This is a genomic window from Mycobacterium riyadhense (assembly GCF_963853645.1).
Lineage (GTDB): Bacteria > Actinomycetota > Actinomycetes > Mycobacteriales > Mycobacteriaceae > Mycobacterium > Mycobacterium riyadhense.
Map to the genome: position 1 here is coordinate 3,500,380 of NZ_OY970456.1, position 230,686 is coordinate 3,731,065.

164 protein-coding genes, 1 tRNA gene and 19 pseudogenes (1 of these 184 cut by a window edge) are annotated in these 230,686 nt (G+C 65.5%); 58 read left to right on the forward strand and 126 right to left on the reverse strand.

What is annotated here, in order from left to right:
- A pseudogene (locus AADZ78_RS29110) lies at nt 1–18,927 on the reverse strand (amino acid adenylation domain-containing protein) (its annotated part extends 5,675 nt beyond the left edge of the window); the annotation flags it as partial.
- A gap of 581 nt (nt 18,928–19,508) precedes the next feature.
- Nucleotides 19,509–20,049, reverse strand: a pseudogene (locus AADZ78_RS29115) (ketoacyl-synthetase C-terminal extension domain-containing protein); the annotation flags it as partial.
- Between AADZ78_RS29115 and AADZ78_RS15620 the strand changes: the two are divergent.
- Nucleotides 19,976–20,279, forward strand: a pseudogene (locus tag AADZ78_RS15620) (IS1380 family transposase); the annotation flags it as partial. The pseudogenes AADZ78_RS29115 and AADZ78_RS15620 sit on opposite strands and share 74 nt — an antisense overlap.
- 373 nt (nt 20,280–20,652) lie before the next feature.
- Here AADZ78_RS15620 and AADZ78_RS15625 read toward each other — a convergent pair.
- Nucleotides 20,653–21,969, reverse strand: a complete 1,317-nt coding sequence (locus AADZ78_RS15625) for a cytochrome P450 (RefSeq protein WP_085251834.1) — start codon at nt 21,967–21,969, stop codon at nt 20,653–20,655.
- A gap of 678 nt (nt 21,970–22,647) precedes the next feature.
- On the opposite strand from AADZ78_RS15625, the gene AADZ78_RS15630 reads away from it, so the two are divergent.
- From AADZ78_RS15630 to AADZ78_RS15655, 6 genes and pseudogenes are all read left to right on the forward strand, one after another.
- On the forward strand, nt 22,648–22,953 hold the full coding sequence (locus AADZ78_RS15630) for a hypothetical protein (protein WP_239656719.1): 306 nt from the start codon (nt 22,648–22,650) through the stop codon (nt 22,951–22,953).
- 8 nt (nt 22,954–22,961) lie between these two features.
- Entirely contained in the window at nt 22,962–23,372 is a 411-nt protein-coding gene (locus tag AADZ78_RS15635) for a type II toxin-antitoxin system PemK/MazF family toxin (RefSeq protein WP_239656718.1), read from the forward strand.
- Between the two features lie 206 nt (nt 23,373–23,578).
- Nucleotides 23,579–23,884 (forward strand): hypothetical protein, encoded by a 306-nt coding sequence (locus AADZ78_RS15640; RefSeq protein ID WP_204079875.1) that lies wholly within the window; start codon nt 23,579–23,581, stop codon nt 23,882–23,884.
- Between the two features lie 36 nt (nt 23,885–23,920).
- The gene (locus AADZ78_RS15645) at nt 23,921–24,073 is read left to right on the forward strand and encodes a hypothetical protein (protein ID WP_169726361.1); all 153 of its coding nucleotides are present in this window, start codon (nt 23,921–23,923) and stop codon (nt 24,071–24,073) included.
- A gap of 581 nt (nt 24,074–24,654) precedes the next feature.
- Nucleotides 24,655–25,221 (forward strand): TetR/AcrR family transcriptional regulator, encoded by a 567-nt coding sequence (locus AADZ78_RS15650; RefSeq protein WP_085251839.1) that lies wholly within the window; start codon nt 24,655–24,657, stop codon nt 25,219–25,221.
- Between the two features lie 536 nt (nt 25,222–25,757).
- Nucleotides 25,758–25,850: pseudogene (locus tag AADZ78_RS15655) on the forward strand (enoyl-CoA hydratase/isomerase family protein); the annotation flags it as partial.
- 5 nt (nt 25,851–25,855) lie between these two features.
- Here AADZ78_RS15655 and AADZ78_RS15660 read toward each other — a convergent pair.
- The 4 genes and pseudogenes from AADZ78_RS15660 to AADZ78_RS15675 form a co-directional block, all read right to left on the reverse strand.
- Nucleotides 25,856–25,966, reverse strand: a pseudogene (locus tag AADZ78_RS15660) (dihydrodipicolinate reductase); the annotation flags it as partial.
- A 78-nt stretch (nt 25,967–26,044) separates the two neighbouring features.
- Nucleotides 26,045–27,175, reverse strand: a complete 1,131-nt coding sequence (pe, locus tag AADZ78_RS15665; protein ID WP_085251840.1) for an acyltransferase PE — start codon at nt 27,173–27,175, stop codon at nt 26,045–26,047.
- A gap of 69 nt (nt 27,176–27,244) precedes the next feature.
- A complete protein-coding gene (locus tag AADZ78_RS15670; RefSeq protein WP_239656826.1) occupies nt 27,245–30,247 on the reverse strand; it encodes an RND family transporter in 3,003 nt (1,000 codons plus the stop codon).
- A 147-nt stretch (nt 30,248–30,394) separates the two neighbouring features.
- Nucleotides 30,395–31,816: a condensation domain-containing protein gene (locus AADZ78_RS15675; protein ID WP_085251842.1), complete on the reverse strand. Its 1,422-nt coding sequence runs from the start codon at nt 31,814–31,816 to the stop codon at nt 30,395–30,397.
- Between the two features lie 333 nt (nt 31,817–32,149).
- Between AADZ78_RS15675 and AADZ78_RS15680 the strand changes: the two genes are divergently transcribed.
- A complete protein-coding gene (locus AADZ78_RS15680) occupies nt 32,150–43,216 on the forward strand; it encodes a type I polyketide synthase (RefSeq protein ID WP_085251844.1) in 11,067 nt (3,688 codons plus the stop codon).
- Between the two features lie 58 nt (nt 43,217–43,274).
- On the opposite strand, the pseudogene AADZ78_RS15685 reads toward AADZ78_RS15680, so the two are convergent.
- The 8 genes and pseudogenes from AADZ78_RS15685 to AADZ78_RS15720 form a co-directional block, all read right to left on the reverse strand.
- A pseudogene (locus AADZ78_RS15685) lies at nt 43,275–43,394 on the reverse strand (acyl-CoA dehydrogenase); the annotation flags it as partial.
- A 230-nt stretch (nt 43,395–43,624) separates the two neighbouring features.
- A complete protein-coding gene (locus AADZ78_RS15690; protein WP_085251843.1) occupies nt 43,625–44,023 on the reverse strand; it encodes a type II toxin-antitoxin system VapC family toxin in 399 nt (132 codons plus the stop codon).
- A 20-nt stretch (nt 44,024–44,043) separates the two neighbouring features.
- A complete protein-coding gene (locus tag AADZ78_RS15695) occupies nt 44,044–44,280 on the reverse strand; it encodes a type II toxin-antitoxin system Phd/YefM family antitoxin (RefSeq protein ID WP_204807139.1) in 237 nt (78 codons plus the stop codon).
- A gap of 49 nt (nt 44,281–44,329) precedes the next feature.
- Nucleotides 44,330–45,229, reverse strand: a pseudogene (locus AADZ78_RS15700) (IS607 family element RNA-guided endonuclease TnpB); the annotation flags it as partial.
- 2 nt (nt 45,230–45,231) lie between these two features.
- Nucleotides 45,232–45,774: a hypothetical protein gene (locus AADZ78_RS15705; RefSeq protein WP_139829111.1), complete on the reverse strand. Its 543-nt coding sequence runs from the start codon at nt 45,772–45,774 to the stop codon at nt 45,232–45,234.
- Entirely contained in the window at nt 45,774–46,355 is a 582-nt protein-coding gene (locus AADZ78_RS15710) for an IS607 family transposase (RefSeq protein WP_085253562.1), read from the reverse strand. The genes AADZ78_RS15705 and AADZ78_RS15710 overlap by 1 nt, the downstream gene beginning before the upstream one ends.
- Before the next feature lie 136 nt (nt 46,356–46,491).
- Nucleotides 46,492–46,926, reverse strand: coding sequence for a type II toxin-antitoxin system VapC family toxin (locus tag AADZ78_RS15715; protein WP_085251267.1), 435 nt, complete (start codon nt 46,924–46,926; stop codon nt 46,492–46,494).
- A complete protein-coding gene (locus tag AADZ78_RS15720) occupies nt 46,926–47,162 on the reverse strand; it encodes a CopG family ribbon-helix-helix protein (protein ID WP_139828793.1) in 237 nt (78 codons plus the stop codon). The genes AADZ78_RS15715 and AADZ78_RS15720 overlap by 1 nt, the downstream gene beginning before the upstream one ends.
- A 121-nt stretch (nt 47,163–47,283) precedes the next feature.
- Between AADZ78_RS15720 and AADZ78_RS15725 the strand changes: the two are divergent.
- Both AADZ78_RS15725 and AADZ78_RS15730 read left to right on the forward strand, forming a co-directional pair.
- Nucleotides 47,284–47,804: pseudogene (locus tag AADZ78_RS15725) on the forward strand (transposase); the annotation flags it as partial.
- Nucleotides 47,805–47,847: 43 nt separating this feature from the next.
- On the forward strand, nt 47,848–48,414 hold the full coding sequence (locus AADZ78_RS15730; RefSeq protein WP_085251269.1) for a dihydrofolate reductase family protein: 567 nt from the start codon (nt 47,848–47,850) through the stop codon (nt 48,412–48,414).
- A gap of 323 nt (nt 48,415–48,737) precedes the next feature.
- On the opposite strand, the gene AADZ78_RS15735 is transcribed toward AADZ78_RS15730, so the two are convergent.
- The 5 genes and pseudogenes from AADZ78_RS15735 to AADZ78_RS15750 form a co-directional block, all read right to left on the reverse strand.
- A complete protein-coding gene (locus AADZ78_RS15735) occupies nt 48,738–49,166 on the reverse strand; it encodes a cellulose-binding domain-containing protein (RefSeq protein ID WP_085251270.1) in 429 nt (142 codons plus the stop codon).
- A 163-nt stretch (nt 49,167–49,329) separates the two neighbouring features.
- Nucleotides 49,330–49,405, reverse strand: a pseudogene (locus AADZ78_RS29120) (hypothetical protein); the annotation flags it as partial.
- Nucleotides 49,406–49,576: 171 nt separating this feature from the next.
- Nucleotides 49,577–50,149, reverse strand: a pseudogene (locus AADZ78_RS29125) (dihydrofolate reductase family protein).
- A gap of 34 nt (nt 50,150–50,183) precedes the next feature.
- On the reverse strand, nt 50,184–51,011 hold the full coding sequence (locus AADZ78_RS15745; RefSeq protein ID WP_139828794.1) for a hypothetical protein: 828 nt from the start codon (nt 51,009–51,011) through the stop codon (nt 50,184–50,186).
- A 116-nt stretch (nt 51,012–51,127) separates the two neighbouring features.
- Nucleotides 51,128–51,988, reverse strand: a complete 861-nt coding sequence (locus AADZ78_RS15750; protein ID WP_139828795.1) for a hypothetical protein — start codon at nt 51,986–51,988, stop codon at nt 51,128–51,130.
- 202 nt (nt 51,989–52,190) lie between these two features.
- Here AADZ78_RS15750 and AADZ78_RS15755 point away from each other — a divergent pair.
- Nucleotides 52,191–52,421 (forward strand): annotated as a pseudogene (locus AADZ78_RS15755) (IS1380 family transposase); the annotation flags it as partial.
- 242 nt (nt 52,422–52,663) lie between these two features.
- Here AADZ78_RS15755 and AADZ78_RS15760 read toward each other — a convergent pair.
- On the reverse strand, nt 52,664–53,086 hold the full coding sequence (locus AADZ78_RS15760) for a PIN domain-containing protein (protein ID WP_085251273.1): 423 nt from the start codon (nt 53,084–53,086) through the stop codon (nt 52,664–52,666).
- On the reverse strand, nt 53,077–53,283 hold the full coding sequence (locus AADZ78_RS15765) for a DUF2191 domain-containing protein (protein WP_085251274.1): 207 nt from the start codon (nt 53,281–53,283) through the stop codon (nt 53,077–53,079). Before AADZ78_RS15765 ends, AADZ78_RS15760 begins: the two co-directional genes overlap by 10 nt.
- A 430-nt stretch (nt 53,284–53,713) precedes the next feature.
- Here AADZ78_RS15765 and AADZ78_RS15770 point away from each other — a divergent pair, with 430 nt between their 5' ends.
- Both AADZ78_RS15770 and AADZ78_RS15775 read left to right on the forward strand, forming a co-directional pair.
- Complete coding sequence (locus AADZ78_RS15770) at nt 53,714–54,322, forward strand: DUF7711 family protein (protein ID WP_085251275.1); 609 nt, start codon at nt 53,714–53,716, stop codon at nt 54,320–54,322.
- Nucleotides 54,323–54,957: 635 nt separating this feature from the next.
- On the forward strand, nt 54,958–55,428 hold the full coding sequence (locus AADZ78_RS15775; RefSeq protein ID WP_239655135.1) for an STAS/SEC14 domain-containing protein: 471 nt from the start codon (nt 54,958–54,960) through the stop codon (nt 55,426–55,428).
- Nucleotides 55,429–55,536: 108 nt separating this feature from the next.
- On the opposite strand, the gene AADZ78_RS15780 is transcribed toward AADZ78_RS15775, so the two are convergent.
- Complete coding sequence (locus tag AADZ78_RS15780) at nt 55,537–56,112, reverse strand: hypothetical protein (protein WP_239656716.1); 576 nt, start codon at nt 56,110–56,112, stop codon at nt 55,537–55,539.
- 147 nt (nt 56,113–56,259) lie between these two features.
- Here AADZ78_RS15780 and AADZ78_RS15785 point away from each other — a divergent pair, with 147 nt between their 5' ends.
- Both AADZ78_RS15785 and AADZ78_RS15790 read left to right on the forward strand, forming a co-directional pair.
- Nucleotides 56,260–56,826: an FKBP-type peptidyl-prolyl cis-trans isomerase gene (locus tag AADZ78_RS15785; protein ID WP_085251277.1), complete on the forward strand. Its 567-nt coding sequence runs from the start codon at nt 56,260–56,262 to the stop codon at nt 56,824–56,826.
- A 323-nt stretch (nt 56,827–57,149) separates the two neighbouring features.
- Nucleotides 57,150–57,350 carry a hypothetical protein gene (locus AADZ78_RS15790; protein ID WP_085251278.1) on the forward strand — a complete coding sequence of 67 codons (201 nt, stop codon included), beginning with the start codon at nt 57,150–57,152 and terminating at the stop codon, nt 57,348–57,350.
- A 4-nt stretch (nt 57,351–57,354) separates the two neighbouring features.
- Here the strand turns inward: AADZ78_RS15790 and AADZ78_RS15795 are convergent, their stop codons facing one another.
- From AADZ78_RS15795 to tnpA, 8 genes and pseudogenes are all read right to left on the reverse strand, one after another.
- Nucleotides 57,355–58,902 carry a molybdopterin-dependent oxidoreductase gene (locus AADZ78_RS15795; RefSeq protein WP_085251279.1) on the reverse strand — a complete coding sequence of 516 codons (1,548 nt, stop codon included), beginning with the start codon at nt 58,900–58,902 and terminating at the stop codon, nt 57,355–57,357.
- A gap of 245 nt (nt 58,903–59,147) precedes the next feature.
- The gene (locus AADZ78_RS15800) at nt 59,148–59,546 is read right to left on the reverse strand and encodes a type II toxin-antitoxin system VapC family toxin (protein ID WP_204903381.1); all 399 of its coding nucleotides are present in this window, start codon (nt 59,544–59,546) and stop codon (nt 59,148–59,150) included.
- A complete protein-coding gene (locus AADZ78_RS15805) occupies nt 59,543–59,800 on the reverse strand; it encodes a type II toxin-antitoxin system Phd/YefM family antitoxin (RefSeq protein ID WP_085251280.1) in 258 nt (85 codons plus the stop codon). The genes AADZ78_RS15800 and AADZ78_RS15805 overlap by 4 nt, the downstream gene beginning before the upstream one ends.
- 143 nt (nt 59,801–59,943) lie before the next feature.
- Entirely contained in the window at nt 59,944–60,336 is a 393-nt protein-coding gene (locus AADZ78_RS15810; protein ID WP_085251281.1) for a hypothetical protein, read from the reverse strand.
- Between the two features lie 195 nt (nt 60,337–60,531).
- Nucleotides 60,532–61,365: pseudogene (locus AADZ78_RS15815) on the reverse strand (DUF4436 domain-containing protein); the annotation flags it as partial.
- A 685-nt stretch (nt 61,366–62,050) separates the two neighbouring features.
- Entirely contained in the window at nt 62,051–62,611 is a 561-nt protein-coding gene (locus tag AADZ78_RS15820; RefSeq protein WP_239656715.1) for an RNA-guided endonuclease InsQ/TnpB family protein, read from the reverse strand.
- Nucleotides 62,612–63,001, reverse strand: coding sequence for a helix-turn-helix domain-containing protein (locus AADZ78_RS15825; RefSeq protein WP_239656714.1), 390 nt, complete (start codon nt 62,999–63,001; stop codon nt 62,612–62,614). It abuts the gene before it with no gap.
- An 11-nt stretch (nt 63,002–63,012) separates the two neighbouring features.
- Nucleotides 63,013–63,381 carry an IS200/IS605 family transposase gene (gene tnpA, locus AADZ78_RS15830; RefSeq protein ID WP_239656587.1) on the reverse strand — a complete coding sequence of 123 codons (369 nt, stop codon included), beginning with the start codon at nt 63,379–63,381 and terminating at the stop codon, nt 63,013–63,015.
- 195 nt (nt 63,382–63,576) lie between these two features.
- Between tnpA and AADZ78_RS15835 the strand changes: the two genes are divergently transcribed.
- Nucleotides 63,577–64,239, forward strand: coding sequence for a cutinase family protein (locus AADZ78_RS15835; protein ID WP_085250576.1), 663 nt, complete (start codon nt 63,577–63,579; stop codon nt 64,237–64,239).
- A gap of 10 nt (nt 64,240–64,249) precedes the next feature.
- On the opposite strand, the gene AADZ78_RS15840 is transcribed toward AADZ78_RS15835, so the two are convergent.
- The 10 genes from AADZ78_RS15840 to AADZ78_RS15880 all read right to left on the reverse strand — a co-directional run bounded on the left by AADZ78_RS15840 (nt 64,250) and on the right by AADZ78_RS15880 (nt 74,177).
- A complete protein-coding gene (locus tag AADZ78_RS15840) occupies nt 64,250–65,869 on the reverse strand; it encodes a PecA family PE domain-processing aspartic protease (protein ID WP_085250575.1) in 1,620 nt (539 codons plus the stop codon).
- A 484-nt stretch (nt 65,870–66,353) separates the two neighbouring features.
- Nucleotides 66,354–66,647 (reverse strand): PPE domain-containing protein, encoded by a 294-nt coding sequence (locus AADZ78_RS15845; protein WP_239656713.1) that lies wholly within the window; start codon nt 66,645–66,647, stop codon nt 66,354–66,356.
- On the reverse strand, nt 66,640–66,705 hold the full coding sequence (locus AADZ78_RS29130) for a hypothetical protein (protein WP_420873352.1): 66 nt from the start codon (nt 66,703–66,705) through the stop codon (nt 66,640–66,642). Before AADZ78_RS29130 ends, AADZ78_RS15845 begins: the two co-directional genes overlap by 8 nt.
- 139 nt (nt 66,706–66,844) lie before the next feature.
- Nucleotides 66,845–68,320: an NADH-quinone oxidoreductase subunit C gene (locus AADZ78_RS15850; protein ID WP_085250574.1), complete on the reverse strand. Its 1,476-nt coding sequence runs from the start codon at nt 68,318–68,320 to the stop codon at nt 66,845–66,847.
- Nucleotides 68,317–69,789 (reverse strand): proton-conducting transporter membrane subunit, encoded by a 1,473-nt coding sequence (locus AADZ78_RS15855; RefSeq protein WP_085250573.1) that lies wholly within the window; start codon nt 69,787–69,789, stop codon nt 68,317–68,319. Before AADZ78_RS15855 ends, AADZ78_RS15850 begins: the two co-directional genes overlap by 4 nt.
- Nucleotides 69,789–70,451: a hypothetical protein gene (locus AADZ78_RS15860; protein WP_085250572.1), complete on the reverse strand. Its 663-nt coding sequence runs from the start codon at nt 70,449–70,451 to the stop codon at nt 69,789–69,791. Before AADZ78_RS15860 ends, AADZ78_RS15855 begins: the two co-directional genes overlap by 1 nt.
- A 10-nt stretch (nt 70,452–70,461) precedes the next feature.
- On the reverse strand, nt 70,462–71,412 hold the full coding sequence (locus AADZ78_RS15865) for a respiratory chain complex I subunit 1 family protein (RefSeq protein WP_085250582.1): 951 nt from the start codon (nt 71,410–71,412) through the stop codon (nt 70,462–70,464).
- 5 nt (nt 71,413–71,417) lie between these two features.
- Nucleotides 71,418–73,352 (reverse strand): proton-conducting transporter membrane subunit, encoded by a 1,935-nt coding sequence (locus AADZ78_RS15870; RefSeq protein ID WP_085250571.1) that lies wholly within the window; start codon nt 73,350–73,352, stop codon nt 71,418–71,420.
- On the reverse strand, nt 73,349–73,828 hold the full coding sequence (locus tag AADZ78_RS15875; protein ID WP_085250570.1) for an NADH-quinone oxidoreductase subunit B family protein: 480 nt from the start codon (nt 73,826–73,828) through the stop codon (nt 73,349–73,351). Before AADZ78_RS15875 ends, AADZ78_RS15870 begins: the two co-directional genes overlap by 4 nt.
- A gap of 4 nt (nt 73,829–73,832) precedes the next feature.
- Nucleotides 73,833–74,177, reverse strand: a complete 345-nt coding sequence (locus AADZ78_RS15880; protein WP_085250569.1) for a lsr2/espR transcriptional regulator — start codon at nt 74,175–74,177, stop codon at nt 73,833–73,835.
- A 136-nt stretch (nt 74,178–74,313) separates the two neighbouring features.
- Here AADZ78_RS15880 and AADZ78_RS15885 point away from each other — a divergent pair, with 136 nt between their 5' ends.
- Entirely contained in the window at nt 74,314–74,757 is a 444-nt protein-coding gene (locus tag AADZ78_RS15885) for a Fur family transcriptional regulator (protein WP_276063455.1), read from the forward strand.
- Between the two features lie 33 nt (nt 74,758–74,790).
- Complete coding sequence (katG, locus tag AADZ78_RS15890; protein ID WP_085250568.1) at nt 74,791–77,031, forward strand: catalase/peroxidase HPI; 2,241 nt, start codon at nt 74,791–74,793, stop codon at nt 77,029–77,031.
- 72 nt (nt 77,032–77,103) lie between these two features.
- Here the strand turns inward: katG and mmaA2 are convergent, their stop codons facing one another.
- The gene (mmaA2, locus tag AADZ78_RS15895; RefSeq protein WP_085250567.1) at nt 77,104–77,964 is read right to left on the reverse strand and encodes a cyclopropane mycolic acid synthase MmaA2; all 861 of its coding nucleotides are present in this window, start codon (nt 77,962–77,964) and stop codon (nt 77,104–77,106) included.
- Between the two features lie 275 nt (nt 77,965–78,239).
- On the opposite strand from mmaA2, the gene AADZ78_RS15900 reads away from it, so the two are divergent.
- Nucleotides 78,240–79,655, forward strand: a complete 1,416-nt coding sequence (locus AADZ78_RS15900; protein WP_264033467.1) for an APC family permease — start codon at nt 78,240–78,242, stop codon at nt 79,653–79,655.
- 220 nt (nt 79,656–79,875) lie between these two features.
- Here AADZ78_RS15900 and AADZ78_RS15905 read toward each other — a convergent pair whose 3' ends face one another.
- The 4 genes from AADZ78_RS15905 to cobN all read right to left on the reverse strand — a co-directional run bounded on the left by AADZ78_RS15905 (nt 79,876) and on the right by cobN (nt 86,092).
- On the reverse strand, nt 79,876–80,769 hold the full coding sequence (locus AADZ78_RS15905) for an alpha/beta fold hydrolase (RefSeq protein ID WP_085250566.1): 894 nt from the start codon (nt 80,767–80,769) through the stop codon (nt 79,876–79,878).
- 8 nt (nt 80,770–80,777) lie between these two features.
- A complete protein-coding gene (locus AADZ78_RS15910; RefSeq protein ID WP_085250565.1) occupies nt 80,778–81,584 on the reverse strand; it encodes a DUF1906 domain-containing protein in 807 nt (268 codons plus the stop codon).
- Between the two features lie 26 nt (nt 81,585–81,610).
- On the reverse strand, nt 81,611–82,378 hold the full coding sequence (locus tag AADZ78_RS15915) for a glycerophosphodiester phosphodiesterase family protein (protein WP_139828715.1): 768 nt from the start codon (nt 82,376–82,378) through the stop codon (nt 81,611–81,613).
- A gap of 138 nt (nt 82,379–82,516) precedes the next feature.
- Entirely contained in the window at nt 82,517–86,092 is a 3,576-nt protein-coding gene (cobN, locus tag AADZ78_RS15920) for a cobaltochelatase subunit CobN (protein ID WP_085250579.1), read from the reverse strand.
- Between the two features lie 147 nt (nt 86,093–86,239).
- Between cobN and AADZ78_RS15925 the strand changes: the two genes are divergently transcribed.
- From AADZ78_RS15925 to AADZ78_RS15940, 4 genes are read left to right on the forward strand one after another with little or no spacing between them, the layout of a single operon-like run.
- A complete protein-coding gene (locus AADZ78_RS15925; RefSeq protein WP_085250563.1) occupies nt 86,240–86,998 on the forward strand; it encodes a class I SAM-dependent methyltransferase in 759 nt (252 codons plus the stop codon).
- Between the two features lie 45 nt (nt 86,999–87,043).
- Nucleotides 87,044–88,135 carry a precorrin-3B synthase gene (gene cobG, locus AADZ78_RS15930; RefSeq protein ID WP_085250562.1) on the forward strand — a complete coding sequence of 364 codons (1,092 nt, stop codon included), beginning with the start codon at nt 87,044–87,046 and terminating at the stop codon, nt 88,133–88,135.
- 9 nt (nt 88,136–88,144) lie between these two features.
- Nucleotides 88,145–88,771, forward strand: coding sequence for a precorrin-8X methylmutase (locus AADZ78_RS15935; protein ID WP_085250561.1), 627 nt, complete (start codon nt 88,145–88,147; stop codon nt 88,769–88,771).
- Nucleotides 88,768–90,240, forward strand: coding sequence for a precorrin-2 C(20)-methyltransferase (locus AADZ78_RS15940; protein ID WP_085250560.1), 1,473 nt, complete (start codon nt 88,768–88,770; stop codon nt 90,238–90,240). The genes AADZ78_RS15935 and AADZ78_RS15940 overlap by 4 nt, the downstream gene beginning before the upstream one ends.
- Here AADZ78_RS15940 and bla read toward each other — a convergent pair.
- The 5 genes from bla to AADZ78_RS15965 form a co-directional block, all read right to left on the reverse strand.
- Complete coding sequence (gene bla / locus AADZ78_RS15945; RefSeq protein WP_085250559.1) at nt 90,237–91,145, reverse strand: class A beta-lactamase; 909 nt, start codon at nt 91,143–91,145, stop codon at nt 90,237–90,239. The two genes, AADZ78_RS15940 and bla, sit on opposite strands and share 4 nt — an antisense overlap.
- Before the next feature lie 72 nt (nt 91,146–91,217).
- Nucleotides 91,218–91,946 (reverse strand): cobalt-precorrin-6A reductase, encoded by a 729-nt coding sequence (locus tag AADZ78_RS15950; protein WP_139828713.1) that lies wholly within the window; start codon nt 91,944–91,946, stop codon nt 91,218–91,220.
- Nucleotides 91,943–92,692, reverse strand: coding sequence for a precorrin-4 C(11)-methyltransferase (cobM, locus tag AADZ78_RS15955; protein WP_085250558.1), 750 nt, complete (start codon nt 92,690–92,692; stop codon nt 91,943–91,945). Before cobM ends, AADZ78_RS15950 begins: the two co-directional genes overlap by 4 nt.
- Nucleotides 92,689–93,861: a precorrin-6y C5,15-methyltransferase (decarboxylating) subunit CbiE gene (gene cbiE / locus AADZ78_RS15960; protein WP_085250557.1), complete on the reverse strand. Its 1,173-nt coding sequence runs from the start codon at nt 93,859–93,861 to the stop codon at nt 92,689–92,691. The genes cobM and cbiE overlap by 4 nt, the downstream gene beginning before the upstream one ends.
- Entirely contained in the window at nt 93,858–94,607 is a 750-nt protein-coding gene (locus tag AADZ78_RS15965; protein ID WP_085250556.1) for an SDR family NAD(P)-dependent oxidoreductase, read from the reverse strand. Before AADZ78_RS15965 ends, cbiE begins: the two co-directional genes overlap by 4 nt.
- Before the next feature lie 35 nt (nt 94,608–94,642).
- Here AADZ78_RS15965 and AADZ78_RS15970 point away from each other — a divergent pair, with 35 nt between their 5' ends.
- A complete protein-coding gene (locus tag AADZ78_RS15970) occupies nt 94,643–95,053 on the forward strand; it encodes a F420-dependent biliverdin reductase (RefSeq protein WP_085250555.1) in 411 nt (136 codons plus the stop codon).
- An 83-nt stretch (nt 95,054–95,136) separates the two neighbouring features.
- Here AADZ78_RS15970 and AADZ78_RS15975 read toward each other — a convergent pair whose 3' ends face one another.
- The gene (locus tag AADZ78_RS15975) at nt 95,137–96,582 is read right to left on the reverse strand and encodes a hypothetical protein (RefSeq protein ID WP_085250554.1); all 1,446 of its coding nucleotides are present in this window, start codon (nt 96,580–96,582) and stop codon (nt 95,137–95,139) included.
- 396 nt (nt 96,583–96,978) lie between these two features.
- Here AADZ78_RS15975 and AADZ78_RS15980 point away from each other — a divergent pair, with 396 nt between their 5' ends.
- The 3 genes from AADZ78_RS15980 to AADZ78_RS15990 are packed head-to-tail and all read left to right on the forward strand — an operon-like array spanning nt 96,979 to nt 99,176.
- Nucleotides 96,979–97,293 carry a DUF2563 family protein gene (locus AADZ78_RS15980; protein ID WP_085250553.1) on the forward strand — a complete coding sequence of 105 codons (315 nt, stop codon included), beginning with the start codon at nt 96,979–96,981 and terminating at the stop codon, nt 97,291–97,293.
- A complete protein-coding gene (locus tag AADZ78_RS15985) occupies nt 97,275–98,849 on the forward strand; it encodes a hypothetical protein (RefSeq protein ID WP_204080038.1) in 1,575 nt (524 codons plus the stop codon). The genes AADZ78_RS15980 and AADZ78_RS15985 overlap by 19 nt, the downstream gene beginning before the upstream one ends.
- Before the next feature lie 24 nt (nt 98,850–98,873).
- A complete protein-coding gene (locus tag AADZ78_RS15990; RefSeq protein ID WP_204903380.1) occupies nt 98,874–99,176 on the forward strand; it encodes a hypothetical protein in 303 nt (100 codons plus the stop codon).
- A gap of 554 nt (nt 99,177–99,730) precedes the next feature.
- Here the strand turns inward: AADZ78_RS15990 and AADZ78_RS15995 are convergent.
- From AADZ78_RS15995 to AADZ78_RS16005, 3 genes are all read right to left on the reverse strand, one after another.
- Nucleotides 99,731–101,170, reverse strand: a complete 1,440-nt coding sequence (locus AADZ78_RS15995; protein WP_085251832.1) for an ISNCY family transposase — start codon at nt 101,168–101,170, stop codon at nt 99,731–99,733.
- 240 nt (nt 101,171–101,410) lie between these two features.
- Nucleotides 101,411–101,935 (reverse strand): TNT antitoxin family protein, encoded by a 525-nt coding sequence (locus AADZ78_RS16000; protein WP_085250897.1) that lies wholly within the window; start codon nt 101,933–101,935, stop codon nt 101,411–101,413.
- Entirely contained in the window at nt 101,932–104,631 is a 2,700-nt protein-coding gene (locus tag AADZ78_RS16005) for a TNT domain-containing protein (RefSeq protein WP_085250896.1), read from the reverse strand. Before AADZ78_RS16005 ends, AADZ78_RS16000 begins: the two co-directional genes overlap by 4 nt.
- A 2,408-nt stretch (nt 104,632–107,039) precedes the next feature.
- Here AADZ78_RS16005 and AADZ78_RS16010 point away from each other — a divergent pair.
- Complete coding sequence (locus AADZ78_RS16010) at nt 107,040–107,738, forward strand: DUF5631 domain-containing protein (RefSeq protein WP_085250895.1); 699 nt, start codon at nt 107,040–107,042, stop codon at nt 107,736–107,738.
- Nucleotides 107,735–108,685, forward strand: a complete 951-nt coding sequence (locus AADZ78_RS16015; RefSeq protein ID WP_085250894.1) for a hypothetical protein — start codon at nt 107,735–107,737, stop codon at nt 108,683–108,685. Before AADZ78_RS16010 ends, AADZ78_RS16015 begins: the two co-directional genes overlap by 4 nt.
- A gap of 220 nt (nt 108,686–108,905) precedes the next feature.
- Here AADZ78_RS16015 and AADZ78_RS16020 read toward each other — a convergent pair whose 3' ends face one another.
- A complete protein-coding gene (locus tag AADZ78_RS16020; RefSeq protein WP_085250893.1) occupies nt 108,906–110,027 on the reverse strand; it encodes a M24 family metallopeptidase in 1,122 nt (373 codons plus the stop codon).
- 104 nt (nt 110,028–110,131) lie between these two features.
- Here AADZ78_RS16020 and AADZ78_RS16025 point away from each other — a divergent pair, with 104 nt between their 5' ends.
- A complete protein-coding gene (locus AADZ78_RS16025) occupies nt 110,132–111,088 on the forward strand; it encodes a 5'-3' exonuclease (RefSeq protein WP_085250892.1) in 957 nt (318 codons plus the stop codon).
- Here AADZ78_RS16025 and AADZ78_RS16030 read toward each other — a convergent pair whose 3' ends face one another.
- The 13 genes and pseudogenes from AADZ78_RS16030 to dop form a co-directional block, all read right to left on the reverse strand.
- Entirely contained in the window at nt 111,089–111,838 is a 750-nt protein-coding gene (locus tag AADZ78_RS16030; RefSeq protein ID WP_085250891.1) for a DUF4333 domain-containing protein, read from the reverse strand.
- Between the two features lie 59 nt (nt 111,839–111,897).
- Complete coding sequence (locus tag AADZ78_RS16035; RefSeq protein ID WP_085250890.1) at nt 111,898–114,603, reverse strand: DEAD/DEAH box helicase; 2,706 nt, start codon at nt 114,601–114,603, stop codon at nt 111,898–111,900.
- A 91-nt stretch (nt 114,604–114,694) separates the two neighbouring features.
- Complete coding sequence (gene tatC, locus AADZ78_RS16040) at nt 114,695–115,552, reverse strand: twin-arginine translocase subunit TatC (protein WP_085250889.1); 858 nt, start codon at nt 115,550–115,552, stop codon at nt 114,695–114,697.
- Nucleotides 115,553–115,669: 117 nt separating this feature from the next.
- Nucleotides 115,670–115,921, reverse strand: coding sequence for a Sec-independent protein translocase subunit TatA (gene tatA / locus AADZ78_RS16045; RefSeq protein ID WP_085250888.1), 252 nt, complete (start codon nt 115,919–115,921; stop codon nt 115,670–115,672).
- 87 nt (nt 115,922–116,008) lie between these two features.
- Entirely contained in the window at nt 116,009–116,980 is a 972-nt protein-coding gene (locus tag AADZ78_RS16050; protein ID WP_085250887.1) for a helix-turn-helix transcriptional regulator, read from the reverse strand.
- On the reverse strand, nt 116,977–117,963 hold the full coding sequence (locus AADZ78_RS16055) for a helix-turn-helix transcriptional regulator (RefSeq protein WP_085250886.1): 987 nt from the start codon (nt 117,961–117,963) through the stop codon (nt 116,977–116,979). The genes AADZ78_RS16050 and AADZ78_RS16055 overlap by 4 nt, the downstream gene beginning before the upstream one ends.
- Before the next feature lie 141 nt (nt 117,964–118,104).
- Nucleotides 118,105–119,463, reverse strand: a complete 1,359-nt coding sequence (gene pafA, locus AADZ78_RS16060; protein ID WP_139828749.1) for a Pup--protein ligase — start codon at nt 119,461–119,463, stop codon at nt 118,105–118,107.
- Nucleotides 119,464–119,512: 49 nt separating this feature from the next.
- Entirely contained in the window at nt 119,513–121,018 is a 1,506-nt protein-coding gene (locus AADZ78_RS16065; RefSeq protein ID WP_085250885.1) for a PE family protein, read from the reverse strand.
- 129 nt (nt 121,019–121,147) lie between these two features.
- Nucleotides 121,148–121,221: pseudogene (locus tag AADZ78_RS16070) on the reverse strand (antitoxin); the annotation flags it as partial.
- Nucleotides 121,222–121,267: 46 nt separating this feature from the next.
- Nucleotides 121,268–122,074, reverse strand: coding sequence for a proteasome subunit alpha (gene prcA, locus AADZ78_RS16075; protein WP_085250884.1), 807 nt, complete (start codon nt 122,072–122,074; stop codon nt 121,268–121,270).
- Nucleotides 122,071–122,955, reverse strand: coding sequence for a proteasome subunit beta (gene prcB / locus AADZ78_RS16080; RefSeq protein WP_085250883.1), 885 nt, complete (start codon nt 122,953–122,955; stop codon nt 122,071–122,073). Before prcB ends, prcA begins: the two co-directional genes overlap by 4 nt.
- Nucleotides 122,952–123,146 (reverse strand): ubiquitin-like protein Pup, encoded by a 195-nt coding sequence (locus AADZ78_RS16085; RefSeq protein WP_085250882.1) that lies wholly within the window; start codon nt 123,144–123,146, stop codon nt 122,952–122,954. Before AADZ78_RS16085 ends, prcB begins: the two co-directional genes overlap by 4 nt.
- A gap of 69 nt (nt 123,147–123,215) precedes the next feature.
- Nucleotides 123,216–124,712 carry a pup deamidase/depupylase gene (dop, locus tag AADZ78_RS16090; protein WP_169726313.1) on the reverse strand — a complete coding sequence of 499 codons (1,497 nt, stop codon included), beginning with the start codon at nt 124,710–124,712 and terminating at the stop codon, nt 123,216–123,218.
- A 385-nt stretch (nt 124,713–125,097) separates the two neighbouring features.
- On the opposite strand from dop, the gene AADZ78_RS16095 reads away from it, so the two are divergent.
- Both AADZ78_RS16095 and AADZ78_RS16100 read left to right on the forward strand, forming a co-directional pair.
- A complete protein-coding gene (locus AADZ78_RS16095; protein ID WP_204079964.1) occupies nt 125,098–126,282 on the forward strand; it encodes a hypothetical protein in 1,185 nt (394 codons plus the stop codon).
- 25 nt (nt 126,283–126,307) lie between these two features.
- A complete protein-coding gene (locus AADZ78_RS16100; protein WP_085250898.1) occupies nt 126,308–126,925 on the forward strand; it encodes a hypothetical protein in 618 nt (205 codons plus the stop codon).
- 20 nt (nt 126,926–126,945) lie between these two features.
- Here AADZ78_RS16100 and arc read toward each other — a convergent pair whose 3' ends face one another.
- Nucleotides 126,946–128,775, reverse strand: a complete 1,830-nt coding sequence (gene arc / locus AADZ78_RS16105) for a proteasome ATPase (protein ID WP_085250881.1) — start codon at nt 128,773–128,775, stop codon at nt 126,946–126,948.
- A 303-nt stretch (nt 128,776–129,078) separates the two neighbouring features.
- Here arc and AADZ78_RS16110 point away from each other — a divergent pair, with 303 nt between their 5' ends.
- From AADZ78_RS16110 to AADZ78_RS29140, 4 genes and pseudogenes are all read left to right on the forward strand, one after another.
- The gene (locus AADZ78_RS16110) at nt 129,079–129,684 is read left to right on the forward strand and encodes a hypothetical protein (protein ID WP_085250880.1); all 606 of its coding nucleotides are present in this window, start codon (nt 129,079–129,081) and stop codon (nt 129,682–129,684) included.
- Between the two features lie 9 nt (nt 129,685–129,693).
- Complete coding sequence (locus AADZ78_RS16115; RefSeq protein WP_085250879.1) at nt 129,694–129,987, forward strand: DUF503 domain-containing protein; 294 nt, start codon at nt 129,694–129,696, stop codon at nt 129,985–129,987.
- Between the two features lie 125 nt (nt 129,988–130,112).
- Nucleotides 130,113–130,595: pseudogene (locus tag AADZ78_RS29135) on the forward strand (PE family protein); the annotation flags it as partial.
- A gap of 477 nt (nt 130,596–131,072) precedes the next feature.
- Nucleotides 131,073–131,264, forward strand: a pseudogene (locus AADZ78_RS29140) (hypothetical protein); the annotation flags it as partial.
- A 666-nt stretch (nt 131,265–131,930) separates the two neighbouring features.
- On the opposite strand, the gene AADZ78_RS16125 reads toward AADZ78_RS29140, so the two are convergent.
- Entirely contained in the window at nt 131,931–133,727 is a 1,797-nt protein-coding gene (locus tag AADZ78_RS16125) for an IS1634 family transposase (protein ID WP_420873311.1), read from the reverse strand.
- A 125-nt stretch (nt 133,728–133,852) separates the two neighbouring features.
- A complete protein-coding gene (gene trmI / locus AADZ78_RS16130) occupies nt 133,853–134,695 on the reverse strand; it encodes a tRNA (adenine(58)-N(1))-methyltransferase TrmI (RefSeq protein WP_085253205.1) in 843 nt (280 codons plus the stop codon).
- 73 nt (nt 134,696–134,768) lie between these two features.
- On the opposite strand from trmI, the gene AADZ78_RS16135 reads away from it, so the two are divergent.
- Entirely contained in the window at nt 134,769–135,641 is an 873-nt protein-coding gene (locus AADZ78_RS16135) for a RecB family exonuclease (RefSeq protein ID WP_085253206.1), read from the forward strand.
- Nucleotides 135,638–136,414, forward strand: coding sequence for a thioesterase family protein (locus AADZ78_RS16140; RefSeq protein WP_085253210.1), 777 nt, complete (start codon nt 135,638–135,640; stop codon nt 136,412–136,414). Before AADZ78_RS16135 ends, AADZ78_RS16140 begins: the two co-directional genes overlap by 4 nt.
- A gap of 40 nt (nt 136,415–136,454) precedes the next feature.
- Here the strand turns inward: AADZ78_RS16140 and AADZ78_RS16145 are convergent, their stop codons facing one another.
- From AADZ78_RS16145 to AADZ78_RS16155, 3 genes are all read right to left on the reverse strand, one after another.
- Nucleotides 136,455–136,952, reverse strand: coding sequence for a glycine zipper 2TM domain-containing protein (locus AADZ78_RS16145; protein ID WP_085253207.1), 498 nt, complete (start codon nt 136,950–136,952; stop codon nt 136,455–136,457).
- An 82-nt stretch (nt 136,953–137,034) separates the two neighbouring features.
- Nucleotides 137,035–137,892: an ATP phosphoribosyltransferase gene (hisG, locus tag AADZ78_RS16150; protein ID WP_085253208.1), complete on the reverse strand. Its 858-nt coding sequence runs from the start codon at nt 137,890–137,892 to the stop codon at nt 137,035–137,037.
- Between the two features lie 2 nt (nt 137,893–137,894).
- On the reverse strand, nt 137,895–138,176 hold the full coding sequence (locus AADZ78_RS16155; protein ID WP_085253209.1) for a phosphoribosyl-ATP diphosphatase: 282 nt from the start codon (nt 138,174–138,176) through the stop codon (nt 137,895–137,897).
- 124 nt (nt 138,177–138,300) lie between these two features.
- Between AADZ78_RS16155 and AADZ78_RS16160 the strand changes: the two genes are divergently transcribed.
- Complete coding sequence (locus tag AADZ78_RS16160) at nt 138,301–139,725, forward strand: PPE family protein (protein ID WP_085253211.1); 1,425 nt, start codon at nt 138,301–138,303, stop codon at nt 139,723–139,725.
- A gap of 21 nt (nt 139,726–139,746) precedes the next feature.
- On the opposite strand, the gene AADZ78_RS16165 is transcribed toward AADZ78_RS16160, so the two are convergent.
- A complete protein-coding gene (locus AADZ78_RS16165) occupies nt 139,747–141,465 on the reverse strand; it encodes a PE family protein (RefSeq protein ID WP_204903377.1) in 1,719 nt (572 codons plus the stop codon).
- Nucleotides 141,466–141,592: 127 nt separating this feature from the next.
- The gene (gene metH, locus AADZ78_RS16170; RefSeq protein WP_139828851.1) at nt 141,593–145,342 is read right to left on the reverse strand and encodes a methionine synthase; all 3,750 of its coding nucleotides are present in this window, start codon (nt 145,340–145,342) and stop codon (nt 141,593–141,595) included.
- Between the two features lie 242 nt (nt 145,343–145,584).
- Here metH and AADZ78_RS16175 point away from each other — a divergent pair, with 242 nt between their 5' ends.
- Both AADZ78_RS16175 and AADZ78_RS16180 read left to right on the forward strand, forming a co-directional pair.
- Nucleotides 145,585–145,734 (forward strand): hypothetical protein, encoded by a 150-nt coding sequence (locus AADZ78_RS16175; protein ID WP_169726356.1) that lies wholly within the window; start codon nt 145,585–145,587, stop codon nt 145,732–145,734.
- A gap of 106 nt (nt 145,735–145,840) precedes the next feature.
- Complete coding sequence (locus AADZ78_RS16180; protein WP_204081661.1) at nt 145,841–146,698, forward strand: PAC2 family protein; 858 nt, start codon at nt 145,841–145,843, stop codon at nt 146,696–146,698.
- Nucleotides 146,699–146,783: 85 nt separating this feature from the next.
- Here the strand turns inward: AADZ78_RS16180 and AADZ78_RS16185 are convergent, their stop codons facing one another.
- The 9 genes from AADZ78_RS16185 to AADZ78_RS16225 form a co-directional block, all read right to left on the reverse strand.
- The gene (locus tag AADZ78_RS16185) at nt 146,784–147,665 is read right to left on the reverse strand and encodes an SDR family oxidoreductase (RefSeq protein WP_204081075.1); all 882 of its coding nucleotides are present in this window, start codon (nt 147,663–147,665) and stop codon (nt 146,784–146,786) included.
- A gap of 23 nt (nt 147,666–147,688) precedes the next feature.
- The gene (gene mshC / locus AADZ78_RS16190) at nt 147,689–148,924 is read right to left on the reverse strand and encodes a cysteine--1-D-myo-inosityl 2-amino-2-deoxy-alpha-D-glucopyranoside ligase (RefSeq protein ID WP_085251670.1); all 1,236 of its coding nucleotides are present in this window, start codon (nt 148,922–148,924) and stop codon (nt 147,689–147,691) included.
- A gap of 66 nt (nt 148,925–148,990) precedes the next feature.
- Nucleotides 148,991–149,434, reverse strand: a complete 444-nt coding sequence (locus AADZ78_RS16195; protein ID WP_085251677.1) for a cupin domain-containing protein — start codon at nt 149,432–149,434, stop codon at nt 148,991–148,993.
- Between the two features lie 184 nt (nt 149,435–149,618).
- Nucleotides 149,619–150,380, reverse strand: coding sequence for a 3'(2'),5'-bisphosphate nucleotidase CysQ (locus tag AADZ78_RS16200; RefSeq protein WP_239655129.1), 762 nt, complete (start codon nt 150,378–150,380; stop codon nt 149,619–149,621).
- 31 nt (nt 150,381–150,411) lie between these two features.
- Nucleotides 150,412–151,227, reverse strand: a complete 816-nt coding sequence (locus tag AADZ78_RS16205; protein WP_085251668.1) for an SCO1664 family protein — start codon at nt 151,225–151,227, stop codon at nt 150,412–150,414.
- On the reverse strand, nt 151,211–151,798 hold the full coding sequence (locus AADZ78_RS16210; RefSeq protein WP_085251676.1) for a DUF3090 domain-containing protein: 588 nt from the start codon (nt 151,796–151,798) through the stop codon (nt 151,211–151,213). The genes AADZ78_RS16205 and AADZ78_RS16210 overlap by 17 nt, the downstream gene beginning before the upstream one ends.
- 70 nt (nt 151,799–151,868) lie before the next feature.
- The gene (locus AADZ78_RS16215) at nt 151,869–152,579 is read right to left on the reverse strand and encodes a histidine phosphatase family protein (RefSeq protein ID WP_085251675.1); all 711 of its coding nucleotides are present in this window, start codon (nt 152,577–152,579) and stop codon (nt 151,869–151,871) included.
- Nucleotides 152,576–153,406, reverse strand: coding sequence for an undecaprenyl-diphosphate phosphatase (locus AADZ78_RS16220; protein ID WP_085251667.1), 831 nt, complete (start codon nt 153,404–153,406; stop codon nt 152,576–152,578). The genes AADZ78_RS16215 and AADZ78_RS16220 overlap by 4 nt, the downstream gene beginning before the upstream one ends.
- 62 nt (nt 153,407–153,468) lie before the next feature.
- Nucleotides 153,469–153,771 carry a hypothetical protein gene (locus AADZ78_RS16225; protein WP_085251666.1) on the reverse strand — a complete coding sequence of 101 codons (303 nt, stop codon included), beginning with the start codon at nt 153,769–153,771 and terminating at the stop codon, nt 153,469–153,471.
- A gap of 109 nt (nt 153,772–153,880) precedes the next feature.
- Between AADZ78_RS16225 and AADZ78_RS16230 the strand changes: the two genes are divergently transcribed.
- The 4 genes from AADZ78_RS16230 (at nt 153,881) to AADZ78_RS16245 (ending at nt 157,934) form a co-directional block, all read left to right on the forward strand.
- Nucleotides 153,881–154,942 carry a YncE family protein gene (locus AADZ78_RS16230; RefSeq protein ID WP_085251665.1) on the forward strand — a complete coding sequence of 354 codons (1,062 nt, stop codon included), beginning with the start codon at nt 153,881–153,883 and terminating at the stop codon, nt 154,940–154,942.
- The gene (locus AADZ78_RS16235) at nt 154,939–155,214 is read left to right on the forward strand and encodes a DUF5703 family protein (RefSeq protein ID WP_085251664.1); all 276 of its coding nucleotides are present in this window, start codon (nt 154,939–154,941) and stop codon (nt 155,212–155,214) included. The genes AADZ78_RS16230 and AADZ78_RS16235 overlap by 4 nt, the downstream gene beginning before the upstream one ends.
- Nucleotides 155,215–155,216: 2 nt before the next feature.
- Nucleotides 155,217–156,302, forward strand: a complete 1,086-nt coding sequence (locus tag AADZ78_RS16240) for a quinone-dependent dihydroorotate dehydrogenase (RefSeq protein WP_139828859.1) — start codon at nt 155,217–155,219, stop codon at nt 156,300–156,302.
- A 90-nt stretch (nt 156,303–156,392) separates the two neighbouring features.
- Entirely contained in the window at nt 156,393–157,934 is a 1,542-nt protein-coding gene (locus AADZ78_RS16245) for a PE family protein (RefSeq protein WP_239656712.1), read from the forward strand.
- A gap of 5 nt (nt 157,935–157,939) precedes the next feature.
- Here the strand turns inward: AADZ78_RS16245 and AADZ78_RS16250 are convergent, their stop codons facing one another.
- Nucleotides 157,940–163,651 carry a PE family protein gene (locus tag AADZ78_RS16250; protein WP_264033232.1) on the reverse strand — a complete coding sequence of 1,904 codons (5,712 nt, stop codon included), beginning with the start codon at nt 163,649–163,651 and terminating at the stop codon, nt 157,940–157,942.
- Between the two features lie 438 nt (nt 163,652–164,089).
- Between AADZ78_RS16250 and AADZ78_RS16255 the strand changes: the two genes are divergently transcribed.
- Entirely contained in the window at nt 164,090–174,082 is a 9,993-nt protein-coding gene (locus AADZ78_RS16255; RefSeq protein ID WP_085251660.1) for a PPE family protein, read from the forward strand.
- Nucleotides 174,083–174,120: 38 nt separating this feature from the next.
- Here AADZ78_RS16255 and AADZ78_RS16260 read toward each other — a convergent pair whose 3' ends face one another.
- Together AADZ78_RS16260 and AADZ78_RS16265 are read right to left on the reverse strand one after the other, a co-directional pair.
- The gene (locus AADZ78_RS16260) at nt 174,121–174,651 is read right to left on the reverse strand and encodes a YbhB/YbcL family Raf kinase inhibitor-like protein (protein ID WP_085251659.1); all 531 of its coding nucleotides are present in this window, start codon (nt 174,649–174,651) and stop codon (nt 174,121–174,123) included.
- A gap of 31 nt (nt 174,652–174,682) precedes the next feature.
- Entirely contained in the window at nt 174,683–176,038 is a 1,356-nt protein-coding gene (locus AADZ78_RS16265; protein ID WP_085251674.1) for a M20/M25/M40 family metallo-hydrolase, read from the reverse strand.
- 128 nt (nt 176,039–176,166) lie between these two features.
- Between AADZ78_RS16265 and AADZ78_RS16270 the strand changes: the two genes are divergently transcribed.
- The 4 genes and pseudogenes from AADZ78_RS16270 to AADZ78_RS16285 form a co-directional block, all read left to right on the forward strand.
- Nucleotides 176,167–176,252, forward strand: a tRNA-Leu gene (locus tag AADZ78_RS16270).
- A gap of 158 nt (nt 176,253–176,410) precedes the next feature.
- Nucleotides 176,411–176,722, forward strand: a pseudogene (locus AADZ78_RS16275) (type II toxin-antitoxin system Phd/YefM family antitoxin); the annotation flags it as partial.
- 3 nt (nt 176,723–176,725) lie between these two features.
- Complete coding sequence (locus AADZ78_RS16280; protein ID WP_085251658.1) at nt 176,726–177,160, forward strand: type II toxin-antitoxin system VapC family toxin; 435 nt, start codon at nt 176,726–176,728, stop codon at nt 177,158–177,160.
- Nucleotides 177,161–177,344: 184 nt separating this feature from the next.
- Nucleotides 177,345–178,061, forward strand: a pseudogene (locus AADZ78_RS16285) (phosphoribosyltransferase); the annotation flags it as partial.
- 24 nt (nt 178,062–178,085) lie between these two features.
- On the opposite strand, the gene AADZ78_RS16290 reads toward AADZ78_RS16285, so the two are convergent.
- The 15 genes from AADZ78_RS16290 to AADZ78_RS16360 all read right to left on the reverse strand — a co-directional run bounded on the left by AADZ78_RS16290 (nt 178,086) and on the right by AADZ78_RS16360 (nt 194,495).
- Nucleotides 178,086–178,430, reverse strand: coding sequence for a hypothetical protein (locus AADZ78_RS16290; protein WP_085251656.1), 345 nt, complete (start codon nt 178,428–178,430; stop codon nt 178,086–178,088).
- Nucleotides 178,431–178,513: 83 nt separating this feature from the next.
- On the reverse strand, nt 178,514–179,290 hold the full coding sequence (locus AADZ78_RS16295; RefSeq protein ID WP_085251655.1) for a DivIVA domain-containing protein: 777 nt from the start codon (nt 179,288–179,290) through the stop codon (nt 178,514–178,516).
- A gap of 255 nt (nt 179,291–179,545) precedes the next feature.
- Nucleotides 179,546–179,845, reverse strand: a complete 300-nt coding sequence (locus AADZ78_RS16300; RefSeq protein WP_085251654.1) for a YggT family protein — start codon at nt 179,843–179,845, stop codon at nt 179,546–179,548.
- Nucleotides 179,846–180,009: 164 nt separating this feature from the next.
- Nucleotides 180,010–180,666 (reverse strand): cell division protein SepF, encoded by a 657-nt coding sequence (locus tag AADZ78_RS16305; RefSeq protein ID WP_085251653.1) that lies wholly within the window; start codon nt 180,664–180,666, stop codon nt 180,010–180,012.
- Nucleotides 180,667–180,731: 65 nt separating this feature from the next.
- Nucleotides 180,732–181,520: a YggS family pyridoxal phosphate-dependent enzyme gene (locus AADZ78_RS16310; protein ID WP_085251652.1), complete on the reverse strand. Its 789-nt coding sequence runs from the start codon at nt 181,518–181,520 to the stop codon at nt 180,732–180,734.
- Nucleotides 181,517–182,233, reverse strand: coding sequence for a peptidoglycan editing factor PgeF (pgeF, locus tag AADZ78_RS16315; RefSeq protein WP_204081069.1), 717 nt, complete (start codon nt 182,231–182,233; stop codon nt 181,517–181,519). The genes AADZ78_RS16310 and pgeF overlap by 4 nt, the downstream gene beginning before the upstream one ends.
- 100 nt (nt 182,234–182,333) lie before the next feature.
- Nucleotides 182,334–183,473, reverse strand: a complete 1,140-nt coding sequence (gene ftsZ, locus AADZ78_RS16320; protein WP_085251672.1) for a cell division protein FtsZ — start codon at nt 183,471–183,473, stop codon at nt 182,334–182,336.
- Between the two features lie 191 nt (nt 183,474–183,664).
- On the reverse strand, nt 183,665–184,594 hold the full coding sequence (locus tag AADZ78_RS16325; protein ID WP_085251651.1) for a cell division protein FtsQ/DivIB: 930 nt from the start codon (nt 184,592–184,594) through the stop codon (nt 183,665–183,667).
- Entirely contained in the window at nt 184,591–186,069 is a 1,479-nt protein-coding gene (gene murC, locus AADZ78_RS16330; RefSeq protein ID WP_085251650.1) for a UDP-N-acetylmuramate--L-alanine ligase, read from the reverse strand. The genes AADZ78_RS16325 and murC overlap by 4 nt, the downstream gene beginning before the upstream one ends.
- A complete protein-coding gene (gene murG, locus AADZ78_RS16335) occupies nt 186,066–187,283 on the reverse strand; it encodes an undecaprenyldiphospho-muramoylpentapeptide beta-N-acetylglucosaminyltransferase (RefSeq protein ID WP_085251649.1) in 1,218 nt (405 codons plus the stop codon). Before murG ends, murC begins: the two co-directional genes overlap by 4 nt.
- Nucleotides 187,280–188,824, reverse strand: coding sequence for a putative lipid II flippase FtsW (gene ftsW, locus AADZ78_RS16340; protein ID WP_139828857.1), 1,545 nt, complete (start codon nt 188,822–188,824; stop codon nt 187,280–187,282). Before ftsW ends, murG begins: the two co-directional genes overlap by 4 nt.
- Nucleotides 188,825–188,841: 17 nt before the next feature.
- The gene (gene murD / locus AADZ78_RS16345) at nt 188,842–190,293 is read right to left on the reverse strand and encodes a UDP-N-acetylmuramoyl-L-alanine--D-glutamate ligase (protein WP_085251647.1); all 1,452 of its coding nucleotides are present in this window, start codon (nt 190,291–190,293) and stop codon (nt 188,842–188,844) included.
- Nucleotide 190,294: 1 nt separating this feature from the next.
- Complete coding sequence (gene mraY, locus AADZ78_RS16350) at nt 190,295–191,374, reverse strand: phospho-N-acetylmuramoyl-pentapeptide-transferase (protein ID WP_085251646.1); 1,080 nt, start codon at nt 191,372–191,374, stop codon at nt 190,295–190,297.
- Nucleotides 191,371–192,906: a UDP-N-acetylmuramoyl-tripeptide--D-alanyl-D-alanine ligase gene (locus AADZ78_RS16355; protein ID WP_204081068.1), complete on the reverse strand. Its 1,536-nt coding sequence runs from the start codon at nt 192,904–192,906 to the stop codon at nt 191,371–191,373. Before AADZ78_RS16355 ends, mraY begins: the two co-directional genes overlap by 4 nt.
- Nucleotides 192,903–194,495: a UDP-N-acetylmuramoyl-L-alanyl-D-glutamate--2,6-diaminopimelate ligase gene (locus AADZ78_RS16360; RefSeq protein WP_085250548.1), complete on the reverse strand. Its 1,593-nt coding sequence runs from the start codon at nt 194,493–194,495 to the stop codon at nt 192,903–192,905. The genes AADZ78_RS16355 and AADZ78_RS16360 overlap by 4 nt, the downstream gene beginning before the upstream one ends.
- Nucleotides 194,496–194,676: 181 nt before the next feature.
- On the opposite strand from AADZ78_RS16360, the gene AADZ78_RS16365 reads away from it, so the two are divergent.
- A complete protein-coding gene (locus tag AADZ78_RS16365) occupies nt 194,677–196,221 on the forward strand; it encodes an HNH endonuclease signature motif containing protein (RefSeq protein ID WP_204081067.1) in 1,545 nt (514 codons plus the stop codon).
- 8 nt (nt 196,222–196,229) lie between these two features.
- Here the strand turns inward: AADZ78_RS16365 and AADZ78_RS16370 are convergent, their stop codons facing one another.
- From AADZ78_RS16370 to AADZ78_RS16425, 12 genes and pseudogenes are all read right to left on the reverse strand, one after another.
- Nucleotides 196,230–199,490, reverse strand: coding sequence for a helix-turn-helix transcriptional regulator (locus AADZ78_RS16370; protein WP_085250552.1), 3,261 nt, complete (start codon nt 199,488–199,490; stop codon nt 196,230–196,232).
- A 131-nt stretch (nt 199,491–199,621) separates the two neighbouring features.
- Complete coding sequence (locus AADZ78_RS16375; protein WP_085250546.1) at nt 199,622–200,656, reverse strand: carboxymuconolactone decarboxylase family protein; 1,035 nt, start codon at nt 200,654–200,656, stop codon at nt 199,622–199,624.
- Nucleotides 200,656–201,273: a TetR/AcrR family transcriptional regulator gene (locus tag AADZ78_RS16380; protein ID WP_085250545.1), complete on the reverse strand. Its 618-nt coding sequence runs from the start codon at nt 201,271–201,273 to the stop codon at nt 200,656–200,658. Before AADZ78_RS16380 ends, AADZ78_RS16375 begins: the two co-directional genes overlap by 1 nt.
- Nucleotides 201,266–202,123, reverse strand: a complete 858-nt coding sequence (locus AADZ78_RS16385) for a TIGR03619 family F420-dependent LLM class oxidoreductase (protein WP_085250544.1) — start codon at nt 202,121–202,123, stop codon at nt 201,266–201,268. Before AADZ78_RS16385 ends, AADZ78_RS16380 begins: the two co-directional genes overlap by 8 nt.
- A gap of 87 nt (nt 202,124–202,210) precedes the next feature.
- Nucleotides 202,211–205,482: pseudogene (locus AADZ78_RS16390) on the reverse strand (LuxR C-terminal-related transcriptional regulator).
- A 302-nt stretch (nt 205,483–205,784) separates the two neighbouring features.
- Nucleotides 205,785–205,914: pseudogene (locus AADZ78_RS29145) on the reverse strand (hypothetical protein); the annotation flags it as partial.
- A 121-nt stretch (nt 205,915–206,035) separates the two neighbouring features.
- Entirely contained in the window at nt 206,036–207,748 is a 1,713-nt protein-coding gene (locus tag AADZ78_RS16400) for a PE family protein (protein WP_085250542.1), read from the reverse strand.
- 198 nt (nt 207,749–207,946) lie between these two features.
- Entirely contained in the window at nt 207,947–209,974 is a 2,028-nt protein-coding gene (locus AADZ78_RS16405; protein ID WP_085250541.1) for a peptidoglycan D,D-transpeptidase FtsI family protein, read from the reverse strand.
- Complete coding sequence (locus AADZ78_RS16410; RefSeq protein ID WP_085250540.1) at nt 209,971–211,113, reverse strand: hypothetical protein; 1,143 nt, start codon at nt 211,111–211,113, stop codon at nt 209,971–209,973. Before AADZ78_RS16410 ends, AADZ78_RS16405 begins: the two co-directional genes overlap by 4 nt.
- On the reverse strand, nt 211,110–212,267 hold the full coding sequence (gene rsmH, locus AADZ78_RS16415; RefSeq protein ID WP_139828711.1) for a 16S rRNA (cytosine(1402)-N(4))-methyltransferase RsmH: 1,158 nt from the start codon (nt 212,265–212,267) through the stop codon (nt 211,110–211,112). The genes AADZ78_RS16410 and rsmH overlap by 4 nt, the downstream gene beginning before the upstream one ends.
- Nucleotides 212,268–212,349: 82 nt before the next feature.
- The gene (gene mraZ, locus AADZ78_RS16420; RefSeq protein ID WP_067416315.1) at nt 212,350–212,781 is read right to left on the reverse strand and encodes a division/cell wall cluster transcriptional repressor MraZ; all 432 of its coding nucleotides are present in this window, start codon (nt 212,779–212,781) and stop codon (nt 212,350–212,352) included.
- 367 nt (nt 212,782–213,148) lie between these two features.
- The gene (locus AADZ78_RS16425; protein WP_085250538.1) at nt 213,149–213,553 is read right to left on the reverse strand and encodes a DUF3040 domain-containing protein; all 405 of its coding nucleotides are present in this window, start codon (nt 213,551–213,553) and stop codon (nt 213,149–213,151) included.
- A gap of 297 nt (nt 213,554–213,850) precedes the next feature.
- Here AADZ78_RS16425 and AADZ78_RS16430 point away from each other — a divergent pair, with 297 nt between their 5' ends.
- Both AADZ78_RS16430 and AADZ78_RS16435 read left to right on the forward strand, forming a co-directional pair.
- Nucleotides 213,851–214,483, forward strand: a complete 633-nt coding sequence (locus tag AADZ78_RS16430; protein WP_085250537.1) for a GNAT family N-acetyltransferase — start codon at nt 213,851–213,853, stop codon at nt 214,481–214,483.
- A gap of 139 nt (nt 214,484–214,622) precedes the next feature.
- Nucleotides 214,623–215,267, forward strand: coding sequence for an LppM family (lipo)protein (locus AADZ78_RS16435; RefSeq protein ID WP_085250536.1), 645 nt, complete (start codon nt 214,623–214,625; stop codon nt 215,265–215,267).
- Between the two features lie 24 nt (nt 215,268–215,291).
- On the opposite strand, the gene AADZ78_RS16440 is transcribed toward AADZ78_RS16435, so the two are convergent.
- Nucleotides 215,292–216,188: a mycobacterial-type methylenetetrahydrofolate reductase gene (locus AADZ78_RS16440; protein ID WP_085250535.1), complete on the reverse strand. Its 897-nt coding sequence runs from the start codon at nt 216,186–216,188 to the stop codon at nt 215,292–215,294.
- A 261-nt stretch (nt 216,189–216,449) separates the two neighbouring features.
- Here AADZ78_RS16440 and idsA2 point away from each other — a divergent pair, with 261 nt between their 5' ends.
- Both idsA2 and AADZ78_RS16450 read left to right on the forward strand, forming a co-directional pair.
- The gene (idsA2, locus tag AADZ78_RS16445; RefSeq protein ID WP_085250534.1) at nt 216,450–217,508 is read left to right on the forward strand and encodes a bifunctional (2E,6E)-farnesyl/geranyl diphosphate synthase; all 1,059 of its coding nucleotides are present in this window, start codon (nt 216,450–216,452) and stop codon (nt 217,506–217,508) included.
- A gap of 3 nt (nt 217,509–217,511) precedes the next feature.
- Nucleotides 217,512–219,044 (forward strand): alpha-(1->6)-mannopyranosyltransferase A, encoded by a 1,533-nt coding sequence (locus AADZ78_RS16450; RefSeq protein ID WP_085250533.1) that lies wholly within the window; start codon nt 217,512–217,514, stop codon nt 219,042–219,044.
- On the opposite strand, the gene AADZ78_RS16455 is transcribed toward AADZ78_RS16450, so the two are convergent.
- Nucleotides 219,031–219,435 carry an Rv2175c family DNA-binding protein gene (locus tag AADZ78_RS16455; RefSeq protein WP_085250532.1) on the reverse strand — a complete coding sequence of 135 codons (405 nt, stop codon included), beginning with the start codon at nt 219,433–219,435 and terminating at the stop codon, nt 219,031–219,033. The genes AADZ78_RS16450 and AADZ78_RS16455 overlap by 14 nt on opposite strands.
- A gap of 89 nt (nt 219,436–219,524) precedes the next feature.
- On the opposite strand from AADZ78_RS16455, the gene AADZ78_RS16460 reads away from it, so the two are divergent.
- Nucleotides 219,525–220,709 (forward strand): protein kinase domain-containing protein, encoded by a 1,185-nt coding sequence (locus tag AADZ78_RS16460; RefSeq protein ID WP_139828710.1) that lies wholly within the window; start codon nt 219,525–219,527, stop codon nt 220,707–220,709.
- Between the two features lie 68 nt (nt 220,710–220,777).
- On the opposite strand, the gene AADZ78_RS16465 is transcribed toward AADZ78_RS16460, so the two are convergent.
- The 3 genes from AADZ78_RS16465 to AADZ78_RS16475 all read right to left on the reverse strand — a co-directional run bounded on the left by AADZ78_RS16465 (nt 220,778) and on the right by AADZ78_RS16475 (nt 223,758).
- The gene (locus AADZ78_RS16465; protein ID WP_204800690.1) at nt 220,778–222,163 is read right to left on the reverse strand and encodes a class II 3-deoxy-7-phosphoheptulonate synthase; all 1,386 of its coding nucleotides are present in this window, start codon (nt 222,161–222,163) and stop codon (nt 220,778–220,780) included.
- A gap of 107 nt (nt 222,164–222,270) precedes the next feature.
- Nucleotides 222,271–222,768, reverse strand: coding sequence for a polyadenylate-specific 3'-exoribonuclease AS (locus AADZ78_RS16470; protein ID WP_085250530.1), 498 nt, complete (start codon nt 222,766–222,768; stop codon nt 222,271–222,273).
- Nucleotides 222,769–222,891: 123 nt separating this feature from the next.
- Nucleotides 222,892–223,758 carry a hypothetical protein gene (locus AADZ78_RS16475; RefSeq protein ID WP_085250529.1) on the reverse strand — a complete coding sequence of 289 codons (867 nt, stop codon included), beginning with the start codon at nt 223,756–223,758 and terminating at the stop codon, nt 222,892–222,894.
- Between the two features lie 91 nt (nt 223,759–223,849).
- Between AADZ78_RS16475 and AADZ78_RS16480 the strand changes: the two genes are divergently transcribed.
- The gene (locus tag AADZ78_RS16480) at nt 223,850–225,130 is read left to right on the forward strand and encodes a glycosyltransferase 87 family protein (RefSeq protein WP_085250528.1); all 1,281 of its coding nucleotides are present in this window, start codon (nt 223,850–223,852) and stop codon (nt 225,128–225,130) included.
- 40 nt (nt 225,131–225,170) lie between these two features.
- Here the strand turns inward: AADZ78_RS16480 and AADZ78_RS16485 are convergent, their stop codons facing one another.
- The 5 genes from AADZ78_RS16485 to AADZ78_RS16505 form a co-directional block, all read right to left on the reverse strand.
- Nucleotides 225,171–225,896, reverse strand: coding sequence for a lysophospholipid acyltransferase family protein (locus AADZ78_RS16485; protein WP_085250527.1), 726 nt, complete (start codon nt 225,894–225,896; stop codon nt 225,171–225,173).
- 98 nt (nt 225,897–225,994) lie between these two features.
- Nucleotides 225,995–226,393 (reverse strand): hypothetical protein, encoded by a 399-nt coding sequence (locus AADZ78_RS16490; RefSeq protein WP_085250550.1) that lies wholly within the window; start codon nt 226,391–226,393, stop codon nt 225,995–225,997.
- Nucleotides 226,390–227,652 (reverse strand): ArsA family ATPase, encoded by a 1,263-nt coding sequence (locus AADZ78_RS16495; protein WP_085250526.1) that lies wholly within the window; start codon nt 227,650–227,652, stop codon nt 226,390–226,392. The genes AADZ78_RS16490 and AADZ78_RS16495 overlap by 4 nt, the downstream gene beginning before the upstream one ends.
- Before the next feature lie 17 nt (nt 227,653–227,669).
- A complete protein-coding gene (locus AADZ78_RS16500) occupies nt 227,670–228,104 on the reverse strand; it encodes an SRPBCC family protein (RefSeq protein ID WP_085250525.1) in 435 nt (144 codons plus the stop codon).
- A 53-nt stretch (nt 228,105–228,157) separates the two neighbouring features.
- Nucleotides 228,158–228,547, reverse strand: coding sequence for a polyketide cyclase / dehydrase and lipid transport (locus AADZ78_RS16505; protein ID WP_085250524.1), 390 nt, complete (start codon nt 228,545–228,547; stop codon nt 228,158–228,160).
- Nucleotides 228,548–228,678: 131 nt separating this feature from the next.
- On the opposite strand from AADZ78_RS16505, the gene AADZ78_RS16510 reads away from it, so the two are divergent.
- Nucleotides 228,679–230,481, forward strand: coding sequence for an AMP-dependent synthetase/ligase (locus AADZ78_RS16510; RefSeq protein ID WP_204903372.1), 1,803 nt, complete (start codon nt 228,679–228,681; stop codon nt 230,479–230,481).
- Nucleotides 230,482–230,686 lie beyond the last annotated feature (205 nt).

The window sequence follows — 230,686 nt, forward strand, 5'->3', positions numbered from 1 at the left end:
AGTAATCGAAACTGTAGGAATGACACTGCGACCACACCTGTCCCGGCCCCAACCCCAGACCCACCTTGAGCGAATCGAACAACCGGGTCACGTTGTGGTGGGTGATCGCCACGCCCTTGGGCACCCCGGTGGTCCCCGAGGTGTAGATCAGATACGCCAGATCATCAGCGGCCGGGTCTGGCAATGCCGTGCTGGGTTGGGCATCGATGGCGGGATCATCGATATCGATGACCGCCATATCACGGCCCCCCAGCCGCCCGGTCAACTCGGTGGTGGTCAGCGCCACGGTCGGGGTGGTGTCTTCAAGGAGGAACTCGATGCGCGCCGCGGGCAACGCGGGATCGATAGGTAGGTAAGCCGCCCCGGCCTTCAACACCCCCAGAATCGCCACAACGGCCTGCGCACACCGCGGAAATAACAACCCCACACACTCACCCCGGCCAACACCACGACTGGCGAGCAAATGCGCGAGCCGATTCGCCGCTTGATCAAGCTCGCGATAGGTCATCGACACACCCTGAAAGCTCACCGCCACCGCCTGCGGCGTGCGAGCGGCCTGGGCGGCAAACAACCCCGGAATCGACACCGCCGGCAGAGCCGGCCGGGTCAACACCGCCGTGTGAGCCCACTGATCCAACCGGGCATGCTCGGCGGTAGTCAGCACATCCAACGACGACACCAACTGGGTGGGGTCGGTGGTCAAGGTGGTGAGCGTTTGTTGCAGTCGTGTCAGGAGTGTGTCGATGCTGGCCGCGTCAAACACGTCGGTGCGAAACTCCACCCATCCGCTGATCCCGGCGGGCGCACCAGCATCGTTCCAGCGTTCGGTAAGGAAAAAGGTTAGGTCCATCCGGGCGGTGTGGGTGTCGATCGGCAACGCATCGACCTGCAGATCTTCCAGGGTCAGCCCCCCAGTGGGGTCAGTGCTGGATCCGGGCAGATTTTGCCAGGCCAACACCACCTGCACCAGCGGGTGATGGGTACGAGACCGGGTCGAGTTAACCCGCTCCACCAGTAATTCAAAAGGCACGTCCTGGTGCTGGTAGGCGGCCAGGCTACGCGCACGCACCTGAGCCAGCAGGTCACTGAAACGGGCATCACCAGCCACCTCGACACGCAGCACCAGCGTGTTGACGAACATGCCCACCAACTCATCGAGCGCGGGATCACTTCGCCCGGCGATCGGGAACCCGATCGCCACATCAGGGCTTGCGCTGAGTTTGGACAGCAGCACGGCCAGGGCAGCCTGGACCACCATGAAATTGGTCGCGTTGTGTGCGCGGGCCACCTCAATGATCTGCTGCTGCAATTGTGCTGGCCAGTCGACCGCCACGCTGGCACCGCGGTAATCAGCAACCGGCGGGTAGGGCCGATCGGTGGGCAACACTATCCGCTCGGGCAGTCCGGCTAGGGCCTGTTCCCAGTAGGCCAGCTGCGCGGCGATGCGGCTGCCCTGATCGGTCAGCTCTCCGAACTGCTCACGCTGCCACAGCGTGTAATCGATATATTGCGCCGCCAACGGCGTCCAGCCGGGGGCTTTCCCGCCACGCCGGCTGGCATAAGCCATTCCCAAATCACGCACCAACGGGCGAATCGACCAGCCATCGGCAGCGATATGGTGCACCACGATCACCAACACGTGCTCGGCCTGGCCGACCCGGAAAACCTGCGCCCGCAACGGGATCTGGGTAGCCAGGTCAAAACGGTGGCCACCCACGACGCCGAAAGCCTCGGCTAGCCGGCTTTCCGGCCAGCCGCTGGCATCAACGACACCCCAACCAAAGTCGGCGCCCTCGACATCAACCACCAGCTGCCGCGGTATCCCCTCGACCGCGGGGAACACCGTACGCAGGCTCTCATGACGGCCCACCACATCGGCCAACGCCGCACCCAACGCGGCGACATCAAGCCCACCACTTATCCGCAGCGCCACCGCCATGTTGAAAACCGGTGAGGACTGCTGCAACTGGTCAATAAACCACAACCGAGACTGGGCAAACGACAACGGCACCACCGCCGGACGCGGGCCCGCTACCAACCGCGCCACCCCCCCGCCGCTACCGGCACCGATGCGGGCCGCCAGTTGGGTCACGGTGGCCGCCTGGAAAACCGTCTCCACTTTCAGGTCAGCATCAAGGCTGGTGTTGATGGCGGCGATGACTCGCATTGCGGATAGGGAGTCTCCGCCGAGGTCGAAGAAGGAGTCGTCGACACCGACGCGCTCGAGCCCAAGGACCTGGGCATAGATGCCGGCCAGGATTTCCTCGGTGGCGGTGGCTGGAGCGCGGTAGCGGTCGGTGTCGGTGTAGTCGGGGGCCGGTAGGGCGCGGGTGTCGAGTTTGCCGTTGAGCGTCAACGGCAAAGCCTCCAGCGCCACTACCGCCGCGGGCACCATGTAGGCCGGCAACCGCTGCGCCAGTCCAGCACGCACGGTGGCCGGGTCCGCGGTCCCGGTCACATATCCGACGAGGCGTTTAGCACCCGCGGGGTCCTCGCGGGCGATCACCACCGCTTGCTCGACTCCGTCGAGTTCGGTGAGCGCTGCCTGGATTTCGCCCAGCTCGATGCGATAGCCACGGATTTTGACCTGCTCATCAGCGCGTCCGAGATACCGCAACTGCCCATCGGCATCCCAACACACCAAATCCCCGCTGCGATACATCCGCGTTCCAGGCTCGCCGAACGGGCACGCCACAAACCGCGACCCGGTCAACCCGGGACGGCGCCAATACCCACAGCCCACCCCGGCACCGGCCACATACAACTCACCGACCACCCCGGACGGGACCGGGCGCAACCACCCATCCAGCACAAACAACCCTGCCCCGGCCACCGGCGACCCGATGGGGACCCCTCTCGAAGACCCCGCGTGTAGTGGTGCGCTGATCGCCACCCACATCGTGGTCTCGGTGGGGCCGTACTCGTTGAGCATCACCCGCCCCGGCGCCCACCGATCCACCAGCTCGGGCGGGCAGATCTCCCCGCCAACCAGCAACGCTACCGGCCCCAATTCCTGCGGTGAGAGCATCGCCGCCGCCGTGGGCGTTAGACATAACACGCTGACATGTTCAGCGATCAACAGGCTATGGAAGTCTTGCGGGGAATTCGCGACCTCTTCGGGGATCACCACCAGCCGCCCGCCGTGCAGCAGCGCACCCCAAATCTCCCACCCCGAAATGTCGAAACTGTAGGAATGCCACTGGCTCCACACCCCCCCGCCCGGCACACCCACCTCGGGCAATGCGGCCATCAGCTGGGTCACGTTGTGGTGGGTGATCGCCACGCCCTTGGGCACCCCGGTGGTCCCCGAGGTGTAGATCAGATACGCCAGATCATCAGCGGCCGGGTCTGGCAATGCCGTGCTGGGTTGGGCATCGATGGCGGGATCATCGATATCGATGACCGCCATATCACGGCCCCCCAGCCGCCCGGTCAACTCGGTGGTGGTCAGCGCCACGGTCGGGGTGGTGTCTTCAAGGAGGAACTCGATGCGCGCCGCGGGCAACGCGGGATCGATAGGTAGGTAAGCCGCCCCGGCCTTCAACACCCCCAGAATCGCCACAACGGCCTGCGCACACCGCGGAAATAACAACCCCACACACTCACCCCGGCCAACACCACGACTGGCGAGCAAATGCGCGAGCCGATTCGCCGCTTGATCAAGCTCGCGATAGGTCATCGACACACCCTGAAAGCTCACCGCCACCGCCTGCGGCGTGCGAGCGGCCTGGGCGGCAAACAACCCCGGAATCGACACCGCCGGCAGAGCCGGCCGGGTCAACACCGCCGTGTGAGCCCACTGATCCAACCGGGCATGCTCGGCGGTAGTCAGCACATCCAACGACGACACCAACTGGGTGGGGTCGGTGGTCAACGCGGTAAGCATCCGCGTTAACCGCTGCATGAGATCGGCGGTGTTCACCTTGGTGTACGCGGCGTTCGTGCCAGATGCGTCGGGTGCGGCGGCGATAGTTAGCGTCATCTGTTCGCCAATAATGTCGACCGTGATGGTCGTTGTGAAATGCGTCGGGCTATGCGCGCTGGCGGGGCGAAATGTCACCCCGCCAGCGCTGAATTCTGTGTCGACTGCCAGGCCGCCGGAGGGGAAATTCTGGAACACGAGCAGCGTGTCGAACATCTCTGGCGTACTGGTCAGCTTGCGTAGCTGCGCATGGCTAAAGTAGGCGTACTCATGCAGCAGTGCGGTGTCGCGCTGCAGAGTCAAGCAGTGTTCGGCCGCGGCTGTGGTGGGGTCAAGCCGAACTCGTAGTGGCACCGAGTTGACGAACAGGCCCACCATGGAATCGACACCGTCGAGTTCGGCGGGCCGGCCCGAGACCACAATCCCAAACACAACGTCGTGGCGGCCAGTCAGCCGCGATAGCACCAGCGCCCAGGCCAGCTGCAGCAGCGTGTTGGTGGTGACACCGCAGCCGCGGGCGGTGTCCAGGACGGCAGCTGTGGCAGCCTTGTCCAACACCAGCCGCGTGTGGGTGGGGCCAGCGCCCGCTGGCTCGCCCGCGCCGATGGCCAGCGCGGCGGCCAATAAGGTCGGCTCGGACAAACCGGCCAGATAGTGTCGCCAGAAATGTTCATCCGGGCGCGTGTCGCGGTGCACCAGCCAGCCCAGGTAATCACGAAACGGTCGCGGCGGCGCTGGGAGTGCTTCGATAGCCCCACCAGCCCGGTACAAGGTCATCAACTCACCGCAAAACACTGTCAGCGACCAGCCGTCGAGCACGATGTGATGGGCGGTGACCAGTAACCTCCAGCAGGCGTGAGGCAACTCGATGAGGACAAACCGAATCGGCGGACCGTTGTGCAGGTCGAATCCGCGACGCCGCTCATCGGCCTCGAGTGCGGCCGCCTCGTCGGGTGTGGCAATGATCTGCCGCCATGCCAGATCGACGTCGGTGGGCACGACCTGGACCGGATGGGTCAGACCACGGCTGACGAAGCGGGCCCGCAGGTTCGGGTGGCGTGACAGCATCGCCCCCGCGCAGGTGCGTAGCAGTTCTGTGTCCAGCGGCCCGGACACGTCGGCAGCCATGGCGATGGTGTATGGGTCATCGCTGGGCGCCTGGCTGCGCATGGCCAGGGCGACCAGTCCCTGCTGAAGCGGGCTCAGGGGTAATACGTCGTCGATGCCGTCAAGACCGGTGGTTGTCTGAGTCATCACATCGACCCGCTTTGTTGGCTGCCGGCCAATATGGCGGGCAAAGCCGCTAGCTCCGAGTGCGACAATCCCGACAAGCTCATCGGCTGATATCGGCCGCAGTCGTCTCCGTCGTCAGGTTCGGGCTTTAGCCGTTCATCCCCGGGTTCCTGGATAGCGCTGTGTTCGTCTCCGCCTTGATTGGCTAGAGCAAGCAGGGCATCCAGCAGGCCGGCATCGCGAAGACGCTCGAGCGAGATGCTGCGCAGAAGGTTCCGCAGTTGTTCGTCTTCGGCGTCAGCATTGGGTGTCCCGTAATCCGATTCGCGATCGTAGCTGTCGCTTAGTTGCTGACTTAGCTGTCCTGCCAGGGCGGCGGGGGTGGGGTAGTCGAAGATTAGGGTTGGTGAAAGGGTTAGTCCGGTAATTGTTTTGAGTCGGTTGCGGAGTTCGATTGCGCTGAGGGAGTCGAATCCTAGGTCGTGGAATGGGGCTTGTGGGTTGATGTCGTCGTGATCGGCGTGGCCTAGTACGATCGCTACTTGATTACATATCAATTCCGTCAATGTGTCCCGTTGTTGATCGGCTGTCATTCCCGATAAGCGTTGGGCTAGTGCTGATTTCGCTGCGGCGTTGTCGATGTCTTCGACCAGCCGCCGGTGCGGGTGGCCGGCCATAGAGGTGAATAGCGGCGGCCACATACCGGCCAGGGCGGGGTTGTTCAGCGCGCCACGATCTAGTTGGGCGGCCACCACTATGGGGTGATCCAATGCCAGGGCGGTATCGAAGAATTCCAGGGCTTGTTCTGCGGTCATCGCCCTCATTCCGACTCGGTTGAGTCGGGTTATCCCGGATTCGTCTAGGTGTGCGGTCATCGCGCTGGATTGTTCCCATAGTCCCCATTGCAGCGAGATGCCGGGCAGTCCCAGCGTGCGCCGATACTCGGCTAATCCGTCGAGGAATGCGTTGGCGGCCGCGTAGTTCCCCTGTCCGGCGGCGCCGACGGTGGCGGCCATCGATGAACACAACACAAACATCGACAACTCTAAATCCTGGGTTGCTTCATGCAGGTTCCACGCCGCGTCCGCCTTGGCGGCCAGTACCGCGTCGAGACGTTGTGGTGTCAGCGAGGTGATGGCCCCGTCATCGAGGACTCCTGCGGCGTGGATCACTCCGCGTAATGAGCGGCCTTGCGCGGCCAGTTGTGTCAGCAACTGGTCCAACGCATTTCGGTCGGCCACATCACATGCTGTCACCTCTACGAGCGCTCCGGCCTGTTCTAGTTCGCTGACTAATTCCGCGGCCCCGGCGGCGGTGTGTCCGCTGCGGCTGGCCAGGACCACATCGACTACCCCGTGGTCGACTACTAGGTGGCGGGCCAACACCGAACCCACCATTCCGGTGCCGCCGGTGATCAGCACGGTGCCTGAAGCCAACGTTGTTGTCAGGGTGTCGGGCATGGTTAAGACGATCTTGCCGATATGGCGGGCTTGGCTCATCCATCGGTAGGCTGCTGGTGCGCACCGCACATCAAAAGTTGTGACGGGCAACCGATTCAGTTGTTCAGTGGTGAACAATGCTGATAGCTCGGCCAGCATCGCCGCGATCCGATCCAGACCCGCTTCCATCAGATCGAACGCCCGGTAGAGCACTCCGGGGTGTTGCTCGGCGATCCGTTGCGGGTCGCGGATATCGGTCTTGCCCATTTCGATAAAGCGCCCACCATCTTTCAGCGTGCGCAATGAGGCATCTACGAACTCTCCGGCCAGGGAGTTGAGCACCACATCCACACCACGCCCGCCGGTGGCCGCTAGAAACTTCTCGGCGAACTCCAGCGTGCGGGAATCGGCGATATGGTCTTCGTCGAAACCCATGGCCTGCAGCGTGTCCCATTTACCGCGGCTGGCGGTGACAAACACTTGCGCTCCCCATAGCCGTGCTAGTTGCACCGCGGCCATCCCCACTCCGCCCGTGCCGGCGTGGATCAACACCGACTGCCCGGCACCTAACCCCGCTAGATCGGCGAGTCCGTACCAGGCCGTCAAAAACGCCACCGGTACCCCCGCCGCCTCGTTCAACGACCACCCGGTCGGCACCGACACCACCGACCGGGCATCGACCACTGCCACCGGCCCTGCCAGGGGCATTAACCCCATTACCGCGTCCCCGACGGCCACTTCCTGCACCCCGGGACCGACCTCGGTCACCACTCCGGCGCCCTCACCGCCCAACACCGCAGCCTGATTGGGTACCATCCCCAATCCCACCAACACGTCCCGAAAATTCACTCCCGCTGCAGCTACCGCTACCCGTACCTGCCCGGCCTCTAAACGCCTACCGGCGGCAAGGTCGGGCTGGGCCACCACATCTTCTAACGTGCCTCCCTCGCCTGCGGCCAACCGCCACCCAGGCTCGGCCGGTAACGTCAGCAACCGCGGGGCCGGCACCAGCCGCGCGGCATATACCGCGCCGTCACGCACTATCAGCTGTGGTTCTGCTAAGCCGGCTATCATGCCCGTGTCCAGGCTATTATCGGTGTCACACAAGATGATTCGCCCGGGATGTTCTGATTGCGCGGAACGCACCAGTCCCCATACCGCCGCCCCGGCCAGATCGGTCACTTCTTCCTCGGCGAGCCCGACGGCCCCGCGGGTGACCACCACCAACACCGCTCCGCGGTGTGCAGCAAGCCAGGACTGCAGTACCTGTAAAGCGGCATGGGTGGCTTGATGTGTCGCGCTGATGACCCCCGCGCCGCCCGGCACGCATTCCCACACCACCACCACATCGGTGTCGGTGTTGGTGGTGTTGGTGTTGGTCGCGTCCGCGAAATCGTTCCAGGACACCACCACACGAGGCCCCGCAGCGTGATCGGCCGCAGCTACCGGGGTCCACGTCACTTCCAGCAATTCCCGCTCATCGCCCACGCTGGACCCGCTCATCAGCGCCTGTAGTTGCTGCGCACTGATCGCGCGTGTCGCCAGTGAGCCCACCGTCAATACCGGTAACCCCGCATCATCGGCTACCTCGACCGACATCAGCCCATCAGCGTCCACGCTCAGACGAGCCCGGAGCCGGCTCGCGCCCCGGGCATGCAACGACACTGTCCGCCAACAAAACGGTAACCAGATCTGGGTGGTGTCCTCATCGGTCGCGCCTGCTGCGGCCGCGACATGCGCTACCGCGTGTAACACCGCATCCAACAATGCGGGATGGATCCCAAAACCATTGATCTGTAACCCCTCTGGTGCGGCGACCTCGGCGAACACCTCATCCCCACGCCGCCACACGGCCCGTAACCCCTGAAACGCTGGACCGTATTCATAACCACGCGCGCCCAGGCGCGCATAGCCATCGGCGATATCAACGGCCACCGCCCCCACCGGCGGCCACACCCCCAAATCCGTACTAGCGCGCACCGGCTGCACACCCACCAAACCTTCAGCGTGGCGCACCCACTGCGCACCCGGTTGTTCAGCACGTGAATACACCGACACCGCACGACTATCCGACTCCCCCGCGGCGCTGATGACCACCTGCAACTGGGTCGCCACAGCCTCGCTCAACACCAACGGCGCCAACAGCGTCAACTCCTGCACCATCGAGCAGCCCACCTCATCGGCCGCCCGAATCACCAACTCCACCAACCCCGCCCCGGCCAACACCACCACCCCACCCACCGCATGATCAGCCAACCACGGCTGCAACGCCAAAGACAGCCGCCCAGTCAACACCACCGCACCGGTCTCGGGCTGTTCCACCACCGCCCCCAACAACGCATGCCCAGCACCGGCCAACCCCAACCCGGCAGCATCGGCCGAACCACCAGACGTCAGCCAAAACCGTTTACGGTCAAAGGCATACGACGGCAACTCCACCCGCCGTACCCCGCAACCAGCGAACACCGAAGCCCAATTCACCCCCACCCCCGCCACAAACGCCTGCCCCACCGATAACCACCACCGATCCAAGCCGCCCGCACCACGACCCAACGAGGGCACCGCCACCACACCCGGCAGCGTCTGCTCAATGCCGGCCAGCATCACCGGATGCGCGCTGGCCTCGATGAACACCGAATGACCCTGGGCAGCCAACTGCTGGATCGCGGACTCAAACTGCACCGTCTGACGCACATTCTGATACCAATACCGCCCATCCAACTCCGCGGTATCCATCAACCCACCGCTGACCGTGGAATAAAACGCCACCTCACCCGAACACGGTGTGATCCCCGCCAACTCGCCGATCAACACCTGCTCAACCCGTTCCACCTGCGCAGAATGCGACGCATAATCCACCTCGATCCGCCGGGCCCGGATACCCTGCGCCTCAGCACGACCCATCACCTGCGCCACAGCATCTGACTCACCAGAGACCACCACCGCGTGGCGCCCGTTCACCGCGCCAACACCCACCCGGCCCCCCAAACCACTCAACAACTGCTCGACACGCTCCACCCCACACGCCAACGACACCATCGCCCCGGCACCGGTCAACGACGCCAACAACCGGCTACGCACCGCCACCACCTGAGCCGCCTGCTCTACCGACAACGCCCCCGCTACACACGCCGCGGCGATCTCACCCTGCGAATGCCCCACCACCGCATCCGGTATCACCCCCACCGAACGCCACAACGCGGCCAGTGACACCATCACCGCCCACAACACCGGCTGCACCACATCCACCCGATCCAGCCCCGGCGCCCCCACACCCCCGCGGATCACCTCAACCAAAGACCAATCCACCCACCGTCTCAACGCCTGTTCACAGCGCGCCATCTCCTGGGCGAAAACAGGTGAAGCATCCAATAATTCGACACCCATCCCCACCCACTGCGATCCCTGCCCAGGAAACACCAACACCGTCTTACCCACCCCAGCGGCCTGGCCGACCACCACACCCGCGGCTAACTCACCAACGGCTAACCCCGCCAACCCCGCTACCAACTCGCCACGATCACCACCCACGATCACCGCACGATGAGCAAACACCGACCGATGCGCCAACGTCCACCCCACATCAGCGGCATCAACATCGGCACCCCCACCCACATACCCCAACAACCGATCAGCCTGCGCGGCCAACCCCGCCGACGACTTCGCCGAGACCACCCACGGCACCACCGGCAACGACCCCGCAACCGCTGAGCCGTTGTGCCCCGAGTCCACCGCCGGCGCCTGCTCAAGGATCACATGAGCATTCGTGCCGCTAATCCCAAACGACGACACCCCCGCCCGCCGTGGACGGCCCGGCTCATCGGGCCACGGCTGCGCCGACGTCACCACCGCAACCCCCCCACCCGACCAATCCACATGCCCAGACGGCGCATCCACATGCAACGACGCCGGGACCAACCCATAACGCATCGCAGCCACCATCTTGATCACCCCGGCCACCCCCGCCGCGGCCTGGGTATGCCCCATATTCGACTTGATCGACCCCACCCACAACGGCTCACCACCATTGCGGTCTTGCCCATAGGTGGCCAACAATGCTTGAGCCTCAATCGGATCGCCCAACACCGTGCCCGTCCCATGAGCCTCCACCACATCCACATCCGCCGCCCTCAACCCCGCATTAGCCAACGCCGCCCGAATCACCCGCTGCTGGGAAGGCCCATTGGGCGCGGTCAACCCGTTAGTGGCCCCGTCCTGATTCACCGCACTGCCAGCCACCACCGCCAACACCTCATGGCCCAGCCGCCGCGCATCCGAGAGCCGCTCGACCACCAACACCCCCACACCCTCACCCCACCCCGTCCCATCAGCACCAGCAGCAAACGACTTACACCGCCCATCGGCGGCCAACCCCCGCTGCCGAGAAAACTCCACAAACGCCGCCGGAGTAGCCATCACCGCCACCCCACCAGCCAACGCCAAATCACACTCCCCCGACCGCAACGACTGACACGCCAAATGCAACGCCACCAACGACGACGAACACGCCGTATCCACCGACACCGCCGGCCCCTCCAACCCCAACACATACGCCACCCGCCCCGAGGCCACACTGGTCGTCGTGCCCGTCAACCCATAACCACCCACCTGCTCACCAGCCCCCACCCCATACCCCTGCGCGATAATCCCGGTAAACACCCCCACACTGGCCCCCCGCAACGACACCGGATCAATCCCGGCATGCTCCAACGCCTCCCACGAACACTCCAACAACAACCGCTGCTGAGGATCCATCGCCAACGCCTCACCCGGCGAAATCCCAAAAAACCCAGCATCAAACTCACCCACACCCTCAACAAACCCACCCTGGCGGCAATAGGTCTTACCCACCGCATCCGGATCAGCATCAAACAACCCCGCCACATCCCAACCCCGATCAACCGGAAACGACGAAACCACATCAACACCACCCGCCACCATCTCCCACAAACCCCCCACCGACTCCACCCCACCCGGAAACCGACACCCCATCCCCACCACCACCACCACCGGCTCATCAACGCCCACCCGTACCGGCACCAGCGCACGCCCCGGCTCTACCACCCCGATCACCTGCTCACACAGATACCCCGCCACGGCGGCGGGGGTGGGGTAGTCGAAGATCAGGGTCGGTGAAAGAGTCAGCCCGCTAACCGCTTTGAACCGGTTACGCAGCTCGATAGCAGTCAGGGAGTCAAATCCCAAATCCTGGAATGTGGCCTGCGAGTCGATGTCGTCGCGATCAGCGCGGCCCAATACCACCGCCACTTGACTACACACCAACTCCACCAACGTATCCCGCTGCTGATCGGCCGACATCCCCGACAAACGCTGAGCCAACACCGATTTCGCCGCAGCATTATCGACATCATCGACCAACCGCCGCTGCGGGCGGCCCACCAAAGAGCTAAACAACGGCGGCCACACACCAACCAGAGCGGGATCATTCAGCGCGCCACGATCCAACCGGGCGGCCACCACCATCGGATGATCCAAAACCAGGGCAGCATCAAAGAACTCCAGCGCCTGCCCCGCGCTCATCGCCCCCACCCCGACCCGGTTGAGCCGAGCCATCCCGGAATCACCCAGATGCGCGGTCATCGCGCTGGATTGTTCCCATAACCCCCACTGCAACGAGATACCGGCCAATCCCAACGCGCGCCGATACCCGGCCAACCCGTCCAAAAACGCGTTCGCCGCCGCATAATTACCCTGCCCCGCAGCACCGACAGTGGCAGCCATCGACGAACACAACACAAACACCGACAACCCCAAATCCCGGGTCGCCTCATGCAGATTCCACGCCGCGTCCACCTTGGCCGCCAACACCGCATCCAGTCGCTGCGGTGTCAACGACGTGATCGCCCCATCATCGAGGACCCCCGCGGCATGAATCACCCCACGCAACGAGCGCCCCTGCTCGGCCAATTGCGCCAACAACCGATCCAACCCATCCCGGTCAGCCACATCACAGGCCGCCACCTGCACAACCGCTCCGGCCCGCTCTAGCTCGCTCACCAACTCCGTGACCCCGGCAGCGGCCGGCCCGCTGCGGCTGACCAACACCACATCCACCACCCCATAGGCAACCACCAGATGGCGGGCCAACACCGAACCCACCATCCCGCTACCCCCGGTGATCAACACGGTGCCCGAACCCTCATCGCCTGCGGCCAACCGCCATGCAGGCTCGGCCGGTAGCGTCAGTAGCTGCGGGGCCGGTACCAGTCGTGCGGCATACACCGCGCCGTCACGTACCACCAGCTGCGGCTCCGCCAAGCCGGCTACCGCACCCGCGTCCAGGCTATTATCGGTGTCACACAAGATGATTCGCCCGGGATGCTCTGATTGTGCGGAACGCACCAGTCCCCATACCGCCGCCCCGGCCAGATCGGTTACTTCTTCATCGGCCAGCCCGACCGCCCCGCGGGTGACCACCACCAACAACCCATCGCGTTGTGCAGCAAGCCAGGACTGCAGTACCTGTAAAGCGGCGTGCGTGGCTTGATGTGTCGCGCTGATGACCCCCGCGCCGCCCGGCACGCATTCCCACACCACCACCACGTCGGTGTCGGTGTTGGTGGTGTTGGTGTTGGTCGCGTCCGCGAAATCGTTCCAGGACACCACCACACGAGGCCCCGCAGCGTGATCGGTCACAGCTACCGGGGTCCACGTCACTTCCAGCAATTCCCGCTCATCGCCCACGCTGGACCCGCTCATCAGCGCCTGTAGTTGCTGCGCACTGATCGCGCGTGTCGCCAGCGAGCCCACCGTTAACACCGGTAACCCCGCATCATCGGCGACCTCGACCGACATCAGCCCATCAGCGTCCACGCTCAGACGAGCCCGTAGCCGGCTCGCGCCCCGGGCATGCAGCGACACTGTCCGCCAACAAAACGGTAACCAGATCTGGGTGGTGTCCTCATCAATCGTTCCTGCGGCCGCGACATGCGCTACCGCGTGTAACACCGCATCCAACAATGCGGGATGGATCCCAAAACCATTGATCTGTAACCCTTCCGGTGCGGCGACCTCGGCGAACACCTCATCGCCACGCCGCCACACCGCCCGTAACCCCTGAAACGCTGGACCGTATTCATAGCCACGCGCGCCCAGGCGCGCATAGCCATCGGCGATATCAACGGCCACCGCCCCCACCGGCGGCCACACCCCCAAATCCGTGCCAGCCGACACCGGCTGCACACCCACCAAACCCTCGCCGTGGCGCACCCACTGCGCACCCGGTTGTTCAGCACGTGAATACACCGACACCGCACGACTATCCGACTCCCCCGCGGCGCTGATGACCACCTGCAACTGGGTCGCCACAGCCTCGCTCAACACCAACGGCGCCAACAGCGTCAACTCCTGCACCATCGAGCAGCCCACCTCATCGGCCGCCCGAATCACCAACTCCACCAACCCCGCCCCGGCCAACACCACCACCCCACCCACCGCATGATCAGCCAACCACGGCTGCAACGCCAAAGACAGCCGCCCAGTCAACACCACCGCACCGGTCTCGGGCTGTTCCACCACCGCCCCCAACAACGCATGCCCAGCACCGGCCAACCCCAACCCGGCAGCATCGGCCGAACCACCAGACGTCAGCCAAAACCGTTTACGGTCAAAGGCATACGACGGCAACTCCACCCGCCGTACCCCGCAACCAGCGAACACCGAAGCCCAATTCACCCCCACCCCCGCCACAAACGCCTGCCCCACCGATAACCACCACCGATCCAAGCCGCCCGCACCACGACCCAACGAGGGCACCGCCACCACACCCGGCAGCGTCTGCTCAATGCCGGCCAGCATCACCGGATGCGCGCTGGCCTCGATGAACACCGAATGACCCTGGGCAGCCAACTGCTGGATCGCGGACTCAAACTGCACCGTCTGACGCACATTCTGATACCAATACCGCCCATCCAACTCCGCGGTATCCATCAACCCACCGCTGACCGTGGAATAAAACGCCACCTCACCCGAACACGGTGTGATCCCCGCCAACTCGCCGATCAACACCTGCTCAACCCGTTCCACCTGCGCAGAATGCGACGCATAATCCACCTCGATCCGCCGGGCCCGGATACCCTGCGCCTCAGCACGACCCATCACCTGCGCCACAGCATCTGACTCACCAGAGACCACCACCGCGTGGCGCCCGTTCACCGCGCCAACACCCACCCGGCCCCCCAAACCACTCAACAACTGCTCGACACGCTCCACCCCACACGCCAACGACACCATCGCCCCGGCACCGGTCAACGACGCCAACAACCGGCTACGCACCGCCACCACCTGAGCCCCCTGCTCTACCGACAACGCCCCCGCCACACACGCCGCGGCGATCTCACCCTGCGAATGCCCCACCACCGCATCCGGTATCACCCCCACCGAACGCCACAACGCCGCCAGCGACACCATCACCGCCCACAACACCGGCTGCACCACATCCACCCGATCCAGCCCCGGCGCCCCCACACCCCCGCGGATCACCTCAACCAAAGACCAATCCACCCACCGCTCCAACGCCTGCTCACAGCGCGCCATCTCCTGGGCGAAAACAGGTGAAGCATCCAACAATTCAACCCCCATCCCCACCCACTGCGACCCCTGCCCAGGAAACACCAACACCGTCTTACCCACCCCATCCGCCTGGCCGACCACCACACCCGCACCTAACTCACCAACGGCTAACCCCGCCAACCCCGCCACCAACTCGCCACGATCACCACCCACGATCACCGCACGATGAGCAAACACCGACCGATGCGCCAACGTCCACCCCACATCAGCGGCATCCACATCGGCACCCCCACCCACATACCCCAACAACCGATCAGCCTGCGCGGCCAACCCCGCCGACGACTTCGCCGAGACCACCCACGGCACCACCGGCAACGACCCCACAACCGCTGAGCCGTCGTGCACCGAGTCCACCACCGGCGCCTGCTCAAGAATCACATGAGCATTCGTGCCGCTAATCCCAAACGACGACACCCCCGCCCGCCGCGGACGACCCGCCACATCCGGCCACGGCCGCGCCGACGTCACCACCGCAACCCCCCCACCCGACCAATCCACATGCCCAGACGGCGCATCCACATGCAACGACGCCGGAACCAACCCATAACGCATCGCAGCCACCATCTTGATCACCCCGGCCACCCCCGCCGCAGCCTGGGTATGCCCCATATTCGACTTGATCGACCCCACCCACAACGGCTCACCACCATTGCGGTCTTGCCCATAGGTGGCCAACAACGCCTGAGCCTCAATCGGATCGCCCAACACCGTGCCCGTCCCATGAGCCTCCACCACATCCACATCCGCGGGCCCCAACCCCGCATTAGCCAACGCCGCCCGAATCACCCGCTGCTGGGAAGGCCCATTGGGCGCGGTCAACCCATGAGTGGCCCCGTCCTGATTCACCGCACTGCCAGCCACCACCGCCAACACCTCATGACCCAGCCGCCGCGCATCCGAGAGCCGCTCCACCACCAACACCCCCACACCCTCACCCCACCCCGTCCCATCAGCACCAGCAGCAAACGACTTACACCGCCCATCAACAGCCAACCCCCGCTGCCGAGAAAACTCCACAAACGCCGCCGGAGTAGCCATCACCGCCACCCCACCCGCCAACGCCAAATCACACTCCCCCGACCGCAACGACTGACACGCCAAATGCAACGCCACCAACGACGACGAACACGCCGTATCCACCGACACCGCCGGACCCTCCAACCCCAACACATACGCCACCCGCCCCGACGCCACATTGGTCGTCGTGCCCGTCAACCCATAACCACCCACCTGCTCACCAGCCCCCACCCCATACCCCTGCGCGATAATCCCGGTAAACACCCCCACACTGGCGCCCCGCAACAACACCGGATCAATCCCGGCATGCTCCAACGCCTCCCACGAACACTCCAACAACAACCGCTGCTGAGGATCCATCGCCAACGCCTCACCCGGCGAAATCCCAAAAAACCCAGCATCAAACTCACCAACACCCTCAACAAACCCACCCCAACGCGTATACGACTTACCCACCGCATCCGGATCAGCATCAAACAACCCCGCCACATCCCAACCCCGATCAACCGGAAACGACGAAACCACATCAACACCACCCGCCACCATCTCCCACAAACCCCCCACCGACTCCACCCCACCCGGAAACCGACACCCCATCCCCACCACCGCAATCCGGTCATCAACAACCCCTGCCGGCTCATCCACCGCTCCCGCTGCGGTCGCAGAAACCACGGGCGGGTGGCCAGTGCGGCTCAATAACATGTCCGTGAGGTCACCAACCGTGCAGTGGTTGTACACCTCCACCGGCTGCACCGGAGAGCCAGCTAGCAGGCTGAGTCGCTCAGCCAACTCCACCACCCCCAGGGATCGAAGACCCTGCGCGCCCAGTGGCTGATTGACATCGACAGCGTCAACACCGATCCCCAAAACCGCAGCGGTCTGTTGGCGCACCGCCGCTAACAATTGGTCGGCTGACCCTCGATCGCTGCCCTGCATCGAAGCGACGGGCGCGCCGCATCCGTCGTCGTGCATCGCCACTAGCAGCGCCTGGGCTTGCAGGCTGCCGTCGCGGAAGCGATCGCGGCATCGCGAGCGCTGCACTTTGCCGCTGGTCGTCTTACTCACGATGCCGGGCGGCCCTAACAACACCACCGAGCAGCGCAGCTGATGCTGCTTGACCACGACGGCTCGTACCGCCTCGGTCACCTCGCTCAGCGCCTCTCTTGACGCCGACGGGGACACTTCGGCGAGGACCGCAAGCTCGTCGCCCTGGGCGCCATCAACACCAAAAGCCGCGATCCCCCCCGCCCTGATCGCTGGATGACACCCACGCACGCTGTCCTCAATGTCGTGGGGATAGATGTTGCGGCCCGCGACGATCAACAGATCTTTGATGCGGCCACACACGAATAGCTCACCATCACGCAAGAAGCCGAGATCTCCGGTGCGCAGATAGCTGCGGCCGCTATCCTCCCCGGCCAGGCGGCCCTCGAACACGGCGCGGGTCTTATCCGGCGCCCGCCAGTAGCCTGCGACTTTGCTGGGCGAGTCCACCCAAATCTCGCCGACCTGCCCGTCGGGCAGCGGCGCACATCGCTCGGGATCAACGATGCGTACCTTGACGTCGGCGGTGGGCTTGCCGCTGCCTAGCAAGACCTGTCCATCAGGACCGCTGCTGGCAACCACTAGCCGCTCTAGGTGCAGTTGGTCGCGATCCACCCGCACCCGGGAACGCCCGAACACCGTCACCGCCACCGTGTGTTCGGCAAGGCCATAACATGGGCAGAATGCCTCTGGGCGCAGCCCGGTCACGGCAAACGCCTGCAAAAAGCGGTCAGTGGTGTCGGCGCGCACCGGTTCAGCCGCGCTCATCACCACCTCCAACGAGCCGAGATCCCACTGGGCACGCTGCTCGCGGGTGGTTTTCCGCACGGCAAGCTCATAGCCAAAATTCGGGGCGCCGGTGATCGTGGCGCGCACCCGGTGCATAACCTCAAACCACAAGGCGGGCCGCTGGATAAAGCTCAACGGCGAAATCATGGTGAGCTCACCATTGCCCGCCAACGCGCCCAAAATTACAGCGACCAAACCGAAGTCGTGGTATGGCGGCAGCCAAAAGACGCCACGACTGTTCAAGTCAAGTCCCAGGGCTTGGCGGTGCATATCGAGTTGATGCGCCAAATTACCGTGGGTGACAACCACGCCTTTGGGATCAGAGGTCGACCCCGAGGTGTATTGGAGGAAAGCCGGCGTCTCCGAGCCTGGCGCCCAATCCGATCCGGTCTTTTGCGCCGCGCGCCATCCACGCATACGTCGAGCACTCCGCGAGGTCACCCGCCACGGAATATCCTGAGGCCAGTCCGCTGGACCCGACGTGGTCACGAACGACTTCGCCGTGGCCAACCGCCGCGCCGCGGCATACCGTCGATTGGTCAGGATCGCTGTGGCGCCTGAGTCGGCCACAACCCGAGCCAACCCCTCGATAGCAGTGTGCGGGTTGAGTGGGTCCGGCGGATAAACGGGGACCGGCACCACCCCAGCAGCCATGCATCCCAGCAGGCTTTGTACCAAGTCCAGACCGGGTGGGTACACCAGCAGCGCACGTTCCCCGGGCGCCAAACCGTACCGCTGCCGTAACAAATAGGCCACTTCGGTCATGCTGGTCACCACATCGGCGCGGCTCATCGACTCAACGACTCGGCCCCGATCATCGACGAAAGCTAGAGCACGGGCACCAGGAACCCGGGCGCCGATCTCCCGCACTCGATCCACCAGAGGAATCACAAATACACCCCTACATTGGTAGGACTTTTACAGGATTCACACGACGAGGAATCCACGTCAGCGACTACACCTTCAAAATCTGCAAGCACCTCACATCCGGCCGATATTGCCTGCCACGAGCGGACCGTCGGAGTGAACCGCACTTAAACCGAGTTCCAAAGGCCAATCATGAAAGCGCGCCGAGTCCGCCGGGCGTCCGCGTGATGTCCTACGCGAATCATCCCACCTGCCAACATGATTCACTGGCAAACACCGCCGATCCCCATCGACTACAATTACCGTAACGACCTAATGGCGCGGGACATTAGCGGGACATTAGTTAGCCACCAGCTAGGGACCGCCTGTCGAACTCAGCGCACGATACCATACGTATTGGTATGTTATCGGGGCCTCGGCGTGCCTCACACAATTGGTGCGCGTGGCCGGCCGTGGTGCCTCACGTCGTTTAAGCGCGTGGCCCGGAAGGTTTGCCCGACGTGGAGGACAAGATCGATATGGCCGCCGACGGCAGGTGTGTGGTTCCCCCGAAATCGTGGAGGGTTTCCTATGCTGCTGCCGGCCTGGTCTTGGATTTGTTTTGCGCCTGACTTCGCGATCGCCGATTTTGCGGTGACCACCCAGGAAACGACTGGGACAACACCTTCGTTTGGCACCTCAGTCGTATCCTGCTGGGCCGCAGGAACATCCGGGCTTCTTCGACAATCAAATGTGCATTCGTGCCGCTGATACCGAATGCTGACACTCCAGCCCGGCGGGTGCCGTCCTTGTGAGGCCACTGCTGCGCCGTGGTGGCTAACAAAAGCTTTCCGGCGCCCAATCCACATACGGGACGGGTTCGTTCACATGCAACGTCGGCGGGATGACCCCATTACGCACCGCCTGCACCATCTTGATCACCCCGGCCACTCCGGCGGCGGCTTGGGTGTGGCCGATGTTGGATTTGACTGACCCAAGCCACAACGGCACGCCGTCTGGCCGGCGCCGACCGTAGGTTGCCATCAGGGCTGCTGCTTCTATCAGATCGCCCAGCATCGTGCCGGTACCATGGGCTTCCACCACGTCCACGTCGGCGGGCTCCACGCCAGCGTTAGCCAGTGCTCCGTTGGTTATCGACCACTCCGATAACAAGGAGAAGGCGGCACCGACCTGGAAGAATTCCTACGGTCACCACCCCGCTGCTGGCCTTTTTGGACCGCCCCGAGATCGCCGGGGGTGAAGCGCTGGCGGGGCTGCTGCGCACCGGTCGCGTCGGCTCCGACATCGCCGCCGACCACGTCAAGGTCCTTAAGCAGGCGCTGGCTTCGCTGCCCGTGGCGTGGCGGCCCGACGCGAATCATCGCGACGACTGCGACAAGTCATGCAGCAATCACGTCGGCCAAATAGCTCGATCGATCAATCCTGTGGGCCGCCGCGGCGGCGTCCACGGCTTCACGCACTGCCACAGGGATACGCATAGTGATGACATGACGGGCCGAGCTGAACTCTGCCGGTTGTACTTGGTCCAGCCGTGGTTCGACCTGCACCGACACCCGCACGTTGGGGTCGATGACAACCCGCAGTGGTTCGTGCAGGACTCAGCCCGCCCGACGCGGCGTGCGCTTTGTGCGTACCGCAGTCAGCTCTTCGGCGGCGAGGCGCGCAACTTCCTCCTCGCTGGGGGCGTGCTCGGGGCTGATGCCGGCCCAGATCCGCTCGAGGGTCTCGGCGAATTCCCGCCCGCGGCAGCTAGGGAACGATTGCATCTACCGCTCCAAGTGACACCGGTAGATGCGTGAGTCCGTGCAGCCCGATGTTGTAGTTGAAGGCCGGCTTGCCGGCCAAGGTCAGCTGGGGGAAGTGCTCGAACAACGACTGCAGCCCGATATGTAGCTCCATGCGAGCCAGCGCGGCCCCCAGGCAGGAGTGCACACCGGTACTGAAGGTGACGTGCTCGCGGGCGTTGGCGCGGGTGGTGTCAAAGATATCGGGGTGTGCGAAGAGTGCCGGGTCGCGGTTGGCACCGCCCACCAGAAGAAATATTGTTTCGCCTGCCCGGACGGGGTATCCGTGGATGTCGACGTGTTCGGTGGCGACCCGCCCCGCCAACAGGCCGGTCGTGTCATAGCGCAGGATCTCCTCGATCGCGTTGGGCCATCGGTCGGGGTTCGCGCGCAGCGCGGCGAGCTGATCGGGGTGTCGGACGAGCGTCACGACGGCCTTGCCCATGACATGAGTTGTGGTGATGAACCCCGCACCCAGGAGCAGCGCCGCCAGCAACCTGATCTCGACTTCGGTGAAATCGCCGGTGCGGATCACGTCGGACAGGATGCTGTTGGTGGAGTCGTCTTGACGGAGCCGCTCGATGTGCCTGGCGAGGTAAAGGTCGAGCTCGCGTAGATCTGTCGTCGCCGCCCGAAACTCGCGCCAGGGTACGGCGATGGAGCCGATCAATCTCGTTGTCGACACGCTGACCTCAAGAAGGTGGGGTATCTCGGCCGGTGGAATTCCGAGCATCTCGGCGATGACCGCGATGGGGATTCGCGAGGTGTACTGCCCGATCAAGTCGCACTCGGCGCTGCCCTCTAGATCGCGAAGCAGCCCGTCGGTGATTTCGTGAACGCGGGCACGAAGTCCTTCGAGGGCGCGGGGGGTGAACGTTCGCGAGACCAGGCGACGTAAGCGCGTGTGCTCGGGGGGGTCGGTGGCCAACATGGAGGGCGGGTCGAGGGGGTTCAGCACATCGGGGCTGGTCTTGGTCAGGATCCATTGGATGATGCGCAGCGGTGACCGCTCGCGGTACTTGACGGTCCTGAACCGGCCATCGCGCAAGACCTCTCGCACAATCTGTGCATCGGCAGTGACCCAACCCGCCCCTTTCACCGCGGACATGCGTCCGCGCCCACGAACTTGCTCGATGAGCGGATAAATATCGCTGGCCCGGTCGTTGTCGATTGTGAGCAGCCGCGCCAACGGATCACCCTGGCGTGCAAGCAGTTTCAGCGTCGCACCTGGGAATCCGTAACCCGCCGCCCAATGCGACCACTCCCGGACCGGTACCTGCATGTGATCACACCCCTTGGCAATCAGTCGCGGATGAGTTTAACGGCACCCAGCTGCCCCAGGGTCCAGCGCAAGCCTCTCACAACATACCGGGGTCTGTCCCACACGCGGTCGCGACGAAACCCGCTTTTCGCTTGCACATTCCGACGGGGCTGGGTCGCAAGGCGGGCGTATTGCCACTCCACCACGGCCTTAATCGCTGCCAGGGTCTGCTTCATCTCATGCTTAACCGCGGCCGGTTCCAAGCCGCAACTGCGGCCGCACGCTCACAGCGCATACCAACGTGCAGCCGGACACGGATTCGGCAGCGGGGCCACAGCGGTGATGTGTTGCTGCGCGAGATTACCGAGTTGTCGAATCAAGGCATCAGACAACATGGGACAAGTACACCGAATATGCGGACAACGTCGGGCGAACGGACGACGGAGCTGTATTCGACTGAAACGCAACGATATTGGTTGGTCACTCCGGCGCACTTGTCCGCAATCAAGATTCCAGCGAAGGTATCTCTCTTGCCGGACTCCCCCTCTACGTAGGCCTCTCCGAGGATTACCGAGATGACGAAAGCGAGGCGCATTTCGGGAGAACCCTCAGAAGGCCCGCTTGGAGCCTTCCTCAGCCTGCGGGTGCACCATAAAATGCGCTTGGCTATGCACTTAATAGCAGTGCAGGATATGTGTCATGAGTAAGCGAGTGAGCCTGATCCTCAAAGACACCGATGAAGCGGTGGTCGCGCCGTACCTCACCGAAGGCTCCGCGTCGTTCGAGGTGCTGCGCCAGTGGGCGAGGCAACGAGGCGAGGGCGACATCAAATCCGAAGCCGGCGCGCTTCGCGCACTGCTCCAGGCCGGAGCTGAAGCGCTCCGTGAACGCGTTCTCGATGCCGGATACGCCCAACTGGCCGCGGAGTTCAACAGCGAACCCGCCCGCGCCGAGCGGCAGGCGGCACGGGACCGCTACGCGCACAGGACCGAGGCCGGTCTATGAGTCGCGGGATGCGGAGCCAGACATACCATGTGGACCTGGGGCACGGCGCGAAGCCCTGGGTGGTCCTCAGCAACAACTCGCGGAACAGGAACCTGGACACGGTCTTGGCGGCTCGGATCACGACGACGAGCACGAATGCGCACGTACCTACAGTGGTGCCCTTGACCGACGCCGACCCTCTCGTCGGGTTCGTCCTGGTCGACGACATCGTGCAGCTCTACCACGATGAACTCACCGAATCCCTCGGCATCCTTTCTCCACCGACAATGCAGGAGATCAGTAGAGCTCTCCGTGATAGCACTCCCCTGAATGCACAGTCCGGAGGGGCCGTACGACCTCAGAAGCACAGGAACAGGGGCATGAGCGACTACCACTACGATGCCTTCCCGGCGCAGCTCGAAGGCGTGACCGGGAAATAATTGGCGAGTCCCCGTTACTGAGTCCACTTGATCTGTCCCCGCCGTTCGAGCCGTGGCTATGCGAGTTGAGGGATCGAATAGGTGGAACCTGCGGTGATGATGAGCGGCGACTTCGCCGAGGTAGGGCCGACACACCACGAGGTAGTCCGGGCTGGGTCCACGAACGGTCCACCGCGACCTCCACCGAGCTCGGGTTCGGCCCTGTGGTGACCCGCCTGCAGTGGTCGGCGCTGGCCAAGGTGGCCGCGCTGGCCGGGCTGACTGCCGAGCGGCTGACCCAGCCGGTGATCGATGACCAGCGAAAAGCGTTGATCGCCGCGATAACTCGTTACCGACCCGACAGCCACGGCACCAAGGCACTGAGCGCGGCGCTGTTCGGCGCGCAGACCACTTTGTTCCACCTCGGCGTCCTCGACACCGCGCCCCGCAAAACTGCCCCAGACCGCTCGGCCGAGCGGGCCGCCCAGTGGGCAGCGGTCCCACCCATGCTGGCCACCACCCTCACCGGTTAGATCGCCCAGACCCGGCTGTCGCCGCGGGCCTCGACAATGGTGCGCGTCGAGGGCGTGCTGCGCGAGTTCGCCGGCTGGCTGGCCGTCAATGCCCCCGAGGTGCACTGCGTCGCCGACCTACGTCGGGCGCACATTGAGGCCTACAAGCTGCACCTGTCTACCCGGCCCACCGCCGATCCGAATCGATGACAATTACCGTAACGAACTAATGGCGCGGGACATTAGTTGGCCACCAGCTAGCGACCGCCTGTTGAACTCAGCGCGCGCTATACCATACATTTTGGTATGCTATCGGGGCTTCGGCGCCTACCACGATATGCGGATCCACTCGGCCCTCCTGGGAGTACCCAACCTTGCGCAGCGCAGTATTCCTTATCTGGGGTGCCCCTGATGGTGGACACGTAACTGGTGGGGACTGCTGGTCCCGCGGGACGGCGGTAAGGATGTCCGTATGTCGGGCAACGCGTCGCAAGTACACCCCGCGTCGCACGTACACCCCGGAGTTTCCGTCATCCGCCGACGGCCGCCGTAAATCAGTTCGCGACCAACTGCGGAGGTGTTACTACGACGTCGCGTTGTCAGCAGACCCGGCGGCACTGCGCCTGGCCGCCGACGTCGTCGGGCCAGAACGACTGCTCTACGGGAGCGATTCCCCTTACTCCTGGGAGTTTCATTGTTCGCAACCGGAAGAACTGGGAAGGACCATTGGTGTCGGCGACCGATGACAAAGCGGCTCGGCTTTTCGATTCCCGGTTTGATTGCATGTAGCGATGCCAAAGGAGCAGAAGCGGACTTCGACCGCTACGACGAAGGACGCGTGGTTGCGGGTCGGCTACGCGATCCTGGCCGACGAAGGCTTCAAGGCCCTCAAGATCGATAACCTCACCGCGCAACTCGGGGTGACCAAAGGTAGCTTCTACTGGCACTTCACCGACATGGCTGCCTATAAGGCCGCGCTGGTGGCGAATTGGGCTCAGTGGCGAGACGACGACCACCAACAACTCAAGGACCTGGCGGACCTCGAACCTCGGGCGCGGCTGATCGAGATGATGTCGTTCTTGGTGAGTCCACGCTTCTGGATGCTGGAACGCGCCATGCGCGAGTGGGCACGGTCGAACCCGCATGCTGCTGCCAGCGTCGGTTCGTCCGATCGTCGCACTCGCCGTGCCGTGCGTCAGGCGTTCCTCGACCACGGGTTCGACGCAAAGACAGCCGAACAACGGGCCAACTGGACGTTCGCCTTCGGAATTGGCGCGCTGCACCTGTCAAAATCCATACGCTCGCATGTTGCGGTCGCCGATCGCGAAGATCTTGTCGAATTCATGCTGCGCCCCTGATTCTCTGAATCCCATGGGCTTACGCAACTGATCCCAAACGCTGCCCTCCGGATCGGGCCCCGCAGCGGCAACATCATTTTGTCGGGTAGGACATGCGAGTTCGGCTTTTCTCCGCTAAGTCCTTCGACGGTGTTGCGGGAGAGAGCTTTTCGGCACGCCTTCGGCCGGCTAGTGCGGACCGACCAGTCGGATTCGCAGTCAGCGGCTCATCAATGCTGCGCTGTGCTCTTGGGTGTCGGTGGCTAGCTCGGCCTGCATCGAAACTTCCGTTATGCCAGGTTGTAAGTTGGTTTTTCGCAGGTGATGCGAATACCTCTGCTTATGATACTGCCCTGCTCGTGGAGTGATTTGCGCTGTCGTACAGGGCGATTCGCTTAGTGGCGACGGGCGTCTGCCAGCGCTAGCGGTTCGACATCGGGCGCATTTGTGGGCACGTCTCCGAGTGGTTCTGACCTGCGCGTTTTGGGGCTTCGGATTGCAATATTTGCATTCTGCAATGCAAAATCTGCAGTCTGTGAGGAGGTCGGGTGGACGCAGGTGAGTTCAACTTCGTCAAAGCGCGGGCCGAGCATGGCACCAAGGAAGCGTTCCGGCTCCGCGACAAGCACTTTGATGTGCCGGAACCTTAACTTAGGACGAGCTCCAGTTCCGGTCTGCCGATGATGGCGTGCAGCGATCGCTGCCCGATGTTCCCGCTGGTCCACTGGATCACCCGCAGGGGACTGTCCGCGCTGGTTGTGATCATCGATGCTCCTTTGCGCCGGTGCCGACCACCTGCTGGGGAGCCACTATTGCTGCAACGGTTGATTGCAGCTATCGCTGGTCAGTGGTTGCCCTGACCCAATGCAAACATGGCACCGGAGAGGATCTGCGAAAAAGGATCGGCGCCGCCGCCAAAGGTGGCCTGAGTCGCCGGTGCAGTGATGGCCGCGGGATCGAAGCCTCGCACCGGGTCCACTTCAAGCGGAGCGGTCAGCGGATCGTCGTTTCGCGAATATCCCGCAGCCACCATGGGCGTCAGTTCAGCATCGAGCTGATTCAGCACGTCCTCCGGCACCCCGAGATAGCTGAGGGGCAATATCAGCGGGAGATGTCGTTGGGGAATCAGATATGTCGTTGTCGACGCACCCCTGGAGTTAACGGTTGTTCGGATGTTCTGCGGCGGAACCATACTCGGGTTGGTGAAGGCAACCGCAGTATGACCAGTAACGAGGCCCATGAACGTGTTGGCGAGGGTTACCAGGTTGTCCGGCCGGTCGGGGAAGTCGGCGATCGAGTCGTATGCAGCAATGAACATCTTGGTGTCGTACTGGCTTTCCACCGGAGGCGGGATCCGGTAGTCGAGTGCAGGAACGACGGAGCCAACGGGAAACATCGCGGTGAGGAAACTCTCACCGAAGGCGTGGCGCGCGATTGGGTCACCAAATGTGGCGAAGGTCAACTGATCTGGCGGTGGAGCGGTGGGATCATTGGCAAGCCGGGCCTGCACTGCGTCGACCACGAGCGAGCCTTCGGATAAGCCAATCGCGGTACCCCGACCACCTCTGCGGATCGCCGCATCCAGATTGTCTGCTCCGGTGACGACGGACTCGCCGACGCTGGGGCCGTCCATACCCAAGCCCGGAAAGCTTTCATCCAGTCGGCCGATGCCTGGGAAGAGTCGTTCCAGCACGTGGCCCTGAACCTGCCCTGCGGGGTAGTTGACAATTTGTCGATTCAGGTTCGGGAACCATTCGGCACCCTCGCGACGTATGTACTCGTCGTAGGGGATACCTAAAACGTGCGCGCCCCCCAGCGCATACGCCGTCCCGCCGCGCGCCGTCCCGTCTGCCGGAGCCTCGCCGATTGGCGTCTCGGCGGCTGGCGTCTCGTCGGCTGTCGCGATCCCAAATCCGAAACATCCTGTGGCGCTGACAGTTACCAGCGCGGTAACTCCTGCGAGTAGTTTCTTCATTCCTACTCCCCACCCGCTCGCTTGGTCTCGTAGTTTTGCATACATCGCGCGTCCCAACTAGCCCGGACCTTACTCCGCCGGCCCGGCCGGTGACCGCGACCGCAAGCTCGGCCGTGACGGCCACCAGTTCGCCCGCCCGACCAGCGTCGCGATGGCGGGCACCGTTACGGTGCGCACCACGAAGGTATCCAGCAAGATTCCGACACCGATCACGAAACCGCCCTGGATCACGGTGCTGATGCTGGAGAACAGGAGACCGAACATCGACGCGGCGAAGATCAGACCTGCCGCGGTAATCACACCGCCGGTCGCGGTCAAGGTGCGGATGACGCCGTAACGCATGCCGTGCGGAGACTCGTCACGCATTCGCGAGACGAAAAGCAAATTGTAATCGGCTCCCACCGCCACCAACACCACGAACGCTAATGGAGGCACACTCCAATGCAATTGCCCGCCAAGTACGAATTGAAACATCACGACGCCAATACCGAGCGCCGACAGATACGAAATCACGACCGAACCGACCAGATACAGAGGAGCGACAACCGCTCGCAACAGCGCCATCAAGGTGAGTAGCACAACGACGATGGTCACCAGGATGATGAATCGGATGTCGTGCTCATAATAGTTGCGCGTGTCCCGCAGCGTAACGGGATATCCAGCCATCGATACCGAGGCATCGTTCAATGCGGTGTTCGGTAGTGCTCCGCGGGCGGTATCGCCGATTGTATTGACCTGATCCATCGCTTCGGCGCTAAACGGATTGAGTTTTGTTTGCACCAAGTACCGCACCGAGTGGCCATCCGGCGAAATGAACATCTTTGCGGCCTTCATGAACTCGTCCATGTGCAGTAGCTGACGTGGAATATTCAACCCCGCCATTGACGGCCCTGCCGCGTCATGTTTCATCGCCAGTAGGAACGCCGATGCCTCGCCGAGCCCCGCACCCAGCTGTCTGATTTGGTCGACGAGTTGTTCCACGCCGTCAGCCAGCTGCCGGCTGCCGCCGACGAAGCGGTCGGCGCCTTGTTGGACGTTGGTCAGGCCCGCCTGCAGCCCTCCGGGTCGGTCCAGCCCCATGGAATGTAGCGCGTTAACCAAGGTGGTGAGTGCACCACGCAGTCGGTCTACCGTTGCGTTGAGGGTTTGCCTGTCTTGGAACGTCTCCAGTTGTCGAGACAGATCGTTGATCTGGTCGAGGCTGCCGTCACCACGCGCGCTGACCAGCCGCTGAAAATGGTCGCGGGTAGTGGTGCAGGAGGGATCGGCATCGCAGACCGGGTTGGCCTGCAGTGCCGTCAGCACCGGGGCTATCCAGGCGAACATGTCCTTGACGGCCGCAAAGTTCACGCCCATGGTGGCGCCTAGCGAATTGATGCTGCTTACCAGCTTGGCCGCGGTGGTGACTTCTTTGACCAGCTTGTCTCCACCGTATTGGCTTTTCATTGATGAGAATGCATCGATCAGACTCTGGATACTGGAAACCATCTGGTTGACTTGACCGCGCGCATCGACAAGGTTGTCGGCCAGCGTGTTGGCCCCTTTGACCAGTCGGTTGAGGTCATCGTCGTGGTCGCTGATCACACCGGATGCGCCGCCCAGCCGAGCGCCGATAGCGCCCGCCTGATAGGTGGCTCTGAACTGTTCCGGCACAACTCCCATAGGTCGGGTGATGCCACTGACCAGCGCGATATCCGGCAGTTGGCTCACTCGGTCGGCCAGTTGCTCCAAGTCTGCAAGGGCCTGCGGAGTGCGCAAGTCATGCGGTGACTGGACGAGGATGTACACCGGAATGGACTGATTCACCGGGAAATGATGTTCGAGCGCGGCATATCCGACCGAGCTCGAGGCGGACGATCGCAGGACCGTGCGATCGTCGTAGTTGAAGCGCACCAAGCCGGCGCAGCTAGCCAGAATGATCAACACAAGCACACTGGCAACCAAATGAACCTTGGGCCGGCGCACAATGCGTATCCCCGAACGCCGCCAAAATCGAGCGGTGAGTTCGCGCCGCGGCGTGACCCAGCCGCGTGGCCCGGCTATTACCAGAATGGCCGGCAGCAACGTGATCGCGGCAAGGAATGCCACACCGATCCCAATCGCCGACGACACGCCTACCGTCGAAAACACCCCCATCCGGGAGAAGCTTATTCCGAGAAAGGTGATTCCCACCGTCGCTGCGGAGGCGGTGATAACTTTTCCGATCGAGATCAATGCGAGCTTTACCGCTTTATCGAAATCTGCGCCGAGTCGCAAATGGTCGTGATAGCGGCTAATGAGAAAGACCGCATAATCCGTGCCCGCGCCGGCTATCATTGCGCTCAGAAATACGATGGACTGGTTCGAAACGGCGAAGCCGGTCAGTTGGGACAATCCAGCTACCACGGCCTGTGCGATCAGCAAGGACAGCCCGATCGCTATCAGCGGCAGCAGCATGGTGACGGGATTGCGGTAAACCAACAGCAGGACCACGAGCACCAGGACGGCGATCGCCAGCTCAATCGGAAGCCGATCGCGTTCGCCCGCGGCGGTGAGGTCGGCGACGGTGGCCGCGGGCCCGGTGAGGTTTGCTTTCAGCGACGTTGCCGCAGGGGTTCGTTCCAGGGTGTGTTTGACGACGTCGGCAACCCGCATGTAGGCGGCGTAGGACCGGGGCGTGCCCAACTCACCCGAAATGCCGACCGGCAGCACCCAGGATTTGTGGTCCTGGCTGGTCAAGGCCGGACGCAGGGATGGTGTGCTGAGGAAATCCTGCAACATCACGACATCCCGCGTGTCCTGGCGGAGCGCGTCCACCAGCTTGCGGTAAGCGGCTTCGTCGGCCGGACCAAGCCCGTTCTCGTTGGTCAGGACCACCAACAGGAGGTCGTCTGTGCCCGATTCGTGAAACGCTGCCGTCATTTTTCGGGCGGCAACGCTCGACGGCGCGTCGCTGGGCAAGATGGCGAGCGGATGCTTCTGGGCCATCGCGTTCAGGGACGGGAAAGTCAGCGGCAGTGCGACTGCAATCGCGACCCAGATCCCGATAACTACCCAGGGCCGCCACACCACAAAATCGGCTAGTCGTCGCACAGCAGCCTCACCACCCTCATCCTGCGGACTCGCCATCGTGTGCGCCCGCCCGCGGCACTCGTTGAGGCCCTGTCGAAACCGCGCAATTTCCTACCCCGCCGGCCCGGAAATTACGCATTTCAGAAGTGGCCATCGAATTACTCCACCCTACGCAACGCGTCCCCAATGCCCGATGTCAGCGACCCGCACACACACGGACTTCATCGCCGCCATATAGCGGGCAACTGATTTCTGGGCAACCGGATTGTCTGGAAACATTATCGCCATTGCCGTCCCCTCCTCGGACCTGAATATGTAGATGGTCAGTTGGTATGAATATCTTCCATCGGAGTAGATCCCGATGTTCTTCGCATAACCCAACTCGGCCGCCGCGAGCACAGCGTTAAGGGGGGCAGCGCCGCCATGCAAGAAGTTCGATACCGGAAAGTTCGGACGAGGCCAGCTCAACCACGGTGCCAATTCCAATACACGGTAATACGGCACTTTCGCCATGTCCAAACCTGAATCGAAAGAAGCCTGCGCTGCCCACGCGGCATCGCCGAAAGACGCTGCAGCTATCGGGACAGTTATCGGAACCAAGCCGGTAAACCAACCCTGAGTCATAAAGCTATCCGACGTTCTGCGTGTATCTCTGGGAGTAAGTCCGAAATATGTGGGAGCACCGGTAAATTCATGTTCCACCAGTGCGATGCAGGCAAACAGGCCGCCAATGAAGCGGGCGCCGGCCACCGTGCAGGCTGACTCGAATCTTGCTGTTTGTTCCGCATCCATCAAGAATTCTTTGACCATGCGGCTGTCACTCGGCTCAAATGGGTTGCCCAGTGGAAGTGGGAACTCGGGAAGGCATCCATCGTTATTCTCGGCGAAGTCAATCCAAGCGCGTACCTGCGGCGAATCGACGGTTAAAGTTGACGTGTACTGGCGCTCCTGGACACAGTAATCGTCAAAGCTGCCGGCATCGGGCAACGCGAGGGGTTTGCCGTCTCCCGTCAACGCTGTATACATTCCATGGGACTCCAACATCGTGATCCCAATCAACGCCGCATCCCCGTGGATATGATCAATACACGCATAGAATGTGAAATTGCTCTCGCTTTGGATAACTCCGAAGGTGAAGCAATCCCACTGCAGCGGATTCCGGTTTTGCACTACATGGTCGTGTAATTCTTCAACGGTCATTTTACCGTGATTGATCGGCGCAAATTCGATATCAGCAGGATCGCTGATGGTATGTCTGATGATGGCTCCGGTATCCGTGTACTCGAACCAACTGCGGTATGTATCATGCCGACGCAAATATGCGTTGAGCGCGTTATTCATGGCAGAAATATCGCACTCGCCGGGTACTTCACAGGTCGCGATGATTTCCCGTGAATAGTCGAGCCCCGAGGCTGTTCGTTCGTAATAACCCCGAAGATGTTGGGCCTGCATGTAGCTGACTGGTACAGAACTGACCGGCGCTTGCCGGGCCTTTTCCCGAGCCGCAATTGTGGGGTGCCAAGATGTGACTACGCCTGGGTTCAGCGTCCATTCATCAATTGAGCCGATCGTAATTTTTCCGATACGCAATATCGTCCTCCCCGGTCTGGACAGCTGCTGTCCGGCCACGCTGGTAGCGAGATCAGGGTAACCTCTTCCGCATTCACCGTCTCCGACCTGCGCGGATTCGCCCGCAACTGCACATGGATGCGCCAGGCGGCTATGGTGATGGAACGGTTCTTGAGAACGCGTGCGACGCAGGCCGAAGGCCGCAGTCCTGGCAATTTTGCTCGTACCGGCACGGTGAACTATTCATACTTGCGATACTCGTGCCGACTGGCGGCCGAAGACGTGGTTTGGAGGTACCACGGCCCCGACGCGGGCATCGAATCTTCGCCGGCAGAGGCAGGGAGGGACAACTGCATGGCAACCGTCGAGTATCGGACGGCGCGGGCATCGGGTTTTGCGATAGTGGGCTACGCGGCGCGATTTCCGGGCGCCGCCGACGCGGACGAGTTCTGGGATGTGCTGCGGCAAGGCCGGGACGCGGTGTCGGACGTGCCTTGGGAACGGTGGGATGTCGAGGAGTTCTTCGACCCAGAGCCCGGGGCGCCCGGGAAGATTGTGACTCGCCGGGCAGGCTTCATCGACGACATGGCGGGGTTCGACGCTCCGTTTTTCGGGGTGTCGCCGCGTGAGGTCAGGCTGATGGATCCGCAGCATCGGCTGTTGTTGGAGACGGCGTGGCACGCGCTGGAGCATTCGGGCACTGCACCAGCGGCTTTGGCGAACACCAAGACCGGTGTCTACATGGGTTTGTCCACCCATGACTACCTGGGAATGATGTCGGATGAGCTGAGTTACGACGAGATCGAAGCCCATATGGCAATTGGCACGGCGGCTGCCGCCGGAGCGGGTCGGATCAGTTATCGGCTCGGGTTGCAGGGACCGGCGGTCACAGTCGATACGGCGTGCAGCTCCTCGTTGGTGGCAATCCATCAGGCGTGCCAAGCGCTGCGGTTGGGCGAGTGTGACCTCGCTCTGGCCGGCGGCGCGAACGTTCTGATCAGCCCTGGCACCATGATCACTTTTTCACAGGCGCGGATGTTGGCTCCGGACGGCCGGTGCAAGACGTTTGACGCGGCCGCGGATGGCTACGTGCGCGGCGAGGGTTGCGGTGTCGTCGTCATGAAACGGCTTGATGACGCGATCCGCGACGGCGACCGGATTCGAGCCGTGGTCCGGGGCAGCGCGGTCAATCAGGATGGCGCATCGGGCGGTCTGACGGTGCCGAACGGCGTCGCTCAACAACGGGTCATCACCGAGGCGCTGGAGCGTGCCGGTGTCGTAGCCGGTGACGTCGGATACCTGGAGGCGCACGGAACCGGGACATCGCTGGGTGATCCGATCGAAGTCCAGGCCGCGGCTGCGGTTCTCGGCGACGGGCGCGACCCCAGCCGGCCGCTGCTGATCGGATCGGTGAAGACGAATATCGGTCATCTGGAGGCAGCCGCGGGGATCGCGGGCGTCATCAAGGTCATCCTGTCGCTCGAGCATGAGGTGTTGCCGAAGCACTTAAACTTTCGGAATCCGTCGCCGCACATTCCTTGGGATCAGCTTCCGGTGCGGGTCGTGGCGGAGGCCACCGCCTGGGAACGCGACGGTCGGCCCCGCGTTGCAGGGGTCAGTTCGTTCGGGTTCTCCGGGACCAACGCGCACATCATTCTTGAGGAAGCGCCTGATGTAGTAGGCCAAGTTGCTGCGTCACCGGGCCCGGTCGAGGCGCCCGTGGACCGACGGTTCAACCTGCTTCCGCTATCGGCAAGCAGCCCGGCCGCATTGGGGCAGATCGCCGATCGATACCGCAGGTGGTTGAGCGCGCATCCGGAGGCCACCTTGTCGGATGTTTGCTTCACCGCCGGGGTTGGGCGATCCCACCTCGAGCACCGGGCGGCATTGGTGGTGAATTCGACGGAATCGGCCATTGAGTTACTCGGTGCGCTCGCCGACGATCGCCCGGCACCGGGTTTGGTGCGGGGGGTATGCCCCGACAAGCCGAAGACAGCGTGGTTGTTCCCAGGTCAAGGCAGCCAGTTCGCCGGCATGGCTCGGGAGTTGTTCGAGACCGAGCCGGTGTTCGCCGAGACGGTGACCCGGTGCGCGGCGGCCGTCGCCGGCGTGCTCGAAAGACCAATGCTGGACGTTATTTTCGATGCGGATAGCCCGGATGGCTCGGATCCTCAAGACACCTTGCGGCAGACGCGCTACGCCCAGCCGGCCTTGTTCGCCGTGGAGATGGGCCTGGCCCGGCTCTGGCAGTCGTGGGGCCTGGAGCCTGACGTGGTGCTCGGCCACAGCGTCGGCCAGTATTCGGCTGCCTGTGTCGCAGGCGTGTTAACTCTCGAGGACGGAGCGCTATTGCTCGCTGAGCGCGGCCGCCTTTTCAACAGTTTGCCAGCCGGCGGTCGGATGGTCGCGGTTTTCGCCGACGCCGAGCGGGTCGAGAGCCTCACCGACGAGTTTCCGCAGTTGTCGGTGGCCGCCTACAACGGTGCCAATACCGTGCTGTCGGGACCCGCGCAGGATCTGGACCGGGCGGTGGCCGGGTTGATAGCCGACCGTGTCCGGTGTGACTGGCTGGAAACCAGCCACGCCTTCCATTCGGCGCTGTTGGATCCGGTCCTCGACGAATTCGAGTCGTATGCGAACCAGTTCGAGTTCGGCCCGCCACAACGGGTTTTGGTGTGCAACCGGACCGGCACGACCCTGGGCTGGCACGCGAAACCGGATGGCGCCTATTGGCGCCGCCATGCGCGGCAACCCGTCGAATTCGCAAAAAGCGTGCAGACATTGGCCGATCTCGGCTGCGCGGTGCTGCTGGAGGTCGGCCCGCAACCGGTGCTCACCGCCGCAGCCCTGCGAGCGTGGCCTGACCCGGCAACCGCACCGCGGGCGATCGCGTCATTGCGTCGAAACGGCGTTGACCATCGCCAGATCACCGAAGCCCTTGCCGACGCTTACATCGTCGGCCACCTGCCCGACTTCGGCGCTCTCCGGCAGGGGCCGACGCGCAAGCTCGACCTGCCCACCTATCCATTCCAGCATCGCCCGTACTGGTTCCGGGATAAGCGGGTCCGGCCGACCCGGTCTTCCGCCCAGTCCGATGCCATGCGTACCAAAGCCATCCGGCTTCTAGAAGACGGCCGCATCGAGGAACTCGCTTCGCTGCTCGATGGTGCGAGCGGCAATCAACAGACCGTCGACGTGCTGACAAGGCTTGCCAGACAACACAACCAACAGCGTGAGGCCCAGAGCGTGGCGGACGCCCGCTACGAGATTCGTTGGGAGAAATCCACCGTCTCAGATGCGGAAGCCGACGAGCCGTCTGCCTGGCTCCTCGTTGGCGATAACGCCGCCGTCGTTGCGCCATTGGTCGACGCGCTGACCGCACGCGGCCATCGGTACCGGATCCTCGGGCTGCCGGTGTCCGATGCGGACTCCGAACGGCTCGAAATCGCGTTGCGCGCTGCGGTGGCAGACGAACCGGGGCTGCGTATCTTGTATCTCGCGGCCCTCGATGACAGTGCGCCGTCGATGCGGTCGCTGTTGGCGATGCAACACCGAGTCCTGGGCGGAATCAGGCACCTCTTCCGCGCCGCGCTCGCCGCTGAACTCCGCACACCCATCTGGCTGATATCCCGTGGGGCACAACGGGTCATTAGCACCGACACCGTGTCGCCGGTGCAGTCCTGCCTGTGGGGGTTCGGCCGCGCTGCCTCGCTGGAACATCCGCAGCTGTGGGGCGGACTGGCGGATCTTTCCGAAGGCGGCACCGACGACTGGTCGGCCTTGATCGATCAGTTGGTGGCCGTCCCGCGCGGCGCGGCCAGCAGGGAGGACCAAGTCGCGCTGCGCGATCTTGCGGTCTATGTTGCCCGGCTGTCTCGATGCGCAGCACAGCCGACTTCAACACCGCTGGCACTGCGTGGTGACGCGACATATTTGGTGACCGGCGGGCTGGGTGCGGTCGGACTGGAGATCGCCGGATATCTCGCCGCGCACGGCGCCCGGCAGCTGGTGCTGACCGGCCGACGCTCACCCAGCGATGCGGCGCAACAGCGCATCGATGCGCTACGCGAACAGTCCGGCTGCGAATTCCGGGTTATCGCGGCCGACGTTGCCAACCCGCACGACGTCGCTCGCCTCATCGTCACCGTGCAGTCCGAGCTACCGCCGCTGGCCGGCATCGTCCACGCCGCAGGCGAGATCGGTACCACCGGGCTGCGCACCCTGGACGACGCCGAAGTAGACCGAGTGTTCGCCGGGAAAGTTTGGGGCGCTTGGTATTTGAGTGAAGCAACGGCGGACATGCAATTGGACTTCTTCCTTTGCACCTCCTCGATCGCCGCGGTATGGGGCAGCTTCGGCCAGACCGCCTATGCCGCGGCCAATGCCTTCCTCGACGGGCTGGCCTGGCGGCTGCGCGAGCAGGGTATTCCGGGGATCAGCGTCAACTTCGGTCCGTGGATGGCGGGGATGGCCGACGAGGACGCCCGTGCGCAACTAGATCGGCGCGGGGTCAAGACATTGCCGCCCGCTGACGCACTGGCGGGGATGGCCGAACTCATGGCGGCTTCGTCAGCACAGGGGGTTGTGGCCCGGATCGACTGGGCCCGCTTCCTGGCGCTCTACCAGCAGGCCGGGAAGCGGTCATTCCTGGCGGAACTAGAGCGTGAGGTGCCCGAGTCCGCTCCGACACCGACGGCGTCGGGGACCACCCGATTGGTCGAGCAGCTCACCCTCGCTCCAGCGCAGCGGCGGAAAAAGATTGTCGTGGAGTATCTGCGCAACGTCGTCGCGGAGGTGACACGGATCGATGGGGCGGAGATCCGCGACGAGGCCGGATTCTTCGACCTCGGCATGGATTCGCTGATGGCCGTCGAACTGCGCCGCCGAACCGAGCAGGCAGTGGGCAGGGAGCTGCCGGCGACGCTCGCGATGGACCATCCACGCCTGGTCGACGTGGCGGATTACCTGCTCGGCGACGTGCTCGGCCTCAGCGGACAGCCATTTTCTGGTTCGGGGGCCCGGCCGGTCTCGGTAATGACCTCGGAAATGACCCGGCCGTCGGATGAACCGATCGCAATTATCGCGGTTGCCTGCCGTTTTCCGGGATCGCCCGATCCCGACGCTTATTGGGAGGTGCTGTCCGGCGGTGTCGATGCGATCAGGGAGATCCCGGATGACCGCTTCGACATAGACGACTATTACGACCCGGATCCCGAGACACCGGGCAAGATCTACAGCCGCTGCGGTGGATACCTCGACGAAATCGCCGGATTCGATCCGGAATTCTTCGGTATTTCACCGCGCGAGGCCGTGTGGATCGATCCGCAGCAGCGGCTGATGCTAGAGGTTGCGTGGGAGGGCCTGGAACGTGCCGGGTATTCGCCTGCGACGTTGCGCGGCAGTCGAAGCGGCATCTTCGTGGGGGTGGCTGCCAACGAGTATTCGCATCTACTGTCCACCGACTCGGTCGAGACCATCAAATCGCACTTCATCACCGGCAATGCGCTCAATGCCATCGCGGGTCGGGTCGCTTTCGTGCTGGGACTGGAAGGACCGGCGGTGGCGGTGGATACCGCGTGCAGTTCGTCGCTGGTGGCCGTCCATCAGGCCTGCCAGGCATTGCATTCCGGTGACTGCGATTTGGCGCTGGCCGGTGGGGTGAACGTCTTGTTGAGCCCGGCATCCATCGTTGCCGCCGCACGCGCCAGGATGCTGTCCCCCGACGGAAGATGCAAGACCTTCGACGCCGCCGCCGACGGCTATGTGCGCAGCGAAGGATGCGGGATTTTGGTGCTCAAGAGGCTGAGCGATGCGGTGCGCGGCGGCGATCGTATTTGCGCGGTCATCCCGGGCAGCGCGGTCAATCAGGACGGCGCTTCTAGTGGTTTGACCGTGCCCAACGGCGGTGCACAGCAACGGCTTATCTCCGCGGCGCTAGCTCGTGCCGGCATTGGCGGTTCCGATGTTGACTACCTTGAAGCGCACGGGACGGGCACCTCGCTCGGGGACCCGATCGAGGTCCAGGCCGCCGCGGCCGCCTATGGTGGCGGCCGTGACCCGAACCGGCCGCTGTTGCTCGGATCGGTGAAGACCAACATCGGCCACCTCGAGTCGGCAGCGGGGGTAGCCGGTCTGATCAAGGTCGTGTTGTCTCTGCAGCACGACGTTCTGCCGCAGAACCTGCACTTCGAGAAACCGTCACCGCACATTCCATGGGACTTGTTGCCGGTGCGGGTCGTGGACAAAGCAATTCCCTGGCAGGCCAACGGCAGGCCACGCCGTGCCGGAGTGAGTTCCTTCGGGTTCACCGGCACGAATGCCCATGTCCTGATCGAGGAGGCGCCACCACGATCGGCGACCGCTGACGAACACTCGGCAGACGACGTCGCCGTGGGACCGGAGTCGGACGCCTCAGCTGGACCGGTCAGCGTGTTGCCGCTGTCGGCGCGCTCACCGGAGGCGCTGGTGGCGGTGGCGCAGCGATATGCGGCCTGGCTGGATGCGCACCCAAAGGTCGACATCACCGATGTGTGCTTCACGGCCGGGGTCGGGCGTTCGAAGTTCGAACACCGAGCCGCGCTCGTCGTCGATTCGGTACCGGGCGCACGGGAGCTACTGGCCGAGTTGGCCGAGAACAGGCTGCGACCGGGCGTAGTACGTGGCGAGTGCGCTGACCCGCCTACGACGGCGTGGTTGTTCACCGGGCAGGGCAGCCAGTACCCAGGGATGGCGCGCGAGCTGTTCGACGCCGAGCCGGTGTTCGCCGATACCGTGACACGATGCGCGGACGCGGTCGACGGTATGTTGCCGCGTCCGTTGCTGGAGGTGCTGTTCGCCACCGACAGGGACACCGGCGGCGAAGCCGGAAAAACACTGCGGCACACCTCTTTTGCTCAGCCTGCGCTTTTCGCCGTCGAGATGGGCCTGGCCCGGCTGTGGCAGTCGTGGGGCATCGAGCCCGATGTGGTGCTTGGGCACAGCGTGGGCCAATACGCGGCGGCGTGTGTGGCCGATGTGTTCAGTCTCGAAGACGGTGCACGGTTAGTGGCCGAACGCGGCCGGCTATTCGGCAGTCTGCCTGGGGGCGGGCGAATGGTGGCGGTCTTCGCCGACGCAAAGGACGTGGAGGGCGTCGCCGAAAAATTTCCGCGGGTTTCGGTTGCCGCCTACAACGGTCCCAACACGGTGCTGTCGGGCCCGGGCGCGGATCTGGAACAGATTGTCGCCGCGTGCAGCGATGACGGGATCCGTTGCTCGTGGCTGGACACCAGTCACGCTTTCCATTCCGAGTTACTCGAACCGGCGCTCGACGAATTCGAGTCGTACGCAGCGCGCCTGAAGTTCGCCGTCCCGACTCGACCGCTGGTCTGCAACCGCACCGGGGCGGTGCTCACGGCGGAAACCCCACTGAACGCCCAATATTGGCGGCGGCATTCCCTCCAGCCGGTGCAATTCGCCGAAAGTGTGCGCACCGTTGCGCAGCTCGGATGCTCGGTGTTGATGGAGATTGGTCCGCAACCGTTTTTGACCGCAGCTGCGGTGCAAGTTTGGGAATCCTCGGCCGCGCCGCGTGCGATCGTTTCCCTGCGCAAGGGCGCCGATGCCCGGCGTCAGATGGCAGAAGCGCTAGCCGCGGCGTATGTCGCCGGGCATCGGCCCGATTTCGCTGCGCTGCACCAGCTACCGCGCCGCAGACTCGAACTGCCGACCTATCCGTTCCAGCGCCGTCAGTTCTGGCCCAAAACTTCCGCCATCGCGGGCATAGCCGGCGAGGGTGGTGCCGTAGCCGAAATCCTAGGTAGTGCAAAGGATCTCGCGTCCGGCGACGTTGTATACACCAGCCGGCTGTCCGTCAAATCGCAGCCGTGGCTGTCCGATCACGTCATCTATGGCACCGTTGTGGTTCCGGGCGCGACGTACGCGACGATGGCCCTTGCCGCGGTCGGGCCGCCGGCGCGGGTACAAGAAGTCTTCTTTTATGAACCGATCATCCTGGGCGACAAGAGTTCCCGGGAAGTGCAGCTCACGTTGCATCCGACCGACGACAGCCGAGGTGGCACATTTCAGGTGCACAGCCGCCCGTACGGTGCTCGCGATGCCGAGTGGTCGTTGAACGCCGATGGCACAGTCGTCACCGGTGTCGACGATGAGCCGTCATCCGATTCGGCGGATTCCATCGATGTCGTATGCGAGCGGTTGAATCGCACGCGTCCGCAGCAGCTGTTCGACACCTTCGCCGACATGGACCTGGCGTGGGGACCCACCTGGTCCACTTCCCTGAAATCGCTGTGGGTCGGTGAGGGTGAGGCGGTCGGCGATGTCGTCATCGGCGACGAACTCGCCGAACAGCTCGGAAGCGAGCCGATCCATCCGGTCCTGCTGGACCTGTGCACCGGAATCGCCTTCCCGGCCTTCCCGGCGCTTCTCGCGGCGACCGAACAAGGGATGGTGGCCGATCTGTTCCTGCCGCTGCGCTACGGCCAGGTCATGCTGCGCAAGCGAATGCCACGGCGGTTCTACTGCCGCGCGAGGTGGCAGGCTGGCGGTCTGGACAGCGAAACCCAAGTCTTCGATCTGGATTTCGTCGATCGGGATGGTCACCAGCTGGGCGGAATCCGCGAGTTCACGGTGAAACGCGCGCCCCGGGAGGCGCTGTTGCGCGGGCTTGGCGGCGATGCCACTCGGCTCCTCTATACCCTCGGCTGGAACGAGGTGCCGCCGCCGGCGTCGAGCAGTGATATCGGGGCCCCCGACAACCCCGACGGGACATGGCTGATTGCCGGATTCGAGGAGCTGGCGGCCGAGCTGCCAAGTTGCATCCGCTGTAATGGCACTCCAGATCCGGAGCACTGGCAGCGGCTTTCCGCACAGGCGCAGGAGCGCGGTGCGCCGATCAGCGGCATCGTCTGGCGCAGCACCGGGCAGCCGAGCGCAGAAGAGTCGAGCGCTGAATTCGCCGCGCGGCTGGAGACCGAGATCGCCGGCCTGGTCAGTGCCGTGCATACCCTGCTGGCTGACGAGACGGTGAAACTCGTTGGCGGACTGTGGATCATCACCGAAAGGGCTGTGGCGACCGAGCCCGGCGAGCCGGTTGACCCGGTGCAGGCGGCGCTGTGGGGGCTCGGACGCACCATCATCGCCGAGCAGCCGACCCTGCGGTGCAGGTTGGTCGACCACGACGGATCCGACGACACCGTGCCCTCGCTAGCCAGCCTGCTCGGCGCACCCGGCACACCCGTTGCGGAACCCGAACTCGCACTGCGACAAGGAAAGTTCCTGGTATCGCGGCTACTGCCATGGGCGCGCAGCGGGCAGCTCGCGGTACCACGCGCGAATGACTATGTCTTGGCACCGACCGAACGCGGTGCTATCGATAACCTGCGTCTGGCTGAGACGGAAGTGCCGCCGCCGATTGCGGGCCAGGTGCAGATCCGGGTGGAGGCCGCGGGTCTCAACTTCCGGGATGTGCTCAATGTGCTGGGCCTCTACCCGGGCGATCCGGGGCCGATCGGCGGTGACTTCTCCGGCATCGTCACCGAGTTGGGTACCGGCGTCGCCGGATTCGAGGTTGGCCAACGCGTCATGGGCTTCATGCAGGGGGCGTTCGCCAGTCGGGTCAATGTGCCTGCCCAGTTGCTGGCGCCGGTGCCCAAAGGGCTGAGCGCGGTAGCCGCGGCGAGCTTACCCGCTGCGGCACTTACGGCCCGACTCGCGTTCGACTGGGCGAAGCTGCGGCCCGGTGACCGGGTGCTCGTCCACGCCGCCAGCGGCGGCGTGGGACTGGCCGCGATCCAGTTGGCACAGCAGTGCGGTGCAATCGTCTTTGCTACCGCCAGCACCTATAAACGCGCGACGCTGCGCAGGATGGGTGTGGAAAACGTCTACGACTCGCGCAGTACGGACTTCGCCGATCAGATTTTGACGGATACCGGCGGCTCGGGTGTGGATGTAGTCCTCAACTCCCTGACCAATGAAGGATTCGTCGAGGCGACCGTGCGGGCCACCGCCCGGAATGGCCGGTTCGCCGAGATTGCCAAGCGAGACATCTGGACGCGCGCGCAGATGGCGGCGATCCGTCCCGATATCGACTACGAGATCGTTGCGCTGGACGCGACCATCGCGCAAGACCCAGAGCGCATCCGGGGCTTGTTGGCCGAGGTGTCGGACGGGTTGGCAAGCGGCGAGTGGGCGCCGCTGCCTGCCGAGATCTACCCGCTAACGGAGGCGAGGATAGCGTTTCGCCGTATGCAGCAAGCGCGGCATATCGGGAAGATCGTGCTTCAGGTGCCGAACCCGCTACAGCCTCGCGGCGGTCGGAGCTATCTGATCACCGGCGGTCTCGGCGCGCTCGGCCTGCACACCGCGGCGTATCTAGCCCAACTCGGGGCCGGTGACATCGTGTTGACCAGCCGGCGCCTGCCCGATGCGAACGCACAACGCGCAATCGCCGACATCATGGAGCGCTACCGGTGTCGGATACATGCCTTTGCGGCCGATGTCGGCGACGAGTCTCAGGTCGCAGAGCTGCTGAGCCGGATCCGGGCGGAGTTGCCGCCGCTCGCGGGGGTGGTACACCTGGCGGGCGTGCTCGACGACGCGCTGCTACCACAGCAGAGCGTGGAACGCTTCCGGACGACCCTGCTGCCAAAAGCGTTGGGTGCCTGGCATTTACATCGGCTGACCAGGGAGGACGAGCTCGAGTTCTTCATCGCCTACTCGTCGGCCTCCAGCGTGCTCGGTTCACCCGGCCAGGCCAACTACGCCGCCGCTAACGCGCTGCTCGACGGGCTTGTTGCGTACCGCAAGGCGCGAGGACTGCCTGCGACCAGCGTTAACTTCGGTCCCTGGGCGAAGGGCGGCATGGCCACTTCGCACGCCGCGCGCGCCAATCTTGGTGCGCAAGGCATGGTTTCGCTGGAACCCACGGCCGCCCTCAACGCGCTAGGTGAGATTGTCGCTCACGGCACAGGACAAGCAACCGTCATCAAGGCCAATTGGCAGCGTGCCGCGAAGGTGCTGGGCGGTTCTCGCCCACCGATTCTCGACCACGTGCTGCCCAGCGCTGTCGCGGCGACAACCGGCGACAGTGAGTTGCTCCGGCAACTACACGAGGTACCCGAGGTGCAGCGCGCCAATTTCCTGACCGAATTCCTGCAGCGCGAAGTGCAAAGTTTCCTGCGCCTCGCCCAACCGCCGTCCGCAACCAGCCGGTTCCTGGATCTGGGTACGGATTCTCTGATGGCGGTCGAACTCCGTAACCGGTTGCTCGGCCAGTTCGGTGGCGCGTTCGCGATCAGCGCTACCGCGGTGTTCGACTATCCGACGATCAGGTCGCTCGCTGAGTACCTGGCTGGTCAGGTGCCGGAGCTGGTCGCACCGTCGGACGCCGTGGAATCCGTCGGTGCTCTTGAGTCGGGCTAGCGAGGCTGGAGGCCAGTCGCTCGTCGCCGAGCAGGAACTTCGCGCACGTCCAGCCCTAGTTCTCTTGCACGACAAGTTGATCAGCCAGCACCCGGACGTCGGAGACGAGCACCGCGTTGACCTCGCGGCCGCCGTCGATCGCCTTGATCGGTCGTAGCGTGATGCCGCTGAAAGGCATTTACTCCAGACTGGGAGCGACCGACCTCGGCGTGGACGTGGACATCACCCGGCTGGCCTACGCGTATTCGTCACGGTGACCAGGTCCGGCCACCTAGGTGTCGAGGAATTCAACACATCTTGATACCGCCTATATCCAGTGAACTACCGCATATTGCAAAGCACCCCAAAGTGTTTCGCTGTTGGTGGTCGTCATTGTCCACGGCTGGCCAAGCGTGCAGAATCCCCTCCCTATCGATGGTGCGGGTGGGCGACTGGGCGGAGTTCCAACCGCGGGACACCCGCGAAGTCGTCTGGATTGCAGGTGTAGAGCGGAACAGCATGTGCGATTGCGGTCGCGGCAATAAGCGCGTCGTACGCGCGCGCAGCTGGCTTGCGCCCCGATGCGCGCAGCGCCGCGGCAACGCCGCCAAATGCCCGCCCGCAATCGCCGTCGAACGGAACGACGTCAAAGTCAGCCTCAGCCTGCTGTAGGTGCTGCTGACGTGCGCTGCGCTCAGCGGCATCGTGCGCGACATGCGGACCTACGGACAGCTCCGCCAGTGTTATCGCGCTAATCACCGATTCGTCAGGCAGTTCGGTCGGATCGGATATCTCACCGAGGAGAATCACTGTGGAGGTGTCCAGCATTCCCCGCCTTGAAGCCTCGGTCACAGCGACGGATCGATCAGACTATCGATGTCGCGGCGGAGGGCATCTGGGTTCACGCGTGGGAGATTCTTGCGGCGACGAATCAGTTCAGTCGGGCTGGCGCTGGAACGGGGCAATGGGCGCAGTTCGGCCACCGGCGCACCGTCGCGTGTAACCACGATCCGCTCGCCGTGCTCAACGCGGCGGAGTACTTCTCCGCCGTTGTTGCGTAGATCGCGCACGGTCACTGTGTTCACATCGTCAAGTGTATCACCGGTGAGACACCAAGCGAGACGCTGATTCTCCCGCCACCGACAGGACCCCGAGGTCGACCCCGGCGCGCACCGCCGGTTGGGCCGGGGTCTTGTCGGTGTCGGGTGTGCGTAGCGCGTAGCTGACTGAGACGAACAACCGCCCCCAGCGCTGCGAGAGCGTCATGTTCAGGATGCGGGCGCGGCCCGAGGCGAGGTGGCGTTGCACGCGGCGGGTGTTTTCCTTGGCTCGCAGGGTGTCGATCACCGGCACCGTGAGCGTGCGGCGGTCGTCCTCGACCCGCATGGTGCCGGTGGTGAACCGGACCCGGCCCGGGTCGCGTCGCGCGGATTGGAATCGGGGGAAACCCACCCGCCTGCCCTTTCGGGTGCCTTTCTTGCTGGCGCTCCAGTTACCCAACGCCGAAGCCAGATCGGCCAGCCCCGCCGAGTAGCACTCCTTGGAGTTTTCCGCCCACCACGGCGCCACCTCGTGCTTAGCGACGTTCCACGCCTTACGCAGCGAACCCAGATCCCAACCCACCGACTCATGGGCCGGATCAACGGCTTTCGCGTCCAAGTCGGCTTTGATTTGCGCCAAGCCCCAGTTGAACGCTTTGCGGCGGGCACCGAAATGCGACCGCACCAACCCGGCCCGATCGATATCAGAGGGCCACCGCACCTCGAACCTGGCCGCGGTGACCCTCCAGCCCGTCGGCAATCGCGTACCGGGCGATCCCGAGGCCAGGCAACACCCGGCGTCCCCGTCGTAGAGCTCGAACAACACCGACACCGATTCCACCGCCGCTCGATGCGCTTCGAAATCGGCACCCACATCCACCCATCGCGACAATGTTGGTGTGCCATCAAGTTTCGGCTTCCCCGCCAACTGCACACCACCGGTCAACCCAGCAACCTTCGCAGCTTGAGCGCAGGTGCGCATCGCCACGATCACCGTCAGCGCACCACCCGCAACGGCGGCGACACGATGGGCACCACGTTGCCATCGCCCAAATCGATACGGTGCATCCCGGCTCCATGCAGCACGCCGGCCGCCCAGGCATCGGTATCACCACGGTCTGTGATCGCCCGCAGATACGCCTCAGCCAATTCCCGTTCCTCGGCCACACGTGCAGCGCGGCGCTGTGCATCGGCCCGTTCACGCTCGGCCTGCGCCCTCCGCCGTTCTCGGGCAACGATCAACCAATCCGGCGCCGCGGCACACAGTCCCGCACTATCCCCGGGTGTGATGTGGCGTTCCTTGACCACGCGGACCGATACGCCCAGGCGCCTGGCGACGCTCTCACGCCCGCGCCGCCTGTGCTGCCTGGCGCGCTTCTCGCTCCGGTTTTGTCGCGCAACGATCGACCAGTCCGGTGGATCGTCCATGACCGCTTGGACGCGTGCCGGCGAAGCGGTCGCCCAACCCTGTTGCCGCAGCGTACTACCGGCGACGCCGAGAGCCCGGGCCACACGCTTGAGCCCACCCATCCTCGCCATCAGCCCACCTGCCCCGATTCAGTCTTTGTCGCCGTGACCGCGCGCATCGCCCGATTCCGTGCGCCACGACGACCGTACAAGCGCGCGCACATCGACGTCAGCACCTCGATCATGTCCCGCACCAGGTCGTCGGTGGTCTCACCCGCATCCGCTACGACGATCCGCCGCCCATGCGCACCAAGCGCAGCCTCAAGATTCTCAACCCCGAACCTGGCCAGACGATCCCGATGCTCCACAACCACCACCGTCGCAGAAGGGTCCGACAAGATCCGCCGCAACTTCGGCCGTTTCCCGTTCAGCCCGGACCCGACCTCACACACCACCTCGCCGATCTCATACCCATTCGACGTGGCCCATTGCGTCAACCGACCAACCTGACGATCCAGATCAGAGCGCTGGTCATGCGAAGACACCCGTGCGTACAGCACTGCCCGGCCCGCCACATCCTCCGCCACCACGTCGACCCAAATCGTTCCCGACTCCAACCGCCGAGCGGGCACCGGCATCTTGCCCTGCCGAAACCACCTGTAGGCGGTCTGAGGGTGAACACCATTACCACGCGCCCACTCAGCCAACTTCACACACCCAGTAGAACATACATTCGCTCACATTTACTCACATAATCGTGAACAGTCCGTGACCCTTCGCGGCGGGTGAAGGAGACGGCGAAATTGAGACTTTGACAGGAGGCTTGGGACTCGACGGCATATTTCGCGTCTATTGAATTTTGAGATTTAACTGATCGACAACAGCGGAAGGTGTTTCCGCGAGGCCGGCGGCCAGGAGTCGACGATCCACGCTCACGAGCGGGATCCGCAGTGCAGCTGCCGTTGCGGCCCAGCTGGCGTCATAGAAGGACAGCGCATGCCTTTCGGCCAGGACCGCCGCCTCCCGAAGCCAGGCTTGGGACATAGCGAGCGGTGGGCCCACGATTTCCAGGAGGTCGTCGAGTTGGTCGCCGACATCGCGGGCCGTCCACTTCAGTGCCCGCACCAGCACATTGCCGACCTCATAGATCGCAAGATCCAGCACATGCGCGTCAAGCTCGCTACGGACGTGAGCGTCCCGTATCGCTCGCGCCTCGGCGAGTTCGCTCTCCCCCACGGCGTGGAACCATTTGATCAACACGGATGTGTCGATGAGTAAGTGCATCACGGGCGATCGTCACGGTCGACCCTGACGACGTCTGCGGACTCGAAGCTACCGGCTCCACGGAAGCGACGCTCCGAGCGCTCGATCGCCGCAGCCAGGTCAGCAGGATCGCGACGCGCCAGCTCACGCCGAGCAGCGTCGGCTAGCAACGCGCTCCGGCTCGTCCCCCGGCGTTTGACCTCGGCATCAAGCTCCGCAAGGAGGCCATCAGGCAGGGACACCATGACCTTAGACATGAGGCCAGTATAGCTTGGAGTATTGCCGCTCGGATAGCTCCGGGCTGGCCTGGACGAACCCCCGGGGTCCAGCGTGTCGACGGAACCGCCATTTATATTGAGACGCGATTGGGTCGTTGCATCTCGATGTAACCTGCTGCGCGACTGCCGCCGCCGCGGCATGCGCGCCCCGTTCCTCGCGGTCGGCGAGGGCGCGCTGCGCTTCTGGAAAGCGCTGCGTGACGTCTTCCCATATACGAAGGAGCAGCGTTGTTGGTTCCACGCGCAGGCGAATGTCCTTGCCGTGCTTCCGAAGTCGGCGCATCCGGGCGCCAGGCGGCGATGAAGGAAATCTACAACGCCGAGGACGCCGACAAGGCGCGGGCGGCGATCGCCGCGTTCGAACGAGACTACGGCGCGAAGTTCCCGAAGGCCGCCGCGACGATCGTCGACGACGCCGACATGCTGCTGGAGTTCCGCCACCCGGCCGAATATTGGACCCATCGGCGCACGACGAACCCCGTCGAATCTACTTTCGCGACAGCGTGTTTGCAGAGCAAGGTCACCAAGGGGCCGGGCTCTCGGACGGCCGGGCTCGCGATGGCGTTCCAGATGATCGAGGCCGCTGAGGCACGCTGGCGCGCCGTGAACGCGCCGCACCTGTGGCGTCGCGATGAGTTTTGCCCTCCGGTGCAGTCTGATCTGCATGGGCAAACTCATCTATGGCTGCAACGTGTCGGTGGACGGGTACATCGCCGATGCACAAGGCAACATCGACTGGGCCGATCCCAGCGAAGAGCTGCACCAGTACTGGAATGACTTCGAGCGGGAGACCGCGCTGTCGTTCTACGGGCGGCGGCTTTACGAACTGATGTCCGCGTTCTGGCCGACCGCCGACAAGGCCCCGGGCGCCACTCCTTTGACCGTTGACTTCGCCCGCATCTGGCGCGAAATGCCCAAGGTCGTGTTCTCGCGCACGTGTAAGTCCGTCGACTGGAACTCCCGCCTGGAACGCGGCAACCCGGTCGAGGTGGTGACGAAGCTGAAAGCCGAAACTGACGGCAGGCTGGAGGTGGCCGGCGCGACGCTGGCCGCGCCGATCGTGCAGGCCGGACTGGTGGACGAGTACCAAATCGTGGTCACGCCCACCGCCGTGGGCGGCGGCACCCCGTTCTTCCCGACACTGCCGTCATGGATCTCGTTGCGACTGTTGGAGAACCGCACCTTCCCGGGTGGCACGGTCCTGCTGCGCTACGAGGCGAAACACGACTGATCGGACACACACAGCCAGGCGAGCTGCGGACGCGCGACGAGGCACACGACTCGAGCCGCACCCCGTTACTGCTGCTGCACTGCGGCCTGTTCGACATCCACCAGCAGCTCGACGAACTGCTACCCGGGAAACTCACAGAACGACTGATCGACCCGGCAAACACTCTGGAGGCCGCCTGAAACTCGCCCATCCACAGGTATTGACAACCAGCGGATTTCATTTCGCTCGGATCGCCGCTGCACTCGACGTTAGCCGCGCTGTCTATCGCTGCTCACCGTGCGCAGTGACAACACCCAGTGACCGGCATGTCCACGCATGTCGGGCTAGGTGCAAAAATATTGCCCGTTGAGTACACAATTCGAAGGCGGCGAGTAGGAACCGCTCAGGACGCCTCTTAGACCACCTGTGGCTGAACCGCCGGGTGCAATGACGCGATTCCAATTCGCGGGGGTGAGAACATAGTGCGTGCCGTGTTGGGCGAGGGTGCTATTCCACGTGTGCGAGACGGATTGTCCCACCGGCATGTCGAATTCAAGCTTCCAATCGGCGAGCGGCACCATGCTCGAGTTGGTGATGGTGAAGCGGGCGATGAAACCGGTCTGCCACGTATGTTCCACCGACAATGTGGCCGATGCCGCAGCCGCGTGGGCTATGGGGGTGGCGGTGAGTCCGAGGATGGCAACTATCAATGCCGACACGGTTGCGTGAAGCGCTGTCCGCCAGCGCTTCACGCAATTGTTCAGTCCGGCCATAGCAGCCAACACTAAAGCCAAACGGGCGATATCGGCCGTCGCATCGTGAGCAAGCTGCAGTAACTTTGCTCAACTGAAACCGTCATGAAATTTTAGCCTCGATCCACCCTGAACCATGTATCGGCTTGGCCGAACGCGAACTTGCGGACGGGGAAAGCCAGAACGCAGCCTCCCCCGATAAGGCGTCACGGTGCGCGCCGGTATACCGGTTGCACGTTCCCGACCTCAGTTGTTCCGCGATTCGCTGCGTCGACACCGGTGTCGACGAAGTCATCGACGCTGCGGGTCGCGAGTCCAGCGCTCCAGTTACGGCAGATTGTTGCTATCTGCGCGTCTGCCATACTGATCTGGACCTGTATTCGCTTGTTCGACTGTATGTTTCGTAGTTTGGCGCCCGTATGTGCCGAAGGCTACGTCCTCGGCCTACACCGCATCGCCACCGCCCCTGAGCGGAACTCGAGCAGGTCCACGAGCTTCAAGTCGACATGCTTCGATAGCCCAGCGAACAACGTCGGCCCATGACCGGCAAGCCTGCGCTGCACGACGAACTCGTACTCATCGATCAATCCCAGCTCCGCCAACGCGAGCGGGAGGCTTCACTCCCCCACATACAGTCCCTTACCCGACTCGCGCTTGAGCCGTTGCACAGCCTTCCCAAAATCCCCGCGCACGAGCTCCGCGTTCCAATCCACCCGGTCCAGGGTGCTCGACACGACGTACTTCTCTGCCGCGTCGATCGTTCGGGCAAAGTGTTCCATCCACTCAGGCCTCGCCCCAGGTCGCGCCGGCGACCGCCACGCTTCCTCCATCATTTCGTAGGTCACCCGACCGAAGAGAAGGGCATCGGCCTGGTCGAGGACATCAGTCGCGTGACGATGCAAGTCTTCGTCCGGGACGATTGCGCGATGGTCGCAGCACCCGCCCAACGTGACGTTGATGGAATACCCAAGGGGGTCGCATAACGTGCTCCTGAAGCGGGCCAACGAAGTTGGGTGAAAGCATTGTGTCGTTGAGCAATCAGAATGGAGTGACGCTCGAGGTGTCCGCCAGGATCATTACATCTGCGGGTATGTCCTGGACACTACTCAGGAACAGATTGAGCTCGTCTGGTCTGAGCCTGTCGCCCGATAGAACGAGCTCGATCTTCGGTTTGTTCTTGCTCCCAGCGGCACTGACTCGCACATCTTCCACAGGGCGGAAGGCTTCTGCGAGTGCAACGACATTGTTTATGGTCTCTTTAACATCAACTAAGCCGTCGCGGGAAGAGATGATCACTTCCCCTTCTATTTGTGAAGAGCTAAGCAAGGCCGGATATTTCAGAATCTGAGCCCCTGCTGCAAAGAACTCTTTGCACCATGCATCTCCCACGCGGCTACACCAATTGGGCAGCACTACCGGAGTGCGGTCATGCGACTCATCGAGTGCGACCTGAACCAAGGGACCGAGCACATCGCCGAATGTCGCAGCGCATCGCGATTCGAGATCTGCATCCTCCGCAGACAACATCCATGGCACCACCACACTCGCCAAATCACCGTCCGCGGCAGATTCATGAGCCGCAAGGTATTGGCCGACAGCTAGCGGCGCCACTGGTCGGCTTACAACACCGGCACGCTCTAGGGCCGCCGCGCCCTTATCTGAATTCCGCCGTGCTTCCACCTCGCGGAGGTTGAGTTCGCATGACGCCACGCGTCGATAGTCGGAAGCCACCTGCGCTAAGAAAAGCTGTGATGTCACCGCCGGGTTGGCTCGCTCTTCAGTCGGGGCGCCGGATGGCAGGAGCGGACGCGAGAAACGATCGACCCGGTCCACCTGACCGTCCCAGGCTAGGGACGCGGCCGACACGACACGAACCATTTCCGAGTCCCGTGGATCACGCGTCGAAGGCGCGCGCCGCACAACGCCGGCGCGTAATCTACGCACTTCGTCCTCGAGAGTCCGCGGTTTCCGCTCCGGCGTCATTAGATTCCCAGGATAGTAGCTATCGCAGCAGCCAGCTCGGCCAATCCCGCTCTCAGGAAGTCGAGTTGATCCAGATCGCTTTGATCCGCCTTATCACTCAAGGAGTCTGTTGCAACGCGCAGGACGAGCACGCGCTCACACAAGCCCAACGCGCGCATCGTGGAAGCGATACCGAAGGACTCCATGTCGACGAGTACGGGCTTAGTCGTCATTCGGGAGTACAGGGCAAGCGCCAGCGAGTACGTCCAGTCCCCCTTGGCGTAGATGGGACCGCTGGGTGGCGTATCGATTGGCACTGGTGCAACACCTGGCGAGATCTTGATCACCTTGTCGGTTGCAAGAACGTGGGCGTCGGGAACGTCCAACCCCAACATAGAACCCGGTGCGCCCGCTGCCCCGCCTCCCAGCTCAATCGGGTCAAGCGGAGCTTGCTCGTTAGGTTGCGTGCGGACGATCCATTTGTTCTGTAGCTTGACGACCTCGCCGTCGGCCGAGGCAGCTACCACTCCCAGTGATAGGTATGACACCCTTTCAGCCCGAAACACCTGACCAACCAGCTTCGAGTCGACTGTTCCGCAGCAGCCATAGAAGACGTAGTAGTCGGCCCGGTTCTCCCGGGTTGACCTACTGAGAGCCGCCGCTGCAACGACATTCCCTTGGGCACTCAGTGGATGGTGCTCTACCCTGGCCGTCCGGCCGTCAGACAGGCGGCCCTCTAGTACCTCTTCCCCTAGCTTTGTCGACGTCCAGATCGTTGTTCCAAACACCGGTAGGTCGATGTACAGGCGTGTCAGCAACTCCGTTACGGCGGTCGCTTCGTTTCGGGTGAACGTAAATATTGCCACCGTCACATCCGCCACGGCGACATCGTAAACCCATGAGACACGCGGGCGTGCATTGTCAGTACGCTGGCGCCGAAAACTCATTTGGGTACCTTGGCGGGCGGCAACCGCAAAGTACTCTGTTTTCATCAGATGAATCAGACCTACTCTGACTGGCCCGTGGTCAACTCCCGCAGTGCCATTGAGTTAAAAGACCTACATAGCAGCATGTTTCGGCGGGATCGCCCACAACCTGCAACGCGCCGCGGCAACACTGGCCGGCAGGCCCCACGCTGTCGCGCGCGGAGCCACCCTGCGCCGCAAGATCGTCAACATTCCCGCCCGCCTGACCCGCCCACAACGGCGAGCGGTCCTGCATCCGCCCAGTCGCTGGCCCTTGGCAGATGCATGGCTTCGCTTGTGGTGCAACATCTTCGGACAACGGCAACAACCGATGACTATCCCTGTCTGACCACCCGCCGCAAGGCCCGACCCGAACAAACAGGATAGCTGGGCAGACCAACTGCTCACCCACACCCACATCCCGGTCGATCAAGATCAACTACACCGCTAACCGGTCAAGCCGGGGGTTCGGTGGATCGAGGCTAAGAAGGGGCCGGGCTGGCATAACCGTTCGGCCCCCGACGTTCGGACGACCACCAAGCACCTTTGATCATGGCGTTGGTCATTATCCATGAAAAAACGCTCATCCGATTAGACGCTCCCGCGTGCTAGCACCCATCGGTGCTGGAACGTCAATACCGTTGCAGCCGTTTCGAAGTCAGCGTCGTAGTGGACAACGGTGAGTTGGTGTGCGGCCGCGAGGGTGGCGGTAAGCAAGTCGGCCACGCCAACGGCTCGATGTTGGCCGGTTCGCGCCAATGCTCGCTGTGCGCCCAGTGCGGTCTGCCAATGCTCGTCATTGGTCGGCAGATACTCGTAGGCGTCGCGGCGGTCCGCCCAGAGCTGTTCGCATTCGGCCGGCCCGCGGGCGCTGTAGAGCGCTTCGGCATCCAGCGACGCCGTTGTCGCGACCACGCCGCCTTCGATAAGCGGTCGCAAGCGCCGCGATACCTCTGGGTGGCGCATTCTCGCGGCGGCGCTGGTATCGATTAGATAACGGGCGATCAGCGCCACACTTCCCCGCGCTCATCCGGATTGGCCATGTCCTCAAGGCCACCATGCTCAAGCCAGTCGATCTGGCGAGCCCTCGCGGACTTGGCCGCCGCTTGCTGCAGCGCGATCCGCACAGTGTCTGAGACTCCAGTGGTCCTTAGTTCTCGCTGCGCGGCCGCCAGCAGCTCATCGTCCAGGTCGATCAATCTCTTGGGCATTCCGACCTCTCGGGGAACGTATATATGCCTTGCCCAATCAGCATATACTTCCCGGTTCGTGGGCGAGGAAACTCCAGGTGCGGTTTACCATGTGGGCGCCATGTCGAGCGACCATACACCAAAATTTAGGAGGCGCTTGAGGTAACGGCAAGACGAACCGATCGGCTTGAGACGGCCGGGAGGAATACGGCGGGGGCGAATATGGCGGGTTACCCGTAAATCCCGCCGATTCATCAATCAGCGCCCTCAACCGTCGCGGTCCTGTCTGTTTTGCATCAGCTGGATCAGCGCCGCTATCCCGCCTCAATACAGTTGGCACTCTTCTCAATAGACCTTGCACCGTGCCGATAGGCTGCGCGGTCTGACCATAGTTGGCGTCATGTCAGAGGCGGGTGCTGTGGCGCCTGGTCAACGCGCTTAGGCTAACGCCATGAAGCGTTCGACGGCCATCGGGCACCTCGTCGAGATGGCGGAGGTCGCGTCGCAGTGGCTCGAACTCGGCGACACACGTCGATGGCCACTCTACGAAATGTGGGTGACCGGGGAGCTGCTGTCCTTCGCGGAGACCCTGGAAGCGGGAGCGGTCGTGCTGGTTCTCGATCTTCCCGCCCAGGAGCTCCCCTGGCTGGCCATGCACCCTGCCGGAGAAGCGATCGGCCACCAACTGAGACTCGGTAAGCGGCCGTTTACCTGGTGCTACCGACCGCGCGCGTGGCCGGCGTGGACTTATCAGCATCGGCGTGTACTGAAGTTCTGGGCCGCTGACAGCGGCCTGGATTCGTCGGCCATCGAGGCCCTCCAGTCACGGCGCCTTGAGCGCCTGGCCATTGTCGAGCCATCCGACGGCGAGCTGACGACACAGGCGCAGGCTGAACTTGCAGCGTCTCGTGCGCACCTCCAATCTGTGCTCGAGGCCTACTGGGACCGCGACTGGCGCCGGCGCCACAAAGGCTATGACGAATCGCCCGAGGATCACCTGTGGCGGGCGGCGACCGCTGTGGCGGAGATGCTGGACGCCGTTGGCAATCCGAAACAGTGATTAGCTGCACGGCTCCTCGAAGGCCTCACGCATAGCGGCAAGATCGTCGGCTCTGGGGCGGCTCGAGTTCACCGATAGGCGCCGTCCGAGATCACCCTGATGAAGCCAGCCTTCGGACGCGCGACCGCGGTACTGACCGAGCATCACATCCACCTTGTGCTGCAAGGCTTTAGATCGTGGCGCGCTGCAGCGAGTTGCCCTTTGATGGCTTGATCGGAGTAGGCACGGGGCGATTAACATCGCTAGCAGCGGCGCAGTGCTCGCCCGAACTCCGCGACCAACTCGGTGCACACCACCACGAATTCCGCACCACCACAGCAACTATCGCGAGTTCGGCCACGCTCATCGTACAGTGGCTGCTAGAACCCGATGTCGTCCCCGACCCCACCCGGGCCGCCCATATTCTCGCACCGCTATCCCAACCACCTGATCGTGCGGCGAGTCGGGTGCATGCCAAAATCGGCCGGCGCACCGCCTTCCGGTAGCCCCCACTCGCAGGCTGTTCGCCGGCAAGCGATCCGTGCGGATTACCCTCGGATACGACGCTCGATCAGACGCGTGCTGTAGCTCGTTGGGCATGCGTCTGAGAAGCCCGCTCGTAGGAAAGGCTCTCTGTGCTCAAACAACTTTCAGACGTGCCGGACGATGTGCAGGCTCTCGAAGCGCTCGGCACCGTAACAGCAGCCGACTACGCGAATGTGTTCGCGCCACTGGTCGGTCGGGCTCGAAACGCCAACCGGCGCTTGCGTTTGCTCTACCAATTCGGTGCGGACTTCGAGCGCCTGACCCTAGGCGCCCTACTGGCGGACACCCGACTGGGTATTAGCTACCTCCCGTTGCTGGACGGCTGCGCGCTCGTCAGCGATGTCAACTGGATTCGTGAGCCGGCCCGTCATCTCGGTCGGTGGATGCCGTGTCCGGTACGCGTGTACGCCAACAACGAGCGCGATGAGGCGGCGGCGTGGTTGGCCTCGCTACCCAAGGGCGCGAAAACGTCCATTCCGCAGATGGCCAGGGCCTACATCGGCGGCACCATCGCCGCGGTCGTGAGCATCGGCAAACTCCTATTCCGAGGTGACATCAGACGCGGCCGCCGAGGCCATTGACCATCTCGTCGCGACACGACGGAATCGACTACGGTGGTTACCGGTAACTCACGGACTATCGTATTGTGTGCCAAGGAATTTCGCGCCAGGCTCAGCCGTGGGCTGGCTTCAGAGGCTCGTTGCCTGGTTGATGATGAGCGGTGGTGGCGCTGGTTCATGTGGGTCGGCAAGCGTCTTGTAGAACGGCGGTAGCGTGGCGACGCCGGGCTCGAACGGGGTGATGTACTCAGCGTCGAATGTCACTTGGTACCACTGGAGGCCGAGCGACGCGGAGACATCTGGGTCGGTGGCGTTGGCGCTGGCGACGGTGGTGACTCGCACACACTTCAGGTGCCTGCGCATGATCGACGAGAAGCTGGACAAGCCGTTTGCGTCCTGCGCCGCGGATTTCGCACCGTACGCGGCGCGCACCGGCCGGCCCAGATATCCCCATGCCTTGGCGTAGTCCTGGTTGTTGACCGCCTTGAAATAGTCCACGATCACCTGCTGGCCCTTGCCGGTGGGGCTGGCATCCGATTGCCCGTTCACGCACCCTGGATCTGCCGCGCTGCGCCCGGCGAGCACAGCACTGACTGCGATCGCGGGCATCATCGCGACCAGCGCGATGGCGACCAGACGGCCCCGGTACCGGTCTAGGACCTCTCCGTCTTTGTTGCGGAGATCGTGCACACGCACAGATTCCATGACGTGAGTGTCTCACTGGCGAGACGAAACGGGCGTGAGTGGCGGCGCGTCGGCGCCCGAGGAACCGTGCGGTCTCGTCCCGACACGATCACCGGCCCCTCACCCCGCGAAGGGCTACCAGGTCGGCTCCCAATAGGTGGCTGTAGCGTGACCGCCGTGAAGTCTTTCTGGGTGTATTCCTCCGTCGCGCTCGCGGCCTGTGTCGCGGCAACCGTTCTGACGTTGGCTGCGTCGGGCAAGGCAGCCGCGGCCGCCACGTGCCCCACCGCAGCACCGCCGAACGGTGGAACACCGGACTGGACGCTGGCCGGGACCACCGGCAGCATCGCGGTCACCGGATCCACGGATACGACGGCTCCGCGCGTACACGTGATGGCACCGTTCAGCGTGACCCAGACCCAGGTGCATACGCTGCACGCCGGAGATGGACCGGTGGTCCCGGGCGTGGCTAGGGTCTCCGCCTGCTACATGGGCGTCAATGGACGTGACGGGTCGGTGTTCGACAGTAGCTACGAACGGGGCGCCCCCATTAACTTCCCGCTTGCCGGAGTCGTGCCAGGCTTCCAGAAAGCCATCGCGGGACAAACTGTCGGCTCCACGGTCGCCGTCGCAATGACCTCCGCGGACGGCTACCCCGACGGTCAGCCCAGTGCCGGAATCCGGCCGGGCGACACGCTCATCTTCGCGATCAAGATCCTTGGTGCCTCGAGCTGAGCTGCGACGATGTGAACCGCACTGCCTGAGTCGTCACCCACCTCGTCAGCGCCGGCTATCCCCCTACGAGACCAGCAATCTGCTCCGTTTTACATTGTTCCCCACCGCTTTTCACGGGTTGGCAAAGTCATCGACGTTGCGTGTTGCGAGTCCAACGCTCCAGTTGCGGCGAGATTGCTGGCATCTCCGTGTCACAGATGTCCGAGAACCGCTGCCGAATACAGGCAACCATTCCGGGACTGGATACTGCATTGTGGTCCAAGAGGTTTCGGCGGCCCTGCCAGTGCTATGGATCAAGCACAATTCGCGCGTAGCATCTCCATATGAGCAGGGCTTTCATCGTGACATTCGCGGTCGGGTTGATCATCGCGCTGTTCGGCTTAATCTGGGCGCTCCAGGGATTCGGAGTGCTTGGCGGTAGCCCGATGAGCAACACCACGACCTGGTCCATCATTGGTCCGATCACCGTGCTGATCGGCATCGTGATTGCGGTATTGAGCTGGCGCAAAATCTCGTCGAAATAGTGCTTCATGTCTTCGTCACGGTGAAATCCACTGTGTGCCAGCCGGTGGCGCCGTCTGGGACGGGACCAACCTGATCTGCAGTTTGGACAGTTCCGGTGTTGTCGGTGGCGCGCACCGTGATGGTGTGTTTCCCAGGGCTTTTCGCCTGCCAGGGGAAACTCCACAACCGCCACGTCTCGTTGGAATAGCTTGCGCCCTGTTCAGCGGGCTGCCACCCGCCGTCGTCGATGCGGACCTCGACGGCGCGCACGCCACGATTCTGCGCCCAAGCGACACCCCCAAACACCACCGGCCCCAACGGTACCTTCTGGCCACGTTTCGGCACGTCGATCCGCGACTCGGTCTTGATGGGTGCACGCGGTGCCCAGCCTTGGCGCGTCCAGAACGCCTCTGCTCTGTCGAAGCGGGTCAGCTCCATCTCGACGACCCACTTGGTGGCCGACACGTACCCGTAGAGCCCGGCTACTACCAACCGAGCGGGGTAGCCATGCTCGATCGGCAGCGGCTGACCGTTGAGGCCGACCGCCAGGAGCGCGTCGCGGCCATCGGTGAGTGCCTGCACTGGCGTGCCGGCGGTGAAACCGTCGATCGACGTAGAGAGCAGCATGTCGGCGTCCGCGTGCACACCGGCCGCGGCCAGCAGATCAGCCACCCGGTAGCCTGTCCAGATGCCCGTCGAAATCAGGTTGCCTCCAACGGGATTCGATACGCAGGTTAATGTTGTTACCGTTTCGATGACCTCGAAGTGGTCGAGGTCGTCGAAGCTGTAACTGGCCTCGTGGTCCACCATGCCGTGGATGCGCAGTCGCCAGTCGCGGTGGCTGAGCTGGGGAACACTGAGTGCGGTGTCGACTCGGTAAAAGTCGGCACTGGCGGTAATAAAGCTTGGTAGCGCAACGCCGTTCGGTTGCACATCAGCGGGTATTGGTGGCGCCGACGTGAGCGGTCGCGGCAGTGTGAAGCTGGCGCGGTCAGCGGACACCGAATGCACCAACCGTGTGATGACCGCGCCCACCACCCCGCTGACAATTCCGAATCCGAGCAATCCGATCATGACTAACCGTCGCCTGTCGGCATCGGGCTCGTTGTGGTCCGGTCTGTCTTCCGGGTCTGCCGGGGCGGGCCAGAATCGACGGGCGAGCAGGCGTAGGGCCGCCACGCCGCAGGCGGCGCCCGCGAGGGTGGGGATCGTGTCGAGTGCTGTGGCACCCCGCTGAGACAGCACCGCGAGGCACCCAACGACGCCAGCCGCGGCGATCACGGCGCTGCCAAGCGGGCGGCGCTGGGTCTCGAGGGTTCCGGCAATGGCAGCGATCGCGGCGATCACCACGAGTACGACGGCAGCGACGAAGAGTTTGTCCAGAGAGCCCAACGTCTGAATCGCCCACTCTTTGATCGGCCCCGGTGTCAGGTCGATGGCCACTGAGCCGATCGCAGTACGCGCGTCGGCCCGCGCACCGAATGGGATACCTATCAGCTGGGCTACCGCGAGCGAGATGGACGCGGCGGCGACCCCGGCAATCATCCGCTCATTCGACGGGGGTACAGCCATCGCAGTTACTGTACTCGCGTTCCCTCGCAACGGCCGCAAACACCTTGCCGTACGGACGAATCGGCGACACCGGCGTGGGGTGTCGGGCGTATTGCCGGGCGCCCGCACATGAGTCCAGCTTGTAGTAGAGCCAGGATGCCCTGAACCCTGACTCGTCGTGCCCTGGCGGCGCACCGACCGCCCGGCACCGGCAAGACGCCCCTGGCCGCTCGCACCGCCGCTGCTGCCGGTCGGGTGCGGCAGCGTTAGACCTGAATGATGGTCAGGCCGGCAACTCCGCGGAGCGGATCAAAGTCGTCATCTTGCGTCACCACCGGCAATCCCCTGGAAGCTGCGACGGCCCCGATCCACAGATCATTGATCCGGACCCGATGACCGGTCTCAGTCAGGTGGATTCGAAGCCGCACCCACATGCGCGCCGCGTTGTCGTCGACCGGCAAGGCCACTATGTCAGCGATCGCGTCGAGTGTTGCCAGCCGCTGTGCTCGAATGTCCGCCGAGGCGGCCGCGAGCACTCCGAGATTGAGCTCGGCTACCGTGACCACGGTTGTCGCGACTTCCTCGGGTAGTAGTGACGCATCAAGCGGCCGACCGCTGTCCTGCGCGATGAAAACTGACGTATCGAGCACCCCGGCGGAGGTCACAGGACAGGACCAAGGTCGTCGGTGGTGTCGCCGACCAGTTCAGCGAGGTCTTGACGCAACCCCGGATCCGCTTGCGCGCGCTCAAGCCTCCCGATCAGCTCACGACTCAACCACCTGCGCCGGGTCGGTTGCAGCGCAGTGAGACGCGCGATGGGCTTGCCGTTGACGGTGACGGTGATGTCTTCACCGGCCTGGACGCGCCGTAGCAGCCCGGCGGTGTTGTTGCGCAATTCTCGGGAAGCCACTTCGGACATGCTACGGCTGTAGCATCAATGTAGCCGCTAAGGCTGGTGCCGTGGGGCAGCAGTTCGGGAATATGCAGGAGCCGAACACGCAGAGTTGCCAGTAACTCACTGGATATTGCATTGTGGCCCAGGAGGTTTCGGCGATCACCTGGCTACCCGGGCGGAGGTAGCAACGGTGGTCGGCACGCGTTTGAGATGGGATCCCACCACCAGCCGTTGTCGCATGCCAGCGGTTGCGGTCCGACGCCCAAGGGGCGGCATACGTTGGCCGTGGGATCCCACCATTGGCCTGCCTCACAGCCGAGTGGCTGGGGCCCAACCCCAAGGGGCCGACAGAGATTAGCGGTCGGGTCCCACCACTGGCCAACATCGCACGGCAGAGCTGGCGTCGCGTCTGGTGGTCGACACAGGTTCGCCTTTGCATCCCACCACTCGCCGTTTGCGCATTGCGCAGAACTCACCCCCGGTGACACGATCGTCCCGATGGCCATCGGCGCTAACACCATGGCGGCTATGCAGACCAGACGGCAAACGATCATCGACATTTGCACACCTCTGGGTGTCGTCACACTTGTTGCGGTTCAGCTTAGACCGGTGGACTCCGCGTTTGATCGGTCGATGACCGGGACCTGACAATCGTGTGACGCCAACTCAACTTCGGTACCGGTCGCCGCGTGCAACTGGACCGGCATACTTTGCGCTGTTGCCGCGTTCGGATCGGCTGGCGCCCGGCTGGGATTCGTCGTCGTCGCGACGCTCGGTCTCAGATGCCGCCACCAGCAGCTGATATAGACGATCATTGAGAGCACCAACACGACGACCACCCAGAGCACGACCTGGACATCGATCCGAGATCCGAACGGAGGCGCATTGGGAAGCGCATTTCGCAGCGGCATCACTGCAAAGAGCATCGCGGCATACCACGTTGTCATCGGCGGCTGGAATGGTCGTCGATCACGCGCGGTTTGAACCGCAACGAACAGGCCAACGCCGGCAAGCGCGACCAGAACAGCGACGATGACCAGTGCGAACGCCACCGAGACTGTCGACCGCCGCAACTTCACTCGGTACGGCGCAAGTGCGTCCCCTTTCTTGGCCACCGGGACATCTATCTTCCAGCCGGGAAGACGGTCGACAAATGTCACCGCCGCTCGCTCCGGCAGCTGCTGGTCGCCGTGAAAGAGTTCGACCGTGACGGGCCCCGAATGGTAATCATCGAACGGCCAATCGTTGATCTTGCCTATTAGAGTCAGCGGAACAGGAAAGGTTCCCGGCAGCATGCCCTTCGACCACGTGCGCTTGGTAGGCGAAACCGCCGATGTGATCCTGACGCCGAGATCTTCTTTGAGACCGAGGGTTTGCGGATCAACCAATGCAGGCCCGGGTGTAACCACGACGTTAGCAACCAGCACAGTGTTGACCGACTGGATGTCGTCGAGCGTCACGGTCACAGTTGTGCCGTCGGCCGTCGGCTGACCTTCGCTAACGTTATGTGGGCCCGTGCTCCCATACAGCACAGTTGAGGCGACATAGGCCGCAATCAAGAGCACTAGGCCAACTATGCCGAACTTCACCAGCCGCACCTCGACGCGGAGAAGTCATCCGCGGACGATATGGGTCCCCAAATACCCAGGGTGGGTGACAATTTGACGCTTACCGACGTCGTCCAGTTGGGTGCGCCAACGCCGACAACGACTGGTTGATATGGCATTGCCCCCACGTGGACAGACCTCCGTCAGTGCGCCGAAGTGTTCATAACAACCCCGTTTGGTGGACACGGAGTTGGGCAGTTCGCGCGGTGCGAGTGAGTCGCTGTTCGTAGCCGACCGGGAAACCTTAGGGCAAAGCTAGAAGAATTTCCAGATCCTTGGGTGGATGCGCAGGGTCCACGAATTCCGCCGCGAGGTCGAGGCCGATCGCGACATCACCAACGCTGTCACGGCCCGATGAGCTGCAGGTCCCCCAAGTGACCGCGGGTGACTTCTCCGGCGGCTGGAAGCCGCCGGCTTCTTCTCACGCTGCTTGAGCGTGAAGGGCCAGCCCGGCCCGTAGGATGTTGCGCGCGGCCATCTCGTCCGCTTGCGCGGCGATGCGAGCACCGCTGGCAGACGAACACCGCTTGGGTGACCCGGTTTTGGGCGGCTGCATACCCACATTCCTCGCAGCCATCCGTGGGGGCACCTCCCGCTTGCGGGGGAGTGTGCCGGGGGTCGACCTCGATCCAGATACGCCCAGCATCTTCCGCTTTGGCGCGCAGAATCAAGACGAAGCCACCCCAGCCCGCGTCCCCAATACTCCTTGACAGCCCGGACTTCGCCCGGGCGCCGTTGGGCAAAACTGCCCCGAATGATCCTCATCGACAACGGGCTTGGCCCGCCGCATCATGTTGGCGATCTTGAGATCCTCCACCACCAACAGGTCATATCCCGCGACGAGCTTACGGGCCTGTTTGTGGTGAAAGTCCTTACGCTGGTTCGCGATCTTGCGATGACACGCAGCGACAGTCTCCCGACGCTCGTGGCGGCTCTTCGACCCGCGCTTTGCTCGGCCCAGCCGCTGCTGCGCCGCAGCCAGCTTGTCCGCCGCTGCCCGGCCCCAGCACGGATTGTCGACGTGCTCACCGTCACTGGTGGTGGCCAAACTCGCGATGCCGACATCGATCCCAACCTGGCGGCCGGTGACCGGCACTGGATTGGTTGGCACGTCGTCGCACGACAGCACCAGCATCCAGCGCCGGCCTTGGCGTTTGATCTGGATAGTCTTGACCCGGCCCGCCACCTGGCGGTGCAGTTCAACCTTGACCTGGCCGATCCCCTGCAACTACACCCGCTTCGTGCCGGGCAGCCAGCGAACGCCGTCACCGTCTTTAGGCCACTCCACACAACCAAACCCGGCCTTGCCCTTAAACCGCCGATAGCCCGGCTTCACGGCGGGCTTGGCCGTCTTGACTCGCCGGAAGAATCCGCCGAACGCCTTATCGAGCCTACCCAGCGTGGCCTGTTGACTGGAAAACGACCACACCGCCACATCCGGGCGCGCCGACCCGATGTCGGTCAACTGCGCGGATTGATCCCCGTAGTTGATGCGGGTCTTGCTGTGCACCCACGCATCCCGGCGTTCCTGTAACGCGGCGTTGTACAACTCGCGGTGAGAGTCCACGCACGCCGCCAACGCGATGTGCTGACGGGCTGTCGGACACAGCCGAAACACCTACGCCCGCCTCATGAGGCCAGCACCGCGTCCCACTGATGCTCGATATAGCGGCCAACCGTGGACTCCGACACGTAGCCAACCGAAGCGGCGAAACACGACGGCGACCACAACACCTCCGCGCGGCTTCGTAGGTACGGCAATTCCTGGCGCAGTACTCGCGCGGAGCGGCCCTTGAACGCTCGCACGACAGCCGCTGGCGCGTCGACCGGCCCGACCCCCACGAACAAGTGCACGTGATCGGGCATCACTTCCTTGGCCACGATCTGCCAGCCGTGCTCGTCAGCAACCTCCTCCAGCAGCTCCCCACAGCGAGCCGCTACGCGGCCACCCAGAATCCAGCGCCGATACTTCCGACACCACACCAGAAACAACCCCAACCACGACACTCCTCCCCGAGCACGGCAAAACCGGCGCTGCGACACACCACACACCACATGCAACGACACCGACAACTACCGGGTGCGACGCCGTTCGCCTGGCCGGATTCCCCCGGCGGCTAAAACCGCCAGTCCCCTCCGACCGCAACTGATGGTGGTGTACGACGGTTGTCACCCGTATGGCAGCATTTGCGGATGATTTCACGCAGCCTTGTCCGCATGATTGGCGTCGCAGTAGTGACGACTGGGGCGCTCATGAGCGCGCCCGCTGTGAGTCCTGTCGCCTCAGCAGACGCATGTTCCGATGTCGCGGTGGTTTTTGCTCGGGGCACCCATCAGGAGCCTGGTCTCGGAAACGTCGGCGAGGCATTTGTCGACTCGCTGAGTTCGCAGGTCGATGGCCGGACCGTCGCGGTGTACGCGGTCAACTACCCAGCCAACGACGATTACCACAACAGCGCGACAACCGGCTCCGATGACGCGAGCGCCTACATTCAGGCCACCACGGCCAGCTGCCCGAACACGAAATTCGTCCTTGGGGGGTATTCGCAGGGCGCGACCGTGATCGATTTGGCCAGCGCAGCGCTGCCGGCCTCGGCGGCTGATCACGTCGCCGCTGTCGCGCTGTTCGGCGAGCCATCCAGTGGATTCTCGCGCATGTTGTGGGGCGGCCAGCCGCTGCCGACCATCAGCCCGCAATTCAGCTCCAAGACCCTTAGCTTGTGCGCTCCCGACGATCCCATTTGCACCGGAGGCGGAAACATCATGGCGCACGTTTCGTACATTCAATCCGGGATGACAAGCCAGGCAGCGACATTCGCGGCTAACAAGCTCGGTCAAGGGACACAACGCGATTGAGCGGGGCAGCTCACGGGTTGTTGAACACCGTCGTCCCGACTCCACCCGGTGAATAGCTGATGTATATCGGTTGCTCCGCGAACGGGAAGTTACCGGTATTCATCGTGCTGCCCGTCGTGACAATGGGACTGTAGCCCGGGATCGTTACGCCGGCCTCGTACTCGTACAGCAACTCGCCGCCGGTGCTGTAGACCTGAATGAGTGTTCCCGCGGGCACCGCTCCCGAGGTTTGTCCGGTCCCGAGTAGGTAGGAAGGCATGGTTCCGGTCACCCCCCCGGAATCGATGATCGCGGTGACGGGTGTGGGAGCCCCGCCGTTGATTCGCACGTGCACGGTGCTTATGGGCGCACCGGGAACCGAGACTTCCGGGGTTCCCGTGTTGGGGCCGAACTGCAACCGACCGCCAGGCTGGTCGATCAGGACACCCTGATTGAGATCGCCGCCCAACGCTGTGACCGGGCTGCTGGGGCCCGGGCCCACGGCGTTTGGCCCAACACCCAAGACACTCGTTACGCCGGCGGGCGCGAAATACCCTTCGAAGGTTTGCGGGAAGGACAGTAATACCACATTGACCGGGGTGCCGGCGGTAACGATGCCGTTCCCAAAATCGACCGGCGCGTTATAGGTGGCAAAGATATAGGTCAATCCCCCGCTGTAACCGCTGATCCCAAACGACACCGGTAAGCCCAGGCGTAGAACGCCCAATGGACCGCCGAGGGCGCCGGGTGTGATGACGAGACCCTCCGAGCCGGTGTCAACGAGCGAGGCAACAGCTGGTCCGCCGTTGACGGACAGGGTCACCACCGGCTCGGTTTCGGCATAGACGTACATGTTGACGGTTCGGCCGTCCCACCCGGTACCACTTGTCCCGGGGCTACCCGCCAGCCAGCCGGCGCGACCGCCCGTGCCGCCATAGCCGCGGAAATCGCCGGCGCCGATTCCACCGGCGCCCCCGGTTCCACCGTTGCCGATCAGGCCCGCCGCACCACCCACGCCGCCATTGCCGCCTGTGGTAAGGGACGCGCCTCCCGCCCCACCGGTTCCGCCGCTGCCCCACAGCCAGCCACCGGCGCCACCGTTCCCGCCGGTCGCGCCCTCACCCCCGGTGCCTCCGGCTCCCCCGTTGCCAATCAAACCTGCCGACCCACCGAACCCGCCGGTTACCCCAGGGTTCGTCTGCGAATAACCATTGCCGCCATTGCCATACAGCAGCCCGCCAGCGCCCCCATTCGGGCTGGCGGCCGTCCCGTCGGCTCCATTGCCGATCAGCGGACGCCCGAGCAACGCCTCAGTGGGCGCATTGACCGCGCCCAGGACGTTTTGCTCAACAGCCCGCAATGGCGCCGTGACGGCCGCCTCGGTGGCCTGATACGACATAACCGCCGAATTCAGCGATTGCACAAACTGTTGATGGAACGCGTTCAGCTGGACGCTGAGAGCTTGATACTCCTGACCGAAGCCGGCAAAAAGCGCCGCCAGGGCGGCCGACACTTCATCGCCGGCGGCGGCCGCAACGGCAGTGGTCGGTGCGGCGGCCGCAGCATTCGCCGTGTTGAGCACCAAACCGAGGCCGTCCAAGTCCGCTGCGGCCGACACCAACCAGTCGGGGGCCACGACAAGTAGCGACACTCCGCCCCCTCCGGGTCGAATCAGCGATCCACGTGCGCCAAATCGTATCTAGATGCCGTCTGTGCGTCTCAGTTTTCACGCATTGGTAACCAGGCAGGCCCACAACGCGCCAGCGCACTACTCTGCCCTCCCCGGGCACTTCGCGCCGTGCCAACACGCCAGTTCAAATGATTTGCTAATAATCCGCCGACGCTAGCGTTGCCGGCCAACGCGGTACGTGCGGGCAAAGCGAACTATCAAAACAGCGGCCGGGGAGTGGCTCAGTTGAAGAAACCCGCTTGCCGCGGCCCTGCGTTGAATCCACCCGAGTCGGAGCCGCCCGAATTCCCGAAGCCGGAATTGTTCATCCCGCCGGTACTACCCACACCCGAGCTGTGCTCCGCCGAATTGAAGAAACCGGTGCCACGGCGTCAGCTGTGCGGCCGGCGCCGACACCCCCGCGTGATAGCCCGACATAGCGGCCACATCCTGGGCTCACATCTGCTCATATTGGGCCTCGACGGCCGCGATCGCCCGGGCCATTGAAGCCCAACAGGTTTGATTGCACCAATGAGACCAGCTGAGATCTATTGAGCGCCAAGGCCGCCGGGCGCACCGTCGCCCCCAGGCCGCCTCGAATGCCGAAGCCGCCCCTTCGGCTTGACTGGCCCCTGCCTGGGCCTGGGGTTGCGGCCGCGCTCAACCACCCCGCATACGGCGCCGCCGCCGCAGCCATCACCGTCGACGCCGGGCCCTGCCACGAACCCGCGGCCAGCCCCGACGTTACGGCCTCAAACAAGGCCGCGGCCGAATTTCAGCTCGCCGGCTAACCCGTCCCAAGCCGCCGCGGCAGTCAATAGCGGCCCCGATCCGGGACCAGAAAAATCCGTGCCGAGTTGATCTCCGGCGGCAGCACGCGAAATTCGTCGTGCCCCGCCTCCCCAGCTGGACTATCGTTGCCCCACCACGCCGGCAGAGCGGGTGACCGCACGCCGATTAGAGGTCGTTGCCAGCGTAGGACTGGTTGAAGCTTTTGTTTGCCAGCGGGAAGTCGGGGACGATGGTGTTCGCCATTGCCACGGGCAGTGCGGGCCAGTTGAACCAAGACGGGTCAACGACTTTGGCGCGGGTGATCTGGTTGGCGGCGTCGATTTCGACGCGGTGCACGATGGTGCCGCGCCAACCTTCGACTATGCCGATGCCGCTGGTGGGGGCGCCCACCGGGTACGCCAGTGCAGTGTATTCGATTGGGCCGGTGTGTGACTCGACGATTTGTCGGATTAGGTCGGCAGACGCGGCGAATTCGTCGCGCCGCACGGTGTAGCGAGCGAGGACGTCGCCGTCGGGCGCGCTGATCTCGGTGATGGGCAGCGCGGTGGTGGGGTGCTCGATGCGGGCATCGCTGCGCTGGCCGCTGGCGCGGGCAACGTACCCCAGGCAGCCGAGCGCGTTCGCGTCGTCGGGGTGCAGGATGGCGGTGCCCGCAAAGCGGTCGTGGACAACCGAGTTGGCGAGTGTCAGTGCGGCCACCTCAGCGAGGTCGGCAGCGAGAATCCGAAGTTCGTCGTTGTCCGGAAGACCATGCAGCGCAATTCCACCCGGGTGGATGGCGCCGCGCAGCAGCCGGTGCCCGGTGACGGCGGCGTTGAGCCGCAATAGCTTTTCGCGGATCCGTTGGGCGTGGGCGTTGGCCAGCGAGTAGCCGACATCGTTGGCCAAGGCGCCGAGGTCGGCGGCGTGGTTGTACAGCCGCTCGAGCTCGACGATCAGCGCCCGCAGCCGGTGGACCTCGTCGGGCAGCCCGATCCCGAGCGCGTCTTCAACCGCCAGGCTGTGGGCCAGCGCGTGCGCGGCGGACGTGTCGCCACTGATGCGTTCGGCGAGATCGACCGCGCCCGTGGCGATGCGGCCGTGAAAGAGCTTCTCGATGCCGCGGTGCACGAACCACAGCCGGGCCTTGAGCCGCACGATCGTCTCGCCCGCGACGGAGAACCGGAAGTGACCGGGTTCGATGAGGCCGGCGTGGACGGGCCCGACCGGAATCTCGTATACCCCAGGCCCCTCGACGGTCAGGAACGGAAAGGCGCCGGTACTAGTAAATTCGGGCGCGGGCCCGGCGTCGGCGCGCATGGGATGCCATTCGGGCCAGTGCGCGTGGCGGACCAGCCTGCGGGGTTTGGGATGGCCGACGGGGCGGATTCCGTACAAGTCCGCCATTTCGCGCTCGAACCGGCCGGCCGGAAACGACAGATAGGACAACGAACGAATGCTCGGATTATCAACGGGAACAACGTATTCCAGCTCAACACGGCGGTCGGGACGGCCGGTCAGGAACAGATAGATGACGCGCAGGCTGTCGCCGTCGTCGTGGGCGGCGACCAGGGCCAGGCGGAACGAATCGGCCAGGAGTTGTTCGGCCATCTCGATCAAACCGTGCTCGGATACCCGGTGCCTGATCCAGCTTCGGATCATCGCGGGGCACCCACAGTGCTGGCGGCGACATTCAACAGGTCGGTGAGCGGGCCTGCCGTGATGCCGAGGGCCGCGGACGCGACCATGCCGACGATGAGGGCCGCTGTGGCGGTGGCCGGGACGACGATCGACGGCATGCTCGGTGTCGGGACGCCAAGCAGCATGCGCCCGGAATTGCGTGCCAGGGCTGTGAAACCGATCGCGATCAGCAACATCGCCACGCCCAGAACCCAGGCCAGCCGAGCATTGGCCAGCGAACGCGCGATGGCCAACTCGCTGGCGAACATCGCGAACGGTGGCAGCCCGAGCAGGACGATCAGGCCGGTGGCAAAGGACACACCGATCAGCCGTGACCGCCGCATGACGCCGGTGATCTCGGCGATGGCGGTGGAGTCGTGTGCGGCCTGCAGCTGACCACCTGCCAAGAACAACACGGTCTTACCGATCCCGTGGGCAAGCACGTGCAGCAGCAGCGCGGCGACCGCCAGGGGCGTGCCGGCCGCCGCGGCGATCGCGATCAGGCCCATGTTCTCCATCGACGAGTACGCCAGCATCCGCTTGACATCGCCGGTGACGGTCAGCATCAGCACCGCTACGAGCAGCGTCATCAGCCCGACCGCCAGTAGCCCGTTGCGCAGAAAGGTGGGCCCGGTGGCCGCGTCGACGATCGGCCGCATACGAATGAGCACCGAGAAAGCCACCGCCAGCAGCACCCCACTCATCAGCGCGGACACCGGCGCGGGGGCTTGGCTATGCGCGTCCGCCAGCCACGTGTGGAACGGGAACAGGCCCGCTTTGGCGCCGTAGCCGATGAGCAGTAGCCCGCCGGCCAACCGCGCCACCCCGGGGTCTAGGTGGCCGGCCAGCGCGACGAGCACATCGAAGTTCAGCGCGTGAACCGCCGGTGCGCCGGCGCATCGGGCGGCGAAGTACAGCAGCACCGTGCCCAAGAAGGCCACGGCGATGCCGACCGAACAGATCACCACGTACTTCCACGTGGCTTCGAGCGCGGTGCGGGTGCGCCGATGCCCCACCAGGAAGGCGGTGATCACCGTCGTGGCTTCGATCGCCACCCAAACCACGCCAATGTTGTTGGCGCACACCGCGACAACCATCGCTGCCAGAAACGCCGGCGTCAACACGCCGTAGAGGCGGGCGCCGTGCTCGTCGGTGTGGCCGTGGGCAAGCTCGGACTCGATGTAACCGACGCTCGCCCAGGTGGCAAGCGTGCCGACAATGCCGATAACGACGAGCATGATCACCGTGAGCGCGTCGGCGCGCAGCAGTCCGCCCAGCGCGAACTGCGGCCGGGACCCAACCCGAAATCCCAACGCCGCAGCGCACACCAGCACGGTCGCGGCGGACAGCACGGTCAGCATCGCGGTAGTCCGTCGCCACCCGGCGACCAGGGCGGCCATCGACGCCGTGACTGGCGCAAAGATCGCGGCGGCGAGCAACAGCATGGTCATCAGTCCCGCAACTCCTGCAGCTTGTCCAGGTCGGCACCGCCGAAGGTGCGTCGAAGCCGGCCGGTCAGCACGCCGATCACGATGACGGCGAACAGCACGTCCAGCGAGGCACCGAGTTCGACGATTAGTGGCACGCCAGCGGTCAACAAGAACGCCGTCGCCGCGATTCCGTTGTCTAGCAACAGGAATCCGGCCGCCTGCGAGACCGCGTGCAGCCGCGTGGCCAGCACGAACAGTGCGATCAGCACCACCGCGAACGCGGCAGGCACCGCATTGATGGTCACACCCGGATGCAGATTGACCACCGGCCGGGTGATCGCGAAAGCGGCGACGGTCAACCCGCCGGTGATCAGCAGTGAGCTGGTCGTGTTCACCAGCGGCGTCGCCTCCCGTCGCGCGGCCGGTTCGGCGCCCACCGCACGAGATAGCAGCCACGGCAGTACCACCACGCGCAGCGCAATAACCGCGACGCCCACACCAACGAGCGCGTGATCATGATCGCGGATACCGCCCAGCAGCGGGATCGCTGCCAGCGCCGCACCCTGCCACGCCAGCAATCGCACGATCGCGCGCAAGTCGCGGCGCCAGACGATAAGTACCGCGGCAAGCACCAGCCCACCGGCGGCAAAGTCAACCAGGATCGAGAAGTCGGCGTCGGTCATCGTTGGGTCCTCATGCCGGAACCGTGAAGAAGTTGGCGGCCGTGACGGCGAGCAGGGACAGCAGAAACGAGCCGGCCAGCAGTTCAGGCACCCGAAACAATCGCAGTTTGGCGACGAACACCTCGAATGTCGCAAGCAGCACGGCGAGAACCGCGACCTTGATTGCCAGCGCCGCCAGGCCGGTCAACACGTCAACAGCGGTGGGCTCGACACCGGCAATTCCCCACGGAAAGAACAGATTTGCCAACAGCGCCAGCAGCACCGTGATCCGCATCCCGGCCGCCCACTCAACCAGTGCCAGCCGCGGGCCGGAATACTCGAGGACCATCGCCTCGTGCACCATGGTCAATTCCAGGTGGGTGGCCGGGTTATCCACGGGCAGCCGCCCGGTCTCGGCCACGATGACAATCACCAGCGACCCGAACGCGAGCACGCCAGCCAGGGACACGACGTGGGCGGGGTGGTCGATCGTACTTGCCACTAGCGCACCGAGATTGGCCGATCCGGCCGGGATGGACAATGCGAACACCGCAAGCAAGATCGTCGGCTCCACCAAGGCGGCGATAGTAATCTCGCGGCTTGCGCCCATGCCGCCGAACGAGGTGCCGGTATCGATACCGGCAATCGTCAGTGCGAGCGTGCCCAGGAACAGCAGCCCGACCACGGCAAACAGGTCGGCGCTGGTGTCCAGGGGTGATCCGGTGGCGACGAGCGGGGCGATCGCGGCGATCAGCAGCGTGGTTCCGGCGACGATCGTCGGCGCCGCGGCGAAGACGATCGTGGTTCCCGACGGCGTGATCTGTTGCTTGCCAAGTTGTTTGATCAGATCGCGCCACGGTTGCAGCAGCCCGCCGCCGGCTCGGCCTTCCCAGCGTGCCCGCACCTGACGCGTGATACCGATCACCAGCGGCGCGCCCACCATGACCGCGCCGATCTGCGCCGCGCCCGCGATGTAGGAGATCACGTTCACCCGGCGACCACCAGCACGATCAGCACCCCCAGCGCCCCGTAGGCCAAGTACAAGTGCACGCTGCCGGTGTGGGCGCGCCGCATGAGCCCGGCCGCGGCGGCCACGGCCGTGATCACCGGGGTATAGAGGCGCTGTTCGATCGCGTCGAAGATCGCGGTGCGGTAGGTGATCCTGTCGGCCAGATACCGCGACTCGGTCGTGGGGGTGACCTCGATGTCGGTGTCCGGGCGTAGCACGTCGTCGAAAACCCGCTGCAGCGGCTCGGCGAACGACGTCGCCGTGTACTGCATGCGCGGAGTGAGATCGTCTGCGCCGCAAGCCCACAACGGCATCGTGGCTGGTGCGGGACGTCGACGGAACCGCCACCGCGAGAGGCCGGCCGCCGCCAACGCAGCGGCGAGCACACCGGCGGCGATCACACCGGGTGCGATCGACCCGGAAGCCCCGGGCAGCCGCACCACGGCGCCAAGATCGGTGAACTCCACGGCTCGTGCCGCCGGCAGTGTCGCAACGGCTACCCGCACCGCGGGCGCGACGAGCACCGGTGCCACCGCCAGCACCAGGCAGGCGGCCGCCACGACCGTCATCCCGGCGTACATGCTGGCCGGTGCCTCCCGCGCCTGGTTGGCCTGCCCGGAGCGCGGACGGGCGAGGAACCCGATCCCGAACGCCTTGACCATCGCCGCCACACTCAGACCCGTGGCAAGCGCGACTACGCCGACCGCCAGCGGTGTCGTCAGCGCCACAACGGGGTCATGTCCGGGCGCGGCGTGGATCAACGACTGGACCAGCAGCCACTCGCTGACAAAGCCGGCTCCCAGCGGCAGCCCGCACGCGCCTAGCGCGGCCAGCCCGAAAAATACGGTGGTCGCGGGCATCCGGCGGGCCAGTCCGCCGAGCAGGTCAAGGTCACGCAGCCCGGTCGCGGCGAGCACCGACCCCGCCGCGAGGAACCCGAGGCTCTTGAACGCCGCATGCGCCATCAGGTGCAGGACAGCCGCTGCGACCGCGATCGACGCCGGTCCGAACGCACCTGTATCCGCGAAAAGCGTTGCCGCACCAAGCGCCAGCGTGATCAGGCCCATGTTTTCGGTCGTCGAATAGGCCAGTAGCCGTTTGAGGTCGGTGGCCACCGACGCCTGCAGGACCCCGTACAGCGCCGAGGCGCCACCGACGGCCAGCAGCGCAAGCCCCCACCAGCGTGGGCCTGGTCCGAGCAGCTGGAGATCGAAGCGGGCGATGCCGTAGATGCCCAGGTTGACCATCGCCGCGCTCATCAGCGCCGACACCGGACTCGGCGCCTCCGGATGCGCACGCGGCAGCCAGGCGTGCAGTGGCACCAACCCCGCCTTCGAACCGAACCCGACCAGCGTCAGCACAAACACGGCGGTGCGGACGCCGCCGGAAACTCCGCCGAGGTCGGCGAGCCGGTCCGCTCCCTCGGCCGCCGACAACACCACAAGTCCGACCAAGATCGCGATGAAGCCCAGCTGAGTCATCACGGCGTACCACAGCCCCGCCGAGCGGACCTGCGGGCGGGTGTATTCGGACAGCACCAGGATCAGCGACGCGATCGCCATCAATTCCCACGCCAGCAGAAACGTCGTCACCGAACCCGCGGCCGGTACCAACACCATCGCCGCGACGAACACCGGCAGGACCGCCAACGGGACCCGGCCCAGGTGTTCACGGCGCGCATATCCAATCACGTAACAGCCGGCCGGAATCGCTACCGCACCCGTGAGCGCCATGAAGAATCCGCCCAACCGGCCGAGCTCAATGTGGATGCCCGACAGCGGAAACAGCCAGCCGAGGTGCACCGCGCGCGCCGACCCGAACATGCCCAGCAGACCGGTCCCGACCCCGACAACCCCCACAGCTGAGGTGACGACCCCGCCGACAGCAGCAGGCGCCGGCTGCGTGATGGTCATTTCCCGGTCACCGATCGCAGGGCCGCGACGATTGCGGTGGGTGTCGGCGGACACCCCGCGATCTCGACGTCGACGGGGACAACCTCGCCGACCGCACCGGCCACGCCGTAGGCGTCCCTGAACACCCCTCGGTTAAGTGCGCAATCCCCACACGCGATCACCAGTCGCGGGCGCGGTGTGGCCTCGAGCGTATTGCGTAGCGGGCCGGCCATGTTGTGCGTCACCACGCCGGTCACCAGCAGCGCATCGGCGTGCCGGGGGGAGGCGACCAGCCGCGCGCCGAACCGCTCGGCGTCATACACCGGGCCGAATGCGCCCGAAATCTCCACCTCGCACCCATTGCACGAACCCGCGTCGACATGCCGGATCTGCAACGAACCCCGTACCCCTGCAAGCGGTTTCGGCGCCGGAGCCGGCGCCGTGCCGGCGGGCTCGACCACCCGGCCGACGCGCAAGATCTTGGCAAGCCAGCCCATGGCGCTACTTCGCCGTGCCGCTGGCGCGCAGGTCCTTCAGCACAGCGACCCGATCGCTAAGCACCCTGGCTAGCACCTTGCGTGCCACCGCTAGCAGCTCGGCGATATCAGGCGAGGCGATCGAATAGGTCACGATGTTGCCGTCGCGGCGTGCGGCGACAACACCCGCCCGGCGCAGCACGCCCAGCTGCTGGGAGAGGTTCGACGACTCCAGGCCGACGTCAGAGGCCAACAATTCACCGACCGAGCGGTCCCGCTCCACCAGAAGCTCCAGAATTCTGATCCGCGCCGGATGTCCAAGCGTTTTGAAGAACTCGGCCTTGAGCTTGTACAGCGGCTCCGACTCCACACCACACCCCAAAACTTCACTGTTTTGCTAGTTGATCAGTTGAAGAATTTATCAAATTCAGCGGTGCCCGTTGTAGGCCCTGCATCAACTCTTGACTGATTCCAGAAAACGGCGTAATAGTGGCGGAGTGGCCCCCATGGCGGACTACACGGAAAAGCTGCGGATGGCCGACCTGCGCGTGACCCGCCCCAGGCTTGCCGTATTGGAGGCGGTGCACGCCAACCCACATGCCGACACCGAGACAATTTTCTCGGCGGTCCGCAACGGCCTGGCTGATGTTTCCCGCCAGGCCGTATACGACGTACTCAATGCCCTGACCGCGGCGGGTCTGATCCGACGGATCCAGCCGTTGGGATCGGTTGCCCGCTACGAGTCTCGGGTCGGGGACAACCACCACCACGTCGTATGCCGATCCTGCGGAGTCATCGCCGACATCGACTGTGCCGTCGGTGCGGCGCCGTGTTTGACCCCGGCCGACGACAACAACGTTCTGGATGGCTTCGTTCTCGACGAGGCCGAAGTCATCTACTGGGGTATATGCCCCGACTGCTCGACCGTAGTGCCCGGATCACAGCCGTGATCACAGCCCATTCACACACCCGGAAGGAATGCCGTGTCATCCGATACATCCGAAAGCCGTCCGCCCCACCCGGACACCACGACGGCTAGCACAAGCGAGAGCGAAAGCCCCGCAATCCCCTCCCCCAAGCCGAAGGCGCATCCCCCCTTAACGAACCGAGACTGGTGGCCTGACCAAATCGACGTGTCGATGCTGCACCCCCACCCGCCGGCCGCCAACCCGCTCGGGGCGGACTTCGACTACGCCACAGAGTTTGCCAAGGTCGACGTCGAAGCGCTCAAGGCAGACGTGATCTCGGTGATGACCACCTCGCAGGACTGGTGGCCCGCCGACTACGGCCATTACGGTGGCCTGTTCATCCGGATGAGCTGGCACGCCGCCGGCACCTACCGCATTCACGACGGCCGCGGCGGCGGCGGCGAGGGTATGCAGCGGTTTGCGCCGCTCAACAGTTGGCCGGACAACGCGAGCCTGGACAAGGCGCGCCGGCTGCTATGGCCGGTCAAGAAGAAGTACGGTAACAAGATCTCCTGGGCGGACCTGATCATCTTCGCCGGAAACGTCGCTCTGGAGTCGATGGGGTTCAAGACCTTCGGCTTTGGCTTCGGCCGCGAAGACGTCTGGCAGCCCGAAGAGATCCTCTGGGGCGAAGAGGACGAGTGGTTGGGTACCGACAAGCGCTACTCCGGTGAGCGCGACCTCGCGCAGCCCTACGGCGCGACCACCATGGGCCTGATCTACGTCAATCCGGAAGGCCCGGAAGGCAAACCGGATCCGATCGCGGCAGCACACGACATCCGCGAGACGTTCGGCCGGATGGCGATGAACGACGAGGAGACCGCCGCACTCATTGTCGGTGGCCACAGCTTCGGCAAGACCCACGGCGCCGGCAACGCCGATCTGGTCGGCCCCGAACCCGAGGCCGCCCCGGTCGAACAACAGGGGCTCGGCTGGAAGAGCTCCTACGGTAGCGGCGCGGGCAAGGACGCCATCACCAGCGGCCTGGAAGTCGTCTGGACCTCCACCCCGACCAAGTGGGGCAATGGCTACCTGCAGAACCTGTATGGCTACGAGTGGGAGCTGACCAAGAGCCCCGCGGGTGCGTGGCAGTTCACGGCCAAGGACGGCGCCGGCGCGGGCACGATCCCCGATCCGTACGGTGGACCGGGTCGGGCCCCGACGATGCTGGTCACCGACATCTCGTTGCGCGAGGATCCGATCTACCGACGGATCACGCAGCGGTGGCTGGAACACCCCGAGGAGCTGGCCGAGGCGTTCGCCAAGGCGTGGTACAAGCTGCTGCACCGCGACATGGGACCGATCTCGCGTTACCTCGGTCCGTGGGTCGCCGAGCCGCAGCTGTGGCAGGACCCGGTGCCGGCGGTCGACCACGAGCTGATCGACGAGCACGACATCGCAGCCCTGAAGGGCAAGGTGCTCGAATCCGGCCTGTCCATTCCGCAACTGGTGAAGACCGCCTGGTCGGCCGCGGGTAGCTTCCGCAGAACTGACAAGCGGGGCGGCGCGAACGGTGGACGGCTGCGCCTCGAACCGCAGCGGAGCTGGGAGGTCAACGAGCCCTCCGAACTGGACAAGGTGCTGCCCGTTCTTGAGCGGATCCAGCAGGACTTCAACGGCTCGGCATCGGGTGCCACGAAGGTCTCGCTGGCCGACCTGATTGTGTTGGCCGGGTCGGCAGCGGTCGAAAAGGCAGCCAAGGACGCCGGTTACGAGATCTCGGTGCACTTCGCCCCTGGGCGCACCGATGCCTCGCAGGAGAGTACCGATGTGGAGTCGTTCGGGGTGCTCGAACCGCGGGCCGACGGGTTCCGCAACTATGTGCGGCCGGGCGAAAAGGCGCCCCTGGAGCAGTTGCTGCTGGAGCGGGCGTACTTGCTGGGTGTTACCGCTCCAGAGTTGACGGTTCTCGTCGGCGGTCTGCGTGCCCTCGGTGCCAATCACGGGGGCAGCAAGCACGGCGTGTTCACCGACCAGCCGGGCGTGTTGACCAACGACTTCTTCGTCAACCTGGTCGACATGGGCACGGAGTGGAAGGCGTCGGAGTCGGCGGAAAACGTCTACGAGGGATTCGACCGATCGTCGGGGCAGCTCAAGTGGACGGCCACCGCCAATGATCTGGTATTCGGGTCGAATTCGGTGCTGCGTGCGCTGGCCGAGGTATACGCCCAGGACGACAACAAGGGGAAGTTCGTCGAGGACTTCGCCGCGGCCTGGGTCAAGGTCATGAACAACGACCGATTCGATCTCAAGTAACCCTGACGGTCCTTTGCGGCAGCCCGCGAGCCAGCGGCTCGCGGGCTGCCGTTACACCCTGGCCCTGGCGGCTTACTTCGCGAGGGTGAACTGGTTGACGTCGATGTAGCCGACGCGGAACAGCTTGGCGCAACCGGTCAGGTACTTCATATAGCGCTTGTAGACCTCTTCGGACTGAATCGCGATGGCCTCGTCCTTGCGGGCCTGCAGGGCCTCGGCCCACAGGTCCAGGGTCCGGGCATAATCCGCCTGCAGCGAGTGTCGGCGGGTCAGGGTGAATCCGGCCTTCGCCGAATCCTCCTCCACCATCTCTATCGTTGGCGGATGGCCGCCCGGGAAGATCTCGGTCGCGATGAACTTCAAGAAGCGGGCCAGCCACAACGTCAGCGGCAAGCCTTGGTCGATCATCTGCTGTCTCGTCAAGCCGGTGATCGTGTGCAGCAGCATCACCCCGTCAACGGGCAGGATCTTGTGGGCGAGCGCGAAGAAGTCGGCATGACGGTCGTGGCCGAAGTGCTCGAACGCGCCGATTGACACGATGCGGTCGACGGGCTCGTCGAACTGTTCCCAGCCTTTGAGCTCCACCCGTCTGGTCCGTGGGGTGTCCATCTCGTCGAACGTCTGTTGCACGTGGGCGGCCTGGTTTTTGGACAGCGTCAGGCCGATGACGTTGACGTCATACTTGTCGATCGCCCGGCGCATGGTGGCCCCCCAGCCGCAGCCCACGTCGAGCAGCGTCATACCCGGCTGCAGGCCCAGCTTGCCCAGCGCCAGGTCGATCTTGGCGATTTGGGCCTCTTCCAGGGTCATGTCGTCGCGCTCGAAGTACGCGCAACTGTAGGTCTGGGTCGGGTCCAGAAACAGCCGGAAGAAGTCGTCGGACAGGTCGTAGTGCGCCTGCACATCGTCGAAGTGCGGCGTTAACTCAGCCATGACCTCATGCCTTTCCCGAACTCCAACGGACCCGCGGTGCTGCACGAAGACATACCCCGAAAAGCCATCCAGTGTTTGGCGAACGTAACGACTGTACCCGCGGACCCACTTCAACTGCACTGGACATCGTTGTGCGCCGAGCGTGCAACCACTGCGGCGTGGCACGGCGTGTCCTCGCTGCCAGTACACGTTCGGGTCAGCGCGGAGCACGTCAAAAGAGGTTTGGCACCAATCTATGGCACGCTGAAGGCCTTAAGCCTGCGAGAGGAACTGCGATTAGCAAGCTTGGTTTCTGGAGCGTCGTCATGCTCGGGATCAACGCAATCATCGGCGCAGGTATCTTTTTGACTCCAGGTGCGGTGATCAAACTCGCCGGACCATTCGCACCGGTTGCCTACATTTTGGCTGGCCTCTTCGCGGGCATCATGGCGATGGTCTTTGCAACGGCGGCACGGTATGTCAAGACGAACGGTGCCTCCTACGCTTACACGACGGCCGCATTCGGGCGGCGGATAGGCATCTATGTTGGTATCACCCACGCGATTACCGCCTCGATCGCATGGGGAGTGCTGGCATCTTTGTTCGTCTCAACGTTGTTGAGGGTGGCCTTCCCCAGCAAGGCCTGGGCCGACGACGAGCGAGTGCTCAGCGTCAAGACGCTAGCGTTCCTCGGCTTCATCGCCGTGCTGTTGGTCATCAACTTGTTCGGCAATCGGGTAATCAAGTGGGCGAACGGAACATCAACGCTGGGCAAGGTATTCGCGCTTTCGGTGTTCATTGCTGGCGGACTGTGGATCATCGTCACGCAGCACTTGAACAACTACGGGACGTCACGGTTGGCGTACCACCCGGCGTCGTACTCGGTGCTCGGAATCGCCGAGATCGGTAAGAGCACTGCTTCGAGCTTGGCGCTTGCAACGATCGCCGCGTTGTATGCCTTCACCGGCTTCGAATCGATCGCGAACGCCGCCGAGGAAATGGAAGAGCCGGATCGGAATCTCCCTAGGGCGATACCCATAGCGATCTTCTCGGTGGGTGCGATCTATGTTCTCGCGTTGGTGGTAGCGATGCTGCTGGGATCGGAGAAGATCGTCGCCTCCCCCGACACGGTCAAACTGGCGGCGGCCATCGGAAACGATACTTTCCGAACGGTCATCGTTGTTGGAGCCTTGGTTTCGATGTTCGGCATCAACGTTGCTGCCTCGTTCGGTGCTCCACGACTTTGGACCGCGCTGGCAGACGGGAGCGTTCTACCGACCGGCCTGGCTCGCAATAATCGGTTCGGTGTTCCGATGGTCGCGTTCGCGATCACGGCGTCATTGGCGCTCGCATTTCCGCTGGCGCTTCGATTCGACAGCCTGAACCTCACCGGCCTGGCCGTGATCGCCCGATTCGTCCAGTTCATCATCGTGCCAATCGCTCTCATCGCATTGGCGCGCTCCCAGCGGGAGGAGCACGCGGCGGTGCGGCGAAACACCTTCACCGACAAAGTGTTACCGGTCGTTGCGTTCGTGATCTCGATCGGGCTGGCGGTGTCCTTCGACTATCGGTCCATCGTTTTGTCGCGAAGCCAGCCCAACTACTTCTCGATAACCTTGATCGTGATCACGTTCATCGTGGTGCCGGTGCTCGCCTACCTGCACTACTACCGAGCCATCAGCCGCGCCGGCGACGCGGCGAGCACGCGTTAGATCTCCGGGTCTTCCTCAGAATGGCCGCACGCACCGAGCGTCACCTCCACGTGCGGCCAAAGCCACCCTGCTGCCCAACCATCCATAACTGAGCCGAGCATGACAGCTGACCCCCCTTACCCTCGGTTGCCCTGAATGCCTGCGGTCGAAGCCAATTCGGTAGCGACACTGCCACACTTGCATCGGCTCTATCGCCAAAGCCAGCGCGCTGCACAAATCGTTACCCTTTGTCGCCTTTCCTTGACCGTGTCGTTGCATCCGACACAGTCTGGCCAGACCTGTTGCGGTGAACCGAGATCCGATGTGCAAGTTCGGCGAATGCATCGCCTACCGCCGCTGGCTGTTCAATCCAGGGAAAGTGGCCCGCATCGGCGATGACACGCTTGATTACGTTCGCGGTGGAAAAGCGCTCGGATTCCCACAGTGACTGCGTAACGATCCGGTCAGCAGAACCGCTGACGATGAGGGTCGGCAGTGTCGTTGGCCACCAGGCCAACTGGTAGCTGTGATCGAAGCTCGCGTCGGACCATCGGGCAGCATTGCTGTTGTATGGCAGGCGTGCCAGGAGCTCTGCGCCCCTCGCAACGCCGCTTCCGGTGAAGCTCCACGGCGCAGACCGGACGGCAACGGCGCACAGGTTTTCGTCCGTAGGATCCGATTCGTAGTGAGACGTGGCCTCCTCGATACCCGGTGACAGATTGCGGTGCGCCATCTCCTCGAACATCGGCATCCACGACGCGTCTGGAGCGCTGCTGATCAGCGCCAGCCCTTCCAGACACCCGGCTAAGGCCGGAGTGGACAGCAGGTATTCACCCCCTGTGGAATGCCCGACATAAACAGGGTGGGCAACAGCGTGAGCGGCTTCCAGCAGAACCTGCGGCCACAAACTGTAGGGATCTTCGGGTGCCCCGGGAGCGTCGACGTTGGACCCATCACCCGGAAGATCGACCGTCCATAGGTTGCCAGGCACGTCGACGGCGTGGACGAGTTCATGCAGGCTCTCGGAGCCGATTCCCGGGCCGCCCGGAAGGAACAGCCAGTTCAGGTCTCCGGGGCGGTTGACTAGTCTGCGCAGTCGCACTCCCGACCGCGTCCAACGAACGTATCGCGTCATCACTCATATCAACGATCGACATCCCACTGCCCGAAATCCGCCGCAAGCACCTCGTCCACATCGACGTGAATACCGCCGAGGAGGGGGCCTGGGTTCGCCTCGCTGTTGACGATCTCCTGATAGAGCACCGCCGCGGGCTCTCGCTCCCCATGCGACCACGACTTCGTCTGCCACGCCCACCGATGCCCCGCGGTAGTTGAGTGCCCGATTACGCCGTCGTTGATGGCCCACGCACACGCCCGGGAATGCCCGTAGATGCCGGTACGGGCCTCGCCCAGTACCGAGTTGATACCTCGAAACCATTCGACCGCAAGGCTATTCCAGGTGTTGAGGTCGATATCTTCATCGACGCTGAAAAAGATCGGGGCCGAACTGCCGCCCCCGGCCGCGGCGTGCAGGCGCAGAGCTGTCTGAGCGTCGGCCACGCCGCCGTCGTACCCGCGGGTGAAATCCGACGGCGTCGGCCAACCCGGCTTGCCGTACTGGAAGTTACTGACGATGTGAAGACCCGCTGCGCGCAGTGCGTCCGCGTACTGGCGGGTGATGGGCTTGGCCTCGAAGTTGGCGCCCGGCCGCGACTCGGATACGTAGTTGACCACCCCGTCATAGCCGGCGGCTTTGATCTCCTGCGGCGCGATCCGCTGTTCGGCAAAGTCGATCAGCCTGATGTTTGCCGCAGATGCCCTGCGCCCGCCGAGTGCGTCGCCCAGGATTCCTCCGGAGAGCAGCACAGGTGTTAAGGCGTACTTGAGGACGTCCCGCCGTGACACAGATCCGAGTTTGCCGCGTCTACCTAAGGCAGCCGATTCGGGCACCGCGCGATGGTACCAAGCGAAACGTCTTACGCCCACCACTCGCTGCGGGCTATCAGGACATCACGAAGGAGGTCCGCGCGATCGGAGATGATGCCGTCGACATCCATGTCGAGCAGTGCATGCATGACACCGGGATCGTCGACCGTCCAGGCGTGAACCTGACGTCCCGAAGCATGAACGGCGCGCACCAGCGCCGGCGTAATGATCGGCACACCGCCCAATCGCGGTGGCAGCTGTAGGCAGTCGCTGTCACGCACCGTTCGCCAGGCATATGCCCAGCTGCCGGGGGTTCTCGCCGCCAGGCACGCGACGAACGCACCCGTCCCCGCCGAACTGGCCACTCGCTTGGACAACAGGCGTAACGCGCGTCGTCGGCGACGATCGGAAAATGAGGTGACCAGCACGCGGTTGTGCGCGTTCAACCGCTCGATGACGTCGACAGTCGGCTCGATCGCCGTGGCGGCTTTGATATCGATGTTTATCCGCATGCCCGGTAGCGCGACAAGGAGTTCCTCGAGGCTTGGGACCGACTCCCCCGCGCCCAAGTCCGCGCTGCGAACATCTCGCCACAACAACTGGTCGATCGCGCCCGACACACCCGCCTCGGGCCGCAATATCCGGTCGTGCTGGATTACGGCCACGCCGTCACGAGTCGCGCGAACGTCTGTCTCAATGTAGCGAAGACCAAGCTTCGCGGCTTCGTGGAACGCCCCCATGCTGTTCATGGGCAACTTGAATGCGGTAAATCCCCTGTGCGCCATAGCGATGCGACCAGTGCCGCTGAGAAACTCCACCGTGCCCACGCCGCCGCTCATGAGCCAAGTATCTCAACTCAGTCGCGCCGACGTAGTCGCAATGGACACACCCGGCGAGCAGACGCAAAGGTCCCCAAATACCGCAGGATTTGGGGACTTTTGCGTCTGCTCGCCGTCCTAACCCTCCAGGTCGCCCTCGGTTTCCAGCAGCGCCCGGCGCAACCCATCGAGGGTGTCGGCGCGCGGCTCGGCCCACATGCCGCGGCCGGCCGCCTCCAGCAGCCGTTCGGCCATACCGTGCAACGCCCACGGGTTGGACTCCGTCATGAATTTCCGGTTCTCGGGATCCAGCACGTAGCGCTCGGTGAGTTGTTCGTACATCCAGTCGGCCATTACTCCGGCGGTGGCGTCATAGCCGAACAGGTAGTCGACGGTGGCCGCCATCTCGAAGGCGCCCTTGTAGCCGTGCCGGCGCATCGCGGCCATCCAACGGGGATTGACCACGCGAGCCCGGAAGACCCGCGTGGTTTCTTCCGACAGCGTGCGGGTGCGGATGGCGTCGGGTCGGGTGTTGTCGCCGATATACGCCGCGGGTGCTTGGCCGGTCAATGCGCGCACCGTGGCCACCATGCCGCCGTGGTATTGGAAGTAGTCGTCGGAGTCGGCGATGTCGTGTTCTCGGGTGTCGGTGTTCTTGGCGGCCACGGCAATCCGACGGTACTGGCGGTTCATGTCGTCCACCGCCTCGCTGCCGTCCAGGTCACGGCCGTAGGCGAATCCACCCCACGCGGTGTACACCTGCGCGAGGTCGGCGTCGTCACGCCAGTTGCGGCTGTCGATCAGCTGCAGCAAGCCAGCGCCGTAAGTGCCCGGTTTGGATCCGAAAATTCTTGTGGTGGCCCGCCGTTGGTCACCGTGCTGAGCCAGATCGGCTTGAGCGTGCGCACGCACATAGTTGTCGTCGGCGGGCTCGTCGAGATCGGCGACCAACCGCACCGCATCGTCCAGCATCGTCACCACATGCGGGAACGCGTCCCGGAAGAAACCGGATATCCGCACCGTCACGTCGATGCGCGGCCGGCCCAGCTCGGCAAGCGAGATCGGCGCCAAGTCGACGACGCGCCGCGACGCATCGTCCCAGACCGGCCGAACGCCCAGCAGCGCAAGCACTTCGGCGATATCATCGCCGGCGGTGCGCATGGCCGAGGTACCCCACATCGAAAGACCAACCGACTGCGGCCACCGTCCATGGTCGTCGCGGTAGCGGCACAGCAGTGAATCCGCCAGTGCCACACCGGCTTCCCACGCCAACCGGGACGGCACCGCCTTTGGGTCTACGGAGTAGAAGTTGCGGCCGGTGGGCAGCACGTTGATCAGGCCACGCAGCGGTGAACCCGACGGCCCCGCCGCAATGAACCGGCCGTCGAGCGCCCGTAGCACCTGGTCGATTTCGGCCGCGGTGCCGGCCAGTCGCGGCACCACCTCGGTCGCCGCAAAACGCAGCACCGCGGCGACGTCGGCGTCATCGGTGATCCGTGCTACGGCAGCCGGGTCCCAGCCGGTGGCCTGCAGCGAGGCGACGAGCTCCCGGGCGGCAGCCTCGACCCCATCGACCGTCGTGCGTTCGTCGGTACCGTCCTCGGCCAGGCCCAGTGCCTGCCGCAACCCGGGCAGGGCGTGTTGGCCGGCGAACAGCTGGCGGGCCCGCAGGATCGCCAGCACCAAATCGAGTTCGGTCTCCCCCGTTGGCCGTTGCCCGAGAATGTGCAACCCGTCGCGGATCTGGACGTCCTTGATCTCACACAGCCAGCCATCGACATGCAGCAGCATGTCATCGAACGAGTCTTCTTCGGGCCGCTCGGTCAACCCCAGATCGTTGTCCATCTTGGCGGCGCGGATCAGCGTCCAAATCTGCTGGCGGATCGCGGGTAGCTTGGCAGGGTCCAGGGCGGCGACATTGGCATGCTCGTCGAGCAGCTGTTCCAAACGCGCGATGTCGCCATAGGTTTCGGCGCGGGCCATGGGCGGGATCAGGTGGTCGACAAGGACGGCGTGGGCCCGCCTCTTGGCCTGGGTGCCCTCACCGGGGTCGTTGACGAGGAACGGGTAGATCAATGGCAGGTTGCCCAGCGCGGCGTCGGACCCACAGGACGCCGACATGCCCAGCGTCTTGCCGGGCAGCCACTCCAGGTTGCCGTGCTTGCCCAGATGCACGACCGCGTGCGCCCCGAAACCGGCATCGAGCCAGTGGTAGGCGGCCAGATAGTGGTGGCTAGGCGGCAAATCCGGGTCGTGGTAGATCGCTACCGGATTTTCGCCGAATCCCCGCGGCGGCTGCACCATCAGCACGACGTTGCCGGCTTGCAGTGCGGCGATAACGATTTCGCCGTCAGGATCGTTGCTGCGGTCGACGAATAGATCCCCCGGCGGCGGGCCCCAATGCGCGTCCACGGCCGCAGTCAATTTGGCCGGCAGAGTTGCGAACCAGCCCCGATAGTCCTTGGCGGACACCCTAATTGGGTTACCCGTGAGCTGTCCCTCGGTAAACCAGTCGGGGTCTTGCCCGCCGCGTTCGATCAGGGCGTGGATTAGGGCGTCACCGTCGGCGGCGTCCACACCGGGCACGTCGCCCACCTGATAGCCCGACTCGCGCATTGCCCGCAGCAGCGCGACCGCGCTCGCCGGGGTGTCCAGTCCAACCGCGTTGCCGATGCGGGCGTGCTTGGTCGGATATGCCGAAAACACCAGGGCCACACGCTTATCAACGGATGCGATGTGTCGCAGTTGCGCGTGCCGGACCGCCAGGCCTGCCACCCGGGCGCAGCGTTCCGGATCGGCCACATAGGAGATCAGCCCGTCGTCGTCAATCTCCTTGAACGAGAACGGAACAGTGATGATGCGGCCATCGAACTCGGGCACGGCTACCTGGCTGGCGACATCGAGCGGGCTGAGTCCGTCGTCGTTGTCGCACCATTGGTCTCGAGGGCTGGTCAAACACAAGCCCTGCAGGATCGGGATATCCAGCGCCGCCAGGTGTTCCACGTTCCAGCTGTCGTCGTCACCACCTGCGGATGCGGCGGCGGGCTTGACTCCCCCGGCGGCCAGCACGGTGACCACCATGGCGTCGGCCTCGCCGAGTCTTTCCAACAGCTCCGGCTCTGCGGTACGCAGCGACGCACAGTAAACCGGCAGCGCACGCGCGCCGGCGTCTTCGATCGCCTGACATAGCGCCTCCACATAACCCGTGTTGCCCGCCAACTGCTGTGCGCGGTAGTAGAGGACAGCGATCGTCGGGCCTTCGGCGTTGCCCGTCTGTGACCGTGCCAGCTCACCCCAGGTCGGGGTCGGCACCGGCGCAGTGAATCCAAACCCGGTCATTAACACGGTGTCCGACAGGAAGGCGTGCAGTTCGCGCAGGTTGTCCACGCCGCCGTGGGCCAGGTAGATGTGGGCCTGCACCGCGACTCCCGCCGCGACCGTGGAGAGATCGGTCAACTCGGCGTCTGCCGCTTGCTCACCGCTGACCAGCACCGTCGGCACGCCGCTGGCCAGAACGATGTCGATGCCGCTTTGCCAGGCACGGTAGCCGCCGAGAATGCGCACCACCACGATCGACGAGTCGGCCAACAGGTCGGTGAGTTCCAGGTCCGACAGTCGCGACGGGTTGGCCCACCGATAGCTCTTCCCGCTGGCGCGCGCGCTGATCAGGTCGGTGTCGGAGGTCGACAACAGGAGGATGCTCGGCTCGGCCACCCACCATTCGTACCGCACCGGCCGAACGCGTCAGCGGCCGGCGATAGAGGTGATTGACGCGGGCTGGGGTGGGAACCATCGGCGTCGCACAGCCCGGGACCGCCGTGATTGGCTACCACTGCTCGTGACCGGGCTACCATCGCCGGCGTGGCGCGAACGTTTGAGGATTTGGTGGCCGAAGCGGAATCGGCACCCGCCGACGGCTGGGACTTTTCCTGGTTGGACGGCCGTGCGACCGAACAACGCCCGTCCTGGGGCTACCAACGACAGCTCAGCGGCCGGCTGGCGAACGCGACGGCTGCCCTCGACCTTGAAACCGGCGGCGGCGAGGTGCTGGCAGGTGCGGGCAATTTCCCGCCCACCATGGTCGCCACCGAATCGTGGCCACCGAACCTGGCTTTGGCCGCCAAGCTACTGCATCCGCTGGGCGTGGTCGTCGTCGCCACCGGCGACGACCCGGTGCTGCCATTCGCCGATGCTGCGTTCGACCTGGTGACCTGCCGCCACCCCAGCACCCGGTGGTGGTCCGAAATCTCGCGCGTTCTGCGGCCAGGCGGCACCTACTTCGCGCAACACGTCGGGCCCGCCACATTGACGGCGCTGCGCGAGCACTTTCTCGGGCCGCGACCGCGCAACCCGACCGAGCGTTACCCAGACGTCGAGCTCAGACGCATCGCAGCCGCCGGCCTTCAGATCGTCAACCTGCAGATGGAGCGCCTGCGGGTGGAGTTCTTCGACGTCGGCGCCGTCATTTATTTTCTGCGCAAGGTGATCTGGTTCATCCCTGATTTCGCCGTCGAGCACTACCTCGATCACCTGCGGGCACTGCACGAGCGCATCCAGACCGAGGGCTCCTTCGTCACGTACTCCACCCGCGCCCTCATCGAGGCCCGCAAGCCCTCGTGATGTCGGCCCGTGGGTTGCTCACGTGATCTCCCGTACCGTGAGCAGGTGGCCAGAGCACGCGACACGGACGCCTGCCCCGGCACACTGCAGGTGCACCAGGCCGCCGACGGCACGTTGGCGCGGGTGCGGCTGCCCGGCGGAATCATCACCGCCGCCCAGTTGGCGACGCTGGCCAACGTGTCGAGCGAAGTGGGCTCGGGAACGCTCGAGCTGACCGCGCGCGGCAACGTGCAGCTGCGCGGGATCTCCGATGTCGAGGCCGCGGCGGGCTCCTTGGCGGCGGCCGGGCTGCTGCCGTCGGCGACGCACGAGCGGGTCCGCAACATCGTGGCGTCGCCGCTGTCCGGCCGGGTCGGCGGAAAGGCCGATATTCGGCCGTGGGTGGGCGAGCTGGACGCCGCGATCCGCGCCGAGCCGCGCCTGGCGGACCTGGGCGGCCGGTTCTGGTTCAGCCTCGACGATGGCCGCGGCGACGTGTCCGGCTTGGGCGCCGACGTTGGCGTGCACGTTTTCGACGACGGGTGTGCGCTGGTGCTGGGCGGGCGCGAGACCGGAATGCGGGTCGGCAATGTCAGCGAGACGCTGCTGGGCATTGCGCTGCGGTTTATCGAGATTCGCGGAAATGCTTGGCGAGTACACGAATTAGCCGACATCACAGACCTGCTGCCGAGCGTCGAGCTGGGTGCCGCGTTCCCGCCCGTCACCAAGGGGCCGGTTGGCTGGATACCGCAGGATGACGGCCGGGTCACGCTGGGCGCCGCGGTGCCCCTGGGGGTGCTGTCGGCGCGGGTCGCGGAGTATCTGGCCGCCATCGAGGCGCCGCTGGTGGTCACGCCGTGGCGGTCGGTGCTGGTGTGCGATCTCAGCGAAGAGGTGGCGGACGTCGCGCTTCGCGTGCTGGCGCCGTTGGGGTTGGTTTTCGACGACAGCTCCCCCTGGCTGACCGTCAGCGCCTGCACCGGCAGCCCCGGCTGCGCACACTCGGCCGCCGACGTGCGCGCCGACGCGGCACAGTCGCTGGATCCCGATTCCGGCGTGCATCGGCACTTCGTCGGCTGCGAACGCGGGTGCGGCAGCCCACTTGCCGGTGAGGTGCTGGTCGCCACTGCGGAGGGATACCAGCCGCTCAGGCCCTAAGGTGAGCGAGTGCTCGATTACATTCGCGACGCGGCGGAGATCTACCGACTGTCGTTCGCGGCGATCCGCGCCGAAGCCGACCTGACGCGATTTCCCGCCAACGTCGCGCGCGTGGTGGTCCGGCTGATCCACACCTGCGGACAGGTCGATATCACCGAGCACGTCGCGTACACCGACGACGTCGTCGCGCGCGCCAGCACCGCACTAGCGGGCGGCGCCCCGGTGCTGTGCGATTCGTCGATGGTGGCCGCGGGGATCACCACCGCACGACTGCCCGCCGGCAACGAAGTGGTGACACTGGTCGCCGATCCGCGCGCCGCCGAATTCGCCGCGCGCCGGCAGACCACCCGCTCGGCGGCCGGTGTGGAACTCTGGGCCGACCGGCTGGCCGGCGCCGTCGTGGCCATCGGCAACGCACCCACCGCACTGTTCCGGCTGCTCGAGCTGATCGACGAAGGGGCCCCGGCGCCGGCGGCGGTGCTGGGCGGTCCCGTCGGCTTCGTCGGCTCGGCGCAGTCCAAGCAGGAGCTCATCGAGCGCCCACGCGGCATGTCGTATTTGGTGGTGCGGGGCCGCCGTGGCGGCAGCGCCATGGCAGCCGCGGCCGTCAACGCGATCGCGACCGACGCCGAATGACTTCGAGAGGCACGCTCTGGGGAGTCGGGCTGGGGCCCGGCGATCCGGAATTGGTGACTGTCAAGGCCGCCCGGGTGATCGGCGCGGCCGACGTGGTGGCCTACCACAGCGCCCGCCATGGTCGCAGCATCGCCCGCGGCATCGCCGAACCGTATCTGCGGGCCGGCCAGATTGAGGAGCACCTCGTCTATCCGGTGACCACGGAGACCACCGATCATCTCGGCGGCTACGCCGGCGCGCTCGAAGACTTCTACGCCGATGCCACCCGGCGGATCGCCGCGCACCTCGACGCCGGGCGCAACGTGGCGCTGCTCGCCGAGGGCGACCCGCTGTTCTACAGCTCCTACATGCATCTGCACACCCGGCTCACCCATCGGTTCAACGCCGTCATCGTGCCGGGCGTGACGTCGGTGAGTGCGGCCTCGGCGGCGGTCGCGACGCCGCTGGTGGCCGGCGACGAGGTGCTGTCGGTGCTACCGGGCACGCTGCCGGTGGCCGAGCTGACCCGGCGCCTCGCCGACGCCGACGCGGCCGTGGTTCTCAAGCTGGGTCGTTCGTATCACAATGTCCGGGAAGCACTTTCGGTGTCCGGCCAGCTTGACGAGGCGTTCTACGTGGAGCGGGCAAGCACGCCCGAACAACGCGTGCTGCCGGCCGCCGAGGTCGACGAGACCCGCGTTCCGTATTTCTCGCTGGCGATGCTTCCTGGTGGCCGTCGACGAGGGTCGATGGCAGGCAGCGTCGCGGTGGTGGGGCTGGGGCCCGGCGACATCGATTGGCTGACGCCGCAGAGCCGACGCGAGTTGGCCAGTGCGACCGATCTGATCGGCTATCACGGCTACCTGGGCCGGGTGCCGGTCCGTGACGGCCAGCGGCGCCATCCCAGCGACAACACCGACGAGCCCGCCCGCGCGCGATTGGCCTGCGCGCTGGCCGAGCAGGGGCACGCGGTGGCGGTGGTGTCGTCCGGCGATCCGGGGGTGTTCGCGATGGCCACCGCCGTGCTGGAGGAAGCCAAGCAATGGCCGGGCGTGCAGATCCGGGTGATTCCGGCGATGACGGCCGCGCAGGCCGTGGCCAGCCGGGTCGGCGCCCCGCTGGGTCACGACTATGCCGTGATCTCGCTGTCCGACCGACTCAAACCCTGGAAGACAATCGCCGCACGGCTGAACGCCGCCGCCGCAGCCGACATGGTGCTGGCCATCTACAACCCGGCGTCGAAAACGCGGACCTGGCAGGTGGGCGCGATGCGTGACCTGTTGTTGGCCCATCGCGAGCCCGGCACGCCGGTGGTGATCGGGCGAAACGTATCGCGGCCCGACGAAGACGTGCGTGTGGTGCGATTGGCCGATCTGAACCCGGCCGATGTCGACATGCGCTGCCTACTGATCGTCGGATCTTCCCAAACACAGTGGCACTCAACAGATTCCGGAGATCGGGTGTTCACTCCCCGACGTTACCCCGGCTAGCCGCCCAGCGCGGACGCTACCAGCGCAGCCGCTTCGGCGATCAACCCGTCGCTGGGTTCGGCGTCATACCCCTTGGCGGCACGATCGGAGTAGATCGCTACCACGTTGGCCACGCCGGTCGGCGACCATACCACTGCGACGTCGTTGGCCCGCCCGTAGTCTCCGGTCCCGGTCTTGTCGATGACTTTCCAATCGGCGGGAAATCCCGCCCGAATGCGCTTGGCTCCGGTGGTGTTGCGCGCCATCCAATCGATCAGCATTGCCTTCTTGTCGGCGGGCAACGCGTTGCCCAGCACAAGCTGTTGGAAGACAAGGGCGATCGCGTGCGGGGTCGTCGTGTCGCGTTGGTCGTCCGGGGCGTCGCGGTTCAACTCCGGCTCCACTTGATCCAGCCGGCTCACGGTGTCGCCCAACTCGCGCAGATACCCGGTGAATGTCGCGGTCCCACCGATGTCGGCCAGCAGCAGATTGGCGGCGGTGCCGTCGCTGTAGCGGATCGCCGCGTCACACAGCTGCCCGATCGTCATTCCGGTCGCCACGTGTTGTTGCGTCACCGGGGAGGTCGACCGGATGTCGTCGCTGGTGTAGGTGATCACTTTGTCCAGATGCGGGAGTGGAAATTGGTGCAGCACCGCAGCGACAAGGGGCGCCTTGAAGGTTGAGCAGAACGCAAACCGCTCGTCGGCGCGGTATGCGATCTGGGCGGCTGGCACGTACACGCCAAGGCGGGCCTCGTAGTTGCGCTCGAGCTCGCTGAAGCGAGCCGCGATATCCGGTCGTGCCAGCGCGGTCGTCACTGCGGGAGGATCACCGCTGGCGCGGCGCGCACATCCTGCCAGCGGAATCAAAAGGGCGGCGGCCATGAGCTCACGCCGGCCGAAGCCGGTGTCCGGGCTGTCGGGCATGCCGCAGTATCACACGTTCGCTGGAGCGCCGGATCGCCGGTGCTACGACAGACGGTCGTAGGCACGGGACCGTTAGCCGAGCGCGGCGACCCAATCGGCGGCCTGTTGCACGGTGCCCACCGTGTCGATGCCGGGCGGCAGCGGCGGGCGGGCCACCATTACCACCGGAATGTGGCATGCGGCAGCGGCGTCCAGCTTGGCCCGGGTCATGTCGCCGCCGCTGTTCTTGGTGACCAATGCCTCGATGCGGTGCTCTCGTAAGAGCTGCAGCTCGTCGGCGTAGCGATACGGCCCACGGGACAGCACCAGCTGGTGATGACGCGGCAGCGAGGCGCCGTCCGGCGCGGTGACCGCGCGGATCAAGAACCACGCGTCGCTGTCGGCAAAAGCGTTGACGCCCGATCGGCCGGTGGTCAGGAATATCCGCGAATAGCCTTGTTGAGCAACAGTTTCAGCCGCTTCGGTATCGGATGTCACGACGACGGCGTTGTCGGTCTCCCACGGCGGACGGGCCAGCACCAGGTAGGGCAGTTGTAGTTCGCCGCAGACCTGTGCGGCGTGTGCGGTGATGGTTGCCGCGAACGGGTGGGTGGCGTCGACGACAGCGCCGATGTTTTCTTTTGTGAGCCACTGCCGCAGCCCAGTGGCGCCACCGAACCCGCCTATTCGCACCGGGCCGACGGGCAACGCCGGGTCGGGCACCCGGCCCGCCAGGGAGCTGATGATGTCGACGCGCGGGTGCAAGGTCTTGGCCAGCGCGCGCCCCTCGGCGGTGCCGCCGAGCAGCAGCAGCCTTGTCAATCGGCCTCCCTGCGTGCCGCCGAGTAGAGGTAGCTGTCCGTGAAACCCTCGGCGGCCAACACATCGCCGACAACGATGACGGCGGTCTTGGTGATGTTGGCGTCGTGCATCTGTGTGGCGATATCGGCTAAGCTGCCGCGTAGCACGGTTTCCTGTGGCCAGCTAGCGAAAGCCGCTACCGCCGTTGGTGTTTCGGGTTTGTAGCCCGCAGCGAGTAGCTGCGGAACGATGGTGTCGATCTGGGCTGCGGCCAGGTGCAACACCAGGGTGCCGCCGGATCGAGCGAGGTTGGCAAGGTCTTCACCGGGCGGCATGGGTGTCGACAGGGTGGCTATTCGCGTCAGCGTGACGGTCTGCGCGACACCGGGAACGGTGAGCTCACGCTTGAGCGCCGCAGCGGCTGCGGCGAAAGCCGGTACGCCCGGGACGATTTCGTAGTCGATACCGAGGGCGTTGAGTCGTCGGCACTGCTCGGCCACTGCGCTGTACAGCGACGGGTCACCGGAATGCAACCGGGCCACGTCGAGGTTGGCGGCGTCGGCGTCGGCGAACTCGGTGACGATCTGGTCGAGCGTCAACGGGCCGGTGTCGATGATCTTGGCGTCGGATGGACAGTGTGCCAACAGATCTTTCGGCATGATCGAACCCGCATACAGGCACACGGGGCAGGTTTCGAGGAGCCGTTGGCCACGGACCGTGATCAGGTCGGCGGCGCCCGGGCCCGCTCCGATGAAATAGACCGTCACGGCTTGGTCACCGTCCACTGGGTGACCGGCCGCTGCGGGCGCCAACCGGTGAAGCCGCCGAGCGGTTCGCCTTGGTAGTGCTGGAAGCGCTCGAGCGCACCTTTGTATCGCGAGTAGGCTTGCGCAAGAACGGCTTCCGACTCGACGGTGACCGCGTTGGCAACAAGGTGTCCGCCTGCGGGCAAGTTATCGAGGCACACGTCCAGCAGACCGGGCTGGGTAAGGCCGCCGCCGACGAAAATGGCGTCCGGTCTTGCGGCGTCCTCGAATTGTTCAGGCGCTTCGCAACGCACATCGATGCTCACGCCGGAGGCGGCGGCATTGAATCCGATGTTGCGGCGGCGGTGCTCGTTGCGTTCGAATGCCACCGCGCTACAGCCCGGCCAGCTCCGACACCACTCGACGGCGATGCTGCCCGAGCCCGCGCCAACATCCCAGAGTCGCTGTCCCGGCCGCGGCGCCAGCGCCGCGAGGGTCACCGCCCGGATCCCGTGTTTGGTGATCTGCCCGTCGTTGACGAATGCGTCGTCCGGCAGGGACCTCAGGCGCTCGTCTGGCAGATAGCGGACAGCGATGACGTTCAGATCGTCGACGTTTGTGGGGGTACTGTCGGCCCAATCCCGCGCGGTGCCGTCGCGTCTGCGTTCGCTGGGACCGCCGAGCTGTTCGAGCACGCTGAGCTGAGAATCACCGCGTCCGTAGGCGTTAAGCAACACCGCCAGCGCCTTCGGTGTGGTGCGGTCGCTCGATAAGACGATCGCCTGGCCGCCGCGGCGCACCGCGGCGCCCGGTTGCGCCGTAACCAGGCTGATCACCTCGGTGTCGTGGACGTTCCAGCCCATTCGGGCACAGGCCAGGGTCACCGCCGACACGTGCGGTAGCACGCGGACCTTCTTAGCACCGAAGATGCGGATCAGGCTGCCGCCGATGCCGTGCAACAGCGGGTCTCCGCTAGCTACCACGTGGATGTCGGCTCCATCCGGATCCAGCGTTTGTAGCGCGGGCAGCATGGGTGACGGCCATTCGCGGCGCCCCGAGGTTACAGTGCCGTCGAGCAGGTCGAGTTGCCTCTTTGAGCCGTAAACTACCGCGGCTCTTTGCAATTCGGACCTTGCGGTCTGCGAGATTCCTGGCATCCCGTCGGCGCCGATACCAACGACGATGATCATCGCGGCATCCTGCGCCAGACGAACTGCGGTAGCAGCTTCAGGGTGAAGAACAGGGGTCGCAGCGCCCAAGGGATCCAGACGGTGCGCCGCCCCTTTTTCAGTGCACGGGCGGTGGCCTCGGCCACCTGCTCGGGCGTGCTGGACAGCGGCGCCGCCGTCATGCCCGCCGTCATGCGTCCGATCACGAATCCCGGTCGAGCAATGAGAAGCTTTACGCCGGTCCCGTGCAGCGCGTCGGCTAATCCGTTGGCGAAGCCGTCCAGGCCGGCTTTGGCCGATCCGTAGACGTAGTTGGCATGGCGCACCCTGATACCGGCAACCGAGGAGAACACGACCAGTGATCCTTTGTTGGCCGTGCGCATCGCGGCGGCTAGATGGGTGAGCAGACTCACCTGGGCGACGTAGTCGGTGTGCACGATGGCGACGGCATGTCCTGCATCGGTTTCGGCGCGGGCCTGGTCACCGAGGATTCCAAACGCCAGCACCGCGGTGTCGATGGGGCCGTGCTCAGCGATGATCGACGCGACCAGCGGGCCGTGCGACTGTAACGCGTCGGCGTCGAACTCCCTGGTGTAGACGTTGATTGCGCCCGCTTCGCGCAGGGTGACGATTTGCTCATGCAGCTGATCCGGGCCCCGAGCGGCCAGTACCACTGTCGCCCCGGGAGCCAGACGCCGCGCCAGCTCGGTGCCGATCTCGCTGCGGCCGCCGAAAATTACCACCGGACCTGCGCCCGTGTCGTCCACGGCTGCGATTATTACCTGCGCTAGCGTGAGGAGCGATGGCGAATACCACTACGCGGCTCACCGACGACGCGTTGGCGTTTCTCTCCGAACGCCATCTCGCCATGCTGACCACCCTGCGGACCGACGGTTCGCCACATGTGGTTGCGGTGGGCTTCACCTTCGATCCCAAGACCCACATCGCCCGGGTAATCACCACCGGCGGATCGCAGAAGGCGGTCAACGCCGATCGCGGCGGGATCGCCGTCCTCAGCCAAGTCGACGGCGCGCGGTGGCTATCGCTCGAGGGCAAGGCCACCGTCAACAAAGAGATCGACGCCGTCCGCGATGCCGAGTTGCGCTACGCGCAGCGCTATCGCACCCCTCGGGCCAATCCCCGGCGAGTGGTCATTGAGGTCGAGGTGGAGCGGGTGCTGGGTTCGTCGGATCTGCTGGACCGGGGTCAGTAATCGGCTTCGTTGTCGCGTCCCTGCGGTAGGCGTTCTTCCCGCGGTGCCGCGGTGCTGCGATGCCGCACTGCCGCGGTGCCGCGCTAGCCGTACTGCTCGGGCTTGGTCGCGTAGCGCACCCAAGCACCGCCGGCGGCCCCGGCCACCGCATGCAGACGGGCGTTCTGGTCTCCGGTTCGTGGCAGGGCGAAGTTCGATCCTGCGGCGGCGCAGGCCGACGAAGCCCCGGTGAACGGCACGCTCGGCGTCACGGTCCACGTGCCGGTCGGGCTCTGGCAGGCCGCGGGGTGCGCGTCCGTGCATTGAGCGGCGACCCAGCGGCCGTCGGCTCCCTGCAGGGTGCAGGTTCCGGCTCTCGCGCGCGGTTCGTCCGGCGCCCAGCTCCATAGGGACGCCTGGATGCGCCCGTCCTCGGGCAGCAGCTGGTCGAAGCCGAGCAGGTTGACACCGCAGTCGGTCATCGCCTGCACCTTCGGCGGGGTAAGCGCCGCTGGATTGGCCGGCGGCCGCAGCGGCGTCGACAGCGCCCCGACCAACGTGGAGTCCTCGTAGTAGCGGACCAGCTTCGAGGCGTAGACGGCATTGCCGTAGGTGGCGTCGCACGCCGGGTAGGGCTGGTAGTCGGGGGTAGAGCCGCTCTCGACCTCGCGGTTGTTCCAGTCGAAGACGTCGTTGGACCAATCCGGTGCACAGTTGCCGACCAGCAGGACGCGGGCGCCGGACGCGCGGATGTCGTCACGCGACGCGTCGAGCGGGACGGGGACACAGCCGTTGGCGGCGCGTCGGGTTTGGTCAGGGCGGTAGATGAGGCTGTCGCCGTCCGGGCGCCTTAGTCCGGCTTCCAGGGTGGCGACCGCCGAGGCGTAGGCAGCCGGGTGCTTCAACTCGTCCTCGAGATACAGCAGGATGACTTCGTCGGTGTGTGCGTTGAGCCAGGTCGCGATCTCCGACAGCACCTTCGCGAGGGCTGGCTCGGTGGTGCAGCCCAGGTTTGCCTTGTCCGGTCCAAGCCCGTGACACACGGTGACATCTTGTGCCCCGAGGCGCTCGAGCCGTCGAATGTAGTGCAGGTCCAGTTCGATGCTGCGGACGTCGATGTCTAGTTGTTGGGTGAGCGTCAGCTGCTGGTTTGAATCGACATGCGACACGGTGAGCGATTCGGCGACACTGTTGTACGAGTTGTGGGTGCCGAGCCACTGAGTGTCCCTGAGCGGCAACGGGTTTCCGAGCGCGTACTGAAATTGCGCGGTGCGGTGTACCCATGACCGTAGGTAGGCGTCACGTGCCGCTTGAGTGACCCGGTGGGCCAGCGGAATGGTGCAGCTTGTATCGGGTATGCCGGCGCGCCGGCACTCTGCGGCGATTGCGTCAGCGCCTTTGCCGAGCGCGACGCAGGGAATCGCGATCGGGCTGATGGCGTCGCACGGTGCGGTCGGGGAGGTATCGCCTCGCACCGGTGTGGCCGGCGTTATGACGATCGCGAACACGCTTACGACGACTGCGCTCTGCAGCCATCGGGCGCGGGGCATGCGCGCTAGGTTCGCATGTCAACGCGCGGATTTCGAGAGATGTTGTCGAAGTGTTGCCGTTACTTGTTGGATCCGCGAGGTGCGGTCGGAAATGTCGACGCAGACCTCGATGCTTAACGCTATCGCATTTCGTCTCGGGATTCCTTGTGACACTGGCTAACCAACCGCCGTGTCACCTTCCGACGCACCGCCCCAGACAACCGCATCCCCGATCGTCGCCCGCGGACCTTCAGGTTGAGCCCACGTGACGAATTGCGCGACGAAAAACCAGCGGTTAACCTCGCCAGAGCTCATGTCAGGGGCGCGATGCCGCGCCCACCTCGGAGTCACGTGTCAGGACCGGATCGCTTGGCGCCGTTGCGATATTGAAGCCTTGATACTCGGAGAGGGGAAGCGATGTTCGTCGACATGGGATTACTCCGCTCCGGAGCCCAAGAGTCGCATCACGCCGGTGGTCACGCACATGACGGAGTCACCCGCCTGACGCGCGGGCCGCAACTACCGACAATGTTCGGCGATTTCGCCGCGGCCGCGGCATTTCACGACGCGGTCATTGCAGCACAAGCCCACCATGTGCGAACGTTGGACGCCACCAAGGAAGCGCTTACCTCACTCGGTGACAAGGCGGCAGCCGCCGCAACGGAATTCGCCGATATGGACGAACGTAACGCCGCGTTACTACGGGTGGTGCGGTGCGACTCCAATACATAAGCATTCCGCGGCTAATCGCCCAAGCGGGCGGCGACCCTTGGGCAATTGACAGAAGTCTCCAAAGTGGTCGACCAGCACAGATTTCGGACCTGGCTCAGGCATTTCACGATGCTGGTCGATGCAGCACCGAGGCTAATAGTGCGTTTGATGAGGCACGCCGGCGCTTCGAAGCGTCCTGGAATCGAGAGAACGGTGATCACCCGATCAATGACTCCGCCGAAGTCGAGCGCATCACGAGATCGCTGGGTATGCAATCCGAGCAGTTGCCCAAGATCGCGATTGATTTAGAGAACATCGCGGCGGCTCTCGCCGAAACGCAACACACCTCAGGCGTTTTGATCTCGACCTTGGAGACACAACTACAAGACCTCGACAGGCAACTCGGTGAAGCCCTCGACCTGGAGAACAGCGGCCACCTCAGTGCGGTTGAAAGATCGATAATCGATCAAAGGATCTCCGCCCTCGAGCATCAAGCCATCGGTGACACGAATGCAACCCTGGTTCAGATCCAGTCAACACGCACCGGCTACTCGGACTATCTACAAAAGTCGCTGGCTACCCTTCGAGTCGATGGCTACGACCAGGCGCCCATCGGGGATCTTGACGCGTCCGGGTCACCGTCCAAGGCTGAACCAGAAGGCAACAGGCGGCAGAACCAGATCGAAGCCTTTACAAAGGTTTTCGGCCGACAACCGAGTTCAGCGGCCGACTGGGAGACGGCTGCGGCCCTGGACCCACATAGCTACGATCCGAAGAACGGTGGTGTGCCTGCCAACATCGTCGTCGGCCGGATCGAACCAGTGCCCGGCCAAGGCGTGGTGCGGACAAACCTCTTCATTCCGGGCCGAGCGGTGTTAGACCCCCAAGCCGATATACCGCCGTACCACAACAATCTTGGTGACAATCGAGGGTTCTCTCCCACAGCTGGGCCGGAGGCATCGAGGGTGTCAATTTATGTCGATTACGAGAACGGCATCATAGTGGCCAGGCAAAACCCTTCAATCGACGAAAAGACCGGTCAGATTCGAGCCGGGACACCCACAATCTCGGCGGTGCAACGCAGCAATGGATCCGTCATGATCAAATACAGTGCGGCCGATCCGTTCTCACCAGGCGGCGAAGCGCCTGCAAAGGCCCTCTCATTCGATGTGAACGGGACTATCGTCATTGAGCCGACGGCGGCAGGGCCTCGCGTAGGTGGAACCGTGACAAATTTTCCAGCAATCGAGATTTACAGCGATCGGCCTGGAGCAAGTACGACAACGCTCGCGCAGGCATGGCCTCACTTCGTGGATGGCGCTCTCGGACCTGCAGCGGGTCTTTGGTGGCACAAGCCGATCGGAGACCAAGCTCTTGAGTTAGGGTTTAACGATCAGTATCCGGCTCCCAAAGTTCCCGCACTTCCCCATCCTGGACACGGTCCATCGGCAGCGCCAATCGCTCCGCCGCTCGTCACGACGCCACCGGGCACCTACCCACTGGGGACGCCTGACAACGCGCCCCAGATAGGTATTCATGATCCGGTTGTTATGCTGCCGCCGCTGCTGCCACGATAAAATCTCCGTTTGGGTAAGGATTGGATGAAAGAACCAGTCGACTGGGTACGAGCAACGTTTACCGGGGCAATCGCCGGTGGATTTCTGTGGGCGATTATAGCCAAGGCCATGTCAGTCATTGAACACGGACATATATCGACACGGTTCTTTTACACTTTTGTTTCTCAAACATCTCTAGCTATTGTTGCTGTGGGCGTAATTCTATTCTTCGGTACCAGAACATCGTTTTGGCGAACGTTAGCGCTCGGAGTTATCCTGGCACCACTCACGGGCTGGTCAATATTGCTCGTCATTACCGTATTCTTTGTTATCCCTTCCAGCAGATGAGCTGATATGGCAACACCATCCAGTTATCAAAGCCCTTTCGACCACGCTCGAAAACGACCTGTCCAACTCCTCGCGGGCCTGTTCGTTGGCGTACTATCAACGATGCTTACAATAGGCTACTTCTGGCTCTTTGCGCCGATTTTTCCTCTCTTTCTATGCGGACTTACGATGGCCTTCAAGCGTACAACGGCATTCTCCGTAGGAGCATTTGCGGCCTTTTTTGGCGTGTTTGTATTCGTGGCGGTGTTTGCTGTGTTGTATTTTGTGTAAATGCAGAAAACACCGAATAAGTCATTGCGATGTGAATCGCTTGGCGAGATATCGCAGCATGTGGTGCCATCCAAAGCTGCGTCCCCATTTACGGCATTCTGATTGAGAATCGACGCGGCGATTTCTTAACGTCAAGTACTGCAGCAGTAGATCGGGACCGGGGTGGTTTGAGCGTGTTTGCGCTAGCTACTTCGACCTGAAAAAGTGACGGCCCCTGAGTCTGCTGTTGGTGCGCGAATACCGCGTGACTGTGGAGGCAGAGATCCGTGCTTTGGGGCGTCGGGTCATGCTGCGAGGCCGCTGATCTTGACTAGGTTGTGGGCGAGGACGCCGTGTCCGGTCCAGATTCGGGTTCCTTCGGTGCCATCGATGGAGGAGCGGCTCCAACCGTAGTTTCGTTTGAGAGTGCTGATGCGGCCTTCGCTGCCGGTGCGCCACTTGATTGTTCGTCGGAAGGCTGGCCGGTGTTCCTCGGCTTGCCGAGCCTTGCCGGGTTTGCCTTTTCGCGGTATCACGACCGTACGTACACCGAGGTCGTGCAGGTCGTTTTCGACGCGTTCCTCGCCGTAGCCGCGGTCGGCGGTGACGGTGCCCGGGGTACGCCGGGCGCGTTTGGTGACCCGTTTGACCGCGGGCGCTAGTTGCGGCGCGTCGGGTGGATTGCCTTGCTCCACACGGTGGTCCAGGACGATGCCGTCGTCGTTGTCGACGATCTGGGCCTTGTGCCCGAACTCGACCGGCCGGCCCAGCCTGCCCTTGGCGATCGGGCGGGCATCGCCGTCGTGAAGGCTGACCCGCCGACTCGCCCCGTCCGGGATGTGCCCGGCGACGCGCTGCTGGGTCTGCGCCACGATCTGCCGCGTCGCTTCCAGCAGTTTGGCCAGGTCGTTGACCGCACGCACCAGCCGGCCACGTCGCCGGCCGGCTGCTGCATCATGCTCGCCGCGGGCGCGCAGGTCGGCAGCTTTGACCTGGGCCCGGCGCACCGCCCGCTTGGCGTTGACCAGTAGCCGCTCGGCCTCGCGCGCCGCGGTTTTGGCCAGCACAGCCAGCTCCCCGGTGCTGGTCAGCACCGCGGCCTTGGCCTCGTCGCGGCCCAGCGCGGCGCGAGAGCGCAGTTTCGACGCGATCGCGTGCGCGCGCTTGCCCGCCGCGCGGGAGCGGTCCCGCAGCTGGGTGCGCACCGCGCCCCCAGCGGCCTGGATCCGCTTGCCGATCCCGGCGATCCGGCGCGTCGCCTTGGCCAGCAGACTCGAATCGGTCGGATAGGCCACATTAGCCGGCACCACCGTGGTATCCACCCGAATCCGATTAGTACGCAACAACTTCGCCTCAGCCGCCTTGGCCAACAGCACCTCATTGAGCCCGTCGACCGCCGCACTGCCACACCGGGTGGTCAGCTTCATCAACGTGGTCGGATGCGGCACCGACCCATCCAGTCCGATCCGGCAGAACCGGCGCCAAGTGATCGAATCCGCGACTTCTCGGCACAGCGACTCATAGCCCAGCCGGTAACGGAACTTCAAGAACATCAACCGCAGATAGGTCTCCATCGGCGTGGACGGACGCCCGATCCGTGTATCGAAGAACGGCTCGAACGGGGCGAAGAACACCGGATCATCGAGCAGCCCATCGACCCGCGCCAACTCATCGGGCAACTTCAACAACTCCGCGGGAAGCACTGCCTCCCAAAGCGACACCTGATCGCCTACAGTACGAAACACGATGGCCTCAATCCCTTCCGCAACAAGGGCTTGAGGCCATCTTTCCTGTTCAGCACCATCAACCCGCGGATCAACGCGCCGACTTTTTCAGGTCGAAGTAGCTAGTAGAGGGGCGCGCTGCACCGTCCAACCTGCTCGACCGAAGCGGGTAGCTTCCGCCCTAAGTCTCTCAATGCGATTCTGGGCTAAGTATTACGGCGCGATCTTTTTGGAAAGTTGTCAAGAATAGGGAAAAAGAATCTACTGTCGCCCCAGAGGGGTGAACAATGGCCCACCCTCCGGATCGAGGAATGAATCGGTTATAACATCTACCGTAGTGTCCATATAGTGTGATAATTCAACCAGCCGGTCAGCCGCAGCAATTGCAACCATCGCGCCCGTCGAGTCTATAAGAGCATCTCGTTCACGAGAGGCGAAAAAAACTTTGCCGATGGTGTACCCGGGACGCAATTCGTCGGGAAAAAAAGGCTTTCGCACACGCTGAAGACCGCGAATCTTTCGGACCGACCCGCCAAAACGCCCGAAAAGATACTTTTCTACCAGCGACCGCGCAACCGCAGCGAAGTGAAAAACCTCAGCACTCATTCGATCCGATGACGTAATGACATAACAGCCATCAATAACAGTGATAAAGTAGCGAATTTCACCGCCCTTATTCCAAATAACCGTCCGGCCATCATTGGCTTGCGATCCTTGCATCACTTCCAATCCGGCGAGCCGAACCCAGTCTTCCAACTCCGCCGAAAGGTCCACATTGTTCGTCACGGTAGCAAAACCCCGCTGTCAAGCAACTCTTCCACACTTCGCGCCTCACCCTCGGCATCGAAAATCCGCACCTGGAGTGATCCGCCCTGCTGGCCGAGCCCGGGTGCGACCTCTGATACTTCAATGGTCCATCCGTGCGGCAAACGACCCAGAGAATATCTATGATATGGATCGCTGAGTGAATTGACATGAAGAGCCCGCTCTTCCCAAGAGGCCGCGCGTCCATGTTCCATCACAGCTAAGTATTTGCCTTCATCGTCACCGATCCTATCAAGCAACGCGCCATAATCTTGCACAAACCGACCGGCGTCGGTATAGGCAACTCTCGTTCCTGGTACAGCGCCAGCGTTACCAGGAAAATTGTACCAATGCTCGCCTTCTGGGCCCAACATGTTAAAGCGTTGCTCATATTCTTCCTGAATATAGGCACGCCCCTGCAGATCGCGGCCGAAGGGCGCGTCGAAATCCTTTATCAGATTCCTTACTTCCGGGTTTATGTGGCTGAGTTCTGCTGGATCATAGGGGTATTTCCAATGATCCGAAAGGCGCTCGCCATAATGCGGGTCAGTTGGTTTGTCCGACAACCGATGCCATCCGTCGCCGGCCGGCTCGTGGGAATGCACGGGATCCTGACGACCGCCGCCGGACAGACTGCTGTGGCCAGGCCCGGGCTGATCACCGCCATCGAGCGGTGGTCCGGACGGGTGCCCGCCCGGCGTACCTCCGTGGCCAGACCCGTGCGAACCGTCACCGTCTGACGGCAGACCGGCCGGGAGACCGCCTTCGCCAGGGCCATGTGGGCCACCGCCGTACGCTTCAGGTGGTTCGGGTGGGCGACTGCTCGGAGACGTGAAGTCTGGAGCAGCCGCGTGTGGGACCGCAGATGTGAGAGGCGGGACCCGCTGCGACAAGTGCATGGCGTCAGGTATTGGTTCAACGGGAGATCCGCCGGCGGGGGACACGGGCGCATGAGCCAGCGCGGATTCGTCAAGGTTCGGATTGAGTGTGGAACCGCCCGGCGAAGCCGGCGCAGGTGCTTGGACGGGGACACGTTCGCCTAGCTGCAAGTCGGGCGGTGGTAGGTGTTCGCCGGGCGCGGTGGGTGCGGGTACGCGCGGCTGACCTGTCGACACTGGCGACGGCCCTGCCGGTTTGGGCAGCTCACCGGTGGCTGCCTGTTCGGCGACTGGTGTCTTGGATTCGGCTGGGCCGTGAGACACCGGCCCGCTAGCGGGTGCCAGTGCGGGTTTAGGCTGCGATGCGGACGCTGCGCGGCCGGGTTCGGGCGATTCGGCGTGTGGTGCCGGCGGTTCCGGTCCCAACTGCGGAGTCGCGGCCCGGGGTTCAACGTGTGGGGCAGGCGGGTCGGGTGGCTTCTTGAGCCCTCTCGTTGCCTCAAGAAGATCGCGGCCTTTGCTACCCATCTTCGAGATCGGTCCGCCGGGCAGAAACATCGTCGCGAGGTCGCCCTCGGTCTTCCCCAACGCCTCGCCAGGGCTTTTAGACCAATCGTCCCAGTGGACCGTGTCCTTGAGCAGCTCCTTCCACGACTCTCTTACTGAAGGCGCGCGGGCACCGCCGAGGCCGACCAGCGGTGCCATGCCCCGCACCATCTCTCCCGCATCACGGTTAAAGCCCAGCGGGTCGAGCAAGAGCCGGATCTGGTTGTAGGCCAAGGCGGTTTCACCCAGTCCTGCGGCTACCTCGCCGATGCCTTTCCAACGCTGGCCAGCAAAATTGATGACCTGTCCCACGGGGTTGTGATGCAGGAACTGATCCCATTCCTTAGCCGCGTGGCGACCCATGGTGGTCATCACGGTCTCGGCCTGCGAAATCACCGCGGTGATCTCAGCGCTCAACGCATCGACTTCGCCAGTGAACTGGTCGATCACCGCCGCGATGTCATCGGCGATGCGTTGGATCTCGTCTTCATCCTCGCCGGTCAGAAACTCCCACACCTCTTTGATCCCGGTCAGTGGGTCACAGATGCGGGCCAACAAATCCAGGATCGCCGCATGCACCGCGTCGATGTGGGCCGCATAACTGTCCAGCTGGACCGCGATCGCTTGGCACTGCCCCACAATGGTGATGGTGCTGGCGTAAGCATCAGAAAATGCCGATTCGATCTGGCCGGCCTCGGGAAGCTGCTGTGCACGGATAGCGCCCATTGGACCGGCTGTCGACTGGATTTCAGCCAGCGCGAACTGCGTGCCCGCACTACGCCACGCCACGGCCGCCGCACGCAACCTTCCCGAATCCCCATTCGGCCAGATCATTCCGATATAGGGAGCCACCCACCCCCAACCCGCCGGGGCGCCACCGCTGGCCCCGACCGCAGACGGCGGCGAACCCGCCGCAACACAGCCGGTCACCGGGGGCACCGGCAGCGGGGCAGCCCGCCCGCCGACATCGGACATCGCCTCGGCCAACGAGTAGTTGTGTGCGCTCATCCGCACACCATCGCCGAGGTTGCATACCCCATTGCGCGCGACCGACATCGCTTGGGACAGCGCGGCCGCCGACCTGTCATAAGAGCGCCCGAATACCGCTCCAGCCGGATCATCACCGGCCATCCCCACAAACCCGGCCAGCGTAGTGGTCAACGTGGAGATCACCGACCCCAACCCCTCGCCAGCGGAGACTATCGCAGAACCGGCATTGTCGAGGGCCGCGGGATCTACCGCCAGCGGCGCCATCAGCTCACGACCACATACCCATACTCGTGGCCATCACACCGGTGCAAACAACATCCACGGCGAGCACAGTCAACTAAGCCAACACCTGGCACACCATCAGCCACACGCGGAATTCTTACCCATGCCGTCCCCCACCGGTACTCACCCCTACCCGAGCGCACAGGGGTGCCTCACCCACCAGATTGCAATTCACCGGTGCATCTCGCTGTCGCGTCCACAACGGTCTTGCCGGAAGTCAGCTAACGAGCTGAGCCGGTTTAGCCGAAGCTCACATCTTGCATAGCAGAACACTAGCTAATACGAATAGCCGATCCGGCAATCAGCGAATACCATCACCCAATGCCAGATATGCCAGCCGATGGGGTTCCCCATGCGCCAGGCCCGATTGGGTTCCCTCCGCCACCTGCCGCGCTCAGCCCCTGGCCTTCGCCAGTACCGCCTGCCTCGCGAACCCCTTCACGCTGGCCTGGATTCGTTGCACTAGCCATAGCTCTAGTAGCTGTAGGTCTTGCGGTCGCGGGGTGGTTCCGTCCCGAACCGCGCGCGGACGTATCGCCGACTCCGTCGACACCGCACTTCACTGACCAGCAGGTCGCCGACGCCAAGGCGAACATTTGTGCGACACAAGAGCAGGTCCACCAAGTGGTAAGTATTAACACCAATCGGCAGAACCCGGTTCCTGGCGATGAAATTGGCAGAATCGCGGTTGCCGCCCATGCACGGTTGGCACTCTTCGATGGTGGGGCGTATCTACTGGATCGGCTGGTAGCTGAACCAGCGACTCCCACAGATTTAGCTAATTCAGTTCGCGCCTTAGCGAATTCGCTGCAGGAACTCGCGATTGGTTCAATGGCAGATAATCCGGATTCCATCCAAGATGCGTTGCGCAACAGGATTGGCGCTGAGACAGAGGCAGTAGATCGGTTATGTAAATGAATGACTATCCGTCGGGCGAGTGGTCACCAATCTTGGTCGGTCATGTTTGGCCAAACGGTGCAAACTTGACTATTATTACAAATGCGGCGAGTAATTTTGCTAGTACGGCCGCGAACTATCATCGCTTCTCCGATCGATTGGAGCACGCCAGATCGGGACCGCTGGCAATCCAACAGGGCCGAACGGTCGAGGATCTACGTGAAGCCTTTCGGCGAGGCGAGAACAGCGCACGAGAAGTCGGTGAGAAGAATGAGACGAAAAGAGCCAGCTGCCAATATGCTTACGACTCCGCCAGCGAGATGCGTTCGGAACTTGCGGCTATCGCAGAGGAAGGCAACAACCGTATTAAGAAGATTCTCGAATCAAAAGAGCCCATAGATGCTAAGATCGACAGCATCACCGATGTCGTGTTTGACTGTCAGTCTCGCGCCAATGGCAAAGCTGCTTCGTGCGGCAGCAATATACTCGGGTCTATTCAGACAGTGCTCGATAGGGACGGCATCCCCAAGTCGTCTTGGCAGTTCGCTGCCGAACACGGGATCAACACAGAACGTATGTTTGGATCCCCAAACAAAGCACTAATTCGCGATCAGGTGAGAGCGGCTGTTCGGCCTTATTCATCACCGATCCCTGGCAAGACTGACAACCTAAACCCACCAGAAGGACTGGCTGGCCAGCAAGAACCTCCGATGAGAATTCCCGGCAGGACGGACGATTTGCGCCCTCCAATCGGATCACCCCACATCCAGCAGCCAGTTGCCATCGTTCCAGGCCAAGCAGCAAACATGCGACCTCCCATTGCAGCCGTGGCTGGGCCCCCGTCTGGGGGTTCACCGTTCCACTTGCCGGGCATAGCGCCGCCGGCACAGATTTCAACTGCACGCCTACCAAACGTTTCTGCTCCAACAGCCGTTTCGCCCGCTACTCTTCCTCCACGTCTAACCCCTTCCGAGTTGCTGCAAAGTTTCGATCACGGAATGCAAACAGGGACCCCGATGTCGGCAGCAACGCAAGCGCTAACCGGCGGCCCACTGAACGCAATTGAGCCGCAACTGCAGACGAGCACGCCACACATCCCCGAGACAGCACCAGTCGCGCCGACGCCTCCATCGAATGCACACGTGCCAGTGTTTGACGCTCCCCATCCGACCCATACACCGGCCGCCGCGCCCGCGCCGCCCACAGGCGCCCCACCGAACGAAGCAACCACGACTTACGTTGCGGCCCCTGTGGGCCCGGCAGCCCCGGCACCCGCCGCCCCAGCACCGACCGGCCAAATGCCGTCCTACGGCGCCGATATCAGGCCGCCCGCGCCGACAGCCTCCGTACTGCCAACCACGCCAGCGGGTCCGCCGCCAACTGCAACAGCAGCGGCACCGACCAGCTCCCCAGCCGGGACAGGCGGTCTGGGCCAGCCCGCAGTAGTACGTCAAACCGCCACCCCCCCAGCTGTGTCACAAACGCCTGCAGGAGTGACTGAACAGGCACTCGCCGCTGCCGGCGACGCCGCGGTAGCCGGGGAGGCTTCTGCCGCCGCGACCGCTGGCGCGAGGCTGCAGCGGCTCACAGACGCAGTAGCCCGGCAAGAACCACGCCTGCGATGGGCGGTCGGCGAACGAGCCGACGGCACAAGCGTTCTGGTCACCGACCTGGCCAGCGGCTGGATTCCACCTGACATCAATATGCCGGTGGGTGTGCAACTGCTCGAACCAGCTCATCGCAGAGGCGATATCGAAGTGCTTCTTGGCGAGGTTAGTGCCGCGGCCAGCTACACACCCGTTCACTACCTGCCAGCCGAGGAAGAAGAACCCATCGCGACCTCAGCACGAGCCCGACACGTGCCGGCCATCAACGAACTCTGCTGGGAGCTCGGCCAAGCCACGAAATGGCGCGACGAGCTTCCCCGCCTGGCGCACACCCTTGCCAAAGCGGCGTCCACAGGCACCGGGGTTCTTGACTCCGAAGTCGAGTTGCTTCGCGAACACCTCGTCGAAGTCCGCCAACAGGTGTTGGATTCATATCCGGATCACGTCAACGCCCACCTCGTGGGTAATTGGCAGCTACTCGGAGCCATCGACGCGCTTGTCGGAGGCGACACGGTCGGGGCGAACTACCACTTCGCTTGGTTCCGCGCGCTGAGCCAAGCGACAACCGCGGGGAGGCTCGAATGAGCGGAGGCGACCAGCAGCTAAAAATAATTCTCGATCAGCTCGCAGCGCTACTTGGATTGCCTCCCCCACCGCCACTCACACCATCTCAAGTCGCGAATCCGGGGTCGGTCATTGACAACTTGCTCGCCGTATTGGGCGCAGCAACCAATCTCGGCATCCCTGGTGACATCGAGGCCGGTGAAGCTGGGCAGGCAGAACGTGAAGCAAAGCTGAATGAAGCACTTGCCAAATTCCCCGCCAATGAGGATCAGTCAGCAGCACAGCTGGCCGCTGTCGGTAATCAAGGCGAGATGGCACAGATGCTGCAGCAGATGCCACAGATGGCGTCGGGAATCGCAGGTGGAATCTCAGGTGCCTTGGGTGGCGCGTTGCAACCGCTGAGTCAGATCCCGCAGCAGGTTGCCCAAGCTGGTCAACAGGCCATGCAGACGGGAATGGGTCTCTTGCAGCACGGCGCAGGAGCTGGCGAGACGACGCCCGGTGAATTGCTCAGCGCCGAAGGCGAATTCGGCGGCGGTAGCGGCGCAGGGGGGCTCGCCGGAGCTGGCGTCGCAGGTACCGGTGGTATCGACACCACACCGACCGCGATGCTCGGACCGCCGCCAACGCCATCGGCCGGTACCGTGCCTACCTCGTCGCACCTGACCTCGCCAGCTCCGACGACTCCGCCGGAATCATCAACAGCGTCAAGAGGGGCCATGGGCGCGATGCCGATGATACCGCCCGGTGCGATGCACCCGGCCTCAGGGGCAGGCGATGCCAAACCCGAGACCAAACGCATTGTGGCGCCGTCCGTAAAGAACGGCGCACCAGTGCAGGGCCGCATCACGACCCCGCCACCCACCACATCTGCGGTAACGAAACACGTCGAAGGAAAGCCGGTCGTAACAAGGCGCATCCTGCTTCCCAAGGAAAAAGGCAATGACAATGCCGACTCAAACCGCTGACGCCAGCCGCTGAACCGCGACCCCGGCCTCGACATCGAATGTGAACTCGCGGCTTTCAGCGTGTGCCCAGGGCGGGATCCGGCCGCTTTTCCCGCCCAGGATTCACCCTCGAATGCCAGGATTCACTCTGGATCGACTCGCCCGTGGCGCACAAGCCTGAGCTGAACCGAGAGCGTTGAGACATCGCGCCAACCTACCTGGTGCACACGGTATTTCGCCGCTATGGCACCGGCACCACGATCAGCTCGTGCGGACGGTTGTTGAGAGACACCGCACCGTCATCGGTCACAATGACGATGTCCTCGATACGCGCCCCCCACCGGCCCGGAAAGTAGATCCCCGGCTCGATGGAAAACGCCATGCCCGGAGCCAACGGCAGATCGTTACCCGCGACGATGTAGGGCTCCTCATGCACACCCAGCCCAATACCGTGCCCGGTGCGGTGCACGAAATACTCCGCCAAACCAGCTTCGGCCAAAACCGAGCGGGCCGCAGCGTCGACCTGCGCAGCCGTCACACCCGGACGCACCGCGTCAAAGGCCGCGCGCTGCGCCTGCTGAAGAATCGAATATTGTTGCGCCACATCAGGACTAGGCTCGCCGATGCTATAGGTGCGGGTGCAGTCGGAGTGGTAACCCGGCCCAAATGCCCCGCCGATGTCGACGACGACGATGTCGCCCACCCGCAGCTCACGATCCGAGTATCCGTGATGCGGGTCAGCGCCATGCGGACCCGATCCCACGATAATGAATGCCACCTCCGAATGCCCTTCGGCGACAATCGCTTCGGCGATATCAGCGGCGACGTCGGCCTCGGTTCGGCCCGGCGCCAGAAATTCCGGGACTCGGGCATGCACCCGGTCGATCGCCGCACCGGCCTTGCGCAACGCATCGACCTCGGCGGCCTCCTTCACCATCCGCAGCTCGCGCATCACACCGGTGGCTAGAACAGGTGTCACACCAAGCACATCGGCAAGCGCCAGCAAATGCAGCGCCGGCATGGAGTCGGTGACGGCGGTCCGCGCACCGCCCAAAGCGCCGGAGACTATCTCATATGGATCTTCCCCGTCGACCCAATCCCGCACGGCCAGGTCCAGTTCCGCCACGGCGGACTCCTTGAGCGAGGCCAGCTCCAGCCGCGGCAGTACCACAGTAGGCTCGCCGGCCGCCGGCACCACCAGCGCGCTGAGCCGCTCGAAGGTCTCCGCACGCGAGCCGATGAGGTAGCGCAGGTCGTAGCCCGGGGTGATCACCAGACCGTCCAAACCCGCGGCACCAGTTGCTGCCGCCGCTGCTGCCAACCGGCGGCGATACACCTCGGCGTCGAATCGGCGAGAATTCATGCCAGCCAGGCTAATCGCGGCACGTCGAACGTCGACTTGATGTGGCGATTTGGCGAGAAGGGCGACAACAAGTCGACATTCGACACCGTGAAAAGATAGCCCGCATGCCCGCACCTGTACTGCTGCTCGACGGAGCCAGCATGTGGTTCCGCTCATACTTCGGAGTACCGTCCTCGATCACTGCTCCCGATGGGCGGCCGGTGAACGCCGTCCGGGGATTCATCGACTCGATGGCCGTAGTCATCACGCAACATAAGCCCGGCCGGCTGGCTGTGTGCCTTGACCTGGATTGGCGGCCGCAGTTCCGGGTGGACCTCATCCCGTCATACAAGGCCCATCGCGTGGCCGACGAACAACCGAAAGGCGAGCCCGACATCGAGGTGGTGCCCGACGAGCTAACCTCGCAGGTCGACATGATCATGGAACTGCTCGACGCCTTCGGGATCCCGACGGCGGGCGCGCCGGGTTTCGAGGCCGACGACGTGCTGGGCACGCTCGCCGCGCGGGAACGCGGCGACCCGGTGGTCGTGGTCAGTGGGGACCGCGACCTGCTGCAGGTTGTTGCCGACGAGCCCGTTCCCGTCCGGGTGCTCTACCTGGGCCGCGGACTGGCCAAGGCCACCTTGTTCGGGCCCGCTGAGGTGGCCGAACTCTATGGGGTGCCGGTAGATCGGGCCGGGCCCGCCTACGCCGAACTCGCGCTATTGCGTGGTGATCCGTCCGACGGCCTGCCGGGGGTGCCCGGCGTCGGCGAAAAGACGGCGGCCGCCCTGCTGGCGCAGCACGGGTCGCTGGCCAATATCTTGGCCGCCGCCAACGATCCGAAGTCCAAGCTGGCCAAGGGATTACGCGCAAAGCTGCAGGACGCCAGGGACTACATCGAGGCCGCCGGGCAGGTGGTGCGAGTAGCCACCAACGCTCCGGTCAAGCTATCGACACCCACCGACAGATTGCCGCTGGTCGCCACCGACCCAGCGCGCACCGCCGACCTGGCCGCCCGATACGGCGTCGCGACGTCAATCGCCCGACTACAGAAAGCGCTCGACGCGCTGCCCGCCTGACTATTGCGGTCGGCCGACCTCGTAGGTGCCCTTGTCGTCCTGGAAGGTCACCGTCACATGCTTTGAGGCGCCATCGATGCTGACGGTGCAGTCGAAGGTGGCTCCCTTTTTGACGGTTGGGTCCGCGCCGTTGTTGCACTTGACGTCTTTGACGTTCTTCGCGCCATAGCCGGTGGTCTCGTCGGTGAGGATCTGCTGCACGCCGGCGTTGGCTTTGTTGATGTCCAGTTTGGTAGTAACGAAAAACCCGGGCTGCCAGAAACCGGTAATCAAGATGCCGATGACAAAGAGCGCAACAATGCCGCCGACCACGCCGAGGATCAACCCGGTCGAACGCTTAGAACCCTTACCCGGCTGATCGTACGGTTGCCCAGGGTACTGCCCGGGTTGCCCGTATTGACCGGGCTGCCCGTACGGCTGCGGGCCGTATTGCCCGGGCTGCTGGTACTGTCCCGGCTGCTGATATTGCCCGAACTGCGGGGGCGCACCGAACTGGGTGGCTTGCGAACTGAAGTCGGGCTGCCCATAGGGAGGCGCCGACGGCGGGTACTGCTGCGGATACGCGGGGTCAGCCGGCTGCTGGTACTGCGGATATTCGGCTGGCGTATACGCCGGCGCGTGCCACGGCGCATCCTGATTCGGTTGCTGCTGCCAGGGCGACCCGGCCACGGTCGGGTCCGAGGAATGGTCGCCCCCCTGGCCGGGCGGTTGCCACCCTTGCCTCGGGTCAGATCCCTGCGGTCCGCTCATCGTTTCTCCTCAATCCGTCCTGATCACATTTGGCGATGTAACCGTAGCTCTGGCCCAGCCTACCCGGCGTCAACTGCGACGACGCCGCGCCGAATGTCATTGATAGCGCGCTTAGCGGTCGCCCGTAGCTCGGGGTCCGGTGCGGCGTTGCGGACTTGGTCCAACAGGTCCAGCACCTGCCGGCACCAGCGCACGAAATCCCCTGCCGACAAAGGCGAACCAGCACCTGACGCGTCAGCCGCGGCCAACGCCGCCGCCAGATCACCCGTCCGCGCCCAGCGGTAGATAACGCTGACGAAGCCGTCGTCGGGTTCACGGCTCAGGCCGATCCGGTGCGTCTGCTCATCGGCGCGCAGCGTCGTCGACAGCCGCGCTGTCTGATTCAGCGCCTGCCGTAATCGGGGGGTGGGCACATCGGTGGCAAACGGACCGCCGGGGCCGTCCCCACCGCGAGACTCGTAGAGCACCGCCGAGACCACCGCCGCCAGCTCAGGCGGTTTCAAATCCGCCCACGCACCGGTACGCAGGCATTCGGCAATCAAAAGGTCGCTCTCGCTGTAAATCCGCGCCAATAGCCGGCCGTCGTCGGTGACCTTGGGATCCGTGGCAGGGCCCTGGATGAAGTCACGCTCGGTGAGCAGTCCAACGATCCGATCGAACGTTCTGGCCAACGAATTCGTCGCGGCTGCGACTTTCTTCTCCAGCTGCGCGTTGTCCCGCTCAATGCGCAAGTAGCGCTCGGCCTGGCGCATCTGCGTCTCCCGGTCGGCGAGGCGGTGCGCGGGATGACGGCGCAACTGCTCGCGCAACGACACCAGCTCCGGGTCGTGAAACGCGCCCTCCGTGGCGCGGCCCGAGGCCGCCGGAAGCACAAGTCCCGCGGCCGCCGAGCGCAGCGCCGAGGCCAGATCTCGCCGTACCCGCGGCTGGCGGTGTTCGACACGCTTGGGCAGCGTCATCGACCCGACCGGCGGCGTCGCACCCGAATAGTCGGCCGACGAAATCCGGCCCGCCCATCGGTGTTCGGTCAGCACCAACGGCCGCGGGTCCGAGGCATCGCGGGCGGATTCCAGAACCACCGCAAGCCCGCCGCGGCGACCGTGGGTGATGGTGATGATGTCGCCCCGGCGCAGCGCGGCGAGCGCATCGCTGGCGGCCTGCCGTCGCTCCAGCCGAGACGCGCGGGCCTGCGAGCGCTCCAGCTCAGATATTTGCGCCCGCAGCCGGGCGTACTCGAGGATCGGCGCGTCTGGTCCGCCGAGTTCGGCGGCGATCTCGCCCAGCATCCTCTTGCCCCGTTCAATACCGCGGACCAGTCCGACGACGGATCGGTCCGCCTGATACTGGGCAAACGACTGCTCCAACAGCCGGTGCGCCTGTTCCGGTCCCATCCGGTGCACCAGATTGATCGTCATGTTGTACGACGGGGCAAACGAGCTGCGCAGCGGGAAAGTCCGGGTGGAGGCCAGGCCGGCCACCTCAGACGGCTCGATATCGGGATGCCAGAGCACAACGGCGTGACCCTCGACGTCGATGCCCCGCCTGCCGGCACGCCCGGTTAGCTGCGTGTACTCCCCCGGCGTCAGCGGAACGTGCTGCTCGCCGTTGAACTTCACCAGCCGCTCCAGTACCACCGTGCGAGCCGGCATGTTGATGCCGAGCGCCAGGGTTTCGGTGGCGAAAACCGCCTTGACCAGGCCCGCGGCGAACAGCTCCTCGACGGTGTGCCGAAACGCCGGCAGCATCCCGGCGTGGTGCGCGGCCAGGCCCCGCAGCAGACCCTCTCGCCATTCGTAGTAGCCGAGTACCGCCAGGTCGGAGTCCGCAAGATCGCCACACCGGTGGTCGATGACTTCCGCGATCTGCGCGCGCTCCTCTTCAGTGGTCAGCCGTAGCGGGGATCGCAGGCACTGGGCGACCGCGGCGTCACAGCCGGCGCGGGAGAACACGAAGGTGATCGCCGGCAACAGCCCTTGGGCATCCAGTGCTGCGATCACCTCCGCTCGCCCCGGCGGCCGGAAGAACCTGGGTCGTTCGTGACCGCCACGTCCGCGCCGCGGCTGCCAGTCCGCCATTCGGTCCGCCTCCCGGCGATGCGCGATGTGGCGCAGCAGATCCGGGTTGACGTGCGAGTCGTCGAACAGATCGAAGAGGCGCTTACCCACCAAGACGTGTTGCCACAGCGGCACCGGCCGATGCTCGTCGACCACCACCGTCGTGTCGCCCCGCACTGTCTGAATCCAGCCGCCGAACTCCTCGGCGTTGCTCACCGTCGCCGACAGGCTGACCACCCGCACGTCGTCGGGCAGATGCAGGATCACCTCCTCCCACACCGGACCCCGCATCCTGTCGGCCAGGAAGTGCACCTCGTCCATCACCACGTAGGAAAGTCCTTGCAGCGCAGGCGAATCGGCGTAGAGCATGTTGCGCAGCACCTCGGTGGTCATCACCACGACGGGTGCGTCGGCGTTGACCGACAGGTCACCGGTCAGCAACCCGATCCGGTCGCGGCCATAGCGTGCCGTCAGATCCGTGTGCTTCTGGTTGCTCAACGCCTTCAGCGGTGTGGTGTAGAAGCACTTGCCGCCGGACGCCAGCGCCAGGTGTACGGCGAATTCGCCGACCACTGTCTTTCCCGCGCCGGTGGGGGCGCAGACCAGCACGCCGTGACCACGTTCCAGCGCGGCACAGCCCCGCTGTTGAAAGTCGTCGAGCGAGAAGGGCAGTTCGGCGCTGAACCGCGCCAGCTGGGGCAGATCGGTCACGCGGCCACCGGCCTATCCCGTGAGGGTGCACAAATATACGTCGACACCGGCGTGTTGCCGTACAGGCACGCGCGCTCGCGGCAACGAGAACTCACGTGACGTCGTCATGCGGTCCGCCGATGACCGACGGCGCCGGTATCGGCGAGGGCGGCTCAATGACGGACGCTTCATCATCAGGAATTGCAGCTTCGCGCTTGGCCTTTCGCTTGTCGTGTACCCGAGCGATCTGAATGGCGAACTCAAGCAGCACCGTCAGCGCCACCCCTAGAGCGGTCATCGAAAACGGGTCGGACCCTGGCGTGAACACCGCCGCGAAGACGAACATCGCGAAAATCAGGCCGCGACGCCACGACTTGAGCCGCTGATAGGTCAGCATGCCGACCATGTTGAGCATCACGATCAGCAACGGAAATTCGAAGCTGACGCCGAACACCACCAACAAATTGATCAGGAAGCCGAAATACCGGTCGCCGGACAGCGCGGTCACCTGCACGTCGCTACCGACCGTCAGGAGAAACCCGAGTGCCTTGGACAGCACCAGGTAGGCCAGCACGGCGCCGGCGGCGAACAGGATCGCCGCCGGGATCACGAACGCCACCGCGAAGCGGCGCTCCTTCTTGTACAGACCGGGCGTGATGAATGCCCACAGTTGGTAAAACCACACCGGACAGGCCAGCACGATCCCGGCCGTCATCCCGACTTTGAGCCGCAGCATGAACTGGTCGAACGGCGCGGTGGCCAGCAACCGGCACTGCCCGTCGGCGCTGATATCCGCGCGCGCCGACTGCGGCAGCGCGCAGTAGGGATGCCGCAACCATTCGCCGAGACTCTCCAGCCCGAAGATCGAATGTGAGTACCAGATAAACCCGAAAATCGTGGTGCCCAGGATCGCGGCCAGCGAGATCAGCAGCCGGGTGCGAAGCTCGGTCAGGTGGTCGACCAACGACATCGTCGCGTCAGGATTGACACGACTGCGCCTGTTACGAGGGTTGAGCCGTTTGAGTAGACCGAAGGCGCGCGCTGAGACCCGAGAACCGTTCACGACATTCGGTCAAGCGATATCGGACTATGCCGGACGCGCCTCGGTGTGACCGGGCTCCGTGGTGGCTGGCGGGTCGACACGCTGCGACTGAACCTGTGTGGGGCTCTCGATCGACGCTTCGGCCTTGTTCTCGTTCTGCATTTCGCGGACCTCGGACTTAAAGATTCGCAACGACTTGCCCAACGACCGCGCCGCATCGGGGAGCTTCTTGGCGCCGAACAGCACGATCACCACTACGGCGAGGATCGCCCAATGCCATGGACTAAGACTGCCCACTTTGATTACCTCCAGACGTTCACCCGATGCTACCGCAGCAGAGCCGACTGCCGGTGTGCCCGCGCCGCGGCGTGCACCGTCAGCGACTCAGGCCCGCTCAACCGCCTGATAAGCATCCAACGCCGCGGCGGCGGCATCGCGTATCCGCCGCGCGAGGGATTCCGGCGCCAGCACCTGTACATCCGAACCGAAGCCCAGCACCAAACGCGCCATCCAGTCCTCGGTGGCATAGGTCATGGTTGCCTCCCAGGACCCGTCGGGCAGCTCGCGTACCTCCCGCATCGGGTAGTAGTCGAACATCCACGACGCCGACGGCGCGATGCGCAGCGTCGCCGACGGCAGTGACGGATCCCCGTCGAACAGCGAGGTGTCCGGCGGCGCCTGCACCGCCGGTTCCGGCGGCATGGCCGGTTCGCCTAGTTCGACGGCGTCGACAATCCGATCGAAGCGGAACAGTCGAACGCCTTCGGCCTCGCGCGACCACGCCTCCAAGTAGCTGTGGCCGCCGATCAAGAGGACCCGGATCGGGTCCACAATCCGTCTGGTCAGCGTGTCGTGTGACGCGGAGTAGTAGTCGATGGTTAGCGCACGCTTATCACGCACCGCGGCGCGCACCACCGCCGCGGCCCGGCTCTCGGCCGGCGCCTGCTCATCGACGGCCGCCACCACTGTGGTGTCGTGCCCGGCGGCACCCGCGGCCGCCGCGATCTTGGCGATCGCGCTGCGCGCCGCCCGCGGATCGACGACGCCCGGAATATCGCCCAGGGCCCGTAGCGCTACCAGCAGTCCGGTGGCCTCGGGCGAGGTGAGCTTCAGCGGCCGATCGATGCCCGCCGAAAACGTCACCTCGATGGTGTCGCCGGTGAATTCGAAATCGATCAGATCACCAGGGTCGTAACCCGGCAAGCCGCACATCCACAGCTGATTGAGGTCCTCCTCCAGCTGTTTGGCCGACACACCGAGTTCCGCGGCGGCCTCGGCACGGGTGATCCGCGGGTTGGCCTGGAAGTACGGCACCATGTTGAGCAGGCGAACGAGACGCGTCGATATGGGCGTCATGCTTGACCCGCCTTTGCGCGCAACCGAGCCAGCACATCCTCGCGCAGCGACCGCGGCTCCAAGACCACCGCATCGGCTCCGTAGCCGGTGATTTCGCGTGCCAACCGATCGCTGGATCCGATGTCGAGCCCGATCACCTCGCCGTCGCGGCCGGCTAATTGCCGAGACTCGACGGCCCTGCCGGCGCGGCGCAGCGCGGTGGCCCGCCCGTCGGCGACCCACACCGTGGCCTGGATACCGGTCGGCGCCTCACTGACGGTCTGAGCCACAATCGTGCGCAGGTCCACGCCGTCGGGCACGGTAACCGCACCCGGCGGGCCGATCGCTGTGACGTCGGCGCCGATCCGCGATAGCCGGAAGGTGCGGGTGGCGCCGCGGTCACGGTCGTGGCCGACGAGATACCAGCGACCCTTTTCGGTGAGCACACCCCACGGCTCGACGGTGCGGAGGGTGTACGGCTCGGCGCGCGATGGACGATGCGGAAACTGCACCGCTCGCCGGGAATCGATGGCGGACAACAGGATTCCGAGGACGTCTTCGGATCCACGCAAACCCGGCACGCCGGCCGCCGACGCGATCGCCACCGGGGCGTCAGGATCGACGTCCACTCCGGCGGCCCGCAGCTTAAGCAGCGCACCCTGCGTCGCGGTGATCAATTCGGGCGACTCCCACAGCTGGGTGGCCACCGCGACCGCGGCCGCCTCGTCGGGTGTCAGCTCCACGGGAGGCAGCGCGTAGGCGTCACGATTGATGCGGTAACCCTCGGTGGGGTCCAGATTGGATACCCTGCCGACTTCGAGCGGGATGCCGAGGTCACGCAGCTCGTTCTTGTCGCGCTCGAACATCCGGGAGAACGCTTCGGCGGTGGGGCTGTCCGCGTAGCCCGCCACGCTGGACCTGATCCTTTCGGCGGTGATGTAACCGCGAGTGGACAGCAGTGCGATGACGAGATTTACCAGCCGTTCGACTTTCGAGGTCGCCATCTGCTTTAGGTTAGATGGGCCATCGCCCGGCGCTTGCACCCGCGCACAATGGCCCGCACTCCCGCGAGCGTAACGCGGCTGCGAATTTCGACGCGGTTTTTCGCAGTGGCGTTACGCTCGCGGTCCAAGGACCGAGCGCGGCTACATGCTGGCGATGAGCCGTTTGACTCGCTCATCGACCGCCCGGAATGGGTCTTTGCACAACACCGTGCGCTGTGCCTGGTCGTTCAGCTTGAGATGCACCCAGTCGACGGTGAAATCGCGGCCCGCGGCCTGCGCGGCGCTAATGAACTCACCACGCAACCTGGCGCGGGTGGTCTGCGGCGGACGGTCCACCGCGTCGGCGATTTCTTCGTCGGTGGTGACGCGCGCCGCCAGCCCCTTGCGCTGCAGCAGATCGAACACACCACGCCCGCGCTTGATGTCGTGGTAGGCCAGATCCAGCTGAGCGATTTTCGGGTCGGACAGCTCCATGTTGTAGCGGTCCTGATACCGCTGGAACAGCTTGCGCTTGATCACCCAGTCGATCTCGGTGTCGACCTTGGCGAAATCCTGGCTCTCGACGGCGTCAAGCTGGCGGCCCCACAGGTCGACGACCTGCTCGATCTGCGCGTTGGGCTCGCGAGTCTGCAGATGCTCGACGGCGCGGGTGTAGTACTCGCGCTGGATGTCCAGCGCGCTCGCCTGACGCCCGCCGGCCAACCGCACCGGCCGCCGGCCGGTGACGTCATGGCTCACCTCGCGGATGGCGCGGATCGGGTTGTCCAGCGAAAAGTCGCGGAACGCCACCCCCGATTCGATCATTTCCAGCACCAGCGCCGCAGTGCCCACCTTGAGCATTGTGGTGGTCTCGCACATGTTGGAGTCGCCGACGATGACGTGCAGCCGCCGGTACTTCTCGGCGTCGGCGTGCGGCTCGTCGCGAGTGTTGATGATCGGCCGGCTGCGGGTGGTCGCCGAGGAAACGCCTTCCCAAATGTGCTCGGCACGTTGGCTCAAGCAGAAGGTTGCCGCCTTGGGGGTCTGCAGCACCTTGCCGGCCCCGCAGATCAGCTGGCGGGTGACCAGGAAGGGAAGCAGCACGTCGGAGATCCGGGAAAACTCGCCGGCCCGCACGATCAAGTAGTTCTCGTGGCAGCCGTAGGAGTTGCCCGCCGAGTCGGTGTTGTTCTTGAACAGATAGATGTCGCCGCCGATGCCTTCGTCGGCAAGCCGCTGCTCGGCGTCGATGAGCAGGTCTTCGAGCACCCATTCGCCGGCCCGGTCGTGGGTGACCAGTTGCACCAGGCTGTCGCATTCGGCGGTGGCGTACTCGGGATGACTGCCCACGTCGAGGTAGAGGCGGGCCCCGTTACGCAAGAACACATTTGAGCTGCGGCCCCAGGACACCACCCGCCGGAACAGGTAGCGGGCCACCTCGTCCGGGGATAGCCGGCGATGACCGTGGAAGGTGCAGGTGACACCGAACTCGGTCTCGATGCCCATGATTCGACGCTGCACATATCGAGAGTACTTGTTGTTGGACCACGACGGTGCTCGACCGCGCCCGTTAGCCGTCCGGGCCGGACGCTCCGGGGACGCCGACCAGCAGCCCGCGGGTACCTCCGCTGCCGCCGGGCCCGGCAGCCCCGTCGGGAGTGCCGGGTCCACCCGCCGCGCCGGCCCCGCCGGCCCCGCCGTTACCGATCAAGATGGCGGTGCCGCCGTGCCCGCCGGCACCGCCCGGCCCGCCGGGCGAAGTGGTGTTCATGCCGGGCCCTCCTTGGCCGGCGGCCCCACCGGCGCCGCCGTTGCCGTACAACAAGCCGCCGTTGCCGCCATTACCGCCGGGGTTGCCGGCGCCGCCGATGCCGCCGCTGCTGACGGAGCCGGGCGCGCCGGTGCCGCCATTACCGCCGTCGCCGCCGTTGCCGATGAGTCGAGCGCTGCCGCCATTGCCAGCGTTGGTGGCGCCTACGAACGGCAACCCACCGTTGCCGCCGTCGCCGCCGTCGCCGCCGTCGCCATACAGCCAACCGCCGGCTCCGCCGTCACCGCCGCGACTGCCGACCTGGAACAGACGCGGGCCGGTCCCGGGCTCGCCACCGTTGCCACCATCGCCGCCCATGCCGATCAGCCCGGCGTCGCCGCCCAGGCCGCCGCTGCCGCCCAACCCCGCGAAGCCGCTCCTGGCGGGGCCGATGCCGAGGTCCCCGCCGTTGCCGCCGGAGCCGGCCGCACCCCCGCTGCCGTACAACAGTCCGCCAGCGCCGCCGAACTGGCCGAAGCCGCCGCTGCCACCGTCGCCACCGGCAAAGCCGGAACTGCTGCTGCTCGCGCCCGCCCCACCATGACCACCGTCGCCGCCGGCTCCGCCATGACCGATCAGCCCGGCCGCGCGACCCAAGCCGCCGTCGCCGCCCCTGCCGCCGGCACCGAGGCTGCCCACGCCATTGCCGCCGTCGCCACCGACTCCGCCGGCGCCACCGTTTCCGTACAACAGCCCCGCGTAGCCGCCGTTACCACCGGGACCGCCGTCGCCGCCGGATGCGCCGGGTGCACCGTTGCCGCCCCTACCGCCGTTGCCGATCAGCCCCGCTGACCCGCCGGCTCCCCCGGCAACCCCGGGGCTCGTGCTGTCGCCACCGTTGCCGCCGTTGCCCCACAAGATGCCGCCGTCCCCGCCGGGCTGTCCCACCGGACCGCTGGCCCCGTCGGCGCCGTCGCCGATCAGCGGGCGCCCCAGCAGGGCCTGGGTGGGCGCGTTCACGGCGTTCAGCAGATTCTGCTGAGCGTTGGCAATCTCGGCGCTCGCATATGAACCCGCACCGGCGCTCAACAGTTGGACAAACCGGTCATGAAACGCCGCCGCCTGGGCGCTGACCGCTTGATAGCTCTGGGCCTGGACGTCAAATAGCGCCGCCATGCCTGCCGACACCTCATCGGCGGCGGGCGCCAACGCCCCCGTCGTCGGGACCGCCGCCGCCGCGTTCGCTGCGCTGATGGTCGAACGGATGCCCGCCAGATCCGTGGCCGCCGCCAGCAAGGCCTCCGGGCTCGCGACTAAGAACGACATAGCGCACCTCCACCACCTCGCGATTACCCGGCTGCTGCCGGGAACCGTCGATGCGTATGGCAGGAGTAGCGTAACGCGATCGCCACTCCCGGTCTGGGTGTTCGCCAGATTCCTTCACGACAGGGCGACCGCACCGTCTCGAATCGCGTCGTTGAGAGCCCTTTGAAGGACACCTGCCGCTCGAGTATCCGACGCCGCACCAACTGCTCGACGTCGTCTGGACTTCTCCGGCCGGTCTAAAACCGGGCCTTAGTCCGCCGATTCGCCCCCGGATTTCGCGTCCTTGGAATCCTTGGAAGCCTTGGAATTCTTGGCCTCCTTGGGCTCCTTGGGCTCCTTGGCGTCCGCCTTCGGTAGCAGGGCTTCCAAGGCGGCACCGCTGATGCGGCGAAACGCGCGCCGCGGCCGGTTGGCGTCGAGGATGGCGACCTCCAGGTTGGCCACGCCGAGCGTGGGCTGGCCGTTGCCAGAGGTCTCAGCACTGCCGGCACGCAGCGCATTCAAGGCGATCCGCAACGCATCGGGCAGGTCAGCGTTCTCGGTGTAGGACTCCTTGAGCGCGTTGGCGATTGGCTCCGTCGTGCCACCCATCACCACGAAATGGGGTTCGTCGGCGATCGACCCGTCGTAGGTGATCCGGTAGAGCTCAGGCGGCTTTGTCTCGCCGTAGTGCGCGACCTCGGCCACACACAACTCGACCTCGTACGGCTTGGCCTGCTCGGTGAAGATGGTGCCCAGCGTCTGCGCGTAGACGTTGGCCAGCTGGCGGCCAGTGACATCGCGGCGGTCGTAGGCGTAGCCGCGCGTGTCGGCGAACTGAATACCGCCGCGGCGCAGATTGTCGAATTCGTTGAACTTGCCGGCGGCCGCAAACCCCACCCGGTCGTAGAGTTCGCTGATCTTCTGCAAGGATCGCGACGGATTCTCGGCGACGAACAGCACGCCACCGGCATAGGCCAGCGCCACCACGCTGCGGCCCCGCGCGATGCCCTTGCGGGCGAGCTCGCTGCGCTCGCGCATCGCCTGCTCAGGCGAGATGAAGTAGGGGAAGCTCACTTCGCACCCCGTGGCTCGGCGTCGGGACCGAAAGTGTCCGCACGCGAACGGCTTTCGATGACTTCGCGGGCCACTTCGGCGATGCTGCTCTCCGGCACGTCAACCGCGCCGTCGGCGTCGATGGTGACCGCCGTGGGATAGATGCCGCGGACCAGATCCGGGCCGCCGGTTGCGGAGTCGTCGTCGGCGGCGTCGTAGAGCGCCTCCACGGCCACCCGCAGCGCGGAATGTGCGTCGGTGACTTGGGAGTACAACTTCTTCATCGACGACTTGGCGAAGATCGACCCCGACCCCACCGCCTGGTAGCCCTCTTCCTCGATGTTCCAGCCGCCGGCGGCGTCGAACGAGACGATCCGGCCCGCGGACTCCGGGTCGGATGCGTGGATGTCGTAGCCTGCCAGCAGTGGCAGCGCCACCAGACCCTGCATCGCCGCGGCCAGGTTTCCGCGCACCATGATCGCCAGCCGGTTGACCTTGCCGGCAAACGTGAGCGGCACGCCTTCGAGCTTCTCGTAGTGCTCGAGTTCAACCGCGTAGAGGCGCGCGAACTCGACGGCAATCGCGGCGGTGCCCGCGATGCCGGTGGCGGTGTAGTCGTCGGTGATGTACACCTTGCGCACGTCGCGTCCGGCGATCATGTTGCCCTGCGTCGAGCGCCGGTCGCCGGCGATGACGACACCGCCGGGGTATTTGAGCGCGAGGATGGTGGTGCCATGCGGCAGCTGGGCAGCGGTGCCGCCGGATTGCGCTCCCCCGCTGATGTTTGCCGGCAGCAATTCCGGCGCCTGACGGCGAAGAAAGTCGGCGAACGACGACAGGTCTACGGCGGGGGTTCCGGAAAGTGATTGAGTGGTCAGACGGTCAGGGAACGGCCAGTTCACTGTCCGCCCTTTTGGACGTATGCGCGCACGAAGTCCTCAGCGTTTTCCTCGAGAACGTCGTCAATCTCGTCGAGCAGGTCGTCAGTTTCCTCGGTCAGCTTCTCGCGACGCTCCTGGCCCGCAGCGGTGCTGGCGACGACATCCTCATCGTCGCCGCCGCCACCGCCACGTTTGGTCTGCTCCTGAGCCATCGCCGCCTCCTGCTTTTGGTCTTTCTCTCACAGTACCGGTCAACACCGACGTTTCTTGGCTAACGTGCCTCAGCTGGTCAGTTGTTCCACCAGTTCCACGGCGCTGTCCACCGAATCCAGTAGCGCTCCGACGTGTGCCTTACTGCCGCGCAGCGGCTCGAGCGTCGGGATGCGAACCAGCGAATCACCGCCCAGGTCGAAGATCACCGAGTCCCAACTGGCCGCTGCGATATCAGCCCCGAACCGGCGCAGGCATTCGCCGCGGAAATACGCACGCGTGTCCGTCGGCGGGTTGTCCACGGCCTGCAGCACCTGGTGTTCGGTGACCAGACGCTTCATCGAGCCCCGCGCCACCAGCCGGTTGTACAGGCCCTTGTCCAGCCGGACGTCGGAATACTGGAGGTCGACGAGGTGCAGCCGGGGAGCCGACCAGCTCAGGTTCTCCCGGTGCCGGAATCCGTCGAGCAATCGCAGCTTGGCAGGCCAGTCCAGCAGCTCGGCGCAGTCCATTGGGTCGCGCTCCAGCTTGTCGAGCACGTCTGCCCAGGTCTGCACGATGTCGGCTGCCCGGGGATCGGGGTCGCGGCTGTCGACCAACTTGGCCACCCGGTCGAGGTAGATCCGTTGCAGCGCAAGGCCGGTCAGTTCGCGACCGTCAGCAAGGGCCACGGTTGCCCGCAGCAACGGGTCGCGGCTGATCGCGTGGACAGCGTGCACCGGGCGGGCCAACACCAGATCGGTCAAGTCGATGCCTTCTTCGATCAGGTCCAGCACTAACGCGGTGGTACCCAGCTTGAGGTAGGTCGACGTTTCGGCAAGGTTGGCGTCGCCGATGATGACGTGCAGCCTGCGGTACCTATCGGCGTCGGCATGCGGTTCGTCGCGGGTGTTGATGATGCCGCGTTTCAGCGTGGTCTCCAGCCCAACCTCGACCTCGATGTAGTCGGAGCGCTGGGACAGCTGAAAGCCCGGCTCATCGCCGGAGGGCCCGATGCCGACCCGGCCGGAACCCGTCACCACCTGCCGGGACACCAAAAACGGCGTCAGCCCGGCGATGATGGCCGAAAACGGGGTCTGCCGCGACATCAGGTAGTTCTCGTGCGACCCGTAGGAGGCGCCCTTGCCGTCGACGTTGTTCTTGTAGAGCTGCAGTTTCGCCGCGCCCGGCACGCTCGCGACATGGCGGGCGGCCGCCTCCATCACGCGTTCACCGGCCTTGTCCCAGATCACCGCGTCGAGCGGGTCGGTGCACTCGGGTGCGGAGTATTCGGGGTGGGCGTGGTCGACGTAGAGCCGCGCCCCATTGGTCAGGATCATGTTGGCGGCGCCGACCTCGTCGGCGTCGACCACCGGCGGCGGGCCGGCCGAGCGGCTCAAGTCGAAACCCCGGGCATCCCGCAGCGGCGATTCCACCTCGTAGTCCCAGCGGGTGCGTTTGGCGCGCTGAATGCCGGCGGCGGCGGCGTAGGCCAGCACCGCCTGCGTCGAGGTGAGGATCGGGTTGGCGGTCGGGTCCGACGGCGACGAAATGCCGTACTCGACCTCCGTTCCGATAATCCGTTGCATGGCGTAAGCCTAGGCCGGTCGACGATGCGGACCCGGTGGGGCCCGAGGTGGGGCGCGCATCTCACCGCCACTCTTGTCGCATTAGCCACATTGGCCTCTGCCGGGAGAGGTATTCGTCGTTTCCACCTATCCGCGACAACCGCTATCGGCGACAGCCGCTCTGCAACTCGAGGACCACCGGACACGCGGCCGATTTGTCGGTGAGGTGGGCAAACCGTGTGCCTGCCAACTCAGAGACTCAAGTGGCCACTGCGACCGATGTGAGCGAGCAGGCCAGCGATCCTCCGCCGTCCGGTAACAGATCCCCGCTGATGCGGTGAGCAATCGAATCAGCGCGGACGTAGTGACAGCAAACAGGGCGTGACCGCCACTAGGGTGATCCGCGATGAACCTTTCCCTGCGCCGCGCGCTGGCACCCCCGGACTCGCCGCGTGCCGAGGCGGAAGCCTGGTTCCTGCAGCGCGGCTTGCCGTCGGTGCTCACCAGGCGAGCCCGATGGCGACGGCTGTGGCCGCGCTCGGCGCCCATGCTGGCGGCGTACGCAACGGTGCACTGCTGGGCCCTGCCGATCCTGCTGATCACCCAAGGTGACGAAGTCGTCATCGACGGAGCGCCCACACCCCGAGAATGGGTGCTGCTGGCGCTAGTCGCCGTCGCTCCGGCCCTGATCACGCTTGTCGGTTGGCTGGTGTCCCGGCTATCCGACAACCGGAAGCGTTCGGTTGCCGCGACTGTTGCGGTTAGCGTTGTGGCAATCATCGTCATTGTCCAAACGTCGATATCTCGCCTGCCCGACGCCGCCTTCGTCGCTGTCGCGGTCCTCCTCCTGACAGCAAGCGGAATCGGCTCGGTGGCCGGATGGTCGGTGCGCATGGTGCTGTCGCACCTTGCGAGCATTGGCGCCCTCGCAGTCCGGGCCCTACCGGTTGTTCTGCTGACGACTTTGGTGTTCTTCAACGGCAACGTCTGGCTTATGTCCGCAACGATTAGCGGAGAGCGCCTGACGCTCGCGATGGTCTTTCTGATGAGCATCGCCGCCGCTTTCGTCGTCTCCGCCACGGTGGAGCGGGTCCGGCCGATGCTGCGGTCACCCGCCGCGGTGCCCAACGACTGCGAAGAGCTAGCCAACACGCCATTCGAGGCGATATCCGATCCGCTCAGCAGCCCGCCCCTGACCAGGGCGGAGCGCGTCAATGTTGTCTTTGTGCTCGCCGCGTCACAACTCGCACAGATTCTGGTGGTCGCAGCACTCACCACCGCGATATACGTGATCCTCGGGCTGATCGTGCTTACCCCGGCGCTACTGAAGGAATGGGCCCACACCGCATCCAGCAGCTCGACCGTGTTAGGTCTAACGGTTCCGGTGCCAGATTCCTTGATACATCTGTGTCTTTTCCTGGGCGCGTTGACCTTCATGTACATCAGTGCCCGCGCGGCCGGTGATGCCGATTACCGTTCAACCTTCGTCGACCCACTGATCCACGACCTGCACGCGACGCTGACCGCTCGCAACCGGTACCGCGGCACCATCGCTGCGAGCAATGTTGACGCCGATAACGTGAGTGATTAACTTCACCCTGGTGCCGGCCGAACAAGTGCGCAACAAGGTATCCGACTTATCAGGGAAGCGCTACGGCGAAGTCCTTTTGGTAACTCCAGGCGAGGCCGGTCCGCAGGCCACCGTCTACAACAGCTTTCCACTCAACGAATGTCCCGCCGACCTGTGGTCCGCGCTCGACGCTCAAGCCCTCGCGACCGAACACGGTGCGGCCACGGCGCTGCTCAACGGCCCGCGCTACTGGCTGATGAACTCCATCGAGAAGACCCCGCAGGGCCCACCGGTGACCAAGACCTTCGGCGGGATCGAGATGCTGCAGCAGGCCACGGTCTTGCTGTCATCGATGAACCCCGCGCCCTATACCCCCAATCAGGTAAGCCGCCGCACCGTCTTCGTCTTCAACGCCGGGGAAGAAATCTACGAACTCCAGGACCCCAAGGGACAGCGCTGGGTCATGCAGACCTGGAGCCAAGTGGTGGACCCCAACCTGTCGCGTGCCGACCTACCCAAGCTGGCCGACCGGCTCAAGCTGCCGGACGGGTGGTCCTACCATGTGCGCATACTGCCCGGCGAGCTGAGGATCGACACCACGACCCGCGCTGCCCAAGTGCTTCAGGACGACCTGACCAATAGCTATTCGCTGGTGAGCGCCTAGTCGCACGCAGCGACAAATGTTTACAGGTACTGGCCGAGGTTGGATTCGGTGTCGATGGCCCGCGACGCGCTCGACGATTTGCCCGTAACGAGGGTTCGGATGTAGACGATCCGCTCACCCTTCTTGCCCGAAATCCGCGCCCAGTCATCGGGATTCGTGGTGTTGGGCAGGTCCTCGTTCTCGGCGAACTCGTCGACGATCGAGTCCAGCAGGTGCTGAATGCGCAGACCTGGCTGGCCGGTCTCCAACACCGACTTGATGGCGTTCTTCTTCGCCCGGTCGACAACGTTCTGGATCATCGCCCCGGAGTTGAAGTCCTTGAAGTACATGACTTCCTTGTCACCGTTGGCATAGGTGACCTCGAGGAATCGGTTGTCGTCGATCTCGGCATACATGCGGTCGACGACCTTTTCGATCATCGCCTTGATGCACGCCGTGCGGTCGCCGTCGAACTCGGCAAGGTCGTCGGCATGCACCGGCAGCGACTCGGTGAGGTACTTCGAGTAGATGTCCATTGCCGCCTCGGCATCCGGGCGCTCGATCTTGATCTTCACGTCGAGGCGTCCCGGCCGCAGGATGGCGGGATCGATCATGTCTTCACGGTTGGAGGCGCCGATCACGATGACGTTCTCCAGCCCCTCCACCCCGTCGATCTCACTGAGCAACTGCGGGACGACGGTTGTCTCGACGTCCGAGGAGACACCGGTACCGCGGGTGCGGAAGATCGAATCCATCTCGTCGAAGAACACGATCACGGGTGTGCCTTCCGACGCCTTTTCTCGAGCGCGCTGGAAGATCAGCCGGATGTGACGCTCGGTCTCGCCGACGAATTTGTTCAGCAGCTCGGGACCTTTGATGTTGAGGAAGTACGACTTCGCCTCCCGGGCGTCGTCGCCACGAACCTCGGCCATCTTCTTGGCCAGCGAGTTGGCCACTGCCTTGGCGATCAAGGTCTTCCCACAGCCGGGTGGGCCATAGAGCAGCACACCCTTGGGCGGGCGCAACGCGTACTCGCGGTAGAGCTCCTTGTGCAGGAACGGCAACTCGACGGCATCGCGAATCTGCTCGATCTGGCGCGTCAGGCCGCCGATGTCTTGGTAGCTGACGTCCGGGACCTCTTCGAGCACCAGGTCTTCGACTTCGGCCTTGGGGATGCGCTCGAAGGCATAGCCGGCTTTGGTGTCGACCAGCAACGAGTCGCCAGGGCGCAGCTTGCGGGGCCGGGTGTCGTCATTGAGGGCGTCCGCGTGACCGTCAGGAAGGTCCTCGGCAATCAGCGGATCCGCCAACCAGACGATGCGCTCCTCGTCCGCGTGGCCGACGACCAGCGCACGGTGACCATCGGCCAGAACCTCACGCAATGTCGATATCTCGCCGACGGATTCGAAGGTGCCGGCCTCCACCACGGTCAGGGCTTCATTGAGCCGGACCGTTTGGCCCTTCTTGAGGGACCTGGCGTCGATGTTGGGCGAGCACGTCAGGCGCATCTTGCGACCCGAGGTGAACACGTCCACCGTTTCGTCGTCGTGGGCGGACAGCAAGACCCCGTAACCACTGGGCGGCTGCCCCAGTCGGTCAACTTCCTCGCGCAGCGCGAGCAGTTGTTGACGGGCTTCTTTAAGAGTTTCCATTAATTTGGAATTGCGGGCCGCGAGTGAGTCGATACGGGCTTCGAGTTGATGCACATCCCGAGCAGAGCGCGTCGAGCTCTGCTGTCCAACCGCGTGCTCAAGTTGCTCGCGCAGCACCGCAGCTTCGCGCCGTAGCTGTTCCAGCTCGGCGGCATCTTCGCTGGACAGGGGGATATCGCGAGGGGTCTTAAAGGCGTCAGAACGCTCTGAGTCACCCATGTTGCGCTCCTTTCCCGCACCAGGAATGGCGTGGCGGATACATCAACGCTACCGGCGATCGGCGATTGATGTGTGGAGTCACATGCCCTCGAATGGCCTTGAAAAGTAACAACTTGTTTCGCGCTGGTAACCTCTGCTTCGACTCGGGCCGACCGAAACAACCTTGAAAGGGCCTCTGTGACTGCGAAATCCCTAACCACAGGCGTAACAGCCGTTACGGAGATCGGTGCCGCAGCCGCCGGTGTGACTTTCATTTCTTCCCCACGTGCATCCCTGCACTGCCTATAGCGAGACTGCCTCTGGATGCACCCAAACGTCTGCGTGACCCTAGGCACCGCCGCCGTCGCGGCGGCGCTGGGACTCGCGGGGTGTTCGCATGACGACGAGTCCGAGAAGGCTGCGGCGGCCGCACCCGTTGTACCACCGGCGACTTCGAGTGCGGTTGCGGCGCCGCCGAGTGCTCCCCTGCCGGCCCCCGAAGCCCTGACCGATGTGCTGTCACGGCTCGCCGATCCAGCCGTGCCGGGCGTCGACAAGCTGAACCTCGTCGAAGGCTCAACCTCTGAGATGGCCGCCGCTCTGGACAGGTTCACCACCGCCGCGCGAGACGGCGGGTATCTACCCATGACCTTCGCGGCCCACAACCTCGCCTGGTCGGACCGAAACCCGTCCGACGTGGTGGCCACCGTCGTCGTCACCACAGCCCAACCCAACAACCGTGAGTTCACCTTCCCGATGGAGTTCACACCCTTCCAAGGGGGCTGGCAGTTGTCCCGGCGAACCGCGGAAATGCTACTGGCCCTGGGAAATTCACGGGGCTCGACGTCGTCGGCACCAGCCCCGGCTCCCAGCCCGCCACCGTCGCCTGCCCCCAGCCCAGCCCCGGCCCCGACTTCGACTCCCGGCTGAGCCGCAGGTATGTGGATCGGCTGGCTCGAGTTCGATGTGCTGCTGGGCGACGTGCGTTCACTCAAACAGAAGCGATCGGTGATCCGCCCGCTGGTTGCAGAGCTGCAACGCAAGTTCAGCGTCTCGGCCGCCGAGATCGGTTCGAATGACCTCTACCGACGGGCCGGCATCGGCGTATCCGTGGTGTCGAGCGATCGGGGCCATGCCGTCGATGTCCTGGACGCGGCCGAACGTCTGGTAGCCGCACATCCGGAGTTCGAGTTGTTGTCGGTGCGACGGGGCTTGCAGCGCAGCGACGACTAGGTCATCTGCACTGAATGCAGCCGGGCAAACCCCGGACGTCCAGCTGGGATCGGGATACGCTTTATGCCTGACCCTTTGCGTCGGCCCGGGATGCCCGGGCGGTGGGAGGTGGGGACATGTCAATGATGCTGGTAAGCCCAGAGGCGTTAGTGGCGGCGACCGCACAATTGCAGCGCATTGGCTCGACGTTGGCTACGGCCAACTCGGCAGCGGCGGCCCCGATCACCTCGGTGGTGGGTGCCGGCGCTGACGAGGTGTCGGCGGCGGTAGCGGCGCTGTTTTCGACCGAAGGCCAGGCCTATCAAAGGCTTAGCGTTGAAGCGGCGTTGTTCCACGACCGCTTTATGCAAGCCCTCAACGGGAGCGCGAGCGCGTATGCGGCCGCTGAGGCCGCCAACGTTGAGCAGAACCTGCTCAACCTGGTGAATACTCCCACCCAGTTGCTCTTGGGGCGCCCGCTGATTGGTGACGGCGCCAATGGCGCGCCCGGTACCGGGCAGGCCGGCGGGGCTGGCGGGCTGTTGTACGGCAATGGCGGAGCCGGCGGGTCGGGTGGAATCGGCCAGCCCGGTGGGCCTGGCGGCGACGCCGGGCTGATCGGCGCCGGCGGTGCCGGCGGCGCCGGTGGAATCGGTGCGGGCGGTGGTGGCAGCGGCGGGGCGGGCGGTCCCGGCGGTCGCGGCGGCTGGCTGTCCGGCGACGGCGGTGCCGGCGGTCCTGGTGGTGCCGGCACGAACGGCGGCGCGATAGGCGTGCCCGGCGGTGCCGGCGGTCGCGGAGGGGCCGGCGGGAGCGCCTGGCTAATCGGTGCCGGCGGGCCCGGCGGGGAAGGCGGAGACGGCGAGGTAAGCGGGATTAATGCGGACGGTGGGGACGGTGGCGCCGGCGGGGCGGGTGGCGGCGGTGGGCTGCTGTATGGCGGCGGCGGGGCGGGCGGCAACGGCGGCATCGGGGGGTTCTCCCAGGGCAGCGCCGGGATCGGCGGTGCCGGCGGGGCCGGCGGGGCTGGCGGATACGCCGGGCTGATCGGCGACGGCGGCAGCGGCGGCAGCGGCGGCGACGGCGATGCCGGCCTCACCGACGGTGGGATCGGTGGAGCCGGCGGGGCCGGTGGTGCCGGCGGCTGGCTGTCTGGCAACGGCGGAGCGGGCGGCACTGGCGGCGTCGGCGGGTTCTCATCCAACAACAACTCCGCGTCCGGTGGGGCCGGCGGGGCCGGTGGCAATGCCGGGTTGCTGATCGGTAACGGCGGAGCCGGCGGCCACGGCGGCAGCGGCAGCAACAGTAATAACGCCGCCGGGGACGGTGGGGCCGGCGGGGCCGGCGGGGCCGGCGCGCTGTTCGGCGACGGCGGGGCGGGCGGCAACGGCGGCAATGGTGGCGACGGCGGGCCGGGTGGTGGCGGGGACGGCGGAGCCGGTGGAACCGGTGGTGGCGGCGGGCTGTTGATCGGCACCGGTGGCCAGGGCGGCGCCGGCGGTACCGGCGGCGCCGGCCCCTTCAGCACCCGCGGACCGGGCGGTACCGGCGGCGGCGGCGGGGCCGGCGGCGACGGCGGGCTGCTGTACGGCAACGGCGGTGCGGGCGGCGCAGGTGGCGCCGGTGGCACCGGCGGGAACGAGTTCGTCGGCAAGGCCGGCGGCAACGGTGGGGCTGGCGGTGCCGGCGGCGACGCCCGACTGATCGGTACCGGAGGTGACGGGGGCGATGGCGGCGCTGGGGGGACCACCATAACCGCTGGCGACGGCGGGTTCGGCGGGATCGGCGGGGTCGGCGGGGCCGGTGGACGGTTAAACGGCAACGCCGGCGGATCGGGTATACCCGGCGCGGACGGCGACTGACACGAAATTGGGTCCGGCCTAGCCCGAAGTTAAGGCTGTTGAACTAGGTGAATTCCCTGGTTGACCTGGGGATTGGCTGGTTTGGGTGGGTGGTGGTTCTGGCTACGCGGCGATGGTGAGGGGGATCGGAGCGTCAATGAGGTCGAAGGCGCGGCGCTGGGTGGGGGTGGGCTCGGTGAGTTTGTCGATTTCGATGTTGGTCTGGTGGTAGCGGATCCGGTCGCGGGTGAGGGTGGCCAGGTGATTGAGCAGGTCGCGGAAGCTTCGTACCGGGTTGCCAGCCGCGTCGTGTTTGGTGGAGGCTTTGGCGTGTGCGGCTGGGGAGCGCTGCGCGGGGGCGACGGGGTTGTCCCGATGCGGCGGTGTTTCGTCGGTGAATGTCAGTGGCGCCCAGGCCTTGCGCAGGTGCCAGATGAGGTAGCAGGCCAGCATGCAGATCAGCACGTGGGCTTTGACGCGGTCCTCGAGGCGGTGGTGGATGGGGCGTAGGTCGAGGTCGTCGGTCTTGATGATGCGAAAGTCGCGTTCGATGTTGGCGAGGTTTTTGTAACCCTCCACCACGGCGGCGGGGTCGAGGACCTTGGTGTTGACGCTGGTGCGCAGCACGTAGATGCCGTCGAGGGCGGCTTGGGCGTCGATGGCGGCCTGGTCGCGGTGGTAGGTGAACTCGGTGTCGGTGATCGTGAGGTGGAAGAGCTGGCCCACCTTGAATTTTCCGCTGACCTTGCCGACTGCGATGCCGATCTTGTCGGCGCCGGACAGGGTGGCTTTGGTGACGCGTTGGGCGATGTGGGCCAGTTCCTTCTCGGTGGCAGCCAGCAGGTCGTGGCGTTTGCGGGCACGTTCGGCGGCCAGGGCGGGGTTGCGGCAGGCGATCAGCCGTTCACCGGGGTAGTCGGGGTGGGTGATCTCGGCGAGGTCCTGGGTATCGAACAGGCTCATCTGCAGCGGCCCGTCGTCGCGGGCGAGTTTGGCGATCGCGGGTGCGCGTAGCGCGGTGATCCAATCGAAGGCGGTTGGGGTGTCGGGGTTGTCGTTGAGTTCGCGCAGCGCGTCGATGCGGGCGGTGGTGATCATGCCGCGATCGCCGACCAGCACCAGCCGCTGGATGGCGAGCTTGTCCTTGATCACCTGCACGATCTGGGTGAACGCGGTCGGGTCGGCGGTGGCACCGGAAAACACGCGCACCGCGACCGGGCGGCCCTCAGGGTCGGTGAGCACCCCGTATTCGATCTGCTCGCAGCCCTTCTTGCCGTCGCGGGAGTAGCCGCGCGCGGCCAGCTCGCAGCATCGGCCGGTCACCCACGAGGAAGTCAGGTCGAACAACGCCATCCGGCCCGGGTTCACCGACTCGTTTAAATGCTTTGCCGCCAGCTTCTTTTCGATCCTATCCTGTCGGTCGGCCAGCCAGTCCATCCCGGCGTAGATCTCGTCGGTGGAGGCCTCGGCCACCCCCAAATCGACGCCGAGGGTGGTGTTGGGCCACCACGACAGGGTGGACAGCTTCGACTTGGGCCGCACCACCCGCGAGATGATCAACGCGAGCACGATATCGCGGGCTCGGCACGGCGGGCCCAGCACTGCGGCCAGCTCGAGCTTGCGCGCCATCGCGGCCACCGCCGCCACGTCCCCGTGTGGCAGCGACCGGGACTTGCTGAACTCGGAGCCGGCCGGCACCAGCGTGTGGCCCTTCAGCGTCGCCTCGATCGCATCGACGGCCTGCGGCGGCAGCATCGACAGGTTGGCCACGGTCTCGTTGCGCACCTTGGCCCCGTCTCGGTAGGTGCGGCGCAACAGTACAGACTCATAGACGCGCTCGTGGCCTTGCTTATCCACGTGAGTCTTCTTAACTCTGACTACGTGAGCTTTGCCGGTATTGCGTGGCACACCAAGAATCATAGCTGGATTCCGCTGCATTGATAGAAACGACACGCATCTATTCGTGACTACATATGAGCACACAACAACGCCCATATTGTCAGTTCAGACCACCAATACTCAGTCAAAACCATCGCAACTTCGGCCTAGCCGTCGCGCCCTTCGCGTTTGCGGCCCAAGGGCGCCGGAGCCACAGCACCGGGCGCCAGCCGACGCGCCGTAATCAGGAACGCGGTGTGCCCGCGCATCGAATGTTGCGGCCGAACGGCCAGCCCGACAACGTTCCAACCCCGCTGCAGCGTCTCCCACGATCGCGGTTCGGTCCAACACTGCTGCGCCCGAACGGCCTCGACGACCTTCGACAGCTGGGTGACGGTGGCCACGTAGATCACCAGTACGCCGCCGGCGATCACCAGCTTGGCTACCGCATCCAGCACCTCCCACGGTGCCAGCATGTCCAGCACCGCACGGTCAACGGAGTCGTCGGGCAGCTCGGAGTCCGCGACGTCGCTGATGATCAGCTGCCAATTCCGCGGTTCGCGGCCGTAGAAGGTTTCTACATTGCGACGAGCGTGTTCGGCGTGATCGGCACGCTGCTCGTAGGAGATTACTTGCCCTTCCGGCCCGACCGCCCGCAGCAGCGACAAGGTCAGCGCACCCGAACCGGCTCCCGCCTCCAGCACCCGAGCGCCGGGAAAGATGTCGCCCTCGTGCACGATCTGAGCGGCGTCCTTGGGGTAGATCACCTGCGGTCCCCGAGGCATCGACATCACGTAGTCGACCAGCAGCGGACGCATCACCAGAAAGTGGGCGCCATTGCTGGATTTGACCACGCTGCCTTGCTCCAACCCGATCACCGCGTCGTGAGCGATCGAGCCGCGATGGGTATGGAACTCGCTACCGGGTGTGAGCGACATCGTGTAGTGCCGGCCCTTGGCGTCGGTGAGCTGGACGCGTTCACCAACGGTGAACGGGCCGGATGCTGACACGCCGTATAGCGTGCCAGCCGACTCGCCGTAGTCGATGCTCGGGGTTGTCGGCGCCCCGCTCTAGGCTGCGGGCATGACCGACCAGCTGGTGGCGCCGCAGCCGGCGCTTCGCGTCTCACGGCCGGCGCTGTCACCCTCACGGGCGGCGGATTTCAAACAATGCCCGCTGCTGTATCGGTTCCGCGCGATCGATCGGCTGCCCGAGGCGCCGTCGGTGGCACAGCTACGGGGGTCACTGGTGCACGTCGCACTGGAGCAGCTTTACGCCTTGCCCGCGATGCAACGCGGCCCGGACACGGCACGCTCACTCGTGGAGCCCGCCTGGGACCACGTGATCGCCGCGGCGCCCAAGCTGGCCGCCGAGCTGGACCGTGGACAGCGCATCCAGTTGCTGGACGAAGCCCGCGCGTTGCTGGCCGGCTACTACCGGCTCGAAGACCCCACCCGGTTTAGCCCGCAAAGCTGTGAACAGCGCGTGGAAGTCGAGCTGGCCGATGGCACGCTGCTGCGCGGCTTTATCGACCGGATCGATGTGGCCGCAACCGGCGAGCTTCGGGTGGTCGACTACAAGACCGGCAAAGCACCGCCGGCCGCGCGGGCCCTGGCCGAATTCAAGGCGATGTTCCAAATGAAGTTCTACGCGGTGGCGCTGTTTCGTTCCCGCGGTGTGTTACCCACCCGGCTGCGGCTGATCTATCTGGCCGACGGCCAGGTGCTGGACTACTCACCCGACGGTGGCGAGCTGATGCGATTCGAGAAGACGTTAATGGCGATCTGGCGGGCGATCCAATCCGTCGGCGCGACAGGCGATTTCCGCGCCAACCCGTCGCGGTTATGCGATTGGTGCCCGCACCAAAAGCACTGCCCGGCCTTCGGCGGGACGCCGCCGCCCTATCCGGGGTGGCCGAACGGTACGGACTCACATCCGACCGAGCCGGCGGCATGAACGGTTGCTTCTACCGAAGCCTCCCCGGTGACGGTGAGTATCAGGCGTTTAGCCCCACCGACTACACCCGCAGCAATTGGGGTCCCGAAATTCAGCATGGCTCGCCCCCGTTGGCGCTGCTGACCAAGCTGATCGAGGAACTTTCCGCGGGCTCCCGTCTGCGGATCGGCCGCCTCAGCCTGGACATCCTCGGGGCCATTCCGGTGAGCCCGGTGCGGGCCCGGGCCTGGGTGGAACGTCCGGGTTCGCGCGTGAGCATGATCATCGCCGAGATGATCGCCGATCGTGTGGTGGCGCGGGTAACCGCTTGGCTGCTGGCGGTTTCCGACACCGTCGACACGGCATCTGACCGTTATCGCCCGCTGGTGGAGGGACCGGCCCAACCCCGTCCGGCGGCGTTCGCGAACGCCCGCGGCTATTTCGACGCCCTCGACTGGCGCCCGCAGAAGACCGACGGACAGTTCGCCGCGGTGTCCTGGTTCAGCCCGTTAGCCCACATCGTCGACACTGAGCCCACGTCCGCGCTGCAGCGACTTACCGCCGTGGTGGACTGCGCCAACGGCGTGGGCGCAGTCCTGGATCCGAGCGAGTTCGTCTTCATGAACACCGACACGGTCGTGCACCTGCACCGCCTGCCAACAGGGCACGATTTCGCGCTGCGCGCTCGTGCGTCGATAGGGCCGGACGGTGTGGGGGTGACGACGTGCGAGGTCTTCGACAAAGCCGGTTTTGTGGGCACATCCGCCCAGACACTTCTGGTCCAGCGCAGGTGATTCGTCTATTCCGATGGTGGCGACATCTCTTGCGGCCGGGTCATAGCGCTTGCGGAACCATCGCCGCCGCCATAGCAACGATGGCGAAGCCACCCAGAACGGCGACCGAATCCTCCAGCAGCGCGATGGGAAGATCGTGCCCGCCGCGGGCGGTAACCAGCCGCCGGCGCGCCTGATAGCCGCCGAGAGTGCCGAGCACGGCGCCGATCACACCGGCGCCCAGCGCGCTCCACGTGTAGCCCCATGCGGTGCCGATGACCGCGCCGGCCAATCCACCCAGGATGATCCGGACCGCAAACACCGGTGTCGCGGTGCGCGGCGGGGTCTTGGGAAGTTTGTCGTTGATCAGTTCGGCGACCGCCAGAACGCTGAGGATCACCACCGTCACGATGTTGCCCATCCAGGATGCCCACGTGTGGTCGAGGTTGAGCCCGCTCAGAAAGGCCGCCCAGGCGACCACCGCGGGAGCGGTGACGGAACGCAATCCGGCGACGAAACCGATTAAGAGAGCCAGTAGCAGGACAAGGACTTGCGTCACAACGATCCCTTCTGGGACAGACGAGCAGCCACGGCACACGGCCCTAGCGGGACGCTAACACAGCGACCGCCTCGCCACATGTTCAAAATCGGCAGAACCTGATGTCGGAAGCCAGGATCGCTTTGGCGCCGATAGCGGCGAGTTCGTCCATGACGCCGTTGACGCCCCGGCGTGGCACCAGCGCCCGGATTGCGACCCAGGCCGGGTCGGCGAGCGGCGCAATGGTCGGCGACTCCAATCCCGGCGTGATCGACGTGGCTTTGTCCAGTACCGAGCGCGGGCAGTCGTAGTCCAGCATCAGATATTGCTGGCCGAACACCACACCCTGTACCCGGGCGACCAGTTGATCGCGCGCCGCGATGGCATTGTCGTTGCGGTCCTGGTCGGCACGCTCGATCAGCACCGCCTCCGAATCACACAGTGGCTCACCAAAGGCCACCAGATTATGCATGCTTAGGGTGCGACCGGAGCCCACCACGTCGGCGATGGCATCAGCCACCCCGAGTTGTACCGAAATCTCTACGGCACCATCGAGTCTGATCACGGTTGCTGGAATGCCCTTGCTGTCCAAGTCTTTTCGGACAAGGTTTGGATACGCGGTGGCGATCCGTTTTCCGGCGAGGTCAGCCGTCGTCCAGTGCCGCCCGGCCGGGCCGGCGTAACGGAAGCTGGACGACCCGAAACCCAGCGCCAACCGTTCGTGCACCGCCGCGCCAGAATCTAGTGCCAGGTCCCGGCCAGTGATCCCGAAGTCGAGCTCGCCGGAACCGACATAGATGGCAATGTCTTTGGGCCGCAAGAAGAAGAACTCGACATTGTTGACGGGATCAATGACGGTCAGGTCCTTGGGATCGGTTCGGCGCCGGTAGCCGGCCTCCGCGAGGATCTCGGTAGCCGGTTCGCTGAGCGCACCTTTGTTGGGTACCGCGACCCGCAACATGCTCATAACTTTCGGTACACGTCGTCGAGGGACAGTCCACGCGAAATCATCAATACCTGGGTCCAGTAGAGCAACTGGCTGATCTCCTCGGCCAGCGCTTCGTTGGGTTCGTGCTCGGCGGCCAGCCACACCTCCCCGGCCTCCTCCAGGATCTTTTTGCCCAGCGTATGTATCCCGGCGTCCAGGGCCGCCACCGTCGAGCTACCGGCCGGCCGGGTGCGGGCGCGGACGCCGAGTTCGGCGAACAGATCCTCGAAGGTCTTCACGGCCAGCGATTGTTCCACGTGCTGGCCAGCAAAGTCACGGCGGTTTAGCCGGGCCCGCCCCGAAAGACCGTCTACTTAGGACGCCCTAATGTAGGTTAGCCTAACCTGGTTACTTTCCTCATGTTCAAGGGGGCGGCCGATGGTGGCCTTTCCGATATGGTTCGCGCTTCCGCCGGAGGTGCATGCAACGCTGTTGTCCGCCGGCGCCGGCCCCGGTCCGATGTTGGCCGCGGCGGAGGCTTGGCACGCCCTCGCCGTCCAATACACCGACATTGCAACGGAACTCGCAAGCGTGCTCGGTGCGATCGAGGCAAGTTCGTGGCAGGGCCCCACGGCCGAGCGGTTCGTCGCGGCTCATCAGCCGTTTCTCGCCTGGTTGAACCAGGCTGCCGCGGTGGCCGCGGCAGCAGCCGCCGCACACGAGATGGCCGCCGCGGGGTACGCGTCGGCGTTGGCCAGCATGCCGACGCTCGCAGAACTCGCGGCGAACCACGCCGTGCACGGGGCTTTGGTGGCCACCAACTTTTTCGGCGTCAACACCATCCCCATCGCCGTTAACGAGGCCGACTACCTGCGGATGTGGATCCAGGCCGCTACCGCGATGAGCGTCTATGAAGCCGTAGCCAGGGACAGCGTGGCAGCGACCCCCACGACGTCGCCGGCGCCGGCGATAGTCACCGCCGAGGCCGCTCCGGCAGCCAGCAGCTTTCCCGACCCGGTGAAGATCATTCTTCAGGCCCTCCAGGATTTCCTGACATTCCTTCGCAACCTCGCCGCCGAGACCCTCTCGGGGCCGCTGGGAAAGTTCGTCGTTCAGGTGCTGGACTGGTTCATCTCCTTCGTGTCCGGCCCGGTGTTCAAGTTCATGGCCTACCTGATCCTGGACCCGATGATTTACTTCGGGCCCTTCACCCCAGCGCTGAGTCCTTTTGGCATGCCAGCCGCGCTAATCGGCCTGGCCGGAATTGCCGGGATCGGCGCGGTACCCGATGCGGCAGCGCCGCTGGTCGCGGGTCTGCACGTCGGCGGCCCCAGCCGGCAGAGCTTGCCTGCGACCGTCGGTGTCACGCTGGCCGGGACCGGCGCGGCCGCACCCGTGACAACGTCTGCGCCGGCCCCCGCCACTTCCTCAGCAGCGACCTCTCCCACCGTCACCGAATTCGGCCCTGCCCAAGGCCTTTACGCGGTCAGTGGTCCAGACGGCGAAGGCTTCACGCCGACCACCCGAACCAAAGGGATCGCCGGCGTCACCGCGGATGCGCCCGCACCGGCCGCCAAGCTCCCCGGTGACCACGCCCCGGCAAGCGCCAGGAAGTCCGCGAAACTTCGGAAGAGCTTGCGCCAGTACCGCTTCGAGTTCCTGGAAGACGACGGGCGGATTACCACGTCAGACGCGACGCTGACCGAGCAGGCCGCGGCCAGCCACCGTGGCGTGGACGCGCTGGGGTTCGCCGGAACCATCCCGAAATCGGCTGCAGGACAAGCCAAAGGACTAAGGCAACCATGTAGCGAATTCGCCAATGCCCCGCAGGTGCCGATGCTGCCGCATACCTGGAGCGGCGAATAACTACGGCGGTACCAGCCCCGATCAGCCGGGGTTGCCGTGGGTGCCGTCGGTGCCGGTTGCTCCCGGCGCGCCGGGATCGCCGGGGTTGCCGCCAATCTTCCCGGTACCGCCGAGACCACCCGCCCCGCCGGAACCGCCGGCCCCGCCGCCGCCTCCGACACCACCGCCGCCGGTGCTGCCCGCACGGCCCAACAGTCCACCCGCGCCGCCCGCGCCGCCGTTGCCGCCGTCACCGCCATTGCCGCCGGCACCGCCGACGCCACCATCACCCCCGTCCCCGCCGGGGGCGTCCGGCTGGCTCAAATCGCCAAAGGCGGATCGCAGGCCGCCGTCACCGCCATTGCCGCCGGGGCCGCCAACAGCCCCGATGCCGCCGATGCCACCGGCGCCACCCACGCCCCCGTTACCGCCGTCGCCGAGCAGCAGCCCACCACGACCCCCGGCCCCGCCGACGCCGCCGACACCGCCGTCACCAGCCGCAGCACCGGCGCCGCCGCCACCCCCGTGGCCACCGGCACCGGCGGCGCCCGCCGCTGGTGCGCCAACTATGTTGCCACCGGCGCCCCCATTACCACCCGCGGCGCCCGTGCCCCCGGCACCCCCGTCTCCACCGTCGCCGCCATCCAGTAGGTCGGGAACGGTGGCGGTGGGCGCGATGGCATCGCCGCCGGCCCCGCCAGCACCTCCCGCGGCCCCGGCCCCGCCAGCACCTCCGTTTCCACCCCTCCCGGCAATTGCTTGGCTATCGGCGGCAGTGGTGATGGCGTTGCCGCCTGCCCCCCCGGCGCCGCCGGGCGCAAAGTCACCGCCGGCACCGCCAGTGCCACCGAAGCCGCCTTTACCGTCGCCGCCGTTCGTCGCGGAACCGGTGCCGCCGGTGCCGCCGTTGCCGCCGGCCACCCCGGCGCTGGTGCCGTCGTCGCCGGGGCCGCCGTCGAGCGGGACGACACCGTTGAGCACGTTGGCGCCGTTGGTGCCGGGGGACGCCTGGCTCGTCGGGTTGGGGGTGGGGTTGACACCGGTGGCGCCGGCCCCGCCAAGCCCGCCAGCCCCACCGTTGCCGCCGTGGCCGATAAGCCCGACGGCGTTGCCGCCGACACCGCCGTTACCGCCGGGCGCACCGGCGACCCCGATCCCACCCGCCCCGCCATGCCCGCCATTGCCGGACAGCATCCCACCGTTGCCGCCGCGACCTCCGGCCGCACCGGCCCCACCACCACCGCCGGCCCCGCCGTTGCCGATCAGCCCGGCATCCCCACCGATGCCGCCGGCCACCCCCGTCGTGGTGCTGGTGTAGCCGCTGCCGCCGTTGCCGTACAACAACCCACCGGCCCCGCCGTTCGGGTTGGCTGCGGTGCCATTGGCGCCGTCGCCGATCAGCGGGCGCCCCAACAGCGCCTGAGTGGGCGCATTGACCACACCCAAGACACCGTCCTGCAGCATCTGCAACGGCGATGCGTTCGCGGCCTCGGCGCTGGCATACGACCCCGCACCCGCGGTCAAGGCCTGCACAAACTGGGCATGAAACGCCGCCGCCTGCACGTTCACCGCCTGATAGGCCTGGGCATGCCCGGCAAACAACGCCGCGATGGCAGCTGACACTTCATCAGCCCCAGCCGCCAACACTCCCGCGGTAGGAGCCGCCGCTGCCACGTTGGCTGCGCTGAGCGCCGAGCCGATACCTGCTACGTCCGTCGCTACCGCGGCCAACATCTCCGGGGCCGCCACCACAAATGACATGAGCCTTCCTCCAGCTACGACGACATCGCTACCTGCGACTAGCCGGATGGTATTCTCGGTCCCCGCTCACCGCAGGCCTTTCCACCTAACTGCGGCATCGCCATGAGGGGCTGTCAGACGTCGCGGCTCAGTCCTCCGGGTTGTACCCGAGGTTGGGGCCTAGCCAGCGCTCGGCCTCCTGCAGGGTCCAGCCCTTGCGCTTCGCATAGTCGGCGACCTGGTCCTGGGCCACCCGGCCGACCACGAAGTACTGCGACTGGGGGTGCGAGAAATACCAGCCGCTGACGGCAGCACCAGGCCACATCGCCATCGACTCGGTCAGCTCGATGCCGGTCCGCGCCTGGACGTCCATCAACTTCCAGAGCGTCACCTTCTCGGTGTGCTCCGGGCAGGCCGGGTAGCCGGGGGCAGGGCGGATGCCGGTGTACTTCTCGCCGATGAGTGCCTCGTTGTCCAGCTGCTCTTCGGGCTGGTAGCCCCAGAATTCCTTGCGGACCCGTTCGTGCATCCGTTCGGCGAACGCCTCGGCCAGCCGATCGGCGACCGACTCCAACAGGATCGCGCTGTAGTCGTCGAGGGTTGCCTTGAACTCCGCGATCTTTTCCTGGCTGCCGAGCCCTGAGGTGACGGCGAAGGCGCCGACGTAGTCGGCCAGACCAGTGGCCTTGGGCGCGACGTAGTCGCCCAGCGACCGATTCGGGATGCCGTCCCGGTGCTCGCCCTGTTGGCGCAGGTTATGCAACGTGGTCAGCACCTCGGTGCGGCTCTCGTCGGTGTACACCTCGATGTCGTCGCCGACCGCGTTCGCCGCGAAGAACCCGATCACCCCGTTGGCAGTCAGCCACTTCTCTTTGATCAGGGAGTCGAGCATCTCCTGGGCGTCGCCGTAGAGCTTGCGGGCAGCCTCGCCCGTGGCCGGGTTGTTGAGAATGTCGGGGAACCTGCCCTTCATCTCCCAGGCGTTGAAGAACGGCTGCCAGTCGATGTACTCGCGCAACTCGGCGAGGTCGTAGTCGTGAAACTCCCGCACGCCGAGACCCTGGGCGGGCACCGGCGGCGTGTAGCCGTCCCACTCGATCGGCGTCCGGTTCGCGCGGGCCTTCTCCAGCGTCAGCATCGGCCGCTCGTTCTTCTGGGCGTGCCGTTCGCGCAGCGACGCGTAGTCCTTCTCGGTCGCATCCAACAGGGCCGGACGCTGCTTGTCGTCGAGGAGCGCGGCAGCGACCGGCACCGAACGGGATGCGTCTTTGACCCAGACCACCGGACCGGACCGGCGCGGCGCCACCTTCACGGCGGTGTGCGCGCGGGAGGTGGTCGCGCCGCCGATCAGCAGCGGGATCTCCAGCCCCTCGCGTTCCATCTCGACGGCGAAGTTGACCATCTCGTCCAGCGACGGGGTGATCAGCCCGGACAGCCCGATGATGTCGGCGTCGTGCTCTTTGGCCGCATCCAGGATCTTGCTGGCCGGCACCATCACACCGAGGTCGATCACTTCGTAGTTGTTGCACTGCAGGACAACCCCGACGATGTTCTTGCCGATGTCGTGGACGTCGCCCTTCACCGTCGCCATCACGATGGTGCCGTTGGTGTCCTTGCCGGCGGCGGCGCCCGACTCTTCCTTCTCCGCCTCGATGAACGGCAGCAAGTACGCGACGGCCTTCTTCATCACCCGGGCCGACTTCACGACCTGGGGCAGGAACATCTTTCCCGAGCCGAAGAGGTCGCCGACGACATTCATGCCGTCCATCAACGGGCCCTCGATCACCTCGATCGGGCGACCACCCGCGGCGGCGATCTCGACCCGCAATTCCTCGGTGTCGGCATCGACGTGGGCGTCGATGCCCTTGACCAGGGCGTGCGTGATCCGCTCGCGGACCGGAAGGCCGCGCCACTCTTGGACAACCGAGTCGTCGGTCGTCTCTTTGCTGTTGAACCGTTCGGCGATCTCCAGCAGCCTCTCGGCCGCGTCCGCGCGGCGGTTCAGGACTACGTCCTCGATCCGGTCCCGCAGCTCGGGGTCGATCGAGTCGTAGGGCACCAGCGCTCCGGCGTTGACGATGCCCATGTCCAGGCCAGCCTTGATGGCGTGGAACAGGAACACCGAGTGAATCGCCTCGCGGACCGGGTTGTTGCCCCGGAACGAGAACGACACGTTGGAGATACCGCCAGAGATGTGCACCCCGGGCAGGTTCTCCTTGATCCAGGCGCAGGCCTCGATGAAGTCGATCCCGTACGTGGCGTGCTCCTCGATGCCGGTCGCCAGCGCGAAGCAGTTCGGGTCGAAGATGATGTCCTCGGGCGGGAAGCCGACCTCTTCGGTCAGGATCCGATAGGCGCGCCCGCAGATCTGCTTGCGGCGCTCCAGGTTGTCGGCCTGCCCCTGCTCGTCGAAGGCCATCACGACGACGGCGGCGCCGTACTTGCGGCACAGCCGCGCCTCGCGGATGAACTTCTCCTCGCCCTCCTTCATGGAGATCGAGTTGACGATCGGCTTGCCCTGCACGTTCTTCAGGCCCGCCTCGATGACTTCCCACTTGGAGGAGTCGATCATCACCGGGACGCGGCTGATGTCCGGCTCGGCCGCGATCAGCTTGGTGAACCGGTCCATCGCGGCGACGCCGTCGATCATGCCCTCGTCCATGTTGATGTCGATGACCTGCGCGCCGACCTCGACCTGCTGCAGGGCAACCGACAGCGCGGTGTCGTAGTCCTCGGCCTTGATCAGGTTGCGGAACCGGGCCGAGCCGGTGATGTTGGTGCGCTCACCGATGTTCACGAACAGGGAGTCGTCGGTGATGTTGAGCGGCTCCAAACCCGAGAGCCGGGTGGCCACCTCGATTTTCGGCACCTCGCGCGGCGCTTTCCCCTCGACGACCTTGGCTATCTCCGCGATGTGCGGCGGCGCCGTTCCACAGCAACCACCGACCAGGTTGACCAGGCCGGCGTCGGCGAAGTCGGCGATGTAGCCGGCCTGACGCTCCGGGGTCTCGTCGTACTCGCCGAACGCGTTGGGCAGGCCGGCATTCGGGTAGCAGGAGACGAAGGTGTCCGCGATCCGCGCCATCTCGGCGATGTAGGGCCGCATCTCCGGCGCGCCAAGGGCGCAGTTGAGGCCGACCGCGATCGGCTTGGCGTGCCTGATCGAGTTCCAGAACGCTTCGGTGACCTGCCCGGACAACGTGCGCCCGGAAGCGTCGGTGATGGTGCCCGAGATGATGACCGGCCAGCGGCGTCCGCGGTCCTCGAACAGCGTCTCTACGGCGAACACCGCCGCCTTGGCGTTCAGCGAGTCGAAAATCGTCTCGATGATCAGCAGGTCGGCACCGCCGTCGACCAGGCCGTTGGCCGCCTCGAGGTAGGCGGCGACCAGCTGATCGTAGGAGACGTTGCGGGCGCCGGGGTCATTGACGTCCGGCGAGATCGACGCGGTGCGAGTCGTCGGCCCGATGGCGCCGGCGACGTAACGGGGCTTGGACGGGGTGCTGAACTCGTCCGCTGCTTTGCGGGCCAGGGCGGCGCCGGCGTAGTTCAGCTCGTAGGCCAGGTCGGCCATCTCGTAGTCGGAGAGCGAGATCGCGTTCGCGTTGAACGTGTTGGTCTCCAGGATGTCGGCGCCCGCCTCGAGGTACTCGCGGTGGATCCCGGTGATGATGTGCGGCTGCGTCAGGGTGAGCAGGTCGTTGTTGCCCTGCAGAGCCGTCGGCCACTCCGTGAAGCGGTCGCCGCGGTAGCCGGCCTCGTCCGGCCGGTCCCGCTGGATCGCCGTGCCCATTGCGCCGTCGATCACCATGATCCGCTGTCCGAGAGCAGCCGCTAGTTCGTCGGTGCAGTCGGGGCGGATGTTTGGCTCAAAAATATTGGGCTCGGGGACGTTCACATGCAATCCTTCCGTAGCGGAAGGCGTCCTTAAATCTGTCGAGCGTGGCGGATACCGGCAGTGACCGGCGAACCGTTGCAACGCCTCTCGACGGTGAAAAGTCTACGTCGTCACCCTACGTCTGGACGCCCAACTCGACCTGATCCGCGATGCGATCGCGGCGCCTTTGAGCGCCAGCTCGCGGATCTTGGCGGCATTGTCGTAGGTATTTGGGTTAACCACATTGCAGCCGAACGTATTTCGTGTCGACCGCGTCGGCGCCGGTTGGCGACGTCATCGAGGCTCACCAGACGCCGCGACAAAACGTCGAGGAGATCGGTGTCGTAGTGGTGTTCGTTGGCGCCAGTCACATGGCAAGAATAGTCGGCCTATGGAATTTCCTCAGCCGTTGACAGCGCTCTGACAGGCTGGCGCGGCTCTACCGGACGGCAATGCCGCTGGACTGCACCCCGTACGCTGAATCCTGTGACTTTGCCCGATGATGGCGCGGATGGTGGCATTGTGCTGCCCGAACTGCACAACACCGTCGTCGTGGCTGCCTTCGAGGGCTGGAACGACGCGGGCGACGCGGCCAGCGACGCGGTGGCCCACTTGGCAGCCTCATGGAACGCAGTCCCGATCATCGAGATCGATGACGAGGCCTACTACGACTACCAGGTAAATCGCCCGGTCATCCGGCAAGTCGACGGGGTCACCCGGGAGCTGGAATGGCCCGCGATGCGGATCTCGCATTGCCGCCCACCCGACAGTGACCGCGACGTGGTGTTGATGTACGGGGTCGAGCCGAACATGCGCTGGCGCACCTTCTGCGACGAGCTGCTGGGCGTCATCGACAAGCTCAATGTCGATACTGTGGTGATCCTCGGGGCGTTGCTGGCAGATACGCCGCATACGCGGCCCGTGCCGGTCACGGGCGCTGCCTACTCCCCCGAATCGGCACGCATATTCGGTCTCCAGGAGACCCGCTACGAGGGCCCGACCGGGATCGCCGGAGTGTTTCAATACGCCTGCGTGGCCGCAGGCATCCCGGCGGTGACGTTCTGGGCGGCCGTTCCGCACTATGTATCGCACCCACCGAACCCGAAGGCCACCGTGGCATTGCTACGTCGCGTCGAGGACGTGCTGGATATCGAGGTGCCGCTGGCCGACCTCCCCACGCAGGCCGAAGCGTGGGAACGCGAGATCACCGAGATGACCGCCGATGACGAGGAGCTGGCCGACTACGTGCAGTCGCTGGAGCAGCATGGTGACGCGGCCGTCGATGTGAACGATGTACTCGGCAAGATCGACGGCGATGCGCTGGCCGCCGAGTTCGAGCGCTATCTACGGCGGCGCCGCCCGGGATTCGGGCGGTAATCAGGTTTGCGGCCTTTACGCCGAACGTCGACTTGATGGGCGAAAAGCGCCAAGAATTACCCAATAACTCGACGCTCGAGACTCACTACGACTTCTCCAGCTCTTCGGTGTAGGCGCTCGTGGAACGACCTAGCGCGGCGACCTCCGCGTCTAGGCGGGGCACTAGCTCAGCGGCGGCGTTGCGGACGGGCAGTTCGCCGATCCGGAGTGACAGCACCGGCTTGAGCCAACGGACCCCGCCCACCCAACCCGGGCAGAACACACGCGACTTGCGGCCCTCGATGCCCTTGACGAAAGCCACCGCGCACTTGTTCACCGACGTGGTCTTGTTCAACGGCCAGGGCAGCCGGGTCAGGAGTTCGCTGAACGCCGGCAAGTCAGCCCTGGTGTCGCGAACTAGCGCGGTGTCGATCCAGGACATGTGGGCCGAGCCGACGCTGACGCCGCGATGAGCGACCTCCAATCGCAGGGCGTTGGCGAAGATTTCGACCGCTGCCTTGGTGGCGTTGTACGGCGCCAACCCGGGACATGCCGTGTATGCCGCCAACGATGAGACGATCAGCACATAGCCACGGCGCTCGATCACCGACGGCAAGGTGGCGCGGACCGTGTGAAAGACACCGAGCAAGTTGACATCCAACACACGCTTGAATGCCTCGGGATCGACCTGCAGCACGGAGCCGTAGCTGCCGATTCCGGCATTGGCCACGACAACGTCGATGCCGCCGAACTTTTCGACGGCTTGATCGGCTGCGGCCTGCATGGCCGGCAAGTCGCGTACGTCGGCAACCACGGTCAACAGGCGGTCATCGCCACCGAGTTCGGCTGCGATCCCGGCCAGCTCGGCCTTGCCCAGATCGGTCAGCACGAGTTTGGCGCCCTTATTGTGCAGTCGGCGCGCGACCTCAGCCCCGATTCCCCTGGCCGCACCCGTGATGAAGACGACCTTGCCCTGCAGCGATGTCATGGCCGAAAACTACCACTGCACGCTTATAGGGCCACCCCGAGCAAGGCATCGATTGCGGTTGCCACCAACTTTGGGGCCTGGGCGTCATGGCCACCGTACTCCAGCGCATCGGTGGTCCAACCATCCAGCGCGGCAATCGCTTTGGGCGTATCGAGATCGTCGGCGAGGTAACGGCGCAACCGGGCAATAGCGTCGCCGGCGTCCGGACCGGAGGTCAGTGCGGTCGCGGCACGCCAGCGTTGTAACCGGGCGGTCGCCCCGTCGAGCACCTCCTGGCTCCAAAACCGGTCCACCCGGTAGTGCCCGGCAAGCAAACCAAGCCGGACGGCCGCAGGTTCAACGCCCTGGGCGCGCAAGCTTGACACCAACACCAGATTGCCGCGGCTCTTGGACATCTTGTGCCCGTCCCAGCCGATCATCCCGGCGTGCACGTAGTGGCGCGCGAATCTTCTTTCGCCACTGACGCATTCGGCATGCGCGGCGGTGAACTCGTGATGCGGAAAGATCAGGTCACTACCGCCACCCTGAATGTCCAAGCCACTGCCGATGCGGCTCAGCGCGATCGCCGCGCATTCGACGTGCCAGCCCGGGCGGCCCGGTCCGAATGGCGACGGCCACGTGGGCTCCCCCTGCCGCGCTGCACGCCACAGCACAGCGTCCAATTCGTCGGTTTTGCCGGGCCGGTGCGGGTCCCCGCCGCGCTGCTCGAACAGCCGCAGCATGGTGTCGCGGTCATAGCCCGACTCGTAGCCGAACTGCAGCGTTGCGTCGGCCCGGTAGTAGACGTCCTGGTACTCGTCATCGACGACATAGGCCGCCCCGGAGGCAAGCATCTTCTCGATGAGCTCGACCATTTCGGCAACCGCCTCGGTGGCTGCAACGTACTCGTGCGGCGGCAGTAGCCGCAGCGCCTGCATGTCGTCACGAAACAGGCTGACCTCGCGCTCGGCGAGGTCGCGCCAGTCGACGCCGTCGCGGTTGGCGCGCTCGAACAACGGATCGTCGACATCGGTGATGTTCTGCACATAGTGCACCTGGTGACCGAGGTCCAGCCAGAGCCGGTGAATCAGATCGAAAGCCAGATAGGTGGCGGCGTGGCCCAGATGGGTCGCGTCGTAGGGCGTGATGCCGCAGACGTACATGGTGGCTTTGCTACCGGGCGTCACCGGGCGCACCTGCCGGTCGGCGGTGTCGTAGAGCCGTAGCTCCGGACCGCGCCCCGGTAGCGCCGGAACCGGTATGGCAGGCCACGACCTCATGCCGTCGACTTTAGGCCTGGAGACGATGCAGCCCGCCCAGCGGGCTGCGGAGGAGGCGGGCACTTGCTACGACGCGCCGCTCAACGCAAAGTCGGAGAAGTCGAAGCCGGGAACGACAACACAGCTCACGAGACTGGGCTTGCCGTTGAGAGGTCGTGCGCGCTGCCAATAACCGGCTGGCACCAGCACCTGCAGTTGGTGTGAACACTCGAAGTCGGGACCGAGAACGTACGTTTTAGCACTGGATTGGTCGCGACCGATCTCCAACAGCAGCGGGCCGCCGCGGTGAAATAACCACAGCTCGGCGCTGCGCACCGTGTGCCAGGCAGACTGCTGACCGGGCGTGAGCAAGAACAGAGTCGCAGTGCCGGCACACCGGGGGCCGTCGTAGTGCGACGGGAGTGTCGACTGGCTGATCGTTAGCTCGCTACGCCACGTCTCACGGAACCAACCACCCTCTGGATGGGGGCTGAGGTCCAGCTGATGGGCCCAGTCGGTAGATTCCGTCATCACGTCGCGCCCTTCCGGTGTTGCGTCCAGCGCACTCATCCGAAAACTACTGCACTGCAAGGCTTCTAGCTCACCCGCAAAAGGATGATGCCGCCGACGAACTCGACTCCCCCGATTGGTGGGGGAAGGGGGTTCAGCCCAGCACAGGAGCCGGGCAATCACGCGACGCTCGACTGAGCGGCCTTCATACCCGCCGGATAGCGTCGAGCAGGATCGGCGCCACCTCGGCACGACACATCACGAAGTCGGGCAGGTACGGGTCGAACTGGTTGTAGCGCAGGGGCGAGCCGTCTAGCCGCGACGCGTGCATGCCGGCGGCCAGCACCACACCCGCCGGCGCTGCCGAGTCCCACTCCCATTGACCGCCGGCGTGCAGGTAGGCGTCAACGTCGCCGTCGATTAGGGCCATTGCTTTGGCGCCGGCCGAACCGATGGCTACCGGGTGGATGGCCAGCGTCTGCCGGATGCGGTGCAGTATCGCTGGTGGGCGGGTGGCGCTCACGGCGATCCGTAGCGTGCTGGGAACACCGACGCGGGCGGCGTCGGCGGTCACGGTGTCACTGCGGTAGATCATGTTTCCGCGGGCCGGCAACGCCACCGCGGCGTCAGTGATCTCGGGCCGGCCGTCGTTGGGGCGCTGCCACAGCGCGATATGCACCGCCCAGTCGTCGCGCCCGGGCGTCGAGAACTCCCGCGTACCGTCCAGCGGGTCGATGATCCACACCCGATCGGACTGCAGCCGCGCCAGATCGTCGTGGGCTTCCTCACTGAGCACCGCATCGTCGGGCCGCTCGGCCCGTAGCCGTCGCAGGATCAGCTCGTTTGCGTGGAAGTCACCCGCATCGCCAAGCGCCAAGGGCTGCCCGAATCCGAGCTCATCGCGCACTTGCAGCAGCAACTTTCCCGCGTCGGCAGCAAGATCGGCGGCCAGCGCGGCATCAGTCACCGTTTCAGTATCGCGGACGGCCGAGTTCGGCTTAGAAGGCTGGCCAGGGTATTGGACGGTGTCGGTTCGGTCCAGGCATCACCGGATTGTCCAGCAGCGCATGCGTGCGGTGGCGCAGCGCGGCGATTTCAGCACCGGTGATCTGCCCGGCGAGCTCCTCGGCGAGCGGGCCGCACAGCGCGTCGGCCAGCCCGGCAACCGCCTCCAGGGTTTCGTCGTCGATCGGCTTACCCGCCCAACCCCACAGCACCGTGCGCAGTTTGTCCTGGACATGCAGGCACACGCCGTGGTCTACCCCGTAGACGTGCCCGTCGATGCCCTGCAGGACGTGGCCGCCTTTGCGATCAGCGTTGTTGACGAGCACGTCGAACACCGCCATCCGGCGCAGCCGGACATCGTCGGCGTGCATCAGAATCACCTCGTCGCCGGCGTAGTCATAGGCGCGCAGCACCGGTAGATAGCCCGGCTGTGGCTTGCCGACGGGAAACAGGTCCACGAGGTCGGGCCCGGGCCGGGGGTCGGAATCGATGGCGTCACCGGGTTGCTGCACCCACAGCTGCAGCATGCCCGACCCGGCCGGTCCGTCACGAATCACGGTGTAGGGCACAATGTTCCAGCCCAATTGCGTCGACACCAGATAGGCACTGAGTTCCCGACCGGCCAGCGTTCCATCGGGGAAGTCCCACAGCGGCTGCTCGCCGGAAATCGGTTTATAGACGCAGTGCACGCTGGTGCCACCCAGCGTCGACTCGCACAGAAACGTGGCGTTGCTTGCCGAGCGAATGCGGCCGAGAATCGTCACCGCGCCGTCGCGCAACACCTCACGGTGGTCATTCCTCGGGTTCATCGTTGGACCCGAGCAGCGCCTCGCGCCGGTATCCGTTGGCGCGTGCGCAGATGTGCCCGTCGGGGTCCAACGGTTCGTCGCAGAGCGGGCACGGCGGACGCCCAGCCGAGATAACCCGGTTGGACCGCGTCGCGAACTGTCGCGCCGACTCCGGCGTCAGAAACACCCGCACCGCGTCGGGCCCCTCCTCGGTGTCGTCGAGCACCACGGAGGCATCGAACTCCGCGTCGGTGACCGCCAGCAGCTCGACCACCACCGTCTGCGCTTCTGAATCCCAGCCCAGTCCCATTGTCCCGACTCGGAATTCGGCATCCACCGGCATGACCAGCGGGTTGAGGTCGTCAACCTCGGTCGGCTCGGGCGGGACCGGGGTACCGAACCGGCGATGGACCTCAAGCAGTAGCGCACCGATGCGTTCAGCGAGCACCGCGACCTGCTGCTTCTCCAGGACCACCGACACCACCCGGGAGTCGTGCACCGCCTGGATATAGAACGTGCGGTTTCCGGGCTGGCCAACGGTCCCGGCCACGAAGCGGTCGGGTGTGCGGAATACATGAATTGCGCGGGCCATTGCACCTCCAAAATACCGGCAGTTGCCATCGCTGTGCGATTCGATCGCGGAGTGCGCGTTTCGCCCGCCGCTAGTCGGCAGAGCCACCTACCACAGCGTCGCTGGACGGCGGCTCAGCCTTTTCCTGCTGCGCAGGCGCGGCGCCCAGTCCGGCCGATAGTCGTGACCCAGTGTGGTTGACGTGCAGCACGAACGGCCGCAGCGGGGTGTAGCGGATCACGCTGATCGAGCCGGGGTCGGCCGTTATGCGCTGGAAGCCGTCCAGGTGCATGCCGTATGCATCGGCGATCACCGCCTTGATGACGTCGCCGTGGGTGCAGGCCAGCCACAGCACATCACCGCCCTGCTCGCCCCCGTATTCCAAGGCGAGCCGCTGGTCATACTCACGCACGGCGGACACCGCACGCGCCTGCACCTGGGCCAAACCCTCACCTCCCGGAAACACCGCCGCGCTGGGATGGGCCTGCACCACTCGCCACAACGGCTCGTTCATCAGGTCACCGATCTTGCGGCCGGTCCAGTCGCCGTAGTCCACTTCGGCCAGCCGGTCCTCTATGAGGGGTTGCAAGCACAGCGCGTCGGCGAGTGGTTCGACGGTGCGACGGCACCGCAGCAGCGGCGAACTCACCACCGCCCGGATCGGCAAGGTACCGATCCGATCGATCAGGCCGATCGCCTGCGCGCATCCCTTGTCGTCGAGGTCGACGCCCTCGGAGCGGCCGGCCAGGATCCCCGCGGTGTTCGAGGTGGATCGGCCATGGCGTAGCAGGAGTACGGTCACGTCGCGCACACCGTCCCGGTCGCCAGCAGGACCAACACGCCCGCCCCGGCGGCTAGCCGGTAGCCCACGAACCAATACATGTTGTGCCGGACCAGGAACCGCAGGAACCACGCCACCGCGGCGAGGCCTATGACGAACGCGATCAGGGTCGCCGCCAACAGCTGCGGACCCGTCGCGCTCATCCCCTCGGTTACCGGGTGAAACGCGTCCGGCAGCGAGAACAACCCGGATGCGAACACCGCCGGTATGGCCAGCAGGAAGCCGAATCGGGCAGCCAGCTCGCGTTCGAGTCCGACGAACAGTCCGGCGCTGATCGTCGCCCCGGACCGCGAGACTCCAGGCACCAGCGCCAGGCATTGGGCGACGCCCACCACCACGGCATCTCGCCAGCTCAGGTGCTCGATGTCCCGGGTCTGGCGCCCCAGATGCTCGGCCAGGGCGATCACCCCGGAAAACACCACCAGCGCCGTCGCCACCACCCACAGGTTGCGCACGCCCGAGCGGATCTCGTCTTTGAACAACAGGCCCAGGATGCAGATCGGGATGGTCCCGACGATGACGTACCAACCCAGCCGATAGTCGGCATCGCGATGTGAGGCGACAACCAGCCCGTTAAACCAGGCTTTAAGGATGCGCACGATATCGCGTGCGAAATAGAGCAGCACCGCAGCCTCGGTGCCCAATTGGGTGACCGCGGTGAATGAGGCTCCGGCGTCGCCGTTGAAGAAAACCCGCGACGCGATCGCCAGGTGACCCGATGAAGACACCGGCAAGAACTCGGTTAAACCTTGCAGCACGGCCAGATCGATGACTTGCCACCAGGACATCGCCGAAACCGCAGACACGACGACGACCGTACCTAATGAGGACGAGCCGCCACTCAGTGCAACTAGCGCGATACCGGCATGGCGCGCGCGACTGAATCCCGCACCGCGGCGGCTAGGCTGCGCTCGTCGGTGAGGTCGATGTCGACAATGCTGCGCACTGCCTTCGCCACGACATCTTCAGCCTGCGGAACCGGCCCCGAGAGCCGCGGCCGGTAAATTTCGACAGTGAGTGATCCGTGCGAAATATGGAAGGAAAAACTGCGTCCATCACCGACTTGTCCGTACCCGCTGGCGAAAATTCCCGTCGACATGTCTTCGACAGCAAACTCATTGTCTGCAATATGCCGGTCTGCGGCGACGGTCATGCCGCGAGAATACCTCGCCGGTACGCGTTGGCGAGGGCAACATGGCGAGATTGGGTTCACAACGTTTCTTAGAATTTGACTTAATATTCCGCTTTCGCGGGTTAACGAGTTGCTAGGACTGAATGAAGTAGTGGTTTACCGCCAGTTATGTGGATTGACGCTTTTGCTGGCCGTGGCGGGACTCGTTGTGGGATGTTGGGCAAATCCACTAAATAATTCCCCTCCGACTATGCAACCTGCACAGCCCGCTGTGTCGCCGCCCGTGTCACAGAATCCAGCCGGCGCGGTACGGCCGCTGGGCGGTCACCCGCAGGCGGCGCTCTTCGACGGCAGCACCCGGCAGTTGGTGGTGCTCGACCCCGAGGCCAACCCGGCGGGGCCGGCCAGCATCAGCCTGTTCGGTCACGACGGGCAGCGTCCACCGCGCGCCATCGTGCTGCCCGGGCCCGCGATCGCGTTGACCTGCGACGGCCGCGGTATCGCCTATCTGGCATCCCGCGGCGGCTACGTTACGGTCGACCTGTCCTCCGGGCGCGTCACACAGGTGAGTGTCGCCGACACCCCGAACATCGAATACACCGCAATCGCGCGCCGCGCCGACGGCAAGATGGTGTTGGGCAGCGCCGACGGCGCCGTGTACACGCTGAACGCCTCCGATTCGGGGTCCGCTTCGGTAGCCAACCGCAATAAGATCTTTGCACGCGTCGATGCCCTTGTGACACAAGGAAATACGACCGTTGTGCTGGACCGGGGCCAGACTTCGGTGACGACGATCGGCGCCGACGGTCATACCGAGCAGGCCCTGCGCGCCGGCCTGGGAGCGACCACACTGACCGCCGATCCCCTGGGCCGGCTGCTGGTAGCCGACACCCGCGGTGGCCAATTGCTGGTGTACGGGGTCGACCCGCTGATCCTGCGCCAGGCTTACCCGGTGCGAGGCGCCCCGTACGGTTTGGCGGGTTCGCGGCAGCTTGCCTGGGTATCCCAAACAGCGTCGAACATGGTGATTGGTTACGATCTCAGCACCGGAATACCCGTGGAAAAGGTGCGTTACCCAACCGTGCAGCAACCCAACTCGCTGGCCTTTGACGAAGAGTCGGACACCTTGTACGTGGTGTCGGGGTCGGGCGCCGGGGTCCAGGTCATCGAGCATGCGGCGGGTATCCCATGAGGAACGGGCCCGCGCCGCGGCGGGCTCGGTTGCCCGCGGGCTGGGACGCCGACATGTCCGACGAATACGAGTGGGTGCCGTTACGCCTGCCGCCGGAAGTGACCAGGGTCAGCGCGTCCACCCGGCTGTCCATTGAGGCCGAGTATCGCGGCTGGGAATTGACAAGGGTGCGGCTCTACACCGACGGTAGCAGGCGGGTGTTGTTGCGCCGCAAGAAATCTCGCTTGGATAGCACCGGACGCAGCGGGTGCCCTGATTACCCGGAACTGTGACGTTGGGCCAACGCCGGTGCTACGGGCTGTTGCGACGGCTGCTGTTTCTGATTCCGCCCGAGCGTGTCCACACATTGGTTTTTGCCGTCCTGCGCGGCGTCACCGCCATCGCATTGCTGCGCCAGTTTCTGCAGCGGCGGCTGGGCCCGACGGATCCGGTGCTGGCGAGCACCGTGTTCGGGGTGCGTTTCCCGGGACCGCTCGGGCTGGCAGCGGGATTCGACAAGGATGGCACCGGCCTATCCACCTGGGCGGCAATGGGTTTTGGCTACGCCGAGGTCGGCACCGTCACCGCCCACCCGCAGCCCGGCAACCCGGCCCCGCGGATGTTTCGGCTGCCCGCCGACCGCGCGCTGCTGAACCGGATGGGGTTTAACAACCACGGTGCCGGCGAGCTGGCCAGCCGGCTGGCACGGCACAGTCCCGACATACCGATTGGGGTGAACATCGGCAAGACCAAGGCCACTCCGACGGCCGGGGCCGTCGACGATTACCGGGCCAGCGCCCGGCTGGTCGGCCCGCTGGCGTCGTATCTGGTGGTCAATGTCAGCTCACCCAACACGCCGGGGCTGCGAGATCTGCAGGCGGTCGAGTCGTTGCGGCCCATTCTCGCGGCCGTCCTGGCCGAAACGTCGACACCGGTGCTGGTGAAGATCGCGCCGGATCTTGCCGATTCCGATGTCGACGACATTGCCGACCTAGCTGTCGAGTTGGGTCTGGCGGGCATCGTGGCAACCAATACCACGGTCTCCCGCGAAGGACTGGTCACGCCGGGAGTCGACGAGCTGGGCGCCGGCGGCATCTCCGGCGCACCGGTGGCGCGACGCGCGGTCGAGGTGTTGCGCCGGTTGTATGGCCGGGTCGGTGATCGGCTAGTGCTGATCAGCGTGGGCGGTGTCGAAACCGCGGACGACGCCTGGGAGCGCATCACCGCGGGAGCCTCACTGCTGCAGGCTTATACCGGCTTCATTTACGGTGGAGGCTTGTGGGCCAAGGACATTCACGATGGCATTGCCCGCAGATTGCATGACGGCGGGTTCGCCTCGCTCAGCGAGGCGGTGGGCTCGGCCCTTGACAGGAATCAATAACCGGATTCGAGCACGCGCCGGCCGCTCATTTGGGACCATGATCACGTTCTGGGGTCGGGATAAGTCGAGGGGGTCGTCGCCATTTCGTTTGTGATCACTGCACCGGACACAGTGACCAGCGCGGCTGGGGACCTAGCGGGTATCCGCTCGACGCTGGCGGAAGCCACCGTGGCGGCGGCTCGTCCCACAACCAGCGTTACGGCGGCTGCCGCCGACGAAGTGTCGCTCGCACTCTCGCGGGTGTTCGGCAGCTACGGCCAGCAATTTCAAGCTTTGAGTGCCCAAGCGGGGGCGTTTCATGACGAATTTGTCAGCCTGTTGAGGGGCGGCGCCGCGGCCTATCTCAATACTGAGATCGCCAACGCCCCCAACACCGCCGCCGCCACAGACTTACTTCTGGGCGGCTTGATCCCGACGGGCCCCAACGGGCTTGGCCCGACCACCGGCGGGGCGCCCTCGGGGATCTTCAACGGCGCCGGTCAGCAGCTCGGGTCGGTCATTTCCTCGCTGATCAGCGGCAACCCCGGCTCAATACTGCCGGGGCTATTCGGACCCAACCAGACCGGCGCCCCAGCCCCTGTCGTCGGCCCATATCAGGCTCTCTTCGCCAATACCAGCGCCAATCTGCAAACCATCATCGGCAACTGGGCCGCTCACCCCTTCCCGGCGCTGCAGCAGGTCATCAGCAACCAGCAGCGCTATGCCCAGCTGGTCGCCACGGACGCGGCAAACAGCATTCAGAACCTTCCCGCCGGGTTGCAAGCCTTGCCGTCCCACATCCAAGCCGCCATCCAGGCCGCTGCGGGCTACAACCCGGTGGCAGCGGCGCAGGCATACCTCGGCAAACAAGCCGCCTACAACCAGATTGTCACCACATCGCTGGCGAACACGGTCCGAGAGCTTCAGGCCAACCTCCCGGCCTTTCAGTCCGACCTGGGGATGACCGGCCAAGCGGTGCTGACGGGCGACTACCACGGCGCGGTGTCCGGGGTGCCGCGCGCGTTGATTCATCTCTTCCTCGACGGGGTCGAGCTGCGCAACGGGTCGGAAGTCATAATCCACGGCCCGGCCGGAGAGCTGCTTCCGATCATGGATGTTGCTGCCCAACAGCAGCAAGACTTCATCAACCTGTTCCCGGACGGCTCTATCCCGCGACAGATGACGCAGAACTTCGTCGACGCCGTCGGCACGGCCCTGCCCTCGTTGGGCTTTGCGCTGATCGGTCCGCCGATCGCCACCCTCGACGGGTTGGCGACCGGCGCGACGGCGTTCCGGACGGCGCTGCAGGCCGGCGATGGTGTCGGCGCGGTGGGCGCGCTCATCGGCATGCCCGCCTACGTGGCAGACGGCTTCCTCAACGGCGAAACCGTCATCGATCTGACGATCCCGCTGACCGAGACAGCGGTGATCCCACCATTCACCGTCGGCGCCAACACGCCGGTCGTGGTACACATGCCCTTCTACGGGATTCTCGCTCAGCCGCAACCGATTTCGGCGACGATACACCTGCCCGCGGTTGTTACTACCGTCCCGATCACCCTCAGCTTCGGCGAAACGGAGTTTGGCGGCCTCGTTCCGCAGCTGTTGACCTACATACCCTTACAAGTCGCCTCAGCGATCGCGCCGGAGTAGTCGGATCAGGCCGGACCACCGGCGCCACCGGTTCCGGCGGTCCCGCCTGCACCACCACCACCGCCTGTGTTGCCAGTGGGAGCGCTGCCCACACTGCCGCTGCCGCCGTCGGTGCCGGCCTGGCCCAAACCCCTGCCACCGTCGCCGCCGGTGCCGCCGTTTCCACCGGTACCGCCGGCTCCGCCTGTCCCGCCGGCGCCCTGCACCGAGCTGCCCCCGGCGCCCCCGGTTCCGCCTACGGCGCCGGCGCCACCTTTCCCACCCACGCCGCCCTGCACGAAAGCACCGTCGTCACCGTCGCCACCATCGCCACCGGCGCCACCGATTCCGCCGGTTCCGCCGGTTCCGCCGTTGCCGGTCGTCCCGCCACCGGCCCCGCCAGTGCCGCCGACGCCCGCGGCTCCGCCCGCCCCGCCCGTACCGGGCGTGCCGTTGCGGCTGCCGTTACCACCGCGGCCGCCGGTGCCACCGGTGCCCCCGGTTCCGCCGCTGCCGCCCGTGCCGTTGCCGTCTCCTCCAGCCCCGCCGGCGCCGGCCTTGCCGCCGGAGCCGCCCTGCCCGCCGCTGGCCCCGTCCCCGGTGGTGCTGCTGCTTTGGTCGCCACCGGCGCCGCCAACGCCACCTTTGCCGCCGGAGCCGCCCTGGCCACCTACGCCGCCGCCGACCCCATCGATGCCTGCACCACCATCACCGCCCTGGCCGCCGGCGCCGCCACTGCCGCCCTGACCGCCGGGGACCGGCAAGGATCCGGACGCGCCGGCTTGCCCGGCGCCACCGTTGCCGCCGGCGCCGCCGATGCCTCCTTTGCCACCGGTACCGATTGCCCCGGCCGCGCCACCGTCGGTGCCGGAGCCACGGGCGCCGGCGCCGCCTCCGGTGCCGCCCTTGCCGCCATCGCCGCCAGCGCCGCCGCTGATGCCCGTGTTGGTGCCGCCGGCGCCGCCGGCGCCGCCTTGTCCACCGATGCCGCCCTGACCGCCCTGGCCGCCGCCGACCCCGCCGATACCCGCACCGCCGTCGCCGCCTTTACCGCCGGCGCCGCCCGTACCGCCCCCAGCACCGCTAGTGGGCGAGGTGCCGGACGTGCCCGCCTGACCGGCGCCGCCGTTGCCGCCGATGCCTCCGGTTCCGCCCTTGCCGCCGTTGCCGATCGTCCCGGCCGCGCCACCGTCGGTTGCCGTTCCGCCCGCGCCGGCGGCACCGCCGGCGCCGCCTTGCCCACCATCGGCGCCGTTGCCGCCGCTTGCCGTGTTGGTGCCGCCGACTCCGCCGGCTCCACCTTGTCCGCCGACGCCGCCTCGGCCACCTTCGCCACCGCCGACCCCGCCAATGCCCGCACCACCATCACCGCCCTGGCCGCCGGCACCACCGCCGCCGCCCTGGCCGCCGATCGTGGGCGAGTCGCCAGACGTACCGGCTTGACCGGTGCCGCCGTTGCCACCGGTGCCCCCGGTGCCGCCCTTGCCGCCGGTACCGATCGCTCCGGCCGCGCCACCGTCGGTTCCGGAACCGCCGGCTCCGGCGGCGCCGCCGGCACCGCCCTGCCCACCGTCGGCGCCACCGCCGCCGCCATTTCCCGTGTTGGTGCCGCCGACGGCTCCTGCGCCACCCTGGCCGCCGTCGCCGCCCTGCCCACCTTGACCGCCGCCGACCCCGCCGACGCCCGCGCCACCGGCACCGCCCTGGCCGCCGGCGCCACCGCCGCCGCCCTGGCCACCGGCAGTGGGCGAGGTTCCGGACACGCCGGACTCGCCGATGCCCCCGCTGCCGCCGGTGCCCCCGGCGCCGCCCTTGCCGCCGCTACCGATAGCCCCAGCCGGGCCACCGTCCGTTCCAGAACCGCCCACTCCGGCTGCCCCGCCGGTGCCGCCTTTGCCGCCGTCGGCGCCGGTCGCGTCGACGCCGGTGCCCGTGTTGGTCCCGCCGACACCACCGACGCCGCCCTGCCCGCCGACTCCGCCCCGGCCGCCCTGGCCACCACCGACCCCGCCGATGCCCCCACCACCATCGCCGCCCTGGCCGCCGGCGCCGCCCCTGCCGCCCTGTCCCCCATCAGTGGGTGAGGCGCCAGACGTACCCGCTTGACCGACAGCGCCGTTGCCGCCGGCACCCCCGATGCCGCCCTTGCCTCCGGTGCCATTCGCCCCGACCATGCCACCGTCGGTTGCGGCGCCGCCAGCGCCCGCAGCACCGCCGGTGCCGCCCTGCCCACCATCGGCGCCGTTGCCGCCGCTGGTTCCGGTGTTGGTGCCACCGACGCCGCCAGCGCCGCCCTGCCCACCAACCCCGCCTCGGCCAGCTTGACCGCCACCGAGCCCGCCGATGCCCGCACCCCCATCACCGCCCTCGCCGCCGACGCCGCCCGCACCACCCTGACCGCCAGCGGTGGGCGAGGTTCCGGATACGCCGGCTTGCCCGGTGCTCCCGTTGCCGCCGGCGCCGCCGTTGCCGCCGTTGCCCGCGATACCGTTCACCCCGGCCGCGCCGCCGTCGGTTCCAGCGCCACCAGCGCCGGCGGCGCCGCCGGCGCCGCCATGGCCACCGTTCGAGCCGTTGACGCCGCTTAACGGGCTGGTGGCGCCGTCGCCGCCGGCCCCGCCTTGCCCGCCGACGCCACCCTGACCACCGTGGCCGCCGCCGACCCCGCCGATGCCCGCTCCCCCAGCACCGCCTTGGCCGCCGGCACCGCCGTCGGCGCCCCGGCCGCCGTCGAAAGGCGCAGTGGTGGCTTTGCCGGTCTTTCCGGCGCCGCCGTCGCCGCCGGTACCACCGGTGCCGCCGTCGCCGGCTGTCCCTGCGCTCCCGCCGTTGCCTCCGGTGCCGGCCGCACCGCCAGCACCGGCTTGGCCACCGGTGCCGCCACTGCCGCCGGAGCCGGCGTTGTCGGAGCCGTCGTCGTTGTAGCCGGTGCCGCCGGTACCCCCTTGACCGCCTTGGCCGCCGCGGCCGCCGCTGCCGTTGGTTGCGTCGACGACGGCGCTACCGCCGGCACCGCCTTGGCCGCCGATCCCGCCTTGGCCGCCGGTGCCGGCGGGGTCTGCGACGGCGCCGGAAGGCGTCACGCCGTTGGCGCCGGTGCCGCCCTGACCGCCCTGGCCGCCTGTTCCGCCGTCGCCGGCGACGTGGCCGGCGCTGGTGGTGGCGCCGCCTTGGCCGCCCTTGCCGCCGGCACCGCCCTGGCCGGCCTGGCCGAAGCTCTGGCCTGGGAAGCCGCCGGTGCCCGGCGCGCCGCCGGTCCCGCCTTGCCCGCCAATCCCGCCGGTGCCCCCGGCACCGGCGTTGTTGGCGCCGTCGTCGTTGTAGCCCGTTCCGCCGGTGCCACCGGCGCCACCTTGGCCGCCCTTGCCACCACCACCGTTATTAGCGCCGTTCGCGGCGCTGCCGCCCTGCCCGCCCTGACCGCCCTGGCCGCCTTCGCCGCCGGTGGAGCCGATCGCAGCGGACGTGCCGGCGCCGCCCTGGCCGCCTTGACCACCCTGACCGCCCTGACCACCCCGCCCAGCGGTGTCTCCGAGGGTGGCGCTGGCGCCACCTTGGCCACCCTGGCCGCCGGCGCCGCCGGTCCCGGCCTGGCCCGCGGTGCCGCCGGTGCCGCCGGTCCCGGCCTCGCCCGCGTTGCCGCCGGTACCGCCGGTACCACCGGTTCCGCCGGCGGTGGCGTTGTTGGTGCCGTCGTCCGCGTAGCCGGTGCCGCCTTGGCCACCTTGCCCGCCGGCGCCGCCGGCCCCGCCGGAGCCGTTGGTGCCGCCATTGCCGGCGCCACCCCCACCGCCTTGGCCGCCCATCCCGCCCTGGCCGCCGGTGGAGCCGGCGTCAAAGGGTGTGGCGGCGGTGGAACCGGTGGCGCCGACCCCGCCGTCGCCGCCCGCGCCGCCCCTGCCGCCGGTACCCGCGGCGCCGTCCGCGCCGGCGTCGGTTCCGAAGCCCGCCGCCCCGGCGGCGCCTCCGGTGCCGCCTTGGCCGCCATCGGCACCGCCACTACCGGTGCCGAAGGTGTTGGCACCGCCCTGGCCTCCCCGGCCGCCCTGGCCACCGACGCCGCCCTGCCCGCCTTGCCCGCCGCCGACCCCGCCGATGCCCGCGCCACCCGTGCCGCCCTGGCCGCCAGCGCCGCCGTCGCCGCCCCGGCCGCCTGCGCTCGGCGAGCCACCGGATACGCCGGACTGGCCGGCGCTGCCGTACCCGCCGGCGCCGCCGGTGCCGCCTTTCCCACCCGTTCCGATCGCGCCCGCCGCGCCACCGTCGGTCCCGGAGCCGGCCGCCCCGGCGGTGCCGCCGGTGCCACCCTGCCCGCCGGCCGCGCCGCTGCCGCCGGCGGTGCCGGTATGAGAACCGCCTTGGCCGCCCTCGCCGCCCTGGCCACCGATGCCGCCCTGCCCGCCGGCGCCACCACCCACACCAGCGATGCCCGCGCCGCCGGCACCGCCTTGGCCGCCGGCACCGCCTTGGCCGCCCTGAAGGCCGGTGGTGGGTGCGCCCGCGTCGCTAGCGCCGGCCTGGCCGACGCCGCCGGTGCCACCCGCGCCGCCGGTGCCGCCGACACCACCTCGGCCCGCGTTGCCCGCGGTCCCGCCGAACCCACCGGCCGCGCCCCCCGCGCCGGCCGCCCCGCCGGTGCCGCCGGTGCCGCCCTGGCCGCCCTGGTCACCCAGGCCCAGGGCGGCGCCGCCCGCGCCGCCGATGCCACCAGCGCCGCCAGTGCCGCCGTGGCCGCCGTCGCCAGAGATGCCGATCCACGCATGACCCCCGGCGCCGCCCGCGCCGCCGGCGCCTCCAGTTGCGCCCGTACCGCCCTGCTGGCCGGCTGCGCCGGCCCCGCCTGCCCCGCCGGTGCCGCCGTCACCACCGGTTCCGCCGTGACCACCGAATCCGACAACACCGGCGTTGCCGCCGACTCCACCAGCACCGCCGCTACCGCCATCCACTCCCGCGGCACCGGCGGAGCCGTCCCCGCCGGCCCCGCCGTGCCCGCCAGAACCGAATAACAACCCGCCACGACCGCCGGCCCCGCCGTCACCGCCGGCACCGTTGAGGTCGCCGCCGCCGCTCCCGCCGGCGCCACCCTTGCCGATCAACGGGGCGATGCCGCCCGCACCGCCGGCACCGCCGGTGCCGCCGGCCCCACCAAGCCCACCGGAGCCCAACAACCACCCACCACGGCCGCCGGACCCGCCGGTCGCACCGACCCCGCCGGTGCCGCCGCTGCCGCCATTACCGATGAGCCCAGCCTCGCCGCCGGCGCCGCCGGCCTGGCCGGCCGCGCCCGACCCGCCGTCCCCGCCGTTGCCCAATAAGATCCCACCAGTCCCGCCGTTCGCCCCGGATCCCGGCGCGCCATTGGCACCGTTGCCGATCAGTGGACGACCCACCAGCGCTTCGGTCGGTGCGTTGATCACGTCAAGCACCTGTTGCCCCACCGTCTGCAAAGGCGACGCGTTGGTCGCCTCGGCCGTCGCATATGCGTCCGAACTCGACTTGAGGGCCTGGGCAAACTGGTCGTGAAACGCCGTCAGCTGAGCGGATACGCTCTGATAAGCCTGGCCGTGCCTGGAAAAGAGCGACGCCACCGCCGCCGAGACCTCATCAGCGCCCGCGGCCAACACGGCCGTGGTCGAGGCGGCTGCCGCCGCGTTTGCCGAACGCAGTGCCGAACCGATACCTGTGACATCCGACACGGCCGCCGTCAGTACCTCCGGGCCAGCCAACACAAACGACATCGCGTCGGTCCCCTTCGTTCGAGTGCATCTCGTTACCAAGCCAGTACTCCAGCAACAAACTTCGTCCAACTGGGGCAGCAGCGCCCTCGGTCAACTGGGGGATTCGAGGGATGAAATTTCCTCCCCCTATTGGGGGAGGAAGGCACCGCCGTCGACCCCAAGAACGCGTTGCAATGATCTTGCCTGGACAGCCGAAAGTCACTTTCTCAGTGCGCTTTTCACGTAATGTGCAATCCCGACGCGGCATGGTCATCAACACCGCTCCGGGTGGGGATCGCACCAAGGGGCTACTTGCGGACTCCCGGAAATTCACTATGAATTGCTTGATCCTGCCTGGCGCAGCTAAGCGACCGTGGGGTGCGACGCCCACTGCCCGGGGATCCAACACACCGGCCGCTACGGCGAGGCCGGCCATCTGCTTCGAGTTGGGGAGACGCGATGGATTTCACGGGGTTGCCGCCGGAGCACAATTCGGGTCAGATGTTTGCTGGCGCGGGGCCGGGCCCGATGCTGGTGGCCGCCGCGGCCTGGCAGGGGTTGGCCGTCGAACTGGGTTCATCCGCCGTCGCATTTGCATCACTGACCTCGCGACTGGCGACTTCGTCGTGGCAGGGTCCGGCCTCGGCGGCGATGGTGGGCGCAGCCGAACCCTATGTGGGGTGGTTGAGTGACGCGGCAATGCAGGCCGAACAGGCCGCCGCTCAGGCCCGGCTAGCGGCGGCCGCATTCGAGGTAGCGCAGGCGGCAACCGTGCATCCGGCGATCATCGCGGCCAACCGCGCTCGGTTTGTTTGGCTGGCGGCCTCGAACCTGCTGGGGCAAAACGCGCCGGCGATCGCCGCTGCTGAGGCTGAGTATGAGCAGATGTGGGCACAGGATGTGGCCGCAATGTTCGACTATCACGCCGATGCTTCGGCGATCGTATCGGTGTTGTCTCCGTTCACAGGGGTGCCACAGAATCTGGCGGGCCCGCACGCATCCGTCGCGCCGGCCGCCGAGGCCGTAGTCCACCCGCCCAGTGGGCCGGGCTTGAACCTGGGCCTAGCAAACGTGGGCCGCGGAAACATCGGTAACGGAAACATCGGCAACTTCAATCTCGGCTCGGGGAATGTTGGCAGCCGAAACATCGGCAGCGGAAACATCGGCAGCGGAAACATCGGGTTCGGCAACACGGGCCCCTCCATGGCGGCTGCGACCGCGGCCGCCCGCAACTTCGGCTTCGGCAACACCGGCAGCGGCAACATCGGCTTCGGCAACACCGGTGACGGCAACATCGGCTTCGGCAACACCGGCGACGGAAACATCGGAATCGGGCTGACGGGATCCGGGCTGACCGGTCTCGGCGGGCTGAATTCGGGCACCGGCAACGTCGGCCTGTTCAACTCGGGCACCGGAAACGTCGGCATCGGCAACTCCGGCACCGGAAACTGGGGCGTTGGCAACTCCGGCAACAGCTACAACACCGGCTTCGGCAACTCGGGTGAGGCCAACACGGGCTTGTTCAACTCCGGGATAGCCAACACCGGCATTGCCAGCGCGGGCAATTACAACACGGGCAGCTACAACACCGGCAGCACCAACACGGGCGGCTTCAACGTTGGCAGTTACAACACCGGCTTCTTGAACAGAGGCAACTACAACACCGGCGTGGGAAACACCGGCAATGTCAACACCGGCGCCTTGATCTCGGGCAACTACAGCAACGGCGTGCTATGGCGGGGAAATTATCAGAGCCTGATATTCCCGGCTCCGGGCTTCGGAAACTCGACCGACATCCCGTCGTCGGGCTTCTTCAACACCGGTTCGGGCAGTGCCTCGGGCCTCGCAAACTCCGGCGCCAATAATTCGGGCTTCTTCAACTCATCGGCCGTCGGAGTGTCCGGCTACTACAACACCGGTGGGCTGGCATCGGGCCTCGCGAATTCGGGCAATACCGTCTCGGGTTTGCTCAATACCAGCTTGCTGAGCGTCGCGGCGCCGGCCTTTGTTTCGGGTGCCCTAAACACCGGCAGTAATATGTCCGGCTTCCTCGGCGGCCCCTCGTCGGTAAATATTGGGTTCGCCAACCAGGGCGGCTCAAACGTTGGCAACGCGAACGTCGGCGACTTCAACTTCGGCAGCGGAAACGTTGGCAACGCCAACATCGGCAGAGGAAACGTCGGCAACTCGAACATCGGCAGCGGCAACATCGGCGAAACCAATATCGGCATCGGAAACATCGGCGACGGGAACCTGGGCTTCGGAAGCCATGGCATCGACAATTTCGGCTTCGGAAACTTTGGCGACTATAACCTGGGCAACGGCAACGTCGGCAACCACAACCGAGGCTTCTGGAACGCAGGCGACAACAACGTCGGCTTCGCCAACGCCGGCAATAACAACGTCGGCATTGGGCTCACCGGCGACGGCCAAGTCGGGTTCGGGGCGCTGAACTCCGGCAGCGGCAACATCGGCTTGTTCAACTCCGGCACCGGAAACGTCGGCATCGGAAACTCGGGGACCGGCAACTGGGGCATCGGCAATGCGGGCATTGGCAACACCGGCATCGGCAGCACGGGCAGCTACAACACCGGCCCGTGGAACGCGGGTACCGCCAACACTGGCATCGCCAATGCCGGCAATTACAACACCGGCTTCCTCAACGCGGGTGCCACCAACACCGGCAGCTACAACGCGGGCGAACACAACACGGGCGGGTTCAACCCGGGCAATTACAACACCGGCCATTTCAACCCCGGCAACGTTGACACCGGCGCTTTCAACACGGGCAATTACAGCAACGGCTTTTTCGTAACCGGCGACAACCAAGGCCAGATCAGTGTCGATGTCGCGATCGATATTCCCACCGTCCCGATCGACATCGAGTCCGTTAATCCCATAGACCAAGTCATGGTTGTCGGCGGGCAGGTCTACACAATTCCGGGCTATACGTACCCGAAAACATATTTCCTGGACGGCGCCTTCTATTTAGGCCCGGTCAACATCTCGTCATCCACGCTCACCGCTCCCACCGTGACAATTGACATTGGTGGGCCAAGCACGTCCATAGACGCCACCATCGTCGGCGCCCTGCAGGGCGGGACGATCCAGATCATCGACATACCGGCGGCGCCGGGATTCGGGAACTCGACAACCAGCCCGTCGTCAGGCTTCTTCAACTCCGGCACCGGCAGCGCATCGGGCTTCGGCAACGTCGGCGCCAACAATTCGGGCTTCCGCAACGTGTCGACGGGCAGCGCAGGCGTCTCGGGCTACCGAAACGTCGGCTCCCTAGAGTCGGGCGTGGCCAACCTGGGCAACACCATCTCGGGCTTCTACAACACCAGCACCCAGGACCTCGCCACCGCGGCCAATGTCTCCGGCTTCGTAAACGTCGGCACCAACTTGGCGGGCGCTCTTCGCGACAGCGCAACCGGGATGGTCTTCAACGTGGGCCTGGGAAACGTCGGCGCTTACAACCTGGGCAGCGGCAACCTGGGCGACTTCAACCTCGGCAGCGGCAACATCGGCAACGACAACTTCGGCAGCGGCAACACCGGCAACGACAACATCGGGTTCGGCAACACCGGCAGCGACAACAATGGCATGGGCAACACCGGCGACGGCAACATCGGCTTCGGCAACGCCGGCACCGGCAACGTCGGCATCGGGCTCAGCGGCGACGGCCAGTTCGGCTTCGGTGCCCTGAACTCCGGCAGCGGCAACATCGGCCTGTTCAACTCCGGCACCGGCAACATCGGTATCGGAAACTCCGGCACCGGGAACTGGGGCATCGGCAACTCCGGCAGCTACAACACCGGCAGCTTCAACCCGGGCCGCACCAACACCGGGTTCTTCAACACCGGCACCGCCAACACGGGCATCGCCAACGTGGGCAGCTACAACACCGGCAACTACAACACGGGCGCCACCAACACCGGAAGCTTCAACCCCGGCAACTACAACAGCGGCCTACTCAACTCCGGCAACTACAACACCGGCCTGGCCAACTCGGGCAACATCGATACCGGCGCTCTCAACACCGGCAACATGGACAACGGCCTGTTGTGGAGGGGCGACAGCCAGGGCCTGATCGGCTTCAATTACACGATCTCTATGCCGGAGATCGCGTTGGACCTGGTTGCCACCATCCCGATCAATATCCCCATCAACGCCAGCTTCACCACCACCGTCTACAACGGGCTAACGATTGACGACATCCCGTTCGGAACCACCGCCACGCTCGGTCCCATCCCCGTCCTCGAAGGCACCATCAACTCGCTCACCATCCCGCCCATCTATGCGACCGGCCCCACGCCGGCAATCCAAATTGGAAATCCCGACGGCTCCACCGCGATCGTCATCCCGGTCTCCGCCAGCCTTGGCCCCGCCGACTGGACGATCATCGACATCGGCGGCGCCCCAGGATTCCGAAACTCGACAACCAGCCCGTCGTCGGGATTCTTCAACTCCGGCACCGGCAGCGCCTCGGGCCTAGGCAACGTCGGCGCCAACAACTCGGGCTTGTTGAACTTGGCCTCCGGCAGCTCCGGGATTTCGGGCTACAAGAACGTCGGCGACCTGGTATCGGGCGCGGCGAACCTCGGCAACACCATGTCGGGACTCCTCAACACGAGCACGCTGGACCTCGCGACACCGGCCAATGTCTCAGGTGCCGGAAACATCGGGGCCAACCTCGCGGGCCTCTACCGCAACAACGCGGCGGGGATGACGGCCTTTAACCTGGGCCTCGCAAACGACGGCGCCTTAAACGTCGGCTTCGCAAACATCGGGTCGCACAATTTCGGCTCCGGAAACGTCGGTGACTTCAACTTCGGCAGCGGCAACCTCGGCGATCACAACGTGGGCGGCGCGAACATCGGCGGCTTCAATGTCGGCTTCGGCAACCACGGCGTCCACAATCTCGGCTCCGGAAACCTGGGCGACCACAACATCGGCCCGGCAAATCTCGGCGATTACAACCGCGGTTTCGGGAACGCCGGCAACGCCAACGCCGGTTTCGCGAACACCGGCGACAACAACATCGGCTTTGCCAACACCGGCAGCAACAACATCGGCATCGGGCTCACCGGCGACGGCGAAATCGGTTTCGGCGCGCTGAATTCCGGCGCTGGCAACACCGGCTTGTTCAACTCCGGCACCGGTAACGTCGGATTGTTCAACTCCGGCACGGGAAACGTCGGCATCGGCAACTCGGGCACCGGAAACTGGGGCCTCGGCAATACCGGCAACACCAACACCGGCGTCTTGAACTCCGGCCACGTCAATACGGGCTTCGTCGACTCCGGCACCGGAAACACGGGCATCGGCAACGCGGGCGGCTACAACTCTGGCAGCTTCAACACCGGCAGCTTCAACACCGCCGGCTTCAACCCGGGCTCCTATAACACGGGCTACTCGAATACGGGCAACTACAACACGGGGTTCGCAAACACGGGAGACGTGAACACCGGTTTCGTTAATTCCGGCAGCTATAACAACGGCGTCTTATGGCAAGGCGACTACCAACGCCTGATGGACTACAACTACACGATCGATATCCCCGATACCGCCATTCCGGTAAACCTATCCGTGAGTATCCCGATCAACATCCCGGTCACCGTGTCACTCGGCACGCTGACCATTCAGGGCTTCACCATTCCCAAATACACCGCCGACATCACCGTTCTGGATACCGGATCTACCCAAGCAATCAGCGTCGGGCCCATCACGTTCGGGGATATCGCGATCGCCCTGCCCACCATCAGCGCCACCATCGGCGGGCCCACCACCGCGATAACGATCGACGGCACCGGCGGCATCGGCCCCATCGCCATCCCGGTCATCGATGTTCCCGCGGAGCCGGGCTACGGGAACACCACCAGCGTCCCGTCGTCGGGCTTCTTCAACTCCGGCACCGGTAGCGCCTCGGGCCTCGGCAACGTCGGCGCCAACAACTCAGGGTTCTTCAACGTGGCCTCCGGCAGCTCAGGAATCTCGGGCTACAAGAACGTCGGCGACCTGGTATCGGGCATGGCGAACTACGGCAACACCATGTCGGGATTCTTCAATATCAGCACCCTGGATCTCGCGACGCCGGCCAACGTCTCCGGCTTCGCAAACAGGGGCACCGACCTCGCGGGTTTCTTCGGAAACTTCGCGGTGTCCAACGCGGGTGTGGCGAACATCGGCAGCTTCAACCTGGGCAGCGGGAACGTCGGCGACTACAACCTCGGCAGCGGAAACGTCGGCGCCTACAACCTCGGCGGCGCAAACATCGGCAGCTTCAATGTCGGCTTCGGAAGCCAGGGCGTACACAATGTCGGCTCCGGGAACCTGGGCGACTACAACGTCGGTCCGGCAAACTTCGGCGACGACAACCACGGGTTCGGGAACGCAGGCAACGCCAACGCGGGTTTTGCGAACACCGGCGACAACAACATCGGCTTTGCGAACACCGGCAGCAACAACATCGGCATCGGACTGACCGGCGACGGCCAAATCGGTTTCGGCGCACTGAATTCCGGCACCGGCAACATCGGCCTCTTCAACTCCGGCACCGGCAACATCGGCTTGTTCAACTCCGGCACCGGCAACATCGGCATCGGCAACTCGGGCACCGGCAACTGGGGTGTCGCCAACGCGGGGATCGCAAGCACCGGCATCGAGAACGCCGGCAGCCACAACACGGGACTCTGGAATCCAGGTACCGGCAACACCGGCCTCGCCAATGCGGGCACCTACAACACGGGCGGCTACGACACGGGCAGCGCGAACACCGGCTTCGCCAACCCGGGCAGCTACAACACGGGCTCGGCAAATAGGGGCAGCACCAACACCGGCAGCTTCAACACCGGTGACTACAACACGGGCTTACTCAACATCGGTAACTACAACACTGGCCTGGCAAACACCGGCAATGTCAACACCGGGGCTTTCAATGCGGGCAGCTACAGCAACGGCTTCTTCTGGAGGGACGACTACCAAGGTCTGCGTGGTTTCCACGCCGGAATCTACATTCCCGAATTCTCGGTCCTAGACCTGGATCTGGCGATCCCGATCAATGTCCCCATCACTGTCGATGCCACGAACATCGTCGTCGGCCCGTTCGAGATTCAACCGATCACCGTCAGCGTCCTCGGCTCGTCGTATCTGAGCATCACCTTCGCCACCATTTCCGTCCCGGCCCTCACCGGCATCTTGCCCACGGTCGATGCCCTCATCGGCGGACCAGATACATCGATACCGATCGCCATCTCCAGCAGCTTCGGCCCAGTCGACATCACGTTCATCGATATACCGGCGGCTCCGGGCTACGGGAACACGACCAGCACCCCGTCGTCGGGCTTCTTCAACTCCGGCACCGGCAGCGCGTCGGGCTTCGGCAACGCCGGCGCCAACAACTCGGGCTTCCGCAACGTCTCGATGGGCAGCACGGGCGTCTCCGGCTACCGAAACGTGGGCTCGCTGGAGTCGGGCATCGCCAACGTGGGCAACACCATCTCGGGCATCTACAACACCAGCACCCAGGACCTCGCCACAGCGGCCAATCTTTCCGGCTTGGCAAACGTCGGCTCCGACCTGAGCGGCGCGTTCCACAACGGCAGCGTCGCGGCCGGGCGGGTTGTCAACGTGGGCTTGGCAAACGAGGGCCAGCTCAACGTGGGCTTCGGAAACGTCGGCTCCGTCAATCTGGGCAGTGGCAACCTCGGCGACCTGAACCTCGGCAGCGGAAACCTCGGCGACCACAACCTCGGCAGCGGCAACGTCGGCAGCGCCAACGTCGGGTTCGCCAACATCGGCAGCGACAATCTCGGCTTGGGCAACACCGGCAGCGACAACAATGGGTTCGGCAACACCGGCGACGGCAACATCGGCTTCGGCAACACCGGCAACGGCAACATCGGCATCGGGCTCAGCGGCGACGGCCAGTTCGGCTTCGGCGCCCTCAACTCGGGCACCGGCAACATCGGGCTGTTCAACTCGGGCACCAACAACATCGGCATCGGCAACTCCGGCACCGGAAACTGGGGCATCGGCAACTCCGGCAGCTACAACACCGGCATCGCCAACCCCGGCCGCGCCAATACCGGCTTCTTCAACGCCGGCGTCGCCAACACCGGCATCGCCAACGTGGGCAGCTACAACACCGGCACTTACAACACCGGCGCCACCAACACCGGCGGCTTCAACCCCGGAGCCACCAACACCGGCTGGTTCAACACCGGTGACTACAACACGGGCCTGGCCAACACCGGCAACATCAACACCGGCGCTTTCAACACCGGCGACATGAACAACGGCCTCTTGTGGCGAGGCGACAATCACGGCCAGATCGGCGCGTATTACGCAATCACCGTTCCGGAAATCCCCGCATCCTTCGACATCCAAATCCCCGTCAACATCCCGATCAGTGTCAGCATCAGCGACGCTTACATCAACGCCTTCACCATCCCCAAAGTCACCTTCAGCGGCTTGGACGACGGCCTCGGCGGTAAAGTCGTCGGCTACATCGGCCCGTTCAGCGTCTACGGCGCCCAGAGCGGCGACCCGCTCGTCATTTCCTTCGGCGAGCAACCCACGGTCGCGGTCAATATCGGCAACCCGGACGGCTCAACGGTGATAGGCATAAGCGGCACAGGCGGTTTCGGCCCCATCACCATCCCACTCATCGACATGCCGGCGGCTCCGGGATACGGAAACTCGACCAGCAGCCCGTCGTCGGGGTTCTTTAACTCCGGCGCCGGCAGCGCATCTGGCTTCGGGAACTTCGGCGCGAGCAATTCCGGCATTTTCAACTCCTCGACCGGACTCGCCGGTAACTCGGGTGTGCAGAACTACGGGTCGTTGCAATCGGGGTTCGCCAACTTTGGCAATACCGTCTCGGGCATCTACAACACGAGCAGCCAGGACCTCACATCGGCGGCCAATGTCTCCGGCTTGGCCAACGTCGGCACCAATCTGGCCGGCGTGCTCCGCGACAGCGCAACCGGGACGATCTTCAACGTGGGCCTTGCAAACGAGGGTCAACTCAACGTCGGCTTCGCAAACATCGGCGACCACAACCTGGGCAATGGAAACGTCGGCGACTACAACCTGGGCAATGGAAACATCGGCGCCCACAATTTGGGCGGCGGCAACCTGGGCGACCTCAACGTCGGCAGCGGCAACATCGGCAGCGTCAACATCGGGTTCGCCAACACTGGAAGCGACAACCTCGGGTTCGCCAACGCGGGCAGCAACAACATCGGCTTCGGCAACACCGGCAACGGCAACATCGGCTTCGGCAACACCGGCAACGGCAACATCGGCATCGGGCTCAGCGGCGACGGCCTAAGCGGCTTCGGCGCCCTGAACTCGGGCACCGGCAACATCGGCCTGTTCAATTCGGGCACCAACAACATCGGCATCGGCAACTCCGGGACCGGAAACTGGGGCATCGGCAACTCCGGCAGCTACAACACCGGCATCGGCAATGCGGGCAGCGCCAACACCGGTTTCTTCAACGCCGGCATTGCCAACACCGGCATCGCCAACGCGGGCGGCTACAACACCGGCAACTACAACGCGGGTGCCAGCAACACCGGTAGCTTCAACCCGGGCGACTACAACACCGGCTGGTTCAACCCGGGCGACTTCAACACGGGTTTGCTCAACACCGGCAATTCCAACACCGGCGTTGCCAACTCGGGCAATGTCAACACCGGCGCTTTCATTTCGGGCAACTACAGCAACGGCTTGTTTTGGCGAGGCGATTACCAGGGTCTGATTTCCATCTCGTACTCGTCGACTATTCCCGAAATCCCTTGGTACTACGACGTGAATGCGCCGATTGAGATTCCAGTCACGGCCTCCGTCAACGAGATCACCATGGAAACGTTCCACATCTCGGACATCCCCATCAAGGTCCAGTTGCAACAAAAAGTCTGCATCCCCGGGACGTCAATTTGCTGGACCATCACGACGACCGTGTACGACGGCAGCATCGGCGGCTGGACGATCGACGCATTCGTTCTCCAATCCGCAATTGCCGTGGACACCGTCATTGGCCAAATAGTCGATTACTCCGGCGGCGGGACCTCGGGTCCCTACACCTTCGGCTTCGACTACCAGCAGAACCCGGGATTCTTCAATTCGACCACCGACCCCTCGTCGGGCTTCTTCAACTCCGGTGCTGGCAACGCGTCGGGTTTCTTCAATTCCGCTGGTCCTGTGTCGGGGATTGCCAACGAGTTCGCCTACAACTCGGGCGTCGGCAATGCCGGGGGCGCGGGAAATTCGGGCTACCTAAACTACGGCGCGCTGGAATCGGGCTTCGCGAACTTGGGCAACACCATTTCGGGGTTTTTCAACACGAGCACGCTGGATCTCACCGAGGCCGCCTTTGACTCAGGCGTCGGAAATGTCGGCACCAACCTCTCGGGCTTCTTCAACAACGTCTTCTTGCCCTAGCTGGGCGCGTACCACCGGTGAGCGCGTCTGGGCCGCGGTTAAGTTTGCTCGTAGGTGCCGTGGATGACCGCCCGGGCGATCGCGTGCTGGAAGAGGTTGAATCCCAGAAATGCGGGGCTGGCGTCCTCATTGAGGTCGAGCTTGTCGACCTTGACCGCGTGCACGGCGACGTAGTAGCGGTGTACGCCGTGGCCGGGAGGCGGCGCAGCACCGATGTAGCGGCGCATACCCGCGTCGTTGACCAACGTCAGCGCCTTTCCCGGTAGCTCGCCGCCGTCGCCCGCGCCCGCGGGCAACTCGGTCACGTCGGCGGGCAGGTTGGCCACCGCCCAGTGCCAGAACCCGGACAATGTGGGCGCGTCGGGGTCATAGACGGTAACTGCGAAGCTACGGGTCTCCTCCGGAAATCCCGACCAGCTCAACTGCGGGCTGGCATCTTCTCCGCCGGCGCCCATGATTCCGCTGACTTGGGGTTTGGCCAGCGGTTGCCCGTCGGTGATCGACTGCGAGGTCAGGGTGAAAGTGGGCAGCTTGGGCAGGGCGTCGTACGGGTCGGGCGGCAAGGTCATGGACTAGTCCTCTCGGGTGATCTACCGGTCATCAGCAGTGCGTTAAGAAGTGTGCCAGCACGTCGGTGCCGAACCGCAACGCGTCGATGGGTACCCGCTCATCGACGCCATGGAACAATGACGAGAAATCCAAGTCCGGCGGCAACCGCAGCGGACTGAAACCGAAGCAGCGAATACCCAAGCGCGCGAACGCTTTTGCATCGGTCCCGCCGGAAAGCATGTAAGGCACCGTCCGGCCGTCGGGATCCACGGCCAGCACAGCGGCGTTCATCGCATCGACCAGATGGCCGTCGAAGCTGGTCTCATATGACGGCAGATCCCTAATCCACTCCCGGGTCACGTCGGGACCGATCAACGCATCGATCTCGGCCTCGAACGCCGCCTTCCGACCGGGCAGGATGCGGCAGTCCACCACCGCTTCCGCCGTCGCGGGCACCACGTTGGCCTTATATCCGGCCTTGAGCATCGTCGGGTTGGTGGTGTCGCGCAGCACGGCCTTCAACATGCGAGCCATTGGGCCAATCTTGTCGATCGTGCCGTCCAAGTCGGGCGAGTCGATGTCGAACGTGAGGCCGGTCTCTTCACTGACGGCAGCCAGGAACTGGGTGACGGTGTCGGTCCGCACCAGCGGAAACTGGTGGCGGCCGAGCCGGGCAACCGCCTCAGCGACGGCGGTGACCGCATTTTGGTCGTGCACCATCGAACCGTGCCCCGCCCGGCCCCGCGCGGTCAGTCGCATCCAATTGATGCCCTTTTCGGCCGTCTCGATCAGGTATAGACGTCGTTCACCACCGTCGTGGCGCGGCACTGTGAGGGAAAAGCCGCCGACCTCACCAATCGCTTCCGTGATGCCTTCGAACAGATCGGGCCGGTTGTCCACTAGCCACTGCGAACCGTAGGCGCCACCGTGCTCCTCGTCGGCAACGAATGCGAACACCAGATCGCGTGGCGGAACGATGCCGGCCCGCCGGAAGTGGCGGGCGATCACGATCATCATCCCCACCATGTCCTTCATGTCGATCGCGCCGCGGCCCCAGACATAGCCGTCCTCGATCGCGCCGGAAAACGGGTGCACGCTCCAATCGGCGGCTTCGGCCGGCACCACGTCGAGATGGCCGTGGATCAGCAGAGCGCCACGGGAGCTGTTCGCGCCCGCGAGGCGAGCGAACACATTCCCCCGGCCGGGCGCCCCGGACTCGATGTATTCGGTTTGGTAGCCGACCTCTGCGAGCTGATCGGCGATCCACTGTGCACACTCGGCTTCTCCCTTGGTGGTCTCGGGTTCGCCGGTGTTCGAGGTATCGAACCGGATCAAGCTGCTGACGACCTCGACCACGTCATCGCTTGGGCCGATTGAGGTCTCGGTCGGTCCGCTCTCTAGGGTCACAGTCACCTTTCCTACCACTCCCGACACCGCCGCGGCCGCCCCGCGTGCCGAACCCGCATGGGCAAGCCCGGTTGGGCCGGCGCAACGCAATCGGATAGCCTTAGCTGCCAACTCATGTAGTTGGTCTGGTCCGAGTGGCGGAATGGCAGACGCGCTAGCTTGAGGTGCTAGTGCCCTACTAATGGGCGTGGGGGTTCAAGTCCCCCCTCGGACACAATTTCTTAGCTACACAGATGGAAAACCCGCTTCAAACTCGGTCAGGGCGGCGTTTCTGTATTTGCAGATCCTGCGGCCAGTACGCCCGCCGGCGTCTAGTTTTCTAGGTTCAGTGCCGCGAACAGCTTGATGAGGACTATGCGCGCATTTTCGATGAGTCAATGCGACATGTACAAATCACGGTTCAGTGAGTGTACAGTTCACGGTGTGGATGTATCCGTGACCGAGTTGCGCGCGCACCTCAGCGATTGGCTCGATCGAGCTCGGGCTGGTGGTGAGGTCGTTATCACCGACCGCGGGATTCCCGTCGCGCGACTCACTGCGCTGGACAGCGCAGGCACGTTGGAGCGTCTCACGGCCGAAGGCGTAATTGGCAAGGCCACCGCGCAGCGGCCCGTCGCTGCGGGACGGTCCGGACCCCGACCGCGGCGGCCGGTGTCTGACCGCGTCAGCGACCAGCGGCGCTGACCGGTGCCGCTCGTCTACTTCGACGCCAGCGCCTTCGTCAAACTTCTCACCACCGAGACAGGGAGCTCGCTGGCGTCGGCTCTATGGGACGGCTGCGACGCCGCATTGTCCAGCCGCCTGGCCTACCCCGAAGTCCGCGCCGCACTCGCCGCAGCAGCCCGCAATCACGACCTAACCGCATCCGAGCTCGCCGACGCCGAGCGGGACTGGGAGGGCTTCTGGGCCGCCACCCGCCCAGTCGAACTCACCGCGACGGTTGAACAGCACGCCGGCCACCTCGCCCGAGACCATGCCTTACGCGGAGCCGACGCTATCCATCTGGCCAGCGCGTTGGCAGTCGGCGACCCTGGCCTGATCGTCGCCGTTTGGGACCGACGCCTGCACGCCGGAGCCCAAGCCGCCGGGTGCCGAGTCGCCCCCGCCCAACTCGACCCCTAGCCCGACCGCCCGACATTAGAGTGAGTCAAACCCGGCACGGACGACGATCAGGTACCGATCCGCCAGATCTCAACCCGTGTCGCAGATCGCCAAGTCCCCCTCGGACATCCGGGAGCGTTCACGGGACTTCGCAAAGTCGGCGCGAAGCTGGACGTCGGTCGTAGGCTGGTGGTGTCAGCATTCGCGACCACCACCGAGGGCGATGAATCCACCGGGCGGCTTCCTCCGACGGACGCCGACACGCAACTTCCGCGACCGCCGCGAAGCCGGCCGTGTGCTGGCTGAGGAGCTCTCCTCATACCGCGGCAGGGACGGTTTGCTGGTGCTCGGGCTTGCTCGCGGTGGGGTTCCCGTCGGTTGGGAAGTCGCCTCGGCGTTGCATGCCCACCTGGACGTGTTCCTGGTGCGCAAGCTCGGTGTGCCGCACTGGCCCGAACTCGCGATGGGCGCGTTGGCCAGCGGCGGTCGGGTGGTGATGAACGACGACGTGGTTTCCAGCCTGCACATCACCGAGGAGCAGATCCGCAAGGTGATCGACAGCGAGACGGCAGAGCTCGAGCGGCGCGAACAAGCCTATCGACGCGGACGTCCGGTCGCCGACCCGCGCGGCAAGATCGTGATCTTGGTCGATGACGGCATTGCCACCGGCGCGAGCATGCTGGCGGCGGTGCGGGCCGTACGCGCCTCCGGCCCGCAGGCGGTCGTTGTCGCGGTACCCGTCGGCCCGGCCACAGCCTGCACGGAGCTTTCCAAGGAAGCTGACGAGGTGATATGCGCGACCATGCCGCCCGCGTTTGAGGCCGTCGGACAGGTTTACGCCGACTTTCATCAGGTCACTGACGACGAGGTCCGCGAGCTTCTGGCCACGCCTACCACCGACAGCGCCCTCAGGAGCAGCTAGCGGGTGGGTTAAGGCCAAGCAGGGCTATTTGGTGCTCTCGTCCTCGGTATGGTCGGCCGACACCGTCGATTCCTCGGTAGCCTCCGAATCGGCGTCCGAATCAGCGGTCTCCGTGGGCTGTTCGGCTTCATCGGGGGCTTCCTCCGGATAGTCGACAGCCTCAGCCTCCTCCCGGTCCTCGCGATCGGCGCCTTCCTGGTCCCCCACGTCGGCGCGCTGGCGTTCCCGCACCGCGTCGATGATCAGTAGCACCACACCCAGCAGGCTGGCGCCGATGCACACCCAAGCCACCAGCTCATTGCTGGTAACCACCGCGAACACCAACGCGACGAGCCCAATCAGCGCCAGTACGAGCGCAATGATCAGCATTGGTCATCCTCCAGCCGGCTAGCAGCGACTGCCAAACCTACCAGGGTCTCAACGCCAACCTCGAAACCCGGCGCGTGTCCCTGCTAGTTATTGCCCCGGTTGAACTGGTCGAACCCACCCGCGTCGGCACTCGAATCGACCGGCGCCGCAGATCCGCGCTGACCGAGTTCCTCCAGCTGGGATTCCAGGTAGGTCTTGAGCCGCGTGCGGTACTCGCGCTCGAACGTGCGCAGCTGCTCGAGGCGGCCTTCCAGCACCGTGCGCTGCTGGTTGATGGTCCCCATGATCTCGGAATGCTTGCGTTCGGCGTCGGCCTGCAGGGCGTCGGCCTTCTCCTGGGCCTGGCGCAACTGGCTCTCGGACCGGGCTTGGGCATCGGCGAGCATTGCGTCCGCGCGCTGCCGGGCCTCGGCGACCGTGGTCTCCGCGGTGTGCCTGGCCTCACTGAGAATCTGGTCGGCGTTCGCGCGGGCGTCGGCCAGCATCTTGTCCGACTCGGCCTTGGCGGTGCCGGTGAGCCGGTCGGCGGTGTCTTGGGCCAGGCTCAAAACCCGGGCGGCCTTCAGGGCCTGCTCCTCATTCGTCCCCGCCGGGGCCGGTGCCGCCTTTTCGGGTTCGGGTTCATAGAGCGGGATCGCCTGGGTGGGCTGGGCGGTGACACCGGCGCCAGCGCCCCCGGCCAGCTCCTGGTCCAGTTCTGCGATTCGTTGGCGCAGATCGGAGTTTTCTTCAATGAGCCGCGTCAGCTCGTTCTCCACCAGGTCAAGGAAGGCATCAACCTCATCTTCGTTGTACCCGCGCTTGCCGATAGGCGGCTTACTGAACGCCACATTGTGGACGTCGGCAGGTGTAAGCGGCATTCTTTGTCCCCTCGAGTTCCCGGCTGTCAAACGATCTGGAAAGTGTAGAACGCTGTGGTAGCCATCGCGCAACTACCGTCCATCCTGTCACACCAGACTCGGCGGTTGCCGATTGGAGTAATAATTAAGGACAGATTTCATTCTCTTTCGAGCTCCGCAGCCAATAAATCACATTTCTTAGATTTGAATATCGCGCCCGCGAAACTGTCTCCAAAACGTGGCCAAAGCGTCTCACATCTTCACCGGGCAGTGACCTCAGTGCGGCCCATCGGCCGCGCCGAACGCCAGTTGCATGCCGATGAACGCCACCAGCAGCAGCACCATGATGGATAGGTCGAACCGGACCGCGCCGATGGTGAGTTGCGGGATCAGCCGGCGGAGCAGCTTCACCGGCGGATCGGTGATCGACATGATGATCTCCAGGATCACCACGGTGAAGCCGGTGGGGCGCCAGTCACGGCTGAACGAGCGGATGAACTCTACGACGACCCGAGCGATCAGCAGCAGCCAGAAGACGAACAGCGCAAACCCAAGGATCTCAAAAAACAGCACCAACGAAAGCCGACCTTACCGATGTGTACCGATGGGGATGTCAATACGCCGCCCACGCGGGCGGCAACCGCAAGCCTACCGATTCGATCTGTCGACGCACATTGCGTGGCCGTACCGAGGAGGCCTGGCAAGCGCCCCGGAATGCGGCTCGGTAACGACAGGTTCCGCTATTGGTAAGCGTAGAAACCGGTTTCGGCGATCCGGCGACGTTCCTCCGGGGACACGTCGACGTCCGCCGGTGACAGCAGAAACACCTTGGTCGCGACCTTGTCGAACGAACCGCGCAGCGCGAAGGCCAAGCCAGCCGCGAAGTCGACGAGGCGCTTGGCGTCGGCGTTGTCCATCGACACCAGGTCCATGATGACCGGAGTGCCGTCGCGGAACCGCTCACCGATGGTGCGGGCCTCGCTGTAATCCTTGGGGCGCAGCGTGGTGATCTTCGACAGCGGGTGGCCTTCCTCGAACATCATCGCCATTCGGCGTGGGTCCATCGCCAGCGCGCCGCGGGTGGAGTTACGCAACCATGACCCGAAGCGCGGCCGGGACATGTCGGGGCGGTCGAACTCGCGCGGCTGGAAGCGCGGTTCGTCGTACCCGCCGCGATAACTGCTGGGCGGCGGGTAATCGGCCGGCTCACCGCGCAGGTCCGCTCGCGGATCCCGGCGCGGGTCGTCGTAGTCGCGCCCTTCATAGCGGCCGTAATCGTCTTCGAATCGCGGCCGCGAATAGCCGCGAGAAGGAGCACGGTCGTCGTAATACTCGTCGTCGTAATCCTCCATCGGAGCCATACCGAAGTAGGCCTTGACCTTGTGCAGTGTGCTCATTGCGTGACCCCTTCTAGCCCTGGGATATTTGGTGTCTGTGATGAAGGTGTGACTACAGTGACTATTCACGGTGACCGTAACCGCCGCGGACCCAATAGCGCGGTACCGACACGCACACACGTCGAACCATGTTTGACGGCGATTTCAAAGTCGTTGGACATACCAGCGGAAAGCCCGACCGCCTTCGGGAAGGACTCGAGCACCCGGGCGTGCTCGGTTTTCAGCCGGTCATAGGCCTGGTCCGGGTCCCGGTCCAGCGGCGGAATGCACATCAATCCGACCAGATCCAGGCTCTGCGACTCCAGCACCTGCGCGCAGATTCGGTCCACGGCGTCAGACGCCGCGATGTCGACGCCGCCGCGAGACGCGTCGCCGTCGAGGCTGACCTGGACGTAGACGCGCAACCGACGGGCGCGATGGTGCCCGTCCAACGCGGTAGCTACCGCCCGATCCAGCGCGGTCACCACGTGCGAGCTGTCAACCGAGTGCGCGGTGTGCGCCCACTGAGCCAGCGACCGAGCCTTGTTCCGCTGGATCCGGCCGACCATATGCCATTGCATATCGCGCGATCCCGGCCGCGACGCTTGCAACCGAGCGAGTTCAGCAACCTTCGCCGAGGCTTCCTGTTCTCGCGATTCGCCAACCGCCCGACAACCCAATCGGGACAAAATCGCAACATCGGTTGCTGGGAAGAATTTGGTAATGGGTAGAAGTTCAATTTCTCCGACATTGCGGCCGGCCGCCTCTGCGGCCGCCGCCAGCCGGGATCGCACCGCCGCCAACGCGTGCGTCAATTCCGATTGGCGGTCGCCATCCTTGCCGGTGCCCGGCGCCTCCACCGCCATTGCGGTCATTCCATCCAAACCAGCGACGCTAACCGTCCGGTCGGCGCGCCGCGCCGATGGCTGAACAACGTCGGGTCGGCCACCGTGCACCGCGGATCGACCTCGATCGACGTCACACCCAAATCGCGTAGCTGACAAGCAATTCCGGCTCGAAGGTCGAGTCCGGGAGTACCGGCGGAGGTGGTGGTGCGGCTGCCCGGCAACGCCGCCTCGACCTCGTCGGCCATAGCGGCGGGCACCTCGTAGTTGCGACCGCTGACCGCCGGACCCAACAGCGCTGAAATGTCACCGGTATGGGCGCCCAGACCCAGCATCGCTTCCACGGCGCGAGCCACCACGCCGCGCTGCGCGCCCACCCGACCGGCATGGACCCCCGCAACGACACCGGCCCGCGCGTCTGCCAGCAGGACGGGCACACAGTCGGCCGTCAGAACCGCCAACGCTAGACGGGGGATGTTGGTCACCATGCCGTCGGCGCCCACCCTGCCGCCGACGGCTGCGCTCTGCGGCCCGTCGACCACCTCGATCCGGTCACCATGGACCTGGTTCATCCACACCACTCGCTGTGCGGGTAGGCCGATGGCCGCGGCCAGCCGCGCCCGGTTGGCCGCCACGGCCGCTGGGTCGTCGCCGACATGGTCGCCCAGGTTGAAGGTGTCGAACGGCGCTGACGACACACCGCCCGCCCGGGTGGTGGTCACCCGACGGATGTGAACGCTCACGTGCCCAGTATCCGGAACGCATTGCCGGCCGGGCGACACCGATGTCCGGCCTCGATATTTCGTGGCCGGTTTGTCGCGCACTGGCAAGCAAATTGAGACCTCAGCGGCGCATGAAGGGCGGCACATCGACGTCATCGTCGTCGCCGCCGATGCTCAGGGTCGCACCATTGGTGTGTATCGGCACGCTTACCGCGTCGACCGGCTCGAACAATGTCGAGGTGAGCTTGCCGGCCTTCGCCGACTCGATCCGGTGAGCGCCGCCGGTTTCTCCCACGACCGGCTTGCGCCCGGGCCCACTTGCGGCAAATCCCGCCGCGATCACGGTGACCCGCACCTCGTCACCCAACGAGTCGTCGATCACGGTGCCGAAAATGATGTTGGCGTCCTGATGCGCGGCGTCCTGCACCAACGAAGCCGCCTCGTTGATCTCGAACAGACCCAGGTCACTGCCGCCGGCGATCGACATCAGCACGCCCTGCGCGCCCTCCATCGAGGCTTCCAGCAGCGGTGAGTTGATGGCGATCTCGGCAGCTTTGAGCGACCGGCCTTCACCCCGGGCAGACCCGATGCCCATCAGCGCGGTGCCGGCACCGGACATGATGCCCTTGACGTCGGCGAAGTCGACGTTGATCAACCCCGGCGTGGTGATCAGATCGGTGATGCCCTGGACGCCGTTGAGCAGCACCTCGTCGGCGCTGCGGAACGCATCCATCAGCGATACCGCGGCATCCCCCATCTGCAGCAGCCGGTCGTTGGGGATCACGATGAGGGTGTCGCAACTTTCCCGTAGCGCGGCGATGCCGTTTTCGGCCTGATTGCTGCGCCGTTTGCCTTCGAACGAGAACGGCCGGGTGACCACACCGACGGTCAATGCCCCCAGTTTGCGGGCGATGCTGGCGACGACGGGCGCACCGCCGGTGCCGGTGCCGCCGCCTTCACCAGCGGTGACGAATACCATGTCGGCACCGCGCAGCAGCTCCTCGATCTCATCCTTGGCGTCCTCGGCCGCCTTGCGCCCGACTTCTGGGTCGGCGCCGGCGCCCAGCCCGCGGGTGGAGTCACGACCGACGTCCAGCTTGACGTCGGCGTCGCTCATCAGCAACGCCTGCGCGTCGGTGTTGATCGCGATGAACTCCACCCCTTTGAGGCCCTGCTCGATCATCCGGTTGACGGCGTTGACACCACCGCCGCCGATACCCACGACCTTGATGACTGCCAGGTAGTTATGCGGGGGGGTCATCATTCGTCTTCCTCCCTGGGGGGCTCGGAGTCTCGCTGCGGTGTGTCTCCTCGCAAAACTCTCAACCTCAACCATAGATTTAGAGTTATGTCAAGTACTTCCGCGTAACCAGAACCGTATGGGTACGAGACGGAGTTACCGCGCAGGCGCGCCGACGCGCCGCGGGCAATTTTTCGGGGTTCGCGCGTGAACTACTTCACGGTCGGCAGATCGGGGCTGGACACGTCATAGGTCCGCCCAGGCTGCGTCAACAGCGCCGCCAGCTTCTCGGCCTTCTCCTCGGCGCGGTCCGCGCTCCCCCAAATCACCACCCGGCCATCAGACAGCGTGAGGGTAATTGAGGACACCGAAGGGGCCGCGATCCGGCCAACCTGGCCTGCGACCTCCGGGCGCAGCGCGGTCAGCACATGCAAGGCGGCCAGGGTCGGCGGATCGGTCGGACCGGGACTGTCGACATCGATGTACGGCACTGCCGGCGGCGGCGGACCGCTCGCAAAGTCGACGCCGTCGCGGTCAAAAAGGTGCGGACCGTCGGCAAAGTCTTTGACCACCACCGGAACCCGCTCCACGATGGTGATCCGCAACGCCGACGGGTACTGACGTTGCACCCGCGCGCTGGCCACTCGCCGGATCGCGGCCACCCGGTCGGCGACCTGGTCGGTATTGATCTGCAACAGTGGCGTCCCGGGCCGCACGCTGGCAGCGTCGAGGACCTCTTCGCGGGTCACAGCCCCGATGCCGGTGACGACGATGCTGCGCGCCGACATTACCGGCGTGAAATAGAGGACGAGTGCCAGTACCACGCCGACGACGGCTAAACCCACCGTTGCGAGCAGCATCTTGAGCCCTCGAACGACCCCTCGCGCAGTGGTTTTCGGGGGGTTGGGCTCGTCGTTCGTAAGGCCGCGGGCTCGTCGCTTGGCCTCACGGCGAGCCTGTTCGATCGCCGCAGCGCGAGCTTGGGCGGCGCGACGCTCGGCACGCTCCCGGCGGGCGCGCCGGCGCGGCCCCTCGAATTCTGCGTGATCGGGCCGCTCCGCGCCGTCCTGCGATTCGATGACGAGCGGTTCGGTAGGCGCGCTCTCGTCGACTACGTTCGGGCCATCGCTGGGTTCGGTCACGGCAATACCCCCGGACGACCGAGCGCGCTGCGGTTGGCTCGCACCCGCAGGGCGGTCACGATCTCGGGCCCCAGCAGGGTAACGTCGCCCGCGCCCATCGTGACGATGACGTCTCCGGGACCGGCGGCCGCTGCGACCTGCTCGGCGACGGCGGATACGTCCGCGACATAGCGCACCGGAACACTGACGTGCTCAGCGACGCTGGCTCCGCTGACACCGGCGAGCGGTTGTTCGCGGGCGCCATACACATCCAGGACGAACACTTGGTCAGCGGCATCCAGAGCCTGACCGAATTCGGAAGCGAAAGCCTTTGTCCGCGAGTACAAATGGGGCTGAAACACGACCAGCGAACGACCGGAAGGGGTGGTGCGGCTCTGCTCGAGTACCGTGCGCACCGCAGCGAGCGTGGCGCTGATTTCGGTTGGGTGGTGCGCGTAATCGTCGAACACCCGTACCGATCCGGCGGACCCGACCAACTCGAAACGGCGGCGCACGCCCTCGAAACCGGCCAACCCGTCGAGCACCTCATCGGCTGGTGCCCCGATTTCGATCGCGGCTAGCAGCGCGCCGAGCGCATTGAGCGCCATATGCCGTCCCGGCACCGACAGCCGCATCACGCGTGGGCGCGGTTCACCGGCCAACTCGATCTGGGCGACCGCCTCGATGCCCTGCTGCTCCCACGACACAAGCGTGGCGGCCAGGGGCTCCCCCCCTTGGGAGGGTGCAGCTCCGTACCGCAGCACCCGAATTCCCAGGTCGGCCGTGCGCCGGGCCAATGCAGCCGCGCCGGGGTCGTCGGTGCACACGACCAGCGCGCCTCCGGGGGCAAGTCGCTCCACGAAGGAATCGAACACCCCGATATAGGCGTCGGCGCTGCCGTAGAAGTCCAGGTGATCGGACTCGATGTTGGTGACCACCGCGACGTTGGGCGTGTATTCGAGCAGCGAGCCGTCGCTTTCATCGGCTTCGGCCACAAAGCAGTCACCGCTACCGTGATGGGCGTTGGTACCGGCCTCTCCGAGTTCACCGCCGACCGCGAACGACGGATCCCGCCCGCAGTGCTGCAGGGCAACGATCAGCATTGAGGTCGTCGTTGTCTTGCCATGCGTGCCGGTGACCATCAACGTGGTGCGCCCAGCCATCAGCTTGGCCAGCACGACCGGCCGCAGGACCACCGGAATGCCGCGCCGCCGGGCCTCGACGAGCTCGGGATTGGTCTTGGGAATCGCGGCCCGGGTCGTGATGACGGAGGTGACTCCGCCGGGCAGCAGGTCCAGCGATGACGCGTCGTGTCCGATCCGGATCAGCGCGCCACGGGCCCGCAACGCGTGCACACCACGCGACTCCTTGGCATCCGATCCCGAGACCAGCCCGCCGCGGTCCAGCAGGATGCGAGCGATGCCCGACATCCCGGCTCCCCCGATGCCAACCATGTGCACCCGGCGCAGGTCGGGCGGCAACTGCTCGGCGGTCACGCTTTGCCTCCAGTGGGTGCCCGGCCGGACGCTGCCGCGCGTGCGATATCCAGCGCCGCCTGAGCCACTTGGCGCGCCGCGTCGCGATGTCCCACCTGTGCCGCGGCCGACGTCATTGCCGCCAGCCGCGGCGGGTCGTTGAGCAGCCCGGCCACCCGGCGAGTGACCAGGTCCGGCGTTAGGTCGGCGTCGGCAACCATCATGCCGCCGCCGGCGTTGACCACCGGCAGCGCGTTGAGCCGCTGCTCGCCGTTGCCGATCGGCAGCGGGACGTAGATGGCCGGCAGGCCCACGGCCGACACCTCGGCCACAGTCATCGCGCCGGCTCGGCAGATCACCAGATCCGCGGCGGCGTAGGCGAGGTCCATCCGGTCCAGATAGGGCACAGCCACGTACGGCGGGTCACCTTGGTTGGGCGTGCGCAGCTCCAAGACGTTCTTGGGTCCGTGGGCATGCAGCACGGAAACCCCCGCCGCGGCCAGGCCGGCGGCCGCCCCAGAAACCGCTCGGTTGAGTGAAACGGCGCCCTGCGAGCCGCCGAACACCAAGAGCACCCGCGCATCGTCGGGGAAGCCGAAATGGGCCCGCGCTTCGGCTCGCAGGGCCGCGCGGTCCAACGCGGTGATCGCCGCGCGAACCGGCACTCCGACCACCTCGGCGCGCCGCAGCCCAGAATCCGGCACCGCCGAGAGCACCCGGTCGGCGCTGCGCGCACCGACGCGGTTGGCCAGGCCGGCCCGCGCGTTGGCTTCATGGATCACCACCGGGATCCGTCGCCGCAATCTGGGTACACCGCGCGCGGCGAGGTACGCCGGCAGGGCTACGTAGCCGCCGAAACCGATGACGACGTCAGCCTCGACCACGTCGAGTACCGCCCGAGTCTCCCGCACGGCGCGCCACACCCGGGACGGCAGCCGGGCCAGGTCGCCGCTGGGTTTTCGCGGCAGCGGCACGGGTGTGATCAGCTCGAGGCGGTAGCCACGCTCGGGCACCAACCGGGTCTCTAGCCCCCGCGCGGTCCCCAGCGCGGTGATCCGGACGTGCGGATCCAGGGCGGTCAGCGCGTCGGCGACGGCCATTGCAGGCTCCACATGGCCGGCCGTGCCGCCGCCGGCGAGGACGACCGACAATGGCTCAAAAGACGGCGAGGCAGCACCGGCGGGCCGGGGGCTTACCCCGTGCCCGCCGGCCGGCTGCCTGACCGAGTCATTCACCCGTAACGCTGACCTTCCAACGCGCGAACGCGCCCTGTAGGACGCTGGCCCGCGTACCGCTGGCCAGATCCATGATGCCTTGATCGACGGGCCGGCCGATCAGCAGTTCGCGGTAACGCCGGTCGCAGCGGCTTGTCCGGCTGTCGGGGCGCCTTGCGGGGGGCCACCTGCTTGGCCGGTTGCGGGTGTGGGCGCTTGCGGTCGCGAAATGCCTCGAGCCGGGTCGGTACATACGGCTCCGGCAACGGCAACCGCAGCAGCCGGTTCACCTTGTCGTCGCGCCCGGCCCGCAGCGCGGCCACCGCCTCCGGCTCGTGGCGCGCCGCGTTGGCGATTATTCCTATCAGCGAAAGCGTTGTGGCCGTGGAGGTTCCACCCGCAGAGATCAGCGGCAACTGCAGGCCGGTGACGGGCAACAGCCCGATCACGTAGCCGATATTGATGAACGCCTGCCCCAGCACCCACAACGTCGTGGTCGCGGTCAGCAGCCGCAGGAACGGGTCGGCCGAGCGGCGGGCGATCCGCATTCCGGTGTAGGCGAACAACCCGAACAGCCCAAGCAGTCCGAGCGCGCCGATGAGGCCCAGCTCCTCGCCGATGATCGCGAAGATGAAGTCGTTGTGGGCGTTGGGCAGGTAATTCCACTTGGCCACACCCTGACCGAGGCCGTCGCCGAAGATTCCGCCGTGGGCAAGTGCATACTTTGCCTGCCGGGCCTGGTAGCCGGAGTCCTGAGGATCGTCTTCCGGGTTCAACCAGGACCTCACCCGGTCGGACCGGTAGCCCGCCGACACCGCCAGGATCCCAGCGGAGATGACGACCGCTGCCAGCGAGCTGAGGAAAACCCGCAGCGGCAACCCGGCGTACCACAGCAGACCCAACAGGATGATGCCCATCGACACCGTCTGTCCCAGGTCGGGCTGCGCCACGATCAGCGCCAACGCGACGACGGCGGCCGGTACCAACGGAATAAGCATCTCGCGCAGCGACGCCCGTTCCATACGCCGGGCCGCCAGCAAATGCGCGCCCCAGATGGCAAACGCCGTCTTGGTCAGCTCAGACGGCTGCATCGAGAAGCCCGCGACCACGAACCATCCGCGAGAGCCGTTGGACTCATGGCCAATTCCGGGTACCAGCACCAACACCAATAACACTATGGTGATCGCGAAGCCGGAGAACGCGATGCGCCGCATGAACCGTACGGACATCCGCAGACAGACATAGCACCCGATGAGTCCGACGACCGTCCACAACACCTGCTTGCCGAAAATCACCCAGGGCGACCCGTCGTCGTCATAGGACCGCACGCCCGACGCCGAAAGCACCATGATCAGGCCGAGGGTCGTCAGCAGCGCAGCGACGGCGATGATCAGGTGAAACGAGGTCATGGGCCGGCCCAGCCAGGCACCAAACCGGGTGCGCGCACCCTCGGCTTTGAGACCCGTCTTCCCCACTTCGGCCGGCTCCGTCTCCCCCGCGGTGTCGGCGACCTCGTCGTTGCCCTTGCCCCGGCGCTTGTCCCGGTTCAGAAGCCGGGCCAGCACGCTACCCACGCCCGCTACCGGACCGCAGCGCGCACGGCGGCCGCGAAGGCGTCGCCCCGGTCGGCGTACCCGGCGAACTGGTCGAACGATGCGCCCGCCGGAGCCAGCAGCACGGTATCCCCGGGCTTAGCCATTTTCCTCGCCGCGGCCACGGCCGCGGTCATCACGCGGGTGCCGATTGTCTCTCCGGCATCGTCAACTTTTGTCACAGAAGCAACAAAAACCTCAGCAGTCGCATGCATCTCAACATCCTCGCCTGTCACAACCTGCACGACGGGGACATTGGGGGCGTGTCGTGATAACGCCTCGGCAACCTCGGCCCGGTCGCGCCCGATCAGCACCGCGCCGACCAGGCGGGACGCGATTCGAGCGACCTCGGTGTCCAGGGACGCGCCCTTGAGCAGGCCTCCGGCCACCCACACCACTCGCGGGTAGGCCAACACCGATGCCTCGGCGGCATGCGGGTTGGTGGCCTTGGAATCGTCGACGTAGGTGATGCCTTCGGCGACGGCCACCACCTCGGCCCGGTGCCGGCCCACCCGAAACGCTGCGATCGCGTCCGCGATCGGGGCGGCGGGCACGCCCACCGAGCGGGCCAACGCCGCGGCGGCCAGGGCGTCGAGTACTCCGACCGGACCGGGCACCGGTATGGACGCGACCGGCAGCAGCACCAGGTCATCGGCAAAGGCGCGGTCAACCAGTCGCCCGTCGCGCACACCGAGTTCCCCGGCGGCCGGTTCGCCGAGCCGGAAACCGACCCGCACCGGCGCGGGCGCGGCGTCCAGCAACGCGGCCGCCCTGCTGTCGTCCAGCCCGGCCACCGCCACCCGGCCAGTCAGCGCCCGACCTTTGGCCGCGGTGTATTCGTCCATTGTCGGATGCCAGTCCAGATGGTCTTCGGCGATATTGAGCACCGCGCCCGCCTCGGGCCGCAGCGACGGCGCCCAGTACAGCTGGAAGCTGGACAATTCGACGGCTAGCAGGTCGGCGGGCTGATCCAGCACATCCAGCACGGGACTGCCGATATTGCCGCACAGCACGCTGCGGTGGCCGCCGGCGATCAGCATGGCATGCAGCATCGACGTCGTGGTGGTCTTACCGTTGGTGCCGGTCACGACGACCCAGCGGCGCGGCGGCCCGTAGCAACCCGCCGCGTCCAGCCGCCAAGCCAACTCCACGTCGCCCCAGATGGGGACGCCCGCCGCCGCAGCGGCAGCCAGCAGCGGCGCCTCTGGGCGAAAACCCGGACTGGTGACCACGAGCGCATACTGAGCGATCTGCCGACTCGCTTCCGACGGTGTCGCGGTTGCCACTCCGCGGTCGGCGTACGGGCGCAGCATAACCGGATCGTCGTCACACACCGTTGGCGTCGCACCCCAACGCGTCAGCGCTGCCTGCACCGCCTGGCCGGTCACCCGGCCTCCGGCTACCAGCACTGGCGCATCCGGCACCAGGGGATCAAGCACGTCAGGCACCGACCGTGGCTAGCCACTCACCGTAGAACAGGGCCACGCCCAGACCGCAGGTGATCGCGGTGAGCAGCCAGAAGCGGATGATCACCGTGGTTTCGGCCCAGCCGACCAGCTCGAAATGGTGGTGGAAGGGCGCCATGCGGAACATCCGGCGCCCGGTGGTGCGGAAGGTGAGGATCTGCAGCACCACCGAGGTGATTTCGGCGACGAACAACGAACCAAGCACCACCGCCAGGATCTCGGTGCGGCTGGTGACCGACAGCCCCGCGATGATGCCGCCCAGCGCGAGCGACCCGGTGTCACCCATGAAGATCTTGGCGGGCGCGGCATTCCACCACAAGAAGCCGACACAAGCGCCGGCGGTTGCGGCCGCTATGAGCGCCAGATCCAGTGGATCGCGCACGTTGTAGCAGCCCAGGCCGGGCGCGGTGACGCAGGCGTTGCGGTACTGCCAGAAGGTGATCAGCACGTAGGCGGCGGTGACCATCGCCATGCAGCCGGCGGCCAGCCCGTCCAGACCGTCGGTGAAGTTGACCGCGTTCGACCAGGCGCTGACGACGACCACGCAGAACAGCACGAACAGCGCGGGAGCCAGTGTGACGGTGGCGATCTCACGCACGTAGGACAAGTCCGCGCTGCCCGGTGTCAGGCCGGCGGGATTGCGGAACTGCAACACCAGCACCGCGAACAGCACGGCGGCGGTGATCTGTCCGACCGTCTTGGCCGTCTTGTTCAGCCCCAGGTTGCGCGACCGGCGAATCTTGATCAGATCGTCGATGAATCCGACGCCGCCCAGCGCGGTCGCCAGGCCCAGCACCAGCAGACCTGAGGCGGATACGCCTTCTCCGTCGAATGCCAGCCCGGCGAGGTGGGTGCCCAGGTAGCCCGCCCAGATACCCGCCAGAATCGCCACGCCGCCCATCGACGGCGTGCCGCGTTTGGTGTGGTGGCTGGGTGGGCCGTCCTCGCGGATCTGGTGGCCGAAGCCCTGCTTGGTGAACAACCGGATCAGTGCCGGGGTCAACAGGATGGACACAGTCACCGCGACGGCGACCGCGATCAGGATCTGTCTCATGGATGCGCGGCACCACCCTCTTCGGGGCCCTCGGCGACCAGCGCGTCCGCCAGTGCGCCCAGCCCGGCCGCGTTCGACGCCTTAACCAGCACAACATCGCCGGGTTGCACTTCAGCCCGCAATAGTGCCAGGGCGGCGTCGCGGTCGGCCACGTTGACGGCCCCTCTATCAGCCCCAGCCCCCCACGAGCCCCACGCCCCTTCCAGGACCGCACCTTGGTGCATGGCGCTCATCGACCTCCCGGTTCCCACGACAACGAGTCGAGACACATCTAAGCGCACCGCGAGCCGGCCGATGCGATCGTGCTCGGTTATCGCGTCGTCGCCGAGTTCGGCCATCTCCCCCAGCACCGCCCAGCTCCGCCGCGGCCGCTCGGTTCCGCGATGCGCGATCCAGGCCAGCGCCTGCAGCCCCGCCCGCATCGAGTCAGGGTTGGCGTTGTAGGCGTCGTCAATCACCGTGACCCCATCGGCGCGCGTGGTCACCTGCATTCGGTGCCGCGACACCGGACCCGCGGCGGCGAGCGCGGACGCGACCTGTTCGATGCCGGCGCCGCAGTGCAGTGCGACGGCCCCCGCGCACAGAGCGTTGGTGACCTGATGGTCGCCGAATACCCCCAGCCGAACCTCGGCTTGGGCGTCGCAGGTGTGCATCGTGAAGCGCGGCCTGGCCAGGTCGTCCAGCGACACCGGGCCGGCCCACACGTCATCGGTATGGTCGCGACTGACCCGGACCACCCGGGCAGCGGTGACGTCAGCCATGGCGGCCACCGCCGGGTCGTCGGCGTTGAGGACAACCACACCCGATGGTGGAACAGCTTGCGGCAGTTCGGATTTGGTTTGTGCGATGACCTCGCGGGAACCGAACTCGCCCAGATGCGCGGTGCCCACATTCAGGACCACTCCGATCGACGGTGGCGCGATCTCGGCCAGCGCGGCGATATTGCCCGGATGGCGCGCCGACATCTCCAGGATCAGGTAGTCGGTGCTGGGGCTTGCGCGCAGCACGGTCCAGGGATGGCCCAGCTCGTTGTTGAACGATCCCGGCGGGGCCACCACCTCACCCAACGGATCGAGAACCGCGGCCACCAAGTCCTTGGTCGACGTCTTGCCCGACGAGCCGGTGATCCCGATGATGGTCAACCCCCCGGCGACCAGCTCCGCCGCCACCGCCTTGGCGAGCCTGGCCAGCGCGGCCAGCACGGCCGCACCCGATCCGTCGGCGTCGTGCTCGAGCACGCCGGCCAGGCCGCCCCCGGCCGTACGCGGCTGGGGCGCAACAACGATCGCGGGGACGCCGACCGCCCGGGCGGCCAAGACGGCGACGGCACCGGCCGCCACCGCCGACGCGGCATGGTCGTGGCCGTCTGATCGCGCACCCGGCAGCGCCAGGAACAAGCCGCCGGGACCAACGGCGCGCGAGTCGAATTCCACGGTCCCGGTGACGTGACGTTTCGCGGCGTCTTCCGGCGTGATATCGGCGAGTTCGCCGCCGACGATCTCGGCGATCTGAGCCACGGTCAGGTCGATCATGTGCGTTCCTCTAGCGCCCTAGCCAGCTCCACCCGGTCGTCGAAGGGGCGAACCTGGCCGCCGGTGCGCTGACCGGTTTCATGGCCCTTGCCGGCGATCAGGACCACGTCACCGGCACCCGCCCAGGCGAGCGCATGCCGGATTGCCTCACGACGATCGCCAATCTCAACCACCTGGGCCGCACCGCCGCTTTCGGCCGCCCCGGCCAGAATCTCGCGGCGGATCGCGGCGGGATCCTCACCGCGCGGGTTGTCGTCAGTAATGACGACCAGATCGGCGAGATTGGCGGCGATCGCACCCATCGGGGCCCGCTTGCCGGGATCGCGATCGCCGCCGGCGCCAAACACCACCGCCAGCCTCCGGTCCGGGTGCAGCAAGGTGGTCAGCACCGCACGCAGCGCCTCCGGCTTGTGCGCGTAGTCGACCAGCGCCAGAAAATCCTGACCGCGGTCGATCTGCTCCAGTCGCCCGGGAACCCGAACTTCCCGCAGCCCCACCGCGGCTTGGTCCGGGGAGACCCCGACAGTATCGAGAATCGCCAGCGCCACAACGCAATTGGCGACGTTGTAGCGCCCTGGCAGCGGGATGCCGACCCGGTGATGCACGCCGACGGGATCGATCACGGTGAATTCCTGGCCGCCGGCGCCTACTGGGGCTACGTCTGTGGCGCGCCAGTGCGCCGGTTGGTCGGTGGCACTGACTGTGATCGCGTCGCCGGCCCGGTCGGCCATCGCCCGGCCGGCCTCGTCGTCGACGCACACGACGGCGGTGCGCGCGCGCAGCGCCGATTTTGGGTTGAACAGTGATGCTTTGGCCTCGAAGTAGTCGGCCATGCTGGGGTGAAAGTCGAGATGATCGCGCGACAGGTTGGTGAAGGCGCCGACGGCGAACTTGGCGCCATCCACCCGGCCGAGGGTCAGCGCATGACTGGAGACCTCCATGGCTACGGTGTCGACTCCGCGTTCGAACATTGCCGCCAACATCGCCTGCAGCGCGGGAGCTTCCGGAGTGGTCAGCGCGCTGGGGATGTCGGCGCCGTCGATGCGTATGCCGATCGTGCCGATCAGACCGGCGACTCGTCCGCCAGCGCGCAGACCGGCTTCGACCATATAAGTGGTGGTGGTCTTGCCCGATGTTCCGGTAATCCCGACAACAGTCATGCGCTCGGACGGATGGCCATACACGGTGGCGGCCAGGCCACCCAGCACATTGCGGGGCGTGGGATGCACCAGCACCGGCACCGCCGCGGCGTGAGCACCCATCGCGGTCACCCCGGCGGCGTCGGTGAGTACCGCGACGGCGCCGCGTTCGATTGCTTCCCCGGCGTGCCGTGCCCCGTGTGTGGTCGAGCCGGCCAGGGCGGCGAACAGGTCACCGGGCCGCACGTCCTGAGCACGCAGCGTCACGCCGGTGACCGGCACGTTTGGAAGGGTTGCGATGTGATCAGGGCCTTCGGCCGGCACCGCGTCAACCCGCGCCGCCAGTGCAGCAAGTCGCACGCCGGCTACGGTGTTGGGGCGCAACCCTGAGGGGGCCGACTCCATCGCGGTCACCACCTCCGTCCGACGTCCGACGCTGCATGAAGCCATGATCGGCCATGACACCCTACCTAGCTGGAGCAGGCCAAGGGATGCTTCCCACGCCCCCGCAGCAGGCAGTACATACCGATTTCACTCCTCAAATGCGCGCAGCCGATCCCTGTCCGAAGTCGCCGCGGCGGGCTGACCAGCTCCCATCATGTTGTCGGTGCCTTCGCCTAGTATCGCTCATGTGTTCGAAGTAGCGCTGTTGGACTCGGATGAGCTGCGCGGATCCGACGACACTGCGCTGGTGGCGGCGATCGAGGATTGTGCCCGCGCCGAGGCCGCTGCCGGGGCCCGGCGGCTCTCGGCGATCGCGGAGTTGACCCGTCGGCGTACCGCCAGTGACGAGTGTGCCAACTGGGCCTGCGATGAATGGGATTGCGCGGCCGCCGAAGTGGCTGCCGCGCTGGGCCTTAGCCACCGTCGGGCGTCGGGGCAGATGCATTTGAGCCTGGCGCTGAATCGGCTGCCCAAGGTGGCGGCGTTGTTTTTGGCCGGACGGCTCAGTGAGCGGCTGATGTCGGTGATCGCGTGGCGGACCTACCTGGTGCGCGACCCCGAGGCGCAGCGGCTCGTCGATGCCGCCATCGCTGAGCATTGCGGCGCGTGGGGGCCGTTGTCGGCGGCGAAATTGGAACAGGCCATTGACGGGTGGATCGACCGCTACGATCCCGGTGCGTTGCGGCGTACCCGCGCCGCGGCGCGCAGCCGTGACGTGTGTCTTGGCGACCCCGATGACGACGCGGGCACCGCCGCGCTGTGGGGCCGGTTGTATGCCACCGACGCCGCGGTGTTGGATCGGCGGCTGACGCAGATGGCCCGCGGTGTCTGTGCCGGCGACCCGCGCACCGTCGCCCAGCGCCGCGCCGATGCGCTGGGCGCGCTGGCCGCCGGCGCCGACCGCCTGGCGTGCGGATGCGCTAACCCCGACTGCCCCTGCGGCAGCGGCGACGACGGGCGGGCCAGCGCTGTGCTCATCCACGTCCTCGCCGAGGCCGCCGCGCTTGAGGCTGCCCCCGACTCGCACATGTCGGGGCAGGCGCCCCCGTCGCGACCCATCACGGCGGAGATGACCCTGGCCGAGGCGTTGGCCCCCGACCCCGAACCCGATCTGCCCGCGGCATCGTCGGTCAGGCCGCCGGCTGGGTTGATCGCCGGCGGGGGTGTGGTGCCCGCGCCGCTGCTGGCTGAGCTGATCCGCGGCGGCGCCCAAGTCAGCCCCGTACACCATCCCGGCGACCTGCCACCGGAGCCGTACTACCGGCCGTCGGCCAAGTTGGCTGAGTTCATCCGGATGCGGGATTTGACCTGCCGGTTCCCCTACTGTGATGTGCCGGCCGAATTTTGTGACATCGACCATACGGCGCCCTGGCCGTTGGGGCCGACGCATCCGTCAAATCTCAAGTGCGGCTGTAGAAAACACCACCTTTTGAAAACTTTCTGGACGGGCTGGCAGGACGTGCAACTGCCTGACGGCACGGTGATCTGGACCGCGCCCAACGGGCGGACCTACACGACCCACCCCGGCAGCCGCATCTTCTTTCCCACCTGGAACACCACTACCGCCGACCTACCCCAAACACCAACCCCCACAACTACTATCGGCGACCGCGGGGTGATGATGCCACGCAGGCAACGCACCCGAGCCGCCGATCTGGCTCAGCGGATCAAATGCGAACGCGCCCTCAACGACGCCCACGTCGCCGAACGCAACAAGCCACCGCCCTTCTGATCAGCACCTCAGACGCGGTTGACCGCCGCTTGGGCGAGTTGAACTCGGGATGTGAATCCGAGTTTGGTGTAAACATGGGTCAGGTGGGTTTGCACGGTACGAGGTGAAACAAAAAGCCTCGTCGCGATGTCCTTGTTGGCCAGTCCTTCGCTAACCAGTCGTACGACGTCAATCTCAGTCTGCGTCAGCGACTCCCAACCAGTCCCCGGGCGTTTGCGCCAGCGGTGACCACGCTGCGCATAGGCGATCGCCTCCTCGACTGACAACGCTGCACCTTCTGCCCAGGCACCGTCGAAGTCGTTCTCACCCATCCCATCTCGCAACACAGCCACCGACTTTTCGTATCTCGCTTGATGAATCACAAAGCGGACCAAGCCGATTCGTTGCCGGAAAGCCTCAGCTGCGCCGAAAAGTCGTGCCGCCAGCACGCGGTTACCAGCATCGACGGCAAGACTGGCAAGCGATTCGAGGACGTCTGGGAGATCCACATGTGCCCCACTATCGGCTGCGCAGCCGAGTGCGTCATGAGCGTCACGTTCGGCTTCGTCTCGCTTGCCCTCGGCGATCGCCAGCCGAGCGCGCGTCGTCAGCGCCACCGTTAGGTGCCGGCCGGTCATTGAATGCAGGGCATCGTCGATCCAGCGACGGGCCTCGACGAGGTCGCCGTCCACCAGCGCGACCCGCGCATTGAACGCACGCTGCACTGCCGCCGACTGCGGCATGGCCAAATTCAAGTTCCGCCAGGCCACTGCACTCGCGTGTTTGGCCATTTCCACGTCGCCGGCGGCCAGCGCGGCCGTGGCCAACGCAGAGTGGCCCATGCCCGCGAAGAATTCGCCCAGCTCGGCGGCCTCGAGGGCGGCATCGGCCGCCGCCCGAGCAGCCCCCAGCTCACCCTGATATGCGAAGACATAAGCCAGGCCCTGGAGGCCATTGGCCTTGTGCAGCACTTCGTGAGCCGCCTCGGCCTCGTCCGCCACCTCGCCGAATTGTGCAGCGGCTTCCGCTAGATCACCCCGCATCAACTGTGCAAAACCAAGACACCAGCGGCACCAAAGGGAATCGGACCGGTCACCGATCGAGTCGGCCAGCTTGCGCCCTTCTTCGGCGGCAGCGCGGGCCGCGATCGGGTAGCCCGCCATGACGGCATCGAGTGCCTGAAAGGTAAGGATCTGAGCAAGCCTCCATTGATCGTCTAGCGCGCGGGCGAGGCCGATGGCCTCGGCGAAGTAGGGCGCGGCAACCTCCGCGGGGGCAACCGCCACGGCGACCAGTCCGCGCGCTGTGAGCACCCGAGACAGCAAGGCCGGGTCGTCGACCTCACGCGCAATAGCGAGGGCTTGTTCGGCCTCATCCATACCCACGGCCGCGTCGGCAAACATATCGAGCAGTGCCTTGTCGGCGAGCGCTCTCGCGCGTAGCGCGGCCCCGACCCTCTCGAGCTGAAGCCCATCCTGGCCGGTGACAAGGGCGTCAAACCAGGCTCGCCCTTCCCGGATGCGGCCGCGGGTCAGCCACAGGGGCTCCAGCGAGGACGCCAGCGCCAAGGCGAGTTCAGCGTCGGAGTTTTCGCGGCTCCACGCAAAGGCGGCGCGCAGGTTGTCGATTTCGGCTTCGGCTTGGTCGAGGCACTGCGCATAATTGGTGTGGCCCGGGCTGTCGAGCCGGGCCGCCAACGTTGTGTAGTGGTCCCGGTGACGCGCCCGCAAGGCGTCGACCTCGTCGGCCTCATCGAGCTTTTCCAGCGCATACTGGCGCATCGTCTCCAACAGTCGATAGCCCGTTCGACCGCTGCTGTCGTTGGCCACCACGAGGGATTTCTCGACGAGAAGGGTGAGCCCGTCGAGGACCTGATAGCGCGGCACCTCAACTTCGCATGCGACCGCGTGGGCGTCGTCGAGGAAAAAGCAGCCCACAAATACCGCCAGCCGGCGGAACAAGACCCGCTCGGGCTCGGTCAACAGCGCGTACGACCAGTCAACCGAGGCCCACAGCGTCTGCTGGCGGCGCGCCCAGGTGCGTGCCCCTCCGGTCAACAGATGGAATCGGTCACGCAAACCAATGAGAATCTCGTCGAGCGACAACGCTCGCACCCGCGCCGCCGCCAGCTCGATCGCCAGTGGCAAACCGTCGAGCCGGCTGCAGATCTCGGCCACGACGGCGGTGTTGTCGTTGGTGAGGCGGAAATCGGGCCGCACCCGCCGAGCCCGAAAGCTAAACATCTGGACGGCTTCATCACTTAGTGACAGCGGCGGCACCCGGTAGCTCACCTCACCGGGCACCCGGATCGGCTCACGACTGGTCGCCAGCAACCTTAAATCCGGACACGCCTCCACGAGGGCCTCCACCAACGCCGCGCTGGCGTCGATCAGATGCTCACAGTTATCCAGCACCAACAGGACCCGCCGCGCGCCGAGGTAACGCACCAAAGTGTCCGTCGTGGAGCGGCCGGGCTGGTCGTGCAGGCCCAGAGTGCGCGACACCGTAATCGGCACCAGATTGGGGTCGATGATCGGCGCAAGATCCACAAACCAGGCGCCGCCGAATTCACCCGCGATCTCAGCCGTGACCCGCGTCGCCAACCGTGTCTTGCCCACACCGCCGGCACCAGTCAGAGTCACCAACCGGTTCTCGGTGACCAACCGGTGCACCTCGCTGATCTGCGCGTTGCGCCCCACGAAACGGGTCAGATGTACCGGGAGACCGTGGGTGACGACGTCATCGGCGGCGCGCAGAGGAGGGAAATCAACACGCAGGTCGGGATGACTTAGCTGCACCACCCGCTCCGGACGAGGCAAATCACGCAGCCGGTGGGTGCCCAGGTCCGTCAGCCACGCCCCATCAGGCAGCCGATCGACCACCATGCATTCGGCCGCGCCGGACAGCACCGTCTGACCCCCATGAGCCAGGTCGCGAAGGCGCGCGGTGCGGTTGATGGTGGCACCGGCATAGTTGCCGTCACTGCGTAGCAGGATCTCGCCGGTGTGCACACCGATGCGCAAGCGAATCGGGGCCAGCGGCGCCCGCTGCAGGTCCAAGGCGGCAGCTACCGCGTCAGACGCGCGGGTGAACGCGATCACAAAGCTGTCACCTTCGCCCTGCTCGACCGGGCGCACTCCACCGTGGGCAGCGGTAACGTCGGATACCGCTTGATCGAGACGAGCGACCGCGACGCTCATTTGGTCGGGTTGGATGTCCCACAGCCGCGTTGAACGCTCGACGTCAGCGAGCAACAACGTCACCGTGCCCTGCGGTAGCAACTCGCTCACGCCACACCGCTCCTCGGTCGCACTCGTGCTAGCCAGCATCCGGCGACCGTGCAACCACCAGACGCACCGGACCAATCAGATAATGAATCCCGTAGCTGTGGTGCAGACGTGGAATAGCTGACAGTTGCTGTCTAATTTCCCCGCGGGATGCGATGGGTTTGCCCGGCAACGTCGCGGCCGATCCATGTGCTAATGCGCCGCGCGGCCGTAAGCGCGGCCCAGGCCAGCGCACCGACCAGCGCCGCGTCGGTAACAAGCAGGGGTCGGGCGGCGGCGACATCGGCATCGGTCACCTGATGCGGCGCCAGGCTCGTCAGCAGGGCAAGACGGGTAGCTGCGCGCAGATCTGCGGGCAGGTCGGCGGTGTGCTCGCTCGTCCAGCCACTATTGAGCGGCATTTGCTCGCCGCGCCATGACGCCACGACGTGCCTCACGACTTCACGGCTGGCTTCGGGCAACTGCGGCGCGCTGTCCAGCCGGTGACTCAACGCGGCGAACGCTGTCGCCACCGGCGGACAGCCCGCGGCCCACTCGAAATCGCTGGGGAGCGGTCGGTGAGCGAGCCGCTGCGTAGACATGCCCCGCGGATGGCTCGCGCGCACCTTGCGGGCGAACGCCCACCCCGCGGCCCTGCGCATCAGATGTTGGGCGCGTGGGCCCCCAGGCAGGAACGTTTCGTCGAGCAGGACCAGGACCAGCCGGGCGATGAAGTGGAATTCCAGCGCGGTGCCCAGGTATTCGGCCGCGACATCCGGGCCAAACGGCGCCGCCGGTCCCGACGGTGACCCGGTGCCGGCGGCCCACGCGACATACGACGCGTTGGGATCATCGGTGGCTGGCTGTTTGCCGGCCAGAATCGCTGCGGCGGTGTCCGTTTCGCCCGCCGCGTACAGCATGGTGGTATGCGCGTCGACGCACCACGGGCAGCGCAGACTGGCCGCGACGGCGGCCGCAACAGCTTCCTTGCGACCGCGCGGCGCCTGCCCCACCAGAAGTGTCTCGCGCAGCGTCGCCCAGCCGGCTGCAAGCAGCTGCTCGTCCGGCGACAACATGACAAGCGGCTCTGGCAGACGACCGAACTCACGGCGGGCCTCAGCGTAGACCTCGGCGACGACGCCATCGGCTCGGCCCGGCGCAACGGGCTCAATGTGGTTGATAAACCTCACTATTCGACTCCCTCCTCGGCGGTGCTGGCTCTGCTCAGCGCTGCGGCGATAGCGGCGCGTGCCCGGTCTCCGGCATGATCGTCGTCCATCAGCAAACGGGACCAGTTGGCCTCCATCGCGTAGGCGTGAAGTTCGAATGCAAGCTGGCGGACTTCGATTTCCTTACGGATCTGGCCCAGATGTTGCGCCGCTTCGACTTCAGCCATGATGGCGCCGATCCCAGCCTGTCCGGCATCGGCGATGCGGTCACGCACCGGGCCCGGCTGTGAGTCGACGTCGGCCGCCGCGGCCGCGAAAAAGCAGCCGCCGGGGAACACGTCACGTTCGACATAGCTCACCCACGCGAACATCAACGCGCGCAGCCGATCCCGCCCCGGGGCGGCAGCCATCGCCGGCGTAACCACCTCTCGCTCGAACACACATATCGCCGCATCGACGGTGGCCAGCTGCAGTTGCTCCTTGGCGCCGAAGTGCCGAAACAAACCCGATTTGCTCATCTCGAGGTGCGCAGCAAGTTCGCCTATGGACAGCCCGGACAGCCCCTTGACCGACGCGGTATCCATTGCGGCGCGCAGGATCTGCTCGCGGGTGGCGCGGCCGGCCGCTGCACTAGGCATGGTTTGGCACCTCTTCTTCGAACGCCTCGACCAATGGCACTAACCGGTCCAGCGCCCTTAGCACCTCGTTGCGGTCCGCAGAGGGCAGCGCCAGGGCCACCTCGGCTATGCCGGCCGCGCGATAGTTCTCCAAGGTCACCGGGTCGCCGGCCGACGAGTACACACAAACCTTCGCGGTCGACGGATCGCGCCCGGCACGTTCGAATGCCGCGTGCAGCATCGGCAGCGCTCCAAGGAGCTCGCCGTAACCCTCGATCGGCTGCCAGCCGTCGCCGTGCCGGGCGATCACATCGAAGGCTCGCACGCCAGGCCGACAGCCGAACAACACCGTCGGCTCGACGGCAGGTTTCGGCCATGCCCATGCCGGGGGCACCGACGCATAGACGCCTTCATAGCGCCTCGGCTGGTCGGCCCATAGCGCTCGGATGGCGGCGAGCTTGTCTAGCGTCACCGCGATTCGATCGGCGAATCGCACGCCATGGTCAGCCAGTTCCTCGACGTTCCATCCGAAGCCCACGCCGAATACGAACCGGCAGTTGGACATGCTGCAAAGGGATGCGATCTGCTTGGCCAACAGAATCGGATCGTGTACCCCCACGAGACACGTGCCGGTCCCAACGCGTAAGCGGGTCGTCACCGCTGCGGCGGCAGCAAGTGCCACAAACGGGTCAAAGCAACGCAGGTACCACGCCGGCAGTTCGCCGCCCGGCCAGGGCGTGGCCCGGCTGGTCGGCACGTGCGTCTTCTCCGGCACATAAAGGCCCCTGAATCCGCGTTCCTCGGCCCATACCGCGACCGACTGCGGGGGCGGCGTCGCATCGGTAACGAACTGCATGACTGAGACGTGCATCGTTTGGCCTTCTAGAGCACGAACGTTCGTACTTAACGATGGCACCGCCGCGACCCGCTGTCAATGCCCACTGCTCGGCCTTGCCGCTCAGACGCGGCTGGCCGCGGCTTGGGCGAGTTGGACGCGCGAAGTGAAACCCAGCTTGGTGTACACGTGGGTCAGATGGGTTTGCACGGTCCGCGGCGAGACGAATAGCCGCGTCGCAATGTCCTTGTTGGCAAGTCCCTCGCTCACCAGTCGCACAACATCCAATTCGGTCGGCGTGAGCGAATCCCAACCAGTGGCCGGCCGTTTGCGCCACCCGCGGCCACGCTGCGCGTAGGCGATCGCCTCCTCGATGGACATTGCCGCACCCTCAGCCCACGCGCCGTCAAAGTCCTTCTGGTCCATCGCACCTCGCACTGCCGCCACCGACGCCTCATACTCTGCTTGGTAAATAATGAAGCGGACCACACCGATGCGCCGCCGGATCGCCTCTGCCGCGCCGAAAAGCCTGGCCCCTTCCGTATGCGTGCCGGCGTCGTTGGCCAGCCCGGCGAGGCATTCGAGTACGTCCGGGAGATCCACGTATGCCCCGCTGTCGGCCGCACAGCACAGTGCGTTATGAGCGTCGCTTGCGGCCTCTTCTGGCTTGCCTTCGGCAATCGCGATCCGCGCGCGCGTCGCAAGCGCAACCATCAGGTGCCGACCGGTCAGCGCCTTTACGGCTTCGTCGCACCAACGGCGGGCCGCGGTGACATCACCGACTGCCAGCGCCACCTGGGCATTGAAAGCGCGCTGCGGCGCCGCAATCTGCGGTATGACCGAACCTAAACTCTTCCAGGCCGCCTCGCTCGCGTTTTTCGCCGTTTCAACGTCACCGGCGGCCAAGGCGGTCGTCGCCAATGCTGAGTAGCCCATACCCGCGAAGTATTCGCCCAAATCGGCAGCGTCGAGCGCCGCGTCGGCGGCCGCTCGAGCGGCGCTCACGTCGCCCTGGTATGCCAGCGCGATGGACAGCCCCTGGACGCTATTTGCCTTCTGCATGATTTCCTGCGCCGCCTCGGCCTCTTCCACGACCTCGCCGAATTGCGCAGTGGCTTCGGCAAGATCGCCCCGCATCATCTGGGCGAACCCGAGGCACCAGCGGCACCAAAGCGCATCTGACTGGCTACCGATCGCCGTCGCCAGCTCGCGACCCTCCTCGGCGGCCGCGCGCGCCGCGATGGGGTAACCGGCCACGACCGCGTCGATCGCCTGGTAAGTAAGGATTTGGGCCAGCCTCCACCGATCGTCGACGGCGCGGGCAAGGTCGATCGCCTCGGCGAAATACTCCGCTGCCGCCTCCGCGCGGGCTACCGCTACGGCGATCAAACCGCAGGTCGTGAGCGCCCGGGCCAGCAGCGCGGGGTCGTTCACCTCGCGCGCGATCGCCAGAGCCTGTTGGGCCTGATCCATGCCCGTCGCGACGTCGACAAAGACGTCGAGCAGGGCCTTGTCGGCCAGCGCTCGGGCGCGAACTGCGGCCCCCACCTCGACCTGGCGCGTATTCACGTGGACTTTCCCAGAGGCGAGCACGGCGTCAAACCAGTCCCGTCCCTCGCGGATGCGGCCGCGTGTCATCCACAAGGGCAGCAGCGAGGACGCCAGCGCCAAGGCCAGGTCGGTGTCGGAATTTTCACGGCTCCACACAAATGCGGCGCGCAGGTTGTCGATTTGGGTCTCGGCATCATCGAGGCGCTGTGCATAGTCGGCGTCGCCCGGGTTGTCGAGAAGCGCGGCCAATCCCGTGTAGTGGTCGCGGTGGCGCGCCCGCACGGCGTCGACCTCGCCGGCCTCGTCGAGCTTTTCCAGGGCATATTGCCGCATGGTCTCCAGCAGCCGGTAACAGGTTCGACCCGCGGTTTCGTTGGCCAGCACCAGCGACTTCTCGACGAGCAGCGTGAGCCCGTCGAGAACCTGATAGCGCGGCACATCACCGCCGCCAACCACCGCTCGCGCGTCGTCGAGGAAAAACAGCCTACGAACACCGCCAGCCGGCGGAACAAGATCCGCTCGGGTTCGGTCAAGAGTGTGTACGACCAATCCACCGAACCCCACAGCGTCTGCTGGCGTTGCGACAGGGTACGCGCGGTACCGCCGGTCAACAGCTGGAAGCGGTCACGCAGGCCATCCACGATCTCGGCCAACGTCAGGGCCCGCACCCGCGCCGCCGCCAGCTCGATTGCCAGCGGCATACCGTCTAGGCGTTCGCAGATCTCGGTCACCGCGGCGATATTGTCTTCCGTCAGGCGGAAATCGGGCCGAACGCGTCGAGCCCGGAAGCTGAACATCTCGACAGCTTCATCGCGCAACGACAGCGACGGCACCCGGTAGCTCACCTCACCGGGCACACGAATCGGCTCACGACTGGTCGCCAGCAACCGCACTCGCGGACATGCCTCCGTAAGCACCACCACCAAGGCCGCGCTCGCTTCGATCAGATGCTCACAGTTATCTAGCACCAGCAAGGCTCGACGCGCGCCGAGGTGGCGCACGACGGTGTCCGTGGTGGAGCGGCCGGGCTGGTCGTGGAGGCCGAGTACCCGCGCCACCGTGATCGGCACCAGATCGGGGTCGGTGATCGGCGCCAGGTCCACGAACCACGCGCCGCCGAATTCGCCCGCCAACTGGGCGGCCAGCTGCGCCGACAGCCGTGTCTTGCCCACACCGCCTGGGCCAGTCAGAGTCACCAACCGGTTCTCGGTGAGTAATTGGTGCACCTCGCTGATCTGCGCGCCGCGCCCCACGAAGCGCGTCAGGTGTACCGGGAGACCATGGGCGAGTGCCTCGCTGGAAGTCCGCAGCGGCGGGAACTCGACACGAAGATCGGGATGGCATAGCTGTACCACCCGCTCCGGGCGCGGCAGATCACGCAGCGGGTGCGTCCCCAGGTCAACCAGCCATGCTCCGTCGGGCAGTCGGTCCACGACCAAGCTCTCGGCCGCCCCCGAGAGCACCGTCTGACCTCCATGGGCGAGGTCACGCAAGCGCGCGGTCCGGTTGATAGTCGGACCGGCATAGTTGCCCTCGTCTCGCAGCCGCACTTCCCCGGTGTGAATACCGATGCGCAACCGGAGCGGGGCCAGCGGCGCCCGCTGCAGGTCCAGCGCGGCGGCCGCCGCATCAGACGCGCGGCTGAACGCGATCACAAAGCTGTCGCCCTCGCCCTGCTCGACCGGACGCACTCCGTCATGGGTCACGATCACTTCGGTCAGCACCTCATCGAGGCGCTTGACCGCAGCGTTCATTTCCTCAGGTTGGGTCTCCCACAGTCGTGTTGAACCCTCGACATCGGCTAGCAGTAATGTCACCGTGCCCTGCGGCAGCAACTCGCTCACGCCCATCGCTCCACTCAGTCGCACTCATGCTAACCAGCATCCGCCCACCGTGGAACCATGAAACACGCTCAAGTAAGCAAATACTGAATCCACCGATGTTGCGGTAGAGACGCGGGGTAGCACCCTTTACCATCGCGATCCTTATCAGCCGTTACCGGTTCCGCCGGGGCAATCGGGTTCGACGTCGCCGATCGCCTGGGCTACGCCGCCTTTGCCGCCGATATTGCGCGAACCTCCGGTGCCGGCGCCACCTATCAGTCCGGCGTGGCCGTCGTCACCGCCGATGTAGTCACGCGACAGGCGGCGATGGTCGCCTTGATGATCCGAGGCGGTATCAGGACCCATCGTTGGTGATGGCCTGGTGCATACCGGTCACCATCGCAAAGTCATCGAAAGACCCTGTCCGATAGGCAAGTTCGAGAATGCGCTACCCCACAGGACGCGGTGATGATCTTGTTCGCTGAGCCGGCCGGTGGAGCGAGCGCACTCAACGATGGACTAGGTCCCATCGCGGCCACAGACAAAACCGGCATTCGCGGTGCCGTCACCCATATCAGCCGTCGGCGCCGGCAGGGCCTGGCGCACCGAACAGCGATCCGCGGCGACCGCCTGCACCGCCGGTCCCGCCCGGATTACCGAACCCACCTAGACCACCGGCTCCGCCGTCGCCGACTAGCACGGCATTGCCGCCTTGGCCACCGTTTCCGCCGCCACCTTGAGCTCCAGTGGCCGGGTTGAGCCCGCCGATGCCACCGGCCCCACCGGCCGCGCCATTGCCGATCACCGCGGCATTGCCGCCGGCACCGCCGTTCCCGCCGATACCTCCGGTCCCGCTATCTCCGCCATTTCCTCCGTTGCCTCCGACCGCGGGATTGCCGATCAGCCGGGCATGGCCTCCGGCACCGCCGTTACCGCCATTACCCGGGGTTAAGGTGCCGAGCACACCGTTACCGCCGTTCCCTCCGACCCCGCCGCTGCCGATCAACCCGGCAACCCCGCCGGCACCGCCGATGCCGCCGTCCCCGCCAGGATTGGCCTTTCCTAGGCCTAGACCGCCGGTTCCGCCGTCCCCGCCGGATCCGCCGTTGCCCTGTAGCAGTCCGCCATTCCCGCCGCCGCCGCCGGTGCCGCCGTCTCCCCCACCGGGCAGCCCCGTGCCGCTGAACGTCGCGGTCCCGCCGTTCCCGCCGTGCCCGCCGTGCCCGCCGGCGCCGATCAGCCCGACACTGCCGCCGACACCGCCCATGCCGCCGACACCACCAACGTTGCCGCCCCCGCCGTTTCCGCCGTTTCCGCCGTCTCCACCGGTGCCGATTACCCCCCCGGCCCCACCGGCACCGCCAATACCGCCGCGGGCACCATCGTTACTGCTCCCGCCGTTCCCGCCGTTCCCGCCGGCCCCACCATCGCCGATCAGCCCGCCGGCACCGCCCGCCCCACCGTCCCCGCCGACAACACCGGTGGTGTTGAGCCCCGCGTTCCCGCCATTCCCGCCGGCACCGCCGTTGCCGTACCACATCCCGCCGCGCCCGCCGTCGCCACCGGCGCCGCCAGCCCCACCAGCGCCAGCTTTGGGTGGTACTCCGGACCCGCCGTTGCCGCCGACCCCGCCATCGCCCCACAACCCGGCAGCACCGCCAGCCCCGCCGGCCCCTCCACTGGCATTGTTGGCTGTAACGGATCCGCCGTTGCCGCCCGCACCCCCACTGCCGTACAGCCATCCGCCGCTGCCGCCGTTACCACCGGCCCCGGTGCCGAAGCCCGCGCCCCCGGCTCCGCCGTTGCCGATCAGCCCGGCCGAGCCGCCACTGCCGCCGTTGGGGTTCGAGGCGTCGCCGGCCCCGCCGGCCCCGCCGTTGCCATACAACAACCCACCGGCACCGCCGTTTTGCCCAGGCCCCCCATCGGCGCCGTTGCCGATCAGCGGGCGCCCCAGCAACGCTTGGGTGGGCGCATTGATCGCATTGAGCAGGCTCTGCTCGACGTTGGCGGCCTCGGCGTTCACATACGCCCCCGCGCCCATGCTCAGGGCCCGCACAAACTCCTGGTGAAACGCCGTCGCTTGGGCGCTAAGCGCCTGATAACCCTGTGCGTGGGCGCCGAAGATCGCCGCGACCGCGACCGACACCTCATCGGCACCCGCCGCCAGCACGCTGCCCGTCGGCAGCGCCGCCGCCGCATTCGCCGCGCTGATCGTCGAACCGATACTCGCCAGATCGGTGGCCGTGGCCGCCATGAACTCCGGCACCGCAAACACAAACGACATCCCGCACCTCCGACCAGCTCAGCACGACCCCGGTATGTCCGGCTACAGGCGAACACTCGGTAGCGCCGATCGTATCGTGACCAGGACGCAATGAAAATATATTCACCGAAAATGCATTCAGCGCATCAGCTGCCTTAGCGAATCCACGTCGCTACGGAGATTTCCGATCAGGGCCGCGCGCCGTTACATCACGCGTTCCTAGGTCGCCTGCAAAACCAGCGGCGGACCAGGGTCGGGTGATAGCGGAACATTCTCGCGCTGCATCAACCAGCCCGCAATGTTATGGAACAGCGGTGCCGCAGAGTGCCCTGGCGTCCCGTCGGCGTTGCGTTCCGGGTTGTCCATCATCAGGCCGATGACGTAGCGGGGATTGTCGACGGTGGCCATCCCGGCGAACGTGATCCAGTAGACGTTGTCGAAATAGCATCCGCAGGCGGGGTTGATCTGCTGCGCCGTCCCCGTCTTGCCCGCCATCTGATAGCCCGGCACCGCGGCGGCGGGTCCGGTGCCCTGCTGATAGCCCATCGGGTCGTGCTGCACGACGGCGCGCAGCATCTGACGTACGGTCTGGGCCGTCTGCGGCGACACCACCCGGACCCCATCGGGTCGTGGTTCCTCGGTCCGGGTGCCATCGGCGGCGATGGTCGCCTTGATGATTCGGGGTGGTATCCGTACCCCGTCGTTGGCGATGGCCTGGTACATGCCGGTCATCTGTAGCAAGGTCATCGAAAGACCCTGTCCGATAGGCAAGTTCGAGAACGTGCTACCCGACCACTGGTCGATCGGCGGCACCAGCCCAGCGCTCTCACCGGGCAGCGCCACACCGGTGCGCTGACCCAACCCGAACTTGCGAACCATGTCGTAAAAGCGTTCCGGGCCCACGCGCTGCGCCAGCATCAGCGTGCCGATATTGGAGGACTTCCCGAAGATACCGGTAGTGGTGTAGGGCATCACGCCGTGTTCCCAGGCGTCATGGACGGTGATACCACCCATCTGAATCGAGCCCGGGACCTGCAGCACTTCGTCGGGGTTGGAAAGCCCGTACTCGATGACCGAGGACGCGGTGATGATCTTGTTCACCGAGCCCGGCTCAAACGGCGAGGACACCGCCGGGTTGCCCAGTTGCTTGTCGCCCTGACGCCCGATGTCCTGGGAGGGGTCGAAGGTGTTGTCGTTTGCCATGGCGAGCACCTCACCGGTCTTGGCGTCGAGCACGACCGCTGAGACGTTGCGGGCGCCGGACAGGTTCTTTGCCTGCTGCACCTGCTGCTGCACATAGAACTGAATGTCGTCGTCGAGGGTGAGCTGGACCGTCGAACCGTGAACCGCCTTGTGCCGGTTGCGGTAGCTGCCGGGGATGACGACGCCGTCTGACCCGCGGTCGTAGGTGACCGACCCGTCGGTTCCGGCCAGCGCGGCATCCAGGGAGTCCTCAAGTCCCAGGAGGCCGTGGCCGTCCCAGTCGATGCCGCCGACGATATTGGCCGCCAGCGACCCGCCCGGGTACTGGCGCAGATCCTGCCGCTCCGAACCGACTTCGGGATACTTCGCCGAGATCGCGCCGGCAATGGCGGGGTCGACGGCGCGCGCCAGATAAACAAACGACTCATTGCTTTGCAGCTTCTTCAACAAGGCCGCGGCGTCGGGCTTGTTGTTCAGCTTGCCCGCGATCTCCCGGGCGATGTCCTTGAGCCGCTGCTGCGGGTCTGGCGCGCGCGAGGACTTCTTCTTGGCTTCTTCCAGCTGTTGGCGAATCCTTTTGGGCTGGAAGGTCAATGCGCGCGCCTCGATGGTGAACGCGAGACGGTCGTTGTTGCGGTCGACGATGGCGCCACGGACCGCTGGTTCGACGTCGGTGACCTTGAGTTGACCGGCCGCCTGGGCGCGCAGTTCGGAGGCATTCGATACCTGCAGGATGAACAGCTGTGTCGCGGCCACCATCATCAACGCGAAGATGACCGCGTTGCCGGCCCGATGCCGAAAGACGAACGAGGCACCTCGGGTCGCGACTTCCATCGCCTGGCGGGTACGCCGGTCCCGCGCCGAGCGACCCGCTGAGACTTCCGCTGGCCGCGCCACCGGACGAGATTTCTTGGCTTCCTTGGCTTTTCGGACGCGCTTGGGTTCCCGAACTTCCTTGGCCTGCCGAGCCTTCGGCGGCTTGCGGGCACCGCGAGACGGCGCCGACTGCGACGGCCGCGGCCGCCGAGAGTCGCCGCGACTCACCGTGGCGCCCCTGGCGCCGGGGCGATGACGGGGGTGAATTGTTCGCCGTTAGCCGGCACTGGCGTGAGCGCCGGCGGTACGGTCGTCGGCGGGGGTGCCAGCACGGGGGCCAGAGGTAGTCCAGGGGCCGGGGGCACTGTCTCCGCTTGCAGGGGCATCGGCACTTCTGGCGGCACGTGGACAGACAACGGGGGCGCCGCATTTACCGGAGCCGGCAGCGGGCCCGGTACTTCCGGCACTGCTCCAGGCAGCACCGGCGGCTGGCCCGGCACCTGGGTTGTCAGGTGCGGGTCAGCGCCCAACGTCGACGAACCGTCTGGCGCGCGGAGCAGCAACTGCGGCCCGGGCCTGGCGGGCGCCGGGGGATCACCGGGGCCCGGCGACAGCCGGACCGGGACCTCAGGAGGAACCACCGGCGGCTTTGGGGGCGGCGGCGGACCCTCTTCGGGAAGCTTTGTGTTCAGCGGCGGCGGCGGCACGCCGTCGGCCGGCTTGGGGGTACCCACGACCACCCAATTGCCGTCCGGAGCCTGTACCAGGTGTGCGGTATCCCGCGTCGGGATCATGCCCTGCTTGCGGGCCGCCTCTGCCAGCGCCGGCGCGGACTGTGCCTCACGCACATCGCGTTCGAGCGCCTCCTTCTGCTGCTGCAGCATCCGGGTCCGCTCGCGGGCGTGGCTCAACTGGTACGAACGCTCGGCGGCGTCAGTGGACAGCCACAGCGTCAGGCCCAGCCCGACTCCAAGCGAACCGATGACCAACACGACGAACGGGACCTTGCTGGCTATCGTGCGTGGCCGCAGATCGATGGACGCCAGCCGGGCGGCCATTCGCTCGGTCAGTTTGGGACGAACAACCTTGGGCGCCTTAGCTTTCCGCGCCTTGGCCCGCGCCCTGGCCTGACTGGTGTTCTTCGGCCGGGCGGACCGATCGACAGGCCGGGGAATCGGGCTCGTTTGCGGTCCCGATTGCGCTGGCCGCGCCTCCTTTGCGGGCGCGCTGGTCTTACGGGTGCGACGCGACGACGCCGAGTCGGCCTTTGTACCGAGCCCGCTGCGCCTGCTTGATCGGGCCGAACCGTCGCGCCCGCTGCGACGATCGCTGCCGCGGCGTTTCGGCCCCTCGCGCTTCGCGCTCATGAATCGCCCTTCCCAACTCGTTCCACGGCCCGCAACCGCACCGGGGCGCTGCGGGGATTGCGTTCGATCTCGGCGGCATCCGCTCGTTCGGCGCCACGCGTCAGCGACCGGAATCGCGGCGCGTGGCCGGGAAGTTCGACCGGAAGGTCCGGCGGCGTTTGGGAGGTGACCGCGTCGGCGAACACTCGCTTGACGATGCGGTCCTCCAAAGACTGGTAGGACATCACCACGATGCGTCCGGCGACGGTGAGCGCCTGCAGCGCCGTGGGAATGGCGGCGCGCAGCGAGTCCAGTTCCTCGTTGACCGCGATGCGCAGCGCCTGAAACGTCCGCTTGGCCGGATGCCCGCCGCTGCGCCGGGCCGGCGCCGGAATCGCCTCGTACAGCAAGGCGACCAGTTCGGCGGTCGAGGACAACGGGGCGCGGTCGCGGCGCCGGACGATATGCGCGGCGATCCGGCGCGCGAACCGCTCCTCGCCGTACCGGCGTAGAATGTCGGCCAGCGCGGCCTCGTCGTAGGTGTTGACGATGTCAGCCGCGGTCAACGGCGCCGACGGGTCCATCCGCATGTCCAGCGGCGCATCCGTGGCGTAGGCGAAGCCGCGCTCCGGACGGTCCAGCTGCATCGAGGAGACACCGAGATCGAATAGCACGCCATCGACCGATTCCGCTGCGCCACAACCGGATTCGGCCAGCGCGGCGGCGAGTTCGTCATACCGTTTGTGCGCCAAGGTAATCCGATCGGCGAATCGCGCGAGCCTCGTTCGGGCGATGTCCAGGGCACTCGGGTCGCGGTCGAGTCCGATCAGCCGCAGACCCGGCAAGGCGACAAGGAACCGCTCCGCGTGCCCACCCGCGCCCAGCGTGGCATCGACGAGGACGGCGTTCGATCCGTCTGAGCGCTGGCGGGTCAGTGCCGGGGTGAGCAGCTCGACGCAACGATCAGCCAACACCGGCACATGACCGAAGTCGCTTGACTCACCTCTCCGATCAGGCATCGTGACACCTTCCCGGGTCCGGCCCGCCCTGTTTCGGGACCCGGCTACCCGTGGCGCCGCCCCTGCACCGAGGTCCCTGTCCGAAGGCACGCACCTGGCGTTGGGGAAGTACGCCAGGGTCGGTTCGGGCAGAGACCACGGTGCACAGGCATGCACCTCAGAGTCAGGGGTGATCGCAAGCGCGGCGCAGCCGGGCACTGGGGGCACCTCCCGCTTGCGGGGGACAGGTCGCCACTCATCAGAAGATGTCGCCGAGTGCTTCATCGCTGGCCGCGGAGAAGTTCTCTTCATGGATTTGTTGATAGTCCTGCCAGGCCTGCGCATCCCAGATCTCGAGGTAGTCGACCGCTCCGATCACCACGCAGTCCTTGGAAAGGCCGGCATAGCGGCGGTGGTCGGCCGACAGCGTGATCCGGCCTTGACTGTCGGGATGCTGTTCGTCGGTGCCGGCGGCCAGATTTCGCAGAAACGCCCGGGCTTCGGGATTGCTTCGCGGCGCCTTGCTTGCCCGACGCGCCAGCTGCTCGAACTCGGCCCTCGGGTATACGGCGAGGCTGTGGTCTTGGCTCTTGGTGACCATCAACCCCCCTGCCAACGCGTCGCGAAACTTGGCCGGCAGCGTGAGCCGGCCCTTGTCGTCGAGTTTGGGCGTGTAGGTGCCGAGAAACACTGGGGCACCTCCAACTTGCTTCTCACCCAAACGCTTCGGCCACCATACCCCACAATCCCCCACTTTGCCCCAGAAACACCCCCTCCAGGGGTGGCTTTGGCGTGTCTCGTCGTCGATTCCCCACGCCGGCTCGCGGAAACGCGACCGTCGAGCGACGCTTGGGCCAGGACGGGGCAGCGGAAAGCCGCACTTCAAATGCCTATATGCGGGAGGTGGCCCACAGGTGGGGCCGAGTGGGGCACGTTGGGGCACAACTACGGCACAACTTGGGCTCGGTATGACCTACCGACTCGGACCCTCAGTGGAATCCACGCACAAGAACGGGGCAGCCAGATGGCGTACCCCGTGATGTCTTATTGCGTTTCGGCTACTCGTCGAAACGACGCCGGAACCGATCCTCCATACGGCTGGTGAACGAGCCGCCCGCACCTTTGGCGCGACGCTGGCGCGACGACCCAGTCGCGGGTCCACCGCGATCCCCCCTGCGGGACAACCGTGGACCGGTGATGGCATAAACCACGCCGCCGAACATCACGACGAAACCGAAGACACTGAGAATCGGGAAGGTTCCAATCATCGTGGCCTTGAAGGCCACCCCGGAAACCAGCATCCCGAGGCCGATGACGAACAATGCCGAACCCTGCAAACGCCGCCGTGCGGTCGGCGCCCGGAAACCTCCACCCCGGACACTCGACGCGAACTTGGGGTCCTCGGCGTAGAGAGCGCTCTCGATCTGATCGAGCATCCGCTGCTCATGATCGGAGAGTGGCATTCGTCCCTCCTTGCCGACAGATGGTTGCGTGACTACCGGTAACAGGCGGATGCCCGTTGTGCGGGTAACTAACTCAGATGATACGAGGTCAACCTGCGCCGTACCACTGGTTCGCCGGCGATTCTATCCGGGCTGCACGCCGGGCCGCGCGCTAGCGAAGCGGTGGGCCAGACCGGCTATGCGATGCGCTCCGTCACGTTGACCGCTCGCAGGACCGCGCGTGAATGCGCGGGTACGCCGTCCGATACTGGTTTCATACGCACCGCACTGATCGTCAAATGAGGAGGGCACCGCGAGTTGGCGATATTCCTCATCGATCTGCCGCCGAACGATATGGAGCGTCGCCTCGGTGATGCCCTGACTGTGTATGTCGACGCGATGCGTTACCCGAGGGGCACCGAAAATCAGCGCGCCGGCATGTGGCTGGAGCATCTGAGTCGGCGCGGCTGGCAAGCGGTCGCGGCGGTAGAGGTTGCAGCAGTAGGCGAAGTCGAACCAGCAGTGCCGGCCCAACCGGTCGACCTCTGCCCAAGCGCTGCGGAACTGAGCGACGCACCGATGCTCGGTGTGGCCTACGGCTATCCCGGGGCACCGGGTCAATGGTGGCAGCAGCAGGTCGTACTGGGCTTGCAGCGCAGCGGCTTTCCACCGCATGCGATCACCCGGCTAATGACCAGTTACTTCGAGTTGACCGAATTGCACATTCATCCCCGCGCCCAAGGCCGTGGCCTCGGCGAGGCCTTGGCTCGCCGGCTGCTCGCCGGCCGCGCCGAGGACCATGTCTTGCTGTCTACGCCAGAGACCAACGGCGAGGCCAACCGGGCCTGGCGGTTATACCGGCGGCTGGGCTTCACCGACATAATCCGCGGATACTACTTCGCCGGCGACCCTCGAGCCTTCGCGGTCCTGGGGCGCGCGCTACCGCTATAACGCCCCACCCGCCAGACGGCTTGCCGCAGCGGCACACCGGGTCTGGCACGATGACCTGGTGCGCGCCAGCTCTCCCCCGCTCCCAGCCGCCCGATCCCGGCTTTTCACGGCCCGCCGGCGCCGGCTGCTGGCCATCGCCATGCTGCTGATGCTGGTGCCCCTGGCCACCGGCTGCCTGCGGGTACGAGCGTCGATCACCATCTCGCCCGATGACCTGGTGTCCGGAGAAATCATCGCCGCGGCCAAACCGAAAACCAGCAAAGACACCGGCCCTCAGCTGGAGAACAACCTGCCGTTCAGCCAGAAGGTCGCCGTCTCCAACTACGACAGTGACGGCTACGTGGGGTCGCAGGCGGTGTTTTCCGATTTGACCTTCGCCGAGTTGCCGCAGTTGGCCCACATGAACTCCGACGCCGCCGGCGTGAGTCTGTCGCTGCGCCGAAACGGCAATCTAGTGATTCTGGAGGGCCGGGCCGATCTGACCTCGGTGACGGATCCCGACGCCGACGTCGAGTTGACCGTCGCATTCCCCGGGACAGTGACTTCCACCAACGGTGACCGCATCGAGCCCGAGGTGGTGCAATGGAAGCTCAAACCCGGCGTGGTGAGCACCATGACCGCACAGGCGCGCTACACCGATCCCAACACTCGCTCGTTCACCGGGGCCGGCATTTGGCTGGGCATCGCGTCGTTCGCGGTCGCCGGTGTGGTGGCGCTGCTGGCTTGGATCAGCCGGGACAGGTCCCCGCGGTTCACGGCCCCGGGCGACCAACCGCAGGACTAAGCAGGGGCTAAGACTAAGCAGGGGCTAAGCAGCCTGTGGCGGCGCCCAGTACGCCAGCATCTCCGCGAACGTCTGGAATGCCGGCGCGGAAACGCCATACGTCGCTTCCAAGTGAATGCTCAACGGAAAGCCCAGGTCGGCGACGCCGTCTATCACGCGCTTGTACAAGTCGACCATGAGCTGGCGTTTCGCGGCGGGTTCACTGCCGGCCAGCTTCTTGACGAACTCCTGTTCGTCGGCCACCGCCGCGTTGCCAGGATCCTGAATCAGCCAGGTGATCAGGCCGACACGCGTCTCGACCTGGGGGACGAACCCGAACGACAGCAGAATCTCGGGGCGATGGTCGGTGTTCTTGGCGAACTCGGCCAAGAAACCCACGATCGCATCGGAATACAACAATTGGGTCATGCCGTAGGTCGCGCCCTGATTGCACTTGAAATTGAGCCGGCCCTGTTCGGCGTCCCTGGTTGGAATGACGATCACACCGCGGTTTGGCACCAGCTCGCGGTAAATCGACAGGGCATCCGTCGGCGCGACGCCGGAGCCTTCACCGTCGTTCATGGTGCGCGGCACCCCGACGAAAACGACACCTTCCATGCCGGCGGCGGTCAGGTCGCCGAGCCGCCGCCGCAGGGATGCCTCGTCCATAAACGCGGTGACCTGCGTGCACAGGCCGTTGAACCCGGGCAACTCCGGCTTGATGACCGACCAGAAATCCAGCACATCCAGCCTCGGCCGCATCGGGACGGGCCGATCGTCGTCCTCGGCGATCATGCCGGGAATCATCACGTGCCGGATGCGTCCGTCGAGCCCGAACTCGGCCGAGTAGCGCACCACTTTTTGCGCATCTTCTAGCGCCCGTTCCTTACCGCCGTCAACATTCGGCGGTACCAGCTCGAGCGCGATGGTGTTGAGCGTCACACGGTTCCTCTTTCTTAGATTGCCAACTCCCCGACCGCGCCACGCCGCGCAAACCTGTGGTGCCCAGGCCTACCGCCGGCCCACCAGGTCACCCCGACAGCATAGGTGCGAGGTAGTGAGTCAGTCGAAACGAGCGGCGCCCGCTCGAATCAAAACGCCACCCGCGCCCAGGCCGAATACACTGTCGGGCTACAGAGATGCCGAGCAGAAAGGGGCGCCGCCCTGAGCCTGGACGCATCGGCAGCACCGGCAACCGCGGAGTTGGCCGGCGCCATGACCGACCAACTGCGACGGTATCTTCGCGACCGTCGTAGCGAGGCCGCCTATATCGGTAGCGACTACGGCGCTCTGACCGCCTGGCTCGAAGACTTCGCGCTCAGCCGGGGCAAGCGACTGCGACCGGTCTTTGCCTACTGGGGCTGGCGTTCAGTCGCCACCCAGGAGCCCGATCCTGATGTGCTGCTGCTGTTTTCCGCACTGGAGCTGCTGCATGCGTGGGCGCTGATACACGACGATGTGATCGACGCCTCTCGGACCCGCCGCGGCAAGCCGACGGCCCATGTGCACTTCGCGGACCTGCACCGGGAGCGGAACTGGCGAGGCCCGGCCGACCAGTTCGGGATATCGGCGGCCATCCTGCTCGGTGATGTGGCGCAGGCGTGGGCGGACGACATAATCTCCCGGGTCTCGCAGGCCTGTCTGACGCCCGGCGCGCAGCGGCGGGTCCAGCGCGTGTGGGCCGACATCCGCACCGAGGTGCTAGGCGGGCAATACCTCGACATCGTCGCCGAAGCCAGCGCCGCCGAGTCGGTCGCTACGGCAATGACCGTCGCCACTTTCAAGACCGCTTACTACACGGTCTCGCGACCGCTGCAGCTGGGAGCAGCAGCCGCCGCCGATAGACCCGACGTTGCAGAGGTGTTCGGACAGTTCGGGACGGACCTCGGGGTGGCGTTCCAGCTGCGCGACGACGTGCTTGGCGTGTTCGGAGACCCGGCGGTCACGGGCAAGCCGTCCGGCGACGACTTGAGGTCTGGGAAGCGCACCGTGCTGGTGGCCGAGGCGGCCGAACTGGCCGACAAGTCAGATCCCGCGGCCGCGAACCTACTGCGAACCTCGATCGGCACCGAGCTGACGGACGCACAGGTGCACGAACTGCGTGAGGTGATCGAGCGGGTCGGAGCGTTGGCGGCCGCGGAGAGCCGGATCACCGCGCTCACACAGCGCGCGCTGGCCACGCTGGCGTCCGCTCCCATCAACGCCGCCGCCAAGGCCGGGTTGTCCGAACTGGCCAGGATGGCTACGGATCGGTCCGCCTGACCTATGCCCACTCCTCCTGCAGTTAAAGCGTCTGTTGCCCAACGCTTTTCGCGAATCCGCGGGTTCGCCACCAGTGCCGACGGCGGGCCGGCGTGGCTGGGCTTGCTGGGAGCGTTGCTGATCACCGCGGGCGGGTTGGGAGCCGGCAGCACCCGTCAGCATGACCCGCTGCTGGAATCGATTCACATGTCCTGGCTGCGCTTCGGCCACGGGCTGGTGGTGTCATCGATTCTGTTGTGGCTGGGCGTTGCGCTGATGCTGATCGCGTGGCTGAGACTGGGCCGACGAGTGCTGGCCGGTCCCGGTCGGAACTCGGCCACCGAGTTCACCATGAGAGCCACCACCGCCTTCTGGTTGGCGCCGTTACTGCTGTCGGTGCCGGTCTTCAGCCGGGACACCTACTCGTACCTGGCCCAGGGCGCGCTGCTGCGCGACGGCCTGGATCCATATGCGGTTGGTCCGGTCGGCAACCCGAATGCGCTGCTCGACGACGTAAGCCCGATTTGGACGATCACCACCGCGCCCTACGGTCCGGCGTTCATCCTGGTTGCCAAGCTCGTCACGATCATCGTCGGCAACAACGTCGTCGCCGGGACCATGCTGCTGCGGTTGTGCATGCTGCCCGGGCTGGCCCTGCTGATCTGGGCCGCCCCGCGGCTGGCTCACCACATTGGCGCCGACGGCGCGAAGGCCCTGTGGATCTGCGTTCTCAACCCCCTGGTGCTCATCCATCTGATGGGTGGGGTGCACAACGAGATGCTGATGGTGGGCTTGATGGCCGCCGGTATCGCGTTGACCTTGCAGCGCCGCCACGTCGCCGGGATCACGCTGGTCACGGTGGCGATCGCGGTCAAAGCCACCGCGGGGCTGGCGTTGCCGTTCTTGTTCTGGGTGTGGGCGCGTCATCTACGTGATGACCGCGGCTACCGACCGGTGCCAGCGTTTTTAGCGGCCGTCTTGTGGTCCCTGGTGATTTTCATCGCGGTATTCGGGGTGTTGTCCGCGGTGGCCGGGGTCGGCCTGGGGTGGCTGTCCGCTCTGGCCGGTTCGGTGAAGATCATCAACTGGCTGACCGTGCCGACCGCGGCCGCGAACCTGATCCACGCGTTCGGCCACGGGTTCTTCTCGGTCGACTTCTATACCCTGCTGCGGGTCAATCGGCTTATCGGAATCCTGATCATTGCCGTGTCACTACCGGTGCTGTGGTGGCGGTTCCGGCGCGACGACCGGGCCGCATTGACCGGCATCGTGTTGACGATGCTGATCGTGGTGTTGTTCGTCCCCGCGGCCCTGCCGTGGTACTACTCCTGGCCGCTGGCCGTGCTGGCCCCGCTGGCCCAGTCACGCCGCGCGATGGCGGCCGTCGCCGGGTTCTCGACCTGGATCATGGTGATCTTCAAGCCCGACGGATCGCACGGCATGTATTCCTGGCTGCATGTCGGGCTGGCAACCGCGTTTGCGCTGGTGGCTTGGTACTCGCTCTACCGGACATCGAGCGCCGACGAGCCCGAGCCGACACCCGTCAATAGGCCATAGCCTGCGCGCGGCGCACAACTTCTCGGGCCTGGTGTGCATGCAGCGCGTCGACCGGACGCGCGTTGCTCACGGCGTCGCGCGAACCGTCGCGGGTGATGGTCAGCGAAGGGTCGCGGGTAAACAGCCAGCGCACAATCTCGGTGTCGTGATATCCCCCGTCGTGCAGGATCGTCAGAAGGCCCGGCAGGCTCTTGACCACCTCGCCGGAGTTGGTGAAGAAGACCTGCGGTATGACCACACCTCCGCCGCGCCGCACCGCCACCAGGTGGCCTTCCCGCAGCTGCTGGTGCACCTTGCTGACCGGCACGCCGAGTAACTCGGCAACCCGGGTCAGGTCGTAGGTAGGTTCGTCAGGATCCAGAACGTCGTCGCCGGCGGGAATACTGCCCACGGCGCCAGTGTAGAGCCTGGTGCGCGGCCAAGTGAGCGCGTTGACCGTAGGTTCTCAGACCCATTTGGATTCCCACCTACGATGGCCCCGTGGTTGGAGCTGGGGACACATTGGACAGCACGCTGCTGGATGGCCGCTACCTGGTCCAGGCCAAGATCGCCAGCGGCGGCACCTCGACGGTGTACCGCGGCGTCGACGTTCGACTCGACCGCCCGGTCGCGCTGAAGGTGATGGATTCACGCTACGCCGGCGACCAGCAATTCCTGACCCGCTTCCAACTCGAGGCCCGCACGGTCGCCCGGCTGAAAAACCCCGGACTGGTCGCGGTCTATGACCAGGGCCAAGATGGCAGACACCCGTTTCTGGTGATGGAGCTCATCGAGGGCGGCACCCTGCGTGAGCTGTTGGTAGAGCGTGGCCCGATGCCACCCCATGCCGTGGTGGCGGTGCTTCGCCCGGTACTGGGCGGGCTGGCCGCCGCGCACCGGGCCGGCCTGGTGCATCGCGACGTCAAGCCCGAGAACGTCCTGATCTCCGACGACGGGGACGTCAAGATCGCCGATTTCGGGTTGGTGCGCGCCGTCGCCGCCGTCGGAATCACCTCGACCAGCGTCATTCTGGGCACCGCGGCGTATCTGTCGCCTGAGCAGGTTCGCGACGGAAACGCCGGTCCCCGTAGCGATGTCTACTCTGTCGGGATCCTCACCTATGAGTTACTGACCGGACGCACACCATTCACCGGCGACTCTGCGTTGTCGATCGCCTATCAGCGGTTGGACCACGATGTGCCAGCTGCCAGCGCTGTGATCGAGGGTGTGCCAACACAATTCGACGAGTTTGTGGCGTGCGCTACCGCCCGTGACCCCGGCGAGCGATACGCCGATGCGGTCGAGATGGCCGCCGATCTGGACGCAATCGCGGAGGAACTGGCGCTGCCGAGCTTCCGAGTACCAGCGCCGCGCAACTCTGCCCAGCACCGGTCGGCGGCGCTGCACCACAGCCGAATCGGCCAGCACCAGGCCAAGCCACCGGTGCACCAGCCCACCCGCCAGTTCATCCGCGAACCCGCTGCAGCTGAGCCCGACTGTGCCGATGACTACGAATACGCGCCTGTATCAGGCCAATTCGCGGGCATCTCGATGGACGAATTCGTGTGGGCGCGGCAGCGCTCGCGACGCATGATGCTGATCTGGGTGGCAATCGTGTTGGCGGCCACCGGGGTGGTCGCGACGGCGGCATGGACAATCGGCAGCCATCTGAACGTGCTACTTTAGTTGGCGAGCAGACGCAAAAGCCCCCAAAAGCGTTGGCTTTTGGGGGCTTTTGCGTCTGCTCGCCAACCTTAGCCGCGCAACATTTCGGCGACCAGGAACGCCAACTCCAGCGACTGCTGGGTGTTCAGCCGTGGATCGCAGGCCGTCTCGTAGCGGCCGGCCAAGTCGTGGTCGGAAATGTCTTGCGCCCCACCGAGACACTCGGTGACATTCTCGCCGGTGAGCTCGACATGGATGCCGCCCGGATGAGTCCCCAGCGCACGATGCACCTCGAAGAACCCCTGCACCTCGTCGACAATGCGATCGAAGTGCCGGGTCTTGTAGCCGGTCGATGACTCGTGGGTGTTGCCGTGCATCGGATCGCATTGCCAGATCACCTGGTGGCCGGTGGCCTGCACCTTCTCCACGATCGGCGGCAGCAGGTCGCGGACCTTGTTGTTACCCAGCCTGCTGACCAGTGTCAGCCGGCCCGGCCTGTTGTGCGGGTCGAGGCGCTCGACGTACTCGACGGCCAGTTCCGGGGTAATCGTCGGGCCGATCTTCACCCCGATCGGGTTGGCGATCACCTCGGCGAACGCGATGTGCGCGCCGTCAAGTTGGCGGGTCCGCTCGCCGATCCACACGGTGTGGGCCGACAGGTCAAACAACTGCAGCTCCCCCTCGATATCCGACAACCGCAGCATCGCACGTTCGTAGTCGAGCACCAAAGCCTCATGGCTGGCATAGATTTCGGCGGTTTGCAGATTGCGGTCGGCCACCCCGCAAGCGCTCATGAAGCGCAAGCCCCGATCGATCTCCGTCGCCAGTGCCTCATAGCGCGCGCCCGCCGGCGAGGTCCGGACGAATTCACGGTTCCAGTCGTGGACCAGGTGCAGCGACGCCAGGCCCGACGACGTCAACGCGCGCACCAAATTCATTGCCGCACTGGCGTTGGCGTAAGCCCGCACCAGCCGCGACGGGTCGTGCTCGCGTGCCGCGGCATCCGGGGCGAAGCCGTTGATCATGTCGCCGCGATAGGACCTCAGGCCCAGTGCGTCGATGTCGGCCGACCGTGGCTTGGCGTACTGACCCGCGATGCGGGCCACCTTCACCACCGGCATGCTGGCGCCGTACGTCAGCACCACGGCCATCTGCAGCAGGGCGCGGACATTGCCACGAATGTGAGGTTCGGTGTTGTCGGTGAATGTCTCTGCGCAGTCGCCGCCCTGCAGCAGAAATGCCTCACCCTTTGCGACCTGGGCGAGCTGTTCCTGCAGCCGGACGATCTCGGACGGCACCGTCACCGGCGGCACACTTTCAAGCACAGTGCGCATCGCCAGGGCCTGGTCGGCGGGCCAGTTGGGCTGCTGGGCGGCCGGCTTGGCCAGCGCGGCGTCCAGCCGGGCCCGCAAATCGGCAGGCAGCGGCGGCAACGGCGGCAGCTGGTCGATCGGAATGTCGACAGTCCAGTTCATCGGTCTATGGTAACCGTGTCCAGCCGACGGCTGATCAGGACGAACGTGCTCCCCGGCCCGCATCGTCGACGCGTGATCCGTATGGTCCGTCTCGCCCCCTACCGCGCCTACCCCCGACCCGCATCGTCAACGGAGGTGATGATGCGGAACCGGCGCAGCTGATCACGGGCATCGACGAGCGCGTCGTGCACATCGCGCGGCCGCGGCGGCAGCTGAGGGCACCCGCGGTCCTCCCACAACTGCCGTAGTTCGCGCGTGAAGCGGGGCAGCGCCGCCGGTAGGGCCGGCATTGGGCCCCACAATTGGCACAGGGCGACGTGGTCGTAGGCCGCCACCCAGGCCCACAGCTCTATTGGATCACCGCCATCGACATCGAAGAACTTCTCCAGGTCCGCGCGGATCTGCCGACGCGAGCGCCACAATTGCGACGCCGGGGGCGGCAGCTTGGGCAAGACATTGGCGCGCACCCAGCGACCAGCACGCTCGGCATCGAATTCGGTGGACACCGCGTAATACTCGCGGCCATCCTCGGCGACCACCCCGATCGAGATCAGCTCGATGATGCGGCCGTCCTCAATGAATTCGGTGTCGTAGAAGTACCGCACCGCCGCAGCCTAATCCGGCGAGCAGACGCAAAATCCCCCGACATACGCGATTTTCGGGGGATTTTGCGACTGCTCACCGGGCTATCTGGCGAGGCGATCTGGCGCGGGGCATCTGGCGTCGGGCTATCTGGCGATCAGGATCGGCTTGGTTCCCTCAGGTGGTGGCGCGGGGTGGACGTCAAGGTCAAGCTGGGCGTCGACCGCCCGCTCATCGGGTAGCCGCGGGGTGCCTGCGATCGCACACTGCAGCCACAGCTTGGCCTGCACGACGGGGCGTCGCCATATCCGCTCCCGTTGCAGGGCACGCCGCATTTTGTCCGGCTGGCGGGTGTACCGCCATCGGGCCCAGGGTGCATGCGGACGCGACAGCCGGATCGCCCCGACGACCAGCAGCACGACGATGAACATGCCCAGCAGCCCGGTCCACACCTTGCCTTTGAGCAGCACCACCACCGCCAACGGCAACGTCAGCACCAATCCGCCAACCAGTGTGCTTTGCAGCACCACCCAATCGGTGCCATGCCGGATCGGCAGGAACAACATCAGCGGGTGCAGCCCGAGAATCAACAGTCCCGCTACAGCCACCGCCGCGAATACCGCATCCACCGAGCTGCGTCCGTCCTCCTCCCAGTACACGTCGGACAGGTGCAGAATCAGCGCATACTCGTCGAGCACCAGCGCTGCGCCGATCCCGAAAAGTATTGCGGCAATGGTGAATTGAGGTTCTTGCCCGTTGACCGACAAGGTCACCAACGTCAGTCCGGAGATCATTACCAGGACCACCCCGAATGCGACGTGGTGGATATGCACCGTCCCGATATGGATATTGCGGGGTTGCCACCACCTGGTCGGTCGGCCCCGGTCGGCGCGATGGCGAATTACGCGCACAAAAGTACGCGTGACAAAGAAAGTCAGGATGAAGGCGACCAAACAGCACAGCAACGGCAAGCGGCCGCGGTCAACGATGTCATGCTGCAGCCAACCAAGCACAACAAGAACGTACGCTTACCCGTCTGCGTAACCCGGGAGCCGCGCTGCGCGGCCTGGCACCTCGCGAGCACCGATTAGGCTGTCTGGCGACATGAGTAACTGGCAGGCGCCCGAGCTGGGCAGTCGACTCGGGCGGGTCTTGTTGTGGTGGTGCCTGCCCTGGCTATTGGCCGCCGCGGCGCTGGGCTGCCTGGCCTGGCAGTTGTTCGGACACACCCCGTACCGGATCGACATCGACGTCTATCAGATGGGCGCCCGAGCCTGGCTGGACGGGCGTCCGCTGTACGACGGCGTGTTGTTCCACACGCCCATCGTGGACCTGCCATTTACCTATCCCCCGCTGGCGGCAATCGTGTTCATCCCGTTCGCTTGGTTGCAGATGCCGGCGGCCAGCGTCGTCATCACACTGTTGACGCTGGCGCTGCTGATCGTGTCGACCGTGGTCGTGCTGACCCGCCTCGACGTGTGGAGCACCTCGAAGCTGCTGCCCGGCCCGGCCTGGTTGCGCCGGGTGTGGTTGGCGGTGGTCATCGTCGTTCCCGCGTCGATCTACCTGGAGCCGATCAACTCGAACTTCGCTTTCGGTCAGATCAACGCCGTGCTGATGACATTGGTGATCGTCGATTGTTTCCCGCGCCGCACAGCATGGCCACGCGGATTGCTGCTCGGCTTGGGGATAGCGCTGAAACTCACACCGGCGGTGTTTCTGCTGCACTTCCTGCTGCGTCGCGACAATCGGGCGGCTCTGACCGCGGTGGCGTCGTTCGCGCTCGCAACGCTGGTCGGTTTCGGGCTGGCCTGGCGCGATTCCTGGGAGTACTGGACCCACACCTTGCACCACACCGACCGGATCGGTGAGGCGGCCCTGAACACCGACCAAAACATTGCGGGTGCATTGGCGCGGCTGGCGCTCGGAGAACACGCAACCCGGCTGCTGTGGCTCATCGCGTCCCTGTTGGTATTGGCGGCAACCATATGGGCGATGCGACGGGTGCTGCGCGCCGACGAACCCACGCTGGCCGTGATCTGCGTTGCCCTGTTCGGGTTGGTGGTTTCGCCGGTTTCGTGGTCACACCACTGGGTGTGGATGCTGCCGGCGGTATTGGTGACGGGCGTACTGGCCTGGCGGCGCCGCAACGCCACGCTGGCGGTGGTCACCGCCGCCGGGGTGGCGTTGATGAGGTGGACGCCGATCGACCTGCTTCCCAAGCACCACGAGACGACCGCGGTGTGGTGGCGCCAACTCGCCGGGATGTCCTACGTATGGTGGGCGCTGGCGGTCATCGTCGTGGCCGGACTGACCGTTACCGTCCGGATGGCGCCGGAACGCTCGCCGGAGCCCGGCCTGACGCCGGTCCCGGCTGCCGGCTGACCCGCGGTTGCGATCACCGCAGCCGCGCTTGCGATCGCCACTAGCCGGCGGCTGTGTCGGGAATCCGCGCGGCGTCTTTAGAGCCGCCAGCGTTGCTGCCGTCTTTGACGCTGGCCGCGTAGATGTCGACATACTCCTGACCCGAGAGCCCCATCAGCTCGTACATCACTTCATCGATGACGGCTCGCTCGATGAAGTGGTTCCCAGCCAAACCCTCGAATCGCGAAAAGTCCATCGGCTTACCGAAACGCACGGTGACTCGGCCAAATCGCAGCCTCTTGGTGCCCGGTGGGTTGACGACGTTGGTGCCTATCATCGCGACCGGGATCACCGGAACCCCGGAGTGCAACGCCAGCCGCGCCAACCCGGTTTTGCCCTTATAGAGCCGACCGTCGGGCGAGCGGGTGCCTTCGGGGTACATGCCCAGCAGCTTGCCTTGGCGCAACAATCCCTCTGCGGTTTGCAACGCGGCGTTCGCGGCATCGGGGTTGTTGCGGTCGATGGGTACCTGGCCGGAGCCGCTGTAGAACCAGCGGTTGATCCAGCCCTTCAACCCGGTGCCGGTGAAGTATTCCGCCTTGGCCAAGAACCAAATCCGGCGGCGCACCACTAACGGAAGGTAGAAACTGTCGGCCACCGCGAGATGGTTACTGGCGAGAATGGCCGGCCCGGTTCTCGGAATGTTTTCCATGCCTTCGGTTTTCGGCCGACCGAGCAGAGTAAAGAGCCAGCCCATGAAGATGTACTTGAATAGGTAGTACCACATGGCTCCCTCTCGCCCGCCCGCACCGATTGGTGTCTGCGCCAACTGTACCCATCCGCGACGGCTGCGACCACCTGCGCGGGACCATGCTCAGTCCTGGCTCATTCCTGGAAGGTAACGGGGATGGGCTGGTAGCGCGCTTTCGGGGCGCCGTGGCCGTTGGCGGTCCCGGCGTCTGTCTCGCCGGGGATGCCGCCACCCGACGGATCATCATCCGGCGGCGGTTTCGCCGACCGGTCGATGTCGTCGACTATGGCGCGAATCACGTCGAGCAGGGCGACACTATGGTCCGCGATAACCGTCAACAACGGGTGCTGCTCGCCGCTTACCAACGCGGCCAGCGCGCACACCGGGCACCACACCTGCTGGCACTTACCCGTCCCCGGGCCGGCGCCCGATGCCATCGCGGCGGCGGCCCGCAACGCAGGGTCGACGCCATCCAGGATTGCCTGCGCAAGCCGTCGCAGCTCGGGACCAACATCGGTATGAGCCCTACTCACCTCGGCCATACCTCCGGATCCGGTCGAAATCGAACTGTCAGCTCACTGCCGCGCAGCTGCGCGTCCAGCACCGTACACCGCCGCAGTACCGAAGCCAACCGAACCCTGCGCCGCACCCCGCCGGCGCTGACGATCAAGTCGTCGTCGGACCGGCCCAGCGTCAGCGATCCAGGATCGAGCTGAGGCAACGCCAGCCTGAGTCGGTATATCGACTCCAGCCCGGACCCAGACTCCAGGTCAACGATCGGACGCAGCGGTCCCGGTGGCGCGGCCCCCCTGCGCCGCCGGGAACCTTCGAGCAGCCCGCTCAGCGCCTTTGGGCCAATCGGCTCACCGGACAAGTGTGGAATCAGCACCAGCGCCACGTCACCGATGGTGGCATCCAATTCTTCGAGGACGGCCCGTTGCTCGGAGATGCGTTCGGCATACCAATAGAACGCGGGATGATCGGGCAGACTGCGGTACTCGTAGGACTCGTCTCGGACGAGAACCTGGTTGACGAGCAGCTCTTCGACGCGCACACCCATCAACGCCAAGGAACCCAGCGTCCGGACGGCCTCGGCCGCGACCACCCGCTCAGGGGTCAGCACCAGGTGCGCACTGACCAGCGCACCGTCTGTCAACAACGCGCTGAGCTCCTCGACACTGGCGCTGATGCGCTCGAGCAATTCCACCACCGCGGCCGAGCGGCTGTCGTCGGCTGCGATGCTGAGCCTGCGATGCCGCGGCCAGGCCCGCTCCACGTACAACCCGAGCGTGGCGGGCAGCGTCAACATCCGCAGCGCATCCGCGGTTGAGGCGCAGTCTACGACGATACGATCCCAGCGTCCCGCGGCCGCGAGCTTGCCGACGGCGTGCAGACCGAGTACTTCCTGGATCCCGGGCAATGCCGAGAGTTCTTCGGGCGCAATGCTGCCCAACTCAGAGTCGGGAAATCGGCGGTCGAGAGCACCGACCACGTCATGCCAACGGTCCTCGAGCAGAGCCAAGGTATCCAGGGCCAACGCGTCTAGAAGGCCGGCGCCGGCCTTCGCGTCCCCGGTTTCGAGGTCGGTGAGGACACGAACCGGCTCGCCTCGACCGGTCGGGGGAACCGTAATGCCCAGCACGTCGCCCAGCGAGTGCGCCTGGTCGGTGGAAACCAGCAGCACGCGCTGGCCGGCGCTGGCGTCACAAACCGCGGTGGCGGACGCCAGGGTGGATTTTCCTACCCCACCCTTGCCAACAAAGAGACTGATCCGTGCCGGGGTGGGAGCCAAGGAGTCACTGGATTCACTCAGCCCTCGACTCGCTTCTTGAGATCCTTCAACGCGCCGTCGATCAACCTGCGTTCGGCCTTGCGTTTGAGCATTCCGAGAATCGGGACCGCAAGATCGACCGAGAGCTCGTAGGTCACATCAGTGCCAGAGCCCTTGGGCGCCAAGCGATATGAGCCTTCAAGCGCCTTTAGCAGTGAGCTGGATTCCAGAGTCCAGCTCAGCGACTGGCGGTCTGCCGGCCACTCGTAGGACATGATCAAGGTGTCTTTGAAGATGGCCGCGTCCATCAACATCCGCGCCCGTTTCGGGTATCCCTCGTCGTCAGCCTCGAGTACTTCGACTTCCTTGTACTCCGAGATCCATTCCGGGTAGGCCTCGATGTCGGCGATCGCCTTCATCACCTCGCCCGGATCCGCGTCGATGTAGATCGTCTGCGTCGTCTTCTCCGCCACCTGGCCACTTCCCTCCGGGAGAAACGGTAATCTTGTGCCAAACCTTGACCCGGTTAAACTACCGGAGAAACCCCCACGGGGCGTGACTCTTCCAGCTTGGTTTTCACCTCGAATGCCATATTCTTGCCCGCCACCCGGCGGCGGTGCGTCATTTTGGCCAGCTTCATCCGGGCCAGCTGCCAGGCCGCTACGCCGGTCGGTTCGGCGTGCAAGAAGTAGTGCAGCACCACCCCGTCCAGCAATGGTTCCAGCCAGACTTCCATCGTGCCGGTCAGGGCGCCGGTAACGGCCCATCTGATTCCCTTCTCAGCGCGATCCTCGGTGACCTGCAGTCGCAGATCCGGCCACCACCGACTCCAGTTCGACCGATCGGCGATGGCGGCTCCGACCCGGGCGCCATCGGCAGCTATGTACGTCTCGTCGGCGATCTGGATGCTATACATTGCCTCAGCTTCACATATGCGCCCAGCACGCCCGACCGGCCATCTCGATGCTGCACAAATGCCACTGATTAGGCTGGGCGACAGCAACCCGACCACCAAACCGTCATCCAAGGTCAAGCGAGGTTAAAAGAGTGCGTCAGTACAGTGTCCCCGCCCGCTTTGCCGTCGGCGAGCACGACCACGTCGCCGCCGTGGTGTACGAGCACGAACGCAACGATCCGGACTACGTGATCTACCAGCGCTTGGTCGACGGCGCATGGACCGATGTCACCTGCGCCCAAGCGGCCAACCAAATTCGTTCTGCCGCGTTGGGTTTGATCTCGCTTGGCGTGCAGGCCGGCGACCGGGTTTCCATCTTTTCAGCCACCTGCTACGAGTGGGCGATCCTCGACCTCGCGATCCTGTCGATAGGTGCTGTCACCGTACCGATCTATGAGACGTCGTCGGCCGAGCAGGTGCGCTGGGTGCTGCAGGACTCGGAGGCAGTGCTGGTGTTCGCGGAATCCGATGCGCACGCGTCGATAGTCACCGAGCTCACCGGTGAACTGCCCGCGTTGCGCCGGGTGCTGCACATCAGCGGTTCCGGGCCCAAGGCACTCGATCAGCTCGTCGAGGCCGGTGCGTCGGTCGATCCGGCTGAACTGACCGCCCGGCTCGAGGCGTTGCGTGCCGAGGACCCGGCGACGCTCATTTACACCTCTGGCACCACAGGACGACCCAAAGGCTGCCAGCTGACGCACTCCAACCTGCTGCACGAAATCCGGGGGACCCGGGAGTGCCTGCCGACGCTGCTGTGTCAGGGTCAGCGGCTGCTGGTTTTCTTGCCCCTGGCCCACGTGCTGGCCCGGGCACTCACGTTGTCCGCGTTCACCAGCAAAGTGGCCGTCGGGTTCACCAGCGACATCAAGAATCTGCTGCCATTGTTTGTGGTGTTTAAGCCGACGGTGGTGGTGTCGGTGCCGCGGGTGTTCGAAAAGGTATACAACACCGCCGAGCAGAACGCCGCCAACGACGGCAAGGGCGCCATTTTCAAGATCGCCGCACAGACCGCGGTCGACTGGAGCCAGGCGCAAGACGACGGCAATCCGGGATTGTTGTTGCGCGCAAAGCATGCGGTGTTCGACCGGCTGATCTACCAAAAGCTGCGTGCGGCGCTCGGCGGCAACTGCCACGCCGCCGTCTCGGGTGGAGCTCCGCTGGGCGCGCGGCTTGGCCACTTCTACCGCGGTGTCGGCGTGACCATCTACGAGGGCTACGGCCTAACCGAGACCAGCGCAGCGATCACGGTGAACCAGATTGGCGGCCTGAAGATCGGGACCGTTGGAAAGCTGTTGCCCGGCAACAGTTTGCGCATCGCCGACGATGGTGAACTGCTGGTGCGCGGCGGCGTGGTGTTCACCGGCTACTGGCGCAATGAGCAAGCGACCGCCGAGGCATTCACCGACGGCTGGTTCCGGACGGGCGATCTCGGTGCGGTCGATGAGGACGGCTTCTTGACCATCACTGGGCGTAAGAAGGAGCTCATTGTCACCGCGGGCGGTAAGAACGTCGCCCCCGCGGTGCTGGAGGATCAGCTGCGGGCGCACCCGCTCATCAGCCAGGCAATGGTGGTCGGGGACAACAAGCCGTTCATCGGTGCGCTCATCACCATTGACCCCGAGGCGTTCGACGGCTGGAAGCAGCGCAACGGCAAGACGACTAGCGCCTCGGTGAGCGAGCTGGCCACCGATCCCGACCTGGTCGCCGAGGTGGACGCCGCCGTCAAGCACGCCAACCTGCAGGTATCGCATGCTGAGTCGATCCGCAAGTTCCGCATTCTGCCCGTCGACTTCACCGAGAACACCGGCGAGCTGACCCCGACGATGAAGGTCAAGCGCAACGTGGTGGCCGAGAAGTTCGCCTCCGACATCGAGGCGATCTACAACAAGGACTAGCCCCGAGCAGACGCAGAATCGCCCTGGAACCCTCGGTCCAGGGCGATTCTGCGTCTGCTCGCCACACTTAGCCGCGCGACGCAAACGCCCCAATCCGTGCGGATATTGTTTGTGGTGTTTAGCTTAGCTAGCTGCTGCATGACATCGTCGAGCGTGACCAACTGCCATTGGTGTGCTGCTTAGCCCTCATACTGAGGTTCTTCGT

What these genes read in the sequence shown, in the direction of transcription:
- AADZ78_RS15625 (WP_085251834.1), bottom strand. Translation starts at nt 21,969, where the DNA reads ATGCAGGTACCGGTCCGGGAGTGGTCGCATTGGGCGGCGGGTTACGGA.
- AADZ78_RS15630 (WP_239656719.1), top strand. Translation starts at nt 22,648, where the DNA reads ATGAGTAAGCGAGTGAGCCTGATCCTCAAAGACACCGATGAAGCGGTG.
- AADZ78_RS15635 (WP_239656718.1), top strand. Translation starts at nt 22,962, where the DNA reads ATGCGGAGCCAGACATACCATGTGGACCTGGGGCACGGCGCGAAGCCC.
- AADZ78_RS15645 (WP_169726361.1), top strand. Translation starts at nt 23,921, where the DNA reads ATGGTGCGCGTCGAGGGCGTGCTGCGCGAGTTCGCCGGCTGGCTGGCC.
- AADZ78_RS15650 (WP_085251839.1), top strand. Translation starts at nt 24,655, where the DNA reads ATGCCAAAGGAGCAGAAGCGGACTTCGACCGCTACGACGAAGGACGCG.
- pe (WP_085251840.1), bottom strand. Translation starts at nt 27,175, where the DNA reads ATGAAGAAACTACTCGCAGGAGTTACCGCGCTGGTAACTGTCAGCGCC.
- AADZ78_RS15680 (WP_085251844.1), top strand. Translation starts at nt 32,150, where the DNA reads ATGGCAACCGTCGAGTATCGGACGGCGCGGGCATCGGGTTTTGCGATA.
- AADZ78_RS15690 (WP_085251843.1), bottom strand. Translation starts at nt 44,023, where the DNA reads ATGCTGGACACCTCCACAGTGATTCTCCTCGGTGAGATATCCGATCCG.
- AADZ78_RS15705 (WP_139829111.1), bottom strand. Translation starts at nt 45,774, where the DNA reads ATGGCGAGGATGGGTGGGCTCAAGCGTGTGGCCCGGGCTCTCGGCGTC.
- AADZ78_RS15715 (WP_085251267.1), bottom strand. Translation starts at nt 46,926, where the DNA reads ATGCACTTACTCATCGACACATCCGTGTTGATCAAATGGTTCCACGCC.
- AADZ78_RS15720 (WP_139828793.1), bottom strand. Translation starts at nt 47,162, where the DNA reads ATGTCTAAGGTCATGGTGTCCCTGCCTGATGGCCTCCTTGCGGAGCTT.
- AADZ78_RS15730 (WP_085251269.1), top strand. Translation starts at nt 47,848, where the DNA reads ATGGGCAAACTCATCTATGGCTGCAACGTGTCGGTGGACGGGTACATC.
- AADZ78_RS15735 (WP_085251270.1), bottom strand. Translation starts at nt 49,166, where the DNA reads ATGGCCGGACTGAACAATTGCGTGAAGCGCTGGCGGACAGCGCTTCAC.
- AADZ78_RS15765 (WP_085251274.1), bottom strand. Translation starts at nt 53,283, where the DNA reads ATGCCCAAGAGATTGATCGACCTGGACGATGAGCTGCTGGCGGCCGCG.
- AADZ78_RS15770 (WP_085251275.1), top strand. Translation starts at nt 53,714, where the DNA reads ATGAAGCGTTCGACGGCCATCGGGCACCTCGTCGAGATGGCGGAGGTC.
- AADZ78_RS15780 (WP_239656716.1), bottom strand. Translation starts at nt 56,112, where the DNA reads ATGGAATCTGTGCGTGTGCACGATCTCCGCAACAAAGACGGAGAGGTC.
- AADZ78_RS15790 (WP_085251278.1), top strand. Translation starts at nt 57,150, where the DNA reads ATGAGCAGGGCTTTCATCGTGACATTCGCGGTCGGGTTGATCATCGCG.
- AADZ78_RS15795 (WP_085251279.1), bottom strand. Translation starts at nt 58,902, where the DNA reads ATGGCTGTACCCCCGTCGAATGAGCGGATGATTGCCGGGGTCGCCGCC.
- AADZ78_RS15805 (WP_085251280.1), bottom strand. Translation starts at nt 59,800, where the DNA reads ATGTCCGAAGTGGCTTCCCGAGAATTGCGCAACAACACCGCCGGGCTG.
- AADZ78_RS15810 (WP_085251281.1), bottom strand. Translation starts at nt 60,336, where the DNA reads ATGTCGATGATCGTTTGCCGTCTGGTCTGCATAGCCGCCATGGTGTTA.
- AADZ78_RS15835 (WP_085250576.1), top strand. Translation starts at nt 63,577, where the DNA reads ATGATTTCACGCAGCCTTGTCCGCATGATTGGCGTCGCAGTAGTGACG.
- AADZ78_RS15850 (WP_085250574.1), bottom strand. Translation starts at nt 68,320, where the DNA reads ATGATCCGAAGCTGGATCAGGCACCGGGTATCCGAGCACGGTTTGATC.
- AADZ78_RS15855 (WP_085250573.1), bottom strand. Translation starts at nt 69,789, where the DNA reads ATGACCATGCTGTTGCTCGCCGCCGCGATCTTTGCGCCAGTCACGGCG.
- AADZ78_RS15860 (WP_085250572.1), bottom strand. Translation starts at nt 70,451, where the DNA reads ATGACCGACGCCGACTTCTCGATCCTGGTTGACTTTGCCGCCGGTGGG.
- AADZ78_RS15870 (WP_085250571.1), bottom strand. Translation starts at nt 73,352, where the DNA reads ATGACCATCACGCAGCCGGCGCCTGCTGCTGTCGGCGGGGTCGTCACC.
- AADZ78_RS15875 (WP_085250570.1), bottom strand. Translation starts at nt 73,828, where the DNA reads ATGGGCTGGCTTGCCAAGATCTTGCGCGTCGGCCGGGTGGTCGAGCCC.
- AADZ78_RS15885 (WP_276063455.1), top strand. Translation starts at nt 74,314, where the DNA reads ATGGCGGACTACACGGAAAAGCTGCGGATGGCCGACCTGCGCGTGACC.
- mmaA2 (WP_085250567.1), bottom strand. Translation starts at nt 77,964, where the DNA reads ATGGCTGAGTTAACGCCGCACTTCGACGATGTGCAGGCGCACTACGAC.
- AADZ78_RS15905 (WP_085250566.1), bottom strand. Translation starts at nt 80,769, where the DNA reads ATGACGCGATACGTTCGTTGGACGCGGTCGGGAGTGCGACTGCGCAGA.
- AADZ78_RS15940 (WP_085250560.1), top strand. Translation starts at nt 88,768, where the DNA reads ATGACTTCGAGAGGCACGCTCTGGGGAGTCGGGCTGGGGCCCGGCGAT.
- bla (WP_085250559.1), bottom strand. Translation starts at nt 91,145, where the DNA reads ATGCCCGACAGCCCGGACACCGGCTTCGGCCGGCGTGAGCTCATGGCC.
- cbiE (WP_085250557.1), bottom strand. Translation starts at nt 93,861, where the DNA reads ATGATCATCGTCGTTGGTATCGGCGCCGACGGGATGCCAGGAATCTCG.
- AADZ78_RS15970 (WP_085250555.1), top strand. Translation starts at nt 94,643, where the DNA reads ATGGCGAATACCACTACGCGGCTCACCGACGACGCGTTGGCGTTTCTC.
- AADZ78_RS15975 (WP_085250554.1), bottom strand. Translation starts at nt 96,582, where the DNA reads ATGCCCCGCGCCCGATGGCTGCAGAGCGCAGTCGTCGTAAGCGTGTTC.
- AADZ78_RS15980 (WP_085250553.1), top strand. Translation starts at nt 96,979, where the DNA reads ATGTTCGTCGACATGGGATTACTCCGCTCCGGAGCCCAAGAGTCGCAT.
- AADZ78_RS15990 (WP_204903380.1), top strand. Translation starts at nt 98,874, where the DNA reads ATGAAAGAACCAGTCGACTGGGTACGAGCAACGTTTACCGGGGCAATC.
- AADZ78_RS16005 (WP_085250896.1), bottom strand. Translation starts at nt 104,631, where the DNA reads ATGGCGCCGCTGGCGGTAGATCCCGCGGCCCTCGACAATGCCGGTTCT.
- AADZ78_RS16015 (WP_085250894.1), top strand. Translation starts at nt 107,735, where the DNA reads ATGAGCGGAGGCGACCAGCAGCTAAAAATAATTCTCGATCAGCTCGCA.
- AADZ78_RS16020 (WP_085250893.1), bottom strand. Translation starts at nt 110,027, where the DNA reads ATGAATTCTCGCCGATTCGACGCCGAGGTGTATCGCCGCCGGTTGGCA.
- AADZ78_RS16025 (WP_085250892.1), top strand. Translation starts at nt 110,132, where the DNA reads ATGCCCGCACCTGTACTGCTGCTCGACGGAGCCAGCATGTGGTTCCGC.
- AADZ78_RS16030 (WP_085250891.1), bottom strand. Translation starts at nt 111,838, where the DNA reads ATGAGCGGACCGCAGGGATCTGACCCGAGGCAAGGGTGGCAACCGCCC.
- tatC (WP_085250889.1), bottom strand. Translation starts at nt 115,552, where the DNA reads ATGTCGTTGGTCGACCACCTGACCGAGCTTCGCACCCGGCTGCTGATC.
- AADZ78_RS16050 (WP_085250887.1), bottom strand. Translation starts at nt 116,980, where the DNA reads ATGACGCCCATATCGACGCGTCTCGTTCGCCTGCTCAACATGGTGCCG.
- AADZ78_RS16055 (WP_085250886.1), bottom strand. Translation starts at nt 117,963, where the DNA reads ATGGCGACCTCGAAAGTCGAACGGCTGGTAAATCTCGTCATCGCACTG.
- AADZ78_RS16065 (WP_085250885.1), bottom strand. Translation starts at nt 121,018, where the DNA reads ATGTCGTTCTTAGTCGCGAGCCCGGAGGCCTTGCTGGCGGCGGCCACG.
- AADZ78_RS16085 (WP_085250882.1), bottom strand. Translation starts at nt 123,146, where the DNA reads ATGGCTCAGGAGCAGACCAAACGTGGCGGTGGCGGCGGCGACGATGAG.
- dop (WP_169726313.1), bottom strand. Translation starts at nt 124,712, where the DNA reads ATGCAACGGATTATCGGAACGGAGGTCGAGTACGGCATTTCGTCGCCG.
- AADZ78_RS16095 (WP_204079964.1), top strand. Translation starts at nt 125,098, where the DNA reads ATGAACCTTTCCCTGCGCCGCGCGCTGGCACCCCCGGACTCGCCGCGT.
- arc (WP_085250881.1), bottom strand. Translation starts at nt 128,775, where the DNA reads ATGGGTGACTCAGAGCGTTCTGACGCCTTTAAGACCCCTCGCGATATC.
- AADZ78_RS16110 (WP_085250880.1), top strand. Translation starts at nt 129,079, where the DNA reads ATGCACCCAAACGTCTGCGTGACCCTAGGCACCGCCGCCGTCGCGGCG.
- AADZ78_RS16115 (WP_085250879.1), top strand. Translation starts at nt 129,694, where the DNA reads ATGTGGATCGGCTGGCTCGAGTTCGATGTGCTGCTGGGCGACGTGCGT.
- AADZ78_RS16125 (WP_420873311.1), bottom strand. Translation starts at nt 133,727, where the DNA reads ATGATTCTTGGTGTGCCACGCAATACCGGCAAAGCTCACGTAGTCAGA.
- AADZ78_RS16135 (WP_085253206.1), top strand. Translation starts at nt 134,769, where the DNA reads ATGACCGACCAGCTGGTGGCGCCGCAGCCGGCGCTTCGCGTCTCACGG.
- AADZ78_RS16140 (WP_085253210.1), top strand. Translation starts at nt 135,638, where the DNA reads ATGAACGGTTGCTTCTACCGAAGCCTCCCCGGTGACGGTGAGTATCAG.
- hisG (WP_085253208.1), bottom strand. Translation starts at nt 137,892, where the DNA reads ATGTTGCGGGTCGCGGTACCCAACAAAGGTGCGCTCAGCGAACCGGCT.
- AADZ78_RS16165 (WP_204903377.1), bottom strand. Translation starts at nt 141,465, where the DNA reads ATGTCATTTGTGGTGGCGGCCCCGGAGATGTTGGCCGCGGTAGCGACG.
- AADZ78_RS16185 (WP_204081075.1), bottom strand. Translation starts at nt 147,665, where the DNA reads ATGACATCGCTGCAGGGCAAGGTCGTCTTCATCACGGGTGCGGCCAGG.
- mshC (WP_085251670.1), bottom strand. Translation starts at nt 148,924, where the DNA reads ATGAGGTCGTGGCCTGCCATACCGGTTCCGGCGCTACCGGGGCGCGGT.
- AADZ78_RS16195 (WP_085251677.1), bottom strand. Translation starts at nt 149,434, where the DNA reads ATGACGGAATCTACCGACTGGGCCCATCAGCTGGACCTCAGCCCCCAT.
- AADZ78_RS16205 (WP_085251668.1), bottom strand. Translation starts at nt 151,227, where the DNA reads ATGAACCCGAGGAATGACCACCGTGAGGTGTTGCGCGACGGCGCGGTG.
- AADZ78_RS16210 (WP_085251676.1), bottom strand. Translation starts at nt 151,798, where the DNA reads ATGGCCCGCGCAATTCATGTATTCCGCACACCCGACCGCTTCGTGGCC.
- AADZ78_RS16220 (WP_085251667.1), bottom strand. Translation starts at nt 153,406, where the DNA reads ATGTCCTGGTGGCAAGTCATCGATCTGGCCGTGCTGCAAGGTTTAACC.
- AADZ78_RS16225 (WP_085251666.1), bottom strand. Translation starts at nt 153,771, where the DNA reads ATGACCGTCGCCGCAGACCGGCATATTGCAGACAATGAGTTTGCTGTC.
- AADZ78_RS16235 (WP_085251664.1), top strand. Translation starts at nt 154,939, where the DNA reads ATGAGGAACGGGCCCGCGCCGCGGCGGGCTCGGTTGCCCGCGGGCTGG.
- AADZ78_RS16250 (WP_264033232.1), bottom strand. Translation starts at nt 163,651, where the DNA reads ATGTCGTTTGTGTTGGCTGGCCCGGAGGTACTGACGGCGGCCGTGTCG.
- AADZ78_RS16255 (WP_085251660.1), top strand. Translation starts at nt 164,090, where the DNA reads ATGGATTTCACGGGGTTGCCGCCGGAGCACAATTCGGGTCAGATGTTT.
- AADZ78_RS16260 (WP_085251659.1), bottom strand. Translation starts at nt 174,651, where the DNA reads ATGACCTTGCCGCCCGACCCGTACGACGCCCTGCCCAAGCTGCCCACT.
- AADZ78_RS16290 (WP_085251656.1), bottom strand. Translation starts at nt 178,430, where the DNA reads ATGCTGATCATTGCGCTCGTACTGGCGCTGATTGGGCTCGTCGCGTTG.
- AADZ78_RS16295 (WP_085251655.1), bottom strand. Translation starts at nt 179,290, where the DNA reads ATGCCGCTTACACCTGCCGACGTCCACAATGTGGCGTTCAGTAAGCCG.
- AADZ78_RS16305 (WP_085251653.1), bottom strand. Translation starts at nt 180,666, where the DNA reads ATGAGCACACTGCACAAGGTCAAGGCCTACTTCGGTATGGCTCCGATG.
- AADZ78_RS16310 (WP_085251652.1), bottom strand. Translation starts at nt 181,520, where the DNA reads ATGACCGCAATGGCGGTGGAGGCGCCGGGCACCGGCAAGGATGGCGAC.
- ftsZ (WP_085251672.1), bottom strand. Translation starts at nt 183,473, where the DNA reads ATGACCCCCCCGCATAACTACCTGGCAGTCATCAAGGTCGTGGGTATC.
- mraY (WP_085251646.1), bottom strand. Translation starts at nt 191,374, where the DNA reads ATGAGACAGATCCTGATCGCGGTCGCCGTCGCGGTGACTGTGTCCATC.
- AADZ78_RS16355 (WP_204081068.1), bottom strand. Translation starts at nt 192,906, where the DNA reads ATGATCGACCTGACCGTGGCTCAGATCGCCGAGATCGTCGGCGGCGAA.
- AADZ78_RS16360 (WP_085250548.1), bottom strand. Translation starts at nt 194,495, where the DNA reads ATGGCTTCATGCAGCGTCGGACGTCGGACGGAGGTGGTGACCGCGATG.
- AADZ78_RS16380 (WP_085250545.1), bottom strand. Translation starts at nt 201,273, where the DNA reads ATGCCTAGTGCAGCGGCCGGCCGCGCCACCCGCGAGCAGATCCTGCGC.
- AADZ78_RS16385 (WP_085250544.1), bottom strand. Translation starts at nt 202,123, where the DNA reads ATGCACGTCTCAGTCATGCAGTTCGTTACCGATGCGACGCCGCCCCCG.
- AADZ78_RS16400 (WP_085250542.1), bottom strand. Translation starts at nt 207,748, where the DNA reads ATGTCGTTTGTGTTTGCGGTGCCGGAGTTCATGGCGGCCACGGCCACC.
- AADZ78_RS16410 (WP_085250540.1), bottom strand. Translation starts at nt 211,113, where the DNA reads ATGAGCGCGAAGCGCGAGGGGCCGAAACGCCGCGGCAGCGATCGTCGC.
- AADZ78_RS16425 (WP_085250538.1), bottom strand. Translation starts at nt 213,553, where the DNA reads ATGCCACTCTCCGATCATGAGCAGCGGATGCTCGATCAGATCGAGAGC.
- AADZ78_RS16435 (WP_085250536.1), top strand. Translation starts at nt 214,623, where the DNA reads ATGCTGCTGATGCTGGTGCCCCTGGCCACCGGCTGCCTGCGGGTACGA.
- AADZ78_RS16450 (WP_085250533.1), top strand. Translation starts at nt 217,512, where the DNA reads ATGCCCACTCCTCCTGCAGTTAAAGCGTCTGTTGCCCAACGCTTTTCG.
- AADZ78_RS16465 (WP_204800690.1), bottom strand. Translation starts at nt 222,163, where the DNA reads ATGAACTGGACTGTCGACATTCCGATCGACCAGCTGCCGCCGTTGCCG.
- AADZ78_RS16480 (WP_085250528.1), top strand. Translation starts at nt 223,850, where the DNA reads ATGAGTAACTGGCAGGCGCCCGAGCTGGGCAGTCGACTCGGGCGGGTC.
- AADZ78_RS16485 (WP_085250527.1), bottom strand. Translation starts at nt 225,896, where the DNA reads ATGTGGTACTACCTATTCAAGTACATCTTCATGGGCTGGCTCTTTACT.
- AADZ78_RS16505 (WP_085250524.1), bottom strand. Translation starts at nt 228,547, where the DNA reads ATGTATAGCATCCAGATCGCCGACGAGACGTACATAGCTGCCGATGGC.